Below are 179,775 nucleotides of genomic sequence, written 5' to 3' on the forward strand. Positions count from 1 at the left end.
CCTTTTAGGTTTTCGACTTTTTTTCTTGCCTGAATATATCTTTCTTCCTCGCTTAAATTCGTTTCCATGATTATTCCCATTTTTGTTTTTTATATTTTTTTTCTAAAATGCTCCTCAATTTTCGTTCTTCCCATTCGTGCCCAAAAATCTTATAGGAAGCAAACAAATCGATGGCAGAACCCACTATAACAGCCGACCAAATAATTACAACTACCCAATTGAGATATTTTATCGGAAAAAATTGCAATGGCAGATTGGTATATTCTTTTAAAAGAAAAACAATCAGTGCAAGAGTGTAAATGAACAAATGCTTGTAAAAAGATTTCAGCTGAATTACTTTTTTCCTGGCTAATTCTTGCAGTATTACTTCTTCTTGATCGTTACTCAAATTTGTTTCCATGACTATTTTCTTTTTCTAGAATTTCCTGAATCTTTTTTTGTTCCCATTTCTTATTAAAGAAAGGCGGAAGACTAAAAACTTTCAGTCCGTGCAAGATTATTGCCATTCCCCAGCCCATTACAGACCAAATCCACCAAAGGTATTCTGGAGAAGTCATATAATTTACAGCAATCACAATCGGATTACATAAAACATATACAGTCAAATGCTCGTAAAATCCTCTTATTTCTTTTACTTTTTTCTGAGCATCATAATAACGAACTGTTTCTGTGAAATTATTTTCCATTACTTCCACGTTTTTTGTTTGTTATCTTTCTCTAAAATCTCGCGAATCTTTCTTTCTTCCCAATCTGAGCTGTATCCAAAAACTTTAAAAGCATGCATTGCAACTCCAAATCCCCAGCCTAAAGCAGAAAACCAAAACCATTGAAATCCTGGTGAAAATTTTAGGTTAATAAAAACCAAGAACGGAATCACACAACAATATGAAATTATATTTCCGTAAAATCCTTTCAGTTCCTCTACTCGTTTTTTGGCTCTATAGTAAGCTTTTGCCTCATCGGTATATTCTGCACTCATTTCCATAACCGCTATTTGTTTGGTTAAAATTGGAATCCTAACGGTGAAATTCTTTCCATCTTCTTCAATCTTCACTTTTCTATCCGTTATAATTCCGTATCTGTTTACAATATTTTGCAATCCGACACCTTGCCTGTCCTGCAAAACTTCTTTTTTCTGAAGATCATTCTGAATCGCCAGATAATCTTTATCAATAAAAATTCTAATATGAAGCGGTTTTTGCTCGCTTACTACATTGTGTTTTACGGTATTCTCCAGCAACAGCTGTAAAGAAAGCGGCACCACCTTGGCTTCTGGATTAATATTTTCTGTCGGCAATTCGTAAAACAAACTATTTTCGAAACGCATTTTCAGCAAATTCATATACGTTTTTGCAAATGACAATTCGTCCTCAACCGAAACCAATTCTTTGTCTTTCTGTTCTAAAACATATCTATAAATTTTAGAAAGAGAAGTTGTAAAACGCTGCGCATTATCTGGATTTTCTTCTATTAAAGAACTCAGAACATTTAAGCTGTTAAAAAGAAAATGCGGATCGATCTGATTTTTTAAACTTTCGAATTTGGCATTTGCCGTTCCCGCAATAATTTTCTGCTGTGTTACTTTATTTTCCTGATAGAGTTTATAAAAATTAAGTCCATGAAAAAACAACAACACAATAAAAGTCATTACCGCAGATTCGATATAATTTTCTGCTTTTTCATTGGCAAGAAAACCTATTATTGTTTTATTCTCGATTATTACACTTGTAAACAAACGCAATACTCCAATTACAATCATCGATATTAAAAACGAACTTGCAAAACCAATTAAGATTCTCTTTAGCGAATATGGATTTTCTCGAAAAACCCTATCTAAAAACTCAAAAAGAACAACGTTTACGATATACAAAACCACACTGTAAAGCATGCAGTACAAGAAATAAATGTAAAGATTCTTGGTAAAAACTGCTGTTCCTAAAGAGGCGAACCGAATTAGAAAAGAAAATAAAAATACTATTCCTCCAACTAAGCATGCTTTTAACAAATTAGGTTTTAATATCATAATGTTTTATAAACTATTGAATTATTTACAAGTTTTTTGAATTTCCAGAGCTCTATCCAATCCCCATTTTGGAGCATAAGGTGTAGCTGGTTTAAAAGTATTAAAAAGTTCAATAGATTTATCAACTTGCGCGCATAAAGGTTTTGTATCTACTCCTGTCCATTTTGCTCCTCCTAATTGATAATCTGCTTCACCAAAAACGGCTCTCGGATTGTTTGGGTCGAGCGCTTTTGCTTTCGCGTAAGCTTCCATTACTTTGCCAGAATATTTCATCCCGTTTGTCATTGGATCAGCCACAACATATCCTGTGTAAATTAAAGCCTGCATTACATATAGTTCTGAGTTTGCTTGATCCTTTATCAATTCGATATCTAATGCATCTTGCGCTTTTGTCAATAATAAATCGATTTTAGTTTTGTCTTTTTCTGTAAATACAGCTGTTGCATTGATCAAAGCTACATAGTAATTTGGCAGATAACTGTTTTTTTCGGCCGCAGCAATTCTTTCGAATAAAGCAGAAGCTTCTGTATTTTTTCCTTCTTTCCAAAGTCCGAATGCTTTATTCATTCCTTGTTCAAATTGTGTTTGAGCTGAACTTATTACTACTACAAATAGTGCGACTAAAGTGATGATTTTTTTCATTTTATAAGTTATTAATGGTTTGTTTATATAGATTAGTTATTTGTTTTTTTAGAATACAATTTCAATTTTTGAATCTTTACTGACATTAAATTTAGCATCTTGATAGGAAGGAGGCCCCATAAATCCTTTCGCATTGTTTGAAGTTGCATATTCTTCTACTGGCATTCCCATTGCGTTTCTATCAAGCTTTCCGTTGCTGTTTTCATCATGATACGTAGAAATTGCATATTCTCCCGCAGGAAGATTATCAAAAGTTACAACTGCTTTATTGTCTTTAATTTCAGAAGCAAGACTTTTGTAAGTTGCTTTAAGAAAAGTTCCGTCTGAATTGTATAATCCTACTTTTACAACTCCTGTATCATTTTTTAAACCTGAAACAGCAACAGTTAATTTTACATTTTGAGCAGACATTAAGCTGCAGATAAATAAGATGGTTATTGTGATAATTTTGGTCATGATTTCTTTTTTTTTTAAGGTTCTGAGGTTCTGAGTTACTAAGGTTCTAAGTTTTTTGTTGATGATTAAAACTCGGTTTATCAATTTATAATTCAAAAGTATATCGGTTTTCACTCTTTTAAAATTAAATGATACTGAGTTGTTGATTTTGGTTACTGAATTGTTTCTTTTTAAGTGACAAAGGTTCTGAGTAACAAAGTGACAAAGGTATCTCCCGTAAACTATTAATGCTTTGTTACTTTGTTACTTTGTCACTTTGCGGCTTATAAGTTTTTCAACTGATTCTCATTCTTATTCTGGCTAATCGTCCAGAAGAAACCTACGAAGAAGAATCTGTCTGCTGTTGGAACCACGGCTTGTCTTTGATAGACTCCGCTTGGATCTGGATTTTTAGCATAATCGTATCCGAAAACATTTTGTGTTCCTAACACATTTGAAACCGAGAAATAAAGGATTTTTTGTGTCGTTAATAAATAAGCCCAGTTAAAACTCAAACTATTGTATGATTTTGTTTTTCCATTCATAAATTGCGTCTGATTCGGATCGTTGTACGGACGTCCTGTACTGAAACTGTTTGTAAAACCAACTTGCGATTTCCAATCTGTAATGAAATATTTCGTCACAACAGATAAATTATGATTCGCAATAAAACTTGGAGTTGCCATGTAAGGAAAGTTTTTATATTGTCTTTCTGAATCGATATAAGAGTAGGAAATCCAATATTCTAAGTTTTTGTACAAATTGCTATCTCTCCAAAAAATATCCAATCCTTTTGCATAACCCGATCCGTTGTTATTGAAAATAGAATTGTATTGAATATCTCTTGTATCATACTGCACCAAATTGCTATAATCTTTGTAATAAGCCTCTGCTCTAAGGGTTTGCCCAGGTCTTGTAAACGTATAATTCAAAATATAATGACTTGCCTTCTCGCTTTCAAACTGATGGTATTTAGAAAACTTAATATAATCTACAACTGGCGTCTGAGTAAAATCTCCGTAAGCAAAAGAAAACTGGCTACTTTTTGAAGCTTTATATCCTAATGAGGCTCTAGGCGCAATATGGTTTTCGTTTAGCAAACTGTTATTAGAAAATCTCAAACCTACTTTTAAAGCTAGTTTTTTAGAAAACATAACATCGCCTTCGGTATATGCTGCAAAAATGTTCGAATCGTAACCATTTGTAACATCAAGCGCAATATTATCGGCTACATTTTCATTGTATTTTGTAATGAAATAATCTGTTCCGAAAGACAATTTAAAATAGTTTGAAAATTTCTTGCTTAATTTCAATTTCAACTGAGCCGCATTTTCCTGACTATCAACTCCCGTGATATCATATTTAAGTTTGTTTTTGCTGTAACCGTAACTAACTCCAGAAGTAATCTGCCATCCTGTTCCGAAACTTCCTTTGTATGAAGAATTCAAATAGAAGTTGTTATTGTTCATATCAGTTCGAATCGGGTTTTCGAAATTGACGTTTTTCTGATTTAAATCGAATTTTTCAGAATCGAATGAAGCATACAATTTAAAGATTCCACTTGTGAAGTTATATCTGTAAACCGTTTCGCCTCCAAGTGATTGATACGGATTATTCCAATCTACATTTTGCGGAATCACAGCCTGATAAGGAGCCAAGTTGATATAAGCCATATTTACGCTTAAAGAACTTTTTTTGAATTTCTGTGTATTTCCTAAACTCAAACCAACCGTCATTAATCCTATATCTGTTTTTTCATGATCTTCCTCGTCCTGAGTATTTAAAAGCAAAACACTTGATAAAGCTTCACCATATTCTGCAGAATAACCACCCGTAGAAAATGCGATTCCGCTAAACAAGAAAGGAGAAAAACGGCTTCTTGTTGGTAAATTGTTCATTGTTGCACCGTAAGGCTGTGCTACACGAATTCCATCAACAAAAGTCTGAGTTTCGCTTGCCTCACCTCCACGTACAAACAAACGTCCGTCTTCCCCAACTGACTGCGTTCCTGGCAAAGTCTGTAATGCCGCCACGATATTTCCGGCAGATCCAGCTGTTGTAACAATATCCAGAGGTTTTAAAACAGAAACTCTTGCCTTGTCTCCAGATTCTAAAGTTCCTGCTGTAATCACAACCGCATCTAGAGCATTAACATTTTCTCTTAATTTTACCGTTTGGTCTTTATAATTGGCAACATCAATTTCTTGTTTGAAAGTTTCAAAAAGCAAAAAGCTAACAACTAAAAATTTGTTTCCTGTTTCTGTCGTTTCAAAAGAGAAATCTCCAGTTTCAGAACTTGTTGCTCCATCATAAGTTCCGTCAATATATATGTTTGCACCTGCAACTGGTTTTCCTTTTTGATCTACTACTTTTCCTGAAATTGTATTTTGAGCAAAAATTAATGCAGTAAAAAATAAAAAACTAAGGGTAAAAAATAATTTGGTTTTCATGTCATCTTTGGTTTTTGATGAAGCAAATGTATTTTAACAATTCATGTTAAAAAATATATAATAACCCAATTGTAGATTTTCGAGGATGAGTTGTAAAATACTAATTTGTATCTTAGCTAACGTGTTTCTAAAAACTATTAACTATGTCAGAAAGTAAAAGAGTTTCTAATTTGTATCAATCCATTTATAATGGAAATCCGTGGCTTGAAGTGACCTTGGCAGATACTTTAAAAGATGTAACTGCAGCTCAGGCTTATAAAAAAATCAATCCTAACTTAAACACGATTTGGGAAATTGTCAATCACCTAATACAATGGAGAAGAAACATATTAAAGCGTGTTCAAGGAGAAATAATTACAACTCCCGATCATAATTATTTTGTGCCTATTTTAGATTCATCTGAACCCGCTTGGGAGCAGTCACTGCAAAGTCTGGCAAAATCTCAGGAATTATGGAGTGCTTGTCTGAGTGATTTTAATGATGAGGATTTCGAGAAAATAGATCTAAACAATAATCATAATTTTTATGAAGATATTCACGGAATCATTCAGCATGATGTTTATCATTTGGGACAGATTGTTATTTTGAAGAAATTGCTTTAATTTAATTCTAACACATAGAAAAATAGGTTTTTGGAACTCAAAAAGAATATTTAAAAATCTAGATTTAACACATAGTTCTATGTGGAAATCTAAAAATGAAATGCCTTTACCACGTTTTAAAAGCTATGCTTCTATGTGTTAAAATAAAAAATCATTGATATGAAAAAGATACTTTTTGTCGTCGCATTTTTGGTTTTTAATGCAATCGGCTTTTCGCAAACCGAAGTGAAATATGATGAAAACCTCGCAAAATCTCTCCATGCCGACGAATACGGAATGAAGAAATATGTTTTTTGTCTTTTAAAATCTGGAAGCAATACAACCGCTTCTAAGGAAGAAACCAAAAAACTTTTTGAAGGTCACATGGAAAACATTGGTAAATTAGCCAAAGAAGGAAAACTAGTTGTTGCAGGACCATTCATGAAAAATGACAGAAATTATCGTGGTATTTACATCTTTAATGTAGAAACCATAGAAGAAGCCAAAGCTCTTGTTGCCACTGATCCGGCCATAAAGGCCAATTTACTCGAAGCCGAATTAACGCCTTGGTACTGCACCGCAGCTTTGCAAGAAACTGTAAAAATACACGATAAAATTGCCAAGACGAAAATGTAAAATATGAAAACAGAAAAAGAAAAAATGATCTCTGGCGAATATTACAACGCCTTTGATCCAGAATTGGTAAAAGGACGCCGAAATGCTAAAAACCTCTTACATACTTTAAACGTAAAAGAATACCGAGTCACTAAAAAAGCAAAAGAGATTTTAAAAGAACTTATTCCAAATGCTGGAGCTGGTTTATATATTGAACCGCCTTTTCATTGTGATTACGGTTATAATATTTTCGCTGGCGAAAATGTTTATTTTAATGTGAATTGTGTCGTTCTAGACTGCGCACCGGTAAACATTGGTTCGAATGTATTTATTGCGCCAAATGTTCAAATTTATACTGCTTCACATCCGCTTGACGCTGAACTAAGAAAAACACTAGAAAATGCTTATCCAGTTACAATTGGAGACGATTGCTGGATTGGCGGAAATTCTGTTATTTGCCCAGGCGTAACAATAGGAAAAGGCTGTGTTATTGGCGCTGGATCTGTTGTCACAAAAGATATTCCAGACAACTCATTAGCCGTTGGAAATCCTGCAAAAGTCATTCGAAAATTAAATCAAGAACCTGAATCAAAAAAATAATGCTTACCCTTAATAAAGTTCATCATATTGCCATTTTATGTTCCGATTACGAAAAATCGAAACACTTCTATACCCAGATTTTAGGCTTAACGATAATTAGAGAAATCTATCGCGAAGAACGCCAGTCTTATAAATTAGATTTGGCTTTGAATGGCTCCTATGCCATCGAATTATTCTCCTTTCCAAATCCGCCGCAAAGACCTTCAAGACCAGAAGCTGTTGGTTTGCGCCATTTGGCTTTTGAAGTTATTAATTTAGAAGAAACTATTGCTTTTTTAACTTCAAAAAACATAGAATCAGAACCAATCAGAATTGATGAAACGACCGAAAAACGCTTTACTTTTATTGCAGATCCAGATTTATTGCCGATTGAGTTTTATGAGCGTTAGGCTTTTTTGCCACGAAGGCGCTAAGTTTTTTTTGCCACGAAGTCGCTAAGGCACAAAGTTTTTTTCTCATTTTTGTCATTTCGACGAAGGAGAAATCACACTAGAAACTCCGTAAAGCATGTCGCCAATCTTTGTCGAATCCCGAGTGTGATTTCTCCTTCGTCGAAATGACAAACTGCGTTTCTAATCGTTGCTTTAAATAAAAAACTTTGCGTCTTAATGCCTTTGTGGCAAAATCAATATCGAAAGAATTTTCCTGTTTATGTCCATTTTAACACACTAAAATGAACATTTTCTAGAAAAAACCGAATTTGATGCTTAATTTTGTAATCCGCAGAAAAAAATGCGGAATTCTCAAACTTATAATGATGAACAAAACGGCGCAAATCAAAAAAAATCATCAATTAATCAAATTCCGAAAATTAGTTATTGTTTCTATTTTAATTGGCTTTCTTTCTGCCTTTCTCGGAATTTCACTAAAAAAAATAACGGAATATTACGAAGAGATCTTCTTTCGTGAAGTTTCAGTTCACCCAGTATTTTACATCATATTTCCAGTTTTCGGACTATCGGTAATTTATTTCTTAAGACAATATCTTTTTAAGAAAAAAGAAAATAAAGGAATCAAAGAAGTTTTTGAAAGTACAGCATCAAAATCTAAAAATCTTCCTTCTTATAAAATTCCATCACATTTCATAAACGGATTATTAACGGTTATTTTTGGAGGTTCAACAGGAATCGAAGTTTCTACTGTTGTTGCTACAGCAACTATTGGATCTGTTGCTCATGAAAAAGAAAATGTTTTCCGTCAATACAAAACCGAATTAATCTGCGCGGGAGTTGCCGCGGGTGTTACAGCACTTTTCAGCAGTCCGATTGCGGGAGTTTTATTTGCTTTCGAAGTAATTTCAAGAAAAGTAACTCGTGCATTTGTGATTTCGAATTTAATTGCCGTTTCTATTGCATTTGGTTTATTAACCATTTTAAAAGAAGAACCTTTATTTGCAGTTTCAATCGTAACTTGGAATTTAAAAGCGATTCCGTACTTCATTCTTTTAGGAATTTTAGCTGGAATGAATTCGGTTTATCTAACTCGCTGCGTTTTATTCTTTAAATCACAATTTGGTAAAATCGACACACATTATTACAAAATTATTTTAGGTTCAGCAGTTTTAAGTCTTTCCTTATTCTTTTTTCCTCAATTGTACGGAGAAGGTTATCACGCCATTAAAGGAATTTTTGGAAATGCGCCTCAAACTCAATTAACTATAACTTTAGCTTTAACATTTATTGGAATTTTAATCCTAAAACCAATTGTTACTTCTATAACATTGGCTTCTGGAGGTGACGGAGGTGTTTTTGCTCCAAGTTTATTTATCGGAGCATTTTTAGGATTACTATTGGCTTCGATCTTAAACAGCTTTTTCCATGTAAATGTAATTCCAGTTAACTTTATGATTATCGGAATGGCTGCGGTTCTTAGCGCAAGTATTCACGCGCCTTTTACAGCGATATTCTTGGTTTGCGGTTTAACAAACGATTATACTTTGTTTTTCCCAATTCTTGTAGTTTGTTTAATTTCAAAATACACTGCAAAAACAATTTATCCGTATACAGTATACAGTTATTCTCCAAGCTTAGTTAAATAATTTACAGGCTAATAATAATCTGGAGATTAAAAAAACATACAGCAAAGTATATTTAAAAGCATAACGAATAAAATATAATACCACATAATGCCAACTGAAAAAATAAAAAGAAGCTATCGTAAAACACGTTACATCCTTTACAAAGAAACTTTAATCGATTATAAGGAACACTTTTGGTCATTTTTAGGTTCTTTTGTCGGAATCGGAATTTTAGCTTATGTACAATCCATACATTTTTCTGGGCCTGATGCCGTTTATTTAATTGGTTCTTTTGGAGCTTCGAGTGTTTTGGTTTACGGAATTATTCAGAGTCCGTTCTCTCAGCCTCGAAATTTAGTTGGTGGACATGTACTTTCTGCTCTTGTAGGCGTTACAGTCAACAAATTAGTTCCAGACATTATGTGGATTGCAGCACCTTTAGCAGTTTCGATTGCCATTATTTTAATGCAGATTACCAAAACGCTTCACCCGCCTGGAGGAGCAACAGCTTTAATTGCAGTTATCGGAACAGAAAAAGTAAAAGCCTTAGGTTATATATATGTACTTTCTCCCGTTTTTACAGGAGTTATGATATTGCTTTTCACGGCTTTGATTTTTAATAATATGACTTCAAGCAGAAGTTATCCAAGCCACAGCACTTATCACAAACATTATCATAAAATTAGAAAAAGACTGGCGAGAAAATAGTTTTTGTTTTCTTCCTGCAAGGTTTTCAAAACCTTGTAGGTATAACTTTAAATAGAATTACAAACCTACAAGGTTTTAAAAACCTTGCAGGATTACCAAACTGAATAAACTCCAGCAATTCAAAAGATTAAAATCTTTTCAACAAATCGTAATTCATAATTCGTATTTCGTTTTTTATATTTTACCTTTGACCTCTCAATAAAAACAAAGATTATGGTTTATAAATTTAGAGTTATTCTAGACGCCGAAGAAGATATTTTTAGAGACATTGCTATTCTTGAGGAAGATACTCTTGAGGATTTACACAATGCAATCTTCAACTCTTTTGGCTTTGACGGATCAGAAGTGGCTTCATTTTATACTTGTGATGATACTTGGAATCAAGAAGATGAAATTCCGCTTTTCGATACAGGAGATGTTCCTGGCGAAATAAGAACCATGAACGATTATCCGTTATCTAGTATTTTAGATAAAGAAAATACTAAAATTATCTACGTTTATGACTTCATCAGTATGTGGACTTTCTTAGTTGAATTGGCTGCCGTTGAAGATGAACAAGTTGGAGTCACTTACCCAGAAACTTTATTCTCTCACGGTGAAATGCCAGCAGACGCTATCGAAAAAAACTTTGAAGCCGATGACATGCATGATGATATCTACGGAGAATTTGAAGACGACCTAGACGAAGACGATCTTGACATGTTCGAAGGAGATGACAGCTTCGAAGATTATGGATTTGAGGAGAATTGGAATTAAGTTTTCAGGCTCAAAGTTACATAGTGACAAAGAAACAAAGGTTTTCTCTCAGGGTTAAATATTTTAATTCGTAAGTTTTTTCTTATTTTTATATTTACTTTTTAAATATGAACTATGAAAACTTTTAGAGACCTTTTAATTTGGCAAAAATCTATGAATCTGGTAACTGAAATTTACCAACTAACAAATTCATTCCCGAAAGAAGAAATTTATGGACTATCTTCACAAATTAGAAGATGTTCAGTATCAATACCGAGTAATATTGCCGAAGGATATGGCAGAAATGGAAAGACTGAATTGCTAAGATTCTTAAATATTTCTATTTCATCTTTATTTGAAATGCAAACTCAGCTTGAAATTTCATTCAATCTAAAATATATAACCGAGTACCAATTCAGTAAAACAAACGGAGAAAGCAGAGAATTGGAGCGAATGTTAAGCGCTTTTATAAAAAAATTAAAAGCTAGCAAATAAAACTTTGTCTCTTTGTCACTATGTTACTTCAAACCTAAAAATAAATGATTAATTTATTCAATACCCACATCGACACCCTTTCCATACACCGCGTTGGAAACAAAAGTCGTAACGAAGCTATTTTTTTATCAGAGCAACCATTCAACTTAAATGATGAAATTGTTCCTTTGATTAAAGAATTCTTTTTTAAGCCTTTTAGAGAAAAAGAAGAAAACTATTATCAGTTTGCACACGAAGTGGACTTGGACTACAACGACATGTTTAAGTATGCAACTGAGATTTTTGCAAATCCGTCAAATGTTCATGAGGTTTCTAAAAACATCACAAAACATTTATACGAGCAGTCAAATCACCCGCACATTAAAAACGGAGAGGTTTATGTAACTTATTTAACAAACCTAAGTATTGACAACAATGTTGTTGATGCAATCGGAATTTTTAAAAGTGAATTACAAGCAGACTTTTTACAGTTTGAAGAAAATAACAGTAACCTTGAGATGATTTTACAACAGGGAATCAACCTGAATAAATTAGATAAAGGATGTTTGATCTTCAACTACAAAAAAGAAGAAGGATACAAAATCCTAACTGTAGATAGCAACCGTTATGATGCACGCTACTGGTTAGAGCACTTTTTATCTGTTGATGCTTTTGAAGATGAAAATTTCATCACTAAAAAATATTTGAAATTCTGTCAAAACTTCGCAAAAGACGTGGTTTTGCCAGCAGAAGACAAGAAAGAGGAAGTAATGTTTATGAACCGATCTGTGAATTATTTCGCTAAAAATGATCAGTTTGAAGAACAGAATTTCTTGAATGAAGTACTAGACAATCCTGATTTGATTCCTGAATTTAAAAACTATAAAGTTGATAAAGGAGAAAAATACAGCATCGAAGATGTTACCTCATTCCCAATTGCCAACGCAGCAGTTTCTGACGCTAGAAAATCGATTAAAAATGTAATTAATTTGGATACTCATATTCAGATTAAAATGGATTTTATTAATCCTGAAAGTGCAGAAAAATTTGTTGAAAAAGGCTGGGATGAAGAAAAACAAATGTATTACTACTTAGTTTACTTCAACAAAGAAGAAAAAAGCTAAGAAGTTTTCATTTTCTATTACTTACTTATTAATACAGAAAACGGCAGTTACAAATGTAACTGCCGTTTTTTATTGTCTTGAATTTTAATGTTATAAAACCGAAAATACGGCTTTTACAATATCATCGTAAACTTCTTTGTTTCTTTCTCCAGCGCGAGCCAAAACTCGAATTCCAGAATAATTATTAAAGATAAATCGAGCCAAAACTTTTGCATCCAGCTGTTTAGAAATATGTCCAGCCTCCTGCCCTTTTTGAACGGCATTTGTAAAAACTTCTTCCATCGTTTGGCTGTTGCTTTTTACAATTTTGGCAATTTCTTCATCGTGCATAGCCAATTCTACAGACGAGTTAACCATAAAACAGCCTTTTGTAATTCGGTCCTCCAAACTTTCGATCACAGCTTGCTTAAAAATAGCCTGTAATGTTTCTTTAACATTTTCAGATTTTTCTAAAAGCTCTTTAACAGCATCTTGCGCTTGCTGCTGATAACGCTGCAACGACTTTGTAAACAATTGCTGCTTATCGCCAAAGGTATCATACAAACTAGAACGGCTCAAACCTAAGTGAGTTACCAAATCCTGAGCTGAAGTTCCGTTGTAACCTTTGTGCCAAAAAATTTCTATTGCTTTATCTAAAGCCTGATCTTCATTAAATTCTTTCGTTCTAGCCATGACATTCAAATTAAATTCATTTACAAAGATATAAAAATACGGAACAATCGTTCCTGAATTAGTCAAAAAAATTATAATACGCTATTTACGATAAGTCCACCATCTACCACAATTTCAGATCCAGTTATAAATGAAGCATCATCTGAGGCTAAGAAACTAACTGTTTTTGCAACTTCTGCAGCTTGTCCAAAACGTTTTAATAAAATTTTCTCACCTAAAGCAGCTCCTAATCCTTCTACTTCTTCTTTTTCTAAACCCACTTTTCCGTACAATGGTGTTTCAATCGGGCCAGGAGAAACTGCGTTTACTCTAATTTTTCTTGAAGCCAATTCTACAGCAAAAACTTTATTTAAAGATAATACGGCTGCTTTACTTGCGGCATAAACACTAGAATTTGGCATTCCAACATGAGCATTTACAGAAGTATTAAAGATAATTGAACCTCCATCATTTAAAATTGGCAATACTTTTTGAACGGTAAAATAAACTCCTTTTACATTAACGTTCATGATACTATCGTAATGATCTTCTGAAGCTGAATCTAGAGGCGCAAAAGCTGCTATTCCAGCATTTAAGAATAAAATATCAACTTTTCCGAATTTTGCTTTTACTTCTTCAACCAAATTATCAATTGATTTTAAATCAGATTGATCGGCTTCAATTCCTGTAACTTTCAATTCTGTTTCCGCTTTCTCTAAAGCTTCTTTATTTCTTCCTGTTACAATTACTTTTGCTCCTTTTGATACTAAATCGGCTGCAGCTGCATATCCAATTCCGCTATTACCACCTGTCACGATTGCTACTTTGTTTTCTAAACTTTTCATTTTTATTTGTTTTTAAGTTATTGATTATTCGATTATTACAGTACAAAGATATAATAACGGAACGATCGTTCCGTTATTAATAATGTTAATTTTTAGTTAAAATAAAAAAGACCTTCCTAGAACCCATCAATTATAAGGAAAACAACTATTTAACTATAGAGGAAAGAAATCAAAAAATGTGGAGTATTCTTAATTTATCCTTAATTTTGCATTAAAAAATTACTCAGATGGATATTCAATTTTTTAAAGAAAGTCCTTTTACTACTATAATTTCATTTCACAAGCTAATCGAATCTTTTGAAGAAATTGCACAATCAGACGTTGATTACAGGTCAAACTATGCCAAAGCGATTTTAGAACAGATTGAATTAATTCCGGAACTTAGGACTGGAATACAGGATTATTCGGTTATCAAGAACAATGAAGCTTTAATTAAAAATATATTAGCCGATTTATTTCCGACTGCATTGACGCAGAACGAAATAAAAGCGGTAACGATTCCGTTTCAAAATATCTCTTTCAATTATACGGAGCGTTTCAAGAAAATTTTGAAAAATGCGGGAGACGAATTTTACATGGAAATTCGTGATTTTAGCGAACATCAATTTTACATCAACAACTGCTGTTTAATTTTAAGCAACTATTACAAACAGCATATCGATTTCAATCAGCCCTTTTTCTACGACATTCCAGATGAAAATGGTATTGAAAAGCATTATAGAATTTTGTACAATGCTGATTTCATGGAAATTATTCCAACTGAAAATTCTATACCATTAACTCAAGAAGATATCGATCAATTAATAGATAATTATAACGATATTAATTTGTGGAAATCTAAGTTCCCGAAAGGAAGCTGGATTTTAAGAGGCTTCGGAATTGTTTCATTATTTGATGCCACAACAGAAAGTGCTATTTCGATTTTGAAAAGTAATTTGCTAAAACCTGGACCAAAAACAGTTGCAACAGATCAAGAAGTTTCTAATATTTTTCAGTCCATTTTTAATCTTCCTAATTTAAAAGTCGGATTTATTATCTACAATCCCGAGGAAGAGAAATTTATCCGACCAGCAAAATACGAAAATCAGATGAAGAGCTTCTTACTTTCTTCTGATCAGGAAGTAGATTGCAAAAATGCTTTTTTTGGCTGTTCTTTTGAAAACTTACTAGACAATAGAGAACCTTTCGTTATTTCTAATGTCAGCAAATTCACTGAAGAACAAACCAATAAAAGACTTGGTGAACATTTACTACAACAAGGAATTCAGAGCTGTATTTTTGCACCAGTCATCAAAAGCGGACATTTATTGGGTGTTGTTGAATTGGTTTCTGAAAATCCGAGAGATTTAAACAGCGTAAATGCTACAAAACTAGACTTGGTTCTTCCCTATTTGACTGACACAATTGATCGTTACAATACTGATATGCAGCATCAGATCGAAGCGATTATTCAGCGAGAATATACTACAATTCACCCTAGCGTTTATTGGAAGTTTAAAAGGGAATCACAAAATTACTTTCAGAATATGAATCATACTAAGGATTATATTTTTAAAGAAATTGTCTTTAAAAATGTATATCCGCTGTATGGCCAAATAGATATTAAAGGTTCGTCTGAACACCGAAATGAAACGGTAAAAACTGATTTAAAAAGTCAGCTTACGGCTCTTTTGGAGATCTTTGATAATCAAGAATCTAATTCGAATCTTGTTCTTTTGGAACAGAGAAAATTTGAACTGGAATCGCTTAGAAGCGAATTGGATTTTCCTCTGAAAGCAGACACAGAACAACATGTTCAGCGTTATATTGAAGAAGAAATTCATCCGATTTTAAAAAATACTAAGAGCAATGCGAAAAGCGAAAAGCTGGAAAAATTGTACTTTGAAAAACTGGATGAAAAAACCGGAATGTTTTACCACGAACGAAAAAAGTTCGACAATGCCATGTCAATTATCAATAAAAGACTCGCAACTGTTTTAGATAGAAAACAAGTTGAAGCGCAACAGATTTATCCGCATTATTACGAACGTTTTAAAACAGATGGCGTAGAACACAATTTATATATTGGAGCTTCAATTTCGCCAACGAAACCATTCGATATCATGTATTTGCATAATCTTCGCCTATGGCAATTGCAGACTTTATGCGAAATGGAATTAGAGCATCATGATCTTAAAGAATCTCTGCCTTACGAATTGGATGTTACTTCGTTGATTTTGGTTTTCAGTTCTGCACTTTCAATTCGTTTTAGAATGGATGAAAAGCGTTTTGACGTTGATGGAACTTATAATGCAAGATATGAAGTCGTTAAAAAACGAATTGACAAATCGCATATTAAAGGAACAAACGAAAGAATTACGGAGAAAGAAAAAATCACAATTGTATATTCTCAAAATAGCGAAGAAGCAGAATATTTAAAATACATTAAATATTTACAGCACAAGAAAATTCTTGAGCCTTCTATTGAACAATTTGAAGTTGAAGATCTTCAGGGAGTTTCTGGATTAAGAGCGATTCGTGTTAAAGTAATCAACAATAATTCAAACTCGGAAATCAAGAAAATAACTTATCAGGATTTATTAGATGAGCTCAACTAAATAGTTGAGCTTTTTTTGTTTTTAAACACATAGAAACATAGATTTTGAAACTTAAAAAAGGCGTTTCACTTGCATCAATTCACATAGCTATGTGTGAGAAACTAGTTTCTTTCTTTATTCTTGTAGATAAGAAAAAACTATGTTTCTATGTGTTTAAAATATTTCTATATAAAAAAACTTTGTCAAAGTTTGAAACTTTGACAAAGTTGTCTAAATCTAGATTGATTTAAAAGCAATCACAAACGCGATTACTGTTATGATAATTCCGAACATAAAAAAGTTATAGGCAATTCGGAGTAAATTGTATTTTCGTTGTAAAACCAATCCGAGATAATACAAATCTTTGATCATGGTCGAATACAAATAATCTCTGTCTTTCATCATTTCATTCATTGCCCAATCGTAATCTTCAAGAGGCATTTTATAGAAATTTCCAAAAAACATTAAATTCACTTTTTTAGCTTCCACATCGTCTCTTGTAAAAAATCCAGAAGTCACTTTTGGACGCGTAGAAAGAATGGCAAAAATAATGGTAATTACACTAGACATCAGCATGATAAAAGTGGGAACAACTAAATGTGCATTTTTCGGACTGTCTAATTTTGGAATAATAGACGATAATGCAATCGAAATAATAATCGCATTTACAGACAATAATATATTGGCTTTACTATCTGCAATGCCACTTAATCGAGTGTGATTTCCGAGAGTGACACGAAACAGGGTATCAATTCCTCGGTCTGGTTTTTCTGCTTTTTCAGCTTTTTCTTTCTTTTTATTTTCCTCCTCAAGTGCAGCAGCGGCTTTCAATTCCTGTTTATTGATTTTTTTCTGAATCATTAATAGATTTTTTTCCTTCAATGGTTGCCATTTTCTTAAAGCGTAATCGGTATAAAATCTATGTTTATTCAGTAAGAAATTTAAATTTTCTCTTGTCCATTCGGCATTAGAAAAACTAACTATTCCTGCATTTTTCAATTCCAGACGCAATAATTCGCAAGTTGTGGCATATTCCGCTCCCATTAAATGCGCGTAATCTGCATCTCTTATAATTTTTTCTAAATGCGTTTTAGGCTCATATTCTTTAACTGTTGCCAAAATTAAACTTGAAACAAGCGCAATAAATTCTTCCGATTTTCCTTTTTTACGCAAAAAATCTGCTGCAATTTCAGTGCTTTTATGCTCATGATTTTCATAACCTTCGATGTAGCCCGTATCATGAAACCATGCAGCAACCAAAAGCGCCTCTTTGTCCTCACCTTCCACATCTTCTTTTTTGCATAGTTCTTTTACCGCTGTAACTACTGTGAAAGTATGGTTAAAATTATGGTAAGAATATAAATTAGAAAGTTTATCTTTGAGTAAATTACCGACAAAATCTTCGGATTGTTCTATTAGATTCATAAAGAATATTTTTATACCACTAAATTATGAAATTGTTTTTGGATAATCATTTTATTGCCAAGATTAAAAACTTTTCTTTGGCAATTATGGCCCTATTTATCGTTTACTCTTGTTCTACGCGCAAACCGCAGTACGGGAAAAACGTTAGTGCCAACGAAACAGAAAACGCAACTGACACTATAAAAATTGCACATACTTTTTTTCTTGTTGGAGATGCTGGAAATGCCGACGAAGAACAAGCGCAACAAACGCTAGAACTTTTGCACCAAAAGCTGAAAAAAGCAAATAAAAAATCGACACTTCTTTTCTTGGGAGATAACATTTACCCCAAAGGTTTTCCAGGTAACAAAAAACCTGAAGACAAGGCTTTAGCAGAAACAAAACTAACGAATCAATTAAAATTAACGGAAGGTTTTAAAGGAAGAACAATTGTAATTCCCGGAAATCATGATTGGTACAGTGGAATTAAAGGTTTAGAACGTCAAGCCGATTTTGTCACGAAATATTTGAATGACAAAAAAGGATTTCTTCCGAGAAAATCATGCCCAATTGAAGATGTAAAAATTGATAGCGTTACTACTTTGATAGCTGTTGATAGTGAATGGTTTTTAGAAGATTGGAACGATCATCCAACTATAAATGATAATTGTGAAATAAAAACTAGAGAAGCATTTTTTGAAGAATTAGAAAGCCTTTTAAACAAAAATCAAGAAAAGACAGTTGTCTTAGCTATTCATCATCCATTATTAAGCAATGGAACCCACGGTGGACAATTTTCGTTAGAAAAACAATTATTCCCTCTAGAACAAAAAATTCCGCTTCCGGTAATTGGTTCTTTCATCAATTTAGTTCGAAAAACATCTGGAGTTAGTCCGCAGGATATTCAAAATAAGCAATATACTATTTATGCTAAAAGAATAAAAACGCTTTTGCAAAAGCAGAAAAATGTCATTGTAGTTTCTGGACACGATCACAATCTGCAATATATCAGCAAAGAAAACATTCAGCAGATCATTAGCGGAGCAGGATCAAAATCAGAAGCTGCGAGAGCTATTAATCCTTATGATTTTTCATATGGCGGAAATGGTTATGCTGTCTTAACAATGTTTAAAAGTGGCGATGCTAAAGTCTCATATTATGGAAATGAGAATAACAAAGAGAAGTTACTTTTTGAACGCGAAATTATAAAAGCCAAAGAAATCAACTGGGCTTCAGATATTCCGAATAAATTTCCTGCTACGGTAACCACTTCGATTTATTCTCCAAAAATGACTCAAAAAGGTGCGTTTCACAGATTTTTATTTGGGCAACATTACAGAAAATACTACAGTATGCCAATTGAAGCCACAACAGCAACGGTTGATACTTTAAAAGGTGGCTTGAAACCAATTCGCGAAGGCGGCGGACATCAATCTGTTTCCTTAAGAATGTCTGATCCTAAAGGTCGTGAGTTTATAATGCGTGCGATGAAAAAAAGTGCTACAGTATTTTTACAGTCAGTTGCCTTTAAAGATCAATATGTGGTAAATGACTTTGACAAAACCTACGTTGAAGATTTCTTATTTGATTTTTATACTACTTCTCACCCTTATTCTTCTTTTGCAATTGGCAGTATGTCTGATCAAATTGGTTTGAGACATACCAATCCGATTTTATATTATATTCCGAAACAAAATGGTTTGGGTGAATTTAATGCCAGTTTTGGAGATCAATTATATATGGTAGAAGAAAGACCAGCTGACAATCATTTGGACGGTAAAAATTTTGGCAAACCAAGCAACATCATTGGAACTGATGATATGATGCTTAATCTTCATAAAGATGAAAAATATGGCGTTGATGAAAAAGAATATATAAAAGCACGTTTATTTGATATCCTTCTAGGAGATTGGGACAGACACAGCGATCAATGGCGTTGGGCTGAATATAAAGAAGATGGTAAAGTAATTTATAGACCTATTCCGAGAGATCGTGATCAGGCTTTTGTAAAATACGATGGCGCTTTGCTTTCGCTTATCATGAATATGCCTCCGCTTCGTCATATGCGTTCTTTTAAAGGCGACAGAATCAATGTAAAATGGCTAGGAAGAGAACCTTATCCAATGGATTTGGCATTTCTAAAAACTGCTCAAGAAAAAGATTGGGTTGAACAGGCTAAATACATTCAGGAAAGCTTGACAGATGCAGATATTGATGCGGCTTTCAAAAACATGCCTAAAGAAGTTCAGGACGAAACGGTCGATGAAATAAAAGCAAAACTAAAAAGCAGAAAAAGAGATCTTCAAAAGTATGCTCGCAGATATTCTGATGTCTTAAGCAAAACCGTTATGATTGCTGGAACAGACAAAAAAGACAAATTTGTTTTAAACCATAATGTAAAAAAAGGAATTGAAATTCAGGTTTTCAGAATTAAAAAAGAAGGCGATAAATTGCTTTACACTAAAAATGTAACAGATGATAAAACAAAAAATCTTTGGATTTACGGACTAGACGATAATGATGTTTTTGAAGTAAAAGGGGAAGAAAAATCAAGCATTAAAATTCGTTTGATTGGAGGTCAAAACAATGACACTTATAACATTGAAAACGGAAGAAAAGTGATTGTTTACGATTTCAAGTCAAAAGAAAACACTTATAACTTAGATTCAAAGGCACAAACGCAACTGACAGATGACTATGATGTTAATTTGTATAACTACGAAAAACCTAAATACAACGTAATTGCAGGACTTCCGAACATTGGATATAATCCTGATGATGGTGTAAAAATGGGCGTAAACTTAAATTATACAGTCAATAATTTTAAACAAAATCCTTACACCCAAAGACACATTTTTAATGCTTTTTACTATTTCGCCACCGGTGGTTTAGAATTTAATTATGCAGCACATTTCCCAGGCTTATTAGGAAAATGGGTTATTGATGTGGAATCTTTATATACGACTCCAAACTTTGCCATGAACTATTTTGGTTATGGAAATGAGTCGCAGTATGATGATGATTTAGGAATGGATTATAATCGTGTCCGAATCAGAAAATTTAATGCTTCTACAGCCATAAGACATGTTGGAAGATATGGAAGCGAATTTAGCATACAGCCTATTTTTCAGAGAATGACTGTTGAAGAAACCGAAAACCGATATATTAATATTCCTGAAATCGTAAATCCTGATGTATTTAATACCCAGAATTTTGGAAGTCTAAAGGTAAAATACCTTTTTAAAAATTCAGATTTTGCTGCAAAACCAACTTTAGGTATGGCCTTTATGGTTGCGGCCACTTGGACAACGAATTTGGATGATACCAAGAAAAATTTCCCTACTCTGGAGAGTTTCTTAGGTTTTACACACAAGATTGATCACAACGGAAAATTGATATTGGCTACTTACGTAAAAGGAAAGGCTATTTTCAATAATAATTACGAATTCTATCAAGGTGCTTCTCTTGGTGGTGATACCGATTTACGAGGTTTTAGAAATGAGCGTTTCTTAGGAAGTTCGTACTTTTCTCAAAGTTCGGATTTACGCTTAAGTATTGGAAAAATCCGTAAAACGATCGTTCCTTTTACTTATGGAATTTTAGGTGGGTTCGACTACGGAAGAGTTTGGCTTGATGGCGAAGATTCTAAAAAATGGCATCACGATTACGGCGGCGGACTTTGGCTGAATGCCATAAATGTTATCACAGCCAGAATTTCTTATTTCAAATCTCCTGACGAAATTGGAAGGGTGATTTTTGGAGCAGCATATAGCTTTTAAAAAAGATGCTGAGATTCTGAGATGCTAAGATTCTAAGTTTTAGGTCTGAGTTTAAAAAAAATAGCCACGAATTCACGAATTTTAATTAAATTATTCGTGAATTCGTGGCTAACTTTTTTCTGAAAAACTTAGAACCTTAGTATCTTAGCATCTCAGAATCTCAGAATCTTAGAATCTAAACTCATAAACCTTTCCTCCTATTTTATTTGTTTTTTCGTCGGCGATTAATAAAGTATTGTTGTCTTTAAAAACGATGGCTTCTTTTTGTGAGAAGTGATTTAGATTGAGTTCTGTATGAGTGCCTTTATGGAATAAATCTCCTTTAAAATCTTTAAATAAAAGTACTTTATCATGACTTAATAAAGCTACTTTTTTCCCGTCTGGGCTTATTGTTGCACTTGTTAATACGCAATGGTTGTAATTACTGCAGGTTTTAAATTCGCCAATTTTTACTGCTTTTTGAGTTCCTGCGGCATTTTTGATTTTGTAGATAAAAGCTGTTCCATCAAAGCCTTTACTTCTGTTTTTGGTAAAGAGATAAAAATAACCTCCATGTTCAAAGAAACCTTCAACGTCGTAGAACATTTCTTTTTTCTTTGGAGGAAATTCTTTTTGTTCTGGATACGAAAATGAAATTTTATATTCGGCTTTGGCTAAATCAGAATTCAATTGATTTTTTGCAACTTTATAAATGCACAAATCTTTTCTTTCGTTATCATTGTTTCCGAAATCTCCGATATAAATATTTCCAGATTTGTCTTTTGTAATATCTTCCCAATCGACATTTGTAGCGTTAGAAATCGTGATTGTTTTAGCTAATTTTCCTTTAGAATCAATGGCGTAAATAGCATTTTTATTTCCGCTATCTTCTAAAGTGTAAAGCAAATTAGTTTCAGGAAAATAGGCAATTCCCGAAACTTCTTTTAATTTTTTAGGAAGGGAATAAAGTTCTTTTAATTTGCTATCTGACTGCTGTTGACACGCCAATAAAACTATAGAAACGGCTACTAAAAAAGATTTTTTCATAATATTATTTTTTATTTTGTCACAGATTAAAAGGATTATAATGATTTAAAAATCCTTTTAATCTGTGAAATCTGTGGCTAAAACTTTAAACTAAGTTAGTGTTTTTAAAATTACGTGTAATAAATTCAAACGCGGCTTGCATAACGTGTCCCATCGATTTTGCATTTTTGAACTTCATATCGTTGGTATAACGGTACAACTCCATTTTTAACTGCGTCAGATGTTCATGAGTAGAAATGGTATCGTGACACATTATACTCAGTAATTTTTTTATTCTGGTTTCGGCAGAATGAATACGTTTTGCTAAAATCGCTCTTTCCTCATCTTTATACTGAATAATGGAACGTTCTTCTAATTTCTCTTTGATCAACTGAATCATTGGGAAATTTTCTTTAAAAAACTGTGGGCGATAAACTTTAAAATTTCCTTCGTAACATTGCTGGTCAAAATCGATTGGACGAATTTTATAAACAACCTGATCAAAATCGTGAATTGGAACAATTACATAATTGTAAGCGCGCATATCTCCCAAAAGACGAATCATACAGCGTTCGTTAAATTTTACAAATTCTTTTGCAATCTGCGCTTTTTCCATTTCGCTACATTTATCCAGAAGTGTGTCCATAAAAACATCGCCTGGAATTCCGATAATATGCTCTTCGATCAAGGTATCTTTATAAACCAAAAAGTTGATTTTATCTGGCGAAAGAATATCTTCCAATTCTAATCCGTAAATACGGGAAGCATCCGCTTTTTTGATGTAAAAATGAACATAGTTATCGTTGAGAATGTTTCGGACTTTGATTCTAAAAGGCTTCGAATTTCCGAATGTACAATAATCAATAGCATCGACATTCAGAAATTGAATGATTTCGCTATTTCCATCAGAATGCAGAAGCGAATAAATTTTCTTTAGATTTAAATCAATTTCATTGCGCTCAAATTCACCGTAATACACCCGAATCCAGAGCGTATCGTTATCATATTTGTCATAAACATTTATAGAACCTGAAAAACGAAGCAAGTCATCATAAAACACAGAAACTTTAGAAATACGCTCGTATCGTTCTAAATAGCTTAAAAGTGGCTGTGTTAAAGGGTAAGACGGTTTTTTTAAAACCATTAAAGGCTCGCTCATTTTAAATATCTTTATTACAAATTTACATCAATACGATTTAAAGTTAGAATTTAAAGTAACAAAAATCAACTTGACTCGTCATACTAAAAACTAAAACCAGAAAAATTTGGAAACCATATTAACCATTGAGAATTTAAGCAAAAGATACGGCCGAATTCAGGCTTTGAAAAATGTATCTTTTCAAATACAAAAAGGTCGCGTTTATGGCATTCTAGGGCCAAACGGCAGCGGAAAATCGACTACATTAGGAATTGTTTTAAATGTTGTTAATAAATCGTCTGGCAATTATCGCTGGTTTGATGGCAATGTAGAAACGCATGATGCCTTAAAAAAAGTGGGCGCCATTATAGAAAGACCCAATTTCTATCCGTACATGACGGCCGAGCAAAACCTCCAATTGGTTTGCAAAATCAAAAATATAAACTATTCTAAAGTTAATGAAAAACTGGAATTGGTGGGTTTAATCGAAAGAAAAGACAGCAAATTCAGCACTTTCTCTTTAGGAATGAAACAGCGTCTGGCAATTGCATCGGCACTTTTAAACGATCCTGAAATTTTAATTTTAGACGAACCAACCAACGGATTAGATCCTCAGGGAATTCATCAAATTCGAGATATCATTAAAAAAATTGCATCGCAAGGAACTACTATTTTATTGGCTTCCCATTTATTGGACGAAGTAGAAAAAGTTTGCTCCCAAGTAATTGTTTTAAGAAAAGGAGAAGTTTTGTATTCGGGCCCTGTTGACGGAATGTCTTCTAACGAAGGTTTCTTTGAGTTGCAAGCCGAAGATAATTTAGTTTTAAAAACGGTTTTATCAGAACATCCTGCTATTGATAGAATTGCTGAAGAAGATGGAAAAGTTTTAGTTTACTTAAATTCTGACTTATCTGCCTCAGAGATAAACCAATTTTTATTTTCTAAAAATATTGTTTTAAGCCATTTAGTAAAACGTAAAAACAGTTTAGAAGCTCAATTTTTAGAATTAACCAAAAACGCCATCGCTCAAAAAAACTAAACCATGAAAAGACTTCTCTCTATAGAACTTCAAAAAATCTGGATGAACAAAGCCAGCCGTATATTAACCCTAACTTATTTTGTTTTACTTTCTTTTATTGCTTTAATCGCTGCAATAAAATTTGATATAGGACCTTTCAAATTTCACTTGGCAGAAATGGGAATCTTTAATTTTCCATTTATCTGGCATTTCAATACGTATGTGGCTGCTTGGCTTAAATTCTTTTTGGCTATTGTAATTGTTTCTATGATGGCGAATGAATACAGCTACGGAACTTTAAAACAGAACTTAATAGATGGTTTAAGCAAAAAAGAATTTATTCTATCCAAGTTCTTAACTGTAGTTTTATTTGCTTTTGGATCTACTGTTTTCGTATTTATCATGAGCTTGCTTCTAGGATTGTCTTTTTCATCTTATACCGAATTTGGAATTATTTTTTCTGACTTAGATTATCTTTTAGCCTTTTTTGTAAAGTTGACAGGATTCTTTTCGTTCTGTTTGTTTTTAGGAATTTTAGTAAAACGTTCTGCCTTTGCGCTTGGCTTTCTTTTAGTTTGGAGCATTATTGAAGCAATCATAAGAGGGACTTTGGCTTTTAAAATTTTCCCAAACAGCGATACTGAGGAAAAAATCACACAGTTTTTACCTTTAGAATCAATGTCAAATCTAATTGCTAATCCTGGACCAAGATTATCGGTAATTAAAAATATTGGCACTCAAATGGGAATCGAAACAGAAGGTAATTTCAGTGTAGATTATACTGCTGTATTAATCGTTTTAGCTTGGACTTTTGTGTTTATATATTTTTCTTACAAACTATTAAAAAATAGAGATTTGTAGTATATTTGCTACTATGAGTCAAATAAGAACATTTCTAATTCTAATTTTGTGCTGTTTTTTCCATAAAATCAGTGCACAGAATATTTCTGTTACCGACACAGCAACACCAACAGATTTAATTCAAAATGTTTTAATAAATAGTTCTTGTATTGATGTACAAAGTGTAACGGCATCAGGAAACCCGAATCTAAGTGGACAAAGTTACGGTTCCTTTACAGCTGGTGCCAATTTTCCTTTTTCAGGAGGAATTGTTTTAGCTACTTCTCCTAGCAAAAATGCAGAAGGACCGTTTTACAAACAAGATTCCAAAGGAGTAAGGATTTTAGGTTGGAATGGTGACGCAGATCTTAATAAAGCTTTAGGAATTACGAATAGCACGCAAGCAACACTTATAGAATTTGATTTTACAGCGCAGACCAATTCAATAAGCTTCAATTATATCTTTGCTTCGAATGAATATCAAACTAATTTTCCTTGCACTTATTCAGATGGATTTGCTTTCTTAATTAAAGAAGTCGGAAGTTCTGAAGAATATAAAAATCTTGCCGTTCTACCTAATTCAACTACGGCAGTGTCAGCTACAACGGTTCATCCTAAAATTGAAACCGTAAATGACAATTATGGCCAGCCTTTAGAAGGATGTGAAGCTTTAAACGAAAACTATTTTAATGGTTATAATGCAAATGGAAGTCCCATCTATTATGCAGGGCAAACTATTGTAATGAATGCCTCTACAAATGTAATTCCGAACAGAACATACCATCTAAAATTGGTCGTTGCCGATGATGCAACCAGACAATACAACTCTGCTGTTTTTATAGAAGCGGGTAGTTTTGTAACTAAAATAAATTTTGGAGAAAACAGAACTGTAGCCAATAACAATCCTGTTTGTTATGGCCAAACTTATGCTTTAAACACCAACTTGAGTGCTACAGGTTATACTTTTAAATGGTTTAAAAAAGATGCGTCTAACACTTATTCTGAACTTCCAGGTGTTACATCTCCTTCTTACAACGTAACATCATCGGGAACGTATAAAGTGGAGGCAACCTTGGGCAATACAACTTGTGTTTCTGTTGGAGAAATCACTGTCGAATTTGCTGCCGAAATCCCATCGACAAATACTTCTTTACTGCAATGTGATGATGATACTGATGGTATTTCAATTTTTGATTTGACCAAAGCTGGCAATTTCATCAAAAATAATGATTCTCAATTTATTAATCAGGGATATTATGAAACTTTGGCAGATGCTCAGGCAAAAACAAATCCAATTTTAAATCCGGAACGATATACCAATAAAGGTGCAGATCAAATTATTTTTGCCCGAATTGAAAACACATTTGGCTGTTATAAAATAGCTGAAATTACACTAAACATCTCTAATTCTACTATTCCAGACCAATCTCCAGTAGCAACTTGCGATGGAGACGATATACAAGACGGTTTGTATCAATTTGATTTAAATGCAGAAGTGACTCCTCAAATTTTAACAGGTCTGCCTGCAGGCTTAGCAATCAATTATTTTTTAACCGCTACTGATGCCCTTACCGAAACCAATCAGCTACCTAATATTTTCAAAAATACAACTCGAAACAGCCAGACGATTTATGCTCGCGTTGTAAATGGTCCAAGTTGTTATGATATTACTTCAATAGAACTAATTGTACACACATTTGATCCTCCTAATTTTGAAGAAGAAACGCATTATTTATGTAAAGGAGATGAAATGACGCTAACCGTTGCAACTGGCTTTAGCAGCTATGCATGGTCTAATGGAGGCACTACAAATTCTACCGCAATTAATAGTGCTGGTGACTATTCCGTAACTGTAAAAGATGCAAATGGTTGCGAAAAAACTAAAAATTTTAAAATAGTTTTATCCGAACCAGCTTCAATTACGGGAGCAGATGTAAAAGATTTTTCTGGAACTGATAATACAATTCAAGTTCAGTATACGGGTGTTGGAAATTATGAATTTTCTCTGGACGGAACTGTTTTTCAAGACAGCCCCACTTTCACACAAGTAAATCCGGGCGTATATAATGTAAAAGCTCGAGACAAAAATGGGTGCGGTTTATCTAATTCGTTTTTAGTATATGTTTTGGATTATCCGCGTTTCTTTACTCCAAACGGAGACGGCTACAATGATCTGTGGGTTATTAAAAACATTAATCAAATGCCAGCTTATACTATTTCTATTTTTGATCGTTATGGAAATTTGCTAAAACAAATGACTCAAAATGGTACAGGTTGGAACGGAATTTTTAACGGAAGAGAAATGCCTTCAGACGATTATTGGTTTACACTCCTTTTTGTTAATGGAAAAAATGTCAAAGGGCATTTTAGTTTAAAAAGATAACTTTTAATAAATCCCATTTTTTTTAAAATTCCCAATTCCAATAAAAACATTATACATAAAAAAGAATCCCAAACTCCAGAATTGGAATTTGGGATTTTTTATATTGAAAATTAAATCGAATTAGATTTTATATCTTTTTCTATCTGTTTCGCTTAAGTAGATTTTTCTTAAACGTAAAGATTTTGGAGTAACTTCAACATACTCATCTTTTTGGATATACTCTAAAGCTTCTTCTAATGAGAATTTGATAGCTGGAATAATTCTAGCTTTATCATCAGCTCCAGAAGAACGTACGTTAGAAAGTTTTTTCGTTTTAGTAACGTTAACCGTCATATCGTCGCTACGAGTATTTTCTCCAATTACCTGACCTTCATAGATATCCTCGTTAGGATCAACGAAGAATTTACCACGATCTTGTAATTTATCAATAGAGTAAGGAATAGCTTTTCCGTTTTCCATAGAGATTAACGAACCGTTGTTACGTCCAGGAATTTCTCCTTTGTATGGTTCGTACCCGATGAAACGGTGTGCCATAATAGCTTCACCAGCAGTAGCAGTAAGCAATTGATTTCTTAAACCAATGATTCCACGAGATGGAATATTAAATTTAACAATCATACGCTCTCCTTTACCTTCCATAGAAAGCATTTCTCCTTTACGGATCGTTACAAACTCAACCGCTCTACCTGAAAGGTTTTCTGGCAAGTCGATAGTTAATTCTTCAATTGGCTCACATTTCACACCATCAACTTCTTTGATGATAACTTGTGGCTGACCAATTTGAAGCTCGTATCCTTCTCTTCTCATTGTTTCAATAAGAACAGATAAGTGAAGTACACCACGACCAAAAACCATGAATTTATCAGCAGAATCAGTTTCTCCAACTTTCATCGCTAAGTTTTTCTCAAGCTCTTTTGTTAATCTCTCACGAATATGTCTAGAAGTAACAAATTTACCTTCTTTACCAAAGAAAGGAGAATCGTTAATTGTAAACAACATACTCATAGTTGGCTCGTCGATAGCGATTGTTTGTAAAGCTTCTGGATTTTCAAAATCAGCAATAGTATCACCAATTTCGAAACCTTCAATACCCACAACAGCACAAATATCTCCAGCAACAACCTCTTCTACTTTTCTACGGCCTAAACCTTCAAAAGTGTGTAACTCTTTAATTCTAGATTTGATGATTTTACCATCTCTTTTTACCAAAGAAATTGGCATTCCTTCTTTTAAAGTTCCTCTTTCAAGACGTCCGATAGCGATACGACCTGTAAATGAAGAGAAGTCTAAAGATGTGATCAACATTTGAGGAGTTCCTTCAGAAACTTTAGGAGCTGGAACATTAGCAATAACCATGTCTAATAATGGCTCAATGTTTTCTGTTTGATTTTTCCAATCATCAGACATCCAGTTGTTTTTAGCAGAACCGTAAACCGCTGGGAAATCCAACTGCTCTTCAGTAGCACCTAATTCAAACATTAAATCAAAAACTTTCTCGTGAACTTCTTCTGGAGTACAGTTTTCTTTATCTACTTTATTGATAACTACACAAGGTTTCAATCCTAAATCGATCGCTTTTTGCAAAACGAAACGAGTTTGAGGCATTGGACCTTCGAAAGCATCAACTAGCAAACAAACACCATCGGCCATGTTCAATACACGTTCTACTTCACCTCCAAAATCGGCGTGGCCAGGAGTGTCGATAATATTGATTTTTGTTCCTTTATATTGAACCGATACGTTTTTAGAAGTAATTGTAATACCTCTCTCACGCTCTAAATCATTATTATCTAAGATTAAATCACCTGTGTTCTCGTTCTCACGAAATAACTGACAGTGATACATAATTTTATCAACCAAAGTTGTTTTACCGTGATCGACGTGGGCAATAATTGCAATGTTTCTAATAGATTCCATCTGTGATTTTTAATGGGCGCAAAGGTACACTTTATTTTTTAAAAAAAAATGTTTCTGCCATAGTTTGCGTATATACAATCAATTAGTTAATATAAATCCTAAAAATATCGGTTCCAAAATGACATTAACATACGTTTAGTTATAGTTAAATTAACTATATTTGAAGTGATGAAAAGTAAAACTCTCCAAATTACTCTTATTTATACCATCATCTCGATAATTATGGCGGTCCTATGTCATAAATTACTCATAATCTACTTTTCCTCATCAGAATTTCTATATCTATCCTTAGTAAAAGATGTTATATTTATTCTAATTACAGTATTGGTTTTTAGCTTTATCCTTTCAAAAAACGAAAAAAGAAACATAACTATTTTTGAAAAGTTAAACAAAACCAACGAAGAAATAAAAGAATCTAATGAGAAATATGACATTGTAGCAAAAGCAACCAGCGATACTATTTGGGATTGGAAAATTCAAGAGGACAGTATTAATTGGAATAAAGGAATTGAAGGTGTTTTTGGCTATGACCCAAAAGAAGTAGGAAAAACTTCTAAATGGTGGTTTGACAAAATTCACCCAGAAGACAGTATCCGAATGTCAATAAAACTATATTCTTTTATAGAACAAAAAACTGAAAAATGGCAAGATCAATACCGTTTTAGATGCGCTGATGGATCGTACAAATATGTTCTTGATCGAGGTTTTTTATTAAAAGATGAAAACGGAAGAGCCATCAGAATGATTGGAGCCATTCAAGATATCACAAAACAAAAGGAAGAAGAACAGCGATTAAAACTTTTAGAAACCGTAATTACACAATCTAAAGATTCTATTTTAATTACTGAAGCCAATTCTTCTGAAAGAAAAATACCGAAAATAGTTTATGTAAACCCTGCATTTTCTCAAATGTCAGGCTATCAGTCAAACGAAATCATTGGCAAATCGCCAAACATTTTCAAAGGACCAAAATCGGATTCAGATGAATTAAAAAAACTTTTGCGAGCCATAAAAAACGAAGAGGAATGTTTAATCGAAACCATTACATACACTAAAAGTAAAGAAGAATATTGGGTACGCTTTTCTATGATTCCTATTTTTAATAATGAAGGCGTTATCTCGCATTGGATTTCGATACAAAGAGATATTACAGATGAGAAAAAATTAGAAACAGAAAAAGAACATCTTATTCGAGAATTAACACAAAACAATAAAGACTTAAAACAGTTTTCTTACATCACATCGCACAACCTTAGAGCTCCACTTTCTAACTTAATCGGACTATTAAATTTAATAGAAGATATTCCGATCGAAAATGAAGAGCTAGAAGAAATATTAGCCGGATTTACAAAATCGACTCATTTACTAAACGAAACCATCAATGATTTAGTAAAAGTTATCATTATAAAAGACAATCCTTCGATGCAAAAAGAGGAAGTGTCTCTAAAAGAAGTTTTTGAAAATGTATTCAGCCAGCTTTCATTTCAGATTGAATTACACAAACCTATAATTAAGCTTAAATTTGATAAAGTCCCTGAACTCATTACCAATAAAGCCTATATAGAAAGCATTCTATTAAATCTGCTTACTAATTCTATAAAATACAAATCAGAAAATAGAAAATTAAAAATATCAATAACGGCAGAACAAATAGAACAAAAAACAATCTTAACCTTTAAAGACAACGGAATCGGAATTGACTTAGAAAGAAATCGCGACAAAGTATTTGGACTTTATCAAAGATTCCACAATTATCCCGACAGCAAAGGTTTAGGATTATACCTTGTAAAATCGCAGGTAGAAACCATGGGAGGAACAATCTCTATCGATAGTGAAGTCAATAAAGGAACTACATTTACAATAACATTTAAAAATTAATTATTATGCTTGAGCAGATTTTATGCATCGATGATGACCCCATCACACTGATGCTATGCAAAAAGGTAATTTCAAAATCTTCATTTTCACACGAAGTTATTACAGCTCAAAACGGCGAAGAAGCTCTTCATCATTTCAATGTTTTAAAATACACTAACGATCAAGCTAAGAAAAGACCAGAATTAATTTTTTTAGATTTAAACATGCCAATTATGGGTGGATGGGAATTCCTAGACCATTTCACTTCTTCAGATTACAAAGAATTTAATACCGTTCCAGTAATCGTATTATCTTCCACTATTGATCCCGAAGATCTTGCTAAAGCAAAAAAATATCCTATTATAATAGATTTTCTTTCCAAACCTATTACACAGCCAATGCTGGAATACCTTAAAAAGAAAATTGATTTAGAGTGAAAAATTCCAAAAATTAAATTCCAAATACCAAAACCTTCAGTACAAAATTACATTAAGGTTTATAAAATTCTTAAAACTCCAATATTTTAAATTCCAAATTCCAATCTTTTCACATATCGGAATTTGGAATTTATTTTTTATTGGAATTTCATTTACATGTGGAGTTAAAACAAAAAAAAGTCCTCTAAGAAGAGGACTTTTATATATCTTACAAATTGTATTAATTACAATTTAGCAACATGTTTCGTTAATTTAGACTTCAAGTTAGAAGCTTTATTATCGTGAATGATGTTCTTTTTAGCTAATTTATCAATCATAGAAATTACAGTTGATAATTTTGCAGTAGCATCAGCTTTATCAGTAGCTAATCTTAACGCTTTAATAGCATTACGAGTAGTTTTATGCTGGTATCTGTTAAGAACTCTTCTTTTTTCGTTACTTCTGATTCTTTTTAATGCTGACTTATGATTTGCCATTTTCTTTTAATTTTAGATGTAATAATTATTATAAATACTAGTTAAAAAAGAAAAACCTCCCACAATTGCAAAACAATCACTTTGGTTTTAACTAATAAAACAAAAACCGAGACACCAATTTTTGTTTTACAAAACTTATTTACAACTAATTTGTAGTCCGTAGGGGAATCGAACCCCTGTTACCAGGATGAAAACCTGGCGTCCTAACCCCTAGACGAACGGACCAATATTCTCCTAAGTTGGAAACTTTTCAATATGTAATATAACTTGTAGTCCGTGGGGGAATCGAACCCCCCTTACCAGGATGAAAACCTGGCGTCCTAACCGATAGACGAACGGACCGCGCTTCTGTATTGCGGATGCAAAGATACATCTATTTTTTATTTGCGCAACACCTAATGCAAAAAAATCTATATTTTTTTAATACGCCTTAGCAAAAAGCACTCTTTTAGAAGAAGGTTTCCCAGTAAACACACAGGTTCCCGCCTCTTCTACAGCATCCAAAGGAATGCAACGAATCGTCGCTTTTGTCAACTCTTTTATCTTCTCTTCTGTCTCAGCAGTTCCATCCCAATGAGCAGATAAAAAGCCTCCTTTTCCTTCTAAAACTTCTTTAAATTCCTCAAAATTATTTACTTCCGTAATATGAGTATTACGATAATCTAATGCTTTTGTAAATAAGTCTGTTTGAATCTGCTCTAAAAGATCATTTACGTGTTCAACGATTTTTTCGTTAGAAACCACTTCTTTTGTCAAATTATCACGTCTTGCCACCTCAAAAGTTCCGTTCTCAAGATCTTTTGGACCAACTGCAATTCTAACAGGCACTCCTTTAAGTTCCCATTCTGCAAATTTAAATCCTGGCTTTTGCGTTGTTCTATCGTCAAACTTGACAGTGATTTTCAATTTTCTCAATTTAGCTGTCAAATCCTTAACTGCCTCTGTAATTTGAGCCAATTGTTCATCTGTCTTATATATAGGAACAATTACTACTTGAATTGGAGCCAAATTAGGAGGCAACACCAATCCTTGATCGTCAGAATGAGTCATAATTAACGCCCCCATTAAACGAGTAGATACTCCCCAAGAAGTTCCCCAAACATGCTCTTGCTTTCCTTCAGCATTAGCAAACTTAACATCAAATGCTTTTGCAAAGTTCTGCCCTAAGAAGTGAGATGTTCCCGCTTGTAATGCCTTCCCATCCTGCATTAATGCTTCAATACAGTACGTTTCATCTGCTCCAGCAAAACGTTCTGTTTCAGTTTTAAAACCTTTTACAACCGGAATCGCCATGAAGCTTTCTGCAAAATCAGCATAAACATTCATCATTTTCTCTGATTCCTCAATTGCTTCATCTTTTGTAGCGTGAGCTGTATGCCCTTCCTGCCATAAAAACTCAGCAGTTCTTAGAAATAAACGTGTACGCATTTCCCATCGAACCACATTAGCCCATTGATTAATTAACAAAGGTAAATCTCTATAAGATTGTACCCATCCTTTATATGTAGACCAAATAATAGCTTCACTTGTAGGTCGAACAATAAGCTCTTCCTCTAATTTTGCATTTGGATCAACCATTAGTTTCCCAGGTCTATCCTCATCATTTTTCAACCTATAATGCGTTACAACAGCGCATTCTTTCGCAAATCCCTCAGCATTTTTCTCCTCTGCCTCAAACATGCTTTTCGGTACAAACAAAGGAAAATATGCGTTTTGATGTCCAGTTTCTTTGAACATACGATCCAACTCAGCTTGCATTTTTTCCCAAATAGCATATCCGTATGGTTTTATTACCATACATCCTCTAACTCCTGAATTTTCAGCTAGATCTGCTTTTACAACCAGTTCGTTATACCATTTCGAATAATCTTCTGATCTTGTAGTAAGGTTCTTACTCATATTATATTTTTTGGCACAAATTTTGTTTTATACAATTTTAACTAAATAGTTTGACAAAACTAACTAATTTTGTAATGTGCAACAATAAAAAACACCACAGATATGAAAACTTACCTTTCACTCCGCCAAAACTCTAATCATTTTTACTTAATCGGATTACTGAGTTTACTGCTTGCATCATGTGGTTCTTACCAAAATTCATCTTATTACGATAATGATGGAGTATACGGTGGTTCATCAGTTAAATATGTACAAACAGGTACAAACAATCAATACAAAGAATATTTCAGATCATTACAAGATGACAATCAGCCGACTGAGATATTTACAGACGTTGACAATTACACTAACTATTCAGACAGTACCCAAACTGCCTCTGCAGGTTATCCTGCATGGGGAAGCAGCAGCTCTGATGTTTCTGTAAATTTTTACTCTAGTCCATCATGGTCATTCGGATTTGGATGGGGCTACCCTTATTACGGCTACGGTTATGGATATGGATGGGGGCACCCTTATTACGGATGGGGCTACCCTGGATGGGGATATCCAGGATGGGGTTACCCAAGTTGGGGATATCCATACTACGGCTACAATTATTCTTACAACTATGGAAGAAGAGGCTCTGCAGGCTATTATGGTGACAGAAACTATGCTTATAACAGAAACTACAGCACCAATAGAGGCTATAGCACTAACAGAAACTATACTACAAATAGAGGAAGTTACACAACAAATAGAAATTATACCACAAACAGATCAAACGGATACACTGACTTCAGAAGTTCTAATATGAATGGAAGAACAAGCAGCCCTACATTTACAAACAGAAGATCTTACGACAATAGCTCAAACTACAACAATAGCAATTACAGCAATAGAAGATCTTATAATAATAGCGGAAATACTACGACAAATAGGACTTACACACCTAGCAACAACAGCGGCTCATCAAGAACCTATGCTCCTAGCAATAGTGGATCTTCAAGAAGTTACGCCCCTAGCAATAGCGGTGGAGGCTCTAGATCATACAGCGGCGGCGGTGGAGGCGGTGGCGGAATGAGATCTGGCGGCGGTGGCGGTGGAGGCAGAAGATAATTCTTCCTCAACCCTCTAAATTTCTAACTTAAACTTATCAAAATGAAAAAAATATTTTTCCTATTTATAACAGGACTAACTGTCAGCGCGTCATATTCACAAGAAGTTTCAGATGCTTTACGTTATTCTCAAGAAAATCTTACCGGTACTGCACGCTACAGAGCCATGAGCGGTGCCTTTGGAGCAGTTGGAGGAGACATTTCTTCTTTAAGTGTTAACCCAGCTGGATCTGCAATTTTTAATAGCAATCAAGTTGGAGTAACATTTAGCAATCAGAACATTAAAAACAATTCTAATTACTTCGGAACTGAAACATCAGATAAAGAGAACTCTTTTATCCTAAATCAAGCAGGAGGTGTTTTTGTATTTAAAAATAACAATCCAAATGTTGGATGGAACAAGATTGCGATTGGTGCAACTTATGAGAATACCAATAATTTCAATAATGAAGTTTTTTCTGCAGGAACGAATCCTACCAATTCAGTTGGCGGTTATTTCTTAGATTATGCAAATGGAATTCCTTTAAAATATATAGACGGTTTAGACTATAGAGATTTAAATTATACAGAACAGCAAGCCTATATGGGATACTGGGGACATGTCATAGACCCAGTTGCTATTGATCCAGAAAACACTCAATATTTAAGCAACATTCCTCCAGGCGGGAACTATTACCAAGAAAACGAAGTTTACACTAGAGGATACAATAGCAAAATAGGATTTAATATTGCAACTTCCTATAAAGATCGACTTTATCTTGGTGCCAACTTAAATGTTCATATAACTGACTATAGAAGATCTACAAGTTTTTACGAAGACAATAACAATCCGTTACAGCCATACGAAACAATTTCAAATTTACGCTTCAACAACGAACTTTACACATACGGAAATGGTTTTTCTTTCCAACTTGGGGCAATAGGAAAAGTGACAGACAACTTTAGACTTGGTCTAGCTTATGAATCTAATACTTGGTACGAATTGTACGATGAAGCTTCTCAAAGTATATATACAACCAGACAAGCAGACGGTGGGCCAGCAATAAACGCTAACGTAAATCCTAATGTTGTAAACGTTTACGAATCGTACACTTTACAAACTCCAGACAAATGGACTTTCAGCGCCGCTTATGTTTTTGGCAAATCTGGTTTATTAAGCGTTGATTACGGTATAAGAAATTATGGCAACAGCAAATTTAAACCTACAAATGATGCTGGATTTAGAGAAATCAATAATGATATAAGCAATACTTTAACCAGCACGGGCGAACTTCGAATTGGTGCTGAGTACAAAATAAAACAATTAAGTTTAAGAGGTGGATACCGTTATGAAGGAAGTCCTTACAAAAACGGAATTACAGTTGGTGAATTAAACAGCTATTCTGCCGGTTTAGGTTATAATTTCGGATCTACAAAACTTGACTTAGCTTACTCTTATTTAGAAAGAGAGTCAAATCAAGGTTTCTTTACAAGAGGATTTACAGACGGAGCTAATATTACCTCAAAACTGAACAATGTTACTATGACTTTATTATTTGAATTGTAATTAAAAATCAAAATAGATGATTGAAATTTCCGTCAGGTTTTTATCTGGCGGATTTTTTTTATCCTTTCAAAAACCCTTTAATTCAAATCTAACTCAAAAAACACAAGCAACTAGAAGAGTTAACTTCATAAAAAACAGCTAAAACAAACTGCAAACTAGTGTTGTTTGAATAAAAAAAGTGTAATTTTGCACTCCAATTTATAAAAGTATGAGAACCAAGTCTTTAAAAAAGAACAAAATTAACGTAATCACTCTTGGGTGTTCAAAAAATGTTTATGACAGTGAAGTCCTTATGGGACAGCTGCGTGCAAATGGAAAAGAAGTTGAACATGAAGCTCCTGCAGAAAAAGAAGGAAACATTATTGTAATCAATACTTGCGGGTTTATTGATAATGCAAAAGCAGAATCGGTAAATATGATTTTGGAATATGCAGACAAAAAAGACAAAGGACTTGTAGACAAAGTTTTCGTAACAGGATGTTTATCTGAGCGTTATAGACCAGATTTAGAAAAAGAAATTCCGAACGTTGACCAGTATTTTGGAACAACAGAATTACCTCAATTGCTAAAAGCTTTAGGCGCAGATTATAAACATGAATTACTTGGAGAGCGCTTAACTACAACTCCTAAAAATTATGCTTATTTAAAAATTGCTGAAGGATGCGATAGACCTTGTAGTTTTTGCGCAATTCCGTTAATGAGAGGTTCTCATGTTTCCCAACCAATTGAAAAATTAGTAAAAGAAGCTCAAGGTCTTGCTAAAAATGGGGTTAAAGAATTAATATTAATTGCTCAAGATTTAACTTATTATGGTCTTGATCTTTATAAAAAACGTAATCTTGCAGAATTACTTGAAGCTTTAGTACAAGTGGAAGGAATTGAATGGATCCGTTTACACTATGCTTTCCCAACCGGTTTCCCTATGGATGTTTTGGAAGTAATGAAACGCGAACCTAAAATCTGTAATTATATAGATATTCCGCTACAGCACATTTCAGATTCGATTTTGAAATCAATGCGACGTGGTACAACTCAAGCAAAAACTACTCAGTTATTAAAAGATTTCCGTGCAGCAGTTCCTGGAATGGCAATTAGAACAACATTAATTGTTGGTTACCCTGGTGAGACTCAAGAAGATTTTGAAATTTTGAAAGATTTCGTTCAGGAAATGAAATTTGACAGAATGGGATGTTTTGCTTATTCTCACGAAGAAAACACTCATGCTTATTTACTAGAAGACAATGTTCCAGATGATGTAAAACAAGCTAGAGCAAACGAAATTATGGAATTGCAATCTCAAATTTCTTGGGATTTGAATCAGGAGAAAGTTGGTAAAGTTTTCAAATGTATTATTGACAGAAAAGAAGGAGCTCATTTTGTAGGACGTACAGAGTTTGACAGTCCAGATGTTGATAACGAAGTTCTAATTGATGCTTCTAAACATTATGTAAAAACTGGAGAATTTGTTAATATCAAGATAATTGAAGCAACAGAATTTGATTTATACGGAGAACCTGCTTAAATTTACACTTAACTATTGCTAACATTAGACAAAATACTTTTATGAAACTTACGCTAAACTTAATTATTTTCGTTTTCACTTTATTCTGTTTCAATACTGTTTCTGCTCAATACGGAAACGGATACTACAATAATGGTTATGGTAACGGTTATGGACGAGGCGGCGGAATGGGCATGGATAGAAGTATGATGGCTGGTCCGCAAAGCACACCAAGCAAACCTAAGGAAACTCCTCCTGAGCAAACTGCAGCATTGATTGTAGATCAGATGAAACAGCAGATCAATTTAGATGAATTGCAGTCAATTGCAATTTCGAATGTTTTGGCTGACAGTATACGTGAGCAAGGTATTTTATTAAAAAACGAAAACAGTAATCAAGATCAAAAAATTGAGCAGATAAAAGCTTTACGCGAAAGTACCGATAAAAAAATTAGCGCTTTTTTAAATCCAGACCAAGTTGAAAAATATAAAACTTTTATGGATTCTTTAAAAGAAGTAAAAAAGACCAAATCAAAAAAGAAAAAAGATAAAGATTCTAAAGAAGACACCAAAGAAGTAAAAGACGCACCAGATACGAAAATTTCAGAATAATCGTTATTAACTATAAAACAACGAATTATGACAAAAAAGCATTTTTGTTATCTCATTTTAGCTATTATAATTAGCTCTTGCTCTACAAATCCGTACAAGACTACTGAAAAAGCTTATGATCAGCAACTGAAAACTTTAGAAAACCAGATTACAAGCAAAGAATCCAAAACAATTCCTGCGGTTCCACCTTTGGCAATTGACACTTCTTACGCACAACAACTGGGAATCGTAAAAGACACTTTATCTAAAACCGGCTCTACTTATTTGGTAAACGGAATAAATACGGAATGGGTTGGTACTGTAAATTTTAATTTAAGAAAACCAAGTTTTGTTATTATTCATCATACTGCACAAGATTCGCTGCAACAGACGATTAATACTTTTACAAAAACCAAAACTCAGGTAAGCGCTCATTATATCATTTCTGAAAACGGAAAAGTGGTACAGATGCTTAATGATTATCTAAGAGCTTGGCATGCTGGAAATTCTACTTGGGGAAAAACAACAGATTTAAACTCTTGTTCAATTGGTATTGAATTAGACAATAATGGCTTTAAACCTTTTACCGAGGCGCAAATTAACAGCTTAATGGCTTTATTAACTAAACTTAAAAAGGATTACAACATTCCTACACAAAACTTTTTAGGCCATGCAGATATTGCACCAGGAAGAAAACAAGATCCGAGCGCATTGTTTCCGTGGAAAATTTTAGCAGAAAAAGGATTCGGAATTTGGCCAGACGAAGTCTTAGAACCTGCTCCTTTTGATTTTAAAATTGAACCAGCGCTTAGAATAATAGGCTATAATACTAAAAATTTGAGTGCCGCAATTCAAGCTTTTAAACTGCATTATATCCAAACTGATGCAACTTCAGTCTTAGATAGAAAAACCATCGATACTATTTATTCGATTTACAAAAAACAGATCCAATAAATAAAAATTAATTTTTAAAAACATACAACGCATTTCTAGATTTTAGAAATGCGTTTTTTTATTCCATAATAATATACCATAATACGGTTAACGATTCATATATCAAAAAAAACGTGCTGCGGCGTGTCTCTACAATCCTATTAATCGATTGACTATTTACGATTTGCAAAAAGACGTTCTGCGGTGCGTTTCCACAATATAAATCATATTAATCAATTTACCATTACGATTCGTAAAAGACGCACTGCGGTGCGTCTCTACAATCATATAAATAAAACACACAGCAATTTTAAACAATGATTAAACAGCATTCATAACTCATAACTTAAAACTCATCACAATGTAAAAAAGCTGCCAAAACATTAGAATGTTTCGACAGCTCCAAAAAAAAAAAAAAAAAATATCAATCTTTATCTCTAGAAAGAGTATGTTGTTGCAATTAAACCATAGAAGCTTCCACCTGTTGGCAATGCATTTTTGTCTAAAAATACATCCTCAGAAGCCGCATCGTATCTTAACTCAGGAATTATGGTAAGCTTACCAACTTTGTAATTTAAAGAAACTGTGTTGGCAAATACACTTGATCCTGCTAAAGTTCCTAAACTTGGAGCGGCATCTTTAGCATCAAAATATTCTATTCTGTAAGCCAAAAGTAATGCTGGATTGAAAGTATAATTAGCATAACCCACTACAGAAAACCAATCTCCGTCTAAATTACTATCAAAATCATTTGTTGTTTTTGCATAAGTTGCATTTAATCCAAGAGCGAAACTATCACTAATTGTTTTAGATGCAGTTAAATCAAACTGCGTTTTATTTTCGTCTGAAACTGGAATTGTACTTCCTGGAATTGGATTACTACTTCCTGTTGTAAAATTCAAATAAGCACTTCCTGTATCTCCAATATATCCTACTTGCCCGATGAATGTTTTTTGGTAAGAACCTGCGTCCATAGCCGATTTAAAGTCTGTCGGGTTGGTTAATCCTAACATCGCAGTAAAGTGACCTGAAGTATATTGTGCCTTAACCCCAGTATTAAAAAATGGCCCATACGAAAACGCATACGACATACTGTAATTTTTATTATCTACTGCATCTAACACTTCATATCCGATGTGGGTTCCGAAACTACCCGCGACTACCTTAAACTCTTCAGTTAAATTGTATGTAAAAAATAATTGTTTAATCATAAATTTTGCGCTTGCATCTTTATCTGGCGTTTCATTATATGAAAATTCAGCTGCTCTTTTTCCGAAACCTAAGTCTACAAAAACAGAAGCTTTTCCAAAAGTATGACCTGCTTCAATCGATGCCATTCCTAATTCGAATGAATTCTGTGAGTTGGTAAAGCTCGTTAATCCATTCATTTGTTTTGAAAAATCATATTTATAGTACGCATCTGCAGAACCTCCCCATGTGGTTGCTGGAGCGGTAGCGGCTGCTTCCTCTTCTTGGGCAAAGGCAAAAGAACTTGTTAACATCGCGGCTAAAATGTGAAATGCTTTTTTCATGTTTTAATTTGGTTTTTAGTTATTAATTGATTCTGGTTAGTTAATCTTTTATATATCTATTTTAATAGTATAAGTCATTTCTAAAACCTTTCATGCGCCCTTCAAATCATCATCATTTTCATTAGCGAATTTATTAACTTTTGTATGAGTAGAATAATTCGAAACTGCTTTTTTGACGTTTTAGGCGAAGAATTACGGATTACAAAAATTAAATCTCCAATAATCGTGATTTGACATTTATCGATAATTGTTTTTGAAAATTCAACAACAAAATTTTAACCATTTTTTTGATTTTTACAATGTAAAAAGTAAAAAATACTACAAAAACAAACCATCAAACATTAAAAAAAGTGAATTTAAAAACCAATACCCCCATTTTTTACAGGGGTGTGTTGAAAAATATCAAAAACAACAAAACAAAACAAGCCACAAAAAACAAATATACCCTCCTTTTTTCACCTCAAATAAATTCTTACAAAAACAAACCATTCAAACGTTATACTACACTACAAACCTCAACTTCATTTTTCAAAAAATAAAGAGACAAAAAGAGACCTTTAATTGTATATCTATAAAGGTTATGGGAAATTACATTTGCTTAAATATTGGCATAAAAAAAGACGCACCTTCTAGTGCGTCCGTTTTGTTAATTCATATTAAATATAAATCATTACAATCTTTTCATGATTTTAGTCTTTCAGGCGATATCCAGTCTCCTTCCAATTTGAAGGCAAATATCTTTCATAGGTCCATTGATTATATTTTTTAAAATATTCACGGCCCCTTACTCCAGATTCTTTCAGATCTTTATTTTTCCATTTTCCTCCCGACTTAGCAGATTTATATAAAATCGAGCAGGTTTCGTCTTTATCAGAAACAGACCATACAATCCAACTCAATTTTCTCTCCTCCATCCAATCTATATATTCTTGCCAAGCTTGGTAATTTAATGGCCCGTCACCTGAAGCTTCCATCCCTGCAGATTCTGAAATAAAAATCGGAAGTCCTTTTTTTATTGCTGCATCAGTTCTATCTCGTAATTCTTTCCCATGAGTAGCGGCGTAAAAATGCATTGTGTACATTATATTATCGTACCCCAAAATAGGATCTGAAGCAGGAAGATCTACATCCTGATCCCAATGCGGCGAACCTACCAAAATTATATTATCAGGATCATTTTCTCTAATTACTTTAATTATCTCTTCAGAATAAGCTTTAACCTCTGCCCAAGTTTCATAATCAGGCTCATTAAATATCTCATATATAATGTTAGGATAGTTACCATACTTTTTTGATATCTCTGCAAAGAACTCTTTAGCTTCTTTCAAATTAATATTATGGGTATGCCAATCAACAATCACATAAATATCCTCTTTTATTGCTCCTTTAATAACAGCTTCTATTTTCTCTTTTGAAAATTCTGGATTTTTCATGTACGAATACTCCCCCAGCTCCACTCCTAATGCCGCACGAACAATGTTGCAATTAAAATCCTTTCTTAACCAACTAACGGCTTTTTTATTGTAAAACCTTGGCCACATACTATGCCATCCAAAACTCATTCCCCTTAAAACAACTGGCACTTTATTTTTATTTACCAATTGAGTACCATTTACGCTAAGTTTTCCATGTGTTTCCACCTGAGCATTTGAAAATGAAAACCCAAATACAAAAACAAGCGCTAAAATTTTACTAAACTTCATAATCAATTAGATTTAAGGAATTAACTTTAAAGTAATCACGTCATGAGAAGCTATTTCAGCAACAAAAGCCTTTTTCGTATTTCCAATTTCTTTGTTTTTCCAAAGATCTTTTATTTTGAAGATTGTCTTGCTAAAATCGGCTTCATAACCAAAATCAGCATCTTTTATATTGTTTTTCTTCCAATCGAAATTCACTTTTTTTGAAGTTTCGGTTCTATTGACAAAGCTTACTGCCCAAGCTCCATCTGAAAGCGGTTTTACCCATACTTCTACTCCATCTAAAATTACATATTTAAAACCTTGAATTCCAAGTTTATCTTGATTTACTGAAAGTAATTCTTTGTTGGTTAAAATTGCCAAAGTTTCTTTAGACATTTTACGATAATCGTTTCCTGTAAATAAAGGAGAAGAAAGCATGCACCACATTGCAAAATGCGTTTTATCTTCGGTATCGTTCATTTCATTTCCAACCTCCATCATATCAAAATCGTTCCAATGATCCGGACCTGAATATTTACGAATATCTTTTCTCATATCAGCAATTTTCATGAATCCCCAAGATGACCAATTTTCTGGATGTTTGAATTCGCAGTCAAAACATGGATAGATATCTCCAGAAATTCTCCAAAGATTTCCAATTGGTTTTCCCCACTCCCATGGCTGATTATCACCCCATTCGCAAAGACTAAAAACAATTGGTCTACCAGCAGTTTTTAATGCATTGCTCATTGTAGTATAAGCTTCTTTTGCTGTGATTCCTTCTGTATTGCACCAATCGTATTTCAAAAAATCGATTCCGAGTTTTGCATAAAATCTCGCATCTTGATATTCATACCCTCTTGTTCCTGGATAGCCAGCACACGTTTTTGTTCCGGCACAATTATATAAACCGAATTTCAGACCTTTATTATGCACATAATCTATAAGCGCTTTCATTCCGCTTGGAAATTTTTCTGGATCAGGCACTAAATCGCCGTTTGCGTCACGCTCGTGCGTCATCCAGCCATCATCTAGAACTATATAATTATAACCCGCAGCAGCCAAACCGGAAGAAACCATGATATCGGCCGTTTCTTTTACTAACTTTTCGTCAATATTAGTTGCAAACGTATTCCATGAATTCCACCCCATTGGCAGTGTCATTGCCAATCCTTCAAATTTTCCGCCCTGTTGTTTATGTGTGTTGCCCTGACTGAAAGCAAAACCCGAAATACTGAGAAGAAATCCTAAAATTATTTTTTTCATTCTTTATTCATTTAAAAAAGATCTATAAAAAAGATATTCCCTAATTTTTCAATTAGGGAACACCTCAAACTAACTCATAACATATTTTTTTTTTTATAAAAATCCGATATCGTCTATATAAAATGCGCTAGACGGAGTAATTGTTCCTCCAGAAAATTCTTGAATAAACACACTATCAAAATTTCCATCAGTTAAAAGCTCAGGATGTAACGCTGAAATAGGAATTGAAATATTATTCCATTGTCCTGGCACTAAAGTTACAGTTGTGCCTTTAGCAGAATCGCCCGTATCACTATTTATGGTCACCATTATTTTAGTGCTTTCTGTTGGGAATATAGACATTTTGACAAATTGATAATCTGTCGCTTTTAGAAGAAGATCTGAGTGCATGAAAAGTCCGCTCCAAGCTTCTGCAACTTTTTTGATTGCATGTGTACCTCTGCTCACTTTTTCTGTGCTTTCCCAGGTAATGTCTCCTCCCCAGCCCCAGCCCCATCCTTTCAATGAGTCTTCGTATAATAAATATTTAAGTCCGATTCCGCTTGGAGCAGACACTCCAAACTCCGTTTCTACAACAATAAGTGCGTACGAATCAAAATCGGCTGGAACGGTTGCTTTTATTTCTGTTTTAGAAACCGCAGTAAATGTCGCTTCAGTAGATCCGAATTTTACGCTTTTAACTTTTACAAAATTTTGTCCCGTAATTGTAATAACATCTCCCGCAGAAGCTAACACTTGCGATAATCCTGAAATTACCGGAGCTGGCGGAGTTAACTCAATAACATTACTCAAAACATTCACAAAACCATTTGATCCGTAATAATCCAATCCTGGAGCTTCTTTATCAGATCCGTTTACCTTCAAAACACCGTTGGTTACGTTAATGCTTAACAAGTATAAATCTGCATTTACACCATTTGCCATTGTAGCATAATCTCCCGTTTCCAAATAATCGGCTTCAACCCCTGCAAGTTTGCCCACTCTTTTTTTGACACCTTTAATAACATGACTTAAAACAAGTTGTTTTAAATCTTCTACAGGAACTAGCGTTAAATCTGGATATCCCAGATCATTTACATATCCATTGGTTACCAAGTAAGCATCGAAAGTGGCATCGTTAGGAACAAAATACGTGTAATTATCAGCTGTGTTTAATGTCGACTCCAAACCAGCTAATTTTATTGCTTTTGTAAACGTAGTTAAATTACTATTTGCCTGAATTAAGCCATATGCTGTATTATAATTTTGCTCTGCTCCACCAATATCTTCAATTTCGTTATCGCAGGAAGAAGCTGCAACAACCAAAAAGACACTTAGAGCAATATGTTTTATTTTACTATATATATTTTTCATAAATTCTCTTTTAGTTTTTTAATTATGGATTCTGATTAATAGACCGAACTTTGTCGAAATCTCTACTTGAATCCTAACAATTATTTTAACACCAATCCGATATCATCTAGATAGATCACATTTCCGCCAAAACCGCCAAATTCCTGATATCCAATTTGAGATAATTCAGTTGGATTACCTAGCGAACTATATGGCACCTCAACATAAGTCCAAGAAGTTCTGACATCAACGATCACGATATTTTTCTCAGTATCTCCATTAGCAAAAAACTTTACTTTTCCTGCTTTTTCACCTTTAACCCAAAATCTTACCGCTTTGAATTTATCTGTATCATGATAAGACCAGTTGTTAATACCAATAACATATCCGTCCCATTCACCTGCTTTCCATTGAACACACTTAGTTCCTTGATAAACATCTTTAGCGTAGGCTGCATCAAACTCATTTGTTCCATCCCACAGCGATTGCCAGCCCCAAATATTAGTGAAAGCATCGTCATATATTTCAGAACCTATTACTTGTGGAGCTACTGTTGTTCCAGACACATTTGTTACCGATAAACTTTTCAAGTAACTTCCTTCAGGAACTTTAACCACGATCTCAGTTAATGTAGAAGATATTGGCTCAACTTGGATGTCTCCAAAATTAACTACAGGACGCAAGAAATATTCTCCTGTAATGGTAATGACATCTCCTGGATTTGCATTAACAGGAAACCCTTTAATATTAGGACTTGGGGGTCTAATCGCCACTTTATAGTTCAGAGTACCTAAGTTGGTCACGATCTTCATTTCGTCCATTTCATTATAGTATGGCGTTTTTGAATCTACCATAACCACAATTGCATTGTCTGTTACGAATGTCGGATTAAAATAAGACTCTAATCCGTTAAACGAAATTGATTGCAATGTCGCAAAACCGGATCCTCGAATGATGTAATAATTTCCTGCATTAATAACATCTGTAGGAACATCAACTTTTCTATCTCCTTCAACCAAAGGATCATCAACAACAGATCTGCTAATTCCAGTTACTTCAAGCTTTCCAGATGAACCACCTGCCGAATCATCATTGGAACAAGAAGCGAACAGCAAAATTGAAATCGAAGCCAAAAAATACAACTTCAATAACATTCTATTTTTTATATTTTTCATAGTGATTTACTTTTAAAAAATTATTTGAAAGTGTAAGGAACTGGTGCCTCTTTCAATTTTGGATTTTTTCTAACTTCAACATCTGGTTTTGGATATATAAAATCAGTTGGCGTTGGCGTATAATGTATTACCCCTTGCGAATCGAAACCTCTATCTTGCTGAGAAATTATATTAATTGCTTCCTGACGTGGCAATCTTCCTAAATCGAACCAAAATTCTCCTTCAAAAGCAAATTCAACTCTACGCTCATGGAATAATGCCGCTTTTGTTAAAGGTACATTAGGTCCTAACGTTCCAAGACCCGCTCTAAGTCTCACTTTGTTATATGATTCTTTTGCTGCTGCATTAGTAGTTTCATCAGCTCCAGCCATAGTTGCTTCTGCATGTATCAATAAAAGATCGGCATAACGCATAATATAATTACAGTTACTCATTCCTCCCCATCCATCAGCTGGACCTGTCTCGCTAGTAACCTGGCCTACAACATATTTCTTAACCGCTGCTCCAGTGTTAGCTAATACATCTGGATATTTGGTTTTATCCATAACAAAACCTACAACACCATCTCCTTTAATGTTAGGATAAGAATCTCCATAAATCATAAAAGATTCTTTTCTTCTCAAATCTCCAATTTCAAAAGCATCCTGAACGTCATTACTTGGCACATAAGTAGCACCGTATGAAGCATTATCATTCAAAATATCTAAACCATATTGAATATTAGAGAAATTTCCTCCTCCATAAGTATTGATAGCGCCAGACCACTGCCAAGAATAAATAGATTCTTCGTTGTTATTTTTACTTGTCAAAAACAAATCTGCAAAATTTGGCAATAATCCAAACTCACCTGAGTTAATCACTTTTTCTGCCATTAATTTAGAATCTGCATATTTCTTCTCATATAAATATACTTTGGCTAAAAATGCTTCAGCAGAACCTTGCGTCACAAAAATATTCTCGCCGCCAGGAGTTCTAGATCTAATTTTTGATTTTAGATTTGCTGCAGCGAATTTTAAGTCGTTTTCGATGAATGTGTAAACATCTTCAATTCTATTGGTATTCACCATCGGATCTTTTGCCAAAGCCAAATTATCTTCAATAATAGGCACCGGCCCATACAAACGAACCAAATAAAAATAAGCTATCGATCTAAAAAAATGCGCTTCTGCAATAGTGTTTTTAATAACTGCCTTATTCACCTCTGCAGTAGCATTTTTTTCAATATTATTAATTAAGTTATTAGCTTGTGCTATGATTGCAAAACAAGCTCTCCACGGATCTAACAATATTGGACTATCAGAAGTCAATTTAAACTGAATCAGCTCTGGTCCATCGGCATAAGCCAAACAATTCCCTGATGATAGTTCTGATAATGCGTAAAAATTCTTCGTATAATAAGGCGCCCACATTGCACCATACATTCCATAAGTAGTTCTTGCAACCTGCTCATCTGTATTATAAAACTGGTCACTGCTGTAACTATCTTCAGATGGGCGATCTAAGAAATCTTCGCTGCACGAAGTAGTTGCCAAACCTAGCGTTAAGAATAAAACTAAGGTCTTTATATTGATATATTTTTTCATAAGAGTAGTAATTAAAATTCTAAATTCATTCCAAAAGTGAAACTACGATTGGTTGGGTAACGCCCTGAATCGATTCCTGATAATAATGGATCTTGGTTATATGATCCGATTTCAGGATCATAGCCTGTATATTTGGTAAATGTGTAAAGATTTTGAATACCAAAATAAAATCTTAACTTACTAATGCTTGCTTTTGAGAGCACATCTGAAGGCATATTATACCCTAAAGTAACTTGCTGAATTCTTAAATACGAACCATCTTCTACATAACGATCAGAGATTGCAATATTTGGATGTCCGTCTCCGCCATCAGGTCTTGGATATTTTGCATCCGTATTTTCTGGTGTCCAAAAATCCGCAGCTTCTGCCAATTGATTTTCATACAAACGTTGGTTTTTAGTACCTGCACGTCTTGTTAAGTTCATTACTTTGTTACCATAAGATCCTTGCAAGAAAACACCTAAATCAATGTTTTTATACTTAAAAGTATTGTTGAAACCGTAAGTGAATTTTGGTGCTGGATTACCAATATAGGTCAAGTCCTTATCATCAATCAAACCGTCTTTGTTTTGATCTACATACTCAACATCTCCCAACTGGCTTTTTACAGCTTTATTTCCTGTAAAAGGAATTGGTGCATTGGCCAACTGTTCGTTCGTTCTGATAATACCAACTGCTTGATATCCGTAAAATTGACCTACTGGCTGACCCACTATAGTTTTAGTTACCGCTTTTGTCGTATAATCATTAAGCAATACATCTTTCGTCAAATCGAAATTATCTTGTAAGCTCAACAATTTATTTTTGTTTGTAGAGAAAATTACTTTTGAATTCCATGAAAAATCTTTTCCAAACTTCTCATTATAATCTAAAGTCATCTCAAAACCTTGATTTCTTAAGCTTCCTAAATTTACACTTGGCGCTCCTAAACCTCCCTGATACGCATCTGTACCTGTAACGTAGTAAGGCAATGGCAACACAAATAAAAATCCTTCAGATTCTTTTCTGTATACATCAAATGTCGCTTGAAGTTTTGATTTGAAAAGTGTAAAATCTAAACCTAAATTGGTTTGTTTAGAAGTTTCCCAAGTTAAATCAGGATTTGCAATATTGTTAACCGTAAAGAAGTTCCCCATTGCCGATTTGATTGCGCGAACCGTGCTCATGTAACCTCCACCACCAATATTTTGGTTTCCAGTCTCTCCATATCCACCTCTAAACTTGATATTATCAATATATTCTCTAGTTCCTTCCATAAACTTTTCGTTCGAAAGTTTCCAATACCCAGAAACTGAAGGAAAGTAACCCCACTTTTCACCTGGACCAAAATTAGAACTTCCGTCTGCTCTCATGGTTGCCTGTAAACCATATCGATTATCATAGTCATAATTAAAAGATCCGAAGAAAGAATATAAAGCAGAACTTCCTTTATATTCTGAAGCAACAACTGAATCGGGATCCCCTAAACTAATAGAATGGATATCATTACTTAATAACCCAGAAACAGATTGCGAATTACCGAACCAATGACTATCATTTGCCTCTTGACCAGCCAAAACATTAAAATGGTGATTCCCAGCATCAACTTTATAAGTTAAAACGTTTTTAACGTTAAGTCCATACCAATTGTTTGCTCTCTCTGTCAGCATGTTGGTTTGTCTAACCGCTGAACCCCATTTATAAGTAGGCTGAAAACCTTCAAAATTATCTATATTAGTAGATCCACCAAAGTCAAAACGATACTCCAATCCTTTGGCAATTCTAAAGTTAGCATAAAAATTTCCTATAAAATTTTTCTTAATCAACTTATTAGTATTCATCAATGCAGAAGCTACCGGATTAATCCAAACTCCAATCGATCCATCTGCTGGCGGACCAGCATAGTTGCCATTCGTATCTTTTACCGCAACATCTGGCGTAGACAAAATAGAAGTACTGATAATACCATTGCTAGCACCATTGATTGTAATATCTTCATTGGTTACACCTGCTCCAACAGACACTCCAACAGTAAGCCAATCTTTTAGTTTGCTGTCAACATTTGTTTTAAAACTATATCTTTTGAAACCAGAACCAATAACAATACCTTCTTGATTGGTATAGCCACCTGAAATATAATAGTTAGTACCGTCTTTCGCTCCCGAAAATGAAATCTGGTGATTGTTCATTATCGCAGTTTTATAAATCTCATCTTGCCAATTTGTTCCTTTACCTAAAACAGATGGAACAGCAAATTCATCTCTTGGCGCTACACCATAAACTGCAGCCAAAGCATTTTGCTGTCCAGCGTATTGGCTCAAAGTCATTGTATCTAATAAACGAGTAACATTTTGAATAGAAAAATAGGTATCATAGGTAATTTTTCCTGCTCCTTTTTTTCCTCTTTTTGTAGTAATAATTACAACTCCATTCGACGCTCTAGAACCATAGATAGCAGTTGCAGAAGCATCTTTCAAAATATCCATTGTCTCGATATCGTTAGGGTTTAAAAAAGCTATTGGACTCGAAGTTACGTTTCCTGTATTCGATCCTAAATAACCTGTAACAATTGAACCTCCAGTTGCAGTATTGGCAGCATCTCCAGAAATCGGAATACCATCTATAATATACAATGGCTCATTGGTTCCAGAGATAGAAGTAGTACCACGTATTTTAACCGACACACTACTTCCTGGCTGTCCAGAATTGTTCGTAACTGTTACCCCAGCAGCACGTCCTTGTAACAATTGATCTACAGATACTTGTGGAGAGTCTGCAATATCCTTAGTAGTAACAGTAGAAATAGCTCCTGTCAAATCCTTTTTCTTCACGCTTCTATATCCTACGTTTACCAAAACTTCACGCAAATCTTCTGCGCTAAGTTTCAAGACAACGTTTACTGTTCCGCCATTTTTAACATTGATAGTTTGCGAAACATATCCAATAAATGAAACAGAAATAGTAGAGTTTGCAGGTGCTTCGATAGAATATTTACCATCAAAATCTGTTGAAGCCGTCTTCTTTGTAGCTGTAACTATGATATTGGCACCTGGTATAGATAACCCTTTTTCATCAGATACAGTTCCCGAAACCTTTACCTGAGCTGTAATAAAATTACTAGTCAGTAACAAAAATAATATCAAAGGAATGGCTTTGTGGTCAGCCCTCCAATGAATGAAGCTAGTCATTAGTTTTTTCATAATAAGTGTTTGGTTAGTTAAATTTGTTTATTGCATAATCCAAAAGTAAATGCCTGGGTAATTTTTACTTTTAAATTATTTAACAAATCTATAACAGAGAGGATTATCAAATCGATAGTATTATATCATTTAATGATAATATTTTTACTATAAGCCCTTAAAAAAACACATATAAAAATAAAAGCACATAAATTTTAAATTATTCGCAATCATACCTCTCTCTAGAACACAAACGATGCAAAAAAAACAATGAAATCTTAAAAATCAAACGTTTTCGTTAAAAATAATATTTATTTGTGATAAAAAAGCATCACTATAAAATTCGTTTTAAACCAGAAAACTCTTCACGATATTGGCTTGGTGTACAATTTTTTGTAGCTTTAAAACTACGATTGAAATTTGCTATATTATTAAAACCAGATTTAAAAGCAACTTCAGAAACACTCATATCTTTTTCTACCAGCCAACGCGCCGCATAACCAATACGAATGTCATTTATATAATTCACAAAAGTTTTTCCAGTTCTCTTTTTAATGAATCGGTTAAAAGAAATTATCGACATACTCGCCACATTTGCCACGTCTTCTAAAGTGATTTTTTCAGAAAAATGCTTTTGCACATATTCGTAAACTAACTTCATTTTATCATAATCATCAAAAGTATCATAGTCTACTGTATAAGTCGAAAGCAAACGCTGATTTCTAGAATTGGCCAGATCATACAATAAAGAAGTAATCTCTAAAAAATAATCCATACCATCCAGCTTAGAAAGCCTTACGAGCCTTGGCATCAATTCTTCGGCTGTTTTTTTAGAAAAAAGAATTCCGTGAATTGATCTATTAAACATATCTCGAATCGGATTCATGATACGTCGCGCAAGCAAAGATTCATGAAATAAATCGTTATGAAATTGAATCGTAATTTCGTGTATCTTTTTATTTGTACATTTATTCAACTCCCAACCGTGATATAAATTGGGACCAATCAAAACTAGCTCGACATTATCAATTTCTTCAATATTATCTCCTACAACCCTTTTAACCCCTTTTCCATTCTGAATAAAATTGATCTCAAATTCCGGATGATAATGAACTGGAAAATCAAAACTATCTTTTACACGATCAAAAACTAAAAAGCTGTCACTCGCAGCAAGCGGTGCTATTTCTCTATAAAAATTCTTCGTATTACTCATCTTAAAAACTATTTCAGGAAAACAAATGTTCTTTTTTTGATGCAATAATATGATATATAATTGATAAAATAATATTAATTACACTATAATCATCCGTTTATCTTTGAAAAAATTAATTTATCATTTCTTTAAAAAGAACATTAATAATAAACATTAATCATTTTTTATTAAATAACTTTTTATAGTTTTAATAATTTTAACGCTAATAGCATAGAGAATTTTCGACAGAAGAAATGCTATTATTCAAAAAACGTAAACCCTTGTTTAGTTAGCATTTAGCTAAACAGCCAACTCTTATTTTTCGATGAAAAAACATTTTTTAACGCTTTTAACTGTAACTGCACTAAGCAGTTCGTGTTGGTCTCAAAAAAGCACTAGTAATACTAATTTGTCACTTTCAGATAAAAAAGCAACAATAGAAACTAAAACTTTATATAAAGAACTTAATACTTTAACTCAAAAAGGTTTCTTATTCGGACATCAAGACGATTTGGCTTATGGAGTAAAATGGAAATACGAAGACGGACGCAGTGACATAAAAGATGTCGTTGGAGATTATCCTGCAGTTTATGGCTGGGATATTGCGGGATTAGAAAATGACAGTCCGAATAATATTGATGGCGTTCCTTTTGCTAAAATGAAACAATATATTATTGAGGCAGATTCTAGAGGCGGAATTTCGACTATCAGCTGGCATTTTGACAATCCTGCAACAGGAAAAAATGCTTGGGATAATGTTCCAAATTCTTTAAAAACGATTTTGCCTGGAGCCGAAAATCATAAAAAGTTTACTTCTTGGTTAGACAAAGCGGCTGTTTTCTTTTTGTCTTTAAAAGATAAAAATGGTAAAAACATTCCGATACTTTTTAGACCTTTTCACGAACTTACTGGCGGATGGTTTTGGTGGGGAAAAGGAAACTGCACTCCAGAGGAATTCAAAACCGCTTGGAAATTTACTTTTGATTACCTTCAGAAGAAAGGGGTTCACAACTTGATTTATGTTTATAACACAGGAAGTTTTGGAAGCGAAAACGACTTTCTAGCCAATTATCCTGGAGACAATTATACCGACATGTTGAGTTTTGACACCTACCAAAACAGTAATGATCCAAATGGCGAAAAATTCGTTGCTGAAGTTCAAAATCAATTTAAAATATTAAACGAAATCAGCTCAAAAAAACACAAATTAATGGCACTCGCTGAAGCTGGTTATGAAGCCGTTCCAGACCCAAAATGGTGGACGGGAACTCTATTAAAAGCAATTGGAGATTATAAAATTTCTTATGTATTGCTTTGGAGAAACCACGGATGGCAGGAAAAAGAGCAAAAAATGCATTATTATGCACCATTTTCAGGCCAAGTAAGCGAAAAAGATTTTATCGATTTTTACAATCTCGACCAGACTATCTTTGAAAAAGACATTCAGAAAAAATTAAAATAATTGCCCCGAATTAAATTACAACCTTAAAAAATAACCAATGCACGACAAAATTAGTTTAAAAGAAAAAATCGGTTACGGACTTGGAGACGCTGCTTCTTCTATGTTCTGGAAAATTTTCAGTATGTATTTACTGTTTTTCTACACCGACGTTTTCGGATTGGCGCCTGCTGTAGTAGGAACTATGTTTTTAATTACTAGAATCTGGGACTCATGTTTTGACCCAATTGTTGGAATTCTGGCTGACAGAACCAAAAGCAAATGGGGAAAATTTAGACCTTATTTACTTTGGGTTGCCATACCTTTTGCCGTGATTGGAGTTTTAACTTTTTACACTCCAGATTTTGATGAAAAAGGAAAAATCATTTATGCTTATGTGACCTATTCGTTGATGATGATGATTTATTCTTTAATCAACGTTCCTTACGCTTCACTTTTGGGCGTAATGTCTTCTGACAGAAAAGAAAGAAATACACTTTCGTCTTACCGAATGGTTTTTGCTTTTGGAGGGAGTCTTTTAGCGCTTTGGCTAATTGAACCTTTGGTAAATTATTTTGGCGGAAATCTAAATTCTAAAACAGGCTGGTTGGCAACAATTGCCGTTTTTGGATTAATTACAACTGTCTTTTTCTGGGCTTGTTTTGCCTTCACTAAAGAAAGAATCAAACCTATTGCTGATGAACAGAATAACTTGAAAGAAGATCTAAAAGATCTTTGGAAAAATAAACCTTGGTGGATTTTATTAGGAGCCGGAATTGGAGCTTTGGTATTCAATTCTATTCGTGACGGGGCTGCCGTTTACTACTTCAAATATTATGTAAGCAGTTCTGTAAATTTTGATTTTTCGCTTTTCGGAACCGATTTCCATATGACACCAACTTCAATTTATTTGGTTTTAGGACAAGCAGCAAACATTATCGGAGTAATCATTGCAACACCAATTGCCAATAAAATTGGTAAAAAGAAAACATTTTTTGGTGCAATGGCTTTGGCGGCCATTTTAAGTCTGATTTTCTATTTATTCGGAAAAGAAGATGTTTTCTTAATTATGAGTTTTCAAGTTTTAATCAGCATTTGTGCGGGCTGTATTTTTCCTTTGATCTGGTCCATGTACGCAGACAGTGCCGATTATTCTGAATGGAAACAAGGACGAAGAGCAACAGGATTAGTTTTCTCCGCTTCATCTATGTCGCAAAAATTTGGCTGGACAATTGGCGGTGCTGGAGCAGGATGGCTTTTAGGTTATTTTGGTTTTCAAGCCAATGTTGAGCAGACCGAAACAGCCCAAAATGGAATTCAGCTAATGTTAAGCATCTTACCAGCAATTGCAGCCGCAATTTCAGTAGCTTTTATAGCATTTTACCCATTATCAGAAGAGAAATTACAGATTATAGAACAGGATTTAAATATAAAAAGAGACCAAAATCATTAAAAAACAGATACAGAAATCAATTGATATGACAACGATAACATCTTCAGCCACTTTTCAAGAAAGAAAATCGGCATTAGAAAAACAACATAAAATGCTTCTTGAGCAAAAAAACGGACCTCATGAAAGTGTTGGAAACGGAATTTATGAACGTTACAAAAATCCGGTTGTAACTGCAGCGCACATTCCGTTAAACTGGCGTTTTGATTTTAACGAAAAAGCAAATCCGTTTTTACAAGAAAGAATTGGCATGAATGCCGCTTTCAACGCTGGAGCAATGAAATGGAACGGAAAATATCTACTTGCCGTTCGTGTAGAAGGAATCGACAGAAAATCTTTTTTTGCTATCGCCGAAAGTCCAAACGGAATTGATAACTTCAAATTTTGGGATAAACCGTGTGTGATTCCACAAACTGAAGAACCCGATACAAACGTGTACGATATGCGTTTAATTAATCACGAAGATGGATTTGTTTACGGAATTTTCTGTACCGAAAGAAAAGATCCAAAAGCTCCAAAAGGCGACACCAGTTCGGCTGTTGCCAATGCAGGAATCGTTCGTTCTAAAGATTTAGTAAACTGGGAAAGATTGCCAGATTTGATTTCGAACACAGGACAACAGCGAAATGTTGTTTTGCATCCAGAATTTGTAAACGGAAAATACGCTTTATATACACGTCCGCAAGATGGTTTTATTGATGTTGGAAGTGGCGGAGGAATCGGTTTAGGTTATGTTGACGACATGACAAATCCAGTTGTAAAAGACGAAAAAATCATTTTTGGAAAACAATACCATACGATTTACGAGCTAAAAAACGGTTTGGGTCCAGCTCCAATTAAAACATCAAAAGGCTGGTTGCATTTAGCGCACGGAGTTCGAAATACTGCCGCAGGATTACGCTATACTTTATATATGTTCATGACCGATTTGAATGATATTACAAAAGTAACACACGTTCCTGCCGGACATTTTATGGGACCTGAAGGAATTGAAAGAGTTGGAGACGTATCGAATGTTTTATTTTCTAACGGATGGATCGAAGACGAAGATGGAACGGTTTACGTTTATTACGCTTCTTCAGATACTAGAATGCATGTGGCGGTTTCATCTGTAGATAAACTTGTTGATTATGTAATAAATACTCCAGCAGATACTTTTATTTCGGCAGGTTCAGTGCAAACCATCATTAATCAAATCGAAAAAAATAACGCAATTTAAAATATCGTGTCATTACAAAGAAAGCTTTTAAAATCGGAACTAACCGCAGAATTGGATTCTATCCTAAATTATTGGTCGGAGCGTACTATTGACGATCAAAATGGAGGTTTTGTTGGCCAAATCGATTTTAACGATCATCTGATTGCTCATGCAGAAAAAGGTTCGGTTCTTAATGCCCGAATTCTTTGGACGTTTTCTGCCAGTTACCAAACCACTAGAAACGAAAACCACAAAAAACTGGCAAAAAGAGCATTCGAATTTCTCGCTGCTAATTTTTATGACACACAATTTGGAGGTCTTTTTTGGAGTATAAATGAGGATAAAACTCCAAAAGACACCAAAAACCAGATTTACGCATTGGCTTTTGCGATTTATGGATTGTCTGAATATTATGCCATTTCAAAAGAAGAAAGAGCCTTAGAAATTGCTAAAAACTTATATGCAAAAATTCAAGAACATAGCTATGATAAGATAAACAAAGGCTATTTTGAAGCTTTTACCAGAGATTGGGAACCCATTGATGATTTGCGTTTAAGCGAAAAAGATGCCAACGAAAAGAAAACCATGAATACGCATCTTCATATTATTGAAGGCTATGTGAATTTATATAAAGTCTGGAAAGACGAAAAATTGCTCGTAGATATTGTTGAATTATTAGAAACGATCGAGAAATATTTTATCAATACCGAAACGGGACATTTACGCTTGTTTTTTGACGAAAACTGGAAAGAAAAACCAGATGTCATTTCGTACGGACATGATATTGAAGCAGCTTGGCTTTTACAGCAATGCGCCGAAATTTCGGGAAATGAAACTTTGATTGCCAATTATAAAAAACATGCCATTCAAATTGCAGAAGTAACCAAAGAAGGTTTAGATGCTGATGGCGGTTTATGGTACGAATATGATCCTGAAAAAAATGAGTTGATTGCAGAAAAACATTGGTGGCCACAAGCTGAAGCTTTAATTGGTTTTTACAATGCCTATCAATTAACCGGAAAAGAAGAATATCTGGATATTGTTTACAGAAACTGGAAATTCATAAAAAAGTACATGATCGATCAGCAAAATGGAGAATGGCATTGGGGAATTTATGATGATTATAGTATAATAAAAAAAGACAAAGCCGGATTCTGGAAATGTCCTTACCATAATGGTCGAGCTTGTCTGGAGCTTATTCATCGAATTGAAAATTAAGGTTTCAAATAAAAATCAAAACGTCTTACAGAACGTAAAGTCCTAGCCCCGATAGAAGCGGCATCCTTTTATGGTGGGGTTCACCATAAAAGATACAGCGGATAGCGGGATTAGCTCCTTAAAATATAAATTATGAAAAACAGATTTTTTAAAACCCTTTCATTAGCCTTAATTTTTACTGCAATTGCTTGTCAGGCCCAGGAAAGAATAACCGTAAAAGGAAATGAATTTTACAAAGGTGATAAACCGTACGCTTATATTGGAACCAATTATTGGTACGGAAGTATGCTGGCTTCTAAAAAAATAGGCGATCGTAAAAGGCTTTTGCGCGAGTTGGATTTAATGAAGAAAAACGGAATCGATAATTTACGTGTTTTAGTGGGTGCCGATGGTGGAAAATATGATTTTACCGTTCGTCCAGCACTGCAATATGAACAGGGAAAATATGATGAAGATTTATTGGACGGATTGGATTTTCTGATTAGCGAAATGAGTAAACGAAATATGTATGCCGTTTTGTACTTGACCAATAACTGGGAATGGTCGGGCGGAATGTCACAATACTTAGAATGGAATGGTAAAGGTCCTGTTCCGGTTCCTGCGATCCCACCAAACACTTGGCCTCAGTTTATGTCGTATACAGAACAGTTTCATAGTTGCGAACCTTGCATGGAAGCTTTAAACAATCATGTGAAGTTTATTATTGGACGAACAAATGCGTATTCTAAAAAGAAATACAACGAAGACAACACGATTATGTCGTGGCAAGTTGGAAACGAACCGAGACTTTTTACGGTAGAAAATGAAGTTAAATTCACGAAATGGCTCAATAACATTGTTGATTTAATTGACAGTTTAGATAAAAATCATTTAGTTTCTACAGGTTCTGAAGGGAAAAATAGTTCGAACGACAGCATGGAAATCTTCGAAAGAACGCATCAAAATCCGAACATCGATTATTTGACGATGCATATCTGGCCCAAAAACTGGAATTGGTTTAAGGCCGATAATGCAGAAGCAACAATGCCTGCAACAATCGAAAATGCTGGAAAATATATTGACGATCACATCAAGGTTGCCAACAATCTGAAAAGACCTATTATTATTGAAGAATTTGGTCTTCCGAGAGAAAATGAAAACTTGAATGCAGGAGCTTCTTCTATCTACAGAAATCAATTTTACAGCTACATTTTTGGAAGAGTTGCAGAAAGCGTTAAAAATAATGGTCCGTTAAGAGCGGCCAATTTCTGGGGTTATGGCGGCGAAGGAAAAGCAATAAACGAAACCGGAAAATGGAACCCAGGCGATCCTTTAACAACAGATCCTCCGCAAGAACCGCAAGGTTTAAATTCTGTTTTTAATGGAGATAAATCAACATTAGAAATTGTAAAAAAATACAATTCAGAATTAAAGAAAAAGTAAAATTAATTTTCCACCATATAAGTTATATAAGTTCATTTTAATCAAACTTTTAAATGAACTTATATAACTTATATGGTTTAAAAAATATCCAGATGAAAAATATATTTATTCTTTTTTGTTTACTATTCCTAAATCTTTCTTTTTCTCAACAAAAACAGAGCTTTACAGTTAGTTCACCTAATGGAAAAATCGAAGTTAAAATTGCAGTAAATGATAAAATTTCATGGTCAATTTCGCATGAAAAAGATTTGATTTTAGCGCCATCAGAAATGTCTTTGACTTTGGATGAAAATCAGATTTTAGGAAAAAATCCTGTTGTTTTAAATTCGAAAAAAGAAAGTATAAATACTTCTTTTGAAACGCCTTTGTACAAAAAGAAAACGGTCAAAGACCAATACAACAAACTGATTCTAAATTTTAAAAATGATTTCGCTCTTGAATTTCGTGTTTTTGATGATGGGGCTGCCTATCGTTTCATCACAAAAAAGAAAAAAGAGATTACAGTTAAAGATGAAGAAGTGGTTCTAAATTTTGATCAGGATTACAATACTTTGATGCCGTATGTACGAGATTTAAGAAATCCGAAAGATCAGTTTATTTCTTCGTTTGAATCGCATTATGAAAACAAAAAAATAAGTGAATTTGCTAAAGATACTTTGGCGTTTTTACCTTTTTTGATTGATTATAAAAACCATAAAAAAGCCGTTTTTCTAGAAGCTGATCTCGAAGATTATGCCGGATTATTTGTCACAAATAATAAAAACAAAACAGGTTTTGAATCTCGTTTTTCTAAATATCCAACTCAAGAAAACAACGGCGGATTTAATTACCTCAACAAACTAATTACCGAAAGAGCTGATTATTTGGTAAAAACAAAAGGAACGAGAACTTTTCCGTGGCGAGCGATTGTCATTTCTGAAAATGATGCTGCTTTAGCCAATAACGATATGGTTCAGAAATTAGCGGAACCTTCTACAATAAAGGACATTTCATGGATAAAACCAGGAAAAGTCGCTTGGGATTGGTGGAACGATTGGAATATTTACAATGTAGATTTTAAAGCGGGAATTAATACGCAGACGTATAAATATTATATTGATTTTGCTTCTAAAAATAAGGTCGAATATGTCGTTTTAGACGAAGGATGGAGCATTGAAACCGACATTATGAAACATAATCCGAATGTGGATCTGGAAGCTTTAATCGCTTACGCGAAAGAACGAAACGTTGGCATTATTTTGTGGGCTTCATGGATGGCTTTGCATGAAAATATTGATCGCGTTTTTGACAATTATGCAAAACTGGGCGTAAAAGGTTTTAAAGTAGATTTTATTGACCGTGACGATGCCAAAATGGTCAATTCGGTTTATGATATTGCACAAAAAGCAGCCAATCATAAATTGATTATTGATTTTCACGGAATGTACAAACCAACTGGAATTCAGAGAACGTATCCAAATATTTTAAATTTTGAAGGCGTAAAAGGTTTAGAAAATAATAAATGGACTGCAAATGACGATGTTCCGCTTTATGATACCACAATTCCGTTTATTCGAATGATGGCTGGACCAATGGACTACACGCCTGGTGCTATGCGAAATGCTACCAAAAGCGAATTCAAACCAAGTCATTCTACTCCAATGAGTCAGGGAACAAGATGCCATCAATTGGCATTGTACACTATTTTTGAAGCACCTTTGCAAATGATGGCTGATAGTCCGACCGCTTTTATTAAAGAGCAGGAAAGCACAGACTTTATTGCTAAAGTTCCAACTATTTTTGATGAAACTGTTGCCTTAGACGGAGAAGTTGGAAAATTCGTTTCTATCGCTAGAAGAAAAGGAAACACTTGGTACTTAGGCGCAATAACAAACTGGGATTCTAGAGATATTACAATTGATTTTTCTTTCCTTGAAAAAGGCAAAAAATTCCAAGCCGAAATTTTCTCAGATGGAATAAATGCAGATAAAGCTGCGACCGATTATAAAAAAGAGATTATTACTGTTGATTCGATAACCAAGTTAAAATATCGTTTGGCTAGCGGAGGCGGATTGGCGATGATTATTAAATAAAAAAAAGGAGAACATTTAGTTCTCCTTTTTTTATCATTTCACATTTTACAAATAACATTTTACGCTAATATCTTCTCAATCGCATTCAATTCATCCTGCGAAAATTCCGTATTCTGAAGACAATCAATATTATTACACAATTGTTTTACAGAACTCGCGCCAATTAAAACAGACGTAATTCGTTTGTCTTTTTGCAGCCAAGCCAAAGCCATTTGCGCCAAAGATTGGTTTCTATTCTGAGCAATTTCATTCAGCTGAATTAATTTCTGAATACGTTCCTGCGTCACCTCATCTTCTTTCAAATGTCCGTTTGGATTATGTGCTCTTGAATTTTGAGGAATTCCCTTTAAATATTTATCGGTTAAAAGTCCTTGTGCCAAAGGCGAAAACGCAATACAGCCTACTCCTTTTTCTTCCAAAACATCCAATAAACCATTTTCAACCCAGCGCTCCAACATGGAGTATTTTGCCTGATGAATCAAACATGGGGTTCCCAATTGTTTCAAAACATCAACTGCAACTCGAGTCTGTTCTGCAGAATAATTACTGATTCCAACATACAAAGCTTTGCCGCTTCTTACAGCGTGATCCAAAGCCATCATCGTTTCTTCAATCGGAGTTTCTGGATCTGGACGATGCGAATAAAAAATATCTACATAATCGATGCTCATTCGTTTCAAACTCTGATCTAGACTAGAAAGCAAATATTTTCTAGAGCCCCAATCTCCATAAGGTCCGTTCCACATCGTATAACCTGCTTTTGTAGAAATCACGATTTCATCACGCAGATTTCCCTGAAAATTATGCCATAAGATTTTACCAAAATTCTCTTCAGCAGAACCTGGAACTGGCCCGTAATTATTCGCTAAATCAAAATGAGTAATTCCTTTATCAAAAGCTTCAATGGCAATACTTTCGGCATTTTCAAAATTATCAACCGAACCGAAGTTATGCCATAATCCTAAAGAAATTTCTGGAAGCAATAAACCACTTTTGCCACATCTGTTATATTTCATGTTTATAATTTAAAAGTTGAAGTTTTAATAGATTTTAAAGGTAGAAAAAAATACTAAGTTTTGCCACAAAGACTCTAAGACACAAAGATTTTTATCCAAAAATGAAATCGCCACGAATTCACGAATTTTTAAACAATAAATTCGTGAATTCGTGGCGAAAAAAACTTAGCGTCTTAGAGTCTTTGTGGCAAAAACCTTTTACTCTTTAATTTCAAAACCATCCTGCAAACCTTTATCAGAGCTTCCTCCAACCATGATTTTAAAAGTTCCCGGTTCTAATAAATAAGCTCCTTCATTATTATAAAAACCAAGTTCTTTATCTGTCAAAGTAAACTTTACCGTTTTAGTTTCTCCTTTTTTCAGATTAACCAATCCAAAACCTTTCAATTCTTTTATTGGGCGAACGATACTTGCAAATTCATCATGAATGTATAATTGAACTACTTCTTTTCCATCGTAATTTCCTGAGTTGGTAACTTCAACACTTACCTCAACTTTTTCCCCTTTTGCAAAAGCCGTTTTATTCAATTTCAAATTTTTATAATCGAAAGTCGTGTAGCTTAAACCAAAACCAAACGGAAATTGAGGCGTTTTCTCTACATCCATATAATGCGACCAGAAAACATTTTTATCGCTGTCTATCGGTCTTCCTGTGCTGTATTTGTTGTAATAAATTGGCACCTGCCCTACATTTCTTGGAAACGACATTGGCAATTTTCCACTCGGATTGTAATCTCCGTATAAAACCTGCGCAACTGCATTCCCAGTCTGCGTTCCTAAATGCCAAGCTTCTACAATTGCTGGAACATTTTCTGCTGCCCATGGAATACTCAACGGACGACCATTGTTTAAAACCAAAACGACATTCGGGTTTACTTTATAAATTTCTTCTAATAATTCCTGCTGTAAACCAGGCAAGTTCAAATCAGTTCTACTTCTTCCCTCACCGCTTTGGAAACCATATTCTCCTAAAACCATTACCACAACATCTGCGTTTTTCGCCGCTTTTTTTGCTGCTTCAAATCCGCTTTTATCTGTTGTATTGAAAACTGTTTCCGTTAAGAAAGTAGCTTTCTGTTTCAATAAATCAACACCTTTTTCAAAAGTTAGTTGATTGTCTTTATATTGTTGCATTCCTTCTAAAACCGAAACTGCTGTATCATCAGAAGCAGCAATTCTCCAACTTCCTAGCGGACTGTTTTTATCATTTGCCAAAGCTCCAATCAAAGCTATTTTCTGTCCGGATTTCTTTAGCGGAAGCAAATTCTTTTCATTTTTTAATAAAACGATCGATTTTTTCGCCATATCCAAAACGCCATCGTTATTGGCTTTACTTCCAACCACTTCTTTCTCGCGCTTTTCATCACAATATCTATACGGATCATCAAATAATCCTAATTCAAATTTTACGCGCAAAATTCTACGGACAGCATCATCAACCAAGGCTTCTTTTACTTTTCCTGATTTTACTAAATCGACCAGTTTTGCCACATATAAATACGATTCCATATCCATATCAGAACCTGCAATTACTGCTTTTGCCGTTGCATCGGCTTCGTCTTTTGCATATCCATGCGCAATCATTTCACGAATCGAAGCGTAATCCGAAATTACAAATCCGTCAAACTTCCATTTTCCTTTTAAAATATCTCTTTGTAAAAAAGCATTTCCAGTTGCCGGAACACCATTCAACGTATTAAACGAATTCATAAACGTACGAACTCCCGCTTCAACCGTTGCTTCAAAAGGAGGCAAAACCGAATTGTACAATTTAGAATTACTGATATCTACAATATTATATTCTAATCCTGCTTCAACATAACCATAAGCAGCAAAGTGTTTCGCACAAGCCGCAATCGTATTTACTTTGGCCAAATCTGCAATGGTTTCTCCTTGAAAACCTTTCACACGAGCATAACCCACTTTACTTCCTAAATAAGGATCTTCTCCTGCACCTTCCATTACACGCCCCCAGCGCGCATCGTTTGCAACGTCAACATTTGGTCCAAAAGTCCAATTGATTCCAGATGCCGAAGCTTCATCTGCCGCAATCGCCGCCGATTTTTTAATCGCTTCCAAATCCCAACTTGCCGCTTCTGCCAACGGAATCGGACTTAACGTTTTATAACCATGTATTACGTCAAAACCAATAATTAATGGAATTCCCAATCGCGTTTCTTCAACCGCAATTTTCTGTACAGCACGAACTTCTTTTACGCCACGAACCGTCAGCATCGATCCAACCAATCCTTTTCTTAAATGTTCGTATTTTAATTCGGCTGTTCCGCCTTTTGGCGCAGGTCCAGTAACATCCCAAAAACCATTATATTGGTTCATCTGTCCCACTTTTTCCTCCAGCGTCATTAATGGCAAAAGCAAATCTATACGTTGCTCAACAGTTTTATTTTTATCCAGATACGGCTTTTTTTGTGCACTCATATTTCCAACAGTAAACAGGGAAAATACCCCAATAATTAGTATTTGTTTATTTTTCATAGTGGTTTAGTTAGTTTTTCTTTAAGATTCTAAGGTTCTGAGACGCTGAGATTCTAAGTTTTTGTTGGGCGTGTCCCGCTGAAAAAGCGGGTCGGGCTATCCGTTTCAAGTCCTCGCTCTTCCTTCGTCAGGCTGTGGGCTTTCCACTGCTATCCCTCACGCAAATCGTTTTCAAAAGAGCGTTTTTGTTTACCTTGTCATCCTGAGGAACGAAGGATCACATTAGAAACTCCGTACAGAACTTCGCCAAACTTTGTCGAGTTTAGTGTGTGATCCTTCGTTCCTCAGGATGACAAACTTCATGTCTCACTTTGCGGGGCTTCGACTTCGCTCAGCCTGACAAAACAGTTCTACAATCTAAAATCTACATTCTCTATTCTATGTTCTATTTTCTATTTTCTAAAATCTAAAATCCTTCAGTCGTAAAACAAGAAGCCGGCAAATTCGCTTTATTAAACAAATCCGACTGCGTTGTATTTCCCCATGCAAATCTCACTTTTGCAGGAGAAGATACTTTTTTACTTGTCAAAATCACTTCGTTATTTTTAATCGAAGCTTCGGCTGTATAGAAAACTCCATCACTTCCAGCCACTTCAAATTGATTCGATTTTTTATCTTTAAAATAAAGTCCATCAGCATAATCAAAAGAAACAATTGCCTTGTTTTTTTCAATCTTAACCTCTTTAAACAATGGACCATTTACCAAGTTTGAATTGGTTTTATACGTTTCCTTCAAAGCCAGATTCGCTAAACGAATTCCAACTGATTTTTTGTTTTTGGGATGAATATCAATCGTATCCGAAATATCGCTAATCACAACCATTCCTGTTTTTGGAACTTCTTTCAATAATTTTCTTTGAGAATTTCTTACCGTTACATTTGAGAAATTATTAGAACCCGTTTTAAACGGCGCTATCTGAACATAGTAAAACGGAAAATTATCATTCCATTCCTTTCTCCAAGAAGTAATTAAAGCTCCCAGAGTTTTATCATAAACCAAAGAACCCACATTTGATTCTCCCTGATACCAAAGCGTTCCTGCAATTTTAAATCCCACAATCGGGTAAATCATGGCATTGTAAGCACGTCCTGGCTGTCTTGGTCCGTATTCCTGTTCGTTTAGTTTTTTAGCATTTTCTAATAAAAGCGGATCATTATTTACCACCTCTTCTGGCATCCAGATTTCTGCAGGAGTTCCTCCCCAATTGGAAGAAATTAATCCGATTGGAACATTTTTTAAATCTTCGCGAAGGCGTTTGGCAAAAAAGTAACCAATAGCGCTAAAATATTTCATCGTTTCCGGAGTCGATTCTGTCCAGTTTCCCAACAAATTATTCTGCGGACTTGTAGCGGTTAATTTCGGAACCGTAAAAAATCGAATGTTTGGATTCGTTGCATTTTTCATTTCTTCTTCACCGTCATCAATTCCCCAGCTTACCGACATTTCCATATTCGATTGACCAGAACAAAGCCAAACTTCTCCAATCAAAATATTTTTTAGAACCACTTCATTGTAACCTTTTATCGAAATTGCAAAAGGTCCGCCAGCCTCTGGAGTTTTAATCGTGATTTCCCATTTCGCCTGATTATTGGCCACGGTTTTATACTCCTGATTGTTCCAACTCGAAGCCAGTTTAATTTCTTCTTTCGGATTTGCCCAACCCCAAATTTTCACTTCAGAGTTGCGCTGTAAAACCATATTATCACTAAAAATATTCGGAAGCGAAACGTTTGCCATCATAGTACTGGAAATCAATAAAAAGAAAACAAACTTATAGATATTATTTTTCATTTAGTAACTTCTTTAAAAATGGAGCATATTCGTCTGCCAAAACCTTATGATCTGCCACATCTGGATGTCCAGAACATCCATTTGGAGTCATCGGTTTGAATTTAAAAATCTGAATGGGCTTATGCGCTTTATCATTTGCGAAAGCGGTTTTAACTTTATTTAGGCAATCTTCAAAAACAACTCCTCTTTCTCCTCCAACCATTGGACTATTTGTAATTACAATCTGTACTTTCGGATTATGCTTATAAAGCATTTTGATGAAGTTTACATAATTAGAAACATACTTTTCAGCGTTAAATGGAAGACGTTCTTTTTTGCCATCTCCACCAGAAAAATCATTTGTTCCTAAAGCAATGCTGATAATATCGGGCTGAAAAGCAAAATCATATTTAGGTTTTGAAGCGTCTTTCGTCAGATATAAATTTGGATAAGCATCAGGCATTATAACTTCGTCTTTATTCTCGTCATTCCAATTTCTGTACATTCCAATTCCAGAAACGCAACTCATTAAATAATCAACACCAATCTCTCTTGAAAGTGTTGGACCGTAAGCATAATAACTATTGTGGTGATCGTAATATTCTCCTTTATCACAAGGAATTTCAGAACCATCGCTTGCTGCACCGCAAGTAATCGAATCTCCGATAAACTCGATTTTCTTTTTCTTTTTAAACGAAATTGACGTCAGCTTTGCCGTTGTTCCAGCGAACAAAACTCCGCCTGTATGCGCTTCTGTGTTTTTATAAATTTCTAAACGATGTTCTTTCTGATTTGAAGTAATCTTTATTGGAAAAGATTGAGCCGCACCTTTTTCAATTCTAATTTTCCCAATATATTTTCCATCCAAAACCAATTGCACATAATTATGATGTTGATAAGAATCAACACTTTGAAGTGAAATAGAACATTCATTTCCAGTAAAATTGAAAGAAACAGAAGAAGCAGTTCCAATCAAAATGATAGTATCATGCTGTAATTTTTCTATGCGACCTTGATACAAGAAAGTTTTATTTGAATTTAGTGTTTGTGAGTTCGAAATGATCGAAATCAGCAAAAACGAAATTAAAAGTGCTATTTTTTTAGGAAACATAATTTATTTGTTAAAATCTAAATACGATTCACAAATATATTGGAAAGAGATTATCTAAAAAGATACTAAAATGTCAAAAAGTAATAAAAAAACACCACATAAACACATCAATTTTCGATCGAAGAGCGTTAATTCTTACAATTGAAACAAATAGTATTCTATTGAAATTCTAGATTTAAGCCTTATCTTTACCATTTAACCCTTTTTGTATACAAAATGAGATCACATTTTTTTATTTTTCTATCAGCCTTTATTCTATTTTCCTCTTTTAATTTTAAAAAGAAGGAAAAGGAAAACCTACCGCAAACTCCAACTGAAATTAATCGTGATTCTCTAATTGTTTATGCAAAAAAATATTTAGGAACGCCTTATGTATACGCGAGCAGTAATCCGCAAAAAGGTTTTGATTGTTCGGGTTTTGTGAGTTATGTGTTTAAAAATTTTGGAATGACGCTTCCTAGAAGTTCAAGCGGCTATAAAAACATCGGTAAAACTTTAAAACCAGAAGAATTTAAAGTTGGAGATATTTTGGTTTTCTACGGATATAAAGACAAAACTACTATTGGACATCTTGGAATAATCTGCGAAGCCAACGGAATGCACTCGAAATTTATTCACGCTTCTTCAGGAAAAGCACAGCAAGTCACTATTACTTCACTTGACACAGAACACTACACCAAACGTTTTTATAAATGTGTTGATGTTTTGTCTAAATAGTTTTTTTGCTGTTTACACTAAATTTATTTTCACGCAGATTTAAAAAAGATTTAAGCAGATAAGCGCAGATCTTTTTATTTCATAACTTAAAAAAATCTAATTAAATCAGCTTTAATCTGCTAAATCTGCGTGAAATTCATTTTCTATTCTTCAGTCAATAATTTGATAAGACTTTCATCTCTTCCGTAAATATCTTTATAGAAATTTAGATTTCCTTCGCGATCTACCCAAGCCGTAAAGTAACCAATGTAAACTGGAACTTTTTTCTTTAAAGTGTACCAGCTTTCTTTTCCGGCGTGCATGGCTTTATCAATTCTTTCAGGATTCCATTGCGGATCTACTTTTAATAATTCAATTGCCAATTCGCGTGGTTTTGCAACACGCACACAGCCGTGACTAAACGCTCGGCTTTCTCTTTCGAACAAACTTTTTGAAGGCGTATCGTGCAAGTAAATATTACTTGAATTTGGAAATAAAAACTTTACCAATCCTAAAGAATTATTTTTTCCTGGAAGCTGACGAACTGCGCCGTTATTCCATTCTAGATTTTTTTTCTGCAAATAGTTTTTATCTTTTGCCATTCCAGGCTTAATCTCCGATTTGATAATACTTGGCGGCACATTCCAATACGGACTGAACACAATATTGCTCATCATTCCGCTAAAAATAACCGTTTTTGTCATCGCTCGTCCCACCACAACTGGCGACACAAAAGCGATTTTTCCGTCTTCAACTATATATAATTTAAATTCAGGAATATTAACTTCAATGTATTTTTGACCTTTTTCTAATTCAGGATCAATCCAACGGCAACGCTCCATATTAGCAATAATCGTTTTAATGCGTTCCGAAACTAGAATATTCAAGTCGTTAATGTGTTCTAATAAAATGGTGTTTTTGGGAGTATATCCATGACGAACTTCATAGCTTTTCATTGCTTTCATTAAAGTCGTATCGCAAACCGCACTTTTATTATCTTCTTTAAGATCTTTGGTCACAAAAAGCCTTTCTCTTATCTGAGTCACAACATTTGATGAATCGCCAACTTTTAGAGCTTTATAATCTTCATCTGCTTCGATCGTTTTCCAACCTCCATTTTTTTCAATTTCTCTATACTCTTTTAGAGCGTCACGAAGTTTGTAGTATTGGCTGAACATCTTTTTTTTCTTATCATCCAAAATGGTTGATTTTTTAAAGATAGAATCAGAAAGCACTTGGTAATTGAACTTTTTGCGAGGTAAAAGCCATTCTAAAGAAATACTAGTTTTTTCATCAAAACCCGCATATACTTTTTCGGCATAATAGTAATACAAGTTAGAAAGCAGTAAGTCGGTATCTTCTTTGGATAATTTCTTGGTTGGATTATTTTCGAAAACAGAATTTAGTTCTTCTTTATAAGGATAATTTGCTTTCAATCCTTCTTGACCTAAATTTTTGTATTGATTGAATAATGTATTTCCAAACTCAACTACTCCTTTATTATCCTGCCACAATTGAGTTGATTTGTTTTTTTGATATAAAGAAATGACATCGCCTTTAAATTTCTCCAGTTTTGGATAATTTTCATAAAACTTTGCGATTCGGGCAGTATCAATAGTAAGTTTTAATTCTGGGATTTTTTCAACTGTTTTTATCGCTTTTTCCTCTTTTTTATCCGCTTTCGAATTACACGAAAAAACAACGAAAAAAGCAACAGCAATTATAGGCGTATACCAAATTTTCATAGCTTAAAATTTTTGAATAAAAGTAGAAAAAATTCTATTAAAACAAAGTTCTCGGCAATAATTCTTAATACTTATTTTTTTGAAGTTTAAACGGTTAATAAAAAAATAAAAGCTCCAAACAATTTTCATGTCTGGAGCTTTCGCCATATAACCAACCTATTAAAATTCTTAGATAACTGTACCTTTTAAAGTAAGCACTTTTGGTGTTGTTTCTGCACTAGTTGTTACCGTAACTGTTTTTGTAAAAGCACCTTTATTTGCAGCATTGTAAGTTGCAGTAACTTTTGCAGATTTACCTGGCTGAATTGGTTCTTTTGTGTAATCTGTAGCTGTACATCCGCAAGAACCTTGAACGTTTGTAATAACTACAGCTGTTTTTCCTGTATTTTTAAATTCGTAAACAATTGCTTTTGGAGTTCCCTGCGGAATTTGTCCAACATCAATTGTTTCTGCTTTCCAAACAATTGTTGAAGCAGCAGTAGTTTCTGAAACTTCATTCTCTGAAACTAAAGATTGTACTGGTGCAATTGCCGAAAAAGACATTAGGCCTAAAGCCAAAGCTAACATCGAAATTTTGATCATTTTCATAACTGATATATTTAAAATGGTTTGTAGTTCATTTTGATATTACAAAGGTAATTCAGACAAAATCAAATTGCTGTTAACCGCTTTCAAACGTTTGTTAATGACTTGTTAATCGCTTATTTTCAGGCTAAAATTGATTAATATTACACTCTCAAAATTTGTTATTCTTGAAAATTAATAAACTCAACAGCATCATTCTCTTAGGATTGGTAGCCATCATTAGTATTTTGGTTGCACAATTGTTATGGACAAAAGAGGCTTTTACAATTGAACAAAAAAAACTTAGCCAGAAAGCCCATATTGCTTTGTTGGAAGTGGCTAAAAAATTATACGAAGGAACCAACCACGAACTGCCGGTTGAAAATCCCGTTCAGAAAATTGCAAACGACTATTATATTGTAAATGTAGATAACGAATTTGAACCTGACATTTTAGAATTTTATCTAAAGACAGAATTCAAAAAAATGAACATCACGACCGATTTCGAATACGCGATGTACAATTGTCAAAGCGACGAAATGATTTATGGTGATTATATTTCACTATATAAGAAAAAAGCAGAATGCAAAAAGACCGTTTATTTTCCTAAACATAAAAATCTGGTCTATTATTTTGCCGTTCGTTTTCCAAATGAAACTACTTATTTATTTAGTTCGATGCGATTTTGGTTTATACTTTCAACGGCATTGATTCTGATTTTATTGATTTACGTTTATTCGATTTTTAAGCTTTTACAGCATAAAAAATATTCGGAACTGCAGCGTGATTTCATTAATAATATGACGCATGAATTTAAAACACCTCTGGCTTCAATTCTTATTGCTTCTAAATATTTAATTGAACAAAAACCTATTAAAGAAGACAAAAAACTATATACCTACACCGATATTATTATCAATCAAGGAAATAAATTAAACGGCCACATCGAAAAGATTTTAAACATCGCAAAATCCGATTATGCTCCATTAGAACTTAAAAAAGAAAGTATTTTAATTGTGCCTATAATTGAAGAAGCAATTGAGAACATCCAATTAAAATATCCTGAAGCTTCTATTAAAATCGAAACTTCTTCAAAAGAATATCTGCTGGAAACCGATATTTTTCATTTTGGTAATTTAGTTTATAATTTACTGGATAACGCAGTGAAATATTGTAATGAAAAACCAGAAATTACCATTAAATTCACAGAAGAAAACAATTGTTTAAAACTGGAATTTATAGATAACGGAATTGGAATTAATCCTAAAAAAATATCTTTTATCTTTGATAAGTTTTATAGAGTTCAAAATGAAAAGAGCAATGAAGTTAACGGATTTGGACTCGGTTTATATTATGTAAAAGAAATCTGCAGTCTGCAAAACTGGAAAATAAAAGCCGAAAACAATAAAGAAAAAGGTGTTACTATAACTTTATCAATTCCTAACAAAAAATGAGAAACTTCAAAATACTATATGCCGAAGACGACGAAACCCTTGCGTTTTTAACCAAAGATAATTTGGAGCAAAATAATTATGAAGTTATTCATTGTTCTGACGGAAAATCTGCGCTTAAAATTTTTGAAGAAGAAGAGTTTGATGTTTGCATTTTTGATATTATGATGCCAAAAATGGATGGTTTTGAGCTTGCTGAAGCAGTTAGAAAAATTGACGTCGATGTTCCAATTATTTTCCTTTCAGCTAAAACTTTAAAAGAAGACCGCATTAAAGGCCTTCGTATCGGTGCAGATGATTATTTGGTAAAACCTTTCAGCATTGAAGAATTACTGCTGAAAATTGAAATTTTCTTGAAACGTTCACAAAAAAATGTTTCTCCTGCAAAAACAATTTATGAAGTAGGAAAATATCATTTTGACACTAAAAATTTCATTCTTTTTAATGATGAAGAAAAGGTTGGTTTAACTCAGCGTGAAGCCGAATTATTAAAACTTTTTCTAGATCATAAAAATTCTGTTTTGAAAAGAGAACAAATTTTAACGTCTTTATGGGGAACCGACGACTATTTTATGGGAAGAAGTTTGGATGTTTTCATTTCCCGTCTTCGTAAAATCCTTGCCAATGAAGAAGGAATTTCGATTGAAAACCTTCATGGAATTGGGTTTAGGTTTTCGATTGGGTAGAACTTCCAGAGTTCTATAAACGCATAGTTTGTCATTCCGACGGAGGAGGAATCTCCGCGACAATATTCTACAAAGCTATTCCAATCTTTGGCGAGCTACTTGCGGAGATTCCTCGTTCCTGGGAATGACATATGAGACTTGAAATACTTTCTTTTCAGTTAATAATCTAAAAATTCCAACTCAGGATTCATAGTTTTAACTAAAGCAATTTTCTTTTCCCTTCTCCACCCTTTAATTTCTTTTTCTCTTGCAATTGCTTCTTGAATCCAAGTAAATTTTTCATAATAAAGCAAAAATTCAACATTATATTTCGAAGCAAAAGTTTGGCTTTCCAACAAAATATTCTCTTTGTGCTTCATTATTCTTTTCTTTAAATTATTGGTAACTCCAACATAAAAAACAGATTTCGCTTTATTTGTCAGAATATAAATGAAATAGGTATGAAATCCTTCTTGTAAATGCATAAACTTAAATAATAACAATTCTGCTAAAAATAAAGAAAAATCTGTAAATTATTTTTCAAAAAACTTTGTATTTTTAATATCTAATTTTCTTGGATATGAAATTACATCATTTGCGAAATGCCTCTTTGGTAATTGAAACAGAAAAGCATGTCATTTTAGTTGACCCAATGTTAGGTAAAAGAAAAACAATTCCGCCTTTTACTATTTTCAGATACAAACCGAAACGAAATCCTTTGGTGGCTTTGCCAAAAAACAGTCGTGACATTTTAAGTCGAGTGACGCATTGTTTGATTACACATTTGCATCCTGATCATATAGACAAAGCTGGTGAAGTTTTTTTAAGAAGAAAAAGCATTCCTGTAATTTGCAGTTCTAAAGATGAAAAAGCTCTTGTGCAAAGAGGTCTTAGTGTAATTCAGACTCTTGAATATTGGGAACCGCAAAAATTTCTGGATGGAAAAATTACCGGAATTCCAGCCATTCACGGTTATGGTTTCATTGCCAAATTAATGGGGAATGTAATGGGTTTTCTTATTGAATTAGCCGATCAAAAATCGATTTACATCAGTTCTGATACTATTTTTACAGAACATGTAAATAAAGTTTTAACGCAATTTAAACCCGACATTTCGATTGTTGCTTGTGGTACTGCAAGATTAGATATCGGCCAACCTTTGTTAATGCGAATGGACGACATTTTAAAGTTCGTAACACTTGCTCCTGGAAAAGTCCTTGCCAATCATTTAGAAGCTTTAAATCATTGCCCAACCACAAGATTGCAATTAAGAACTGCTCTTTCAGATCATGGTCTTTTAAACAAAACTTCTATTCCGAATGACGGAGAATGTATTGAATATTAAAGTACCAATAACCCAAATTCACGCAAAGTGTTTATAGGTTTAGAATACCAAAACAACTCGAAATCTTCCAAAGAAGTTTCAAAATCATTTTTGACTTCTTGAAAAGTATAATTTTTAGAACCTGAAACGCCTATTTTCGATAAAATGGAAACTAGCCACTCGCCTTCTTCTTTTCCGGTTTGAATATTGAAACTTTCTTTTTTATCATGAAAAGTTAGCGACATCATTTCCCAGCTTCTTCCTTTTTTTGATTTTGTGAAGATTTCTGCAGCAGGTTTTCCTCCAAGCCAAACCACTTTTGCATTTGGTTTTGTATTGAAATCGTTTTGTTCTTCTAATGCATTAAAAATAAAATCAGGGTGAATTTTGGTTTTCGGAATTTTAAAATCGAACCAATCTTGCAATTCGTAATCAAAACAGATTCCGTGCATGAAATTGAAAAGCGATTTCTTTAATCCGAAACTAAATTTATCGTGATTGATTCCTGTTGAATCAGTATACTCAATGTCGTTATTTGCAAAAGTTCCAATTGTTTCTGTTTTTTTTGTTACACCAAATTGCTCTGGATACAATCCAACCGGACTATGAGCCGTCAACGCAAATTGATGCCAAAATCCAGATTGTAAAACTCCAGCTTCAAACAATTGGCGAACCATTTCTAGACTATCTACCGTTTCTTGAATGGTTTGGGTGGGATATCCGTACATTAAATACGCATGAACCATGATTCCTGCTTCGGTAAAATTACGAGTCACTTTTGCGACTTGCTCAACATTTACTCCTTTGTCTATCAGTTTCAATAATCGATCTGAAGCAACTTCTAAACCTCCTGAAACGGCAATACAACCTGAAGCTTTCAGCAATAGACATAAATCTTTTGAAAAACTTTTTTCAAAACGAATATTGGTCCACCAAGTTACGGCTAGCTTTCTTTTTAGAATTTCAAGCGCCAAAGCACGCATTAAAGCTGGCGGTGCGGCTTCATCAACAAAATGAAATCCGTTCTGACCTGTTTTTTCGATCAATTCTTCTATTCGGTCGCATAGCAAACTTGCCGCAACGGGCTCATATACTTTGATGTAATCTAAAGAAATATCGCAGAAAGTACATTTTCCCCAATAACAGCCATGTGCCATGGTGAGCTTATTCCATCTTCCATCGCTCCACATTCTATGCATCGGATTAACAATTTCGATCACCGAAATATATTTATCCAAAGGCAGATCTGAATAATCAGGCGTTCCTACATAAGCTTGTTTATAATCGTGTTTTAAAGAATTGTTTTTATAGACTACTTCTCCATTTTCTAATAAAAATGTTCTTTTGAAAGAATTCGAATCTGGGTTTTCTAAATGAAAAATTAATTCTTCGATTGGAACTTCTCCATCATCTAAAGTGATAAAATCGAAAAATTCGAAAACACGTTTATCAGAAAGCGAACGCAATTCGGTATTAGGAAAACCTCCTCCCATTGAAATTTTAATTTCTGGATGATTTTCTTTTACCCATTGCGCACATCTAAATGCGCTATATAAATTCCCTGGAAAAGGAACAGAAATTAGAAATAAAGTTGGTCTTACCGCTTCGATTTTAGCTTTTAAAAGCGAAATTAAAATCGAATCGATATAAGTTGGTTCTTGCTGTAAGGCTTCATACAATTCATCAAAAGAATTGGCGCTTCGCCCTAAACGTTCGGCATAGCGGCTGAAACCAAAATTCTCATCAACACATTCTACAATAAAATCTGAAATATCTTCAAGATATAAAGTTGCCAAATGTTTTGCTTTGTCTTGTGTTCCCATTGTTCCAAAAGCCCAATCGAGTTCTTCTAATTGTGCAAAACGAGAAGCTTCTGGCAGAAAATCTTCCTGACAAATCTGTAGAGCCAAAGTTGGATTTTTACCTTGCAAAAACTGAATTACAGAATCGATTGTTTTGATATATTCGTCTTGAAGAGCAAAAATTCTTTTAGAGTTATCGGAGACATCAGAACCTGAAACCTGAAACTCTGAAACCTGAAACAAATTTAAAAGTCCTTTCTTCGAAAACAATTCTAAAATCACATCAATACCCAAATCAGCCTGAACCGATTCTATATTTTTAGTATTCAGAAAACCTTTTATATACGCCGTTGCCGGATACGGGGTATTCAGTTGTGTAAATGGCGGCGTAATTACAAAAAGTTTTGTTTTCAAAAGAGAATTATTTTTTTGCAAAAATACGGGATATCTAGGAATTATCGAGAAAAGATTTTGAAAAGAACTTTTACAAAAGAAACCAAAAAAGTTTGCAAAGATTTACATGAATGAAAAAACTCACTTTAAAAATCTTTGCAAACTTTTTTGATATAAACTAAACTTTTATTTGGCCTGAATTAAAACCCAACTCGAAATTTCTTCTAAAGCTATTGGCGAAAAAGTTTGTTCAATAGTGGCATATTCAGTTGGAGAACCTGTCTTACATTCTTGAAATAAGTGATTTAAATTTGGGAATTCTTTCGTTGTTACTTTCTTATTTCCCGCTTCTGTCAAAACTTTTTTAATATTTTCAAGATTAACTTGGGCTGGAACCTGCAAATCTTTACTTCCGTTAAGTGCCAAAACCGGACATTTTACTTTTTCTAAAAAAGGCTTTGGATCAAGTTTTAAAAGAGCATAATACCACGGACTTGTAATTTGATCTGTAGTGGTTTTAGCCATATCATCATTTCCTAATTTTGATTTAAAATACGAATTGACTTTGGCTTTCAAATCATCATCATTAACAGTGCTTTGAATAATAAGATCATAAGCACCTTTAAAATTTTCTTTACTCTGCTCTACCACTGCATCTGGAACTCCCATTTGTTTTTCTAGTAATTCTCTTTGCAAAAGCAGCAATTTATCGCCACGAATTCCTGGTCCGGCAAGTAGAACTATAAATTTAACATCTTTAGAATTTCCGGCTATAATTGGAGCAATTATGCCGCCTTCGCTATGTCCGATTAAACCAATTTTATTTTTATCGATTTCTTTTCTCGTTTTCAAATAATCTACTCCAGCTTGCACATCTTTTGCAAAATCCATAGTAGTTGCTTTTTTAAAATCGCCAGTAGATTGACCAAAACCGCGATCATCAAAACGTAAAACAGCTATTCCTTTTTTGGTAAGATAATCTGCTAAAACTAAAAATGGTTTGTGCCCTAGCATTTCTTCATCTCGATTTTGCATGCCACTTCCAGAAATCAAAATAACTACAGGAAAATTACCTTCTTTTTTAGGCATTGATAACGTTCCTGCTAGAGTCACTTTATCTGTTTTATTTTCAAATTTTACATCCTCTGTATAATAAGAAAATGGCTGTTTAGGTTCCTGAGGTTTTGCAACTTCCACATTTCCTTTTGTCAAATTAAGATCTAATGTATGTCCGTTTTGAATCAATTTTCCAACAAAAACATTATCAGCACCTAACCTTCCTTCGTATACACCCCCGATAGTTGCAATATTTAATTTTAATACCGAATTTTCAAAAGCAGTAGAGGCAACAGAAATTCCTTTTGCATTTTGATCTGGACTATCCAATGTAGAACTATAGCCTTTTTCTGTTTTAGTAATATTAAATAAAACCCTTAGCTCATTATTTTGAATTTTTAAAACACCATTCCATTGTCCTGAAATATCTTGTCCTAACGATTTTGAAGAACTAAAAATTATCAATATAAAAAGTATTATTTTTTTCATTTCGATGTTTAATTAAAGATTGTTTTCGTTTTTTTCTAAACTTTTAAACTTAAAATAGGAATAAATGATAGGAACAAAAGCAATGGTAACACCAATACCTACAAAAATTTTAGAAAAATTAAATCCCGAAAACAACAAGCCTCCCAAGATGAAAATAAAGCCAGCCGCAAGCCATAATTTTCCTGCAAAAGAATGCGTAGCTTTCCACACTTGCTGATTTTCTAGTGTCCACGGTGTGCGAATTCCAATAAAATAATTCGGTTGAATAACTTTAAAATAATTTCCGAAAATTATTAGTAAAATTCCAACTGCAACATACATTAAACCCGGACTCGAAAAAGATTGATTTTTGGTTATATAAACAATAAATGTAGCCAGCAAAGACATAAATAAAACCAAGAAAAATTTAAGCTGATAAAACTTTCTCCCCATTAATGAAATTCTTTTTTTAGGATCAATTTTAGATGCTGCCGTCATTAGAGCATACATTAAAACTGGAAGCATAGAAACTAGAAACAGTAAACTAATCTTATCTCCCCAATTGTCAATTTGCCCTTCGTAATTCCAATGTATAGGAACTCTCTCGGGAAGACTATTCCAAACTGTTGCCAAATAAATAAAAGGAATTAAAACAATTCCAATTATAGGGAGTTCTTTTTTTAATTCTAGATTCATATTATTATTGTTTAAAGGTTAGTATCCATTGTAAAACATCTTCCATTATGGTGGTATTGATGGAGTAAATGATGAATTGTCCGTTTTTTTCAGATGTAATTAAATCCGCCCGTTTTAAAATATCCAAATGATGTGAAATACTCGGTTTAGAAATATTAAAAGCGTCTGCAATCTCTCCTGCAGATAGATCCTTCTCCTTTAAAAGATCCAGAATCTCTCTTCTAGTGGCATCATTTAATGCTTTAAAAATATCATTCATTACATTTATATATTTAGACAAATATCTAAATACTTTTCTAACAAACAAAAAAAAGCAGTAATTTTTTACATTACTGCTTTTAAAATATTTTAAATCTATAACCTAAAACTTATGTTCGTCTTTGCTAATGACCAAAAATGAAACTAAAGATATAAGTGCCGCAGTTACTAAATAGAAACCTACATAACTCACATCATAGGTCTTAGCCAGCCAAATTGCTATCATTGGTGCAAAGGCAGCACCTAAAATTCCCGCCATATTAAAAGTCAAAGAGGCTCCTGAATAACGAACATTTGTTGGAAATAATTCAGACAGAAAAGTTCCCAAAGGTCCGTAAGTAAAACCCATTAATGACATTCCGATGCAGGCAAAAATAGTAACCAAAACGATATTTCCAGAGCTTAAAAAGTAAGAAAAGAAAAATCCGAAAACGGCAATGGCCGCAGTTGCGACGATAAGCATTTTGCGGCGACCAATCTTGTCGGCCACAACCGCAGAAACCGGAATAAAAAGCGCAAAAAACAATACTGAGAATAATTGAATCAATAATCCGTCTCTTTTTACAATTCCTAAATCTGAAGTAGCCCAGCTAAGTGTAAATACGGTCATTAAATAGAAAATCAAAAATGTTGTTATTGCCGCGAATGTTCCAAAAATCAACTGATTTTTGTATGATTTTACTAATTCCAGAAAAGGAACTTTTACCTCTTCTTCCTCTTTTTTAGCATTTTCAAACGAAGGCGTTTCTGTAATTTTAGTCCTAATATAAAAACCAACTATCACTAAAAATGCACTGGCAATAAAAGGAATTCTCCAACCATAATTCATAAAATCTTCATTACTCATAGAATCTGTCAATAACAAAAAAGTTCCACCAGAAAGCAATAATCCTATTGGAGCGCCTAATTGCGGAAACATTCCGTACCAAGCACGCTTATTTGGTGGTGCATTTTCTATCGCCAATAAAACAGCGCCTCCCCACTCGCCTCCTAAGCCAACACCTTGTCCGAATCGGCAAAGCATTAATAATAATGGAGCGGCTACACCAATACTCGCATAGCTTGGCAAGAATCCTATTGTTACGGTCGAAATTCCCATTGTCAATAAAGCTGCAACAAGAGTAAACTTACGTCCGATCTTATCACCATAATGGCCAAAAAATGCCGAACCTAAAGGGCGCGACAAAAAGGCAATAGAAAAAGTGGCTAAAGATTCCAGAGTCGCCATTGTCGAATCTGAACTAGGAAAAAATAATTGAGGAAAGACCAATACTGCTGCATTGGCATAAATATAAAAATCAAAAAATTCGATTGTGGTACCAATAAGGCTTCCAAAAAGAACATGTTTTAGAGAGTTCTTTTTATTCTCGTTAGTTTTCATGTAAAATAGATATAACTTTTTTTTTGATTACAAAAATATAGTTTCATTATTAATAATTCATGTTTCAAAGAATTAGTTTTAAAACATCATAAGTTTTTTAACAAATATGATGTTTTTTCCATTTTAAAAACACGGATTTTATTTCAATTTAAAAACTTGATTTAAGGTACTTTAAAACAAAAATTAAAAATCAAATCTTAAGCATTCGTTAAAAGCTTTTTTAACTGTATATTTTCATTAAATTTACAGCTGTCAAAAATAAATTTAAAATTATGCCAACCGACTGTATCAGCTTTCAATCTTCTGGATATTTCTCTAAATTAATGCAAGATTACTTAGATCAGAAACCAGAGTTAAAACCGCTGTACAACCATTTTCCAAGCCTAGAAAATTTTGAAAAACAAATAGCTGAAAAATCAGCCAATTTTGATCATAACAATAGAACTGCATTGGTTGAAACGCTGGAAAAACAATATCAAAATATTGAAATTTCGGAATCTACTCAACATAATATTGCGCTTTTAAAACTCGAAAATACATTTACCATTACAACCGGACATCAGCTAAATCTATTTAGCGGACCGTTATATTTTTTATATAAAATTATTTCTACGATTAATTTAACTAAGGAATTAAAATCGAAATATCCTTCGTACAATTTTGTTCCAGTTTATTGGATGGCGACCGAAGATCACGATTTTGAAGAAATTAATTATTTTAATTTTAAAGGTAAAAAAATCCGTTGGAATGCAGAAAGTACCGGTCCCGTTGGAAGACTTTCAACTGAAGGCTTAGAGAATTTGTTTGAAATTTACTCTCAAGAATTAGGTTCAAGCACCAATGCAAATGCACTTAAGAAGCTTTTTGAAAATGCGTATTTAAAACACGAAAATCTAGCCGATGCAACTCGCTTTTTGGCCAATGCGCTTTTTTCAAGCTATGGCTTAGTAATTATAGATGCAGACGACACTAATTTAAAACGTGCTTTTATCCCTTTTGTAAAAGAAGAATTAGAAAATCAGACTTCATTTAAAGCCGTTCAAAAATCAATTGAAGTACTTTCAGACTATACTGTTCAGGTAAATCCTCGTGAAATAAATTTATTTTACATTGAAGATAAACTGCGCGAAAGAATCATTTTTGAAAATGATAAATACCTAGTTAACAACACTAGAATTTCATTTTCGAAAGAAGAAATTCTAAAACTATTAGAAAGCAATCCTGAAAAATTCAGTCCCAATGTAATTATGCGTCCGCTATATCAGGAAATTATTCTTCCTAATCTTTGCTACATTGGCGGAGGCGGGGAAATTGCTTATTGGTTAGAATTAAAAACTTTCTTTGAGGCAGTAAACATTACCTTCCCAATATTATTAGTTCGAAATTCAGTTCTTTTAGCAACCGAAAAACAAGTTAAAAAAGCCGATAATTTAAATTTAACTTGGAAAGATTTATTCAGTAAATCAGAGAATTTAGTCAATGAGATTACGCATAAACTTTCTCCATTTCCAATTGATTTAACTCCTCAAAAAGAAGCGCTTGAAAAACAGTTTGCTTATCTTTTTGAATTGGCCGAAAACACCGATAGATCTTTTTCTGGAGCAGTTAAAGCTCAAGAAGTAAAACAAAAGAAAGGTTTAGAAAATCTAGAAAAACGTTTGTTAAAAGCACAAAAAAGAAAACTAGCCGATCAATTGGAGCGTGTTACCGATTTGCAATGCGAATTATTTCCAAACAACAGCCTTCAAGAGCGCCAAGCCAATTTTTCTGAATTTTATTTAGAAAAAGGAGAACAATTGATTCCGCTTTTAATTCAGAAATTAAAACCTTTAGAACATAATTTTGACATCATAATAATCTAAAATAATTATCTTTAGAAATTAAAAAGTACAGATTTAGGAACAAATAACCAGCACATTTTCTAAATCTTTACTCTCTCAAACCAAATAGAATTATATTTTATAACCTATTAACTAACTAACCTAATGGTAAGAGAACGATTAATTTCGCTTGATGTCTTTCGCGGACTGACAATTCTATTAATGACTATTGTAAACAATCCAGGTGATTGGGGAAATGTTTATCCTCCGCTTTTACACGCGCACTGGAATGGCTGTACACCAACCGACCTTGTATTCCCGTTTTTTATTTTTATAATGGGAGTTGCTGTACCGCTTGCAATGCCAGAGAAAAAGTATGATGAAACAACATTTAACAAAATCCTGATTCGTTCTTTAAGAATGTTCTGTTTGGGGATTTTCTTTAATTTCTTCGGAAAAATTCAGCTTTTTGGATTGGACGGAATTCCGCTTCTAATTGGAAGATTGGTCATTACTTTTGCGGTTGGTTATGCTTTGATGGGAAGTTTTACCACGCGTCTAAAAAACATTTTTGCATTTGCCATATTGGCTATTTATCTCATTTTAGCCTACGGCGGATTTGAAAATTATCAAGATGTTCGACTTCCTGGAGTTTTACAGCGTATTGCAGTAGTCTATTTTGTAGTTTCGCTTTTATACTTAAAGACATCTCGAAAAACTCAAATTATTACAGGAGCGATTTTACTTCTAGGGTATTGGGCGGTTATGACTTTAATTCCTGTTCCTGGTTTTGGAGAAGCGAATTTAGAGAGAGGCACTAATTTAGCCGCTTGGGTTGACAGCATTTTCTTGAAAGGACACATGTATCATGAAACCAATACTTGGGATCCCGAAGGAATTTTAAGCACTTTGCCATCTATTGTAAACGGAATTATCGGTTTGTTTATTGGTCAGATTTTACTTTTAAGCGTAACTAAAATCCAAAAAGCCAAAAGAATGGGAATGATTGGTACATCGCTAATTTTTTTCGGATTAATCTGGGATTTAGTTTTTCCAATAAACAAATCAATCTGGACAAGCAGTTACGTTTTATATACAACTGGTTTAGCAACTGTTTGTTTAACTGCCCTATACTACATCATTGATATTAAGGAATATAAAAAAGCTTTTAAACTATTTGTCATTTGGGGAGTTAATCCAATGATTGTTTTCTTTGCTTCACAAATTATTCCGCAAGCTTTGGTACTGATTCGTTTTCAGCATCCATCGCTTGCTGGCGAACAAATTAACCTTTTAGATTATCTATACCGTTTCGGAATTGCACCATTTTTCAGCAATCCAATGACAGCTTCTTTGGCAGGCGCATTAACATACGTTGCAATCTGGACATTTATTTTGTGGGTATTCTACAGAAACAAATTAATCTTTAAAGTCTAATTTTTACACGATATACAAAGAGAAACACAATTGTAGAGAGGCACGGCAGTACGTCTTTTTTCATTAAATATTTACTTTGTGTTAGATCCACTGCAGTGCATCTCTACATAATGACTCAAAAAAAAGACTATTCTTGGTTAAAACATTATTCTACTATGTTTTAATTACGAATTAATTAAAATCAATTCATAAAAAAAGTATACTTTTGCACAAAATTTAATAAAATATAAAATGGCAACAAATAGAACTTTTACAATGATTAAACCAGATGCTGTTGCAAACGGACACATCGGGAATATCTTAGCAATGATTACTAATGGTGGTTTCAAAATCGTTTCATTAAAATTAACTCAATTAACTGTAGCAGATGCAAAAGCATTTTACGCAGTTCACGCAGAAAGACCTTTCTACGGAGAATTAGTTGAATTCATGTCTCGTGGACCAATTGTTGCTGCTATTTTAGAAAAAGATAACGCAGTAGAAGATTTCAGAACTTTAATTGGTGCTACAAACCCAGCTGAAGCTGCTGAAGGAACTATTCGTAAAGCATACGCTACTTCAATTGGAGAAAATGCAGTTCACGGATCTGACAGCGACGAAAACGCTGCTATCGAAAGCGCATTCCACTTTGCAGGAAGAGAGCAATTCTAATAAGAATTACAAATCAAACAAAAAAAACCCGCTTCAAATTGAAGCGGGTTTTTTATTTTTATTACGAACTGATTATAGAGTATTAGCAGTCTTTTTTACCATTTTCTCGATTCTTCCATCTAAATCTTTCAAAAGCTCATCTAATGCACTCTCACACATTGGCAATACTTTATCAAAAGATAAAACAGGAATACCTCCTACAATTGTTCCAGTTTTCTTAGATGTTGCTCCTTCATTGAAAGCAAACAATTTTTTTCCATTTTTGTCATACAAAGCAATTCTTGCATAAGCTTTCATTTTAATAGTTCCTGTTCCACCCACAGCAAATCCTTTTACTACAGCAAAATGAATTTCAGTAAACAAAACACCATCAGCATTATCTTTAAACATAGTCGCTGTTGCTACTTCGTTTGCAGAACCATTTATTCCTTCATAAATATATTTGTATCCAGGATAGTTGATAATATATTTTCCAGCATCTCCTTCTTTATCAAAATGAGGAACGTAATCAATATATTCTTGTTTTTGAGTTACCTCCGTCTCAGGAATTAAATCAAATGGGAATTTTTTAGAATAATCATTGAAAAATGCATTATGATATTTCTCCAAAATTGGCAATAAGTTAAAATTCGGATTACTTCCTAAATCTGTCACTGCAGCCAGACCATTTAAACCAAGCTCAGAAAGATCTATTGTTTTATCTGTATAAAAAGAGACAACAGCAACTTTTTTCTTTTGTGCAGAGCTAGTTAAAGCAAATAATACGGTTAAAATAAGTAAAATTTTTTTCATTGTTTTTTTAATTGTTTTTGGGTTACTAAAAGATGCTACTTACAAAAAATAACGCTCAAATGTATCGCAAAAAAAAACACTTCACAATAGAAGTGTTAATTATTTTTAAAGTTAATCTTATTAAAAAAACCTAATAAAATCAGCGTAAAACTACATCCTTTACTACCTCACGTCCCAATTCTTCATTAATCATTTTAACAATTTTATATTTTCCATGAGTTAATTCTTCGCGCAAAACAGACGAACCTAATTCTACATACAGCGTACTGCCTTTCAGTACAACATTTCGAGTATAAGTATTCACACCGCTTCCCATAAGATTTTTCCAAGCGTCACGAACATCAATTTGATCCATACCTGGCTGTAATTTATTCACTTGAATAATCTGCTGTAATACAGCACTAATAGTACTTTCGTTATTTAGTCTTTTCGCCATCGTTTAATAAATTTACTGGTCCAGCTTTTTTATAATGATATTCTATTTTTTGCGGGTTTTTAACCACCAATTTGTCATCAGACAGTGAAATAATTTCCTCGCTCCATTTTGCATACTTTGTTTTATAATCCAAGAAAACGTGCACTCCAGCAAAACGAACCGAAACATTCTCAAAAGTATCTGTTGTTAAAAAAGTTCCATCAAATTGAGGCATAACTTTCGTTCGAACTCCTTTATTGTTTTTAATTTGAAAAAAATCAAAAGTCTCGTTCATTTTATATTCCTTCTCCTCGCCTTTCTCAAAAACAACTTTTTCAATTTCCCAATAACCATTTAATTTGGCGAGGTCTGCAGGTTTTATTTCCTGTTTACAGCTCACAAATAAAAGTGAACAAAACAAAACTATAAAAGTGTTTTTCATAAATAAAAATATTAAAATTTATTCTTTTTTAATCTGAATGAAGTCGAAGAATTAGAAGCTATTTCCTGCTGTCCGCCGTATCTTTTGCGCCGAACCCCGGCACAAAAGGATGCCGCTCCCATCAGGGCTAGGGCTCCCGTTTTCAAAAGAGAATTTCTCAGACTACAAAGATAACCTTATAATCATCAAAAGAAATAAAAATCGAAAACACATTCAACTATTTTTCAAAACAGGCATTACCAATAAAAAAGAGTCTTTAAATAGAAACGCCTAAACGAATCCTATTTAAAGACTCAATAAATTTTCAATTATATTTATCGATTAGAACGTATTCTTTTAAGAACTCCCAAAAAGAATAAAACAATTCCTAGAACTAGTAAAATATAATATATCGAAAGATTTTTATCTTTTAAAACATTAGCCAGAACAAAAGATATTACACTAGCAAAATAAAAAGTTAAAGCTGATATATTTTTCATTGTAAATTATTTAAAGAAACTGTCAACGAATTCATATTTATTGAAAACTTGTAAATCTTCAATACCTTCACCAACACCAATATATTTTACAGGAATTTGAAATTGATCTGAAATTCCAATTACCACTCCACCTTTTGCCGTTCCGTCCAATTTAGTAACAGCCAATGAAGTAACCTCTGTAGCTGCCGTAAATTGTTTCGCTTGTTCAAAAGCGTTTTGACCTGTAGAACCATCCAAAACTAAAAGCACATCATGAGGCGCATCAGCAACCACTTTCTGCATCACACGTTTTACTTTTGTCAGCTCATTCATTAAGTTGATTTTATTATGAAGACGACCAGCTGTATCAATAATTACAACATCAGCATTTTGAGCAACTGCAGATTGCAAAGTATCAAAAGCTACAGAAGCAGGATCGCTTCCCATTTGCTGTCTTACAATAGGCACATTTACACGATCTGCCCAAACTTGCAATTGATCGATCGCAGCAGCACGAAATGTATCTGCAGCACCTAAAACAACATTATGACCTGCTTTTTTAAATTGATAAGCCAATTTACCAATTGTTGTCGTTTTCCCAACTCCATTTACTCCAACAACCATTAAAACGTAAGGCTTTTTATCTTTCGGAATTTCAAATTCTGTTGCCTCACCTGTATTCGTTTCAGATAATAAAGCACCAATTTCATCACGAAGAATTTGATTCAATTCTTCTGTTCCTAGATATTTATCTTCAGCAACACGCTTTTCAATTCTTGTAATAATTTTCAAAGTAGTATCTACCCCAACATCAGAAGCCACAAGAACTTCCTCCAGATTATCTAAAACATCATCATCAACTTTAGATTTCCCTGCAACGGCTTTACTTAACTTCGAGAAAAAAGTAGTTTTCGTTTTTTCAAGACCTTTGTCTAAAGTCTCTTTTTTTTCGGTAGAGAATAATTTTTTAAAAAAACTCATTTTTTTGTAGATTATTTAGATTTACTAGATTTCTCGATTTTCACGCAAGAAATCAAAATCTTTAAAGAAAGTGCAATTGTCTTTCAAAAAAAGGCCAATTGTTACGATTCTTTAAATTTATAGACAAATATAGGTAATAAAAAAGCTACTTCCGAAAGAAAGTAGCTTTTCTATATAATGTAATTGTAATTATTTCTTTTTCAAGAACTCATCAACTTCTTCAGGAGCCATAATAGATTCTACGAATGTATATGCACCAGTTTTAGGAGATTTTACCATTTTGATGGCTTTTGATAATCTCTTAGAAGATGTTTGTAACGATGCTACGGTTTTCTTTGCCATGATTCAAATGTTATTTGAAATTCATTAAATCTTCAAATGAAAAACCATTTGAGACTTAATCAAAATCTCTAATTATTACTTAATTTCTTTGTGAACAGTTACTCTTTTTAAAACTGGATTAAATTTTTTAATCTCTAATCTGTCTGGAGTATTTTTTTTGTTCTTAGTTGTAATATATCTAGAAGTTCCTGCAACACCAGAAGCTTTGTGTTCAGTACATTCTAAAATTACTTGGATTCTATTACCTTTCTTTGCCATCTTGCTATATATTTATTTAGGAAAAGATTATTTGATAAATCCTTCTGACTGTGCTTTTTTCAAAACAGCAGTGATTCCATTTTTATTAATTGTTTTTATCGTAGATGCTGCTACTCTAAGAGTAATCCATCTATCTTCTTCTGGAAGATAAAAACGCTTTTTAACTAAGTTTACAGAAAACTTTCTCTTAGTTTTGTTCATAGCGTGAGAAACGTTATTTCCTACCATCGCTCTTTTACCTGTAAGGTCACAAACTCTTGACATTATACTTATCTTTTATCGTTATTCAAAATCAGGGTGCAAAGAAAAGAAAAATAAACCATTGTAGCAAAAAATTATTGCACAAATTTTAAAATTTCTTTCTGTAATATTTCCAAACTCTTGACAGACGCCCTATCTATCACTTTTTCACGAGGTTGTCCGAAGTTAAATTCCTCGACAATTACCCCGTCTGGCGTTGCTAAAGCAATAAAAACAGTGCCTATTTCAGCATCAGAATCACCTTTTGACGGGCCTGCATTGCCCGTCGTTGCTAGTGCATAGTCGGTTTTTAGCAAATCTTTAGCACTCAAGGCCATAGCCGATGCAACCTCAGCACTAACTACCGAAAATTGATCAATTAAATTTTTCGGTATTCCCAAAACATTTATTTTGACTTCTGTCGCATAAGAAACAATACTTCCTTTAAAATAGCTTGACGAACCTGGCACAGATGACAATAATGACGCAATTCTTCCACCTGTGCAACTTTCTGCTGTTGAGATGGTTTTATTTTGTTTCGTAAGCAGTTTACCAATTACTGTTTCAATTGTTTCATTCTCTTCGTAACCTACAATTATATCGTGAATGATAGCATCCAAGGACTGAACGTTGCTTTCGATCGCTTCTTCTAATTCCTCTTTATTAGTCCCGCGAGCAGTTAAACGGAGACGAACGCGTCCCGGATTGGGCAGATAGGCCAATTTTATAAACTCTGGAAGATTATTTTCCCATTGTTCAATACGTTCTGCAACTAAACTTTCTCCCTGACCATAAGTCAAAATGGTTTTATGAATAATATAAGGGCGTTTATATTCACGAACAATTTTAGGAATTATTTCTTCTTCTACCAGATATTTCATTTCGTACGGAACTCCCGGAAGCGAAATAAATACGGTATTTTCTTTCTTCATCCACATTCCTGGCGCAGTTCCAACTTTATTATGCAAAACAGTACAAGTAGACGGAACTAAAGCTTGATCTTTGTTTAGCTGAGAAATAGGTCTTTTATAAAACCCTTCAATTAATTCCGTCACATGCGCCAAAACTTTTTGATCTACCACTAATTCATCATCAAAGTATTCACAGAATGTTTTCTTTGTTACATCATCTTTGGTTGGCCCTAATCCGCCAGTCACAATCACAACATCTACTTTGTTTTGCAATTGCGCAAAAGTGCCTAAAATATGTTTTTTGTCATCGCTTATTGACAGCATCTCTACCACCTCAACTCCAATTCTATCGAGTGATTTGGCAATAAAAGCCGAATTTGTATCTACGATTTGACCAATTAAGATTTCATCTCCAATAGTAATAATTGCTGCTTTCATAATCAGTGAAATATTTTTTTCGCTTAAATAAATAAGCTAATAATTTATAAGTAGAAAATTAAATTTTGTCTAGGAGGAAGGTATTAACGGCTTTTACAAACTATAAGCCCGTTTACAAAATTTAAAAAATATTTTGACTTATTCCTTTTATAAAAATAGGAATAAGTCAAATTTTATATTAAAGATCAAAATCTTTTTTAATTTCTTTAATCGCTTCTTTTACTTGCACCTTAATACTTTTAAAAGTTTCGATAATATCTTTTTTCTTGCCCTCAGCTTTTGTCCAAGCCTCAACCTGCAAAATTTCTTCAAAAGCCACATTTAATCCCATTAAATCCAGTGTAGGCTTTATTTTATGAGCATAGGAATAGGCGTATTTATGATCCTTCTTTTTTATTCCTTCTTTAATTTGTTTTAAATCTTCTGGAACTTCTGTAACAAATAAGGTTAAAATTTGATTTACAAATTCAGGGTCATTATCTGAAAGCGCATAAACTTTCGAAAGGTTGTACTTTAAAGCCATTATTTTACTTGTATTCTGAATAATTTTTTATCTTCTAAAAAGCCTTCTAAAACATCATTTGGTTTTACAGCCGCAACACCTGCAGGCGTTCCTGTAAAAATAATATCTCCAATTTTTAAGGTAAAAAACTGAGACACGTGAGAAATCAATTCATCGATTTTCCAAAGCATCATACTTGAGTTTCCTTTTTGAACTGTTTCTGAATTGCTTCTTAATTCAAAATTAAGATTTTCCATAGAAACAAAATCAGTTTTTGGCAAAAAATCTCCAATAACCGCAGAACCGTCAAAAGCCTTGGCTTTTTCCCACGGAAGTCCTTTTTCTTTCAATTTACTTTGCAGGTCTCGTGCAGTAAAATCAATCCCTACGCTTATTTCATCATAATATTTATGAGCAAATTTGGGCTCAATATATTTTCCAACTTTATTAATCTTTACGATTATTTCAACTTCATGATGAACATCTTCAGAAAATTCAGGAATAACAAAAGGATGTTGTTTCAACAAAACCGCTGAATCTGGTTTCATAAAAACAACCGGCTCGCTAGGGCGTTCGTTTTTCAACTCTTCTATATGATTGGCATAATTCCTGCCTACACAAATAATTTTCATTCTTTTTAAGTTGCTGAGATACTGAGATGCTAAGATACTAAGGAATCTAAAAAACTTAGAATCTCAGAATCTTAGCATCTTAGAAACTTATTTAGTATTTAATTTTCTTAATTTAATTGCTGTCAAAACTTTTTTGGTGTACAACGGAAAATCAGCATTTTGGATCCAGCTGAAATACCCTGGCTCTGTTTCTAGAACCTTCTCCACTTTAGCACCTTTATGTTTTCCAAAAGTAAAAATTTCTTCGTCATCTTGATCAAAAGCAATCATTCCTGCAAAATCGGCGATTTTTTTACGTGTCGTAAATTCAGACAAAGATTTCATGTCGTTCTCCAATTCTGGATAACGATCTAATTGCGCTTTCAAGATTTCGTAAGTTGCCATTGTATCGGCTTCTGCCGAATGCGCATTGTCTAAACTTTTTCCACAATAAAATTTCAAAGCAGCACTTAAAGTACGCTCTTCCATTTTATGAAAAATAGTCTGTACATCTACAGAAACTTTGTTTTTCATATCAAAATCGACTCCTGCGCGAAGTAATTCTTCTGCTAAAAGCGGAATATCGAAACGATCTGAATTAAATCCACCAAGATCACTGTCTTTTATCATATTATGAATATGCGGAGCCAGTTCTGCAAAAGTGGGTTCATTGGCTACTTTTTCGTCTGTTATACCATGAACTGCAGTTGTTTGTGGAGGAATTGGAATTGTTGGATTAACCAACCAGGTTTTACTTTCTTTGTTTCCGTTTGGAAAAACTTTGAATATTGAAATTTCTACGATTCTATCTTTACCGATATCAATTCCCGTTGTTTCGAGATCAAAAAAGCAAATTGGCTTGTTAAGTTTTAATTCCATTTCTAATTTTTATAAGTTTACAAATGTAATTTTTAAAGCGGAATATCTCTCTTTATTCTGATTTTTTTTGTCGAAAAATGCTTTCAATTACTCAATTTTAACTTTTCAAAAACAAGCTTTTAATAAGTCTGCGTAGTACTGCTTAATTCTTTTCTTACAAAACAAAAAATCCGACAAGTTTTAAACCTGTCGGATTTGAATTTATTTGTACTTTATTTTTAGAAATCTCTATCCACATCAAAAGCTTCTAAATATTCTGCTACTCTTTTTACAAAACTTCCTCCTAATGCACCATCTACAACTCTATGATCGTAAGAGTGCGACAAGAACATTTTCTGACGAATTCCGATAAAGTCACCTTCTGGAGTTTCAATAACCGCAGGCACTTTGCGAATTGCACCAAGCGCTAGAATTCCAACTTGCGGCTGATTGATAATCGGAGTTCCAAAAACGCTTCCAAAAGTACCAACATTGGTTACTGTATATGTTCCGCCTTGTGTATCGTCTGGTTTTAGTTTTCCAGCTTTTGCACGGTTTCCTAAATCGTTAACCGCTTTTGCCATTCCAACAAGATTTAATTGATCTGCATTTTTGATTACAGGAACAATTAAATTTCCGTTTGGCAATGCTGCTGCCATTCCTAAATTGATATTTTTCTTTTTAATGATATAATCTCCGTCAACAGAAATATTCATTCCTGGGAAATCTTTTAAAGCTTTCGCAACTGCTTCCATCATAATTGGAGTAAAAGTCAGTTTCTCGCCTTCTCTTTTTTCGAAAGCTGCTTTTACTTTATCTCTCCACTTTACAATATTCGTTACATCTACTTCAATGAAAGATTGTACGTGAGCCGAAGTCTGAACCGATGCTACCATGTAACCCGAAATCAGTTTACGCATTCTGTCCATCTCAACAATTTCGTCACCACCATTTACAGAAACTGGTACTGCTTGCTGGCTTTTTTGAACAACTGGCTCAACAGCTTTTGGAGCTTCAGCTTTTGGAGTTTCTGCAACAACTTTTGGAGCAACTTCAACTGTTTGAGGAGCTTGAATAGAACCCGATTTACGAGCTTCTACATATTTCAGAATATCTTCTTTAGTCACACGTCCATCTTTTCCAGAACCTGCAATGTTTTCAAGTTCGTTTAAAGAAAGACCTTCTTCTTTTGCAATATTTTTTACTAATGGAGAAAAGAATTTATCTGATCCTGAGAAATCTTGAGAAGTTACCGTTTCTTTAACCGATTCGATTGTTTTTTCGATTTCTGCAGCTTCTACAGGAGCGGCAGTTTCTTGAACTGTATTTGCAACTTCTGGAGTTGCTGTTTCTCCGCCTTCAGTTTCAATAATAGCAATAGTCTGCCCTACCTGCACTAAATCATCTTTACCAAACAATTGCTCAACTAAAATTCCTGATACTTCGCTAGGCACTTCACTGTCAACTTTATCTGTTGCAATTTCGAGTACAGCTTCATCAGCTTCAATTTTGTCTCCAACTTCTTTCAACCAATTTGTAATAGTTGCTTCAGCGACACTTTCTCCCATTTTAGGAAGCTTTAATTCAAATCTTGCCATATTGTTAATCTAAAAGATGTTTTTGATTTTCAGATTGCGAAATTAATGAATATTTTAAACATAAATTTCATTTAATATAATTTTTTACTCGATTTTTATAATTTGCCCTCTGTCATTTCTGGAATTACTTCCAATAATAAAATGGGTATTTTTAGGCAAAACTTTAAAAGTAATACTCTTATCTTTAATAGTTTCTATGATTTCGATACATTTTTTGAATGAAATGTACTGATTATCCAAAATTATTTCGACGTTTTTTCCCTTAAAAATCAGGCACGAATTTACCATTTTTTCTTTCGGGATTTTTAAAAACTGGACTTTATTTTTTAAAATTAGGGCTATTTTGTGAGACAAATCTTCGTTTAAAGAATAAAAAACATGCAATTCTGGATTTGGTTTTATTCCTGTTTTGCCTTGAAACATTTTTACAAAAGAGAAAAACCAAGTTCCGATTTGGATGAAAAAACTAAAAAACAGTGATTTCTTAAAATGCTTCTGATAAAAGAAATTCATAGCTTCCTGAAAACGTTTCATATATTTTTCGTCTTTTATGGTGCTTTCTCCTTTATAGTGCAAAACTGTAGTTTCGTGAAAGTAAAAATTTGCCTTTTGTTTTTGCAATGCTCTATACGATAAATCGATATCATCAGCATACATGAAACAATCTTCATCAAAACCTTTTAGATCTTCATAAAGCTCTTTTTTCAAAAGCATAAAAGCGCCAACGAGAATATCTACTTCCCCTGTTTCATTTTCATCTAAATGCTGTGCGTAATATTGATTGAAGAGTTTGGTTTTGGAAAAAACTTTATACAATCCGAAAATTTTGGTGAAAGCAACCCAAGGCGAAGGAATTCCACGTTTACTTTCTGGAAGAAACTCCCCTGTTCCATCAATTAATTTACAGCCAACAATTCCGAGATTTTTTTGCCTTTCGGCGAAAGCCAAAATCTTTGTAAAAGTATCTTCTGCAACAACGGTATCTGGATTTAAAATGCAAATGTATTTTCCTTTCGCTTGACGAACACCAATATTATTGCCTTTTGGAAATCCGAAATTTTCTTTGTTTTCGATCAGTTTTACGTCTGGAAATTTTTCTTTCATCATCAAAACACTTTCGTCTGATGAATTATTATCAACCACAATAATTTCTGCATCGATTGCCACAATTGCCTCCTGAACACTTAAAACGCATTGTTCTAGAAAGTAACGCACATTGTAATTTAAAATGACAACTGATAACTGCATGAAAAATTGAGTCTGTAGATTTTGGCCGAAGTTAGAAATTTTCTGATAACCCCAAACGCAGTGACCAATCGTTTTTACTAATTCCGTAATCTAATGCCAAATTACTGCCGTTGCGTTTATTCCATTTAATGCGAATTCCGGTTCCGACCGCAGGATTCCAATTTTTAAATTGATAGGTATCTAACTTAGAAACTGAAGAAATATTAGTAAAAAAAACTGCACCAAAAAATCCGTTTCGGCTTATGTCGGTTCTGTACTCGGTTTCAAAATAAATAAGCGCATTGCTTCGATATCTATTTTTGGTAAATCCTCGTCCTGTTTTGCCTTCACGATCCCAACCAATACTTGGTAAATCTAAGTAATGGGGTTTTCCGCCAAACGTTGACCAGTAAAAAGCTCTTGAAGCCCAAACTCGATGTTTAGTAGTACTGAAAGAATGATATTTTCGAGCATCAAAATACAAAGATTGCCATTTATCTCCTTCTACACCGCTGGTATTTATTCTAAAATCGGCTTCGATATACAAACCTTTTTCGGGATTAATAATGTTTTCCCTCGAATCGTAAAGTCCCTGCAAGGCAAACCCAAACGAAGTCTCATCAGAATAATCGCCATTCATATATTGGTAATAATCGGTTTCTCCTTCTATATAAGACTCTTCAGAAATATTATTATAATTATCTAAAAGAAAGCCAACCCCTAAACGATAATTTCCAATAACCTGTCTGGTAATAAACTGATAAAAGCGCCATTGCTGGTAGTCGAGCGTTGACATTTCTTTATCTGAATTGTCTTCGCCCAAACCATAAGTATCTTGGGGATAAATCATGTAGCGATAATCTCCAATAAGACTCCATTTATTATCTTTTGAATAGATATAAGACTGGATTGGAAATACAAATTGCTTAGTAAAACTAAAGTAAGGCGAAAAAGTAACCTGAGACATTCTGGTTGTTTGGGGATCTCCTAAATAAAATGTAGTCAGAAAAGAAACAACCAAACCCGTGCTGGAATTAACGCCAACCGGAACCGGCAATAAGGAAAAAGCTAGTTTTTTATTTCTTTCTGGACGAATGGTGTCCTGTTTATCAAAAACTCGATGTATAACATCCAAAATATCTCGTGTACCCACATTTGTGCTATCATTTTGAGCTTGACAAAACGATCCAATTAAAAATAAAACTACAATGTATTTATTTTTTAAACCATTCACACACAATATTTTAAAAACACCCTCTTACAAATTTAGAATTTTATTAAGAATATCAGTCATTTTTTTATACTAATCTGAATTAAATATCAAGAAGGCAACGGCTGTGTACACGGAGGTTCGCATCCAAGAGTTTCAGGTTTCAGGTTTCAAGTTTCAAGTTCTGCATAAAACTTGAAACTTGAAACCTGAAACCTGAAACTTGAAACATTAAACTTGAAACATTAAACTTGAAACATTAAAGATGCAGCTGAATTTTATTTCGATTCAAGATTTTCATAACATAAAGCATAATGACAGAAAATACTAGAGACCAAATAATTCCAAGAACTCCTTCTCTAAAATATCCGGGAATAATATGGAGATTAAAAGCTTTACAGAAATAATAAATTACACCTGGCAAAATATAAATCAATAACGGATTTGCCGCTGCAGGCATAAAAAATTCACTCCATTTGGTTTGTTTTTTAACTTCCATCAGCCAATACAAGAAATAGAATAAAACGGTACAGATTGCCACTGAAAACATGGTCCACGATGGGGTTCCTTTAATTTTTGAAATTCCAAAATAAGGACGAAGCAAAATAGCCGTGATTGTAAATAGCGCAACAAAACCAATTACAGGCCAATTGATTTTGGAACTGATTTTTCGATCAAAAAACAATAACGAAACTATTATTCCAGCTGAAGCTAAAGAAGCATGCGTTAAATGTCCAGCTATAAAACTCAACCAAGAAGTATTTTGTACAAAAGAATTTTCAATTAGATTAAGCGAATTCATTGCAACAGAAAAAACTAAAAATGCAATCATTGCCCATAAATTTCCAGAAACTAACCAATAATAAACTACTGTAAAAAGATACGCCCAACCGATTAATCCCAGTATTCCCCACCATTTTGGAGTCATTCCTCGATCTCCAGTTTCTTGAACATATAAAAAATAAAGGGCAATTAGAACTAAAACCCCTCCATATTGAAGTATATTTTTTAACCAAAGAGGAAAATCTTTTGGATATTTATTCCAAATCGGAATTGGCATCGCATAGGCTAAAAGCCCCCAAAACGCAGGTGCGATTATCATTTTAGAAGCGTCGTAGCCATATTCGGCATTGACCATAAAAACGCCAATGACGATAAGAGCGATGGCTCTTTTAAGAGTATGTGTCCAAATTGTTTTCGGGCTGTCACCTTTTATCAATCTGGCATTAAAAGCAAACGGAATAGACATTCCGACAATGAATAAAAAAGCAGGAAAAACTAAATCAACAAAAGTCATTGCATCGGCATCTGCAGGCATATGTTTTAACCATTGTGGCACATTTTGAATGCTCGCAAGCTCATTTACAAAAATCATTACAAAAATGGTAATTCCGCGCAAAGCATCAATAGAAATAATACGCTGATTAAACAAATTCTCTTTTATTTTCATAATTTTTTACTTTTTTACTAAAAATCAAATATAACATAAATCTAAAATGTCTTGTTACAAATTCTAGATTAATTTTGCACGCTATAAAACTGATTTATACTTTTTTGTTACATGTTATCATTCCTCAAATCAAAACCCCTATTAAAAGAAATGCTTGACGGAAGTTTTGTCGACATTCATTCTCATGTTTTACCAGGAATTGATGACGGAGCAAAAAACATAAAAAAATCAGTTGAACTGGTTTCGTCTTTACAAGAGATTGGGGTTTCTCAAATTATTACGTCGCCGCACATTAGTCATTATGTTTGGAATAATTCTCCAGAAATCATAGCGTCTAAACTTCTGGAAACAGAAAAAGCATTAGAAGAAAATAAAATTGAAATTCCTGTTCGCGCTGCAGCAGAATACCTTATTGATAGCTGGTTTGAGAATCATTTTAAAGAAGATAAACTTCTGACTTTAAAAGACAATTATATCTTAGTCGAAATATCGTATCAAAATGCTCCTTTAAATATTTACAAAACTATCTTTGAGATACAATTGGCTGGCTACATCCCTGTTTTGGCTCATCCAGAGCGTTATCTCTTTTATCACAATAAATTTTCTGAATATGAGAAGTTAAAGAATGCAGGGTGTCTTTTTCAACTGAATCTGCTTTCTACCGTTGAATATTACGGTTCTAAAATTGCAAAAGTTACCGACGAACTTTTAGCGAAAGGAATGTACTCTTTTTGCGGAACAGATGTTCATCATAAAAAACATATCGAAGCTTTTGACAGCAAGTTAAAGATTAAAAACATTCAATCTTTAAAAGAAGTAATTGCGAATAATCAGTTTTTTAAATTTTAAAAAAGCTTAATAAGCGTTTTCTTCGCCTTTAAAAATATTAATGATCGTTTTTACAATAATCTTAATATCAAGCAGGAAACTCCAGTTTTCGATATACCAAATATCATATTCCACTCTGTTTTCCATATCGCTTAACACTTTTGTCTCTCCTCTATAACCATTGACTTGAGCCCATCCCGTAATTCCTGGCTTAGCATATTGTCGAACCAGATAATTATTAATAAGATCACTGTATTCTTTGGCAAGATTAACCATATGCGGTCTTGGTCCTACAACCGACATGTCTCCCCAAAAAACATTGAAAAACTGAGGCAGCTCATCGATACTTGTTTTACGAATAAAAGCTCCAAATTTTGTTATACGGCTATCGCCTTTTTCTGCTTGTTTATTATGCGCAAGGCCGTTTACATACATGCTTCTAAATTTCAAACATACAAATGATCGATTATCTCTACCCGATCTTTTTTGTTTAAAAAACACAGGGCCTGGCGATTCGATTTTTATAATAAGTGTGATAATTGGAAATAGCCAAGGAAAAATCAGCAAGATTACTAAACTTGAAAAACAGACATCAAAAATCTTTTTCAAAAGTCTGTTTGAAGCAAATTCTAAGGGTTCTGTACGAAACATTAATACAGGAGTATTTTCGTAAAAAGCTACCTCAACTTTACTTGCTTTTGTGTACAGCTGAAAATCTGGAATAAACTTAATTCGAACCATTTTTTGCTCGCAGATTCTTGTGAGCTCGTTAATTATTTCGATATTATCAATATGCAGAGCGACATACATTTCATCTACTTCATTCTCGTCCAAAAATCTCTCAATACCTTCAAACTTTCCGATAATAAGAGTAGGATCCACAATTTCACTCTCCATTTTTTCGTCAAAAAAACCTAAAAATCGATATCCGTACGTTAAATCTCTGGCTAATACTTTGCGAATTTTTTCCCCAGATTCGTTTGCTCCAACAATTATAAAAGTTTTAAAATTATATCCTTTTGCTCGAACGTATTTTAAAAGTTTCATCGAAAAATATCGAGAAAACATAAGCAATCCGAAAAAGATCATGTAAAAATAAACTAAGCGAAGCCTAGAAATATCGGTGTATTTTAGATAAACCACAAATATAGAAACCAAGGCAGCATGGATTGAAATCTTTTTGATTGTTCTCCATAATATCGATTCTATTGGCTCTACTCTCACACTTCGATTAGAATCTTTTTGAAGCAATAACGCCACCCATATTAAAATTGCTAAAAGCGAAATCGTCCTTTCTTCTTTTGACAATAATTTATCCAAATCCCCAAATCTTGCCAATGCAGAAAGTAATGTGGCAGAATTTAATAAAATGACATCAACTACTACAAACAAAAGCTTATAATACCGTGAAATTCGAAAGTGTGATAATTCTTGTAAAATTTTCATGTTGGGGCGAAATCTTATCCAAAAGACTTTTATAATAAAAGTGCTGCAAAATAACATTTAAATTATATTTTTTGATACTTATTTCATTCTAATTATTTAAAACTTTACTTTTATCTTATGCTCACTTAATAGTGCAATCATGCTGAAAATTATTTTTTTCTTTTTAACCATTACTTCCGTTTATTCTCAAATTCCTGGCTGTACCGATCCGCAAGCAGAAAATTACAGTTCATCATCTATCCAAAATAATGGAAGTTGCAATTACAAAATCCTAAAACTAAAACCCGAATATTCTTTTGGCCTAAGTGATTCTATACAAGAAACCTCTGGCTTAATTGCTTTTCAAAATTTACTTTGGACACATAATGACGATCATGACACTACAATTTATGGCTTAGATACATTAGGACAAATCAAAAAGAAAATTATTCTTCCCGAAACTATCAATCACGATTGGGAAGAAATCTCGCAAGACAGCACACATCTTTATATAGGCGATTTTGGCAATAATTATTCTGGAAATAGAACTGATTTGAAAATTCTTAAAATTGAAAAAAGATCTTTTTTAGAGGAAAATCCTAAAATTAAAACTATTCTCTATTCTTATTCTGACCAAACTGATTTTTCTCCATCAAAACCAAACAAAACCGATTTTGATTGTGAAGCATTTATTCTTTCTAAAGACAGCATCTACCTCTTTACCAAACAATGGAAATCGTCTAAGACCAATATTTACGCTTTATCAAAGCAAGAAGGAACACAAATTGCAAAACTCAAAGCAACACTCGACACCAAAGGTCTTGTTACTGGCGCCACTTATATAGAAGAAAAAAAACTAATTACTTTGTGCGGCTATACCAAAGTTGGAAAACCTTTTTTATATCTGCTCTACGATTTTAAAGATCAAGATTTTTTATCTGGAAATAAAAGGCGAATCGATTTAAAACTTCCTTTTCATCAAATTGAAGGAATTGCGACGAAAGATGGTTTACATTATTTTTTAACGAATGAATCTCTTGTTCGAAAACCAGTTATAAATGTTCCTCAGCAAATTCATTATTTCGATTTAAGTTCCGTTCTAAGGTTGTATCTCCATAAATAATTCGCAAATGCAAGATAATAGTTTACTTTTGCAGAAAGTTATGTTTTAGAAAACATTCATAACTCATAATTTATAACTTATAATTACAAAGTGAATTACTTATCAGTCGAAAATATATCAAAGTCATTTGGAGAAAGAGTCCTTTTTGACAACATTTCTTTTGGAATTAATAAAGATCAAAAAATCGCTTTTATTGCAAAAAATGGTTCTGGAAAAACAACCATAATGAGCATTATTAATGGTCTGGAAGAACCAGATACGGGACAAGTTGTTTTAAGAAAAGGAATCAGAATGGCATTTTTGTCACAAGACAATAATCTTCAAGATGAACTTACGATTGAAGAAAGTATTTTCGCATCAGACAACGAAACGCTTAAAGTAATTGAGGCTTATGAAAAGGCTTTAGAAAATCCTTCTGATGAAGAAGCATATCAAAAAGCCTTCGATGCAATGGATCAGCATAATGCATGGGATTTTGAAACGCAATACAAACAGATTTTATTCAAATTAAAGCTGGAAGATTTTAAACTTAAAGTTAAAAATCTTTCTGGAGGACAGAAAAAACGTCTTTCGTTAGCCATAATTCTAATCAATCGTCCCGATTTATTGATTCTAGATGAGCCAACCAACCACTTAGATCTAGAAATGATCGAATGGCTTGAAAGTTACTTTGCTAAAGAAAATATTACGTTGTTTATGGTAACGCACGACCGTTTCTTTTTGGAGCGCGTTTGTAACGAAATTATAGAATTAGACAACGGAAAACTATACCAATACAAGGGAAATTATTCTTACTATTTACAGAAAAAAGAAGAAAGAATTACTTCTGAGAATGCCAGTATTGACAAAGCAAAAAACTTGTTTGTAAAAGAATTAGAATGGATGCGCCGCCAGCCAAAAGCGAGAACAACCAAATCTAAATCACGTCAGGATGATTTCTATGTTATTAAAGAAAAAGCACAAAGCCGCCGAAAAGAAAATAAAGTTGAGCTTGAAATTAATATGGAAAGAATGGGAAGCAAAATCATTGAGCTTCATAAACTTTCTAAAAAATTCAAAGACCGCGTTATTCTCGACAATTTCAGTTTTGATTTTCAACGTGGAGAAAGAATCGGAATTATCGGTAAAAACGGAACTGGAAAATCGACTTTCTTAAATCTTTTGACAGGAACAATTGCGCCAGACAGCGGACGCGTTGTTAAAGGAGATACTATAAAAATTGGATATTATACACAGTCTGGAATTAACCCAAAGCCTGGACAACGTGTTATTGATATTATAAAAGAATACGGAGAGTATATTCCATTAACAAAAGGAAAAATTATTTCGGCTTCGCAATTATTGGAGCGTTTTCTTTTTGATGCCAAAAAACAATATGATTATGTTGAGAAATTAAGCGGTGGAGAATTAAAGCGTTTATACTTGTGTACGGTTTTAATTCAGAATCCGAATTTCTTGATTCTAGACGAGCCTACAAATGATTTGGATATTGTTACGCTTAACGTTTTAGAAAGTTTCCTTTTGGATTATCCAGGATGTTTATTGGTAGTTTCTCACGACCGTTACTTTATGGATAAAATTGTCGATTATTTATTTGTCTTTAGAGGACAAGGCGAAATAGAGAATTTCCCAGGAAACTATTCCGACTTCAGAGCTTACGAAGACAGTGCTGATGTTGCTCAAAAAGAAGAAAACAAAGCAGAAAAGAAAGACTGGAAACAAAACAATCCAACAGGAAATCTAAGCTTTAACGAACAAAAAGAATATCAGAAAATCGAAAGAGAAATTAAAGATTTAGAAGCTGAAAAAGCCAAAATCGAACAATTATTCTCAGATGGAAAAATTGCAGATGCCGATATCGAGAAAAAAGCAAACGAACTTCAAAACATAATCAATAAAATCGAAGCAAAAGAAGAACGCTGGTTTGAACTTTCTGCTAAACTTGAAGGATAGTCATTACACTGAGATTCACAAAGAAATCGCAGAGCTACGCAAAGTTGTTTTTGTGAATCTTTGAGTTTTCTTTGTGAATCTTTGCGAAACAAAAAATTACCTTTTACTATATTAAATATTTTTTAAAAAAACCACAATGAAAAAACTATTAGCCGCAGTACTTACTTTAACCTTATTTATTTCTTGTAACAATACGGAAAAAGATACAGAAAAAGACCCATCTGAACCAGCAAAAGATTTCACAGAACAAAACGAAAAGGACATTAAAGATTATTTAGCCAAAAATAATTTAACTGCAACCAGAACCGATTCAGGTCTTTATTATATAATCACAGAACCAGGTAATGGCGCTCAACCAACTTCTACTTCTAATGTAACTGTTGCTTATAAAGGTTATTATACAAACGGAAAAGTTTTTGATCAAAGTAAAGATACAGGAATTTCATTTGGTTTGAATCAAGTAATTAAAGGTTGGACAGAAGGTATTCCTTATTTTAAAGAAGGAGGATCTGGAGTTCTATTAATACCATCTCGTTTAGGTTACGGAAGTTATGATTATATGACAATACCAGGAGGTTCTGTACTTATTTTTGATGTAAAATTGATTAAAGTAAACTAATCTTTCATTCTAAATTTCTAGATGCTTTTTCAAATAAAATCTTATCTGAGCTTTCTTTGGCATTCTAAGAACGAACATGCCGTTCATTCGCCGTTTGTTTTTAATTTACTGACAAAATGTTTTTATGATAAGAAAACAAAACCTGAATATGCAATTCTAAAAAAATATAGAAAATCGCTTTTAGGAAACAAAAACTTCATTGACGTAACCGATTTTGGAGCAGGTTCGAGAGTTTTCAAATCAAATAGAAGACAAATTTCTAAAATTGCACAAACAGCAGGAATCTCGCCAAAACGAGCAGAATTGCTGTTTCGTGTCACCAATTACTTTAAGCCTTCAACTATTTTAGAAATAGGAACTTCTTTGGGTTTAGCAACTTCTGCCCTAGCTTTAGGAAACCCCAAAGCAAAAGTCGTTACTATTGAAGGCTGTCCAAATACAGCAAATGTTGCCCAAAATCAATTGGCTGAATTTGATTGTAATAATGTTGAAAATGTAATTTCTGAGTTTGAATCTTTTTTAATTTCGGAGAACATTCAAGCAACAAATTACAATCTAATATATTTTGACGGGAATCATTCTAAAAAAGCAACTTTAGCTTATTTTGATCTTTTACTGCCAACAATCGACAATGATTCTGTTTGGATTTTCGACGACATACATTGGTCAGAAGACATGGAAGAAGCTTGGGAAATCATTAAAAATCATCCTCAAGTAAAAGTTACGATTGATACTTTTCAATGGGGATTTGTATTCTTTAGACGAGAACAACCGAAAGAGCATTTTATTATTCGAGCATAAAAAAAGACGATCGTTTCTGATCGTCTTTTTTATTTTCTAATTCAAAATTTTAAAATCTTATTTTTTTGCGTCTTTATTTTCTTCAGACTTAGCTCCCATTCTGTTTACAGTATACATAGGTGCAAATTTAACTTTCAAACCAGCAATTTTACGATTATCTTCAGCTGTTAAACCTTCTTTTTCAACTGTATTTTTACGGCTGTCAAGAGCTTCATACATTAATTTAATTTCATCCCAGTCTTCTCTAGAATATTTATCTTTATTATTTTCTACAGTATGAACAAACTGCTGATAAACGCTATGAATGTTTTGGGCATTAACCCAGTTAAAACTCATATCATCACCAATTTTTCCTGCACCAAACAAAGCATCTCTTAACTGTTGTTTAGGACTAGGAGCTGGAGGGGCAAATTGGGCGGTCATTTCATTTTTAAATTCCTCGTACTTAATTTTGCTTGCATTTATTTTTTCTGTTGCGGCAGAATTGTCTTTAATATCAGCTAACGCTGCTTGCGCTTCCTGAGATCTTCTATCATATTCTGCTTCTACACTTTTCCAATTCTCTTTTAAGTCAGCAGCTGCAACATTTTTCACAGAGTCAACATAGATTACATAGTTGTCTACTGTTTTTTGAGCTCTTTCTTGTTTTTCATCTTTACACGATGTTAACCCTAATACTAATAAAGCAATTCCTGTAGCTATTTTGATGTTTTTCATAATCTTGATTATTTAATTAATTGATTAATCAAATTTACCAAACACTTTTCTTAATAAATTACATTATTATCATGTTTTTAAAATTAAAAACATCTTAAAACTATAAAATATTTAAAATAATGATAATTTTACAATATAACTCTAAAAAGATATAACATTTTTCTTTTTTTTTCAAACATTTAATATAAAAGTGTATTTACGAAAGAGCATTTGTAACAAAAACCAATTCTCAACTACTTATCCTTTTTATTGAAAAGTGTTTTGTACTTTTAAATCCAAAATTGTAAAATAAAATGGCTGAACCATTAATTAAAATAACCGACATCAAACGAAATTTTACTTTAGGAAATGAAATCGTTTATGTTTTAAAAGGAATAGATCTAGAAATACAAAAAGGTGAATATGTTGCTTTAATGGGGCCTTCCGGATCAGGAAAATCTACATTAATGAATTTATTAGGCTGTTTAGATACTCCAACTTCGGGTCGTTATATTTTAAATGGAAAAGACGTAAGTAAAATGAAAGATGATGAACTGGCAGAAATCAGGAATAAAGAAATTGGTTTCGTGTTTCAGACTTTCAATCTTTTGCCAAGAACTACGGCTTTAGATAATGTTGCCTTACCCATGATTTATGCCGGTTACGGAAAATCTGAAAGAATTGCTCGCGCCACAGAAGTTTTAAAACAGGTTAATCTTGCCGACAGAATGGATCACCAGCCGAATCAGCTTTCTGGAGGACAACGTCAGCGTGTTGCCGTTGCGAGAGCATTAGTCAACAAACCTTCTATCATTCTAGCCGATGAGCCAACTGGAAACTTAGACAGTAAAACCTCTGTAGAAATTATGAAGCTTTTTGGAGATATTCATGCACAAGGAAATACTGTAATACTAGTTACTCACGAAGAAGATATTGCGGCTTATGCTCACAGAATTATTCGTTTAAGAGATGGTCTAATTGAAAGCGACACGAGAAAAACTGTTTAATCGTTTATTTGGTTAATCGTTTAATCGGAAAAAGAAAAACTTATAATTTCAGTTCAATCCAGATAAATTCTAGGGATAGAATCTAGAAAAATAAGCTCAAAGAAGAGAAAACTTAGCATCTCAGAATCTCAGAACCTTAGCATCTTTAAAAAAAATGAAAGTATATACCAAAACAGGCGATAAAGGCACAACGGCTCTTTTTGGAGGAACGCGTGTACCAAAAGACCATATCAGAATTGACAGTTATGGAACTGTTGACGAATTGAATTCTTATATCGGATTGATTCGTGATCAAGAAATGGATTCGCATTACAAAACTATTTTAATAGAGATTCAAGATCGTCTTTTTACGGTTGGTGCCATTTTGGCAACTCCACAAGAAAAAGAAGTTTTGAAAAACGGAAAACTTCGCTTAGAAAATCTTGGCATAATTGACTCAGATATCGAATTACTGGAAAACGAAATAGATAAAATGGATGAAAGCCTTCCGCCAATGACTCATTTTGTTTTACCAGGCGGCCATCCTACCGTGTCACATTGTCATATAGCGCGCTGTATTTGTCGTCGCGCAGAACGTTTAGCAGTACATTTAAGTCATAATGAACACGTTCCTGAAATAGCAATCACGTACTTAAACCGACTTTCTGACTACCTTTTTGTCTTGGCACGAAAGTTGTCCTCAGACTTAAAAGCGGAGGAAGTGAAATGGATACCCAGAAAATGAATTTTCTGAAAATTCCAAATTTTTGAAATCCCAGATTCCAAGAGAAAAATTTAAATTCTTTTGAATTTATAAAAAACAAAAAAGCCTTCCAACATTGGGATTTGGAATTTAAATATTGGTTTTTAAACTTCTTTTTTGGAGTTTGGAATTTAAAAATTGGAATTTAATAATCGACGTTCTTAAATTTTATTAAAATAAATCAAAATTTACTTGTCTTTTTCAGTAAAAAATTTATTTTTGCACAAACTAAACAGATAACAGATGTATTGGACATTAGAATTAGCATCTTATTTAAGTGATGCGCCATGGCCTGCTAACAAAGATGAACTTATAGACTACGCTATCAGAGCAGGTGCTCCATTAGAAGTAGTAGAAAACCTTCAATCAATCGAAGACGAAGGTGAGATATATGAATCAATGGAAGAAATTTGGCCTGATTATCCAACAGACGAAGATTATCTTTGGAATGAGGATGAATATTAAAAAATAAACCAAAGGAAAAAGTCTCTCATCATAGAGACTTTTTTTTTGGTTCAAATACATATATATAATAAAGAAATACAATAAATCATGAGTTTCATAAACAGTATTATTAAAGTCTTTGTCGGCGATAAGTCGCAGAAAGATGTCAAAGCTTTACAACCTTACTTAAACAAAATTAAAACATTCGAAGCTCCTTTAATGAGTCTATCAAACGACGAGTTGAGAGGAAGAACCGTTTATTTTAAAGACAGAATAAAAGAAGCTAGAGCCGATAAAGATGCTAAAATTGCTTCGCTTAAAGCAGAAGTAGAAAACATCGAAGACATCGATAAAAGAGAAGATATTTATGATGCAATAGATGCTCTTGAAAAAGAAGCTTATGAAATCTCTGAAAAAACTTTATTGGAAATTCTTCCAGAAGCGTTTTCTGTAGTAAAAGAAACGGCTCGTCGTTTTAAAGAGAACTCTCATATTGAAGTTACTGCAACTCCAAAAGACCGCGAATTCTCAGCAACAAAATCATACATTACTATTGATGGCGAAAAAGCGATCTGGGCAAACAAATGGAATGCTGCTGGGAAAGACATCACTTGGGACATGATTCACTACGATGTTCAGTTAATTGGTGGTATGGTATTACACGAAGGTAAAGTTGCTGAAATGCAAACGGGAGAAGGTAAAACTTTGGTTGCTACTCTTCCACTTTATTTAAATGCTTTGACTGGAAATGGAGTTCACTTAGTAACAGTGAATGACTACTTGGCAAAACGTGATAGTACTTGGAAAGCTCCTTTATTCGAATTCCATGGTTTATCTGTTGATTGTATCGATAATCACCAGCCGAGTACAGAGCAAAGAAAAAAAGCTTACGATGCTGATATAACTTACGGAACTAACAATGAGTTCGGTTTTGATTACTTAAGAGATAATATGGCGCACTCTCCAAGCGATTTAGTGCAGAGAAAACACAATTTTGCAATTGTCGACGAGGTTGACTCTGTATTAATTGATGACGCTAGAACACCTCTTATTATTTCTGGACCAGTTCCTCAAGGAGATCGTCACGAATTCAACGAATTGAAACCAAAAATCGAAAACTTAGTTGCACAACAACGTCAGTTAGCGAATGGTTTCTTAGCTGAAGCTAAAAAATTAATTAAAGAAGGTAATACTAAAGATGGAGGTTTCCAATTATTAAGAGCTTACAGAAGTTTACCTAAAAATAAAGCATTAATTAAATTTTTAAGTGAAGAAGGAATTAAACAATTGCTTCAAAAAACTGAAAATCAATACATGCAAGACAACAATCGCGAAATGCATAAAGTAGACGAAGCTTTGTATTTTGTGATTGAAGAGAAAAACAATCAAGTAGAATTAACAGACAATGGTATTAAATACCTTTCTGGAGATACTGATGCAGATTTCTTCGTTTTACCAGACATCGGAACAGAAATCGCTGCAATTGAAAAACAAAAATTAGACAAAGACGCTGAAGCTGAAGCTAAAGAAAGATTATTCCAAGATTTTGGAGTAAAAAGCGAGCGTATTCATACTCTTACTCAACTTTTAAAAGCGTATGCTTTATTCGAAAAAGATGTAGAGTATGTTATCATGGACAACAAAATTATGATTGTCGATGAGCAAACAGGTCGTATCATGGACGGACGTCGTTACTCAGACGGTCTTCACCAAGCGATCGAAGCAAAAGAAAACGTAAAAATCGAAGCTGCAACTCAAACTTTTGCAACTGTTACATTACAGAATTACTTCAGAATGTACAACAAACTGGCTGGTATGACCGGTACAGCTGTTACAGAAGCAGGAGAGTTATGGCAGATTTATAAATTAGACGTTGTTGAAATTCCAACTAACCGTGGAATTGCAAGAATTGATAAAGAAGATTATATCTACAAAACAACACGTGAGAAATTCAACGCTGTAATTGAAGATGTTACTGAACTATCTCAAGCTGGAAGACCAGTTTTGATTGGAACAACTTCTGTAGAGATTTCAGAATTATTAAGCCGTATGCTTAAAATGAGAGGAATCACACACAACGTATTGAACGCTAAAATGCACAAGCAAGAGGCACAAATCGTTGAAGAAGCGGGTAAAGCTGGAGTTGTAACTATTGCAACAAACATGGCTGGTCGTGGTACCGATATTAAATTATCTCCAGAAGTAAAAGCTGCAGGAGGTTTAGCAATCGTGGGTACAGAGCGTCATGATTCTCGTCGTGTAGACAGACAGTTACGTGGTCGTTCTGGTCGTCAAGGAGATCCAGGAAGCTCTCAATTCTATGTTTCTCTTGAAGATAACTTAATGCGTTTATTTGGTTCTGAAAGAGTTGCGAAAGTAATGGACAGAATGGGATTAAAAGAAGGTGAAGTTATTCAGCATTCTATGATGACTAAATCTATCGAACGTGCTCAGAAAAAAGTAGAAGAAAACAACTTTGGTGTTCGTAAACGTTTATTAGAGTATGATGACGTAATGAACTCTCAACGTGAAGTAGTTTACAAACGTCGTCGTCACGCATTGTTCGGAGAGCGTTTGAAACTGGATATCGCGAATATGCTTTATGATACTTGCGAATTAATCGTAAGCAACAGTAAAGTAACAAATGATTTTAAAGGATTTGAGTTTGATTTAATTCGTTATTTCGGAATCACTTCTCCAATTTCTGAAGCAGATTTCTTAAAATTATCTGATATTGAAGTTACTGGAAAAGTCTACAAAGAAGCTTTGGCTTTCTATACTGAAAAAACAGAAAGAAGCGCAAGAGAAGCTTTCCCAATTATCAAAGGAGTATACGAAGAGCCAAACAATCATTTTGAAAGAATTGTAGTTCCATTTACAGACGGAATCAAAACTTTGAATGTGGTAACTGACTTGAAAAAAGCTTATGATAGCCAAGGTGCTCAATTAATTGCTGATTTCGAAAAGAACATTACACTTTCTATTGTTGATGAAGCTTGGAAAAAACACTTACGTAAAATGGACGAATTGAAACAATCTGTTCAATTGGCTGTTCACGAACAAAAAGATCCATTGCTTATTTACAAATTAGAAGCTTTCAACTTGTTTAGAGGAATGTTGGACAACGTTAATAAAGAAGTTATTTCATTCTTATTCAAAGGTGATTTACCAGCTCAAAACACTCCTGAAATTCATGAAGCAAGAGAAGTAGCTCGTCCTAAAGAAAATTTACAATTAAGTAAAGACGAAATTCCAAATAGCGAAAGCATCAACCGTGAAGCTGGAGAAACTCAACAACGTCAAGTTACCGAAACTATCGTTAGAGATATGCCAAAAATCAACAGAAATGATACGGTTGTAGTTCAAGAAGTTGCTACTGGTAAAACAGAAACTATGAAGTACAAAAAAGCTGAAGCTTTAATCGCAGCTGGAACTTGGGTTTTAATTAACTAATAAATTTTTAAGTATTCAGTCGCAGTATTCAGTCACAGTTTACCAACTGATATTTTAAATCCATAAAAAAGACCGATAGTTTAAACTATCGGTCTTTTATTTTTTAGAAAATTATCTTTATTTCCAATTCACTCCCTCGTCCTAAAACTGAGACTGAACACTGAGACTGATCACTAAATACTGAACACTAATCCCTCGGGTTATCCTGATAATAACGTTCTTCAATTCGTTTTATATCTTTTATAGAATTTTTAGCCCAAAGTAAACGTTTCACTAAAATTTCTTCCTCTGTCAATTTCCAATTAATATCAGATCTGCGAAGTCTATTGGTTAAACTTTGAATGATAATGGCAGCCGACACAGAAATATTCAAACTTTCTGTAAAACCAACCATTGGTATTTTTAAGAAACCATCGGCATTGTCCATAATTTCTTGTGACAATCCTTCTTTTTCTGTTCCAAAGAATAAAGCACTTGGTTTTGTAATATCGAAATCTTCCAACATGCAATCTTTCTCATGTGGAGTAGTCGCAATAATTTGATATCCTTTACTTTTTAAATCAGAAAGGCATCCTGAAACCGAATCAAATCGATTGATGTCAACCCATTTTTGCGCACCCAAAGCAATTTCTTTGTCAATTCTTTTTCCAAAACGCTGTTCAATTACATTCAATTCCTGAATTCCAAAAACTTCACAGCTTCGCATTACTGCGCTTGTATTATGCATTTGATAAACATCTTCTACTGCAACTGTAAAATGCTTTGTTCTATTTTCTAGTACTTTTAAAAAATTTGCTTTTCTATTTTCTGTCAATATATTTTCTAAGAATGCGAGGTAATCTAAATCAATCATTTTATTTATGTTTGGCGCAAAAATAATAAATAAAAGAGAAAGAAGATCTAAACAGATTTTTCAGCCTGTCAAATCTGCAATAAAATTGGCATTAAGTTTTTCGTGCAAAGCATGGAGCTGAGCCAAATTCACAGACAAAATATCATCTTTATACGAATCTCCCGTAAAAACTGCTTGTTCATTTTTAGAATGTTTTTTAAGACGTTCCAGCATGACATTTAATTCACTTTCAGAAAAATCAGTATTAATAAAAGCTAAAAATCGCTCTATTACATTCTTCATTCCATCATTGTAATTAAGCATTATTATATTTTGGTCTCTTTCGTAAAAATCTAGAAAACTTTGAAAATATTTTTCTAAAACCAAAACTTGATATTGCTGAAAACTTACTTCTTCAATTTCTTTAGAAGTGATTCCGAAAACACTTGAAGGAATTAAATTTGGAACCATATGCATGCCTGCCATTTTTTGGTGCGATCTCAAAACTTCTGCTGGATTTCGGTACAATAATGCAAACGGAATTTCAGGAAAAACAGATCTTAAATAAGAAGCTTTAAAAATACTCCAAGCATCTAGTTTTATAATCAAATGTTTTTGCTCAGAAAATCTTTTTTGCCCCAAAAATTTCAAAACCGATTTCAGCAAAGTGGTTTTGATCGCGGAATCAAAAGCATTACTTCTTAAAATCTGATCAATAATAGGAGCTTCAGAAACCATTATATTTTCAGATGAAGTGGCAAGAGACTGACTCAACATCGTAGATCCGCATCTTGACACATGAAAAACCAATCCTTTTAATTCTACAAAATCGAGTTCTTTAGACCAGTCAATAACATTCTCTGCCGTACTTATTAATTTAAATGATTTTGAATTGTAGTCATGGCTTTGGCATTTTACAATGGTTTCTTCAAAAAAAGGTTCTGCAAATGGTATATCAGAAAAATAAATCCATTCGAAATAAACTTCATTATCTTTTTCTACCAATTTAATTGGAATCCAATTTGAAATAAAATCTTTTACATTTTCCATTTTATTATTTCATTTGTGATTGAAGGTCGGCAATAATCTTGGCATTTGTCTCCGATTGATTTCTAGAAAGCTCAGCAATAACTTGTCTTTTCACTTCCTCTGAACATTCATATTTCGGCACATAATTCAAATCAAAACCCATTTTAGAAAATAATTTATCAGACCATTCATTTCTAATGCAATCCAAAGTTAAATGAATTCTAGGTTCTGGGCTTTTGTTCAGCACGCTATGTGGCAACTGAAAATTGGCATACCAGCATTCTCCCATTTTCATTGGAATCTGCTGATGATTGACATAAAAATAAACTTCCGAGTTTGTAATAATTGGAATATGAATTCTAAAAAATCCATCTTCATATGAAGTATCATTATCAACATGTTCTTTAATTTCGCTATTAGGTCCAAGTCTTAATAATCTCACTGCTTCTTTTTCGCATTCAAACCAATCCATTATTTCTCTAAAATAAGAGCAACTGTCAAGCAAAGGCGTATTTTTATACTCTTTGTCTGGAAAAGAAAAAATATCATTCTCCAAACCCGATTGCGATCGTAAAGAAACACTTGTCCAATTTCCTTCATACCGATTGGTATTAAAATGGGGTGTCCATAAATTGGTTTCGCAAATCAATAAATCATTTTGCAGTTTTTCTATCGAGAAAGAAATCGGAAGCTGACAAGAAGAAGGATTCATAACCTTAAAAATTTAAATTGCTAAGTATAAAATGGTAGAGTTTATGGGTAGAAGCTGAAACGGTTTCAGAATCTGTTTTTAATACTAAATCGGCTTTTTGCGGAATTTCAAAAACATCGCTTATTCCTGTAAAATTTTTAATTTTATTTTGATCGCTGTCTGGCAATAATGCTCTTTTGTACAAGCCTTTTGGATCTCTTTCGATCAAATTAGAAATGGCGCAATCCAGAAATACCGTTTTTACAAATTCAAAAGACCTTAATTCATTTCTAAGATTTTCATATGGATTAATAACCGACATGAGAACTATTTTCTTTTCATCAATTAGATTTCGCCCAACATTAAAAAGACGTCTTACATTTTCGCAACGGTCCTCTTTAGAAAAGCCCAAATCTTTACAGATCGTTTGTCGGTACACATCACCATCTACAATTTCGGCTTCATAATTATTTTGAACCAAAAGATGTCTGACATTTTCTGCCAATGTCGTTTTTCCCGAACCAGATAAACCAGTAAATTGAATTAAAATCATTTTAGCATCACTTTTATAAAACGCGACATTAAAACTAAATAATTTAGAACGAGAGACAAAGAGTATAAATACCCTTTATTTACTAGACATTTGAACAAAGAAATCACTATTTTTATCTTTTAATTAAACTAAAAATGAAAAAGAAACTTGTTGTTTTAACAGGAGCAGGAATAAGTGCTGAGAGCGGAATTAAAACTTTTCGAGACAGTGACGGTCTTTGGGAAGGGCATGATGTGATGGAAGTTGCCACTCCAGAAGGCTGGCATAAAAACCAAGAATTGGTTCTCGATTTTTACAACAAAAGACGCCAGCAGTTAAAAGAAGTAAATCCGAATCTTGGGCATATCATTTTAGCTGAATTGGAAAAAGATTTTGATGTACAAATTATCACTCAAAATGTTGACGATCTTCATGAACGTGCAGGAAGTACAAATGTCTTGCATTTGCATGGCGAATTATTAAAAGTACGTAGTACACAAAATAAAAATCTTATTTTAGACTGGACTGAAGATTTGCAAACTGGAGATTTAGATACAAACGGACATCAATTACGTCCACATATTGTTTGGTTTGGCGAAGAAGTTCCTGCACTCGAAGAAGCTATTGACATTACAGAAACAGCAGATTATTTTGCCGTAATTGGAACTTCGCTTCAGGTTTATCCAGCTGCCGGATTAATTTCTTATACACCAAGTACAACACCGGTTTTTTATATTGATCCGAAACCAATTTCGATTCCGAATCTTCGAAATAAAGTCGAAACTATTGCCAAATTTGCTTCTGAAGGGGTTGCAGATTTAAGAGAAAAATTACTGATCTTAGAAAAAACAACATGATTTTTGAAAGCTGGTTACAACAGTTATTTCAGTTTAATATATTCTGGCTCTTTATTTTCTTTTTAATAGAAAATGCAGTGTTAGTAGGTTTATCTGTTTTAATTGGAAAAGCAATAGAATCTGAAAACACCTTTTTAAAGAATAAAGATCGAAAATGGGTACTATCTACGCTGCTTTGTAACACATTCATTACTTTAATAGGTTTTGAATTATACCGCAACGGGATACTGAAAGTAGATTTTTCTGGATCCTTAAAACTTATCATTTTTGATACACTTTTATTGATTCTTTTAATGGATCTTTTTATGTTTATTTTTCATTTTCTGGCTCATCATTTAAAATGGCTTTACCCCATTCATAAATTGCATCATACACATGTTGAAACGAATGTTTATAGTTTGTATGTACTTCATCCAATAGAAACTATAGGTTTCGGTTTTATATGGCTGTTTTTAATTACAATTTTGAAATTTAATTATTTGAGTATCATTATTTATTTGATTCTCAATCTTTCTTATGGAATATTTGGACATTTAAAAAAAGACATATTTCCATCTTTCTGGTACAACAATTACTTCACAAAATGGATTTCTACCACTAAATTTCATAATGACCATCATAAAAATGAATCTCACAATTACGGTTTTTACTTTACAATCTGGGATAAAATTTTCAAAACCATAATTTAAGCATCAATATAGCTTTCAGAAGTTTTAACAATAGCTTATATTTGCACCTTTCGAAAAAACAACATCACAATGACTACTCTAAACGAATTGAATGCTATATCGCCAATTGACGGAAGATATAGAAATAAAACTCAAAATTTAGCACCTTTCTTCTCTGAAGAAGCTTTAATAAAATACCGCGTTTTGGTTGAAGTGGAATACTTCATTTCTTTATGCCAAATTCCACTACCTCAGTTGCAAGGTATTGACTCTAGCTTATTTGAAAGCTTGAGAAATATCTACAAAAACTTCTCAACAGAAGATGCACTTTGGATTAAAGAAACAGAAAAAGTAACCAACCACGACGTAAAAGCAGTTGAATACTTTATTAAAGATGCTTTTGAGAAATTAGGTTTATCTCAATACAAAGAGTTCATTCACTTCGGATTAACATCTCAAGACATTAACAATACTGCTATTCCGCTTTCTACAAAAGAAGCGTTTGAGCAAGTTTATATGCCAATCTTAATTGCTGTAATTGCAAAATTAAAAGAATTAAGTGTTGAATGGAAAGACATCCCGATGTTGGCACGTACACACGGACAACCAGCCTCTCCTACTCGTTTAGGAAAAGAGATTTTGGTTTTTGTAGAACGTTTAGAAGAACAAATGCGATTGCTATTCAATATTCCGTTTGCTGCTAAATTTGGAGGTGCAACAGGAAACTTTAATGCGCATCACGTAGCATATCCACAAATTGACTGGAAACAATTCGGAAATAAATTTGTTGAAACCGACCTTGGTTTAAAACATTCTTTCCCAACCACTCAAATTGAGCATTACGATCATTTTGCAGCTTTCTTTGATGCTTTAAAAAGAATCAATACGATCATCATCGATTTAGATCGTGATATTTGGACATATGTTTCAATGGATTATTTTAAGCAAAAAATTAAAGCTGGAGAAATTGGTTCGTCTGCAATGCCTCATAAAGTAAATCCAATTGATTTTGAAAACTCTGAAGGAAACTTAGGAATTGCAAATGCAATTTTCGAACACTTGGCTGCAAAACTTCCAATTTCAAGATTACAGCGTGATTTAACTGACAGTACTATTTTACGTAATGTTGGTGTTCCTTTCGGACATACCATTATTGCTTTTGAAGCAACTTTGAAAGGCTTAAACAAATTACTTTTAAACGAAAACAAATTTGCCGAAGATTTAGAGAAAAACTGGGCAGTTGTAGCTGAAGCTATTCAGACAATTTTACGTCGCGAAGCTTATCCAAATCCTTATGAAGCTTTAAAAGGATTAACAAGAACGAATGAAGCAATTGACAAAAATGCAATTCATAACTTCATTGCAACCTTGGAAGTTTCAGATGCGGTTAGAGCAGAATTATTAGCGATAACACCTAGTAACTACACAGGAATTTAAGAAAAATACCAAATATTTTATCAAAAAAAGCTATCTTTATCGAGATAGCTTTTTTTATTTAACCCGGGGTAGTCCAGATTACTTCACTTAACTTTATTTTAGTTGGAGTTCAGTGAATTACATTAAAAAAGTCTTTTGTTCAGAAAGCCAGAGCTTGAACAAAAAACTTTAAATAAAAAGCTGGATCAAGCTCACTGAAAACTAAAATACCACCTATGATTGCACTAAGCGCCGCCGCTGAAACTACACACCACTTACAACCTTTAATTAGTGATTTAGGTTTAATCCTAATGACTGCCGCAATTGCCGTTCTATTATTTAGAAGATTGAAGCAACCTTTGGTTTTAGGCTACCTGATTGCAGGTTTTTTGGCTGGAAACCATTTTGATTTTTTCCCATCCATAACCGACATGAAAAGTGTTGAAGTCTGGGCCGAAATCGGGGTTATATTTTTACTTTTCAGTTTAGGACTCGAATTCAGCTTCAAGAAACTAATGAAGGTTGGAGGGACTTCGTCTGTCACCGCCATAACCCAGATTCTATTTATGACCGTAATTGGTTATTGCGTTGGGCAATGGATGGGCTGGGGAAAAATGGATAGTATTTTCTTAGGAGCCACACTTTCTATTTCATCTACAACCATTATCATTAGAGCTTTTGACGAATTGGGGGTTAAAGGAAAAAAATTCGTCGGGATTGTTTTCGGAGCTTTGATTGTAGAAGATATCGTAGCCATCTTGATGCTTGTTTTATTATCAACTATTGCCGTAAGCGATCAGGTTTCTGGAACTGCATTATTACAATCTGTTTTAAAACTTGTATTCTTTTTAATCATCTGGTTTTTAGGAGGAATCTTTATCATTCCAACCATCTTCAAAAAAGCAAAACATCTCTTAACAGACGAAATGCTCTTGATAATCTCATTAGCCTTATGTTTAATGATGGTGATTTTTGCTTCAAATGTTGGTTTCTCTCCAGCATTAGGCGCTTTCATTATGGGATCTATTATTGCTGAAACTACAATGGCAGAAAAAATTGAGCATTTAATTCAGCCTGTAAAAGATTTCTTTGGTGCTGTTTTCTTTGTATCGGTAGGAATGTTAATCAATCCAATTACTTTGGTAAACTATGCTCTTCCAGTTGCTATAATCACTTTATTGACCATCTTCGGAAAAGCATTCAGTTCTTCTATCGGAGCTTTAATTTCTGGCCAGCCTTTAAAACAATCTGTCCAAACCGGGATGAGTTTGGCTCAAATTGGAGAGTTCTCTTTTATTATTGCAACTCTTGGAATGACTTTAAAAGTGACCAGCGATTTCTTATATCCTATTATTGTGGCAGTATCTGCAATTACAACATTTACTACTCCTTTCTTAATTAAATATTCAGAGCGGTTTGCTTTCTTTTTAGAAGCAAAAATGCCTAAAAGATGGGTTAAAAATATTAACCGTTATAGTGTGAATGCGCAAGCGATTAAATCTGTCAGTACTTGGCAGATTGTTCTTCGTTCTTCGATTACACAAATTGTTCTTCATACGATCATTATTACTGCTATCATATTATTGTCATCTAAATTTGTAGCGCCTTTAGTAGCCGATACACGATTCGGAAATACTTTGGCTGCTTTACTAACTTTGGTTGTAATTGCACCGTTTTTATGGGCACTTTCGCTTCGTCGTGTAAAAGTAGATGAAGTTGAAGCTCTTTGGGAAGAACGTAAATATCGTGGCGCACTGCTAATGCTTATTTTAATTAGAATGAGCCTTGGTTTATTCTTTGTCGGGTTTTTATTGAATATTTTCTTCTCTCCTTTGGTTGCTTTCGTCGCGCTGATTATTGCAATTGGAGCTTATCAACTTTTTCCTAAAAAATTAAACGAGCAATACCACCGAATTGAAAGTCACTTTTTAAAGAATCTTAACGATCGTGAAAACAAAAAGATCGACAGAAGATATGCTAATTTAATGCCATGGGACGGACACATGTCTTTCTTCGAAATTAAAAAAGAATCTAATCTGGTCGGACAAACTTTACAAGAACTTAAAATTCGTGAGCAATTAGGGATTAATATCGCTTACATTAAACGAGGAGAAGTCACAATTCCAATTCCTACCAAAACCGAACGCTTATTTCCAGGCGACGAAATTTGCGTAATCGGAACTGATGCTCAAATTACAGAATTCACAAAATTCTTAACTCAAAATGAAACAGAACCGCCTACAAAAGTAGAAGAAACCAATATTGTTTTACGTCAGCTTGAAGTTTCTCAAGACGAATTTATTCAAAAAAGCATCGGACAATTTAGAGCCAAAACAGATGGAATGGTTGTGGGAATTGAACGAAACGGAAATCGTATCTTAAATCCTGAATCTAGTTTGATCTTAGAGAAAAATGACATTCTGTGGGTTGTAGGAGACAAGAAAAGAATGAATGCTTTGTTGGCAGCCAAGTAAGTCCCTAAGTTTCTGAGATGCTGAGATTCTAAGTTTTTATTTTGCCTCTATTTAAACTTTCGTAAATATTAAAGCGCTAAGATTTCATTATGAAATTTTAGCGCTTTAATATTTATTATTTTGAAAAATCTTAGCATCTCAGAAACTTAGAAACTTAGAAACTCAGAATATTATTTATTCGGCTGCGGTGTCAAACGCAAATAAGGTTTGATTGGCGTGTGTCCTTTCGGGAATTTTGCTGGAATGTCACTATCTGGAATTGCTGGTGCAATAACTACATCTTCTCCATCTTTCCAGTTTGCCGGCGTTGCAACGCTGTAATTTGCAGTCAATTGTAAACTGTCAATTACACGAAGTAATTCATCAAAATTTCTTCCTGTAGAAGCTGGATATGTTAAAGTCAATTTGATTTTTTTATCTGGACCGATAACAAAAACAGAACGAACCGTAAATTTATCACTTGCATTTGGATGAAGCATATCATATAGATTCGCTACTTTTTTATCCTCATCAGCAATAATTGGGAAATTTACTTCTGTATTTTGAGTTTCGTTAATATCTTTAATCCACTCTTTATGCGAGTCTAAACCGTCTACACTCAAAGCAATAACCTTAGTATTTCTTTTTTGAAATTCTGGAACATAGTTCGCTACAGTTCCTAATTCAGTAGTACAAACAGGAGTAAAATCTGCTGGATGAGAAAATAAAACACCCCAAGAATCACCTAACCATTCGTGAAAATTAATTGGTCCTTGTGTGGTTTCTGCCTGAAAATCTGGAGCTATATCGCCTAATCTTAATGTTGACATAATTTATATTTTTTTAGTTCATCTAAAATTAACTAAAAAATGCATTTAGAAAACATTCAAAAGGTAAAAAAAAGTTAAAATTCTACTTTATCGATATAATTAGTATTTTACTCCTAGATAAAACTTAGAATGAAGTACCAAAAAGCAAGCGTTATAAAAGAAATCGGGATTCCGAAACCAATCATCATACTGCTTAATTTTGGCTTTAATCCGTATGTTGAGGCTAAGATTGCGCCTGTTATCATTGGTGCCATAGCAGTTTCCATTATAGTGATTTTTATAACTTCAGAATGCTGGTTAAAAATGAAAACGTAAAGAAAAAAAATCACAAAAGGAATTAAAAGCAGTTTAAAGAAAAGCCCCAGTTGCAAAAATTTCCAATGCTGACTTTTTCTATCAAAAGTTAACTGCAAACCAACCGAAAGCAAAGCTAAAGGCGTTACCAAACTTCCAATTTTTAATAATGCTGATTGAAAATTTTCATTTAAATCAACTTGAAAAATATTCATTAAACAAGCGATAACAAACATTATAAAAGGAGGAAACAAAATAATCTTTTTGAAAATCCCTAAAGCATCTGGACTTCCTTTAGAATAAAAAGCGGCTGTAAAAACACCAAGTGTTGAAACTACAACAAAAGTTCCAGGCTGATCTACCAAAACGGCAGTTTCTAAGCCTTTCTTCCCAAACAAAGCTTCAATAATTGGATATCCGAGAAATGAACTGTTACTTAATCCTGCCGTCAAAATCAAACATCCGATCAGTTTATTTGACCAGCCATTTCTTCTTCCCAAAAAATGAAAAAAAATAAACGCTAGAATATAAGTGATCCACCCCGCTCCTATCGGAAACAGTAATTCGCTACTCCATTTTATCTTCGGAATATGGTATAAAGTAATCGCCGGAAGACAGAAATAAATAACAATTTTATTGAGCGTTTTGTAAATATGAGTCGGGAATTGTTTTACTCGCTGTAAAATCAACCCGAGTGAAAGAAAGAGAAATATGAGAATGAAGTTGTTCATATAGTAAGATCAAGACAAAAATAAGTATTTAAAATTTGAGGTAAAGAATTAATTTTTAGTTAAATTAGTATTTTGTGTTACAAAAAAGATGTAAATTTGTAACATATTTTATTACAGTATGATTTCAGGTAAATTTGCCATAACGATTCACATTCTTACTCTGCTGCATAAATTTCCTAATGATTATTTATCATCGGAGTTTATTGCGGGAAGTATTAATTTAAATCCTGTTTTGGTTCGAAAAGAAATTGCCAACCTAAAAGCGCATCATGTTGTAGAAAGTAAAGAAGGAAAAAATGGCGGTACAAAATTGGCGGTTAATGCTGCCGAACTGACTTTAAAACAAATATTCGAAATGACCTTTGAAACTATTGGTTTAGGTTTTGCTAAAAACCAACCCAATCCTGATTGTCCTGTTGGAAAAAACATCAATCAGCATTTGGAGAATTTATACAGCGAAATGAATCAGAAAGTCAGCTTACAGCTGGAAGGTATTTCATTGGAAGATTTTTCGAATCAATTTTAAAACTATTTTTTTAACCTAAACTGTAACATTTTTTATTACTAAATAAATTTATATATTATGAAAATCGCACTTATCGGAGCTACAGGATTTGTTGGCTCAGCAATTTTAAACGAATTAGCAGATAGAAAACACGAAATCACTGCTATTGCAAGAACTCCAAAAGACACAGCAAACGCTACTTGGGTTGCTGCAGATATCTTTAATGTTGATGCTTTGGCAGAAATCTTAAAAGGTCATGACGCTGTGGTTAATGCTTATAATCCGGGATGGACTAACCCAAACATTTACGATGACTTTTTAGCTGGTTCTAAAGCTATTCAGGAAGCGGTTAAAAAATCGGGTGTTAAACGTTTTATCACCATCGGTGGTGCAGGAAGCTTATATGTTGCTCCAGATTTACAAGCAGTTGACACTCCAGATTTTCCAAAAGAAATTTTCCCAGGTGCAAATGCTGCAAGACATTATTTAAATATCATAAAAGAAGAAAAAGATTTAGACTGGGCATTTTTTAGTCCTGCTTTCGAAATGCATGCTGGAACTAAAACGGGAAGAACTGGAAAATACCGTTTAGGTTTAGAAAATCCAGTTTTTAATGACGAGCAAAGAAGTATTCTTTCTGTAGAAGATTTAGCGGTTGTAATTGCTGATGAAGTAGAAACTCCAAAACATCACCAAGTTAGGTTTACTGCAGGTTACTAAAAAGATTCTAAGTTTTTTTTGCCACGAATTCACGAATTTTCTTTTTAAAATCTTTGAGATTATTTTTTCGAATTAATTCGAATAATATTAGATAAAGATTTTAAAAAGAAAATTCGTGAATTCGTGGCAAACTTTTTTTTACTCCTTTTAAGAATAACAAATTAGCGGAAATTCGTGTAATTGGTAGCAAACTAACTTTTTGAAACTGCTTTTGTTTTCTGTACTTTTACATTTCTAAAAAGTGCGTTTTGTCAAATTCAAATAAACAAAGTGGTAGCGTATCTAAAAAAGCTGGAATTTCACCTCCCGAAATCACCAATATTTCGGCTATCAATCAAATTAAAAATAAACGCAGACAACAACCCTCTTCTGAAGAATTAATTAAGGGTATTTTAGAAGGAAATAGAACTTCTTTAAGCCGTGCTATTACTTTAATCGAAAGCACCAATCCAGATCATTTTGAAAAAGCTGGTCAAGTCATTCAAGGCTGCTTGGCTCATGCCAATAAATCAGTTCGAATTGGAATTACGGGTGTTCCCGGTGTTGGAAAAAGTACTTTTATTGAAGCTTTTGGAAAACATCTCACTCAACTAGGAAAAAAAGTAGCTGTCTTGGCTGTTGATCCGAGCAGTTCGCTTTCACACGGAAGTATTTTAGGTGATAAAACCAGAATGGAAGAATTGGTTAAAGATGAAAATGCTTTTATCAGGCCAAGTGCTTCTGGAGAAACTTTAGGCGGAGTGGCTCGAAAAACCCGAGAAACGATTATTCTTTGTGAAGCCGCAGGTTTTGATACTATAATTATCGAAACAGTTGGTGTTGGCCAAAGTGAAACTGCTGTTCATGGTATGGTAGATTTCTTTTTACTTTTAAAAATTTCTGGTGCAGGCGATGAACTCCAAGGCATCAAACGAGGTATTATGGAAATGGCTGATGCGATTGTAATCAACAAAGCAGACGGCGACAATATAAAAAAAGCGAATCAGGCGAAATTAGAGTTTAATCGTGCTTTACATTTATTTCCTCCAAAAAAATCAAACTGGCAACCTAAAGTTACCACTTGCAGTTCGCTAACAAAAGACGGAATCCCCGAAGTTTGGAGTACGATATCTTATTATTTAGAATTGACAAAAGAATCAGGATTTTTCCAAGAAAAAAGAAACGAACAAAATCATTTCTGGATGATGGAAACCATTAATGAGCAATTGAGGCAGAATTTTTATAACCAGCCAGAAATCATCACGCTTTTAGAAAAAAACAAAAAAGCAGTGCAGAATAATGAGATTTCATCTTTTGCAGCTGCTTCTGATTTGTTAAAATTATATTTTAATACAGGTGTAAAGACTCAAAGTGAAGGTTCAGAGTAAAAAAAAGCCACTTAGTTCCTTTTAACTTCTAAACAATCTAGATACACAATCTTGTCATTTCGACGAAGGAGAAATCTCCGTTGCTATATCTACAAAGATTGATATGCTTTGTGGAGCTACTCGCGAAGATTTCTCCTTCGTCGAAATGACAAATCTGTAACCTATCTTAACTTGTCTGTCTAAGCAGAAAATATATCTTCCTTAAAAAACAACAAAGGTTCAAAGTAAAAACCTTTGAACCTTTGTAACTCTGAACCTTTGAACCTATTTTTTAGGCCTAAGCTTATACTTACTTTCTTTATAAAGATTCCCAGCTGTAATAACATGCGCTAAAGCATCTTTTGCTAAATCTTCGTTTAATTTAACTGGAATTAAAGTTGTATCATTTTTGATTTCAAATTGTAATGGTTTCAAATTGGGTTGCATGATCACAACTTGATTTTCAACTCTAAATGCATTAATGTCATTAAACTGCATAATAGATCTTCCTTGTACTTTTGAATCTAATTTTGTCAAGTTGCGTCCTACCATTGGGGTTTCAAAAGGCATTCCTAAATACCCTAACAATGTTGGCGGAATATCAATTTGACTTGCCAGTCTGTCATAAACTGCTCCTTTTGGAACTCCTGGCCCCATAATAAATGCCGGAATATGGAATTTATTTATTGGAACTAAATTTTTGCCGTATGTTCTCGTATTATGATCTGCGATTACGATGAAAATTGTGTTTTTAAAATAATCCTCCTTTTTGGCCATTTCAAAGAATTTTCCAATAGAGAAATCAGCATATTTCATGGCATTATTTACCGTGTTAGGCTTTTTATCATAAGGTTTGATTCTTCCCGCCGGATATTCAAAAGGTTCGTGATTTGAAGTCGAGAACATTAAGGAAAAGAACGGTTTGTCTCCTTTTGATTTAAAATACTGATTGGCTTTGGTAACCAAATCTTCATCAGAATATCCCCAAGTTCCTTTAAAAGCATATTTATTTCCATCAGATTCAAAATCGGTTTGGTCGACAATATCTTGAAAACCATTTCCATTAAAAAATGAAGCCATATTATCAAAATTGGCCATTCCTCCGTAAATGAAACTGGTGTCGTACCCTTTTTGTTTTAAAGCATCTGCTAAGGTAAAAAAGCCTTGCTGTGAATTTCCTAATCTTACGACACTTTCAGATGGCGAAGGTAAAAATCCAGTCACTACTGCTTCAATTCCGCGAACACTTCTGGTTCCTGTGCAATATAAATTAGTAAATAATGTTCCTTCTTTAGATAATTTATCAAATTCTGGCGTTAATGGTTTTCCGCCTAAAATTCCAACGTACTCTGCACCTAAACTTTCTTGCAAAAAGATTACTAAATTATAGGGTTTCTTCAATAAAGAATCTGGCTGTTGGACATGCAAAAACGGAATTTCAGCATCGGTAAAATCCTTCGGCCCTGCGATCATGTATTTTTTTACACGAGCGATAGCTTCTGCTTCATCCATTTTTCCATACATTTTTGTATTTCCTTCATTTTTGATTGAATAGGCAGCAAAAGCAACCGTATAAAATGAATTTAATCCCAGAGCATTTGTTAATTGATCGGTAGAAAAAACAGCATTACTTGCATTAATAGGACGTTTTGAAGTTAGACTAGAACGTGCTCCAAAAAACAATAAAAAAGCTACTAATGGAAATATCATTAACTTGAATTTGTATTCTGCACTTGAAGTATAGAATAATTGTTTTCCTTTTTTGACAGCAAAATAAAGCGCAACTCCTAAAATTAAAAATGTTACGATTATAGAAGTCAGATAACTTTTTAAAAGCATTCCTACTACTTCCTTTGGATAAATAAGATAATCTAAGAAAATCTTATTGGGACGTGTATCATATTGTTTTACAAAATCTGGCGAAGCTAATTCTACAAAAAGAATTAAAAACAGAAACAAAAAACTATAAATTAACAGAAATTTATTGGTGAATTTTATCCATTTATTCGGCAAAAAGGTAATTAATAATGCTGGAAGAAACGACAAATAACAAAGTAATATCAAATCCATTCGAAGACCGATTGGAAAAATATACCAGAAATCTGGCGTTTGGACTACTCTTTCTTTAAAAAGAAAAAATAAGAATACTCGACTTAAAGTGGTAATCAATAATCCGATTGCGATGAAACTAAAAATCGGTTTTAAGAAACGTAAGTTTTTCATTAAGATAGTTATAAGAACGTAAAATTAGAGAAACAAATTACTCTTCGTAACGGTTTATTTCTCTGTCATAAAACTCATTTGCTTTTTCAATTAAACCTTCCATTTCGGCGTTTAATTCTGCTTCGTCAAGATCTTCAGCTTCTTCTAAAAACTCCACCTCATCATCTTTCAGATTGATTATAAATCTTGGATAATCTAAGTGAATGATAAAAATATCGTCTGGAAAATCTGTGTTATCTCCAAGTAAAAATTTAGGTAATTCCATATATGTTTATTTTTTTAGTAATTGATTATTTTTTTTTTTACCGATTTCTTTTGTTTTAATCTTCAAAATCAGCGAAATATATTTTTCAAATTTAATTATTCTATATCTGATTTCGCAATTAATCTCTTTGTCAAGTAATGAAAACGAATATAAAGACAAATTGCCGCTGCAGTCAATCCGGCCAAAAGTCCGACCCAAACTCCCTGTGCTTTCAATTCTGTGTGTTCTCCTAAATAATAGGAAATCGGAAAACCAATAACCCAATAGGCTACAAAAGTAATGTACATTGGAACTTTTACGTCTTGTAATCCGCGTAAAGCGCCCAAAACCACAACTTGAATTCCGTCAGAAATCTGGAAAACAGCTGCAATTAAAAGCAGTTTTGAAGCAATGCCAATAACTTCTTCGTTATCTAAAATCTGCCCAGTATTTTCCATATTTAAGAAAATGTATGGAAGATAATCGTGGAAAATAATAAAGAAAATTGCAAAAACAGTCTCTAAGATTATAGCAAGCAAGAAGATAGAACGCGCAACAACAATTAGCTTTTTATAATCCATCAGTCCTCTTTGGTTACTTACGCGCACCATAGATGTCACGCTTAATCCCATGGCAAACATAAAAGTCATCGAAGCCAAACTCAAAGCAATCTGATTGGCTGCTTGACTTGTTTTTCCGATGTTCCCGCAAAGCCAGATCGAAGCGGTAAACAAAACCACTTCAAAAAGCATCTGCATTGCAGAAGGAAATCCGATACTGATAATTTTTTTGATCATAGTTTTTTTGATTTCATTAAAACTAAAACCATTAAAAAATCGCTTTAAATCATCTCTTCGCGAAAGCATAATATGCATAAACATTACCAAAAATATTCTCGAGATTACGGTTCCTAATGCTGCGCCAATAATTCCCATTTTTGGAAAAATCCAGATTCCGTAAATCAAAACATAGTTTATACCAACGTGAAGTACATTTGCCATTACCATCGCATACATCGAATATTTTGTCAAAGACATTCCGTCTGCAAATTGCTTATACCCTTGATACATTACAAGTGGAATCAAAGAAAAAGCTACCCATCCTAAGTAAGGTTTTGCAAGTACAATAACATCTTCTGGCTGTTTTAACAATTCCATAATTGGTTTAGCAAACATGATAACGGTAAAAAGTGCCAGTCCTAGAATTGTACATAGAAATAATCCATGATGAAAAGCAGAACGAATTTTGGTATCGTTTTTCTCCGCATCACCTTCGGCAACGATTGGCGTAATGGCTGTAGAAAAACCAATTCCTAAAGACATTGCAATAAAAATCATACTGTTACCAAGTGAAACTGCCGCCAATTCTGTACTTCCAATTTTACCAACCATTATATTATCGACAATACCAATTAAAGTATGTCCGACCATACCCAAAATTACGGGATAAGCTAGTCTTAAATTATACGAAAACTCTTTGGTGTACTGCTTTAAATTCACTTTTATTCTATTTTGTGCGCAAAGATAGTCAGAAGCTTCGAATTCTATCCTATCAATAAAAATATATCCCAATTTTAAGACAAAAATAAGACGAACTCAATATTATGTAACGATTTTTAAAAATTGTATAACAAACTCCAAACGCCTCCAATATAATTTTACAACATAGAAATTTCAAAAATATAAGCCATGAAAAAATTACAGATGTTATGCCTAGCTGCGTTTACGTTTTTATTTGCCAACACAACTTTTGCTCAAGAGAGCGGAGTAGAAAATTACGATCAGGGTTTTAGATTGGGAGTCGGATTAAATGGAGGATTACCGACCGACGGTGATTACGACTGGGCTCTTGGGGGAGACGTTCGTTTACAATATGATCTTTCTAAGAAAACATCTTTGACTTTAACAACGGGATTTACAAACCTATTTATGGGAAAAGATGACCTTGGAAACAACATAAAAGATCTTGGATTTATTCCAGCCAAAGCAGGTTTTAAAGCTTTTGTCTTAAAAGATCAATTTTATGTTTTAGGAGAACTGGGTGCTGGTTTTGCGGTAACAAATGGTTACGATAAAACAACTTTTTTATGGGCTCCAGGAATTGGTTATGCCAACAAGTACATCGACTTAAGTGTTCGTTACGAAGATTATCATGATTTTAGAACCAATCAAGTAGCATTGCGTGTTGCTTATGGTTTTAAACTATAAAAAATAGGTTTAATTTATTATTTTGTTTTTGGTAAAAACCCGACAGTCTGAAAAGTCTGTCGGGTTTTTTATTTTTAAACATACCATTGGTCAAAACAAAAGTGCAAGTAGTCAAATGATTTTTCAGGATTGATTTGGAACGCGGTAATTCGCAGAAAAATTAATCAAATCATGAACAAAACAATCTTTTATCTATCGCAACTTTTACTTTTTTTACTAGCCACAGTTGCTGCACGCTCACAATCGGGAATTTCAGGCGAATTTAAACTCGATTATGTCCCTTTTTCTAAATATGTAAGGCCAATGGACAGTACGAAAACAAATGCCGAAAGCAATTTTAAAAGAGCACAGATCACTTTTGAAGTACCACTATCTTTAAAAATGGATAAATACGATCATCCAAAACTCTGGTCTGTATTTTTTAATAGCAGTTACGCCAAAATGGAAAACCGAAACTACAATATTGAAGATCTACCAGTAGAGTTTCAAGGCGGATTTCCGAATGAATTACTCAATACGCAAATTGGAGTTAAGCATTTACGTTCCATTTCTTCTTCGTGGTCTTTATTAATAATGGCTTCCGTTGGTGTTTATACAGACATGGTCGAAATTAATAAAGATGATGTCCTGATTCAAGGAGGAATTCTTTTTATCAAACAATTTAATCCTAAATTGGCTTTGGGCGCAGGTCCTGTTTTGACTAATAGTTTTGGTGTTCCAATGGTTCTTCCTGGAATTTATTTTAACTGGGAATCTACTGGAGCTTTACATTTTAAGGTTGCTTTTCCGGAAGGTGTAGAAATAGGCTATCGAATGTCTGATTATTTTGACTTAAAAGCAGTAGCTGAATTAAGCGGAATGACAGCTGAAACCAAAATTGGAAATAAATCTACATTACTAGGCTATCAGCAGATAATTGCAGGTTTAAGACCTCAGATGAAGTTTGGTAAACATTGGATTTTAGAACCAACTGGCGGAACTACTCTTGTTAGAAGTTTTTCGACGACGAACCGAAAAATTAAAGAAATCTTTAAAGAAAAAGATATTGCAGATCCAAGATTCACCACTACCTTTTATGGAGCAATTGCTCTAAAATGGAAATTCTAAACCTATCTGCTTAACAAATTTTTATACACTACCTCTTTCAACAATACTTCTTTGCGAGTTCTTGAAACAGGTAGTTCTTGTCCTTTTATAAATAATCGCCCGCCAGAAATAGAATCTATATGCGTAACATTTACCAAAAATGACTTATGGATTCTAAAGAAAATTTCTGCGGGAAGTGTTTCTTCTAACGAAATCATCGTTTGATGAATAATTAGCACTTTATCTTTAAAATGAAGCTTAGCATAATTTTGCATTCCTTCGATATATAAAATATCGATCCAAGAAATTTTCTGAAATCCTTCTTCCTGACGCACATATAAAAAAGGATCTAACTGACTTTGCTTTGGAGAATTCATCATTTGATGCCATTGCTTTGCTTTTAGCGAAGCCTGATAAAAACGCTGAAATGTAATGGGTTTTAATAAATAATCTACAACCTGAAGTCGGTATCCGTCTAAAGCATGTTCTGAATAAGCAGTTGTAAAAATCACTAAAGGTGGATTCTCTAAAGATTCTAAAAACTCCAATCCCGATAAATAAGGCATATTGATATCCAGAAATAATAAATCGATCTCTTTTTCCTGAAGATATGAAGTCGCTTCTAGAGCCGAAGCACAAGTCGCTACGGTTTCTAGAAAATCAATTTTAGAAACAAAATCTGCTATTCCGTTTCTTGCTATGGGTTCATCATCGATAATGAGACATTTCATAATCATAGTTTTTTTGTTTCTGGTCTGGCGCTTATTTTTTTGAAATCCTATTAATCCCTTTAATCTGTGGCTAAAAATTTTACCGCAAAGAGCGCAAAGATTTACGCAAAGTTCGCAAAGTTTTAGTTTTATAAAAGGATGCTAAGAGCACAAAGCAATATATTAAGATTTTGAAGATTAAAAATTCGTGCTAATTCGTTCAATTGCTTCGCTTGTTCGCTATCGCTCGGGTTGTGGCAAAAATAAAATCCCTTTTAATCCTTTTAATCTGTGGCAAAAAATCATCTCAAATCTAGAGTCACTTCAACAGTAAAATCAGAATTGGTCTTATGGATGTTTAATTTGTGTTTTTCTGGATATTGTATTTCCAGTCTTTTCTTTACATTTTCCAAACCTAATCCTTGATTTTTTGAAGCTATTTTATATTGCTCCGTATAAGAGTTTTCGATTTTAAAACTCAATTGATTGTTGAGCTGTTTACAGGACAAATGCACATATCTTTTCTGATTTGGAAGCCTTGAAACGTGTTTAAAAGCATTTTCAATTAACGGAACCAAAAGCAAAGGCACAATCTGAAGCTGTCCATTTTCAATACTCCATTTACTTTTAACCTCTAGCTCATTTCCCCATCTGGTTTCTTCAACAGCAATTAAATCTTTTAAATATTTAATTTCAAGATGCAGAGGCACATATTCCTTATTGCATTCGTACAATTGATACCTCAAAATATCCGAAAACTGAACCAATAAATCTGAAGCCAACTTTACATCGCTTTGCATCAGAATATGAATATGGTTTAATACATTAAACATTAAGTGCGGATTAATCTGATCTTGCAAAATCTTGATTTGCGCTTCTAAATGAACCTGCTGTAATTGCGCATGATTTCTTTCGATAACATTATGTTCTTGGTAAAATCGAAGTCCGCAAGCAGTACCGCAAATTAAAATCGCTGACGGAATGTTGCCATAAAATCGTGCCCACAAAAATTGCAGAGAATCTACATCGGCTGCTTCAGGATATGCTTTTCTTCTTATAACCGAATCTGAAAAAACAATATAAATCAACGAGAGACAAAATCCCAAAAGCATTACAACAATAACGCTTTGTACTGCAAACCAGCTCATTTTATTTTGTTTTAGCGCTTTGGGCAGTATAACATCACTTAAAATATGAGCTAAAACGGCAGAACAAAACAAAACCAAAACAGCCTGAATCGTAGCGGTCAAAAAATCGTAATCTTCGATCATCTGCGCCCAAATCGTGATACCTAACAAGCTCCAAAAAAAGACTAAAAATATCCAATGCCTATTTTTACTGATTGCAATCATCTATACTTAATTTATTGAGAAAATTTGAATTCAAAAATAGTCCTATATTTTTTAAACAAATAGCAAAGGAGCATAAACCACAAGCACTATTAAAATTAGTTTGACGAACTGCGTTTTTGTTTTGACCAATGGAATTAAAAAAAGTAATATAAAAATAACCCCGAAAGTTTTTAAAACTTATCGGGGTTCAAAAAATTATCTAATTGACTAATTATCTCATTAACCAATTTACTTTTCTCCTAATTCTTTCTTATACAATTCAATATTGGCAGCCGTTTTTTCGTCTAGTTCAGGTTCTTTAATATCGGTATGTTTTTTCATTTCTTCCCAAATAATTTTTGCTACAATATAGCGTGACATTTCTTTGTCATCTGCAGGGATAATATACCATGGTGCATGCGAAGTCGATGTTTTATTAATCGCTTCTTCATAATATTTCATGTATTCATCCCAATAGCCGCGTTCTTTTAAATCTCCAGGCGAAAATTTCCAATTGTGTTTTTCTTCCTCCAAACGACGTAATAAACGCTGGCGCTGCTCTTCTTTGCTCAAATGCAGATAAAATTTCATTACGATTGTTCCGTTTTGAGCAATATGCTTTTCAAAATTATTAATCTGTTCAATTCTATTTTTCCAAAAATCAGGCGTAATATCATCGACAGAATTAATTTCTGGCAAGTTTTCAGCCAAGACATATTCAGGATGCACTCGTGTTACCAGAACATTTTCATAATGTGTTCTATTAAAAATGGCAAACTTCCCTTTTTCTGGCAATGCAATATAATGGCGCCATAAATAATCATGCTCCAATTCTGTTGAAGTGGGCGTTTTAAAACTATGCACTACTACTCCACGCGGATTAAATTCCTTAAAAACTTCACGAATCAAACTATCTTTCCCCGAAGTATCCATTCCTTGCAGACAAATCAAAACACTGTATTTGTTGTGTGCGTACATTACATCTTGCAAATCACTTAATTTGGCTTGTACCTTATCTAATTTTTCTTCTTTTTCGTCGTCATCTGCTTTAACATTCAAAACAGTTGGGATTTTTTTGAGCTTTATTTTATCTACAACTTTAAAATCTTTCGGATCTATTGATTTCATATCTTTTTCAATTTTTGTCTTATAAATATAGTAATTTTACGAAGCATATTCCTGCTATTCATTGCAATACTTTTCAATAAACTGCTTTTTTCCAAAGCCATAACAAGAGCTTCCGTTGGTCGCTTTCTTATGTCAGGAAAAAATGCAATTTCTTTTCAAAGTATTTCCATTACTATCAGGGCTAGGCATTCATTTTCAAAACAACATTTCATGGAAAAATTCACATTAGAAATATTATTTCAAATTATCGGAATCGGTTCTGCATCAGGATTATTTTACAATAACGATGCACTTTATGTAATTGGCGACAACAGCGGATTCCTTTACGAATACAATATGCAGAATCAGCAATTAAACCAGCATGCTTTAATTGACAATCCGACGCAAAATATTCCGAAAAATCTAAAACCTGATTTTGAATCCCTAACGCATCATAACGATACATTGTACGTTTTTGGTTCTGGTTCAACCGACAAACGAAATAAAATGATTGAATTCGATATTAAATCGAAAACGGTTTTACAAAAGAATAATTTAGTCGATTTGTACGGGGTTATGCAGAATTTCGGAGAAATAAAACCCGAAGATTTTAATCTGGAAGGCGCTATTTTTGACGGAGAAAACTGGTATTTATTCAATCGAGGAAATGGCGCTACCAACAAAAACAACATTTTTACCATTCACGCCAAAAATCTAGGAGAAGAATTTGCGCTGATTTCTGTCAATTACAAACTGCCAAAAATAAAAGGCGTCCGTTCCAGTTTTACCGATGCTGTTTTAGTCGATGATAAAATCTATTTCCTTTCAACTGCCGAAGATACCAAATCAACTTATGATGATGGTGCAATCTTAGGAAGCTTCATTGGAAGAATCGACGTTAAAACGATGAAAATAGATTTCACTCAAAAAATTACGGCAACCAACAAATTTGAAGGTCTAACTTTATACAAAAAAGAAAATAATAAAATCGAGTTTTTGCTTTGCGAAGACAATGACACAGAGCTTTTAGAAACAAAGATTTATAAATTGACATTACCAATTAAATAATATTTTGCGAATCTTTGCAAAAGAGCTATTACACAGAGATTCACAAAGATTTTCGCAGAGAAACACAAAATATTTTGATTACAATATTAACGTAAAGACACACTGCACATTACGTCTCTACAATAAAACCTTTGTAGCTTTGCAACTTTGTAACTTTGAACCTAAAAAAAATTTTTTTTCACCCCCATCCCAACCTTTTTATCTTTTTATCTCTCTATACAAGAAAGACAACAATTGTGATAAACGAAACTCAAATAGCAAACTGTAAAAAAATGCACCGCGATGCCCAGCGTGAGGTGTACGAATACATGGCGCCAAAGTTGTACCGCCTTTGCAAAAGATATTTAAAAAAGGAAGAAGAAATTGAAGAAGCATTAGCCGATGCTTTCTTTACTATTTTCACCAAACTGGATCAATTAAAAGAAGCGTATGCTTTTGAAGCTTGGGCTAGACGAATAACTGTAAATCATTGTTTGGCGACGATTAGAAAAGCAACCAACTTCAACATGTATTTAGACGACTTAAAGCTGATTTCTCAGCCTTCTGTCGATGAACTGAATACGTTGGAAGAAGAAGATCTACTTAATTTATTAAACCATATTCCTGACGGCTGTAAAACTGTTTTTAACCTTTTTGTTATTGAAGGTTTCTCTCATAAAGAAATAGCCGAAATGCTAAAGATTTCTGAAGGCACCTCAAAATCACAATTGAATGCCGCTAAGACCAAACTGAAAGAACTGGTTAATAAACTGTATTATCAAAAAGCAAAATAGTCATGGACAATCAAGATAAATTATTCGATAAAATAAAAGAAGCTTCGCAAAAAGCCGAGTTTCAAGACTTTTCAGGAATGGAAAAAGTCTGGTCGCGTGTTGAAGAAAAACTGGACAAAAAGGAAGATAAAAAAACAATCGCTTTATGGAAGAAAATTGCAATTGCGGCTTCTCTTCTTTTACTTATTTCTTTAGGATATCAATTTTTACATTCAGATAAAGAAACTGTAACAGAAACACCAAAAGTGGTTTTTGATGCAAAAGAAACCAAACAATCTGAAAAACCCATTTTAGATAAAAAAGCGGCAACTCCAACCTCAGATTCAGAAATAGTTTCTAATGAAGAAGCGGTTAAAATTTTAGAAAATCAAACTAAAAACAAAGAACGAGTTGCGATTCAAGAAACAATGATTCCTAAAGCAGAACCAATTCAAGCTGTTGTGACACCAAAAATTGAAGCAGAAGCTACTATTCCTGCAAAAGTCGCAATAAGTGAAAGTTTTGATGAAGAAGATGCTAGTTCTTCAAAAAAAGATGCTTTCGAAGAAAGAAGTTATCTAGACAGACAATCTGCAAAAGTTGCTTACGCAGCAGCACCCGCTCAAAAAGCTAAGAAAAATGCTCCTTTGGTAATTCTTAATGGAAATGCTATGGCACACAGTGACGATGCTAAAAGAGACAAAATGATGCAGGCCGAAATGTCTAATTTACAGCCTGAAAATGTGGAGTCTCTAGTAGTTTTAGACGATCCTTTATACATTATCGATGGCATCTATTACTCTGAAGAAGATTTATTTGGCAAAAACCCTACAAGTCCTTATGCGCCTTTAGACAAACAGGAAATTAAAACCATAACTATTTTACAGGACCTTGAAGCAACTTCTAAATACGGCGAACGAGGGAAAAAAGGAGTTCTTATAATCACTACTAAAAACGGAAAACCAGCTCCGAAAAAATAATCTTATGCTTTGTCAAAGTCTGCAGCTTTGACAAAGCAAAATCAAAACATTAATCTTAAAACTTATTATCATGAAAAGTCTAAAACTTATTTCATCAGCCATTGCTATGCTTATATGTTTCGTAAGCATGGCACAAGAAAGAACAATTACGGGAATCATTTCAGATGAAACAAAACAGCCGCTTCCAGGCGTAACCGTTATAAATCAGACTACAAAAGCTAATACTTACACCAATTTTGATGGTCAATACAGCATTCAAGCCAAAACTGGAGATATGCTAGTTTTCAGCTTTATTGGATACAAAAGCCAAAGCCAAAAGATTCAGAACTCAAATATTATTAATATAAAACTTCTTCCAGATAATCAGACTTTAAGCGAAGTTGTAGTTGTGGGCTATGGAACTGCCAATTCTGAATATGAAGACCGAAGTTATGCTCGTGCCGAAAGAAAGAGAGAGAAAAAAGACGCGAAGCAGGCACTTAAAGGAAAAGCTGCAGGAATTCAAACTCAAAATTCTATCGCATATTCTGCTATGCCAGCTCCAATTGCTATTCGCGGAAATGCTACAATTTCTCCAAAAAACGAACCGATGTATATTGTTGACGGAGTTAAAGTGAAAGCCAATCAAATGGCAAAAATTAATCCGAATGATATTGATAATGTTTCGGTTTTAAAAGACCAAGCGGCAACTTCGATTTATGGAAGTAAAGCTTCAAATGGTGTTGTAATAATTTCAACCAAAAATGAAATCTACAAAAACCTTTCAGAAAAAGAATTGGACAAAAAATTAAACATTATGCCAATTCAGACTGAACCAACTCAGGAAGATTATGATGCTTTTGTTGAGAATGCTTTCGAAAGCCCTAAAACTGCACCGCTTTCTACTTTTTCTATAGATGTTGATAATGCTTCTTATACGAATATTAGACGATTTTTAAACAACGGGCAGCAAGTTCCAAAAGATGCCGTTCGTGTAGAAGAAATGGTTAATTTCTTTAAATATACCTATCCACAGCCCAAAAACGAAAATCCATTTTCGATCAATACCGAAGTGAGCGATTCGCCTTGGAACTCCAATAACAAAATCTTGAAAATTGGTTTACAAGGAAAAAACATTCCAACTGAAGATTTACCCGCTTCAAACCTTGTTTTTTTGATTGATGTATCTGGATCTATGGAAAACATGAACAAATTGCCTCTGCTAAAACAATCATTAAAAATTTTGGTTAACGAATTAAGACCAAAAGATAAAGTGGGAATTGTGGTTTATGCGGGCGCTGCAGGAATGGTTTTACCCCCAACTTCTGGAGATGAGAAAAAAACAATCATTAATGCATTGGATAATTTGCAAGCTGGAGGAAGTACAGCCGGCGGAGCAGGAATTGAATTAGCGTATAAGATTGCAACTGAAAATTTCATTAAAAGCGGAAACAACAGAGTAATCTTGGCTACCGACGGAGATTTTAACGTTGGAAGTTCTTCTAATTCTGATATGGAAAAACTAATTGAAGAAAAAAGAAAAACAGGCGTTTTCTTAACTTGTTTAGGTTACGGAATGGGAAATTACAAGGACAGCAAAATGGAAATCTTAGCCGATAAAGGAAACGGAAATTATGCCTACATCGATAACATTCAAGAAGCGAATCGTTTTTTAGGAAAAGAATTCAAAGGCTCGATGTTTGCTATCGCGAAAGATGTAAAAATTCAGATTGAATTTAATCCAAAACAAGTTCAGGCGTATAGATTAATTGGTTACGAAAACAGAAAATTGGGTCCAGAAGATTTTAAAAATGATGCCATTGATGCAGGAGAATTAGGCAGCAATCATACCGTTACAGCTTTGTATGAAATTATTCCAACTGGAGTAAAAAGTGATTATTTAGCCGAACAGCCAGATGCTCTAAAATACACTAAAACCGAAAATAGTTCTACTAATTACAGCAATGAATTGGCAACTATAAAATTCCGTTACAAAAAGCCTGATGGTGATAAAAGCATCGAAATGGTTCAGGTAATCGAAAACAAATCGGTGATTTTAGAAAAAGCAAGTGATGATATGAAATTTAGTTCTGCCGTAGCTTGGTTCGGATTGAAACTGCGAGATTCAAAATTAATCGCTGACAAATCTTCGAAAGAAATTATAAAATTAGCCAAACAAGGAAATTCAAATGATGGCGAAGGTTATAAAGCCGAATTTATTCGTTTGGTTGAAACTTCTAAATAGTATAATTAATAAATATTATATTACATTTGCCACTTCATTTTTAAAACTTATTTTACACACGTATGAATCCTATTTTAAGCCAAAATCTATTTTTAGTAAAAGAACATGTTGGAATGTTCAAAGCTGCAAACAATTACGATATTTATCACCCAGAAACCAACCAAATTATAATGAACTGCCGAGAAAACAATCTTGGTTTTTTCACCAAAGTATTTCGTTTTACAGATTATAAAAGAGCCACTCCGTTTAATGTTGAAATTACAACTGCTTCTGGAGAAAAATTAATAACAGTAAGAAGAGGCGTTGCTATCTTTAGATCAACCGTTGAAGTTTTGGACGAAAAAGATCGTTTGGTTGGAACTTTCAAACAAAAATTCTTTTCTATTGGAGGAAAGTTTGATATTCTGGATAAAAACGAAAAACCAGTTGCAACGCTTCAAGGAAAATGGACTGGTTGGGATTTTAAGTTTTCTCACGAAGGCAAACAATTAGCGCAAGTAAATAAAAAATGGGCTGGATTAGGAAAAGAGTTTTTTACAAGTGCCGATAATTATGTACTTCAAATTGAAGAGACAGTAGCAGCCGATAGTCCGTTGAGACAGTTAATTTTAGGAGCCGTAATGTGTATAGACATGGTTCTAAAAGAATAACAAAAAGTTGTTAAACTTAGATTAAGAATATCTTTTAAAGCATCATTTTAGTTTTCAAAACCTTATTTTTGTAAGACTTAAAATGATGCTTTTTGCATTTCTAAAAATACAATCATGACCGACTTAAAAAATAAAAATGCCTTTATTACAGGCGCAGGAAAAGGAATTGGAAAAGCTGTGGCAATTGCTTTGGCCAAAGAAGGTGTAAATCTAATTTTAGTTTCGAGAACAAAAAGTGATATCGATCAACTGGCAGAAGAAACGGCTAAACTGGGTGTAAAAACTTTGGCTTTGTCTGCCGATGTTTCTGACATCAGCTCTATCAATTCTGCTGTTGAAAAAGCTATTGCAGAATTTAAAAGTATTGATATTTTAATCAATAGCGCTGGAATTGCTTCTTTTGGAAAATTCTTAGAATTAGAGCCAGAAGCATGGGAAAGAATTATTCAGGTGAATTTAATGGGAACGTATTACACTACTCGTGCCATTATCCCAAATATGATCGAAAGACAAACTGGAGACATTATCAATATTTCTTCGACTGCTGGATTAAACGGAAACGCTTTGACAAGTGCTTACAGTGCTTCTAAATTTGCTGTTTTAGGCTTAACCGATTCTTTGATGCAGGAAATGAGAAAACACAATATTCGTGTTACGGCTTTAACGCCAAGTACAGTTGCAACTGACATGGCAAAAGATCTAAATCTGACTGACGGAAATCCAGAAAAAGTAATGCAGTCTGAAGACATGGCAGATTTGATCATTGCTCAATTAAAATTAAACCGAAGGGTGTTTATTAAAAATAGCAGCATCTGGTCTACTAACCCATAAAGAATAAATTCTAAATTTTTGAAATTCTAAATTCCAATCTCAAAGTAATTGGAATTTGGAATTTAAATATTGGAATTTGAAACTAAATTATTGGAATTTAAAAAAACATGATGGAACAATATTTAAGACAATTGGTCGAAATAGAATTTCAGGATAAAAAACAGATTTTCTCCGGATTTCTTATTGATTATTCTGATGAATGGATTTTGCTTCGAAATAATCCTGTAGATTTTATTTTGGATGGTTTTGTTATTTTGAGAAATAAAAACATTGAAGCCGTAAACCGAGATCACGATTTGGCTTTCACAGAAAAAGTAATCCGCATGAAAGGATTAAAAATTAATTCGGATGATATTATCCCGATTAAAGATTTGGCTTCGATCATTAAATTTATTTCTGAGAAATATGGTATTTTTCAGATTGCAAAAAAATCATCTAAATCTGCTTATCTAGGAAAATTAATCGAATTAAATAATGAAGAATTGACTATCGATTTTTTAGATATGCAAGGTCAATTTGGAGGAGAACTAAGTTTTAATCCCGAAAAAATTCGCGTTATAGAATTTGATACCGATTATATTAATTCTTTGAAATTGGTTGTTCAGGAAAATGAATAATTTATAAAAATAGAAAAGCCTCTTATTCGAGGCTTTTTTTGTCATTTCGAGGAACGAGGAATCACACTAGCAATTCCGTATGCTGTAATTGTCACTAAACGTGATTTAAAAATTAAGCTCCCACCAATTTATTCAAAAACTCCAAACGTACACTTCCGTCTTCGTCGATTTTTGTCAAATTGATTTCTTGCAAAGTATTTACCAATTCCGGATTCCAAGGTGTTTTTACTTTTACGTAGTTTTCAGTAAACCCATGAATATATCCTTCTTTATTTTCGCTTTCAAAAAGTACCGTTCTATTTGTTCCTAACTGACTTTCGTAAAAAGCACGACGTTTTTTAACTGATAAACCGCGAAGCATTTTGCTTCTTTTTGCTCTAACATTTGAAGGAACTACCCCTTCCATATCAACAGCTTCAGTATTATCTCTTTCTGAATACGTAAATACGTGCAAATACGAAATATCCAATTCATTTAAGAAATGATACGTTTCTAAAAAGTGCTCGTCTGTTTCCCCAGGAAAACCAACAATCACATCGACACCAATACAAGCGTGTGGCATTACTTCGCGAATTTTATTGACACGGTCTGTGTAAACTTCACGCAAATAGCGACGTTTCATTAATTTCAAAATATCATTGCTTCCTGATTGCAACGGAATATGGAAATGTGGTACAAAAGTTCTACTTTTAGAAACAAATTCGATCGTTTCGTTTTTCAATAAATTCGGTTCGATAGACGAAATTCTCAAACGCTCAATCCCTTCTACTTTATCTAAAGCCTGAACTAAATCCAGAAAAGTATGTTCGTGTTTTTTGTTTCCGAACTCCCCTTTTCCGTAATCACCAATATTTACACCCGTTAAAACAATCTCACGAATATTTTGAGCCGAAATTTCTTTGGCATTTTTCAGTACATTTTCTAAAGCATCACTTCTAGAAATTCCTCTTGCCAACGGAATTGTGCAATAAGTACATTTATAATCGCAACCGTCTTGAACTTTTAAGAATGCTCTGGTACGGTCTCCAATAGAATAACTTCCTACGTAGAAATCGGCTTCAGCAATTTCGCATGAGTGAACTTCGCCCATATCGTTTTTGCTCAAATCATGGATATAGTCCGTGATTTTGAATTTTTCTGTTGCGCCCAAGACCAAATCAACACCATCAACCGCAGCTAATTCTTCTGGTTTTAATTGCGCATAACAGCCAACAGCTGCAACAAAAGCCTTTTCATTAAGCTTCATTGCTTTTTTTACTACCTGCTTAAACTGCTTATCTGCATTTTCTGTTACAGAGCAAGTATTAATGACATAAATATCTGCTATTTCTTCAAAATCGACGCGGTCAAAACCTTCGTCATTAAAATTTCTGGCAATTGTTGAAGTCTCTGAAAAATTCAGTTTACAACCCAGCGTATAAAAGGCAACTTTTTTTCTATTTTCCATAATCTGCTTAAATTAATGAAATCGTTGTCAAAAAATTTAAGGCTGCAAATTTACGAACAATATTCATCAAAAGAAAGCAATTAATTTACTTCGAATCAATAATTTGACACTAATGTTAATTTAAAAACATTCGAAAGCTATTTTTTTCTATTTTTATTAAAAAAAAATCTGAGCCTGATATTCTTGAAATTTTAACACTCTGATAAGAATTAAATGACAAAATAATCGATTAAATGCAAATTTTATCGATTAAATACATTTTTATCGGTTTTAAATTATAAATTTCTTACATTTACCATTGTTATGAATGTAATTCAAAATTAGTTTAGATTAAAGAATTTTGATAAGCTTTAATTAATTTAATAATAATTCGGGCATAACAATTTTGAATTTTACTCGTTATGTTGTTGTTTTGTGTTACAAAATGAAATGGGAAAGCCGAAAACCAAAGAGAGTAGGCAAAATTAAAATACAAATACCACGCTTTATGAAAGCATTTTTACCCACAATCTGCTTGATGTTCTTAACCGTATTTAGTTCGCAAGCGCAAACTAGTGCTCCAGCCGCAAATGCAAATCCATTTCCTACTATTAGCACATTGACGACTTGGGCAAGCTTTAACTCACAACAGCAATTTGATGTTGCTATTCGTGCAGTTGGGTTTAAGTTTGAAGTTAAAGAACCTGGTGAAGGATCTACAGCTTATACCTACATTCGTAAAGTAACAGTTAACGAAGTAAATTATACCGATAGAATTGTATACAGAATTACAAACAACAATTCTGCAAGTATCATTTCTTTAGTAACCGCTTCTACCGACTTGGTTAGTTTATACACTCCGCAATTAGCAAGCTTTAAAAACAACAACTGTAAAACAGAAATGTCTAAAGACAAAAATACGACTTGCAGCTGTTACGAAAGTGCCAATTTTGCAATCGATCTTTGCGACGAGCGTGTAAAATTAACTATGGGTGACGGAAATAAATATTTTGTTTCTGTAGCTAAAAAATAATATTTTCAAATATTACTTCTTAATTAATTCCAAATCTTTACTGACTTTTAAGTATGTAAAGATTTGGAATTCGTTTTTTATTTAAATTCTGTTTGGATTCTTAAGTTCATACCAAACTTCTAATTCTTCATCGTATTCAAAAGAATTCACAAAATGAAATCCTAATTTCTCCAGAATTTTTCTTGAGTTTTCGTTTCCTGCATCTGCGTAAGCATAAAGCACTTCTACTTTCATTTCGTTAAAAGCATGATCAATAAAAGCTCTTCCTGCTTCTGTGGCATAACCTTTTCCCCAATGCTTTTCGATAAAACGATATCCTAACTCATAAAAGTTTTTATGATTATTTATCTCGTCTTTAATAAATTTGATTCCAGACCAGCCAATAAATTCATTGGTTTCCTTAAGAACAACAGCCCATCTTCCTGTGCCAAGATCTTTGTATTGTTTTTGAACAAATTTGATATATTCAATGCTTTCGTCAATATGTTTTACAGGTCTATTGCCGACAAATAAATGCACATTTGGATTAGAATCCAATTCAAACATTCCTTCTGCATCAGAAAGTTCTAATTCTCTTAAAAGCAAACGCTCTGTTTCAATTGGATTTTTCATCTTTTATTTAATTTAAAATATATTTTTGCACCACTTCAGCAACACCATCATCATTATTTGAAGCCACGATTAAATCTGCTCGATCACGCAATTCAGGATTCACATTATCTACCCAAACTCCTAATCCTGCATATTCTATCATTGTCAAGTCATTCCCCGCGTTTCCAACGGCGATAATCTCGCTTTGATGAATACCCAGCTTTTCTGCCAAAAATTTCAAACTCGCAGCTTTATCAATTCCTTGCTGTGCCGCTTCTAAGAAAAATGGTTTAGACATCGAAACACTTAAATGTGGCATAGCCTCCATTAAATCTTTTTCCAAGGTTTTTAAATAAGCTGGATCTTGCAGCAAAATACATTTAACCGCTGGTCTGTCTACATAATCTTTAAAGCTTGAAACTTTAAGATGCGCCATTCCCGTGATTTCTTTTTCTACCTCAATATATTCAGAATCTGTCTCACTAATGATTTGGTCGTCTAAATACGTAATGATGTGCGCATTCTTTTTTACACTATAATCGTATAACGCATGAATTTGCTCTACAGTCAACTTCTGTTCAAACAAAATTAGATCATCTTTCACACGACTGATTATTGCGCCGTTAAACGAAATCATATACGAATCGTTTTTATCTAATTCCAACTCCTTTGCATAAGCCGTCATTGCCGTAGTTGGTCTTCCAGAAGCCAAAACAACGTAAACGCCTTTTGCTTGCGCTTCTAATATTACTTTTTTATTTAAATCTGATATTCTGTGATCGTCTGTCAACAAGGTGTCATCCATGTCGAGCACTAACATTTTGTATTGCATTTTTTTTAGTTTTCAGTCGCAGTTTCCAGTCGCAGTCTCAGTAACAACTGAAAACTACGACTGAAAACTGAAAACTTTTAAAGACTCATTCTAAACTCTTCTATAACTGGATTTGCTTTTGCAAAATCTGTTTCTTGTATAAAAACTTCAATAGCCAAATCTGTCTGGCCAAAACCTCCTAAACGTGCAGATTGAATATTATCTTTTTTTACTGTTTCTACACCAGCTTCTTCTAATCTTTCCTGCAAAGCAATTGCCAATACTTCACTTCCAGAAAATACTTTCATTAATCCCATAACATTTTATTTTTTTATTCTATTAATTTCTAAATCAAAAAAATCCCGCTTTTCAGTTACTGAGACTGAAAACCGGGACTGAAAACTTTATTATAAATTATTCTTCTTCAATATCGTCTTCGTCTTCATCAAGCTCTTCTCCGTCTTCATCCATATCAAACAAATAAGGCTCCACCATAATTTTATCTGCCAAAATTTCAATTCGCTCTGTCAGAGTTTCAGAAAAGATAATTCGCTGCACTTTGGCGATACTATTAGAAATACGTGTGATTTTTGGATCATGGCGTAATTTCAAAATCGGATCTGCATCATCCAAAATAAACATTTTAAGACGATTTACGTTGTAACCTGCTGTACTAAACATGTCATTTAATTTAGTTGGCGTACCAATTAAAACGTCGATTCCTGTAGAAACATAGTTTTTATCATAATCCATGTCGCCTTTTTCGTTTACACCATAAACTTCCAAATTGGTGTATTTCCCATACTTCTCAAAAAGCTCAACCATTTCCAAAACCTTTGCTTTGTCTTCCACAATGATTAAAGCGCGTGGCGATTCTTCGGTTTTACCAGCCAATTGCTGAATCACATTTAAAACAATCGTTGTTGTTTTTCCACTTCCTTTTGGAGAAATAATTACACAATCAGCACCGCTTTTTATGGTTGAAAAAGTTTCCAACTGCAAAGCATTCGCTTCCGTTAAACCATTTTCAACTAGTCCGTCTTGTAATTTCTCGTTTATTTTTTTTAGTTTCATTTCTAAATTTTAGATTTATGATTTTAGAATTTAGATTCCAAATCATTATTTGCTTGCGAACATTTTCACATCTGATTCTGAGATTTCGTTTCCTCCCAAAATAATCAATCTTTCTACTACATTTCGAAGTTCACGAATATTTCCTGTCCAATCGTATTCTTGCAATAATTTTATGGCTTGCGCCGAAAATGACTTAACTGCATTTCCTTGCTCTAAAGCTATTTTTTCTGCAAAATGCGAAATCAAAGCTGGAATATCATCACGTCTTTCATTCAATGCCGGAACTTTAATTAAAATCACTGCCAAACGATGGTATAAATCTTCACGGAAACGGCCTTCTGCGATTTCTGTTTTCAGATCTTTATTCGTAGCTGCAACAACACGAACATCAACTTTAATATCTTTATCAGCACCAACTCTCGTAATCATACTTTCTTGCAAAGCACGCAAAACTTTGGCTTGCGCCGAAAGACTCATATCTCCAATTTCATCCAAGAAAATAGTTCCTTTGTCTGCTGCTTCAAACTTTCCTGCACGATCTTTCACTGCCGATGTAAAAGCACCTTTTACGTGTCCGAACAATTCGCTTTCGATCAATTCGCTTGGAATTGCCGCACAGTTTACTTCAATTAACGGAAAACTAGAACGCTCGCTTTTTTCATGTAACTGATGCGCCACTAATTCTTTTCCCGTTCCATTTGGTCCAGTAATCAAAACTCTCGCTTCTGTTTGCGCCACTTTATCAATCATCACTTTGATATGATTAATCGATTCGCTGTCGCCAATCATTTCGTAGTTTTTGCTAACTTTTTTCTTTAGGATTTTATTTTCAACTACTAATTGTTTTTTGTCCAAAGCATTACGAACCGTATTCAATAAACGGTTCAAATCTGGCGGTTTCGAAATATAATCGAAAGCGCCCAAACGCATGGTCTGAATCGCAGTTTCCATATCGCCGTGACCCGAGATCATCACCATCGGGATTTCTGGTTTGATCTTTTTTACTTCTTCCAAAACCTCAACACCGTCCATTTTTGGCATTTTGATATCGCACAAAACCAAATCATAGTCGTTGTTTTTTATTTTTTCAAGTCCCGCAACACCATCTTCAGCTTCATCAACCTGATACGCATCATTTTCTTCTGATAATATTTTTACCAAAACCCTTCTGATCGCTGCTTCGTCTTCAATAATTAGTATTTTACTCATTTTTTTCTAAGGTTCAAAGTTGCAAAGTTACAGAGTGACAAAGTTTAAAAATCTTTGTTGCTATGTTAACTATTAACCTGCTATTAGTAATATCTCTTTTATGCTTCAATACAATCTTAAAGTTGTTTTTCTAAGTTATAAAAAATTCAAATAAAAAAAACTTTGAACCTTTGTCTCTCTGTAACTTTGCAACTTTAAAGAACTAGTACTTCAGCCACTTATACAATTCCTTCCAAGTCGGTTTTTTGCCGTACATTAAAATACCTACACGGTAAATTTTGGCAGCAAACCAAACCACAAGGAAAAAGGTAGCAAACAATAATGATACCGAAATTGCGATTTGCCACCACGGCACACCAAACGGAATACGCATTAGCATTACAATTGGCGAAGTTAACGGAATCATTGAAAAGATAACTGCAACACTTCCGTGCGGATCGTTTACTACTGTAAAAAATCCGATATAGACGCTCAAAATCAGAGGCATTAAAATTGGCAGCAAAAATTGCTGAGAATCGGTTTGATTGTCAACTGCCGCTCCAATTGCTGCGTAAAATGAGCTATATAAAAAATATCCTCCAATAAAATAAATCACAAATCCGATTATGATACTTGCAATTGGCAAATTCCATAATTCAGCAATATACATTTGCGCTGATCCAGCAAATTCGTGCTGCGCACTTTGCATTAATTCTGGAGAAATTCTGGCTGTCGGACCAACATTCACTCCAAAAAAAGCTGAAGCTGCAAACATCAATCCTAATCCAATTATCGCCCAAATCATAAATTGTAAAATCCCAGCCAATGATGTTCCTACAATTTTACCAATCATCAACTGAAATGGTTTTACAGATGAAATAATGATTTCGATAATTCTGTTTGTTTTTTCTTCGATTACGCTTCTCATTACCATATTTCCGTAAATGATAATAAACATCATGATCAAGTAACCAAATGCGCCTCCGATTCCGATTTTAATTTCATTTAAACCTTTCAGACTTTCTTCTCCAGAAGCTTTAACCAAATGAATATTTACATCTGACTGCGCTTTCTGGATGGCCAAAGTGTCTAGTTTTGCTTCTTCCAGATTTAGTTTTGTAATTTTATTTCCAATGATATCTTGAGTGTTTTCAATAAAAGAAATGCTCGGGCTATTATTAGAAATAAATTCAATTTTACTTTCTAAATCTTTTATATTTTTTGTTTTCGGAATAACGATTAATCCGTTGAAATTTTCTTTTGTAATGCTATCTTTTAAAGCCTTTACATCAATTTCAGATAAATTTAAATATTTGAATTCGGCTCCTTTTTTATTTTCTTTTAAAAAATCAGACGCAAAAAGTCCAGTTTCGTCATGAATTGCAATTCTTTTTGTTTCTGCTTTCATCGAACTTAAATAGCCAATAAAAACAGCAATCGCCACAAATAAAAGCGGACTCAAAAATGTCATGACAACAAAAGATTTATTGCGGACTTTGGCAATAAATTCTCTTTTTATAATCAACGAGATGATACTCATAAATATTTTTAATTTTCAAATCTAAAATCCCAAATTCCAACTCTCACAGTTTCAAACTTGGATTTTGGAATTTAATTATTGGAATTTAATTTTTTGTTTTCCGTTACCGTTTGGATAAAAATATCGTTTATGCTCGGAATTTTTTCTACGAAATGCGTTACTTGTCCACGTTGTGTCAAAATGTTCAATAATTCGTTTGGACTTGCATTTCCAATCTGAATATTTAATTTCAAATCATCATTTAAAGATTTAAAACTAGCAGGCGAAACCGTAAATTTTTGAGTGATATCGTACATCAAACCTTCAACATTATTTGTCAAAATTCCAACTTCAAAACTATTTGTTCTAAACTGACGTTTCACATCAGCCACTTTCCCTTCGATCAATTTATTGGATTTGTGAATTAAAGCAATGTTTTCACAAAGCTCTTCTACACTTTCCATTCTGTGCGTCGAAAAAATAATAGTAGAACCTTGTTCTTTCAATGCCAGAATTTCATCTTTAATAACATTAGCATTTACAGGATCAAAACCAGAAAAGGGCTCATCTAAAATTAGCAATTTTGGTTTATGCAAAACACAAACCACAAACTGAATTTTCTGTGCCATTCCTTTAGAAAGTTCCTGAATTTTCTTGTTCCACCAGCCTTGAATTCCTAATCTGTCAAACCAATAATCCAATTGTTTTTTGGCTTCAGCCTTAGAAAGGCCTTTCATTTGAGCCAGATACAAACATTGCTCTCCCACTTTCATCGAACTATACAAACCTCTTTCTTCTGGAAGGTATCCGATCGTTTGCACATGTTTGGGCTGCAATCTTTCTCCATCCAAAATTACTTCGCCACTATCTGGCAATGTAATTTGGTTTATGATTCTGATAAGGGAAGTTTTTCCGGCTCCATTGGGACCTAAAAGCCCATATATACTGCCTTTTGGCACATTTAATGAAACTTCGTTAAGTGCTACATAATCGCCGTATTTTTTTACGACTTTATGTACTTCAAGTAAGTTACTCATGCTATTTTTAAGGATTTACTGCGTCACTTTGCCTGTTACGGTTCAGCGACTGTAAAAGTAAATAATTCGAAGCGAAATTGTCGCATATTACGCAAAAAACCCATTCTAATTTATGCTAGAATGGGTTTTTAATTTTTATAACTTTAAAAAAGTTCAGATTATGAGAACATATCTTTTACTTTTTCAAAAAACGACTTCTCTGATTTCTCTGGACTTGGAACAAAATGTTCGTCTGCTAAAGCATTTTCAAAAAATTGTTTTTGCTCTTTATTTAATGTTTTTGGAGTCCAAACATTTACGTGAACCAATAAATCTCCGCTTCCGTAACCATTTAAACTAGGAATTCCTTTTCCTTTCAATCTTAAGATTTTTCCAGACTGAATTCCTTCTTCCAATTTAATACGAACTTTTCCGTTGATTGCTTCAATATCTTTAGAAGCTCCCAAAACTGCTTCAGGAAAACTGATGTATAAATCGAAATGGATGTTTTCTCCTTCACGCTTTAAGAATTCGTGTTCAACTTCTTCAATCGCTACAATTAAATCTCCTGGAATACTGTTTCCTGGAGCATCGTTACCTTTGTTGGCAACTTTTAACTGCATACCATCAACAACTCCCGCAGGAATTTTAATTGATACTGTTTCGTCTTCTTGAACCATTCCTTGAGCATCTGCCTCAGAAGGTTTTTTATCTAAAATCTGACCAGAACCACCACAAGCAGGACAAGTAGATGCAGATTGCATTCTTCCTAAAATGGTATTGGTTACACGCATTACTTGTCCTTGACCGTTACAAGTCGTACAAGTTTTATACGTTACGCCTTTTGCCTGAACTTTACGTTTTACTTTTACTTTTTTCTCCACTCCATTTGCAATTTCTTCTAAAGTTAATTTCACTTTAATTCGAAGATTGCTTCCTTTCGCACGACGAGGGCCTCCGCCTCCGCCTCCGAAACCGCCAAATCCGCCACCAAAAATATCACCAAACTGGCTGAAAATGTCATCCATATTCATACCGCCGTGGCCACCGCCAAATCCGCCAGAGCCATCAAATGCTTGATGACCATATTGATCGTATTTCGCTTTTTTCTGTGGATCACTTAAAACTTCATAAGCTTCTGCCGCCAATTTGAAGTTTTCTTCTGCCTCTTTGTCGCCTGGGTTTTTATCAGGGTGGTATTTAAGCGCACTTTTTCGGTATGCTTTTTTTATTTCGGCAGCATCAGCATTTTTTGAAATGCCTAGTATTTCGTAAAAATCTTTTTTCATAATTAGATTAAGTTCCAAATCTTAAAAATTCCAAAATCCAAAAATGCATTTGAAATTCTTATTGCATTTTTAGTTTCCTACAACAACTTTAGGGTAACGAATAATTTTGTCTCCTAATTTGTATCCTTTTTCAATAACATCAACAATTTTCCCTTTTAATTTATCAGACGGCGCTGGAATTTGGGTAATTGCTTCAGCAATATCAGCATTGAAAGCATCTCCTGCTTGAATTTCAACTTGCTCTAAACCTTTAGAAACTAAAGTATTTCTCAGTTTTTCGTGAATCAACTCAACACCTTTTTTCAAATTCTCATCCTCAGACTTGTTGATCTCTACTGCCGCTCTGTCAAAATCATCTAAAACAGGAAGCATTGCCAATAAAACCTCTTGATTTGCTGTTTTAAATAAATCAAGACGCTCTTTTGAAGTTCTTTTTTTGTAATTTTCAAATTCAGCAAATAATCTCAAAAACTTATCTTTTTCGTGAGCCAAGTCTTTAGCTAATTGCTCCTCAACACTTAATTCTTCAACAATTAACTGTTCTCCGTTGGCATTGTTCTCTAACGTTACATCGTCTAATTCCTGATCGAATTCTGTATTTTCCGTAGTCATATTACTTTTATTTTTAAAAATATTCTTAAACTTCATTTTATTTCTTTCTGTTGGATTGCAAAAGTACTGCCAAATCTTATAAAATGTCAAATTGTCACTTTATTAATTATGAGACCTTTAAAAAAAGTATCTGCTCAGAAAAAATTTATTATAATTTTAAGACTATTACGTTTTAGTTTATATTATCTTTGAGACCAATAAACATAAATTATTACCTCCAAAAATTGAATTTAAGGGTTGGCTTCGGCCTCTAAATAATTATTAATTCAAGTTTACCTTATATTAAAAAAAGCTTCGCCTATAGAGACGAAGCTTTTTTTATGTTTAAGCTTTACATGACAAAGTTGTCATTTATTGTTTTGCACGGGCGGAGGGATTCGAACCCCCATCAACGGTTTTGGAGACCGCTATTCTACCCTTGAACTACGCCCGTAACTTAAGGTTGGCAAATTAAAAGTTTTTTTTCTTCTCTGGCAACTATTTTAGGAAGAGATTTCAAAAGAAAACCCTTTAAATCTGCGGAATCTAAAGCAAAAACTTTTGTTCCAGATAGTTAACTTGATAAAGCTTTTTTTAATTCTTCGAATTTTATTTGCTTTTTAGAAAGAAAAACTATTTCACGCAGATTTTTAAAAAGATTAAGGCAGATTTGTACAGATTTTTTAAACAAAAAAATAAAATAAATCTGCTCTAATCTGAAAAATCTGCGTGAAACAAAATTTTATTATGCCTGTAAAGCATTTTTTAATCCGTCGTAATCTACAGAAACCTGCTCTCCTGTCACTAAATTTTTAAGCGTATAAGAATTTGAAGCAATTTCCTGATCTCCAACCAATACTGCAAACGGAATTAAACGTTTATCTGCATATTGAAATTGTTTTCCAACTTTTACACTATCAGGATACAATTCTAATTTTATATTTTCTTTTCTCAATTTCTGAATTGCCTGCGAAGCATATAGGGCTTCTTTATCTCCAAAATTCAAAAACAGTGCTTTTGAAGTAGCCGCAACAGTTTCAGGAAATAATTGTAATTCTTCTAAAACTAGATAAATTCTATCCAAACCGAAAGAAATTCCGACACCACTCATATTTTTCAAACCAAAAATACCCGTCAAATCGTCGTATCTTCCTCCACCTCCAATAGAACCCATGGCAACGGTTTTTGGAGCTGCAACTTCAAAAATAGCTCCTGTGTAATAATTTAAACCACGAGCTAAAGTCACATCTAAATCTAAAATCGCAGTAGAAAGTCCTAATTCAGCAACATTGTCACATATAAATTTCAATTCCTCAACACCTTTCATACCTTCTTCAGAAGATGACAATAATTCTGAAAGCTGTGTAATTTTGTCTGCAAAAGTTCCTGAGAAACTAAAAAGTGGCTGCACTTTTACCAACGCATCCTCAGAAATGCCTTTTTCAATCATTTCTTTTTTTACGCCGTCTTCTCCAATTTTATCCAATTTATCAAGAGCAACCGTAAAATCGATTAATTTATCTGAAGCGCCAATTACCTCAGCAATTCCAGATAAAATCTTTCGGTTATTGATTTTAATTGTAACGCCTTCCAAACCTAAAGAAGTAAAAACAGTATCATACAATTGAACTAACTCAACTTCCTGCCAAAGCGATTTTGAACCCACAACATCGGCATCACATTGAAAAAATTCTCTAAAACGTCCTTTTTGCGGATTATCTGCTCTCCAAACTGGCTGGATTTGGTATCTTTTAAAAGGAAATTCAATTTCGCTTTGGTGCTGTACCACATATCTTGCAAACGGAACTGTCAAATCGTAACGTAACGCTTTCTCAGAAATTTTTCCTGTAAATTTATTTAGCTCAATTCTTTGTTCTAAAGTAATTTTTTCAGCAGAATTTAATTGCAATTCTTCGATTGATTCTGGCAATTCAATTTTACTTTTATTATAGAAAAAGTTTCCAGAATTTAATATTTTAAAAATCAGACGATCTCCTTCTTCTCCATATTTCCCCATTAAGGTATCTGAATTTTCAAACGAAGGCGTTTCGATTGGCTGAAAACCAAATTTCTCGAAATTAGCTTTTATAGTTTGAATAATGTATTGACGTTTTGACACCTCTGCTGGTGAAAAATCTCTTGTTCCTTTTGGTATACTTGGTTTTGAAGCCATCTCTTTTATTTTAGATTTTAGATTTCTGATTTTAGATTATTTTCTAATTTTTATCTTCAAAAATCTTTAACATTAATTTCTTATTGATTTAGATTTTATTCAAAATCCAAAATCGTCTGCAAATATCTTACTTTTTAAAATAAATAATAACACTTCGAAAACAAACTTGTAACAAAAACCGTATTTTCGTGACAAATTGGTCATGATGCTAAAATTATTTAAAGAAAATATCCGAATTGCATTTGGTTCTATCAAAACACAATTGCTGCGAACTATTCTTACTGTATTAATTATTGCCATCGGTATTACCGCTTTGGTTGGAATCCTGACTGTAGTTTCTGCTTTAGAAAACACTATTTCCAGCGATTTTGCTTCTATGGGAGCCAATACTTTTAACATCAATCAATACGAAAATAAAGTTCGAAACCGTGGCGGAAACGAACGCGAAGTCATCAATCCGATTATTTCCTATCCAGAAGCCGTCGCTTTCAAAAGCAAATACAAATACCCATTTACAGAAACCTCTCTATCTTTTACCGCAACTTCAACTGCTGAAGTAAAATACTTGAGCGAAAAAACAGATCCAGAAATTACAATTGTAGGCGTAGACGAACATTTTATTACCAATTCTGGGCTAGAAACTAGTTTAGGAAGAAGTTTTAACCAATTTGATATTGAAAACAATACTTACTCTTGTATTGTTGGTTCTGATTTTGAAAAAGGGCTCTTGAAAGACGTTAATCCAATTGATAAAATCATTTCTATTCGAGGTGCAAGATTTAAAGTAATTGGCGTCTTGAAAGAAAAAGGCTCAACCTTTGGAAACAGCCAAGATTTAAGAGTTCTAATTCCAATTCAAGTTGCGAGATCTTTATTTACTGCACCAAATATCAACTACACCATTAGTGTGATGGTTTCTAAAAAAGAAGTTTTAGACGAAGCCATAGATAATGCTACAAGTACAATGCGAAGAGTTCGTAAATTAAGTCCGGTTCGTGACAATAATTTTGGCATAGTTCGAAGCGATGATTTGATTAATCGCATACTAAGCATTACTCAATATCTAGGATTGGCAGCATGGACTATTTCTGTAATTACCATTTTAGGATCGTCTATTGCTTTAATGAATATTATGATTGTTTCAGTAACAGAACGCACACGCGAAATTGGTGTTCGTAAAGCATTAGGAGCAAAAAGATCAACAGTTGCTTTTCAGTTTTTTATTGAAACTTTATTAATCGGACAAATTGGTGGTTTAGTTGGAATCTTTCTTGGAATTCTTCTGGGTTTCGGAATAGCCACCGCTATGAGTTTTTCTTTTGTGATTCCGTGGATGGCCATTTTTGCGGCTTTTGCTACTAGCTTTATGGTGGCAATAGTTTCCGGCTTATATCCGGCCATTAAAGCATCGAAATTAGATCCTATTGAAGCGTTGCGTTACGAATAGTTTTTTAGTATTCAGTTTTCAGATTTTTAGTAATCAGTGAAGCAAACTTTAAGCACAGCTAATACTGAACACTAAAAACCTAAACACTGACCACTTTAAACACTTCCTTTAATCATTCGTTCATTATCATAAATATCTTTTCGAAGCTCTACACTTTTAAAATCCATACTTTCTAATAAATCGGTCATTTCTTTTCCTAGATACTGATTGATTTCGAAATATAATTTTCCTTTTTCCACAAGGGCATTTTTTGCCAGCGAGGCAATTTTTCTATAAAAAATCAAAGCATCATGATCTTCAACAAAAAGCGCTAAATGCGGTTCGTAGTCCAAAACATTTTTTTTGATTTCTGCTTTTTCTAAATTTCGTACGTAAGGCGGATTAGAAACAATAACATCAAATTGACATCTCAGCTCCTCTTCCTTTAAGATATCCTGCATAACAAAAGTTACATCAACATTATTTCTAACCGCATTTCTTTTCGCAGTTTCAATTGCTTTTTTAGAAACATCTATAGCAACAACCTCGGCATTTGGAAGGTTTTTAGCCAAAGAAATAGCAATACAGCCACTTCCTGTTCCAATATCCAGTATTTTTATTTTCTTAGATTTCTCTGGACTTGCATTTTCATTAATAATCCATTCTACCAATTCCTCAGTTTCTGGTCTTGGAATTAAAACATTCTCATTAACTTCAAAGTCCAAACCATAAAAATGTGTTTTTCCTAATAGATATTGAATAGGGACTTCTTTCTTCAAATGTTGCAAGATTTCATCCCATATCACAAAATCATTCTCATCAAATACCAACTCATGATTTAAAGCTAAATCAATCTGGCGAAGCTGGTGTTTATCTTCTAAAATCAAATAAAAAAAACTCTCTGCTTCGTACGCATCGTAAAAAGGAGATAATTCTTTAATAAACTGAGTACGATATTGTTTAATTTTCATTTTTATTTTTTGAGCATTTACATCAGTCTAAAACTGACATTTTATCTTTCAATAAGTCTTGCTACTTTAAATTTGTTACATTAAAATCACAAAACTTTCAGCATCCATACCGGACAAGAATTGTGCCCAGTACACCCCATTGGGGCATCTAAATACTCAAAACCGGATTTTTTATACAGTTTCTGCGCTGCATGCATAAATGGCATGGTTTCAATATAACATTTTTTAAAACCAAATGCTCTTGCTTGTTCCAAACATTTGTCCATCATTTTAGTTCCAATTCCCAATCCTCTTGTTTTGGGAAGGAAATACATTTTCTGCAATTCACAAATTTCAGGATCTCCATTTTCTAAAGGTGCGATTCCAGCACAGCCCACAATTTCCCCATCATTTTCCACAACAAAATAGGCCGATTTCGTTTTACTATATTCCTCAAACATCAAATCTAAGTAAGGATCTTCGTATGCTGTTCCTACTTTTGGAATTTCCATTTCATCAAAAACAGATCTTATCAAACTTGCAACCGCCTGATTGTCTTCCTTTTTAACTGTCCTTATAAGCCAATTTACCATTTTTTTATTCTAAATCATTACAAATACAAAAGTAAATATACTTTTTTGATACTATTATAACTATCTGGATTGTTTCACAACTTAATCTTTTCGAGTTAGTGATAATATTAAAATTAACTACTTTTGCAGTGTGAATATACATGAAAAATACATAAAACGCTGCATTGAACTGGCACAAAATGGACTTGGAACAACGTATCCGAATCCAATGGTTGGCAGTGTAATTGTTTATGAAGATAAGATTATTGGCGAAGGTTGGCATAAAAAAGCAGGTGAACCCCATGCCGAGGTAAATGCCGTTAAATCTGTAAAAGACAAATCACTGTTGAAAAAAGCTACAATTTATGTAAGCTTAGAGCCTTGCAGTCATTTTGGAAAAACTCCTCCTTGCTGTGATTTGATTATTGCAAATGAAATTCCGAATGTTGTGGTCGGCACAGTGGATCCTAACGAAAAAGTAGCTGGAAGGGGTATTTTAAAATTAATTGAAGCTGGAGCGAATGTTACTGTTGGAGTCTTAGAAGAGGAATGCAACGAACTGAACAAACGCTTTTTTACTTTCCATCAAAAAAAGAGACCGTATATCATTTTAAAATGGGCAGAAAGCCAAGACAGCTTTTTAGCGCCAGAAAAAGAAATCAATCAAGAACGCAAACCAATTTGGATTACGAATCAATATTCAAGACAATTGGTTCACAAATGGCGAACTGAAGAACAGGCCATTTTGGTTGGAACACAAACCGTTGTCGATGACAATCCAAAATTAAATGCTCGAGATTGGAACGGTAACAATCCCGTTCGAGTTGTTATAGATCAAAATAATAGAATTGATGAAAACAGTTTTATTTTTGACGACTCTGTAAAAACTTTCATTTTTTCTAAAGAATCAAAACGATCAAAAGAAAATACTCAATTTGAAGTAATTGATTTTGATAAAAATAGTATCCCTCAGATTCTGGATGTTTTATATCAAAATCAAATTCAATCTATAATAATAGAAGGCGGAAGACAAACAATCCAATCTTTTATTGATGAAAATCTTTGGGATGAAGCGAGAATTTTTGTTGGAAAAACAAGTTTTCTAAATGGAACAAAAGCTCCAATTATTACGAGAAAAAATACCACAAAAACAAATATTTTAAACGACGAACTGATACAAATTAGAAATTATGATTAATGCGATAATTTTTGACTTTGGAGATATTTTCATCAATTTAGATAAACCTGCCACCATTTCTGGTTTACAAAAATTAGGAATGAAAGAATGGAATAATGAATTCGATAAATTAAATCTTTCTTTTGAAGTTGGTGCTATTTCACCAGAAGATTTTATTGGCGGTTTTCAAAAACAACTGCCAAATGCTTCTAAAGAAGGCATTTTGAGAGCATGGAATGCAGTTTTGGCAGATTTTCCTTTTTATCGTTTAGAGTTTCTCCAGGAGTTATCAAAAAAATACCGCTTGTTTTTATTGAGCAATACCGATTCTATTCACATTAATACATTTGAAGAAAAAAGCGGAATTTCTTTTTACAAAGACTTTTATGCTTGTTTCGAAAAAGTATATTTTTCGTTTGATATAGGAATGAGAAAACCAGATCCGAAAATCTATCAATTTGTATTAGACCAAAATAATCTAGTTGCAGCAAACACTTTGTTTGTTGATGATAAAACAGAAAACACCGACAGTGCCGCAGCTTTAGGAATTAAAGTTTGGAACCTTCAAGTTGGAAAAGAAGATGTTGTAGATTTATTCGACAAAGGATTATTATAAAGCATTTATTCTCATAAAATATTTTGCCACAGATTAAAAAGATTCCAACAGATTTTCTTTAAAAAACAAAAAAGAAATCTTTTTTAATCTTTTTAATCTGTGGCAAAAAAACATTTTTAAAGCATAACAATTGGAAATTAACGATACTTATCAAACTATTGCATCTGCATCTGAAGAAATACTGTTTAAAGAAAAAGGCAGTAAATTCTTTGGCTATGCTTTTCCGATAGATCATGAAGATGAAGTAAAACCTATTATCGAGGACCTTAAAAAGCAACATCCGCACGCAGTACACTATTGCTACGCTTACCAAATTGGTATTGGAAATAAAATCTCGTACCGTGCCAACGACGATGGAGAACCAAGCAATACAGCTGGAGCTCCAATTTACGGGCAAATACAATCTTTTGGATTAACGAACGTTCTAGTAGTAGTCGTTCGTATTTTTGGCGGAGTAAAATTAGGCGTTGGCGGATTGATTTCTGCATATCGAACAACTGCACAACAGACTTTGGAAGTTTGTGAAATCGTTGAAAAGACAATTGATGTCGAATTTTTAATTTCTTTTGATTACAAAAACATGAATAAAGTAATGCGAGTTATCAAAGAAAAGAAATTAGAAATCACTTCTCAAGAAATGGAAATGGATGAAATTTCTGGACTGCCAATTGGCAAAATTGTCACAAAAACGCGAAAAAAAAATGCCGAAACAGTGTTCAGCATTTTTGATTTAATGTTCGAAATTGATATTAAAATTATATAATTTAACATCAAAATGAAGGCTGTTTTAACACTTTTCATCAAGTGCTTTGAATATGTCTAAAATATATTCTGGAGGAGCTGTTGGACGACCCGTTTTTAACGCTACAAATACCAAAATAAATGTCGCAGTTGTTAATAACTCATTAGCCTCATTGTAAATTGCACAGTCAAATTCGATCTTCACCGAAGAGTGACTTTTGAAAGTCGTGTGAATTGTCAAAAGTTCGTCGTATCTCGCCGATTTTTTGTAATTGATGTTCATGTTGACAATTGGAAGACCAATACCGCTTTCTTCCATGCTTTTATACGAAACCCCTTTATTTCTAAGCCATTCCACGCGTCCAATTTCAAAATAAGGAACATAATTGCCGTGATAAACGACTCCCATTTGGTCAGTTTCTGAGTAACGAACTCGTACTTGAGTCTGATGATTTTTCATTTATAAAATATTAAAAAAATTCGAATTTAAAAAGCCGTATTACAACTTTTTTTTATAAAATTAGATACCAAAATATTTTTTTTTACAGAAATTTGTTCACATATTTGTTATCCCGAAATACGGAATAAAATTGCTCCTATTTTATTAGGAGAATCTTTATAACAATAATAAAAATTTATCTGAATCTATGACTAAAACTGCTCAATCGGTATGGGAAAACTGTTTGTCCTTTATAAAGGATAATATTCAAGACCAAGCATATAAAACTTGGTTCGAACCAATCAAATCAGTTGAGCTAACCGATAACGCATTATACATTCAGGTTCCTAGTAAATTTTTCTACGAATGGCTCGAAGAGCATTACGTAAAATTATTGAAAGTTGCGCTTACCAAAGAACTGGGAAAAAACGCAAAGTTACTCTATAAAATTAAAATGGAGAACACTTATGGCAATAAACAGCCGTTTACCGAGCAGCTGCCAAGTGCCAACAGAGTGCCAATGAAACCGCAAGAGGTTGATGCTCCGTTTAAAAACTTAAATCCTGAACTAAAAAATCCGTTTGTAATTCCTGGAATTAGAAATTTAAAAATTGAGTCTCAGTTAAATCCGAACTACAGTTTTGACAATTTCTTAGAAGGAGATTCCAACCGTTTGGCTCGTTCTGCAGGTATGGCTGTAGCCAACAAACCTGGAGGAACTTCATTTAATCCGTTATTGATTTTTGGAGGAGTTGGTTTAGGAAAAACGCACTTAGCGCATGCTATAGGTGTAGAAGTAAAAGATAAATATCCAGAAAAGACCGTTTTATATATTTCTGCTGAGATTTTTACACAGCAATACATTGATTCTGTAAAAAAGAATAACCGTAATGATTTTATTCACTTTTACCAATTAATTGATGTTTTAATTATTGATGACGTTCAGTTCTTATCTGGAAAATCAGGAACACAAGATGTATTCTTCCATATTTTCAACTATTTACATCAAAACGGAAAACAAGTAATCTTAACTTCAGATAAAGCTCCTGTTGATATGCAAGATATCGAACAAAGATTATTATCTCGTTTTAAATGGGGATTATCTGCAGAGTTGCATCAACCTGATTACGAAACTCGTATCTCGATCTTAAAAAATATTTTATATCGTGATGGTGTAGAAATGCCAGAAGATATTTTAGAATATGTTGCTCGAAACATAAAATCGAATGTTAGAGAATTGGAAGGGGCAATTATTTCCTTAATCGCTCAATCTTCTTTCAATAAAAAAGAAGTTACGATTGAACTGGCTAAAAGTGTTGTAGAGAAATTTGTTAAAAACGTAAAGAGAGAAATCTCAATCGATTATATTCAAAAAATCGTTTCAGATTATTTCCAATTAGATATTGAGACACTTCAATCTAAAACCAGAAAGAGGCACGTTGTACAAGCAAGACAACTAGCGATGTTCTTTGCTAAAAAATTCACTAAAGCTTCTTTGGCAAATATTGGTTCACAAATTGGAGACCGCGATCACGCAACTGTTCTTCATGCTTGCAAAACAGTCGATAATTTAGTTTCTACAGACAAACAATTTAAAAAGTTTGTTGAAGACATCAATAAAAAACTAACGCTTTAAGACGCACCATGCCTGTAAAGATCTTAATGGTTTGTTTAGGAAATATCTGCAGATCTCCTTTAGCAGAAGGAATTTTAGCTTCTAAACTTCCCGAAGATAAATTTTTAGTCGATTCGGCTGGAACAGGTTCTTGGCATATTGGCCATTGTCCTGACAAACGTTCTATCGAAGTGGCCAAAAAAAACGGAATCCATATCGGCGAGCAAAAAGGGAGACAAATTCAAGTTTCTGATTTTGACAAATTCGATTATATCTATGTAATGGATAATTCTAATTTTCGCGATGTACTTCATTTAGCCAAAACTCCAGAACACAGAAACAAAGTTCGTTTGATTTTAAACGATTTATTTCCAAACGAAAATGTCGATGTTCCAGATCCATATTACGGTTCAGCAAATGGCTTTGACAATGTTTACCAAATGCTAGACGAAGTAACCGATCTTATTGCAGATCAATTACTTAAAAAACACTCCTAATTCGATTCAATTGTTTCTAAAAAAGAAATAATTGAATTTTTTAATTTTAAAGAAAAACACATGAAACTTCTCGGAAAATTATATTTAATTCCAACTACAATGGGCGAAAGCGATCCGATGGATGTTTTACCACAAACAGTAAGAAGAACGATAGAAGTTATTGACCATTATATTGTAGAAAATGACAAAACGGCAAGAAAATCTATAAAAGCAGTTTATCCCGAAAAAAAACAATCTGAATTGGTTCTTTTTACTTTAAACAAAAGAACAGAAACTAGCGAACATAATGATTTCATCAAGCCTTTATTAGAAGGAAAAAACATGGGTTTAATGAGCGAAGCCGGTTGTCCTGGAGTTGCAGATCCTGGGGCTGCAATTGTAAAATTGGCTCATGAAAAAGGAATTCAGGTTGTGCCATTAGTGGGCCCTTCTTCTATCCTACTGGCCATGATGGCTTCTGGAATGAACGGTCAGAGTTTTACTTTCAACGGATATTTACCAATTGACAAAGACGAAAAAAAATCGGCAATTCGTCATTTTGAGAAATTATCTTATGATAAAAATCAATCGCAACTATTCATTGAAACTCCATACAGAAACAATAAACTGATTGAAGATCTTCTTCAAATTTTAAGTCCTGCAACTCATCTTTGTATTGCAGCAGATATTACTTTGCCAACAGAATTCATTAAAACCATGAAAGTATCAGATTGGAAAAAGTTAAAAATTGACATTGATAAACGTCCTGCGATTTTTATTATTCATAAAATGTAAGCTAACTTTTAAACCACCATAATGAAAAAGTTTTTATTACTAATTTTAATTTGTTCGGCACAAAATATATTTTCTCAAAGTGACGAAGGCAGACCGTATATAAGTGATGCTGAAAGAGCTGCTTTTGAAGAAAATCAAATTTACAATACAGCAGGAATAGAAGTTAAACCTAAATTCCCAGGTGGTCAAGAAGCATTAGAACGCTTTTTAAAAGACAATTTTAAAAATGCAGAAAAAGACTTAAAAGGAAAAGTATATGCCACATTTATTGTTGAGAGAAATGGATCTTTAAGTGATATAAAAATTTTGAGAGATCTTGGATATGGAACTGGTGCTGAAGCAATTAGAGTTTTAAAAAAATCTCCTAAATGGATTCCAGGAAAACTTAAAAACAAAACAGTTAGAGTTTTATATGCTTTACCTGTAGTTGTAAATTAACACCTTCAACTTTTTGCAAAAACTACTGCTCTATAACCAGACTTTAATTATGAGTAAACTCACAAACGTAACCACAAGCATTTTCACGGTAATGTCAAAAATGGCAACCGAATACAATGCGATAAATCTTTCTCAGGGATTTCCTAACTTTCCTGTTGACGAAAGACTGACAGACATTGTAGCGAGATTAGCAAAAGAGAACGTTCACCAATACACACCAATGGCAGGTTACCCTCCGTTGATGAACAAAATTGCGAAGTTAACTCTGAGTTCCTATAATAGAACAATCAATCCAGATACAGAACTTTTGGTTACAGCTGGAGCAACTCAGGGAATTTTCACCACTATTTTGGCTTTAGTAAAAGAAAATGACGAAGTAATTATTCTCGATCCGAGTTATGATTCTTATGAGTCTCCTGTTTTACTTTGCAATGCCAAACCCGTTCGAGTAGCGCTGAATGACGATTATACTCCAAATTGGGAAAGAATTGAAAAAGCATGTTCTGCAAAAACCAGAATGATGATTATCAATAATCCACATAATCCGACAGGGAAAATTTTAACCGAAAATGATTTTATTCAATTAAAAAATCTTCTCGAAAAATATCCGGATATTATCATTTTATCTGATGAAGTTTACGAATATATTACTTTCGAAGAAAAACATATTTCTGCACATACAAAAGATTTTCTTTTAGATCGTTGTGTGGTGGTTTCTTCTTTTGGAAAATCATTTCATATAACAGGCTGGAAAATTGGTTATACCATTGCTCCAGAACATTTAATGAAAGAAATCAAAAAAGTGCATCAATTTTTAGTTTTCAGCGTAAACAGTATTTCGCAGTTTGCTATCAGCGAATATTTAGATGTTGTTGATGTTAATCTTCTTGGAAAATTCTATCAAGAAAAACGAGATTATTTTCAGAAACTACTCAAAAATAGCCGTTTTGAATTAAAACCTTGTGAAGGAACATATTTCCAAGTCGCTTCTTATGCCAATATTTCAAATGAAGATGATGTTACTTTCTGCAAAAATTTAATTATCGATCATGGTGTTGCGACAATTCCAATTTCAACCTTCTATTCAGATCATAAAGACCAAAAATTAATTCGTTTCTGTTTTGCCAAAGATGATTTTACACTTGAGTCTGCAGCAAAAAAATTATGTGAAATATAAAATTTATTGAAATTTTATAACATTATTATGCGTGCATCCTATTTTATTTAATTAATATTGTAAAAAAAAAAGAAAAAATATGAGCTACACAGATAAAATGTTACGTGATGATGCTTTACAAGGCAAAGTCATTGTCGTTACAGGCGGCGGAAGCGGTTTAGGCAAAGCTATGACCAAATATTTTCTCGAATTAGGAGCTCAAGTAGCGATAACTTCCAGAGATTTAGAGAAGTTAAAAACTACAGCTGCCGAACTGGAAAGCCAAACTGGAGGTAAATGTCTTCCTCTTCAATGTGATGTTCGTCATTACGAAGAAGTAGAAAATATGCTTCAGGAGACTTTAAAAGCTTTCGGAAAAGTAGATGTTCTTTTAAATAATGCTGCAGGAAATTTCATTTCTCCAACAGAAAGATTATCTGCAAATGCATTTGACACTGTGATAGATATCGTACTTAAAGGTTCTAAAAACTGTACGTTGGCTTTTGGAAAACACTGGATCGATACGAAACAAACTTCTGCTACGATTTTAAATATTGTTACAACTTACGCTTGGACAGGATCTGCTTATGTTGTTCCTAGTGCTACAGCAAAAGCGGGAGTTTTGGCCATGACAAGGAGTCTTGCTGTAGAATGGGCTAAATATGGAATTCGTTCTAACGCCATCGCTCCAGGACCATTTCCTACAAAAGGAGCTTGGGACAGATTATTACCAGGAGATCTTTCAGAAAAATTTGACATGGCGAAAAAAGTGCCATTAAAAAGAGTGGGAGATCATCAAGAATTGGCCAATTTAGCTGCTTATTTAGTTTCTGATTTTTCATCTTATATCAACGGAGATGTGATTACAATTGACGGTGGGGAATGGTTAAAAGGTGCTGGACAATTCAACTTATTAGAAGCAATTCCAGAAGAACTTTGGGATCAGCTTGAAATGATGATTAAAGCAAAAAAGAATAAATAATTACAAGTGCTTACTAAATTCAGAATATTTTTTTAAACTATACTGATTGCACGAAATCCCGAAGGTTTACTTTCGGGATTTTTTTTATATTTTTTGCCATATAAGTAATATAATTTCAGTTAAGTAACATTTTGTTTAAACATTTTCTAGCTTAATTTTACTTACAGTACTTATATGGTTAAATTACATTAAATGTTTAGCGATTCAGTTAAATTATTATTTTTGCGAAACAAATATCAAACAAAAATTTTATGCTCATTATAGGAATTGCAGGAGGAACAGGAAGTGGAAAAACAACAGTAGTACACCAAATCATGAACGAATTGCCACATACAGAAGTTGGGGTAATTTCTCAAGATTCTTATTATAAACAAACTGATAATTTATCGTTTGACGAAAGAGCATTAATCAACTTTGATCATCCAAGAGCAATTGATTTCGAATTATTGGTTAAGCATTTAAAAGCACTAAAAGCAGGTGAAACAATTGACCAACCTGTTTATTCTTTTATTCAGCACAACAGAACAGACGATACCGTTTCGACACATCCGAGAAAAGTAATGATTGTAGAAGGAATTTTAATTCTAACAAATCCAGAATTGAGAGATATGTTTGATATTAAAGTTTTTGTTCACGCCGATTCTGATGAAAGATTAATTCGTCGTTTAAAAAGAGATATTTCAGAAAGAGGACGTGATATTGATGAAGTTTTAAACCGTTACCAAACTACTTTAAAACCTATGCATGAGCAATTTATAGAACCTTCTAAAGCTTTTGCAGACATTATTATTCCGAATGACAAATACAATACGGTAGCAATAGATGTAGTTCGCGCTGTAATTAATCAGAGAATTTCATAATTTTTATCGTAAATTTAAACCATAATAATTAGGAGCTGATTCCCGCTATTCGTTACAAACGGAGTTCACTGAACTCCAATGAAAATAAAAATTAAGTGAAGTAATCTTTTGTGCCGAACCCCGGCATAAAAGGATTTTCACTACTATCGGGGCTAAAGACAAGACTCAAATTCAAAAGAAATATTAGTTTAAAAATGAAATTTAAAATTCCATACAAAGACAGAAAATGGTTCAAATACCTAGGAAACAAATACGTTTGGGTTTTGCTGTTTTTTATTGTTTGGATGTTATTTCTAGACAATTACTCCTATTTTGATCATCGCTTTTTAGATGAGCAAATTCATGAACTTGAGGATAATAAAAAGTATTATCAGGACGAGATCAAAAAAGATCAAGAGCAGATCAAACAGCTTAAAAATCCTGAACAAATTGAGAAATATGCTCGCGAAAAGTATTTCATGAAAAAAGACAGTGAGGATATTTATATCATACAATTTGAAGGAGAAACCATTCAAGAAAAAGAATAATCAAACAAAATACAATGGCCACTAACCTATTCGACGATTTTAATCCGATTTCATCCAAACAATGGAAACAAAAAATTCAGTTTGAATTAGATGGAGCCGATTATAATCAAACTGTTATTTGGAATTCTCCAGAAGATATTCAGGTAAAACCTTTTTATCATAGCGATGAATTTACTAAAGCAGCAAATGTAAATACACAAGTCTCAGATTTTAAAATCTGCCAAAATATCTTTGTTTTTGATGTAGAAAAGTCTATCGAACGCGCTCTAAACACTTTAGAAAGAGGCGCAGAAAGTCTTCGTTTTACAATTGAAAACGATAAAATTGATGTTCAAAAATTACTAGAGAATCTTCCTTTAGAAAACAAAACCGTTTACTTTAATTTCAATTTTATCTCAATCGATTTCGTTAAAAAATTAGATACTATTTCGATCCAGAAAAAAGCTAATTTCTATTGCAATTTTGATCCAATTGGACAATTAGCAAAAGAAGGAAATTGGTTTACAACTTCTGAGAAAAATAATTTCGACACTGTAGATCTACTCTTTAAAAACACGACCAATTTAAATCTGCTAAGTATAGATTTGGGATTGTATCAAAATTCTGGAGCTAATATTACGCAACAAATTGCTTATAGTTTAGCGCATGCAAACGAATATTTAAATCGTTTTTCTGCCGAAACAAAATCAATTGTTTTTCAAATTTCAGTTGGAACCAATTATTTCTTTGAAATTGCCAAACTTAGAGCGCTTCGAATGCTATTCGATTTAATTGCTAAAGAATACAATTCGGAAATAAAATGCAATTTTCTGGTAACTCCGACTAAACGCAACAAAACAATTTACGATTACAATGTAAATATGCTTCGCACCACAACCGAATGCATGTCTGCAATTTTGGGAGGAGCCGATGCAATTGCCAATTTACCTTATGATGCATTGTACCATAAAGACAACGAATTTGGAGATCGAATTTCCAGAAACCAGCTTTTGATTTTAAAACACGAAAGTTATTTTGATAAAGTAGACAATCCAGCCGATGGAAGTTATTATATCGAAAGTTTGACTATGCAATTGGCAGAAAAAAGTTTGGCGTTATTTAAAGAAATTGAAGCCAATGGCGGTTTCATAAAACTTTTAAATGATGGAACCATCAAAAAGAAGATTCAAGAAAGTGCCAATAAAGAGCAGGAATTATTCGATTCTAAAAAAGAAATTCTTTTAGGCACGAATAAATATCCAAACAAAGAAGACCGAATGAAACATGATTTAGAATTGTTTCCTTTTGTCAAAATAAAACCAAGAAAAACATTAATTACACCAATTATCGAAAAGAGATTGGCTGAAAAAATGGAGCAAGAAAGATTGGAGCTTGAATAAAATTGTGAAATAAATTATTGAATTTAAACTAAAGTATTATGAAAAGACCTAATGAAATAATATCAGTTGAAAACGATTCAATAGATGAATTTCAATACAAAATTCCTGAGTGGCAAATTGATCAAGTTAGAAAAAGAACAAAAGATTATTTAAAAAATCCAAATGATGTCTCTAACATCAATGACTTTTTAGAAGAAATCAAAAGAGATTTAATCGCACTTAAATAACCATATTTAAATTGAGAAAAGACCTTAAAAATATAAAGCTAGAAGTTAAAAGTCAGGAACCAGAAGTTAATTCTAGTTCTGACAACTTTACGACTGCCGAAGGAATCGAAATCAAAAAAAACTATTCGGAGAAAGATATCGAAGAATTGGAATTTCTTGATTTCGGAGCTGGTTTTGCACCCAATTTACGCGGACCATACGCTACCATGTATGTGAGACGTCCGTGGACCATTCGACAATATGCGGGATTTTCTACGGCAGAAGAAAGCAATGCTTTTTATAGAAAAAATTTAGCTGCAGGACAAAAGGGACTGTCCATCGCTTTTGACTTGCCAACACATCGCGGTTACGATTCAGATCACGAAAGAGTCGTTGGTGATGTTGGAAAAGCAGGTGTTGCAATTGATTCTGTTGAAGACATGAAAGTGCTTTTCGATCAGATTCCGTTAGACGAAATGTCGGTTTCTATGACCATGAATGGGGCTGTTTTACCTATTATGGCTTTTTATATCGTTGCTGCAGAAGAACAAGGCGTTAGTCCAGAAAAACTGGCAGGAACAATTCAAAACGATATTTTAAAGGAGTTTATGGTACGAAATACCTATATCTACCCTCCAACTCCTTCGATGAAAATAATCGCTGATATTTTTGAATTTACAAGCAAAAAAATGCCAAAATTCAATTCTATTTCCATTTCCGGTTACCATATGCAAGAAGCTGGAGCAACGGCAGATATTGAATTGGCTTATACTTTGGCCGATGGTTTAGAGTACATCAGAACTGGATTATCAACTGGAATGACGATTGACGATTTTGCTCCAAGATTATCTTTCTTCTGGGCGATCGGAATGAATCATTTTATGGAAATTGCCAAAATGAGAGCTGGCCGCATGATCTGGGCTAAATTATTAAAACAGTTTAATCCAAAAAGCGATAAATCTTTAGCCTTAAGAACACACTGCCAAACTAGTGGATGGAGTTTAACAGAACAAGATCCGTTTAATAATGTGGCGAGAACTTGTATAGAAGCTTCTGCAGCGGTTTTTGGAGGAACACAATCTTTGCATACCAATGCTTTAGATGAAGCTATTGCGCTTCCAACAGATTTCTCTGCTAGAATTGCTCGAAATACTCAAATATTTCTTCAAGAAGAAACCAAAATTACTAAAACAGTAGATCCTTGGGCTGGAAGTTATTATGTTGAAAGCCTGACAAACGATATTGTTGAAAAAACGTGGAAGCTAATTGAAGAAGTTGAAGAACTTGGAGGAATGACCAAAGCGATTGAAGCTGGAATTCCGAAACTTCGAATTGAAGAAGCAGCTGCGAGAAAACAAGCAAGAATTGACAGCGGACAAGATATTATTGTTGGCGTAAATAAATATCGTTTAGAAAAAGAAGATCCTTTGGATATTCTAGATGTAGACAATCAATTGGTTCGCAAACAACAAATTGAACGTCTGGAAGAAATAAAAAGAACCAGAGATTCTAAAAAAGTAAATCAATCACTAGAAAAATTAATCCTTTGTGCACAAAATGGACAAGGCAACTTACTGGAAATTGCCGTTGAAGCTGCGAGAAACAGAGCAACATTAGGCGAAATTAGTAATGCATTGGAAACTATTTTTGGCCGTTTTAAAGCACAAATCAAATCTTTTAGCGGAGTGTATAGTGCAGCAATAAAAAATGACGAAAATTTTGAGCGAGCAAAACAATTAGCGGATCTTTTTGCTAAACAAGAAGGTAGACGTCCTAGAATTATGATTGCCAAAATGGGACAAGACGGTCACGACCGAGGTGCAAAAGTAGTTGCAACAGGTTATGCCGATGTAGGTTTTGATGTAGATATTGGCCCATTATTTCAAACTCCTGCAGAAGCCGCAAAACAAGCTGTGGAAAATGATGTTCACATCTTAGGCGTTTCATCACTTGCTGCTGGACATAAAACTTTGGTTCCACAAGTAATAGAAGAACTAAAAAAACATGGACGCGAAGATATAATGGTAATTGTAGGCGGTGTAATTCCGTCTCAGGACTATCAATTCTTGTTCGATGCTGGGGCATCGGCCGTTTTTGGACCTGGAACTAAAATAGGCGAAGCAGCTATAAAAATCTTAGAAGCCTTAATAGATTAAAGTTAGCAGTCGGAGTTTTCAGTTATTAGCGATACGGAAAATAAATAAAGTTCTTGAGATAGCGTTTTAGCTCATGAAAGAACATAAAAAATAGAAAAAGAGGTTGTTACAAATGTGAAACAACCTCTTTTAATTTAGTCGTTTACTGTTGCGTTACTATCTGCCTCTATAAAAGAAAGATCGTAACCTGCAAAATCTCTCATGTAGCTTTTCAAAGAAGTCCCGAAAGCATCTCTAAAATGTCTGCTTCCTTTGTTTTTGAAAAAATTCTTTACAGAACCTGCACCACCTAAATGCGCTGCCGCTAAAATTCCAGATTCGGTAATTTCAATACCACTGATGATTTTACCTTGATACTTTTCGATTTCGTAACGTAAAATCCATTTGTTTTTGGCTAACAAAGCTATAAAAGCTTTTTCTTGTAGAGCAGGATCTTTTAAAAAGGCTTTATTATCATTAATTCCGATTGCTCTCAAAGCTTTAGAACCAAATTGATATTTACCCATATAACCAAGAGAATTTACTAGTCTGTATTGCCCTTGTGATTCCTTAAAAGCTACTGCCTCTTTAAATCCTATTAGATGATTTCCTGTGTATGGGACGTTGGTGTTCGGATAATCATCCTTTTCTTTTGATGGAAAAATATATTCTGATCCATCTGTTTTTTCAATTAAAAACCAAGGTTTGGTTTCTTTTTCTGAGGGAATAAATCCCAAACTTAAAAATGTAATAATAACGACTAAACTCGCATAAAAATACCATTTCTTTATCATAAATTGTTTTTCTTCAAGACGCTGTCACCCTCTTGAAATTTCTACGGTGCAAAGATAAGTTATTTCAAAAATATACTAAAAACCAATGCTTTAGCGTTTTTTACGTAAAACCGTAAATCGCGATCATCCCAGTTATGATAATGGTTTCCGTAAGATTTGAAGCTTATTTTTTTGACCTTAAAAATTGAAAAATGAGGTCAAAAAAAAACGTATTTTATATAAATTTTAAGTTTTTTTGGCTAAAAAGAAAGTATTATCTTACATAAAAATAGTGGTTTTTTATGCAAATCTTGAAAAGCAATTTTCGAATTTTATAAAATTCTTCATTAATAAATGTTTATTTTTTTATTATGATAAACTATAAAATCGTCAAAATAGCAATTTGATAAATTTTAGTTCTAAAGGACATTTTCGCCTCAAAAAGAAAACAAAAAAACCGAAGCAAAATTGACTTCGGTTTTTTTAATATTATTTAGACAAACAAAATTATCTTGTTACGCCCTGACTAGCGATCCAGTCTGAATATTTTTTTGCGTTTACATTGTGTTCTGCCAATGTTGCCGCAAACTCGTGATATCCGAAACGGTCAACACTTGCACAGAAATAAATATAATCGTTCTTTTCTGGGTTTAAAACTGCTTCTAAAGCTGTAATATCTGGCATTGCAATTGGTCCTGGAGGAAGTCCTTTGTTTACGTAAGTATTATATGGAGATCTCATAACTAAATCATTATAAAAAACTCTTTTAATAACTTGATCAAAATCGTTATCTCTCAATTTTAAAGCATAAATAACTGTTGGATCTGCTTGTAATGGCATTTCTAAACGCAAACGGTTTAAATAAACACCAGCAATACGAGGTCTTTCGTCTTTTTTAACAGACTCTTTATGTACAATTGATGCTAAAATTGTGGCTTGAACTGGAGTTAATCCTTGCGCTTTTGCTTTAGCGATTCTATCTGCTGTCCAGAAATTATTATATTCTTTAATCATTTTATCACGGAACTTCTCTGCCGATGTATTCCAATAAATTTCATACGTATTTGGAATAAACATTGCAAAGACGTTTTCTTCATTAAATCCGTTTGCGGCTAAAAATGTAGAATCTTTTATAGCTTTCATTAAGGATAAACTGTCCGCTTCGATTTCTTTTCCTATTCTTCCAGCAAAGTTTTCTAAACGTTCTTGGTTATTAAAAACTAACTTAACCGGAATATTAGAACGCATTGCACGAACTAGATCGATGTTGTTCATATCCTTCTTTAAAAGAAAACGACCCGATTTTACATTTTGCGGATAATCTCTTTTTTCAGCAACCATTTCAAAGTTGTCAAAATTCTTAATATAAGGTGCTAATATTTTCTTTACATCGGCATAACTAGCATCTGTAGGCACGTATACATATACTTCTTTCTCTTCAAATTTAGTATTAGAACTAAAAATTTTACTTACTAAAATAAAACCATATATCAATAGAACTGAAATAATGGCTACGGCACTTATTGTGATTATTTTCTTTAGACTCAAAGCTTAAAATTTAAATTTGTTTATTAATTAACTGATAAATTGCTTCATCATGATAGTGGTTATGATACAAAATCCAGTCTTTTTTGATTCCGATTTTCTTAAAACCAAATTTAGTAAAAAGTGCAAGACTTGCTACATTTTGAACACCAATATTTGCATACAATTGATGGAGATTTAAATTGTAAAAAGAATACTTTATTAAAAGCTCTAAAGCCTCAGAACCAATGTTTTTCCCTTGATTTTCTTCCTTCTGAATCACAATACCAATTCCAGCTCTATTATTTCTAGGATCAAAATCAAACAAATCAATCAATCCGATAGCAGGAAAATCTTCGTCTTGACAGATTGCCAAACGAAGTTGTTTTGCCTCATAAATATCTTGATGAGCATTTTCTAAATATTGTTTAATCAAAAAACGGCTGTAAGGAGTTTGTGTATTACTGACTTCCCAGATATTCTCGTCATTTTCTATAGAATAAATAAATTCTAAGTCTTGAGGTTCAAGAGCACGTAGATAAATAGAATCGCCTTTTAATGTTATCATTTTACAATTTTAGATTTTAGATTGTAGATTTAAATCTCAATTGTGCCTTTGAATACAAATTTTGCAGGTCCTGTTAAGAAAACATTTGTGTAAACATCATTATCTTTATCGAAAGAAACGACAAGTTTTCCACCTTCAACATTTAAATGAATTGAAGTTTGATCTGTTTCGCCAATCGCATTCATGGCAATTGCAACTGCTGTAGCTCCAGTTCCGCAAGCAAAAGTTTCATCTTCAACACCTCTTTCATAGGTTCTTAAAGAAAAAGTATCATTATCTACTTTTTTCACAAAGTTTACATTGCTGCCTTTTTCGCCATACAATTCACCATAACGAATTGCGGCTCCGTTCTCCTTTACATTATAATGTTCCAAATCATCTACAATTTGAACATGATGAGGAGAACCTGTATTTAGGAAAGTATAAGAATCTTTTTTCTGAATTTCGTTAACATCGATCATTTGTAAAGAAACAATCGAATCAGTATTAACAGAAGCATGATGCAAACCATCTGTTGCGATAAAAGTCGTTTTATCATCAATTACTCCCAATTGATTAGCGAAAGCAACAAGACAACGACCTCCATTTCCGCACATCGAACTTTGGTTTCCATCCGAGTTGTAATAGACCATTCTAAAATCGGTTTCGGTATCATTTTCTAAAAGGATTAATCCGTCAGCTCCAATTCCGAAACGTCTGTCGCACAGACGCTCAATAAGTTTAACATCATCTTTTGGAAAGAAATTAGAACGGTTATCAATCATTACAAAATCATTTCCTGTGCCTTGATATTTATAAAATTCTATTTGCATTTTTTAGTTGTTAGAAATACAAAAGTACGAACTATTAATTAATGAAATGTTAATCATTGTTAAAGAGCGTTAAACCGTTTTTACAAATAATTTTTTGAAGTAATTTTACGTTAAATAAAACATGAAACTTAAATTCTAATAACTTAATTACAAATTCTAATATGAAAAGATTTTCAGCCTTATTTTTAGTGTCATTATTAAGTGGTGCTATTACTCTTGGTGCTTACAAGTTATTATTTGAAAGCAACAATTCTTTTTTTGGAAAAGGAAATTCTGTTGTAACTCTTGCCCCTAACTCTTATGGAAAAAATGTTGGTTTAGGTGCTGAAATACTAGATTTTACCGAAGCCGCAGACAAAACTGTCCACACTGTTGTTCACGTAAAAAATGTTTCGAGAAGAACCGTAAGCAATCCGATGCTTGAGTTTTTCTACGGATACGGCGGACAGCAACAACAAGAACAAGTAGGAACTGGTTCTGGTGTAATTATTTCTGAAGACGGGTACATTGTGACTAATAATCACGTAATTAAAGACGCTACAGAAATTGAAATTACTTTAAACAATAAAAAATCATACAAAGCGAAGTTAATTGGTACCGACTCTAAAATGGACATTGCCCTTTTAAAAATCAATGCCGATGAGAAACTTCCTTACACTGCTTTTGCAAACTCTGACAATGTAAAAGTTGGAGAATGGGTATTAGCTGTTGGAAATCCATATAATTTAACTTCAACTGTAACTGCAGGAATTGTTTCGGCGAAAGCCAGAAATTTAGACCAAAGCGGAATACAATCTTTCATTCAAACTGACGCTGCTGTAAACCCAGGTAATAGTGGTGGAGCGTTAGTAAATGCGAGAGGAGAATTAATTGGAATTAATACGATGATTTCTTCTATGACGGGTTCTTATGTTGGATATTCTTTTGCCGTTCCTTCTAATATTGCTCGCAAAATTATTGAGGACATCATGGAATATGGAAATGTTCAAAGAGGTATTCTTGGAGTTGAAGGAGGCGAATTGAATGCAACGGCTTCTAAAGAATTGGGTGTAACAGAAACGCAAGGATTCTATATTAATAGAGTTTCTAAAAACTCTGGTGCAGAAAAAGCTGGTTTAACAAAAGGAGACATTATCGTAAAATTGGATGACCAAAATATTGCAACTTATGCAGATTTATCAGGTTATATCAATACAAAACGTCCAAACGATGTTGTAAAAGTAACTTATATTAAAGAAGGAAAAACTAAAACAGTTCCTGTAACGTTAAGCAAAAATGAGTTTTACAGCGCTGAATTTAAAGGAATTGAATTAGAAAACATTGATGCTGCTGACAAGAAAAAATTCAGAATTGATTATGGTGTAAAAATTAAAAACATCAGCAATGAAAATTTAATGCAATATCAAAATGAACTGCTAGGAAATATTATTCTAAGCATTGATAATGTAAAAGCAACCAACGTTGAAACTGTTTCAAAACTTTTAAGTAAAAAAGACGAAGGACAAAGCGTACGAATTGAAATGATCAACAGAAACGGAGAGATTTTCAGAATTATAATTTAAGTCTCTGTTTTCGGTTACTAAAAACTGCAAACTGTGACTGTCACTGAAAACTTCAAAAAAGTCATCTTAAGAAAATTAAGGTGACTTTTTTATTTGAAAAATAAATGCTAAAATAGTTTACGAAATCGATTGAAATGGATACTTTTGCGCCAAATTTTAAAATAGTGAGCATTTTATTTTTTCAATTATGAGTAACAAATCATTGTACCAAAAAGAGGTATCCTTACAAGTCGACCGAAGAAAAGCAGGTGTCGAATTAATTAAAGTCATAAGCGATTTATGGTATGACAAATCAATCGAGATGGTTTTATTCAAAAATCAATTATTGGATAAAAACGTTAGCGATATTATCAATCTTCATCAATACGCTGGTGAATTTGTTGGAAAACCAATTACAATATTCGATTCTGTCGAGATTGCAAAAGTGGTTTTATCATTAGATCTTCCGCCAGCAAAAATAGATCTAGGAAAACTAACTTACGAGTATCGTTTAGAAGATGAAAAATATCCCGATGCAAGATATTTTGTTATTGATAAGCTGAAAAAAGCAAAATCTTCAAAAGAAATCAAACCAAAAGATGTTGTTTTATATGGCTTTGGAAGAATTGGACGTTTATTGGCAAGAGAGCTAATGTCGAAAACAGGTAAAGGAAATCAGTTACGATTAAGAGCAATTGTTACCCGTGACAAAAATGACGCATCAAGCTTAGAGAAACGAGCTTCTCTATTACGATACGACTCCATTCACGGAGATTTCCAAGGATCAGTAATAGCCGACGCTAAAAATAATGCCTTAATTATAAACGGAACAACCGTTCATATCATTACTGCCAATTCACCTGAAGAAATTGATTATACCGCATACGGAATTAATGACGCTTTAGTTATTGATAATACTGGCGCATTTACAACAGAAGAAGCATTAAAAAGACATTTAACCTCAAACGGAGCAAATAAAGTTTTGTTAACTGCTCCAGGAAAAGGTGTTCCAAATATTGTACATGGTGTTAATCATAACGATTTTAATCCTGATGAAGTAAATATTTTCTCTGCTGCATCTTGTACAACAAACGCCATAACTCCAATTTTAAAAGTAGTTGAAGAAACTCTTGGAGTTGTAAAAGGACATTTAGAAACCATTCACGCCTATACCAACGACCAGAACTTGGTTGACAATATGCATAGAAAATACCGTCGCGGAAGAGCTGCTGCTTTAAATATGGTAATTACTGAAACTGGTGCAGGAAGCGCAGTAGCAAAAGCATTACCGTCGTTAGAAGGCAAATTAACATCGAATGCGATTCGTGTTCCTGTTCCTAATGGATCACTTGTTGTTTTAAATTTAGAAGTTAAAAAACCTACATCTATTACGGCAATCAATAAAATCATGAAGAAGTATGCCCTCGAAGGAGAACTGGTAGAGCAAATAAAATATTCTTTGAATAACGAATTGGTTTCGTCTGACATAGTAGGAACTTCTGCACCATCTATTTATGACAGTAATGCAACAATTGTTTCAAAAGATGGAAAAAACATTGTACTGTATATTTGGTACGATAACGAATATGGTTACAGTCATCAAGTAATTCGTTTAGCAAAATATATTGCCAAAGTAAGACGTTATACTTATTATTAATTCAACCAAACTAACTTTTTTTCTTAAAACCATCAGGATTTTCTTGATGGTTTTTTGTTTTGGTTTAAATAGGAAGAACAGTAGTACTCTTTACTTCTGAAATTACAAAAACGGTATTTATTAGTGAAACCTCAGGCAATATTGATAATTTTTTCTGGTGAAAATGATGGTAACTTTCCATGTCTGGAATTATGATTTTCAGCATATAATCGAAGTTTCCTGAAACATAATTGCATTCTACAACCTCGGGCAAATTCAAAATAGACTGATTAAATCCTTCCGAAGTATCATAAGTCTGTTTTGTCAGTGTAACTTGACAATAAACCGTCAAATTATTTCCAAGTTTTTTTTTATCTAAAAGCGTCACATATTTCTCTATAATGCCATCTTTTTCAAGACGTTTCACCCGATCATGAACAGGTGTTAAAGACAAATTTATTTTGTTTGCGATGTCTTTTAAAGTGTAGTGCGCATCTTCCTGTAACAGACGTAGGATTTTTTTGTCAATTTCATCTAAAGCCATAACGAAAACGTTTTATTAAAATTAGTCCGATTTAGTCTTTTTTTCTTTTTAAAGAATAAAATCTGCCTCTAAACAGAATATTTTTCTGTAAAAGTAAAAAATAAAATAATATTTTCTTATTTATTATGCATTAAACCATAATTTATTCTCTATCTGTAGATTTGTAAAACAATTTCAATAAAAACAAAAAAATATAACAAAATGATAATAGGTGTTCCTAAAGAAATAAAAAATAATGAAAACAGAGTTGCCTTAACTCCTGCAGGTGTTTCTGAAATGAAAAAACACGGACATACAGTTTATGTTCAATCTACTGCTGGATTAGGAAGCGGTTTTGCTGATGCAGAATATGCTGAAGCTGGTGCAGTTGTTTTACCAACTATCGAAGAAGTTTACGCTATCGCTGAAATGATCATCAAAGTAAAAGAGCCAATTGCTTCTGAATATCCATTGATCAAAAAAGATCAATTATTATTTACTTACTTTCACTTTGCTTCTTCAGAAGAATTAACTCATGCAATGTTAGAAAAAGGAGCTATATGTTTAGCTTACGAAACTGTAGAAAAAACAGACAGAAGCTTACCATTATTAGTTCCAATGTCTGAAGTTGCTGGTCGTATGGCAATCCAACAAGGAGCAAAATACCTTGAAAAACCATTAAAAGGAAGAGGAATTCTTTTAGGAGGTGTTCCAGGTGTTCCACCAGCAAAAGTATTAGTTTTAGGTGGAGGAATCGTAGGAACTCAAGCTGCTAAAATGGCTGCTGGATTAGGTGCTCAAGTTACTATTATGGACTTAAGTTTACCACGTTTACGTCAATTGGATGATATCATGCCTGCGAACGTAAATACAGAAATGTCTAACCACTACAATATCACAAGAGCAATTAAAGATGCTGACTTAATTGTTGGAGCAGTTTTAATTCCAGGAGCAAAAGCACCTCACTTAATTACTCGTGATATGCTTAAATTAATGCGTCCAGGAACTGTTGTTGTTGACGTAGCGGTAGACCAAGGTGGATGTATTGAAACTTGTACTCCAACAACTCACGAAAACCCAACTTTCATTATTGACGATATCGTTCACTACTGTGTAGCTAATATGCCAGGAGCTGTACCTTACACTTCTACTTTAGCTTTAACAAACGCAACTTTACCATATGCTGTACAATTAGCAAACAAAGGATGGGAGAAAGCTTGTGCAGAAAATGAAGAATTAAATAAAGGATTAAACGTAGCAAATGGAAAAATCCTTTACAAAGGAGTTGCAGAAGCTTGGAATTTACCTTTTAACGAAGAAATAGTATTAGCAAACGCATAGGCTAATACTTAAACAAGTGCTTACTAAGTCACTATTACAAAAGGCTTTTCTTAATTGAAAAGCCTTTTTTTTATACCATAAAAAAACCTGTCATGAAGACAGGTTTTCAAAATAATATTTATTCTATTTTTTACTATCCAGAACTTCAGTCATAACTTTCGCTTCTGTTCCATTTGGAAACGTAACTTTAATTTTCTGCGCTATTGTCGGAGCAATCTCTGTAATAGCTTTTTTATCGTAAGATTCTCCTTTTTTAATGTGCCAACCATAAAAAATAGCAGGTACATGTGTATCGTAGCTATAAATTGTTCCGTGTGATGTTCCTGTTGGTGTATATTCTATCATTCCAGGTTTATCTACAATAACTAAATCACCATTTTGTGTAACATCATATCCTTTTGCTACAAAATTAAGAGCATAATCATTTCCAGCATTAGCTAAAATTTCCTCTTCCGTATAAACTTTTTTAACTTGCGGCTGAGTAATTAAAAACTTTTTAAAAGCATCTTTAACTTTATCAAGATCCAATTTCTTATCCTTAATAATTTGCTTATTGAAGAACACATTAAAATTTGAATAATTTTGAATCAAATCTACACCAAAAGTCTTAGTTGAAAATTCCTGTAAGCTTTTCTTAACCTCTTTAGACGGATAATTATCCACATTATACTTACGGTCTTTCAAATAAATTACATTCTCAGCACCAGCATGATCAGCTGTTAAGAAAAGCAAATAATTTCCTTTACCAACCGTTTTATCAAGATAGGCTAAAAAATCAGCTATTGTTTGATCCAATCTCAAGTAAGTATCTTGAAGTTCCATAGATTTTGGCCCTAACAAGTGTCCAACGTAGTCTGTAGAAGAAAAACTTACAGTTAAAAAGTCTGTAACATTATCCTTTCCTAACTCTTCTTTTTCAATAGCTCTTTTTGCAAATTCAGCTAACAAATCATTTCCGAAAGGCGTAGCTTTAATAATACCAGCGTCATTTTTCTCATACATAGATTTTAAATCATATGGAAAAACTGGCGCAGCACTTCCATATAACTTCCCTTCATACGGATTATTATCTGGAAGACTTTCATTATAAACAGAAGCTGGTTTGTATAAATCCCAACCCTTATTAATATATTTTAAATAGTTTTTTTCATTATTGAATTCGGTAACCCATTCAGGCAATTTCTCTCCATAAAAAGTACTAGAAATAAAAGATCCTGTTTTACTGTACCAAAATGCCCAATTTGCAAAGTGACCAGCAGGCAATATAGCTCCACGGTCTTTTAAACTCATTCCAATAACTTTTCCAGTAAAATTAGTTGCCATTCTAACTTCATCAGTAATAGTTGTACTTTGAAGGTTTTTTGGAGACATAGCACCTTCTTCTGCTGTACCGTCACCTACTGTTTTAACACCCGCGTCATCAGTACAGTACATATCTTTACCAAGCGTTCTGCTAAACCATTCGTTACCTACAATTCCGTGAGTCGCTGGAGTTGTACCTGTGTAGATTGAAGCATGTCCAGGAGCAGTATAAGTTGGCATATAATTGTAATGCATATTCTGGAAAGTAAATCCATCATTCATTAGTCTTTTAAAGCCATTTGGAGAAAAATCATCTGAAAAACGATATAAATATTCCATTTTCATTTGATCGACAACTATACCCACCACTAACTTTGGACGTTGTTGTGCACTTAAGCCTGTTACAGCAAGAAGCGCTAACAATAAAATATTTTTCTTCATGTTTAAAAAGTAATTTAAACAGCAAAAATACTCATTCAAATCCAAAAAGTCTAAAGTATCAATATCTAACCGCCGATAATTGTCTATAATTTAACACTTATACGCACAAGGTTTCTAATGTTAATGGCGTTTCCCTCCGGGCCGTGCTGTCCGCTGTATCTTTTGCGGATGGATGTTTAGGAAGAAAAGAAGCCCTGCGTGCCCCGCAAAAGGATGCCGCTCCCATCACTAACGCACCCCAAAATCAATCAGAAGCTGCCATCCAATCATGGGGCAGTTTTGCAGACACTCTAAAAAGCAGAAAATCCCTTCCGATCTATCGGGAGGGATTCTTAAAGGAAAGGCGGAACTCCCGCACAGTTTGCATATTTTCCAAAAAGCAAAAAATCCCTCCCGATAAATCGGGAAGGATTCTTAAAAGAAAGGCGACGACATACTCTCCCACAAAACTGCAGTACCATCTGCGCAGGCGGGCTTAACTTCTCTGTTCGGGATGGGAAGAGGTGAGCCCCGCCGCAATAACCACCTTAAGAAGTTACAATT

At 33.5% G+C, this 179,775-nt stretch carries 162 protein-coding genes, 3 tRNA genes and 1 rRNA gene (1 of these 166 running past the window's edge); 78 read left to right on the forward strand and 88 right to left on the reverse strand.

The window, feature by feature from the left end; all coding sequences use genetic code 11:
* The 7 genes from NCC77_RS19240 to NCC77_RS19270 form a co-directional block, all read right to left on the reverse strand.
* Window positions 1-68: the beginning of a 2TM domain-containing protein gene (locus tag NCC77_RS19240; protein WP_248727832.1), read on the reverse strand. The gene continues 238 nt to the left of window position 1, outside the view; the window shows 68 of its 306 coding nt (coding positions 1-68); it begins with the start codon at window positions 66-68; its stop codon lies off the left edge, out of view.
* Between the two features lie 2 nt (window positions 69-70).
* On the reverse strand, window positions 71-400 hold the full coding sequence (locus NCC77_RS19245) for a 2TM domain-containing protein (protein ID WP_250837049.1): 330 nt from the start codon (window positions 398-400) through the stop codon (window positions 71-73).
* Complete coding sequence (locus NCC77_RS19250; RefSeq protein WP_250837050.1) at window positions 381-686, reverse strand: 2TM domain-containing protein; 306 nt, start codon at window positions 684-686, stop codon at window positions 381-383. Before NCC77_RS19250 ends, NCC77_RS19245 begins: the two co-directional genes overlap by 20 nt.
* Window positions 686-2,023, reverse strand: coding sequence for a 2TM domain-containing protein (locus tag NCC77_RS19255; protein ID WP_250837051.1), 1,338 nt, complete (start codon window positions 2,021-2,023; stop codon window positions 686-688). Before NCC77_RS19255 ends, NCC77_RS19250 begins: the two co-directional genes overlap by 1 nt.
* Before the next feature lie 21 nt (window positions 2,024-2,044).
* Window positions 2,045-2,665, reverse strand: a complete 621-nt coding sequence (locus tag NCC77_RS19260) for a hypothetical protein (RefSeq protein WP_248727836.1) — start codon at window positions 2,663-2,665, stop codon at window positions 2,045-2,047.
* A gap of 48 nt (window positions 2,666-2,713) precedes the next feature.
* Window positions 2,714-3,121, reverse strand: coding sequence for a DUF2141 domain-containing protein (locus NCC77_RS19265; protein WP_250837052.1), 408 nt, complete (start codon window positions 3,119-3,121; stop codon window positions 2,714-2,716).
* Between the two features lie 263 nt (window positions 3,122-3,384).
* Window positions 3,385-5,550: a TonB-dependent receptor gene (locus tag NCC77_RS19270; protein ID WP_250837053.1), complete on the reverse strand. Its 2,166-nt coding sequence runs from the start codon at window positions 5,548-5,550 to the stop codon at window positions 3,385-3,387.
* A 143-nt stretch (window positions 5,551-5,693) separates the two neighbouring features.
* On the opposite strand from NCC77_RS19270, the gene NCC77_RS19275 reads away from it, so the two are divergent.
* The 9 genes from NCC77_RS19275 to NCC77_RS19315 all read left to right on the forward strand — a co-directional run bounded on the left by NCC77_RS19275 (window position 5,694) and on the right by NCC77_RS19315 (window position 12,404).
* Window positions 5,694-6,152: a DinB family protein gene (locus NCC77_RS19275; protein WP_111378292.1), complete on the forward strand. Its 459-nt coding sequence runs from the start codon at window positions 5,694-5,696 to the stop codon at window positions 6,150-6,152.
* 159 nt (window positions 6,153-6,311) lie between these two features.
* Window positions 6,312-6,767: a YciI family protein gene (locus tag NCC77_RS19280; protein WP_250837054.1), complete on the forward strand. Its 456-nt coding sequence runs from the start codon at window positions 6,312-6,314 to the stop codon at window positions 6,765-6,767.
* Between the two features lie 3 nt (window positions 6,768-6,770).
* Window positions 6,771-7,346: a sugar O-acetyltransferase gene (locus NCC77_RS19285; protein ID WP_250837055.1), complete on the forward strand. Its 576-nt coding sequence runs from the start codon at window positions 6,771-6,773 to the stop codon at window positions 7,344-7,346.
* Window positions 7,346-7,735 carry an SMU1112c/YaeR family gloxylase I-like metalloprotein gene (gloA2, locus tag NCC77_RS19290; protein WP_250837056.1) on the forward strand — a complete coding sequence of 130 codons (390 nt, stop codon included), beginning with the start codon at window positions 7,346-7,348 and terminating at the stop codon, window positions 7,733-7,735. Before NCC77_RS19285 ends, gloA2 begins: the two co-directional genes overlap by 1 nt.
* Before the next feature lie 368 nt (window positions 7,736-8,103).
* Window positions 8,104-9,384 (forward strand): chloride channel protein, encoded by a 1,281-nt coding sequence (locus NCC77_RS19295; RefSeq protein WP_250837180.1) that lies wholly within the window; start codon window positions 8,104-8,106, stop codon window positions 9,382-9,384.
* An 87-nt stretch (window positions 9,385-9,471) separates the two neighbouring features.
* Window positions 9,472-10,071, forward strand: a complete 600-nt coding sequence (locus tag NCC77_RS19300) for an HPP family protein (protein ID WP_250837057.1) — start codon at window positions 9,472-9,474, stop codon at window positions 10,069-10,071.
* A 213-nt stretch (window positions 10,072-10,284) separates the two neighbouring features.
* Entirely contained in the window at window positions 10,285-10,827 is a 543-nt protein-coding gene (locus NCC77_RS19305; RefSeq protein WP_125719847.1) for an IS1096 element passenger TnpR family protein, read from the forward strand.
* 114 nt (window positions 10,828-10,941) lie between these two features.
* Window positions 10,942-11,301 carry a four helix bundle protein gene (locus tag NCC77_RS19310; protein WP_250837058.1) on the forward strand — a complete coding sequence of 120 codons (360 nt, stop codon included), beginning with the start codon at window positions 10,942-10,944 and terminating at the stop codon, window positions 11,299-11,301.
* 44 nt (window positions 11,302-11,345) lie between these two features.
* Window positions 11,346-12,404 carry a nucleoid-associated protein gene (locus NCC77_RS19315; protein ID WP_177212457.1) on the forward strand — a complete coding sequence of 353 codons (1,059 nt, stop codon included), beginning with the start codon at window positions 11,346-11,348 and terminating at the stop codon, window positions 12,402-12,404.
* A gap of 90 nt (window positions 12,405-12,494) precedes the next feature.
* Here NCC77_RS19315 and NCC77_RS19320 read toward each other — a convergent pair whose 3' ends face one another.
* Window positions 12,495-13,076: a TetR/AcrR family transcriptional regulator gene (locus NCC77_RS19320; RefSeq protein WP_250837059.1), complete on the reverse strand. Its 582-nt coding sequence runs from the start codon at window positions 13,074-13,076 to the stop codon at window positions 12,495-12,497.
* Window positions 13,077-13,147: 71 nt separating this feature from the next.
* Entirely contained in the window at window positions 13,148-13,900 is a 753-nt protein-coding gene (locus NCC77_RS19325; protein ID WP_250837060.1) for a glucose 1-dehydrogenase, read from the reverse strand.
* 227 nt (window positions 13,901-14,127) lie between these two features.
* Between NCC77_RS19325 and NCC77_RS19330 the strand changes: the two genes are divergently transcribed.
* Window positions 14,128-16,497 (forward strand): GAF domain-containing protein, encoded by a 2,370-nt coding sequence (locus NCC77_RS19330; protein ID WP_250837061.1) that lies wholly within the window; start codon window positions 14,128-14,130, stop codon window positions 16,495-16,497.
* A gap of 216 nt (window positions 16,498-16,713) precedes the next feature.
* Here NCC77_RS19330 and NCC77_RS19335 read toward each other — a convergent pair whose 3' ends face one another.
* Window positions 16,714-17,901: a Pycsar system effector family protein gene (locus NCC77_RS19335; RefSeq protein WP_250837062.1), complete on the reverse strand. Its 1,188-nt coding sequence runs from the start codon at window positions 17,899-17,901 to the stop codon at window positions 16,714-16,716.
* A 26-nt stretch (window positions 17,902-17,927) separates the two neighbouring features.
* Between NCC77_RS19335 and NCC77_RS19340 the strand changes: the two genes are divergently transcribed.
* Complete coding sequence (locus NCC77_RS19340) at window positions 17,928-21,659, forward strand: metallophosphoesterase (protein WP_250837063.1); 3,732 nt, start codon at window positions 17,928-17,930, stop codon at window positions 21,657-21,659.
* Between the two features lie 168 nt (window positions 21,660-21,827).
* Here the strand turns inward: NCC77_RS19340 and NCC77_RS19345 are convergent, their stop codons facing one another.
* A complete protein-coding gene (locus NCC77_RS19345) occupies window positions 21,828-22,685 on the reverse strand; it encodes an SdiA-regulated/phytase-like domain-containing protein (protein ID WP_250837064.1) in 858 nt (285 codons plus the stop codon).
* An 85-nt stretch (window positions 22,686-22,770) separates the two neighbouring features.
* Window positions 22,771-23,823: a hypothetical protein gene (locus NCC77_RS19350; protein ID WP_250837065.1), complete on the reverse strand. Its 1,053-nt coding sequence runs from the start codon at window positions 23,821-23,823 to the stop codon at window positions 22,771-22,773.
* A gap of 106 nt (window positions 23,824-23,929) precedes the next feature.
* Between NCC77_RS19350 and NCC77_RS19355 the strand changes: the two genes are divergently transcribed.
* Genes NCC77_RS19355 through NCC77_RS19365 form a run of 3 tightly spaced genes read left to right on the forward strand, consistent with a single transcriptional unit; the run spans window position 23,930 to window position 28,043 of the window.
* Window positions 23,930-24,841, forward strand: coding sequence for an ABC transporter ATP-binding protein (locus NCC77_RS19355; RefSeq protein WP_250837066.1), 912 nt, complete (start codon window positions 23,930-23,932; stop codon window positions 24,839-24,841).
* A gap of 3 nt (window positions 24,842-24,844) precedes the next feature.
* A complete protein-coding gene (locus tag NCC77_RS19360) occupies window positions 24,845-25,681 on the forward strand; it encodes an ABC transporter permease (protein ID WP_250837067.1) in 837 nt (278 codons plus the stop codon).
* A 13-nt stretch (window positions 25,682-25,694) separates the two neighbouring features.
* Window positions 25,695-28,043, forward strand: a complete 2,349-nt coding sequence (locus tag NCC77_RS19365; protein ID WP_250837068.1) for a choice-of-anchor L domain-containing protein — start codon at window positions 25,695-25,697, stop codon at window positions 28,041-28,043.
* A 120-nt stretch (window positions 28,044-28,163) separates the two neighbouring features.
* Here NCC77_RS19365 and typA read toward each other — a convergent pair whose 3' ends face one another.
* A complete protein-coding gene (typA, locus tag NCC77_RS19370) occupies window positions 28,164-29,960 on the reverse strand; it encodes a translational GTPase TypA (RefSeq protein ID WP_250837069.1) in 1,797 nt (598 codons plus the stop codon).
* 168 nt (window positions 29,961-30,128) lie between these two features.
* Between typA and NCC77_RS19375 the strand changes: the two genes are divergently transcribed.
* Both NCC77_RS19375 and NCC77_RS19380 read left to right on the forward strand, forming a co-directional pair.
* On the forward strand, window positions 30,129-31,838 hold the full coding sequence (locus tag NCC77_RS19375) for a PAS domain-containing sensor histidine kinase (RefSeq protein WP_250837070.1): 1,710 nt from the start codon (window positions 30,129-30,131) through the stop codon (window positions 31,836-31,838).
* Between the two features lie 5 nt (window positions 31,839-31,843).
* Window positions 31,844-32,254: a response regulator gene (locus NCC77_RS19380; RefSeq protein WP_248727859.1), complete on the forward strand. Its 411-nt coding sequence runs from the start codon at window positions 31,844-31,846 to the stop codon at window positions 32,252-32,254.
* Between the two features lie 224 nt (window positions 32,255-32,478).
* On the opposite strand, the gene rpsT is transcribed toward NCC77_RS19380, so the two are convergent.
* From rpsT to proS, 4 genes are all read right to left on the reverse strand, one after another.
* Complete coding sequence (rpsT, locus tag NCC77_RS19385; protein WP_073417115.1) at window positions 32,479-32,730, reverse strand: 30S ribosomal protein S20; 252 nt, start codon at window positions 32,728-32,730, stop codon at window positions 32,479-32,481.
* A 153-nt stretch (window positions 32,731-32,883) separates the two neighbouring features.
* Window positions 32,884-32,955 (reverse strand) — tRNA-Glu (locus NCC77_RS19390).
* 45 nt (window positions 32,956-33,000) lie between these two features.
* Window positions 33,001-33,072 (reverse strand) — tRNA-Glu (locus NCC77_RS19395).
* A gap of 78 nt (window positions 33,073-33,150) precedes the next feature.
* The gene (gene proS / locus NCC77_RS19400) at window positions 33,151-34,629 is read right to left on the reverse strand and encodes a proline--tRNA ligase (RefSeq protein ID WP_250837071.1); all 1,479 of its coding nucleotides are present in this window, start codon (window positions 34,627-34,629) and stop codon (window positions 33,151-33,153) included.
* Window positions 34,630-34,731: 102 nt separating this feature from the next.
* On the opposite strand from proS, the gene NCC77_RS19405 reads away from it, so the two are divergent.
* The 5 genes from NCC77_RS19405 to NCC77_RS19425 all read left to right on the forward strand — a co-directional run bounded on the left by NCC77_RS19405 (window position 34,732) and on the right by NCC77_RS19425 (window position 40,314).
* Window positions 34,732-35,724 (forward strand): hypothetical protein, encoded by a 993-nt coding sequence (locus NCC77_RS19405; protein WP_250837072.1) that lies wholly within the window; start codon window positions 34,732-34,734, stop codon window positions 35,722-35,724.
* Window positions 35,725-35,766: 42 nt separating this feature from the next.
* Window positions 35,767-37,269 carry an OmpP1/FadL family transporter gene (locus tag NCC77_RS19410; RefSeq protein ID WP_250837073.1) on the forward strand — a complete coding sequence of 501 codons (1,503 nt, stop codon included), beginning with the start codon at window positions 35,767-35,769 and terminating at the stop codon, window positions 37,267-37,269.
* A 208-nt stretch (window positions 37,270-37,477) separates the two neighbouring features.
* Window positions 37,478-38,791 carry a 30S ribosomal protein S12 methylthiotransferase RimO gene (gene rimO, locus NCC77_RS19415; RefSeq protein WP_250837074.1) on the forward strand — a complete coding sequence of 438 codons (1,314 nt, stop codon included), beginning with the start codon at window positions 37,478-37,480 and terminating at the stop codon, window positions 38,789-38,791.
* A 41-nt stretch (window positions 38,792-38,832) separates the two neighbouring features.
* Window positions 38,833-39,381 (forward strand): hypothetical protein, encoded by a 549-nt coding sequence (locus tag NCC77_RS19420; protein ID WP_250837075.1) that lies wholly within the window; start codon window positions 38,833-38,835, stop codon window positions 39,379-39,381.
* Window positions 39,382-39,408: 27 nt separating this feature from the next.
* Window positions 39,409-40,314 (forward strand): N-acetylmuramoyl-L-alanine amidase, encoded by a 906-nt coding sequence (locus NCC77_RS19425; protein WP_250837076.1) that lies wholly within the window; start codon window positions 39,409-39,411, stop codon window positions 40,312-40,314.
* A gap of 416 nt (window positions 40,315-40,730) precedes the next feature.
* Here the strand turns inward: NCC77_RS19425 and NCC77_RS19430 are convergent, their stop codons facing one another.
* The 8 genes from NCC77_RS19430 to NCC77_RS19465 form a co-directional block, all read right to left on the reverse strand.
* Window positions 40,731-41,825, reverse strand: coding sequence for an outer membrane beta-barrel protein (locus tag NCC77_RS19430; RefSeq protein ID WP_250837077.1), 1,095 nt, complete (start codon window positions 41,823-41,825; stop codon window positions 40,731-40,733).
* Between the two features lie 689 nt (window positions 41,826-42,514).
* Window positions 42,515-43,528, reverse strand: a complete 1,014-nt coding sequence (locus NCC77_RS19435; RefSeq protein WP_250837078.1) for a glycoside hydrolase family 5 protein — start codon at window positions 43,526-43,528, stop codon at window positions 42,515-42,517.
* 12 nt (window positions 43,529-43,540) lie between these two features.
* The gene (locus NCC77_RS19440; RefSeq protein ID WP_250837079.1) at window positions 43,541-44,773 is read right to left on the reverse strand and encodes a glycoside hydrolase family 27 protein; all 1,233 of its coding nucleotides are present in this window, start codon (window positions 44,771-44,773) and stop codon (window positions 43,541-43,543) included.
* Between the two features lie 93 nt (window positions 44,774-44,866).
* Window positions 44,867-46,126, reverse strand: a complete 1,260-nt coding sequence (locus NCC77_RS19445; RefSeq protein WP_250837080.1) for a fasciclin domain-containing protein — start codon at window positions 46,124-46,126, stop codon at window positions 44,867-44,869.
* An 80-nt stretch (window positions 46,127-46,206) separates the two neighbouring features.
* Window positions 46,207-47,280 (reverse strand): IPT/TIG domain-containing protein, encoded by a 1,074-nt coding sequence (locus NCC77_RS19450; protein ID WP_250837081.1) that lies wholly within the window; start codon window positions 47,278-47,280, stop codon window positions 46,207-46,209.
* Between the two features lie 20 nt (window positions 47,281-47,300).
* On the reverse strand, window positions 47,301-48,863 hold the full coding sequence (locus NCC77_RS19455; RefSeq protein ID WP_250837082.1) for a RagB/SusD family nutrient uptake outer membrane protein: 1,563 nt from the start codon (window positions 48,861-48,863) through the stop codon (window positions 47,301-47,303).
* 11 nt (window positions 48,864-48,874) lie between these two features.
* On the reverse strand, window positions 48,875-52,042 hold the full coding sequence (locus NCC77_RS19460; protein ID WP_250837083.1) for a SusC/RagA family TonB-linked outer membrane protein: 3,168 nt from the start codon (window positions 52,040-52,042) through the stop codon (window positions 48,875-48,877).
* A gap of 313 nt (window positions 52,043-52,355) precedes the next feature.
* Entirely contained in the window at window positions 52,356-53,234 is an 879-nt protein-coding gene (locus NCC77_RS19465; protein ID WP_250837084.1) for an AraC family transcriptional regulator, read from the reverse strand.
* Between the two features lie 304 nt (window positions 53,235-53,538).
* On the opposite strand from NCC77_RS19465, the gene NCC77_RS19470 reads away from it, so the two are divergent.
* The 6 genes from NCC77_RS19470 to NCC77_RS19495 all read left to right on the forward strand — a co-directional run bounded on the left by NCC77_RS19470 (window position 53,539) and on the right by NCC77_RS19495 (window position 62,011).
* On the forward strand, window positions 53,539-54,675 hold the full coding sequence (locus NCC77_RS19470; RefSeq protein ID WP_250837085.1) for a glycoside hydrolase family 26 protein: 1,137 nt from the start codon (window positions 53,539-53,541) through the stop codon (window positions 54,673-54,675).
* 37 nt (window positions 54,676-54,712) lie between these two features.
* Window positions 54,713-56,104 (forward strand): MFS transporter, encoded by a 1,392-nt coding sequence (locus tag NCC77_RS19475; RefSeq protein WP_250837086.1) that lies wholly within the window; start codon window positions 54,713-54,715, stop codon window positions 56,102-56,104.
* 25 nt (window positions 56,105-56,129) lie between these two features.
* Complete coding sequence (locus NCC77_RS19480; RefSeq protein WP_250837087.1) at window positions 56,130-57,320, forward strand: glycoside hydrolase family 130 protein; 1,191 nt, start codon at window positions 56,130-56,132, stop codon at window positions 57,318-57,320.
* Between the two features lie 6 nt (window positions 57,321-57,326).
* Entirely contained in the window at window positions 57,327-58,517 is a 1,191-nt protein-coding gene (locus NCC77_RS19485; RefSeq protein ID WP_250837088.1) for an AGE family epimerase/isomerase, read from the forward strand.
* 132 nt (window positions 58,518-58,649) lie between these two features.
* Window positions 58,650-59,939: a glycoside hydrolase 5 family protein gene (locus NCC77_RS19490; RefSeq protein ID WP_250837089.1), complete on the forward strand. Its 1,290-nt coding sequence runs from the start codon at window positions 58,650-58,652 to the stop codon at window positions 59,937-59,939.
* Window positions 59,940-60,031: 92 nt separating this feature from the next.
* Complete coding sequence (locus NCC77_RS19495) at window positions 60,032-62,011, forward strand: retaining alpha-galactosidase (protein WP_250837090.1); 1,980 nt, start codon at window positions 60,032-60,034, stop codon at window positions 62,009-62,011.
* A 59-nt stretch (window positions 62,012-62,070) separates the two neighbouring features.
* Here NCC77_RS19495 and mgrA read toward each other — a convergent pair whose 3' ends face one another.
* The 4 genes from mgrA to NCC77_RS19515 all read right to left on the reverse strand — a co-directional run bounded on the left by mgrA (window position 62,071) and on the right by NCC77_RS19515 (window position 68,405).
* Window positions 62,071-63,027: an L-glyceraldehyde 3-phosphate reductase gene (gene mgrA / locus NCC77_RS19500; RefSeq protein WP_250837091.1), complete on the reverse strand. Its 957-nt coding sequence runs from the start codon at window positions 63,025-63,027 to the stop codon at window positions 62,071-62,073.
* Window positions 63,028-63,225: 198 nt separating this feature from the next.
* A complete protein-coding gene (gene bglX / locus NCC77_RS19505; RefSeq protein WP_250837092.1) occupies window positions 63,226-65,523 on the reverse strand; it encodes a beta-glucosidase BglX in 2,298 nt (765 codons plus the stop codon).
* 406 nt (window positions 65,524-65,929) lie between these two features.
* On the reverse strand, window positions 65,930-67,315 hold the full coding sequence (locus NCC77_RS19510; protein ID WP_250837093.1) for a sialate O-acetylesterase: 1,386 nt from the start codon (window positions 67,313-67,315) through the stop codon (window positions 65,930-65,932).
* Window positions 67,305-68,405: an SGNH/GDSL hydrolase family protein gene (locus tag NCC77_RS19515; protein WP_250837094.1), complete on the reverse strand. Its 1,101-nt coding sequence runs from the start codon at window positions 68,403-68,405 to the stop codon at window positions 67,305-67,307. The genes NCC77_RS19510 and NCC77_RS19515 overlap by 11 nt, the downstream gene beginning before the upstream one ends.
* A gap of 216 nt (window positions 68,406-68,621) precedes the next feature.
* Between NCC77_RS19515 and NCC77_RS19520 the strand changes: the two genes are divergently transcribed.
* Window positions 68,622-69,122, forward strand: coding sequence for a C40 family peptidase (locus tag NCC77_RS19520; RefSeq protein WP_250837095.1), 501 nt, complete (start codon window positions 68,622-68,624; stop codon window positions 69,120-69,122).
* A 143-nt stretch (window positions 69,123-69,265) separates the two neighbouring features.
* Here NCC77_RS19520 and NCC77_RS19525 read toward each other — a convergent pair whose 3' ends face one another.
* Together NCC77_RS19525 and NCC77_RS19530 are read right to left on the reverse strand one after the other, a co-directional pair.
* A complete protein-coding gene (locus tag NCC77_RS19525; protein ID WP_250837096.1) occupies window positions 69,266-70,846 on the reverse strand; it encodes a L,D-transpeptidase family protein in 1,581 nt (526 codons plus the stop codon).
* A gap of 168 nt (window positions 70,847-71,014) precedes the next feature.
* Window positions 71,015-71,434: a DUF1573 domain-containing protein gene (locus NCC77_RS19530; protein WP_250837097.1), complete on the reverse strand. Its 420-nt coding sequence runs from the start codon at window positions 71,432-71,434 to the stop codon at window positions 71,015-71,017.
* 164 nt (window positions 71,435-71,598) lie between these two features.
* On the opposite strand from NCC77_RS19530, the gene NCC77_RS19535 reads away from it, so the two are divergent.
* Complete coding sequence (locus NCC77_RS19535) at window positions 71,599-72,864, forward strand: sensor histidine kinase (protein WP_250837098.1); 1,266 nt, start codon at window positions 71,599-71,601, stop codon at window positions 72,862-72,864.
* Complete coding sequence (locus NCC77_RS19540) at window positions 72,861-73,547, forward strand: response regulator transcription factor (RefSeq protein WP_250837099.1); 687 nt, start codon at window positions 72,861-72,863, stop codon at window positions 73,545-73,547. Before NCC77_RS19535 ends, NCC77_RS19540 begins: the two co-directional genes overlap by 4 nt.
* A 158-nt stretch (window positions 73,548-73,705) precedes the next feature.
* Here NCC77_RS19540 and NCC77_RS19545 read toward each other — a convergent pair whose 3' ends face one another.
* Complete coding sequence (locus tag NCC77_RS19545; protein ID WP_250837100.1) at window positions 73,706-74,011, reverse strand: GIY-YIG nuclease family protein; 306 nt, start codon at window positions 74,009-74,011, stop codon at window positions 73,706-73,708.
* Between the two features lie 95 nt (window positions 74,012-74,106).
* Here NCC77_RS19545 and NCC77_RS19550 point away from each other — a divergent pair, with 95 nt between their 5' ends.
* Entirely contained in the window at window positions 74,107-74,871 is a 765-nt protein-coding gene (locus NCC77_RS19550) for an MBL fold metallo-hydrolase (RefSeq protein ID WP_250837101.1), read from the forward strand.
* Here NCC77_RS19550 and NCC77_RS19555 read toward each other — a convergent pair.
* The 5 genes from NCC77_RS19555 to NCC77_RS19575 form a co-directional block, all read right to left on the reverse strand.
* Window positions 74,868-77,066 carry a B12-binding domain-containing radical SAM protein gene (locus NCC77_RS19555; protein ID WP_250837102.1) on the reverse strand — a complete coding sequence of 733 codons (2,199 nt, stop codon included), beginning with the start codon at window positions 77,064-77,066 and terminating at the stop codon, window positions 74,868-74,870. The two genes, NCC77_RS19550 and NCC77_RS19555, sit on opposite strands and share 4 nt — an antisense overlap.
* A 165-nt stretch (window positions 77,067-77,231) precedes the next feature.
* A complete protein-coding gene (locus NCC77_RS19560; protein WP_250837103.1) occupies window positions 77,232-78,590 on the reverse strand; it encodes an alpha/beta hydrolase family protein in 1,359 nt (452 codons plus the stop codon).
* A 12-nt stretch (window positions 78,591-78,602) separates the two neighbouring features.
* Complete coding sequence (locus tag NCC77_RS19565) at window positions 78,603-79,265, reverse strand: SdpI family protein (RefSeq protein ID WP_250837104.1); 663 nt, start codon at window positions 79,263-79,265, stop codon at window positions 78,603-78,605.
* A gap of 4 nt (window positions 79,266-79,269) precedes the next feature.
* Window positions 79,270-79,524: an autorepressor SdpR family transcription factor gene (locus NCC77_RS19570; protein ID WP_250837105.1), complete on the reverse strand. Its 255-nt coding sequence runs from the start codon at window positions 79,522-79,524 to the stop codon at window positions 79,270-79,272.
* 102 nt (window positions 79,525-79,626) lie between these two features.
* Window positions 79,627-80,904, reverse strand: a complete 1,278-nt coding sequence (locus tag NCC77_RS19575; RefSeq protein ID WP_250837106.1) for an MFS transporter — start codon at window positions 80,902-80,904, stop codon at window positions 79,627-79,629.
* 272 nt (window positions 80,905-81,176) lie between these two features.
* Between NCC77_RS19575 and bshC the strand changes: the two genes are divergently transcribed.
* The 3 genes from bshC (at window position 81,177) to NCC77_RS19590 (ending at window position 84,812) form a co-directional block, all read left to right on the forward strand.
* Window positions 81,177-82,766 (forward strand): bacillithiol biosynthesis cysteine-adding enzyme BshC, encoded by a 1,590-nt coding sequence (gene bshC, locus NCC77_RS19580; RefSeq protein ID WP_250837107.1) that lies wholly within the window; start codon window positions 81,177-81,179, stop codon window positions 82,764-82,766.
* A gap of 123 nt (window positions 82,767-82,889) precedes the next feature.
* The gene (locus tag NCC77_RS19585) at window positions 82,890-84,161 is read left to right on the forward strand and encodes an acyltransferase family protein (protein WP_250837108.1); all 1,272 of its coding nucleotides are present in this window, start codon (window positions 82,890-82,892) and stop codon (window positions 84,159-84,161) included.
* Between the two features lie 231 nt (window positions 84,162-84,392).
* Window positions 84,393-84,812 (forward strand): nucleoside-diphosphate kinase, encoded by a 420-nt coding sequence (locus tag NCC77_RS19590; RefSeq protein ID WP_012026941.1) that lies wholly within the window; start codon window positions 84,393-84,395, stop codon window positions 84,810-84,812.
* A 72-nt stretch (window positions 84,813-84,884) separates the two neighbouring features.
* On the opposite strand, the gene NCC77_RS19595 is transcribed toward NCC77_RS19590, so the two are convergent.
* The 15 genes from NCC77_RS19595 to NCC77_RS19665 form a co-directional block, all read right to left on the reverse strand.
* Window positions 84,885-85,604: a hypothetical protein gene (locus tag NCC77_RS19595; protein WP_095931055.1), complete on the reverse strand. Its 720-nt coding sequence runs from the start codon at window positions 85,602-85,604 to the stop codon at window positions 84,885-84,887.
* Between the two features lie 139 nt (window positions 85,605-85,743).
* Window positions 85,744-86,040 (reverse strand): DciA family protein, encoded by a 297-nt coding sequence (locus NCC77_RS19600; RefSeq protein WP_095931056.1) that lies wholly within the window; start codon window positions 86,038-86,040, stop codon window positions 85,744-85,746.
* On the reverse strand, window positions 86,021-86,461 hold the full coding sequence (locus NCC77_RS19605; RefSeq protein ID WP_250837109.1) for a lipocalin family protein: 441 nt from the start codon (window positions 86,459-86,461) through the stop codon (window positions 86,021-86,023). The genes NCC77_RS19600 and NCC77_RS19605 overlap by 20 nt, the downstream gene beginning before the upstream one ends.
* 485 nt (window positions 86,462-86,946) lie before the next feature.
* Window positions 86,947-87,900: a signal recognition particle-docking protein FtsY gene (gene ftsY, locus NCC77_RS19610; protein WP_095931059.1), complete on the reverse strand. Its 954-nt coding sequence runs from the start codon at window positions 87,898-87,900 to the stop codon at window positions 86,947-86,949.
* Between the two features lie 189 nt (window positions 87,901-88,089).
* Window positions 88,090-88,242: a DUF4295 domain-containing protein gene (locus tag NCC77_RS19615; RefSeq protein WP_008468081.1), complete on the reverse strand. Its 153-nt coding sequence runs from the start codon at window positions 88,240-88,242 to the stop codon at window positions 88,090-88,092.
* Window positions 88,243-88,317: 75 nt separating this feature from the next.
* Window positions 88,318-88,500 (reverse strand): 50S ribosomal protein L33, encoded by a 183-nt coding sequence (gene rpmG / locus NCC77_RS19620; protein WP_011963553.1) that lies wholly within the window; start codon window positions 88,498-88,500, stop codon window positions 88,318-88,320.
* A gap of 27 nt (window positions 88,501-88,527) precedes the next feature.
* Window positions 88,528-88,764 carry a 50S ribosomal protein L28 gene (rpmB, locus tag NCC77_RS19625; RefSeq protein WP_008468080.1) on the reverse strand — a complete coding sequence of 79 codons (237 nt, stop codon included), beginning with the start codon at window positions 88,762-88,764 and terminating at the stop codon, window positions 88,528-88,530.
* Between the two features lie 71 nt (window positions 88,765-88,835).
* A complete protein-coding gene (locus NCC77_RS19630) occupies window positions 88,836-90,089 on the reverse strand; it encodes a CinA family nicotinamide mononucleotide deamidase-related protein (RefSeq protein ID WP_250837110.1) in 1,254 nt (417 codons plus the stop codon).
* Window positions 90,090-90,267: 178 nt separating this feature from the next.
* Complete coding sequence (locus tag NCC77_RS19635; RefSeq protein WP_008468078.1) at window positions 90,268-90,612, reverse strand: Hpt domain-containing protein; 345 nt, start codon at window positions 90,610-90,612, stop codon at window positions 90,268-90,270.
* On the reverse strand, window positions 90,612-91,223 hold the full coding sequence (locus tag NCC77_RS19640) for a fumarylacetoacetate hydrolase family protein (RefSeq protein WP_111289096.1): 612 nt from the start codon (window positions 91,221-91,223) through the stop codon (window positions 90,612-90,614). Before NCC77_RS19640 ends, NCC77_RS19635 begins: the two co-directional genes overlap by 1 nt.
* Before the next feature lie 87 nt (window positions 91,224-91,310).
* Window positions 91,311-92,081 carry a 3'-5' exonuclease gene (locus NCC77_RS19645; protein ID WP_248727902.1) on the reverse strand — a complete coding sequence of 257 codons (771 nt, stop codon included), beginning with the start codon at window positions 92,079-92,081 and terminating at the stop codon, window positions 91,311-91,313.
* 218 nt (window positions 92,082-92,299) lie between these two features.
* Window positions 92,300-93,658 carry a dihydrolipoamide acetyltransferase family protein gene (locus tag NCC77_RS19650; protein WP_250837111.1) on the reverse strand — a complete coding sequence of 453 codons (1,359 nt, stop codon included), beginning with the start codon at window positions 93,656-93,658 and terminating at the stop codon, window positions 92,300-92,302.
* Window positions 93,659-93,742: 84 nt separating this feature from the next.
* Entirely contained in the window at window positions 93,743-94,906 is a 1,164-nt protein-coding gene (locus tag NCC77_RS19655; protein ID WP_250837112.1) for a glycosyltransferase family 2 protein, read from the reverse strand.
* Window positions 94,907-94,937: 31 nt separating this feature from the next.
* Window positions 94,938-96,119, reverse strand: a complete 1,182-nt coding sequence (locus NCC77_RS19660; protein ID WP_250837113.1) for a BamA/TamA family outer membrane protein — start codon at window positions 96,117-96,119, stop codon at window positions 94,938-94,940.
* A gap of 235 nt (window positions 96,120-96,354) precedes the next feature.
* On the reverse strand, window positions 96,355-97,545 hold the full coding sequence (locus NCC77_RS19665) for a DUF5009 domain-containing protein (protein ID WP_250837114.1): 1,191 nt from the start codon (window positions 97,543-97,545) through the stop codon (window positions 96,355-96,357).
* Between the two features lie 111 nt (window positions 97,546-97,656).
* Between NCC77_RS19665 and NCC77_RS19670 the strand changes: the two genes are divergently transcribed.
* Complete coding sequence (locus tag NCC77_RS19670; protein WP_250837115.1) at window positions 97,657-98,394, forward strand: tyrosine-protein phosphatase; 738 nt, start codon at window positions 97,657-97,659, stop codon at window positions 98,392-98,394.
* A gap of 6 nt (window positions 98,395-98,400) precedes the next feature.
* On the opposite strand, the gene NCC77_RS19675 is transcribed toward NCC77_RS19670, so the two are convergent.
* Window positions 98,401-99,819 carry an undecaprenyl-phosphate glucose phosphotransferase gene (locus NCC77_RS19675; protein ID WP_250837116.1) on the reverse strand — a complete coding sequence of 473 codons (1,419 nt, stop codon included), beginning with the start codon at window positions 99,817-99,819 and terminating at the stop codon, window positions 98,401-98,403.
* Between the two features lie 139 nt (window positions 99,820-99,958).
* On the opposite strand from NCC77_RS19675, the gene NCC77_RS19680 reads away from it, so the two are divergent.
* The 4 genes from NCC77_RS19680 to NCC77_RS19695 all read left to right on the forward strand — a co-directional run bounded on the left by NCC77_RS19680 (window position 99,959) and on the right by NCC77_RS19695 (window position 104,294).
* Window positions 99,959-100,921, forward strand: coding sequence for a T9SS C-terminal target domain-containing protein (locus NCC77_RS19680; protein ID WP_250837117.1), 963 nt, complete (start codon window positions 99,959-99,961; stop codon window positions 100,919-100,921).
* Window positions 100,922-101,011: 90 nt separating this feature from the next.
* On the forward strand, window positions 101,012-102,874 hold the full coding sequence (locus NCC77_RS19685; RefSeq protein WP_250837118.1) for an ABC-F family ATP-binding cassette domain-containing protein: 1,863 nt from the start codon (window positions 101,012-101,014) through the stop codon (window positions 102,872-102,874).
* A 136-nt stretch (window positions 102,875-103,010) separates the two neighbouring features.
* Window positions 103,011-103,493: an FKBP-type peptidyl-prolyl cis-trans isomerase gene (locus tag NCC77_RS19690; RefSeq protein WP_250837119.1), complete on the forward strand. Its 483-nt coding sequence runs from the start codon at window positions 103,011-103,013 to the stop codon at window positions 103,491-103,493.
* 21 nt (window positions 103,494-103,514) lie between these two features.
* Window positions 103,515-104,294, forward strand: coding sequence for an O-methyltransferase (locus tag NCC77_RS19695; protein WP_250837120.1), 780 nt, complete (start codon window positions 103,515-103,517; stop codon window positions 104,292-104,294).
* 57 nt (window positions 104,295-104,351) lie between these two features.
* On the opposite strand, the gene NCC77_RS19700 is transcribed toward NCC77_RS19695, so the two are convergent.
* Entirely contained in the window at window positions 104,352-105,011 is a 660-nt protein-coding gene (locus tag NCC77_RS19700; RefSeq protein ID WP_250837121.1) for a DUF6565 domain-containing protein, read from the reverse strand.
* Between the two features lie 293 nt (window positions 105,012-105,304).
* On the opposite strand from NCC77_RS19700, the gene NCC77_RS19705 reads away from it, so the two are divergent.
* The 4 genes from NCC77_RS19705 to secA all read left to right on the forward strand — a co-directional run bounded on the left by NCC77_RS19705 (window position 105,305) and on the right by secA (window position 110,636).
* Window positions 105,305-105,997: an ABC transporter ATP-binding protein gene (locus NCC77_RS19705; RefSeq protein WP_111426669.1), complete on the forward strand. Its 693-nt coding sequence runs from the start codon at window positions 105,305-105,307 to the stop codon at window positions 105,995-105,997.
* Between the two features lie 154 nt (window positions 105,998-106,151).
* On the forward strand, window positions 106,152-106,721 hold the full coding sequence (locus NCC77_RS19710; protein WP_095931074.1) for a cob(I)yrinic acid a,c-diamide adenosyltransferase: 570 nt from the start codon (window positions 106,152-106,154) through the stop codon (window positions 106,719-106,721).
* 261 nt (window positions 106,722-106,982) lie between these two features.
* Window positions 106,983-107,204 (forward strand): DUF2795 domain-containing protein, encoded by a 222-nt coding sequence (locus NCC77_RS19715; protein WP_007138072.1) that lies wholly within the window; start codon window positions 106,983-106,985, stop codon window positions 107,202-107,204.
* Window positions 107,205-107,291: 87 nt separating this feature from the next.
* Window positions 107,292-110,636 carry a preprotein translocase subunit SecA gene (gene secA, locus NCC77_RS19720; RefSeq protein ID WP_250837122.1) on the forward strand — a complete coding sequence of 1,115 codons (3,345 nt, stop codon included), beginning with the start codon at window positions 107,292-107,294 and terminating at the stop codon, window positions 110,634-110,636.
* A gap of 187 nt (window positions 110,637-110,823) precedes the next feature.
* On the opposite strand, the gene NCC77_RS19725 is transcribed toward secA, so the two are convergent.
* Genes NCC77_RS19725 through cysC form a run of 4 tightly spaced genes read right to left on the reverse strand, consistent with a single transcriptional unit; the run spans window position 110,824 to window position 113,741 of the window.
* Window positions 110,824-111,489, reverse strand: a complete 666-nt coding sequence (locus NCC77_RS19725; protein WP_095931076.1) for a TrmH family RNA methyltransferase — start codon at window positions 111,487-111,489, stop codon at window positions 110,824-110,826.
* 60 nt (window positions 111,490-111,549) lie between these two features.
* Window positions 111,550-112,518: a sulfotransferase family protein gene (locus NCC77_RS19730; RefSeq protein WP_250837123.1), complete on the reverse strand. Its 969-nt coding sequence runs from the start codon at window positions 112,516-112,518 to the stop codon at window positions 111,550-111,552.
* 4 nt (window positions 112,519-112,522) lie between these two features.
* A complete protein-coding gene (locus NCC77_RS19735; RefSeq protein WP_250837124.1) occupies window positions 112,523-113,209 on the reverse strand; it encodes an aspartyl/asparaginyl beta-hydroxylase domain-containing protein in 687 nt (228 codons plus the stop codon).
* A 4-nt stretch (window positions 113,210-113,213) separates the two neighbouring features.
* Window positions 113,214-113,741, reverse strand: coding sequence for an adenylyl-sulfate kinase (cysC, locus tag NCC77_RS19740; protein ID WP_250837125.1), 528 nt, complete (start codon window positions 113,739-113,741; stop codon window positions 113,214-113,216).
* Between the two features lie 134 nt (window positions 113,742-113,875).
* On the opposite strand from cysC, the gene NCC77_RS19745 reads away from it, so the two are divergent.
* The 4 genes from NCC77_RS19745 (at window position 113,876) to NCC77_RS19760 (ending at window position 119,135) form a co-directional block, all read left to right on the forward strand.
* Entirely contained in the window at window positions 113,876-114,577 is a 702-nt protein-coding gene (locus NCC77_RS19745; RefSeq protein WP_250837126.1) for an SIR2 family NAD-dependent protein deacylase, read from the forward strand.
* A complete protein-coding gene (locus NCC77_RS19750; RefSeq protein ID WP_250837127.1) occupies window positions 114,574-115,266 on the forward strand; it encodes a sterol desaturase family protein in 693 nt (230 codons plus the stop codon). Before NCC77_RS19745 ends, NCC77_RS19750 begins: the two co-directional genes overlap by 4 nt.
* A 69-nt stretch (window positions 115,267-115,335) precedes the next feature.
* Window positions 115,336-116,682 (forward strand): adenylosuccinate lyase, encoded by a 1,347-nt coding sequence (gene purB / locus NCC77_RS19755; RefSeq protein WP_250837128.1) that lies wholly within the window; start codon window positions 115,336-115,338, stop codon window positions 116,680-116,682.
* 215 nt (window positions 116,683-116,897) lie between these two features.
* Entirely contained in the window at window positions 116,898-119,135 is a 2,238-nt protein-coding gene (locus NCC77_RS19760; RefSeq protein ID WP_250837129.1) for a cation:proton antiporter domain-containing protein, read from the forward strand.
* A gap of 170 nt (window positions 119,136-119,305) precedes the next feature.
* On the opposite strand, the gene NCC77_RS19765 is transcribed toward NCC77_RS19760, so the two are convergent.
* On the reverse strand, window positions 119,306-119,944 hold the full coding sequence (locus tag NCC77_RS19765) for a peroxiredoxin (protein WP_248727929.1): 639 nt from the start codon (window positions 119,942-119,944) through the stop codon (window positions 119,306-119,308).
* A gap of 113 nt (window positions 119,945-120,057) precedes the next feature.
* Entirely contained in the window at window positions 120,058-120,969 is a 912-nt protein-coding gene (locus tag NCC77_RS19770) for an AEC family transporter (RefSeq protein WP_250837130.1), read from the reverse strand.
* A gap of 118 nt (window positions 120,970-121,087) precedes the next feature.
* On the opposite strand from NCC77_RS19770, the gene NCC77_RS19775 reads away from it, so the two are divergent.
* The 3 genes from NCC77_RS19775 to meaB all read left to right on the forward strand — a co-directional run bounded on the left by NCC77_RS19775 (window position 121,088) and on the right by meaB (window position 123,561).
* Complete coding sequence (locus NCC77_RS19775; RefSeq protein WP_095931086.1) at window positions 121,088-121,495, forward strand: RrF2 family transcriptional regulator; 408 nt, start codon at window positions 121,088-121,090, stop codon at window positions 121,493-121,495.
* A 57-nt stretch (window positions 121,496-121,552) separates the two neighbouring features.
* On the forward strand, window positions 121,553-122,194 hold the full coding sequence (locus NCC77_RS19780) for an NAD(P)-dependent oxidoreductase (RefSeq protein WP_111378401.1): 642 nt from the start codon (window positions 121,553-121,555) through the stop codon (window positions 122,192-122,194).
* Between the two features lie 248 nt (window positions 122,195-122,442).
* Window positions 122,443-123,561 (forward strand): methylmalonyl Co-A mutase-associated GTPase MeaB, encoded by a 1,119-nt coding sequence (gene meaB, locus NCC77_RS19785; RefSeq protein WP_250837131.1) that lies wholly within the window; start codon window positions 122,443-122,445, stop codon window positions 123,559-123,561.
* A gap of 264 nt (window positions 123,562-123,825) precedes the next feature.
* On the opposite strand, the gene NCC77_RS19790 is transcribed toward meaB, so the two are convergent.
* The 3 genes from NCC77_RS19790 to NCC77_RS19800 all read right to left on the reverse strand — a co-directional run bounded on the left by NCC77_RS19790 (window position 123,826) and on the right by NCC77_RS19800 (window position 127,506).
* On the reverse strand, window positions 123,826-125,763 hold the full coding sequence (locus NCC77_RS19790) for an LTA synthase family protein (RefSeq protein WP_250837132.1): 1,938 nt from the start codon (window positions 125,761-125,763) through the stop codon (window positions 123,826-123,828).
* A 37-nt stretch (window positions 125,764-125,800) separates the two neighbouring features.
* The gene (locus tag NCC77_RS19795) at window positions 125,801-126,028 is read right to left on the reverse strand and encodes a DUF8828 family protein (RefSeq protein ID WP_072973177.1); all 228 of its coding nucleotides are present in this window, start codon (window positions 126,026-126,028) and stop codon (window positions 125,801-125,803) included.
* A 95-nt stretch (window positions 126,029-126,123) separates the two neighbouring features.
* Window positions 126,124-127,506, reverse strand: coding sequence for an MATE family efflux transporter (locus tag NCC77_RS19800; protein ID WP_250837133.1), 1,383 nt, complete (start codon window positions 127,504-127,506; stop codon window positions 126,124-126,126).
* Window positions 127,507-127,695: 189 nt separating this feature from the next.
* On the opposite strand from NCC77_RS19800, the gene NCC77_RS19805 reads away from it, so the two are divergent.
* Together NCC77_RS19805 and NCC77_RS19810 are read left to right on the forward strand one after the other, a co-directional pair.
* On the forward strand, window positions 127,696-128,214 hold the full coding sequence (locus NCC77_RS19805) for a hypothetical protein (protein WP_095931092.1): 519 nt from the start codon (window positions 127,696-127,698) through the stop codon (window positions 128,212-128,214).
* Window positions 128,215-128,385: 171 nt separating this feature from the next.
* Entirely contained in the window at window positions 128,386-129,321 is a 936-nt protein-coding gene (locus NCC77_RS19810; RefSeq protein WP_250837134.1) for a DUF6268 family outer membrane beta-barrel protein, read from the forward strand.
* Between the two features lie 2 nt (window positions 129,322-129,323).
* On the opposite strand, the gene NCC77_RS19815 is transcribed toward NCC77_RS19810, so the two are convergent.
* From NCC77_RS19815 to NCC77_RS19825, 3 genes are all read right to left on the reverse strand, one after another.
* Window positions 129,324-130,037: a LytR/AlgR family response regulator transcription factor gene (locus NCC77_RS19815; protein ID WP_250837135.1), complete on the reverse strand. Its 714-nt coding sequence runs from the start codon at window positions 130,035-130,037 to the stop codon at window positions 129,324-129,326.
* A gap of 275 nt (window positions 130,038-130,312) precedes the next feature.
* Window positions 130,313-131,362 carry a sensor histidine kinase gene (locus tag NCC77_RS19820; RefSeq protein ID WP_250837136.1) on the reverse strand — a complete coding sequence of 350 codons (1,050 nt, stop codon included), beginning with the start codon at window positions 131,360-131,362 and terminating at the stop codon, window positions 130,313-130,315.
* Between the two features lie 228 nt (window positions 131,363-131,590).
* Window positions 131,591-132,469 carry a PPK2 family polyphosphate kinase gene (locus tag NCC77_RS19825; RefSeq protein WP_250837137.1) on the reverse strand — a complete coding sequence of 293 codons (879 nt, stop codon included), beginning with the start codon at window positions 132,467-132,469 and terminating at the stop codon, window positions 131,591-131,593.
* Window positions 132,470-132,679: 210 nt separating this feature from the next.
* On the opposite strand from NCC77_RS19825, the gene NCC77_RS19830 reads away from it, so the two are divergent.
* From NCC77_RS19830 to NCC77_RS19860, 7 genes are all read left to right on the forward strand, one after another.
* Entirely contained in the window at window positions 132,680-133,516 is an 837-nt protein-coding gene (locus NCC77_RS19830) for a DUF6929 family protein (RefSeq protein WP_250837138.1), read from the forward strand.
* 272 nt (window positions 133,517-133,788) lie between these two features.
* On the forward strand, window positions 133,789-134,289 hold the full coding sequence (locus tag NCC77_RS19835) for an RNA polymerase sigma factor (RefSeq protein ID WP_250837139.1): 501 nt from the start codon (window positions 133,789-133,791) through the stop codon (window positions 134,287-134,289).
* 2 nt (window positions 134,290-134,291) lie between these two features.
* Window positions 134,292-135,248: a hypothetical protein gene (locus tag NCC77_RS19840; RefSeq protein WP_250837140.1), complete on the forward strand. Its 957-nt coding sequence runs from the start codon at window positions 134,292-134,294 to the stop codon at window positions 135,246-135,248.
* A gap of 70 nt (window positions 135,249-135,318) precedes the next feature.
* Entirely contained in the window at window positions 135,319-137,472 is a 2,154-nt protein-coding gene (locus tag NCC77_RS19845) for a vWA domain-containing protein (RefSeq protein WP_250837141.1), read from the forward strand.
* Between the two features lie 62 nt (window positions 137,473-137,534).
* The gene (locus NCC77_RS19850; RefSeq protein WP_095931101.1) at window positions 137,535-138,122 is read left to right on the forward strand and encodes an LURP-one-related family protein; all 588 of its coding nucleotides are present in this window, start codon (window positions 137,535-137,537) and stop codon (window positions 138,120-138,122) included.
* 114 nt (window positions 138,123-138,236) lie between these two features.
* Window positions 138,237-138,953 (forward strand): 3-ketoacyl-ACP reductase, encoded by a 717-nt coding sequence (locus tag NCC77_RS19855; protein ID WP_095931102.1) that lies wholly within the window; start codon window positions 138,237-138,239, stop codon window positions 138,951-138,953.
* 110 nt (window positions 138,954-139,063) lie between these two features.
* Window positions 139,064-139,570: a hypothetical protein gene (locus NCC77_RS19860; RefSeq protein WP_250837181.1), complete on the forward strand. Its 507-nt coding sequence runs from the start codon at window positions 139,064-139,066 to the stop codon at window positions 139,568-139,570.
* 112 nt (window positions 139,571-139,682) lie between these two features.
* Here NCC77_RS19860 and mtaB read toward each other — a convergent pair whose 3' ends face one another.
* Window positions 139,683-141,017, reverse strand: coding sequence for a tRNA (N(6)-L-threonylcarbamoyladenosine(37)-C(2))-methylthiotransferase MtaB (mtaB, locus tag NCC77_RS19865; protein WP_250837142.1), 1,335 nt, complete (start codon window positions 141,015-141,017; stop codon window positions 139,683-139,685).
* A 487-nt stretch (window positions 141,018-141,504) separates the two neighbouring features.
* Here mtaB and NCC77_RS19870 point away from each other — a divergent pair, with 487 nt between their 5' ends.
* Window positions 141,505-142,029 (forward strand): hypothetical protein, encoded by a 525-nt coding sequence (locus NCC77_RS19870; protein WP_202006353.1) that lies wholly within the window; start codon window positions 141,505-141,507, stop codon window positions 142,027-142,029.
* An 81-nt stretch (window positions 142,030-142,110) separates the two neighbouring features.
* On the opposite strand, the gene NCC77_RS19875 is transcribed toward NCC77_RS19870, so the two are convergent.
* The 11 genes from NCC77_RS19875 to hisS form a co-directional block, all read right to left on the reverse strand.
* On the reverse strand, window positions 142,111-142,641 hold the full coding sequence (locus NCC77_RS19875) for a GNAT family N-acetyltransferase (RefSeq protein ID WP_250837143.1): 531 nt from the start codon (window positions 142,639-142,641) through the stop codon (window positions 142,111-142,113).
* 7 nt (window positions 142,642-142,648) lie between these two features.
* Window positions 142,649-143,452: a Cof-type HAD-IIB family hydrolase gene (locus NCC77_RS19880; RefSeq protein WP_250837144.1), complete on the reverse strand. Its 804-nt coding sequence runs from the start codon at window positions 143,450-143,452 to the stop codon at window positions 142,649-142,651.
* Window positions 143,453-143,529: 77 nt separating this feature from the next.
* Window positions 143,530-143,748 (reverse strand): putative signal transducing protein, encoded by a 219-nt coding sequence (locus tag NCC77_RS19885; RefSeq protein WP_095931831.1) that lies wholly within the window; start codon window positions 143,746-143,748, stop codon window positions 143,530-143,532.
* Between the two features lie 97 nt (window positions 143,749-143,845).
* The gene (locus NCC77_RS19890) at window positions 143,846-144,505 is read right to left on the reverse strand and encodes a DEAD/DEAH box helicase (protein WP_095931832.1); all 660 of its coding nucleotides are present in this window, start codon (window positions 144,503-144,505) and stop codon (window positions 143,846-143,848) included.
* A 45-nt stretch (window positions 144,506-144,550) separates the two neighbouring features.
* Window positions 144,551-145,714 (reverse strand): sigma-54-dependent transcriptional regulator, encoded by a 1,164-nt coding sequence (locus NCC77_RS19895; RefSeq protein ID WP_250837145.1) that lies wholly within the window; start codon window positions 145,712-145,714, stop codon window positions 144,551-144,553.
* A 202-nt stretch (window positions 145,715-145,916) separates the two neighbouring features.
* Entirely contained in the window at window positions 145,917-147,233 is a 1,317-nt protein-coding gene (locus tag NCC77_RS19900) for an ABC transporter permease (protein WP_250837146.1), read from the reverse strand.
* Between the two features lie 71 nt (window positions 147,234-147,304).
* The gene (locus NCC77_RS19905) at window positions 147,305-148,249 is read right to left on the reverse strand and encodes an ABC transporter ATP-binding protein (protein ID WP_250837147.1); all 945 of its coding nucleotides are present in this window, start codon (window positions 148,247-148,249) and stop codon (window positions 147,305-147,307) included.
* A 158-nt stretch (window positions 148,250-148,407) separates the two neighbouring features.
* Window positions 148,408-149,517: a molecular chaperone DnaJ gene (dnaJ, locus tag NCC77_RS19910; RefSeq protein ID WP_250837148.1), complete on the reverse strand. Its 1,110-nt coding sequence runs from the start codon at window positions 149,515-149,517 to the stop codon at window positions 148,408-148,410.
* A gap of 69 nt (window positions 149,518-149,586) precedes the next feature.
* Window positions 149,587-150,165: a nucleotide exchange factor GrpE gene (locus tag NCC77_RS19915; protein WP_250837149.1), complete on the reverse strand. Its 579-nt coding sequence runs from the start codon at window positions 150,163-150,165 to the stop codon at window positions 149,587-149,589.
* 326 nt (window positions 150,166-150,491) lie between these two features.
* Window positions 150,492-150,562, reverse strand: a tRNA-Trp gene (locus NCC77_RS19920).
* A gap of 291 nt (window positions 150,563-150,853) precedes the next feature.
* Window positions 150,854-152,281 carry a histidine--tRNA ligase gene (gene hisS / locus NCC77_RS19925; protein WP_250837150.1) on the reverse strand — a complete coding sequence of 476 codons (1,428 nt, stop codon included), beginning with the start codon at window positions 152,279-152,281 and terminating at the stop codon, window positions 150,854-150,856.
* Window positions 152,282-152,483: 202 nt separating this feature from the next.
* Here hisS and NCC77_RS19930 point away from each other — a divergent pair, with 202 nt between their 5' ends.
* Complete coding sequence (locus NCC77_RS19930; protein ID WP_250837151.1) at window positions 152,484-153,728, forward strand: ABC transporter permease; 1,245 nt, start codon at window positions 152,484-152,486, stop codon at window positions 153,726-153,728.
* A gap of 95 nt (window positions 153,729-153,823) precedes the next feature.
* Here NCC77_RS19930 and prmC read toward each other — a convergent pair whose 3' ends face one another.
* Complete coding sequence (prmC, locus tag NCC77_RS19935) at window positions 153,824-154,678, reverse strand: peptide chain release factor N(5)-glutamine methyltransferase (protein WP_250837152.1); 855 nt, start codon at window positions 154,676-154,678, stop codon at window positions 153,824-153,826.
* Window positions 154,679-154,764: 86 nt separating this feature from the next.
* Window positions 154,765-155,250, reverse strand: a complete 486-nt coding sequence (locus NCC77_RS19940; RefSeq protein WP_250837153.1) for a GNAT family N-acetyltransferase — start codon at window positions 155,248-155,250, stop codon at window positions 154,765-154,767.
* 130 nt (window positions 155,251-155,380) lie between these two features.
* Between NCC77_RS19940 and ribD the strand changes: the two genes are divergently transcribed.
* The 3 genes from ribD to NCC77_RS19955 all read left to right on the forward strand — a co-directional run bounded on the left by ribD (window position 155,381) and on the right by NCC77_RS19955 (window position 157,785).
* A complete protein-coding gene (gene ribD / locus NCC77_RS19945) occupies window positions 155,381-156,427 on the forward strand; it encodes a bifunctional diaminohydroxyphosphoribosylaminopyrimidine deaminase/5-amino-6-(5-phosphoribosylamino)uracil reductase RibD (protein WP_250837154.1) in 1,047 nt (348 codons plus the stop codon).
* Window positions 156,420-157,022, forward strand: a complete 603-nt coding sequence (locus NCC77_RS19950; protein ID WP_250837155.1) for an HAD family hydrolase — start codon at window positions 156,420-156,422, stop codon at window positions 157,020-157,022. Before ribD ends, NCC77_RS19950 begins: the two co-directional genes overlap by 8 nt.
* A 130-nt stretch (window positions 157,023-157,152) precedes the next feature.
* Entirely contained in the window at window positions 157,153-157,785 is a 633-nt protein-coding gene (locus NCC77_RS19955; RefSeq protein WP_250837156.1) for an IMPACT family protein, read from the forward strand.
* Window positions 157,786-157,809: 24 nt separating this feature from the next.
* Here the strand turns inward: NCC77_RS19955 and NCC77_RS19960 are convergent, their stop codons facing one another.
* Window positions 157,810-158,223: an acyl-CoA thioesterase gene (locus NCC77_RS19960; protein ID WP_250837157.1), complete on the reverse strand. Its 414-nt coding sequence runs from the start codon at window positions 158,221-158,223 to the stop codon at window positions 157,810-157,812.
* A gap of 187 nt (window positions 158,224-158,410) precedes the next feature.
* On the opposite strand from NCC77_RS19960, the gene dnaA reads away from it, so the two are divergent.
* From dnaA to scpA, 11 genes are all read left to right on the forward strand, one after another.
* Window positions 158,411-159,838, forward strand: a complete 1,428-nt coding sequence (gene dnaA, locus NCC77_RS19965; RefSeq protein WP_095931847.1) for a chromosomal replication initiator protein DnaA — start codon at window positions 158,411-158,413, stop codon at window positions 159,836-159,838.
* Window positions 159,839-159,846: 8 nt separating this feature from the next.
* Window positions 159,847-160,314, forward strand: coding sequence for a low molecular weight protein-tyrosine-phosphatase (locus NCC77_RS19970; protein ID WP_250837158.1), 468 nt, complete (start codon window positions 159,847-159,849; stop codon window positions 160,312-160,314).
* A 60-nt stretch (window positions 160,315-160,374) separates the two neighbouring features.
* A complete protein-coding gene (locus NCC77_RS19975) occupies window positions 160,375-161,088 on the forward strand; it encodes an SAM-dependent methyltransferase (RefSeq protein ID WP_250837159.1) in 714 nt (237 codons plus the stop codon).
* A gap of 21 nt (window positions 161,089-161,109) precedes the next feature.
* On the forward strand, window positions 161,110-161,526 hold the full coding sequence (locus tag NCC77_RS19980) for an energy transducer TonB (protein WP_250837160.1): 417 nt from the start codon (window positions 161,110-161,112) through the stop codon (window positions 161,524-161,526).
* A gap of 49 nt (window positions 161,527-161,575) precedes the next feature.
* Window positions 161,576-162,703 (forward strand): methionine aminotransferase, encoded by a 1,128-nt coding sequence (locus NCC77_RS19985; RefSeq protein ID WP_250837161.1) that lies wholly within the window; start codon window positions 161,576-161,578, stop codon window positions 162,701-162,703.
* 79 nt (window positions 162,704-162,782) lie between these two features.
* Window positions 162,783-163,664 (forward strand): SDR family oxidoreductase, encoded by an 882-nt coding sequence (locus NCC77_RS19990; RefSeq protein WP_172426967.1) that lies wholly within the window; start codon window positions 162,783-162,785, stop codon window positions 163,662-163,664.
* 251 nt (window positions 163,665-163,915) lie between these two features.
* Window positions 163,916-164,524: a uridine kinase gene (gene udk / locus NCC77_RS19995; RefSeq protein ID WP_250837162.1), complete on the forward strand. Its 609-nt coding sequence runs from the start codon at window positions 163,916-163,918 to the stop codon at window positions 164,522-164,524.
* Window positions 164,525-164,718: 194 nt separating this feature from the next.
* Window positions 164,719-165,051, forward strand: a complete 333-nt coding sequence (locus tag NCC77_RS20000; protein WP_250837163.1) for an FtsB family cell division protein — start codon at window positions 164,719-164,721, stop codon at window positions 165,049-165,051.
* 14 nt (window positions 165,052-165,065) lie between these two features.
* Window positions 165,066-166,430 (forward strand): methylmalonyl-CoA mutase subunit beta, encoded by a 1,365-nt coding sequence (locus tag NCC77_RS20005; RefSeq protein ID WP_250837164.1) that lies wholly within the window; start codon window positions 165,066-165,068, stop codon window positions 166,428-166,430.
* Between the two features lie 38 nt (window positions 166,431-166,468).
* The gene (locus NCC77_RS20010) at window positions 166,469-166,657 is read left to right on the forward strand and encodes a hypothetical protein (RefSeq protein WP_250837165.1); all 189 of its coding nucleotides are present in this window, start codon (window positions 166,469-166,471) and stop codon (window positions 166,655-166,657) included.
* A gap of 11 nt (window positions 166,658-166,668) precedes the next feature.
* Complete coding sequence (gene scpA, locus NCC77_RS20015; protein ID WP_250837166.1) at window positions 166,669-168,792, forward strand: methylmalonyl-CoA mutase; 2,124 nt, start codon at window positions 166,669-166,671, stop codon at window positions 168,790-168,792.
* A 134-nt stretch (window positions 168,793-168,926) separates the two neighbouring features.
* Here scpA and NCC77_RS20020 read toward each other — a convergent pair whose 3' ends face one another.
* From NCC77_RS20020 to dapF, 4 genes are all read right to left on the reverse strand, one after another.
* Window positions 168,927-169,565: a peptidoglycan-binding protein LysM gene (locus NCC77_RS20020; protein ID WP_095931871.1), complete on the reverse strand. Its 639-nt coding sequence runs from the start codon at window positions 169,563-169,565 to the stop codon at window positions 168,927-168,929.
* A 486-nt stretch (window positions 169,566-170,051) separates the two neighbouring features.
* Window positions 170,052-171,092: an endolytic transglycosylase MltG gene (gene mltG, locus NCC77_RS20025; RefSeq protein ID WP_250837167.1), complete on the reverse strand. Its 1,041-nt coding sequence runs from the start codon at window positions 171,090-171,092 to the stop codon at window positions 170,052-170,054.
* A gap of 10 nt (window positions 171,093-171,102) precedes the next feature.
* The gene (locus NCC77_RS20030; protein WP_095931873.1) at window positions 171,103-171,636 is read right to left on the reverse strand and encodes a GNAT family N-acetyltransferase; all 534 of its coding nucleotides are present in this window, start codon (window positions 171,634-171,636) and stop codon (window positions 171,103-171,105) included.
* 29 nt (window positions 171,637-171,665) lie between these two features.
* Complete coding sequence (gene dapF, locus NCC77_RS20035) at window positions 171,666-172,448, reverse strand: diaminopimelate epimerase (RefSeq protein ID WP_250837168.1); 783 nt, start codon at window positions 172,446-172,448, stop codon at window positions 171,666-171,668.
* A 161-nt stretch (window positions 172,449-172,609) separates the two neighbouring features.
* Here dapF and NCC77_RS20040 point away from each other — a divergent pair, with 161 nt between their 5' ends.
* Together NCC77_RS20040 and NCC77_RS20045 are read left to right on the forward strand one after the other, a co-directional pair.
* A complete protein-coding gene (locus tag NCC77_RS20040) occupies window positions 172,610-174,010 on the forward strand; it encodes a trypsin-like peptidase domain-containing protein (protein ID WP_095931875.1) in 1,401 nt (466 codons plus the stop codon).
* Window positions 174,011-174,197: 187 nt separating this feature from the next.
* Window positions 174,198-175,646, forward strand: coding sequence for a glyceraldehyde-3-phosphate dehydrogenase (locus NCC77_RS20045; protein ID WP_250837169.1), 1,449 nt, complete (start codon window positions 174,198-174,200; stop codon window positions 175,644-175,646).
* Window positions 175,647-175,710: 64 nt separating this feature from the next.
* Here NCC77_RS20045 and NCC77_RS20050 read toward each other — a convergent pair whose 3' ends face one another.
* On the reverse strand, window positions 175,711-176,169 hold the full coding sequence (locus NCC77_RS20050) for an Lrp/AsnC family transcriptional regulator (protein WP_073416996.1): 459 nt from the start codon (window positions 176,167-176,169) through the stop codon (window positions 175,711-175,713).
* A gap of 201 nt (window positions 176,170-176,370) precedes the next feature.
* Here NCC77_RS20050 and ald point away from each other — a divergent pair, with 201 nt between their 5' ends.
* Complete coding sequence (gene ald / locus NCC77_RS20055) at window positions 176,371-177,489, forward strand: alanine dehydrogenase (protein ID WP_250837170.1); 1,119 nt, start codon at window positions 176,371-176,373, stop codon at window positions 177,487-177,489.
* 123 nt (window positions 177,490-177,612) lie between these two features.
* Here the strand turns inward: ald and pafA are convergent, their stop codons facing one another.
* Both pafA and rrf read right to left on the reverse strand, forming a co-directional pair.
* Window positions 177,613-179,232 carry an alkaline phosphatase PafA gene (gene pafA, locus NCC77_RS20060; RefSeq protein ID WP_250837171.1) on the reverse strand — a complete coding sequence of 540 codons (1,620 nt, stop codon included), beginning with the start codon at window positions 179,230-179,232 and terminating at the stop codon, window positions 177,613-177,615.
* A 420-nt stretch (window positions 179,233-179,652) separates the two neighbouring features.
* Window positions 179,653-179,762: ribosomal RNA gene (gene rrf, locus NCC77_RS20065) — 5S ribosomal RNA — on the reverse strand.
* Window positions 179,763-179,775 lie beyond the last annotated feature (13 nt).

The organism is Flavobacterium tyrosinilyticum (assembly GCF_023656565.1).
In the GTDB taxonomy this organism is placed as follows: domain Bacteria; phylum Bacteroidota; class Bacteroidia; order Flavobacteriales; family Flavobacteriaceae; genus Flavobacterium; species Flavobacterium tyrosinilyticum.

Bases quoted from the DNA above. Each gene is read 5' to 3' on its own strand.
- NCC77_RS19245 (WP_250837049.1), bottom strand. From the start codon at position 400: ATGGAAACAAATTTGAGTAACGATCAAGAAGAAGTAATACTGCAAGAA.
- NCC77_RS19250 (WP_250837050.1), bottom strand. From the start codon at position 686: ATGGAAAATAATTTCACAGAAACAGTTCGTTATTATGATGCTCAGAAA.
- NCC77_RS19255 (WP_250837051.1), bottom strand. From the start codon at position 2,023: ATGATATTAAAACCTAATTTGTTAAAAGCATGCTTAGTTGGAGGAATA.
- NCC77_RS19260 (WP_248727836.1), bottom strand. From the start codon at position 2,665: ATGAAAAAAATCATCACTTTAGTCGCACTATTTGTAGTAGTAATAAGT.
- NCC77_RS19265 (WP_250837052.1), bottom strand. From the start codon at position 3,121: ATGACCAAAATTATCACAATAACCATCTTATTTATCTGCAGCTTAATG.
- NCC77_RS19270 (WP_250837053.1), bottom strand. From the start codon at position 5,550: ATGAAAACCAAATTATTTTTTACCCTTAGTTTTTTATTTTTTACTGCA.
- NCC77_RS19275 (WP_111378292.1), top strand. From the start codon at position 5,694: ATGTCAGAAAGTAAAAGAGTTTCTAATTTGTATCAATCCATTTATAAT.
- NCC77_RS19280 (WP_250837054.1), top strand. From the start codon at position 6,312: ATGAAAAAGATACTTTTTGTCGTCGCATTTTTGGTTTTTAATGCAATC.
- NCC77_RS19285 (WP_250837055.1), top strand. From the start codon at position 6,771: ATGAAAACAGAAAAAGAAAAAATGATCTCTGGCGAATATTACAACGCC.
- gloA2 (WP_250837056.1), top strand. From the start codon at position 7,346: ATGCTTACCCTTAATAAAGTTCATCATATTGCCATTTTATGTTCCGAT.
- NCC77_RS19295 (WP_250837180.1), top strand. From the start codon at position 8,104: ATGAACAAAACGGCGCAAATCAAAAAAAATCATCAATTAATCAAATTC.
- NCC77_RS19300 (WP_250837057.1), top strand. From the start codon at position 9,472: ATGCCAACTGAAAAAATAAAAAGAAGCTATCGTAAAACACGTTACATC.
- NCC77_RS19305 (WP_125719847.1), top strand. From the start codon at position 10,285: ATGGTTTATAAATTTAGAGTTATTCTAGACGCCGAAGAAGATATTTTT.
- NCC77_RS19310 (WP_250837058.1), top strand. From the start codon at position 10,942: ATGAAAACTTTTAGAGACCTTTTAATTTGGCAAAAATCTATGAATCTG.
- NCC77_RS19315 (WP_177212457.1), top strand. From the start codon at position 11,346: ATGATTAATTTATTCAATACCCACATCGACACCCTTTCCATACACCGC.
- NCC77_RS19320 (WP_250837059.1), bottom strand. From the start codon at position 13,076: ATGGCTAGAACGAAAGAATTTAATGAAGATCAGGCTTTAGATAAAGCA.
- NCC77_RS19325 (WP_250837060.1), bottom strand. From the start codon at position 13,900: ATGAAAAGTTTAGAAAACAAAGTAGCAATCGTGACAGGTGGTAATAGC.
- NCC77_RS19330 (WP_250837061.1), top strand. From the start codon at position 14,128: ATGGATATTCAATTTTTTAAAGAAAGTCCTTTTACTACTATAATTTCA.
- NCC77_RS19335 (WP_250837062.1), bottom strand. From the start codon at position 17,901: ATGAATCTAATAGAACAATCCGAAGATTTTGTCGGTAATTTACTCAAA.
- NCC77_RS19340 (WP_250837063.1), top strand. From the start codon at position 17,928: ATGAAATTGTTTTTGGATAATCATTTTATTGCCAAGATTAAAAACTTT.
- NCC77_RS19345 (WP_250837064.1), bottom strand. From the start codon at position 22,685: ATGAAAAAATCTTTTTTAGTAGCCGTTTCTATAGTTTTATTGGCGTGT.
- NCC77_RS19350 (WP_250837065.1), bottom strand. From the start codon at position 23,823: ATGAGCGAGCCTTTAATGGTTTTAAAAAAACCGTCTTACCCTTTAACA.
- NCC77_RS19360 (WP_250837067.1), top strand. From the start codon at position 24,845: ATGAAAAGACTTCTCTCTATAGAACTTCAAAAAATCTGGATGAACAAA.
- NCC77_RS19365 (WP_250837068.1), top strand. From the start codon at position 25,695: ATGAGTCAAATAAGAACATTTCTAATTCTAATTTTGTGCTGTTTTTTC.
- typA (WP_250837069.1), bottom strand. From the start codon at position 29,960: ATGGAATCTATTAGAAACATTGCAATTATTGCCCACGTCGATCACGGT.
- NCC77_RS19375 (WP_250837070.1), top strand. From the start codon at position 30,129: ATGAAAAGTAAAACTCTCCAAATTACTCTTATTTATACCATCATCTCG.
- NCC77_RS19380 (WP_248727859.1), top strand. From the start codon at position 31,844: ATGCTTGAGCAGATTTTATGCATCGATGATGACCCCATCACACTGATG.
- rpsT (WP_073417115.1), bottom strand. From the start codon at position 32,730: ATGGCAAATCATAAGTCAGCATTAAAAAGAATCAGAAGTAACGAAAAA.
- proS (WP_250837071.1), bottom strand. From the start codon at position 34,629: ATGAGTAAGAACCTTACTACAAGATCAGAAGATTATTCGAAATGGTAT.
- NCC77_RS19405 (WP_250837072.1), top strand. From the start codon at position 34,732: ATGAAAACTTACCTTTCACTCCGCCAAAACTCTAATCATTTTTACTTA.
- NCC77_RS19410 (WP_250837073.1), top strand. From the start codon at position 35,767: ATGAAAAAAATATTTTTCCTATTTATAACAGGACTAACTGTCAGCGCG.
- rimO (WP_250837074.1), top strand. From the start codon at position 37,478: ATGAGAACCAAGTCTTTAAAAAAGAACAAAATTAACGTAATCACTCTT.
- NCC77_RS19420 (WP_250837075.1), top strand. From the start codon at position 38,833: ATGAAACTTACGCTAAACTTAATTATTTTCGTTTTCACTTTATTCTGT.
- NCC77_RS19425 (WP_250837076.1), top strand. From the start codon at position 39,409: ATGACAAAAAAGCATTTTTGTTATCTCATTTTAGCTATTATAATTAGC.
- NCC77_RS19430 (WP_250837077.1), bottom strand. From the start codon at position 41,825: ATGAAAAAAGCATTTCACATTTTAGCCGCGATGTTAACAAGTTCTTTT.
- NCC77_RS19435 (WP_250837078.1), bottom strand. From the start codon at position 43,528: ATGAAGTTTAGTAAAATTTTAGCGCTTGTTTTTGTATTTGGGTTTTCA.
- NCC77_RS19440 (WP_250837079.1), bottom strand. From the start codon at position 44,773: ATGAAAAAAATAATTTTAGGATTTCTTCTCAGTATTTCGGGTTTTGCT.
- NCC77_RS19445 (WP_250837080.1), bottom strand. From the start codon at position 46,126: ATGAAAAATATATATAGTAAAATAAAACATATTGCTCTAAGTGTCTTT.
- NCC77_RS19450 (WP_250837081.1), bottom strand. From the start codon at position 47,280: ATGAAAAATATAAAAAATAGAATGTTATTGAAGTTGTATTTTTTGGCT.
- NCC77_RS19455 (WP_250837082.1), bottom strand. From the start codon at position 48,863: ATGAAAAAATATATCAATATAAAGACCTTAGTTTTATTCTTAACGCTA.
- NCC77_RS19460 (WP_250837083.1), bottom strand. From the start codon at position 52,042: ATGAAAAAACTAATGACTAGCTTCATTCATTGGAGGGCTGACCACAAA.
- NCC77_RS19465 (WP_250837084.1), bottom strand. From the start codon at position 53,234: ATGAGTAATACGAAGAATTTTTATAGAGAAATAGCACCGCTTGCTGCG.
- NCC77_RS19470 (WP_250837085.1), top strand. From the start codon at position 53,539: ATGAAAAAACATTTTTTAACGCTTTTAACTGTAACTGCACTAAGCAGT.
- NCC77_RS19475 (WP_250837086.1), top strand. From the start codon at position 54,713: ATGCACGACAAAATTAGTTTAAAAGAAAAAATCGGTTACGGACTTGGA.
- NCC77_RS19480 (WP_250837087.1), top strand. From the start codon at position 56,130: ATGACAACGATAACATCTTCAGCCACTTTTCAAGAAAGAAAATCGGCA.
- NCC77_RS19490 (WP_250837089.1), top strand. From the start codon at position 58,650: ATGAAAAACAGATTTTTTAAAACCCTTTCATTAGCCTTAATTTTTACT.
- NCC77_RS19495 (WP_250837090.1), top strand. From the start codon at position 60,032: ATGAAAAATATATTTATTCTTTTTTGTTTACTATTCCTAAATCTTTCT.
- mgrA (WP_250837091.1), bottom strand. From the start codon at position 63,027: ATGAAATATAACAGATGTGGCAAAAGTGGTTTATTGCTTCCAGAAATT.
- bglX (WP_250837092.1), bottom strand. From the start codon at position 65,523: ATGAAAAATAAACAAATACTAATTATTGGGGTATTTTCCCTGTTTACT.
- NCC77_RS19510 (WP_250837093.1), bottom strand. From the start codon at position 67,315: ATGAAAAATAATATCTATAAGTTTGTTTTCTTTTTATTGATTTCCAGT.
- NCC77_RS19515 (WP_250837094.1), bottom strand. From the start codon at position 68,405: ATGTTTCCTAAAAAAATAGCACTTTTAATTTCGTTTTTGCTGATTTCG.
- NCC77_RS19520 (WP_250837095.1), top strand. From the start codon at position 68,622: ATGAGATCACATTTTTTTATTTTTCTATCAGCCTTTATTCTATTTTCC.
- NCC77_RS19525 (WP_250837096.1), bottom strand. From the start codon at position 70,846: ATGAAAATTTGGTATACGCCTATAATTGCTGTTGCTTTTTTCGTTGTT.
- NCC77_RS19530 (WP_250837097.1), bottom strand. From the start codon at position 71,434: ATGAAAATGATCAAAATTTCGATGTTAGCTTTGGCTTTAGGCCTAATG.
- NCC77_RS19540 (WP_250837099.1), top strand. From the start codon at position 72,861: ATGAGAAACTTCAAAATACTATATGCCGAAGACGACGAAACCCTTGCG.
- NCC77_RS19545 (WP_250837100.1), bottom strand. From the start codon at position 74,011: ATGCATTTACAAGAAGGATTTCATACCTATTTCATTTATATTCTGACA.
- NCC77_RS19550 (WP_250837101.1), top strand. From the start codon at position 74,107: ATGAAATTACATCATTTGCGAAATGCCTCTTTGGTAATTGAAACAGAA.
- NCC77_RS19560 (WP_250837103.1), bottom strand. From the start codon at position 78,590: ATGAAAAAAATAATACTTTTTATATTGATAATTTTTAGTTCTTCAAAA.
- NCC77_RS19565 (WP_250837104.1), bottom strand. From the start codon at position 79,265: ATGAATCTAGAATTAAAAAAAGAACTCCCTATAATTGGAATTGTTTTA.
- NCC77_RS19570 (WP_250837105.1), bottom strand. From the start codon at position 79,524: ATGAATGATATTTTTAAAGCATTAAATGATGCCACTAGAAGAGAGATT.
- NCC77_RS19575 (WP_250837106.1), bottom strand. From the start codon at position 80,904: ATGAAAACTAACGAGAATAAAAAGAACTCTCTAAAACATGTTCTTTTT.
- bshC (WP_250837107.1), top strand. From the start codon at position 81,177: ATGCCAACCGACTGTATCAGCTTTCAATCTTCTGGATATTTCTCTAAA.
- NCC77_RS19585 (WP_250837108.1), top strand. From the start codon at position 82,890: ATGGTAAGAGAACGATTAATTTCGCTTGATGTCTTTCGCGGACTGACA.
- NCC77_RS19590 (WP_012026941.1), top strand. From the start codon at position 84,393: ATGGCAACAAATAGAACTTTTACAATGATTAAACCAGATGCTGTTGCA.
- NCC77_RS19595 (WP_095931055.1), bottom strand. From the start codon at position 85,604: ATGAAAAAAATTTTACTTATTTTAACCGTATTATTTGCTTTAACTAGC.
- NCC77_RS19600 (WP_095931056.1), bottom strand. From the start codon at position 86,040: ATGGCGAAAAGACTAAATAACGAAAGTACTATTAGTGCTGTATTACAG.
- NCC77_RS19605 (WP_250837109.1), bottom strand. From the start codon at position 86,461: ATGAAAAACACTTTTATAGTTTTGTTTTGTTCACTTTTATTTGTGAGC.
- ftsY (WP_095931059.1), bottom strand. From the start codon at position 87,900: ATGAGTTTTTTTAAAAAATTATTCTCTACCGAAAAAAAAGAGACTTTA.
- NCC77_RS19615 (WP_008468081.1), bottom strand. From the start codon at position 88,242: ATGGCAAAGAAAACCGTAGCATCGTTACAAACATCTTCTAAGAGATTA.
- rpmG (WP_011963553.1), bottom strand. From the start codon at position 88,500: ATGGCAAAGAAAGGTAATAGAATCCAAGTAATTTTAGAATGTACTGAA.
- rpmB (WP_008468080.1), bottom strand. From the start codon at position 88,764: ATGTCAAGAGTTTGTGACCTTACAGGTAAAAGAGCGATGGTAGGAAAT.
- NCC77_RS19630 (WP_250837110.1), bottom strand. From the start codon at position 90,089: ATGAAAGCAGCAATTATTACTATTGGAGATGAAATCTTAATTGGTCAA.
- NCC77_RS19635 (WP_008468078.1), bottom strand. From the start codon at position 90,612: ATGGCTTTAAAGTACAACCTTTCGAAAGTTTATGCGCTTTCAGATAAT.
- NCC77_RS19640 (WP_111289096.1), bottom strand. From the start codon at position 91,223: ATGAAAATTATTTGTGTAGGCAGGAATTATGCCAATCATATAGAAGAG.
- NCC77_RS19645 (WP_248727902.1), bottom strand. From the start codon at position 92,081: ATGGAATTAAAACTTAACAAGCCAATTTGCTTTTTTGATCTCGAAACA.
- NCC77_RS19650 (WP_250837111.1), bottom strand. From the start codon at position 93,658: ATGGCAAGATTTGAATTAAAGCTTCCTAAAATGGGAGAAAGTGTCGCT.
- NCC77_RS19655 (WP_250837112.1), bottom strand. From the start codon at position 94,906: ATGCAGTTATCAGTTGTCATTTTAAATTACAATGTGCGTTACTTTCTA.
- NCC77_RS19665 (WP_250837114.1), bottom strand. From the start codon at position 97,545: ATGAAAATAAAAGAGAATTTGTTTAATCAGCGTATTATTTCTATTGAT.
- NCC77_RS19670 (WP_250837115.1), top strand. From the start codon at position 97,657: ATGTTATCATTCCTCAAATCAAAACCCCTATTAAAAGAAATGCTTGAC.
- NCC77_RS19675 (WP_250837116.1), bottom strand. From the start codon at position 99,819: ATGAAAATTTTACAAGAATTATCACACTTTCGAATTTCACGGTATTAT.
- NCC77_RS19680 (WP_250837117.1), top strand. From the start codon at position 99,959: ATGCTGAAAATTATTTTTTTCTTTTTAACCATTACTTCCGTTTATTCT.
- NCC77_RS19690 (WP_250837119.1), top strand. From the start codon at position 103,011: ATGAAAAAACTATTAGCCGCAGTACTTACTTTAACCTTATTTATTTCT.
- NCC77_RS19695 (WP_250837120.1), top strand. From the start codon at position 103,515: ATGCTTTTTCAAATAAAATCTTATCTGAGCTTTCTTTGGCATTCTAAG.
- NCC77_RS19700 (WP_250837121.1), bottom strand. From the start codon at position 105,011: ATGAAAAACATCAAAATAGCTACAGGAATTGCTTTATTAGTATTAGGG.
- NCC77_RS19705 (WP_111426669.1), top strand. From the start codon at position 105,305: ATGGCTGAACCATTAATTAAAATAACCGACATCAAACGAAATTTTACT.
- NCC77_RS19710 (WP_095931074.1), top strand. From the start codon at position 106,152: ATGAAAGTATATACCAAAACAGGCGATAAAGGCACAACGGCTCTTTTT.
- NCC77_RS19715 (WP_007138072.1), top strand. From the start codon at position 106,983: ATGTATTGGACATTAGAATTAGCATCTTATTTAAGTGATGCGCCATGG.
- secA (WP_250837122.1), top strand. From the start codon at position 107,292: ATGAGTTTCATAAACAGTATTATTAAAGTCTTTGTCGGCGATAAGTCG.
- NCC77_RS19725 (WP_095931076.1), bottom strand. From the start codon at position 111,489: ATGATTGATTTAGATTACCTCGCATTCTTAGAAAATATATTGACAGAA.
- NCC77_RS19730 (WP_250837123.1), bottom strand. From the start codon at position 112,518: ATGGAAAATGTAAAAGATTTTATTTCAAATTGGATTCCAATTAAATTG.
- NCC77_RS19735 (WP_250837124.1), bottom strand. From the start codon at position 113,209: ATGAATCCTTCTTCTTGTCAGCTTCCGATTTCTTTCTCGATAGAAAAA.
- cysC (WP_250837125.1), bottom strand. From the start codon at position 113,741: ATGATTTTAATTCAATTTACTGGTTTATCTGGTTCGGGAAAAACGACA.
- NCC77_RS19745 (WP_250837126.1), top strand. From the start codon at position 113,876: ATGAAAAAGAAACTTGTTGTTTTAACAGGAGCAGGAATAAGTGCTGAG.
- NCC77_RS19750 (WP_250837127.1), top strand. From the start codon at position 114,574: ATGATTTTTGAAAGCTGGTTACAACAGTTATTTCAGTTTAATATATTC.
- purB (WP_250837128.1), top strand. From the start codon at position 115,336: ATGACTACTCTAAACGAATTGAATGCTATATCGCCAATTGACGGAAGA.
- NCC77_RS19760 (WP_250837129.1), top strand. From the start codon at position 116,898: ATGATTGCACTAAGCGCCGCCGCTGAAACTACACACCACTTACAACCT.
- NCC77_RS19765 (WP_248727929.1), bottom strand. From the start codon at position 119,944: ATGTCAACATTAAGATTAGGCGATATAGCTCCAGATTTTCAGGCAGAA.
- NCC77_RS19770 (WP_250837130.1), bottom strand. From the start codon at position 120,969: ATGAACAACTTCATTCTCATATTTCTCTTTCTTTCACTCGGGTTGATT.
- NCC77_RS19775 (WP_095931086.1), top strand. From the start codon at position 121,088: ATGATTTCAGGTAAATTTGCCATAACGATTCACATTCTTACTCTGCTG.
- NCC77_RS19780 (WP_111378401.1), top strand. From the start codon at position 121,553: ATGAAAATCGCACTTATCGGAGCTACAGGATTTGTTGGCTCAGCAATT.
- NCC77_RS19790 (WP_250837132.1), bottom strand. From the start codon at position 125,763: ATGAAAAACTTACGTTTCTTAAAACCGATTTTTAGTTTCATCGCAATC.
- NCC77_RS19795 (WP_072973177.1), bottom strand. From the start codon at position 126,028: ATGGAATTACCTAAATTTTTACTTGGAGATAACACAGATTTTCCAGAC.
- NCC77_RS19805 (WP_095931092.1), top strand. From the start codon at position 127,696: ATGAAAAAATTACAGATGTTATGCCTAGCTGCGTTTACGTTTTTATTT.
- NCC77_RS19810 (WP_250837134.1), top strand. From the start codon at position 128,386: ATGAACAAAACAATCTTTTATCTATCGCAACTTTTACTTTTTTTACTA.
- NCC77_RS19815 (WP_250837135.1), bottom strand. From the start codon at position 130,037: ATGATTATGAAATGTCTCATTATCGATGATGAACCCATAGCAAGAAAC.
- NCC77_RS19820 (WP_250837136.1), bottom strand. From the start codon at position 131,362: ATGATTGCAATCAGTAAAAATAGGCATTGGATATTTTTAGTCTTTTTT.
- NCC77_RS19825 (WP_250837137.1), bottom strand. From the start codon at position 132,469: ATGAAATCAATAGATCCGAAAGATTTTAAAGTTGTAGATAAAATAAAG.
- NCC77_RS19830 (WP_250837138.1), top strand. From the start codon at position 132,680: ATGGAAAAATTCACATTAGAAATATTATTTCAAATTATCGGAATCGGT.
- NCC77_RS19835 (WP_250837139.1), top strand. From the start codon at position 133,789: ATGCACCGCGATGCCCAGCGTGAGGTGTACGAATACATGGCGCCAAAG.
- NCC77_RS19840 (WP_250837140.1), top strand. From the start codon at position 134,292: ATGGACAATCAAGATAAATTATTCGATAAAATAAAAGAAGCTTCGCAA.
- NCC77_RS19845 (WP_250837141.1), top strand. From the start codon at position 135,319: ATGAAAAGTCTAAAACTTATTTCATCAGCCATTGCTATGCTTATATGT.
- NCC77_RS19850 (WP_095931101.1), top strand. From the start codon at position 137,535: ATGAATCCTATTTTAAGCCAAAATCTATTTTTAGTAAAAGAACATGTT.
- NCC77_RS19855 (WP_095931102.1), top strand. From the start codon at position 138,237: ATGACCGACTTAAAAAATAAAAATGCCTTTATTACAGGCGCAGGAAAA.
- NCC77_RS19860 (WP_250837181.1), top strand. From the start codon at position 139,064: ATGGAACAATATTTAAGACAATTGGTCGAAATAGAATTTCAGGATAAA.
- mtaB (WP_250837142.1), bottom strand. From the start codon at position 141,017: ATGGAAAATAGAAAAAAAGTTGCCTTTTATACGCTGGGTTGTAAACTG.
- NCC77_RS19870 (WP_202006353.1), top strand. From the start codon at position 141,505: ATGAAAGCATTTTTACCCACAATCTGCTTGATGTTCTTAACCGTATTT.
- NCC77_RS19875 (WP_250837143.1), bottom strand. From the start codon at position 142,641: ATGAAAAATCCAATTGAAACAGAGCGTTTGCTTTTAAGAGAATTAGAA.
- NCC77_RS19880 (WP_250837144.1), bottom strand. From the start codon at position 143,452: ATGCAATACAAAATGTTAGTGCTCGACATGGATGACACCTTGTTGACA.
- NCC77_RS19885 (WP_095931831.1), bottom strand. From the start codon at position 143,748: ATGGGATTAATGAAAGTATTTTCTGGAAGTGAAGTATTGGCAATTGCT.
- NCC77_RS19890 (WP_095931832.1), bottom strand. From the start codon at position 144,505: ATGAAACTAAAAAAAATAAACGAGAAATTACAAGACGGACTAGTTGAA.
- NCC77_RS19895 (WP_250837145.1), bottom strand. From the start codon at position 145,714: ATGAGTAAAATACTAATTATTGAAGACGAAGCAGCGATCAGAAGGGTT.
- NCC77_RS19900 (WP_250837146.1), bottom strand. From the start codon at position 147,233: ATGAGTATCATCTCGTTGATTATAAAAAGAGAATTTATTGCCAAAGTC.
- NCC77_RS19905 (WP_250837147.1), bottom strand. From the start codon at position 148,249: ATGAGTAACTTACTTGAAGTACATAAAGTCGTAAAAAAATACGGCGAT.
- dnaJ (WP_250837148.1), bottom strand. From the start codon at position 149,517: ATGAAAAAAGATTTTTACGAAATACTAGGCATTTCAAAAAATGCTGAT.
- NCC77_RS19915 (WP_250837149.1), bottom strand. From the start codon at position 150,165: ATGAAGTTTAAGAATATTTTTAAAAATAAAAGTAATATGACTACGGAA.
- hisS (WP_250837150.1), bottom strand. From the start codon at position 152,281: ATGGCTTCAAAACCAAGTATACCAAAAGGAACAAGAGATTTTTCACCA.
- NCC77_RS19930 (WP_250837151.1), top strand. From the start codon at position 152,484: ATGATGCTAAAATTATTTAAAGAAAATATCCGAATTGCATTTGGTTCT.
- prmC (WP_250837152.1), bottom strand. From the start codon at position 154,678: ATGAAAATTAAACAATATCGTACTCAGTTTATTAAAGAATTATCTCCT.
- NCC77_RS19940 (WP_250837153.1), bottom strand. From the start codon at position 155,250: ATGGTAAATTGGCTTATAAGGACAGTTAAAAAGGAAGACAATCAGGCG.
- NCC77_RS19950 (WP_250837155.1), top strand. From the start codon at position 156,420: ATGATTAATGCGATAATTTTTGACTTTGGAGATATTTTCATCAATTTA.
- NCC77_RS19960 (WP_250837157.1), bottom strand. From the start codon at position 158,223: ATGAAAAATCATCAGACTCAAGTACGAGTTCGTTACTCAGAAACTGAC.
- dnaA (WP_095931847.1), top strand. From the start codon at position 158,411: ATGACTAAAACTGCTCAATCGGTATGGGAAAACTGTTTGTCCTTTATA.
- NCC77_RS19970 (WP_250837158.1), top strand. From the start codon at position 159,847: ATGCCTGTAAAGATCTTAATGGTTTGTTTAGGAAATATCTGCAGATCT.
- NCC77_RS19975 (WP_250837159.1), top strand. From the start codon at position 160,375: ATGAAACTTCTCGGAAAATTATATTTAATTCCAACTACAATGGGCGAA.
- NCC77_RS19980 (WP_250837160.1), top strand. From the start codon at position 161,110: ATGAAAAAGTTTTTATTACTAATTTTAATTTGTTCGGCACAAAATATA.
- NCC77_RS19985 (WP_250837161.1), top strand. From the start codon at position 161,576: ATGAGTAAACTCACAAACGTAACCACAAGCATTTTCACGGTAATGTCA.
- NCC77_RS19990 (WP_172426967.1), top strand. From the start codon at position 162,783: ATGAGCTACACAGATAAAATGTTACGTGATGATGCTTTACAAGGCAAA.
- udk (WP_250837162.1), top strand. From the start codon at position 163,916: ATGCTCATTATAGGAATTGCAGGAGGAACAGGAAGTGGAAAAACAACA.
- NCC77_RS20000 (WP_250837163.1), top strand. From the start codon at position 164,719: ATGAAATTTAAAATTCCATACAAAGACAGAAAATGGTTCAAATACCTA.
- NCC77_RS20005 (WP_250837164.1), top strand. From the start codon at position 165,066: ATGGCCACTAACCTATTCGACGATTTTAATCCGATTTCATCCAAACAA.
- NCC77_RS20010 (WP_250837165.1), top strand. From the start codon at position 166,469: ATGAAAAGACCTAATGAAATAATATCAGTTGAAAACGATTCAATAGAT.
- NCC77_RS20020 (WP_095931871.1), bottom strand. From the start codon at position 169,565: ATGATAAAGAAATGGTATTTTTATGCGAGTTTAGTCGTTATTATTACA.
- NCC77_RS20030 (WP_095931873.1), bottom strand. From the start codon at position 171,636: ATGATAACATTAAAAGGCGATTCTATTTATCTACGTGCTCTTGAACCT.
- dapF (WP_250837168.1), bottom strand. From the start codon at position 172,448: ATGCAAATAGAATTTTATAAATATCAAGGCACAGGAAATGATTTTGTA.
- NCC77_RS20040 (WP_095931875.1), top strand. From the start codon at position 172,610: ATGAAAAGATTTTCAGCCTTATTTTTAGTGTCATTATTAAGTGGTGCT.
- NCC77_RS20045 (WP_250837169.1), top strand. From the start codon at position 174,198: ATGAGTAACAAATCATTGTACCAAAAAGAGGTATCCTTACAAGTCGAC.
- NCC77_RS20050 (WP_073416996.1), bottom strand. From the start codon at position 176,169: ATGGCTTTAGATGAAATTGACAAAAAAATCCTACGTCTGTTACAGGAA.
- ald (WP_250837170.1), top strand. From the start codon at position 176,371: ATGATAATAGGTGTTCCTAAAGAAATAAAAAATAATGAAAACAGAGTT.
- pafA (WP_250837171.1), bottom strand. From the start codon at position 179,232: ATGAAGAAAAATATTTTATTGTTAGCGCTTCTTGCTGTAACAGGCTTA.